The sequence below is a fragment of the Zavarzinia compransoris genome (assembly GCF_003173055.1).
Classification (GTDB): domain Bacteria; phylum Pseudomonadota; class Alphaproteobacteria; order Zavarziniales; family Zavarziniaceae; genus Zavarzinia; species Zavarzinia compransoris.
In genome coordinates this window covers 1-215,073 of the sequence record NZ_QGLF01000006.1, presented here as the reverse complement: position 1 = coordinate 215,073, position 215,073 = coordinate 1, and the positions used below count along the sequence as shown (strand labels likewise).

Annotated in this window: 162 protein-coding genes, 1 tRNA gene, 1 rRNA gene, 5 pseudogenes, 1 CRISPR repeat array and 2 riboswitches; of the genes and pseudogenes, 88 read left to right on the top strand and 81 right to left on the bottom strand. The window is 66.4% G+C overall.

The features are described 5' to 3' along the window. Positions 1 to 241: 241 nt before the first annotated feature. Positions 242 to 357 (top strand): 5S ribosomal RNA (gene rrf, locus DKG75_RS20600). Positions 358 to 411: 54 nt separating this feature from the next. Then, positions 412 to 488, top strand: a tRNA-Met gene (locus tag DKG75_RS20595). Here DKG75_RS20595 and DKG75_RS20590 read toward each other — a convergent pair. The 3 genes from DKG75_RS20590 to DKG75_RS20580 form a co-directional block, all read right to left on the bottom strand. Next, entirely contained in the window at positions 445 to 2,115 is a 1,671-nt protein-coding gene (locus tag DKG75_RS20590) for a recombinase family protein (RefSeq protein ID WP_109923080.1), read from the bottom strand. The genes DKG75_RS20595 and DKG75_RS20590 overlap by 44 nt on opposite strands. Before the next feature lie 365 nt (positions 2,116 to 2,480). After that, on the bottom strand, positions 2,481 to 4,550 hold the full coding sequence (locus tag DKG75_RS20585) for an AAA family ATPase (protein ID WP_109923070.1): 2,070 nt from the start codon (positions 4,548 to 4,550) through the stop codon (positions 2,481 to 2,483). Between the two features lie 88 nt (positions 4,551 to 4,638). Further along, complete coding sequence (locus DKG75_RS20580) at positions 4,639 to 5,169, bottom strand: group I intron-associated PD-(D/E)XK endonuclease (RefSeq protein WP_133637031.1); 531 nt, start codon at positions 5,167 to 5,169, stop codon at positions 4,639 to 4,641. Between the two features lie 202 nt (positions 5,170 to 5,371). On the opposite strand from DKG75_RS20580, the gene DKG75_RS20575 reads away from it, so the two are divergent. After that, on the top strand, positions 5,372 to 5,803 hold the full coding sequence (locus tag DKG75_RS20575; protein ID WP_109923068.1) for a MarR family winged helix-turn-helix transcriptional regulator: 432 nt from the start codon (positions 5,372 to 5,374) through the stop codon (positions 5,801 to 5,803). 112 nt (positions 5,804 to 5,915) lie between these two features. Here the strand turns inward: DKG75_RS20575 and DKG75_RS20570 are convergent, their stop codons facing one another. Continuing rightward, positions 5,916 to 8,141: a hypothetical protein gene (locus tag DKG75_RS20570; protein ID WP_109923067.1), complete on the bottom strand. Its 2,226-nt coding sequence runs from the start codon at positions 8,139 to 8,141 to the stop codon at positions 5,916 to 5,918. A gap of 70 nt (positions 8,142 to 8,211) precedes the next feature. Continuing rightward, a complete protein-coding gene (locus tag DKG75_RS20565; protein ID WP_109923066.1) occupies positions 8,212 to 8,523 on the bottom strand; it encodes a helix-turn-helix domain-containing protein in 312 nt (103 codons plus the stop codon). 230 nt (positions 8,524 to 8,753) lie between these two features. Here DKG75_RS20565 and DKG75_RS22820 point away from each other — a divergent pair, with 230 nt between their 5' ends. The 4 genes from DKG75_RS22820 to DKG75_RS22815 all read left to right on the top strand — a co-directional run bounded on the left by DKG75_RS22820 (position 8,754) and on the right by DKG75_RS22815 (position 12,714). Next, positions 8,754 to 8,990, top strand: a complete 237-nt coding sequence (locus tag DKG75_RS22820) for a hypothetical protein (RefSeq protein ID WP_133637033.1) — start codon at positions 8,754 to 8,756, stop codon at positions 8,988 to 8,990. A gap of 243 nt (positions 8,991 to 9,233) precedes the next feature. After that, complete coding sequence (locus DKG75_RS20560) at positions 9,234 to 11,702, top strand: S8 family peptidase (protein WP_133637035.1); 2,469 nt, start codon at positions 9,234 to 9,236, stop codon at positions 11,700 to 11,702. 24 nt (positions 11,703 to 11,726) lie between these two features. Further along, positions 11,727 to 12,065 (top strand): hypothetical protein, encoded by a 339-nt coding sequence (locus DKG75_RS20555; RefSeq protein ID WP_109923064.1) that lies wholly within the window; start codon positions 11,727 to 11,729, stop codon positions 12,063 to 12,065. A gap of 28 nt (positions 12,066 to 12,093) precedes the next feature. Further along, complete coding sequence (locus tag DKG75_RS22815; RefSeq protein ID WP_133637037.1) at positions 12,094 to 12,714, top strand: hypothetical protein; 621 nt, start codon at positions 12,094 to 12,096, stop codon at positions 12,712 to 12,714. A gap of 166 nt (positions 12,715 to 12,880) precedes the next feature. Here DKG75_RS22815 and DKG75_RS20545 read toward each other — a convergent pair whose 3' ends face one another. From DKG75_RS20545 to DKG75_RS20530, 4 genes are all read right to left on the bottom strand, one after another. Next, positions 12,881 to 13,300, bottom strand: a complete 420-nt coding sequence (locus DKG75_RS20545; protein WP_109923062.1) for a hypothetical protein — start codon at positions 13,298 to 13,300, stop codon at positions 12,881 to 12,883. A gap of 234 nt (positions 13,301 to 13,534) precedes the next feature. Beyond that, positions 13,535 to 14,344 (bottom strand): metallophosphoesterase, encoded by an 810-nt coding sequence (locus DKG75_RS20540; protein WP_109923061.1) that lies wholly within the window; start codon positions 14,342 to 14,344, stop codon positions 13,535 to 13,537. 4 nt (positions 14,345 to 14,348) lie between these two features. Next, a complete protein-coding gene (locus tag DKG75_RS20535) occupies positions 14,349 to 14,852 on the bottom strand; it encodes a hypothetical protein (RefSeq protein WP_109923060.1) in 504 nt (167 codons plus the stop codon). Positions 14,853 to 15,009: 157 nt separating this feature from the next. Beyond that, entirely contained in the window at positions 15,010 to 15,540 is a 531-nt protein-coding gene (locus tag DKG75_RS20530) for a metallophosphoesterase (protein ID WP_109923059.1), read from the bottom strand. 198 nt (positions 15,541 to 15,738) lie between these two features. Between DKG75_RS20530 and DKG75_RS23090 the strand changes: the two genes are divergently transcribed. Both DKG75_RS23090 and DKG75_RS20525 read left to right on the top strand, forming a co-directional pair. Beyond that, the gene (locus tag DKG75_RS23090) at positions 15,739 to 15,909 is read left to right on the top strand and encodes a hypothetical protein (RefSeq protein WP_166646564.1); all 171 of its coding nucleotides are present in this window, start codon (positions 15,739 to 15,741) and stop codon (positions 15,907 to 15,909) included. 317 nt (positions 15,910 to 16,226) lie between these two features. Next, positions 16,227 to 16,658, top strand: a pseudogene (locus DKG75_RS20525) (transposase); the annotation flags it as partial. Between the two features lie 23 nt (positions 16,659 to 16,681). On the opposite strand, the pseudogene DKG75_RS20520 reads toward DKG75_RS20525, so the two are convergent. After that, positions 16,682 to 16,951 (bottom strand): annotated as a pseudogene (locus tag DKG75_RS20520) (transposase); the annotation flags it as partial. Between the two features lie 151 nt (positions 16,952 to 17,102). Between DKG75_RS20520 and DKG75_RS20515 the strand changes: the two are divergent. From DKG75_RS20515 to DKG75_RS20480, 8 genes are all read left to right on the top strand, one after another. Continuing rightward, positions 17,103 to 17,897, top strand: coding sequence for an enoyl-CoA hydratase/isomerase family protein (locus DKG75_RS20515; protein ID WP_208112185.1), 795 nt, complete (start codon positions 17,103 to 17,105; stop codon positions 17,895 to 17,897). A gap of 109 nt (positions 17,898 to 18,006) precedes the next feature. Then, positions 18,007 to 19,188, top strand: a complete 1,182-nt coding sequence (locus DKG75_RS20510; RefSeq protein ID WP_109923057.1) for a lipid-transfer protein — start codon at positions 18,007 to 18,009, stop codon at positions 19,186 to 19,188. A gap of 9 nt (positions 19,189 to 19,197) precedes the next feature. Beyond that, the gene (locus DKG75_RS20505) at positions 19,198 to 19,638 is read left to right on the top strand and encodes a MaoC family dehydratase N-terminal domain-containing protein (RefSeq protein ID WP_109923056.1); all 441 of its coding nucleotides are present in this window, start codon (positions 19,198 to 19,200) and stop codon (positions 19,636 to 19,638) included. A gap of 16 nt (positions 19,639 to 19,654) precedes the next feature. Further along, positions 19,655 to 20,068, top strand: a complete 414-nt coding sequence (locus DKG75_RS20500; protein ID WP_109923055.1) for a MaoC family dehydratase — start codon at positions 19,655 to 19,657, stop codon at positions 20,066 to 20,068. Positions 20,069 to 20,092: 24 nt separating this feature from the next. After that, positions 20,093 to 20,926, top strand: coding sequence for an SDR family NAD(P)-dependent oxidoreductase (locus DKG75_RS20495; RefSeq protein WP_109923054.1), 834 nt, complete (start codon positions 20,093 to 20,095; stop codon positions 20,924 to 20,926). A 5-nt stretch (positions 20,927 to 20,931) separates the two neighbouring features. After that, entirely contained in the window at positions 20,932 to 22,491 is a 1,560-nt protein-coding gene (locus tag DKG75_RS20490; RefSeq protein ID WP_109923053.1) for an acyl-CoA synthetase, read from the top strand. 24 nt (positions 22,492 to 22,515) lie between these two features. Beyond that, the gene (locus tag DKG75_RS20485) at positions 22,516 to 23,658 is read left to right on the top strand and encodes an acyl-CoA dehydrogenase family protein (RefSeq protein WP_109923052.1); all 1,143 of its coding nucleotides are present in this window, start codon (positions 22,516 to 22,518) and stop codon (positions 23,656 to 23,658) included. 55 nt (positions 23,659 to 23,713) lie between these two features. Next, positions 23,714 to 26,416: a winged helix-turn-helix domain-containing protein gene (locus tag DKG75_RS20480; RefSeq protein WP_109923051.1), complete on the top strand. Its 2,703-nt coding sequence runs from the start codon at positions 23,714 to 23,716 to the stop codon at positions 26,414 to 26,416. A gap of 91 nt (positions 26,417 to 26,507) precedes the next feature. On the opposite strand, the gene DKG75_RS20475 is transcribed toward DKG75_RS20480, so the two are convergent. The 6 genes and pseudogenes from DKG75_RS20475 to DKG75_RS20450 all read right to left on the bottom strand — a co-directional run. Further along, complete coding sequence (locus DKG75_RS20475; protein WP_166646566.1) at positions 26,508 to 28,724, bottom strand: DUF1302 domain-containing protein; 2,217 nt, start codon at positions 28,722 to 28,724, stop codon at positions 26,508 to 26,510. Between the two features lie 86 nt (positions 28,725 to 28,810). Further along, positions 28,811 to 30,145, bottom strand: coding sequence for a DUF1329 domain-containing protein (locus DKG75_RS20470; protein WP_208112187.1), 1,335 nt, complete (start codon positions 30,143 to 30,145; stop codon positions 28,811 to 28,813). Positions 30,146 to 30,439: 294 nt separating this feature from the next. Then, positions 30,440 to 30,619, bottom strand: a complete 180-nt coding sequence (locus DKG75_RS20465) for a rubredoxin (RefSeq protein ID WP_109923048.1) — start codon at positions 30,617 to 30,619, stop codon at positions 30,440 to 30,442. An 8-nt stretch (positions 30,620 to 30,627) separates the two neighbouring features. Then, a complete protein-coding gene (locus tag DKG75_RS20460) occupies positions 30,628 to 31,914 on the bottom strand; it encodes a cytochrome P450 (RefSeq protein WP_109923047.1) in 1,287 nt (428 codons plus the stop codon). Between the two features lie 152 nt (positions 31,915 to 32,066). Beyond that, positions 32,067 to 34,730, bottom strand: coding sequence for a winged helix-turn-helix domain-containing protein (locus DKG75_RS20455; protein WP_109923046.1), 2,664 nt, complete (start codon positions 34,728 to 34,730; stop codon positions 32,067 to 32,069). 617 nt (positions 34,731 to 35,347) lie between these two features. After that, positions 35,348 to 36,436 (bottom strand): annotated as a pseudogene (locus DKG75_RS20450) (ISL3 family transposase); the annotation flags it as partial. Between the two features lie 624 nt (positions 36,437 to 37,060). Here DKG75_RS20450 and DKG75_RS20445 point away from each other — a divergent pair. Both DKG75_RS20445 and DKG75_RS23885 read left to right on the top strand, forming a co-directional pair. Beyond that, positions 37,061 to 37,654 carry a TetR/AcrR family transcriptional regulator gene (locus tag DKG75_RS20445; RefSeq protein ID WP_109923045.1) on the top strand — a complete coding sequence of 198 codons (594 nt, stop codon included), beginning with the start codon at positions 37,061 to 37,063 and terminating at the stop codon, positions 37,652 to 37,654. 215 nt (positions 37,655 to 37,869) lie between these two features. Next, positions 37,870 to 38,073, top strand: coding sequence for a hypothetical protein (locus tag DKG75_RS23885; RefSeq protein WP_425086498.1), 204 nt, complete (start codon positions 37,870 to 37,872; stop codon positions 38,071 to 38,073). Positions 38,074 to 38,505: 432 nt separating this feature from the next. On the opposite strand, the gene arsK is transcribed toward DKG75_RS23885, so the two are convergent. The 3 genes from arsK to DKG75_RS20420 are packed head-to-tail and all read right to left on the bottom strand — an operon-like array spanning position 38,506 to position 41,671. After that, positions 38,506 to 39,774 carry an arsenite efflux MFS transporter ArsK gene (arsK, locus tag DKG75_RS20430; protein WP_109923043.1) on the bottom strand — a complete coding sequence of 423 codons (1,269 nt, stop codon included), beginning with the start codon at positions 39,772 to 39,774 and terminating at the stop codon, positions 38,506 to 38,508. After that, the gene (locus DKG75_RS20425) at positions 39,771 to 41,135 is read right to left on the bottom strand and encodes an NAD(P)-binding domain-containing protein (protein ID WP_109923077.1); all 1,365 of its coding nucleotides are present in this window, start codon (positions 41,133 to 41,135) and stop codon (positions 39,771 to 39,773) included. Before DKG75_RS20425 ends, arsK begins: the two co-directional genes overlap by 4 nt. Positions 41,136 to 41,185: 50 nt before the next feature. Further along, positions 41,186 to 41,671: an ArsR/SmtB family transcription factor gene (locus DKG75_RS20420; RefSeq protein WP_279573951.1), complete on the bottom strand. Its 486-nt coding sequence runs from the start codon at positions 41,669 to 41,671 to the stop codon at positions 41,186 to 41,188. Here DKG75_RS20420 and DKG75_RS20415 point away from each other — a divergent pair. After that, complete coding sequence (locus tag DKG75_RS20415; RefSeq protein WP_109923041.1) at positions 41,670 to 42,290, top strand: class I SAM-dependent methyltransferase; 621 nt, start codon at positions 41,670 to 41,672, stop codon at positions 42,288 to 42,290. The genes DKG75_RS20420 and DKG75_RS20415 overlap by 2 nt on opposite strands. Here DKG75_RS20415 and arsB read toward each other — a convergent pair. Genes arsB through DKG75_RS20395 form a run of 4 tightly spaced genes read right to left on the bottom strand, consistent with a single transcriptional unit; the run spans position 42,285 to position 44,654 of the window. Then, complete coding sequence (gene arsB / locus DKG75_RS20410; protein ID WP_109923040.1) at positions 42,285 to 43,313, bottom strand: ACR3 family arsenite efflux transporter; 1,029 nt, start codon at positions 43,311 to 43,313, stop codon at positions 42,285 to 42,287. The two genes, DKG75_RS20415 and arsB, sit on opposite strands and share 6 nt — an antisense overlap. Before the next feature lie 10 nt (positions 43,314 to 43,323). Next, positions 43,324 to 43,749: an arsenate reductase (glutaredoxin) gene (gene arsC / locus DKG75_RS20405; protein ID WP_109923039.1), complete on the bottom strand. Its 426-nt coding sequence runs from the start codon at positions 43,747 to 43,749 to the stop codon at positions 43,324 to 43,326. Positions 43,750 to 43,764: 15 nt separating this feature from the next. Next, the gene (locus DKG75_RS20400) at positions 43,765 to 44,292 is read right to left on the bottom strand and encodes an arsenate reductase ArsC (RefSeq protein WP_109923038.1); all 528 of its coding nucleotides are present in this window, start codon (positions 44,290 to 44,292) and stop codon (positions 43,765 to 43,767) included. A 23-nt stretch (positions 44,293 to 44,315) separates the two neighbouring features. Beyond that, complete coding sequence (locus tag DKG75_RS20395) at positions 44,316 to 44,654, bottom strand: ArsR/SmtB family transcription factor (RefSeq protein ID WP_109923037.1); 339 nt, start codon at positions 44,652 to 44,654, stop codon at positions 44,316 to 44,318. A gap of 278 nt (positions 44,655 to 44,932) precedes the next feature. Between DKG75_RS20395 and DKG75_RS20390 the strand changes: the two genes are divergently transcribed. From DKG75_RS20390 to DKG75_RS20375, 4 genes are all read left to right on the top strand, one after another. Then, a complete protein-coding gene (locus DKG75_RS20390; protein WP_109923036.1) occupies positions 44,933 to 45,991 on the top strand; it encodes a substrate-binding domain-containing protein in 1,059 nt (352 codons plus the stop codon). Positions 45,992 to 46,092: 101 nt separating this feature from the next. Then, positions 46,093 to 47,133, top strand: a complete 1,041-nt coding sequence (locus DKG75_RS20385) for an ArsJ-associated glyceraldehyde-3-phosphate dehydrogenase (RefSeq protein ID WP_109923035.1) — start codon at positions 46,093 to 46,095, stop codon at positions 47,131 to 47,133. A 2-nt stretch (positions 47,134 to 47,135) separates the two neighbouring features. Further along, positions 47,136 to 48,383, top strand: coding sequence for an organoarsenical effux MFS transporter ArsJ (arsJ, locus tag DKG75_RS20380; RefSeq protein WP_109923034.1), 1,248 nt, complete (start codon positions 47,136 to 47,138; stop codon positions 48,381 to 48,383). Further along, positions 48,370 to 48,762: an ArsR/SmtB family transcription factor gene (locus DKG75_RS20375; RefSeq protein WP_243746583.1), complete on the top strand. Its 393-nt coding sequence runs from the start codon at positions 48,370 to 48,372 to the stop codon at positions 48,760 to 48,762. Before arsJ ends, DKG75_RS20375 begins: the two co-directional genes overlap by 14 nt. A 65-nt stretch (positions 48,763 to 48,827) precedes the next feature. Here DKG75_RS20375 and DKG75_RS23085 read toward each other — a convergent pair whose 3' ends face one another. Next, a complete protein-coding gene (locus DKG75_RS23085; protein WP_208112191.1) occupies positions 48,828 to 48,977 on the bottom strand; it encodes a hypothetical protein in 150 nt (49 codons plus the stop codon). Positions 48,978 to 49,143: 166 nt separating this feature from the next. On the opposite strand from DKG75_RS23085, the gene DKG75_RS20370 reads away from it, so the two are divergent. From DKG75_RS20370 to DKG75_RS20310, 13 genes are all read left to right on the top strand, one after another. After that, positions 49,144 to 51,849 carry a winged helix-turn-helix domain-containing protein gene (locus DKG75_RS20370; RefSeq protein ID WP_109923033.1) on the top strand — a complete coding sequence of 902 codons (2,706 nt, stop codon included), beginning with the start codon at positions 49,144 to 49,146 and terminating at the stop codon, positions 51,847 to 51,849. Positions 51,850 to 52,251: 402 nt separating this feature from the next. Beyond that, a complete protein-coding gene (locus DKG75_RS20365) occupies positions 52,252 to 53,931 on the top strand; it encodes a DUF1302 domain-containing protein (protein ID WP_109923032.1) in 1,680 nt (559 codons plus the stop codon). 9 nt (positions 53,932 to 53,940) lie between these two features. After that, on the top strand, positions 53,941 to 55,290 hold the full coding sequence (locus tag DKG75_RS20360) for a DUF1329 domain-containing protein (RefSeq protein ID WP_109923031.1): 1,350 nt from the start codon (positions 53,941 to 53,943) through the stop codon (positions 55,288 to 55,290). Positions 55,291 to 55,365: 75 nt separating this feature from the next. Further along, positions 55,366 to 56,445, top strand: coding sequence for a WD40/YVTN/BNR-like repeat-containing protein (locus tag DKG75_RS20355; RefSeq protein ID WP_208112193.1), 1,080 nt, complete (start codon positions 55,366 to 55,368; stop codon positions 56,443 to 56,445). Positions 56,446 to 56,472: 27 nt separating this feature from the next. Then, positions 56,473 to 58,884 (top strand): efflux RND transporter permease subunit, encoded by a 2,412-nt coding sequence (locus DKG75_RS20350; RefSeq protein WP_109923029.1) that lies wholly within the window; start codon positions 56,473 to 56,475, stop codon positions 58,882 to 58,884. A gap of 105 nt (positions 58,885 to 58,989) precedes the next feature. After that, positions 58,990 to 60,006, top strand: a complete 1,017-nt coding sequence (locus tag DKG75_RS20345; protein ID WP_109923028.1) for a universal stress protein — start codon at positions 58,990 to 58,992, stop codon at positions 60,004 to 60,006. A gap of 53 nt (positions 60,007 to 60,059) precedes the next feature. Continuing rightward, on the top strand, positions 60,060 to 61,040 hold the full coding sequence (locus DKG75_RS20340) for a quinone oxidoreductase family protein (RefSeq protein ID WP_109923075.1): 981 nt from the start codon (positions 60,060 to 60,062) through the stop codon (positions 61,038 to 61,040). A 10-nt stretch (positions 61,041 to 61,050) separates the two neighbouring features. Further along, a complete protein-coding gene (locus tag DKG75_RS20335; RefSeq protein WP_208112201.1) occupies positions 61,051 to 61,965 on the top strand; it encodes a TauD/TfdA dioxygenase family protein in 915 nt (304 codons plus the stop codon). A 49-nt stretch (positions 61,966 to 62,014) separates the two neighbouring features. Further along, entirely contained in the window at positions 62,015 to 63,073 is a 1,059-nt protein-coding gene (locus DKG75_RS20330; protein ID WP_109923027.1) for a beta-keto acid cleavage family enzyme, read from the top strand. Between the two features lie 74 nt (positions 63,074 to 63,147). Continuing rightward, complete coding sequence (locus tag DKG75_RS20325) at positions 63,148 to 64,455, top strand: MFS transporter (RefSeq protein WP_109923026.1); 1,308 nt, start codon at positions 63,148 to 63,150, stop codon at positions 64,453 to 64,455. Positions 64,456 to 64,487: 32 nt separating this feature from the next. Continuing rightward, positions 64,488 to 65,057, top strand: coding sequence for an RBBP9/YdeN family alpha/beta hydrolase (locus DKG75_RS20320; protein WP_109923025.1), 570 nt, complete (start codon positions 64,488 to 64,490; stop codon positions 65,055 to 65,057). 183 nt (positions 65,058 to 65,240) lie between these two features. Next, on the top strand, positions 65,241 to 66,266 hold the full coding sequence (locus DKG75_RS20315) for a YeiH family protein (RefSeq protein ID WP_243746584.1): 1,026 nt from the start codon (positions 65,241 to 65,243) through the stop codon (positions 66,264 to 66,266). Then, the gene (locus tag DKG75_RS20310; protein ID WP_109923023.1) at positions 66,263 to 67,138 is read left to right on the top strand and encodes a LysR family transcriptional regulator; all 876 of its coding nucleotides are present in this window, start codon (positions 66,263 to 66,265) and stop codon (positions 67,136 to 67,138) included. The genes DKG75_RS20315 and DKG75_RS20310 overlap by 4 nt, the downstream gene beginning before the upstream one ends. Here the strand turns inward: DKG75_RS20310 and pdxR are convergent, their stop codons facing one another. Then, entirely contained in the window at positions 67,139 to 68,620 is a 1,482-nt protein-coding gene (pdxR, locus tag DKG75_RS20305; protein WP_133637039.1) for a MocR-like pyridoxine biosynthesis transcription factor PdxR, read from the bottom strand. 221 nt (positions 68,621 to 68,841) lie between these two features. Here pdxR and DKG75_RS20300 point away from each other — a divergent pair, with 221 nt between their 5' ends. The 6 genes from DKG75_RS20300 to DKG75_RS20275 all read left to right on the top strand — a co-directional run bounded on the left by DKG75_RS20300 (position 68,842) and on the right by DKG75_RS20275 (position 74,649). Beyond that, positions 68,842 to 69,960 carry an ABC transporter substrate-binding protein gene (locus DKG75_RS20300; protein ID WP_109923021.1) on the top strand — a complete coding sequence of 373 codons (1,119 nt, stop codon included), beginning with the start codon at positions 68,842 to 68,844 and terminating at the stop codon, positions 69,958 to 69,960. Between the two features lie 82 nt (positions 69,961 to 70,042). Beyond that, positions 70,043 to 70,927, top strand: coding sequence for an ABC transporter permease (locus tag DKG75_RS20295; RefSeq protein ID WP_109923020.1), 885 nt, complete (start codon positions 70,043 to 70,045; stop codon positions 70,925 to 70,927). Next, positions 70,924 to 71,712: an ABC transporter permease gene (locus DKG75_RS20290; protein ID WP_109923019.1), complete on the top strand. Its 789-nt coding sequence runs from the start codon at positions 70,924 to 70,926 to the stop codon at positions 71,710 to 71,712. The genes DKG75_RS20295 and DKG75_RS20290 overlap by 4 nt, the downstream gene beginning before the upstream one ends. Before the next feature lie 2 nt (positions 71,713 to 71,714). Further along, a complete protein-coding gene (locus tag DKG75_RS20285; protein ID WP_109923018.1) occupies positions 71,715 to 72,773 on the top strand; it encodes an ABC transporter ATP-binding protein in 1,059 nt (352 codons plus the stop codon). Then, entirely contained in the window at positions 72,698 to 73,861 is a 1,164-nt protein-coding gene (locus DKG75_RS20280; RefSeq protein ID WP_133637041.1) for a sugar phosphate isomerase/epimerase family protein, read from the top strand. The genes DKG75_RS20285 and DKG75_RS20280 overlap by 76 nt, the downstream gene beginning before the upstream one ends. Further along, on the top strand, positions 73,858 to 74,649 hold the full coding sequence (locus tag DKG75_RS20275) for an inositol monophosphatase family protein (RefSeq protein WP_109923016.1): 792 nt from the start codon (positions 73,858 to 73,860) through the stop codon (positions 74,647 to 74,649). The genes DKG75_RS20280 and DKG75_RS20275 overlap by 4 nt, the downstream gene beginning before the upstream one ends. 187 nt (positions 74,650 to 74,836) lie before the next feature. On the opposite strand, the gene DKG75_RS20270 is transcribed toward DKG75_RS20275, so the two are convergent. The 6 genes from DKG75_RS20270 to DKG75_RS20245 are packed head-to-tail and all read right to left on the bottom strand — an operon-like array spanning position 74,837 to position 80,920. Then, positions 74,837 to 75,628 carry a 2-keto-4-pentenoate hydratase gene (locus DKG75_RS20270; RefSeq protein WP_109923015.1) on the bottom strand — a complete coding sequence of 264 codons (792 nt, stop codon included), beginning with the start codon at positions 75,626 to 75,628 and terminating at the stop codon, positions 74,837 to 74,839. A gap of 14 nt (positions 75,629 to 75,642) precedes the next feature. Further along, positions 75,643 to 76,416 (bottom strand): SDR family NAD(P)-dependent oxidoreductase, encoded by a 774-nt coding sequence (locus DKG75_RS20265; protein WP_109923014.1) that lies wholly within the window; start codon positions 76,414 to 76,416, stop codon positions 75,643 to 75,645. 11 nt (positions 76,417 to 76,427) lie between these two features. Then, entirely contained in the window at positions 76,428 to 78,158 is a 1,731-nt protein-coding gene (gene mhpA / locus DKG75_RS20260; RefSeq protein ID WP_109923013.1) for a bifunctional 3-(3-hydroxy-phenyl)propionate/3-hydroxycinnamic acid hydroxylase MhpA, read from the bottom strand. An 11-nt stretch (positions 78,159 to 78,169) separates the two neighbouring features. Next, positions 78,170 to 79,159: a VOC family protein gene (locus tag DKG75_RS20255; RefSeq protein WP_109923012.1), complete on the bottom strand. Its 990-nt coding sequence runs from the start codon at positions 79,157 to 79,159 to the stop codon at positions 78,170 to 78,172. Beyond that, positions 79,156 to 80,031 (bottom strand): alpha/beta fold hydrolase, encoded by an 876-nt coding sequence (locus tag DKG75_RS20250; RefSeq protein WP_109923011.1) that lies wholly within the window; start codon positions 80,029 to 80,031, stop codon positions 79,156 to 79,158. The genes DKG75_RS20255 and DKG75_RS20250 overlap by 4 nt, the downstream gene beginning before the upstream one ends. A 19-nt stretch (positions 80,032 to 80,050) precedes the next feature. Beyond that, on the bottom strand, positions 80,051 to 80,920 hold the full coding sequence (locus DKG75_RS20245) for a lysophospholipid acyltransferase family protein (RefSeq protein WP_109923010.1): 870 nt from the start codon (positions 80,918 to 80,920) through the stop codon (positions 80,051 to 80,053). Positions 80,921 to 81,070: 150 nt separating this feature from the next. On the opposite strand from DKG75_RS20245, the gene DKG75_RS20240 reads away from it, so the two are divergent. Continuing rightward, the gene (locus tag DKG75_RS20240; RefSeq protein ID WP_208112203.1) at positions 81,071 to 81,676 is read left to right on the top strand and encodes a TetR/AcrR family transcriptional regulator; all 606 of its coding nucleotides are present in this window, start codon (positions 81,071 to 81,073) and stop codon (positions 81,674 to 81,676) included. Positions 81,677 to 81,713: 37 nt separating this feature from the next. Here the strand turns inward: DKG75_RS20240 and DKG75_RS20235 are convergent, their stop codons facing one another. The 9 genes from DKG75_RS20235 to DKG75_RS20195 all read right to left on the bottom strand — a co-directional run bounded on the left by DKG75_RS20235 (position 81,714) and on the right by DKG75_RS20195 (position 91,965). Then, a complete protein-coding gene (locus DKG75_RS20235) occupies positions 81,714 to 82,784 on the bottom strand; it encodes an amidohydrolase family protein (protein WP_109923008.1) in 1,071 nt (356 codons plus the stop codon). Between the two features lie 134 nt (positions 82,785 to 82,918). After that, positions 82,919 to 84,553 (bottom strand): bifunctional 3-(3-hydroxy-phenyl)propionate/3-hydroxycinnamic acid hydroxylase, encoded by a 1,635-nt coding sequence (locus DKG75_RS20230; RefSeq protein WP_109923007.1) that lies wholly within the window; start codon positions 84,551 to 84,553, stop codon positions 82,919 to 82,921. A gap of 28 nt (positions 84,554 to 84,581) precedes the next feature. Continuing rightward, positions 84,582 to 85,535, bottom strand: coding sequence for a fumarylacetoacetate hydrolase family protein (locus tag DKG75_RS20225; protein WP_109923006.1), 954 nt, complete (start codon positions 85,533 to 85,535; stop codon positions 84,582 to 84,584). 11 nt (positions 85,536 to 85,546) lie between these two features. Continuing rightward, a complete protein-coding gene (locus DKG75_RS20220) occupies positions 85,547 to 86,659 on the bottom strand; it encodes a VOC family protein (RefSeq protein WP_109923005.1) in 1,113 nt (370 codons plus the stop codon). Continuing rightward, positions 86,656 to 88,557 carry an acyl-CoA synthetase gene (locus tag DKG75_RS20215; RefSeq protein WP_109923004.1) on the bottom strand — a complete coding sequence of 634 codons (1,902 nt, stop codon included), beginning with the start codon at positions 88,555 to 88,557 and terminating at the stop codon, positions 86,656 to 86,658. Before DKG75_RS20215 ends, DKG75_RS20220 begins: the two co-directional genes overlap by 4 nt. Further along, complete coding sequence (locus DKG75_RS20210) at positions 88,554 to 89,189, bottom strand: TetR/AcrR family transcriptional regulator (protein ID WP_109923003.1); 636 nt, start codon at positions 89,187 to 89,189, stop codon at positions 88,554 to 88,556. The genes DKG75_RS20215 and DKG75_RS20210 overlap by 4 nt, the downstream gene beginning before the upstream one ends. A 455-nt stretch (positions 89,190 to 89,644) precedes the next feature. Continuing rightward, positions 89,645 to 90,643 carry a site-specific integrase gene (locus DKG75_RS22810; RefSeq protein ID WP_133637045.1) on the bottom strand — a complete coding sequence of 333 codons (999 nt, stop codon included), beginning with the start codon at positions 90,641 to 90,643 and terminating at the stop codon, positions 89,645 to 89,647. A 222-nt stretch (positions 90,644 to 90,865) separates the two neighbouring features. Further along, positions 90,866 to 91,336, bottom strand: coding sequence for a nuclear transport factor 2 family protein (locus DKG75_RS20200; protein WP_109923001.1), 471 nt, complete (start codon positions 91,334 to 91,336; stop codon positions 90,866 to 90,868). Then, positions 91,333 to 91,965 carry a pyridoxamine 5'-phosphate oxidase family protein gene (locus DKG75_RS20195; protein ID WP_109923000.1) on the bottom strand — a complete coding sequence of 211 codons (633 nt, stop codon included), beginning with the start codon at positions 91,963 to 91,965 and terminating at the stop codon, positions 91,333 to 91,335. The genes DKG75_RS20200 and DKG75_RS20195 overlap by 4 nt, the downstream gene beginning before the upstream one ends. Before the next feature lie 98 nt (positions 91,966 to 92,063). Between DKG75_RS20195 and DKG75_RS20190 the strand changes: the two genes are divergently transcribed. Then, positions 92,064 to 92,978 carry a LysR family transcriptional regulator gene (locus DKG75_RS20190; protein WP_109922999.1) on the top strand — a complete coding sequence of 305 codons (915 nt, stop codon included), beginning with the start codon at positions 92,064 to 92,066 and terminating at the stop codon, positions 92,976 to 92,978. A gap of 120 nt (positions 92,979 to 93,098) precedes the next feature. On the opposite strand, the gene DKG75_RS20185 is transcribed toward DKG75_RS20190, so the two are convergent. Further along, positions 93,099 to 94,985: a sigma 54-interacting transcriptional regulator gene (locus DKG75_RS20185; protein ID WP_109922998.1), complete on the bottom strand. Its 1,887-nt coding sequence runs from the start codon at positions 94,983 to 94,985 to the stop codon at positions 93,099 to 93,101. Between the two features lie 170 nt (positions 94,986 to 95,155). Between DKG75_RS20185 and DKG75_RS20180 the strand changes: the two genes are divergently transcribed. The 4 genes from DKG75_RS20180 to cynS are packed head-to-tail and all read left to right on the top strand — an operon-like array spanning position 95,156 to position 98,789. Further along, positions 95,156 to 96,529 carry a CmpA/NrtA family ABC transporter substrate-binding protein gene (locus DKG75_RS20180; RefSeq protein WP_109922997.1) on the top strand — a complete coding sequence of 458 codons (1,374 nt, stop codon included), beginning with the start codon at positions 95,156 to 95,158 and terminating at the stop codon, positions 96,527 to 96,529. Between the two features lies 1 nt (position 96,530). Further along, on the top strand, positions 96,531 to 97,370 hold the full coding sequence (ntrB, locus tag DKG75_RS20175; protein WP_109922996.1) for a nitrate ABC transporter permease: 840 nt from the start codon (positions 96,531 to 96,533) through the stop codon (positions 97,368 to 97,370). A gap of 5 nt (positions 97,371 to 97,375) precedes the next feature. Further along, complete coding sequence (locus DKG75_RS20170; RefSeq protein WP_109922995.1) at positions 97,376 to 98,275, top strand: ABC transporter ATP-binding protein; 900 nt, start codon at positions 97,376 to 97,378, stop codon at positions 98,273 to 98,275. Between the two features lie 34 nt (positions 98,276 to 98,309). Next, the gene (cynS, locus tag DKG75_RS20165) at positions 98,310 to 98,789 is read left to right on the top strand and encodes a cyanase (RefSeq protein ID WP_109922994.1); all 480 of its coding nucleotides are present in this window, start codon (positions 98,310 to 98,312) and stop codon (positions 98,787 to 98,789) included. A 117-nt stretch (positions 98,790 to 98,906) separates the two neighbouring features. Here the strand turns inward: cynS and DKG75_RS20160 are convergent, their stop codons facing one another. After that, positions 98,907 to 99,518 (bottom strand): TetR/AcrR family transcriptional regulator, encoded by a 612-nt coding sequence (locus DKG75_RS20160; protein ID WP_166646567.1) that lies wholly within the window; start codon positions 99,516 to 99,518, stop codon positions 98,907 to 98,909. Between the two features lie 211 nt (positions 99,519 to 99,729). On the opposite strand from DKG75_RS20160, the gene DKG75_RS20155 reads away from it, so the two are divergent. Genes DKG75_RS20155 through DKG75_RS20140 form a run of 4 tightly spaced genes read left to right on the top strand, consistent with a single transcriptional unit; the run spans position 99,730 to position 105,155 of the window. After that, a complete protein-coding gene (locus DKG75_RS20155; RefSeq protein ID WP_109922992.1) occupies positions 99,730 to 100,800 on the top strand; it encodes an HlyD family secretion protein in 1,071 nt (356 codons plus the stop codon). After that, the gene (gene rbbA, locus DKG75_RS20150) at positions 100,797 to 103,565 is read left to right on the top strand and encodes a ribosome-associated ATPase/putative transporter RbbA (RefSeq protein ID WP_109922991.1); all 2,769 of its coding nucleotides are present in this window, start codon (positions 100,797 to 100,799) and stop codon (positions 103,563 to 103,565) included. Before DKG75_RS20155 ends, rbbA begins: the two co-directional genes overlap by 4 nt. A gap of 4 nt (positions 103,566 to 103,569) precedes the next feature. Further along, on the top strand, positions 103,570 to 104,682 hold the full coding sequence (locus DKG75_RS20145) for an ABC transporter permease (protein WP_109922990.1): 1,113 nt from the start codon (positions 103,570 to 103,572) through the stop codon (positions 104,680 to 104,682). Beyond that, positions 104,598 to 105,155 carry a DUF1329 domain-containing protein gene (locus DKG75_RS20140; RefSeq protein ID WP_342352183.1) on the top strand — a complete coding sequence of 186 codons (558 nt, stop codon included), beginning with the start codon at positions 104,598 to 104,600 and terminating at the stop codon, positions 105,153 to 105,155. The genes DKG75_RS20145 and DKG75_RS20140 overlap by 85 nt, the downstream gene beginning before the upstream one ends. A 293-nt stretch (positions 105,156 to 105,448) precedes the next feature. Beyond that, a CRISPR array of direct repeats spans positions 105,449 to 108,126; the repeat unit is 32 nt; unit sequence GTTTCGATCCACGCCTCCGTGCGGGAGGCGAC. 184 nt (positions 108,127 to 108,310) lie between these two features. On the opposite strand, the gene cas2 is transcribed toward DKG75_RS20140, so the two are convergent. From cas2 to DKG75_RS20105, 7 genes are all read right to left on the bottom strand, one after another. After that, a complete protein-coding gene (gene cas2 / locus DKG75_RS20135; protein ID WP_109922988.1) occupies positions 108,311 to 108,601 on the bottom strand; it encodes a CRISPR-associated endonuclease Cas2 in 291 nt (96 codons plus the stop codon). Positions 108,602 to 108,604: 3 nt separating this feature from the next. Continuing rightward, positions 108,605 to 109,645: a type I-C CRISPR-associated endonuclease Cas1c gene (gene cas1c, locus DKG75_RS20130; protein WP_109922987.1), complete on the bottom strand. Its 1,041-nt coding sequence runs from the start codon at positions 109,643 to 109,645 to the stop codon at positions 108,605 to 108,607. 13 nt (positions 109,646 to 109,658) lie between these two features. Then, on the bottom strand, positions 109,659 to 110,297 hold the full coding sequence (cas4, locus tag DKG75_RS20125) for a CRISPR-associated protein Cas4 (protein ID WP_109922986.1): 639 nt from the start codon (positions 110,295 to 110,297) through the stop codon (positions 109,659 to 109,661). Between the two features lie 4 nt (positions 110,298 to 110,301). Continuing rightward, on the bottom strand, positions 110,302 to 111,234 hold the full coding sequence (gene cas7c, locus DKG75_RS20120; protein ID WP_109922985.1) for a type I-C CRISPR-associated protein Cas7/Csd2: 933 nt from the start codon (positions 111,232 to 111,234) through the stop codon (positions 110,302 to 110,304). Further along, positions 111,231 to 113,000, bottom strand: a complete 1,770-nt coding sequence (gene cas8c / locus DKG75_RS20115) for a type I-C CRISPR-associated protein Cas8c/Csd1 (RefSeq protein WP_109922984.1) — start codon at positions 112,998 to 113,000, stop codon at positions 111,231 to 111,233. The genes cas7c and cas8c overlap by 4 nt, the downstream gene beginning before the upstream one ends. Further along, positions 112,997 to 113,671: a type I-C CRISPR-associated protein Cas5c gene (gene cas5c, locus DKG75_RS20110; RefSeq protein WP_109922983.1), complete on the bottom strand. Its 675-nt coding sequence runs from the start codon at positions 113,669 to 113,671 to the stop codon at positions 112,997 to 112,999. The genes cas8c and cas5c overlap by 4 nt, the downstream gene beginning before the upstream one ends. 78 nt (positions 113,672 to 113,749) lie before the next feature. After that, positions 113,750 to 116,140 carry a CRISPR-associated endonuclease Cas3'' gene (locus tag DKG75_RS20105; RefSeq protein ID WP_243746585.1) on the bottom strand — a complete coding sequence of 797 codons (2,391 nt, stop codon included), beginning with the start codon at positions 116,138 to 116,140 and terminating at the stop codon, positions 113,750 to 113,752. A gap of 341 nt (positions 116,141 to 116,481) precedes the next feature. Between DKG75_RS20105 and DKG75_RS20100 the strand changes: the two genes are divergently transcribed. Beyond that, the gene (locus DKG75_RS20100) at positions 116,482 to 117,009 is read left to right on the top strand and encodes an MFS transporter (protein ID WP_109922982.1); all 528 of its coding nucleotides are present in this window, start codon (positions 116,482 to 116,484) and stop codon (positions 117,007 to 117,009) included. 45 nt (positions 117,010 to 117,054) lie between these two features. On the opposite strand, the gene DKG75_RS20095 is transcribed toward DKG75_RS20100, so the two are convergent. Next, a complete protein-coding gene (locus DKG75_RS20095; RefSeq protein ID WP_109922981.1) occupies positions 117,055 to 118,182 on the bottom strand; it encodes an acyl-CoA dehydrogenase family protein in 1,128 nt (375 codons plus the stop codon). 2 nt (positions 118,183 to 118,184) lie between these two features. Then, positions 118,185 to 118,970 carry a class II aldolase/adducin family protein gene (locus DKG75_RS20090; RefSeq protein ID WP_109922980.1) on the bottom strand — a complete coding sequence of 262 codons (786 nt, stop codon included), beginning with the start codon at positions 118,968 to 118,970 and terminating at the stop codon, positions 118,185 to 118,187. Positions 118,971 to 119,136: 166 nt separating this feature from the next. On the opposite strand from DKG75_RS20090, the gene DKG75_RS20085 reads away from it, so the two are divergent. From DKG75_RS20085 to DKG75_RS20075, 3 genes are read left to right on the top strand one after another with little or no spacing between them, the layout of a single operon-like run. Continuing rightward, on the top strand, positions 119,137 to 120,225 hold the full coding sequence (locus tag DKG75_RS20085; RefSeq protein ID WP_109922979.1) for an LLM class flavin-dependent oxidoreductase: 1,089 nt from the start codon (positions 119,137 to 119,139) through the stop codon (positions 120,223 to 120,225). Position 120,226: 1 nt separating this feature from the next. Further along, complete coding sequence (locus DKG75_RS20080; RefSeq protein WP_109922978.1) at positions 120,227 to 120,955, top strand: class II aldolase/adducin family protein; 729 nt, start codon at positions 120,227 to 120,229, stop codon at positions 120,953 to 120,955. 9 nt (positions 120,956 to 120,964) lie between these two features. Further along, on the top strand, positions 120,965 to 121,924 hold the full coding sequence (locus tag DKG75_RS20075; RefSeq protein WP_109922977.1) for an NAD(P)-dependent oxidoreductase: 960 nt from the start codon (positions 120,965 to 120,967) through the stop codon (positions 121,922 to 121,924). A 3-nt stretch (positions 121,925 to 121,927) separates the two neighbouring features. On the opposite strand, the gene DKG75_RS20070 is transcribed toward DKG75_RS20075, so the two are convergent. The 12 genes from DKG75_RS20070 to DKG75_RS20015 form a co-directional block, all read right to left on the bottom strand. Beyond that, entirely contained in the window at positions 121,928 to 122,581 is a 654-nt protein-coding gene (locus DKG75_RS20070) for a glutathione S-transferase family protein (RefSeq protein WP_109922976.1), read from the bottom strand. 20 nt (positions 122,582 to 122,601) lie between these two features. Further along, positions 122,602 to 124,746 carry a rhodanese-like domain-containing protein gene (locus DKG75_RS20065; protein ID WP_109922975.1) on the bottom strand — a complete coding sequence of 715 codons (2,145 nt, stop codon included), beginning with the start codon at positions 124,744 to 124,746 and terminating at the stop codon, positions 122,602 to 122,604. Positions 124,747 to 124,758: 12 nt separating this feature from the next. After that, positions 124,759 to 125,436, bottom strand: coding sequence for an SDR family oxidoreductase (locus DKG75_RS20060; protein ID WP_109922974.1), 678 nt, complete (start codon positions 125,434 to 125,436; stop codon positions 124,759 to 124,761). Between the two features lie 3 nt (positions 125,437 to 125,439). Next, the gene (locus DKG75_RS20055; RefSeq protein WP_109922973.1) at positions 125,440 to 126,441 is read right to left on the bottom strand and encodes an ABC transporter ATP-binding protein; all 1,002 of its coding nucleotides are present in this window, start codon (positions 126,439 to 126,441) and stop codon (positions 125,440 to 125,442) included. Beyond that, positions 126,434 to 127,375: an ABC transporter ATP-binding protein gene (locus DKG75_RS20050; protein WP_109922972.1), complete on the bottom strand. Its 942-nt coding sequence runs from the start codon at positions 127,373 to 127,375 to the stop codon at positions 126,434 to 126,436. Before DKG75_RS20050 ends, DKG75_RS20055 begins: the two co-directional genes overlap by 8 nt. Next, complete coding sequence (locus tag DKG75_RS20045; RefSeq protein WP_166646568.1) at positions 127,372 to 128,196, bottom strand: ABC transporter permease; 825 nt, start codon at positions 128,194 to 128,196, stop codon at positions 127,372 to 127,374. The genes DKG75_RS20050 and DKG75_RS20045 overlap by 4 nt, the downstream gene beginning before the upstream one ends. A gap of 4 nt (positions 128,197 to 128,200) precedes the next feature. Continuing rightward, positions 128,201 to 129,178 (bottom strand): ABC transporter permease, encoded by a 978-nt coding sequence (locus DKG75_RS20040; protein WP_109922970.1) that lies wholly within the window; start codon positions 129,176 to 129,178, stop codon positions 128,201 to 128,203. Continuing rightward, on the bottom strand, positions 129,175 to 130,698 hold the full coding sequence (locus DKG75_RS20035; protein ID WP_109922969.1) for an amidohydrolase family protein: 1,524 nt from the start codon (positions 130,696 to 130,698) through the stop codon (positions 129,175 to 129,177). The genes DKG75_RS20040 and DKG75_RS20035 overlap by 4 nt, the downstream gene beginning before the upstream one ends. Further along, positions 130,695 to 132,221 carry an ABC transporter substrate-binding protein gene (locus tag DKG75_RS20030; protein ID WP_109922968.1) on the bottom strand — a complete coding sequence of 509 codons (1,527 nt, stop codon included), beginning with the start codon at positions 132,219 to 132,221 and terminating at the stop codon, positions 130,695 to 130,697. Before DKG75_RS20030 ends, DKG75_RS20035 begins: the two co-directional genes overlap by 4 nt. A gap of 10 nt (positions 132,222 to 132,231) precedes the next feature. Next, positions 132,232 to 134,442: a TonB-dependent receptor gene (locus tag DKG75_RS20025; RefSeq protein WP_109922967.1), complete on the bottom strand. Its 2,211-nt coding sequence runs from the start codon at positions 134,440 to 134,442 to the stop codon at positions 132,232 to 132,234. A 77-nt stretch (positions 134,443 to 134,519) separates the two neighbouring features. Further along, the gene (locus tag DKG75_RS20020) at positions 134,520 to 135,458 is read right to left on the bottom strand and encodes a LysR substrate-binding domain-containing protein (RefSeq protein WP_109922966.1); all 939 of its coding nucleotides are present in this window, start codon (positions 135,456 to 135,458) and stop codon (positions 134,520 to 134,522) included. Positions 135,459 to 135,509: 51 nt separating this feature from the next. After that, positions 135,510 to 136,607, bottom strand: coding sequence for an LLM class flavin-dependent oxidoreductase (locus DKG75_RS20015; protein ID WP_109922965.1), 1,098 nt, complete (start codon positions 136,605 to 136,607; stop codon positions 135,510 to 135,512). A 549-nt stretch (positions 136,608 to 137,156) separates the two neighbouring features. Between DKG75_RS20015 and DKG75_RS20010 the strand changes: the two genes are divergently transcribed. Together DKG75_RS20010 and groL are read left to right on the top strand one after the other, a co-directional pair. Further along, positions 137,157 to 137,531 carry a co-chaperone GroES gene (locus tag DKG75_RS20010; RefSeq protein WP_109922964.1) on the top strand — a complete coding sequence of 125 codons (375 nt, stop codon included), beginning with the start codon at positions 137,157 to 137,159 and terminating at the stop codon, positions 137,529 to 137,531. 25 nt (positions 137,532 to 137,556) lie between these two features. Beyond that, positions 137,557 to 139,194 carry a chaperonin GroEL gene (groL, locus tag DKG75_RS20005; protein ID WP_109922963.1) on the top strand — a complete coding sequence of 546 codons (1,638 nt, stop codon included), beginning with the start codon at positions 137,557 to 137,559 and terminating at the stop codon, positions 139,192 to 139,194. 64 nt (positions 139,195 to 139,258) lie between these two features. Here groL and DKG75_RS20000 read toward each other — a convergent pair whose 3' ends face one another. From DKG75_RS20000 to DKG75_RS19980, 5 genes are all read right to left on the bottom strand, one after another. After that, positions 139,259 to 140,119: an isocitrate lyase/PEP mutase family protein gene (locus DKG75_RS20000; protein ID WP_109922962.1), complete on the bottom strand. Its 861-nt coding sequence runs from the start codon at positions 140,117 to 140,119 to the stop codon at positions 139,259 to 139,261. A gap of 23 nt (positions 140,120 to 140,142) precedes the next feature. Continuing rightward, on the bottom strand, positions 140,143 to 141,342 hold the full coding sequence (gene prpF / locus DKG75_RS19995) for a 2-methylaconitate cis-trans isomerase PrpF (protein WP_109922961.1): 1,200 nt from the start codon (positions 141,340 to 141,342) through the stop codon (positions 140,143 to 140,145). After that, positions 141,343 to 143,979: a Fe/S-dependent 2-methylisocitrate dehydratase AcnD gene (gene acnD, locus DKG75_RS19990; RefSeq protein ID WP_109922960.1), complete on the bottom strand. Its 2,637-nt coding sequence runs from the start codon at positions 143,977 to 143,979 to the stop codon at positions 141,343 to 141,345. A 5-nt stretch (positions 143,980 to 143,984) separates the two neighbouring features. Further along, positions 143,985 to 145,148: a bifunctional 2-methylcitrate synthase/citrate synthase gene (gene prpC / locus DKG75_RS19985; protein ID WP_109922959.1), complete on the bottom strand. Its 1,164-nt coding sequence runs from the start codon at positions 145,146 to 145,148 to the stop codon at positions 143,985 to 143,987. A gap of 125 nt (positions 145,149 to 145,273) precedes the next feature. Beyond that, positions 145,274 to 147,061, bottom strand: a complete 1,788-nt coding sequence (locus DKG75_RS19980; RefSeq protein WP_243746589.1) for a ribonucleoside-diphosphate reductase subunit alpha — start codon at positions 147,059 to 147,061, stop codon at positions 145,274 to 145,276. 176 nt (positions 147,062 to 147,237) lie between these two features. Further along, positions 147,238 to 147,445, bottom strand: a riboswitch (cobalamin riboswitch). A 219-nt stretch (positions 147,446 to 147,664) separates the two neighbouring features. Here DKG75_RS19980 and DKG75_RS19975 point away from each other — a divergent pair. Further along, a complete protein-coding gene (locus DKG75_RS19975) occupies positions 147,665 to 149,284 on the top strand; it encodes an isocitrate lyase (RefSeq protein WP_109922957.1) in 1,620 nt (539 codons plus the stop codon). Positions 149,285 to 149,427: 143 nt separating this feature from the next. Here the strand turns inward: DKG75_RS19975 and DKG75_RS19970 are convergent, their stop codons facing one another. Both DKG75_RS19970 and DKG75_RS19965 read right to left on the bottom strand, forming a co-directional pair. Beyond that, positions 149,428 to 151,584 carry a malate synthase G gene (locus DKG75_RS19970; RefSeq protein ID WP_109922956.1) on the bottom strand — a complete coding sequence of 719 codons (2,157 nt, stop codon included), beginning with the start codon at positions 151,582 to 151,584 and terminating at the stop codon, positions 149,428 to 149,430. 62 nt (positions 151,585 to 151,646) lie between these two features. Then, positions 151,647 to 151,883, bottom strand: coding sequence for a hypothetical protein (locus tag DKG75_RS19965; protein ID WP_109922955.1), 237 nt, complete (start codon positions 151,881 to 151,883; stop codon positions 151,647 to 151,649). A 150-nt stretch (positions 151,884 to 152,033) separates the two neighbouring features. Between DKG75_RS19965 and DKG75_RS19960 the strand changes: the two genes are divergently transcribed. Further along, a complete protein-coding gene (locus DKG75_RS19960; protein WP_109922954.1) occupies positions 152,034 to 153,455 on the top strand; it encodes a helix-turn-helix domain-containing protein in 1,422 nt (473 codons plus the stop codon). Between the two features lie 123 nt (positions 153,456 to 153,578). Here DKG75_RS19960 and DKG75_RS19955 read toward each other — a convergent pair whose 3' ends face one another. Continuing rightward, complete coding sequence (locus DKG75_RS19955) at positions 153,579 to 154,994, bottom strand: short-chain fatty acyl-CoA regulator family protein (protein ID WP_109922953.1); 1,416 nt, start codon at positions 154,992 to 154,994, stop codon at positions 153,579 to 153,581. A 138-nt stretch (positions 154,995 to 155,132) separates the two neighbouring features. Between DKG75_RS19955 and DKG75_RS19950 the strand changes: the two genes are divergently transcribed. The 4 genes from DKG75_RS19950 to metE all read left to right on the top strand — a co-directional run bounded on the left by DKG75_RS19950 (position 155,133) and on the right by metE (position 164,387). Further along, a complete protein-coding gene (locus DKG75_RS19950) occupies positions 155,133 to 158,588 on the top strand; it encodes a pyruvate carboxylase (RefSeq protein WP_109922952.1) in 3,456 nt (1,151 codons plus the stop codon). Further along, positions 158,585 to 161,248 carry an aconitate hydratase AcnA gene (gene acnA / locus DKG75_RS19945; RefSeq protein WP_109922951.1) on the top strand — a complete coding sequence of 888 codons (2,664 nt, stop codon included), beginning with the start codon at positions 158,585 to 158,587 and terminating at the stop codon, positions 161,246 to 161,248. Before DKG75_RS19950 ends, acnA begins: the two co-directional genes overlap by 4 nt. Before the next feature lie 129 nt (positions 161,249 to 161,377). Next, the gene (locus DKG75_RS19940; RefSeq protein WP_109922950.1) at positions 161,378 to 161,749 is read left to right on the top strand and encodes an acyl-CoA thioesterase; all 372 of its coding nucleotides are present in this window, start codon (positions 161,378 to 161,380) and stop codon (positions 161,747 to 161,749) included. A 49-nt stretch (positions 161,750 to 161,798) separates the two neighbouring features. Next, a riboswitch (cobalamin riboswitch) is annotated at positions 161,799 to 161,997 on the top strand. Positions 161,998 to 162,095: 98 nt separating this feature from the next. Then, on the top strand, positions 162,096 to 164,387 hold the full coding sequence (metE, locus tag DKG75_RS19935) for a 5-methyltetrahydropteroyltriglutamate--homocysteine S-methyltransferase (protein ID WP_109922949.1): 2,292 nt from the start codon (positions 162,096 to 162,098) through the stop codon (positions 164,385 to 164,387). Positions 164,388 to 164,453: 66 nt separating this feature from the next. Here the strand turns inward: metE and DKG75_RS19930 are convergent, their stop codons facing one another. Then, the gene (locus tag DKG75_RS19930) at positions 164,454 to 165,056 is read right to left on the bottom strand and encodes a DUF1826 domain-containing protein (protein WP_166646591.1); all 603 of its coding nucleotides are present in this window, start codon (positions 165,054 to 165,056) and stop codon (positions 164,454 to 164,456) included. Between the two features lie 46 nt (positions 165,057 to 165,102). Further along, positions 165,103 to 166,359 (bottom strand): zinc metallochaperone GTPase ZigA, encoded by a 1,257-nt coding sequence (gene zigA, locus DKG75_RS19925; protein ID WP_109922947.1) that lies wholly within the window; start codon positions 166,357 to 166,359, stop codon positions 165,103 to 165,105. A gap of 129 nt (positions 166,360 to 166,488) precedes the next feature. Between zigA and DKG75_RS19920 the strand changes: the two genes are divergently transcribed. From DKG75_RS19920 to DKG75_RS19905, 4 genes are read left to right on the top strand one after another with little or no spacing between them, the layout of a single operon-like run. Next, complete coding sequence (locus DKG75_RS19920; protein WP_109922946.1) at positions 166,489 to 168,417, top strand: TonB-dependent receptor domain-containing protein; 1,929 nt, start codon at positions 166,489 to 166,491, stop codon at positions 168,415 to 168,417. A gap of 2 nt (positions 168,418 to 168,419) precedes the next feature. Then, on the top strand, positions 168,420 to 172,238 hold the full coding sequence (gene cobN, locus DKG75_RS19915; protein ID WP_109922945.1) for a cobaltochelatase subunit CobN: 3,819 nt from the start codon (positions 168,420 to 168,422) through the stop codon (positions 172,236 to 172,238). A gap of 7 nt (positions 172,239 to 172,245) precedes the next feature. Continuing rightward, positions 172,246 to 172,710 (top strand): MotA/TolQ/ExbB proton channel family protein, encoded by a 465-nt coding sequence (locus tag DKG75_RS19910; RefSeq protein ID WP_109922944.1) that lies wholly within the window; start codon positions 172,246 to 172,248, stop codon positions 172,708 to 172,710. Then, positions 172,710 to 173,054 (top strand): DUF2149 domain-containing protein, encoded by a 345-nt coding sequence (locus DKG75_RS19905; protein ID WP_109922943.1) that lies wholly within the window; start codon positions 172,710 to 172,712, stop codon positions 173,052 to 173,054. The genes DKG75_RS19910 and DKG75_RS19905 overlap by 1 nt, the downstream gene beginning before the upstream one ends. A gap of 33 nt (positions 173,055 to 173,087) precedes the next feature. Here DKG75_RS19905 and DKG75_RS19900 read toward each other — a convergent pair whose 3' ends face one another. Then, positions 173,088 to 175,064: a MacB family efflux pump subunit gene (locus DKG75_RS19900; RefSeq protein ID WP_109922942.1), complete on the bottom strand. Its 1,977-nt coding sequence runs from the start codon at positions 175,062 to 175,064 to the stop codon at positions 173,088 to 173,090. A gap of 2 nt (positions 175,065 to 175,066) precedes the next feature. After that, on the bottom strand, positions 175,067 to 176,266 hold the full coding sequence (locus tag DKG75_RS19895; protein WP_109922941.1) for an efflux RND transporter periplasmic adaptor subunit: 1,200 nt from the start codon (positions 176,264 to 176,266) through the stop codon (positions 175,067 to 175,069). 185 nt (positions 176,267 to 176,451) lie between these two features. Here DKG75_RS19895 and DKG75_RS19890 point away from each other — a divergent pair, with 185 nt between their 5' ends. Beyond that, positions 176,452 to 177,141 carry a response regulator transcription factor gene (locus tag DKG75_RS19890; protein WP_109923072.1) on the top strand — a complete coding sequence of 230 codons (690 nt, stop codon included), beginning with the start codon at positions 176,452 to 176,454 and terminating at the stop codon, positions 177,139 to 177,141. Then, a complete protein-coding gene (locus DKG75_RS19885) occupies positions 177,141 to 178,424 on the top strand; it encodes a HAMP domain-containing sensor histidine kinase (protein WP_109922940.1) in 1,284 nt (427 codons plus the stop codon). The genes DKG75_RS19890 and DKG75_RS19885 overlap by 1 nt, the downstream gene beginning before the upstream one ends. A 44-nt stretch (positions 178,425 to 178,468) precedes the next feature. Here the strand turns inward: DKG75_RS19885 and DKG75_RS19880 are convergent, their stop codons facing one another. Next, the gene (locus DKG75_RS19880; protein ID WP_166646592.1) at positions 178,469 to 179,020 is read right to left on the bottom strand and encodes a TetR/AcrR family transcriptional regulator; all 552 of its coding nucleotides are present in this window, start codon (positions 179,018 to 179,020) and stop codon (positions 178,469 to 178,471) included. Positions 179,021 to 179,226: 206 nt separating this feature from the next. On the opposite strand from DKG75_RS19880, the gene DKG75_RS19875 reads away from it, so the two are divergent. Both DKG75_RS19875 and DKG75_RS19870 read left to right on the top strand, forming a co-directional pair. Further along, complete coding sequence (locus DKG75_RS19875) at positions 179,227 to 180,198, top strand: alpha/beta hydrolase (protein ID WP_208112263.1); 972 nt, start codon at positions 179,227 to 179,229, stop codon at positions 180,196 to 180,198. A gap of 130 nt (positions 180,199 to 180,328) precedes the next feature. Continuing rightward, positions 180,329 to 181,564, top strand: a complete 1,236-nt coding sequence (locus DKG75_RS19870) for an NADH:flavin oxidoreductase/NADH oxidase family protein (RefSeq protein WP_109922937.1) — start codon at positions 180,329 to 180,331, stop codon at positions 181,562 to 181,564. Positions 181,565 to 181,639: 75 nt separating this feature from the next. Here the strand turns inward: DKG75_RS19870 and DKG75_RS19865 are convergent, their stop codons facing one another. From DKG75_RS19865 to DKG75_RS19850, 4 genes are all read right to left on the bottom strand, one after another. Continuing rightward, positions 181,640 to 182,932, bottom strand: coding sequence for a glycosyltransferase family 4 protein (locus DKG75_RS19865; protein ID WP_109922936.1), 1,293 nt, complete (start codon positions 182,930 to 182,932; stop codon positions 181,640 to 181,642). Between the two features lie 64 nt (positions 182,933 to 182,996). Beyond that, positions 182,997 to 184,370 carry a hypothetical protein gene (locus DKG75_RS19860; RefSeq protein ID WP_109922935.1) on the bottom strand — a complete coding sequence of 458 codons (1,374 nt, stop codon included), beginning with the start codon at positions 184,368 to 184,370 and terminating at the stop codon, positions 182,997 to 182,999. A 212-nt stretch (positions 184,371 to 184,582) separates the two neighbouring features. Next, positions 184,583 to 186,631 (bottom strand): KpsE/RkpR family capsule polysaccharide export protein, encoded by a 2,049-nt coding sequence (locus DKG75_RS19855; protein WP_109922934.1) that lies wholly within the window; start codon positions 186,629 to 186,631, stop codon positions 184,583 to 184,585. A 57-nt stretch (positions 186,632 to 186,688) separates the two neighbouring features. Further along, a complete protein-coding gene (locus tag DKG75_RS19850; RefSeq protein ID WP_133637075.1) occupies positions 186,689 to 187,519 on the bottom strand; it encodes a hypothetical protein in 831 nt (276 codons plus the stop codon). 418 nt (positions 187,520 to 187,937) lie between these two features. Here DKG75_RS19850 and DKG75_RS19845 point away from each other — a divergent pair, with 418 nt between their 5' ends. The 15 genes and pseudogenes from DKG75_RS19845 (at position 187,938) to galE (ending at position 211,219) form a co-directional block, all read left to right on the top strand. Continuing rightward, positions 187,938 to 188,531 carry a tetratricopeptide repeat protein gene (locus tag DKG75_RS19845; RefSeq protein ID WP_109922932.1) on the top strand — a complete coding sequence of 198 codons (594 nt, stop codon included), beginning with the start codon at positions 187,938 to 187,940 and terminating at the stop codon, positions 188,529 to 188,531. A gap of 12 nt (positions 188,532 to 188,543) precedes the next feature. Next, a complete protein-coding gene (locus DKG75_RS19840) occupies positions 188,544 to 192,311 on the top strand; it encodes a glycosyltransferase (RefSeq protein ID WP_109922931.1) in 3,768 nt (1,255 codons plus the stop codon). Between the two features lie 193 nt (positions 192,312 to 192,504). Beyond that, positions 192,505 to 193,851, top strand: a complete 1,347-nt coding sequence (locus DKG75_RS19835) for a glycosyltransferase family 4 protein (RefSeq protein WP_109922930.1) — start codon at positions 192,505 to 192,507, stop codon at positions 193,849 to 193,851. 6 nt (positions 193,852 to 193,857) lie between these two features. Further along, the gene (locus tag DKG75_RS19830; RefSeq protein WP_109922929.1) at positions 193,858 to 195,843 is read left to right on the top strand and encodes a capsular polysaccharide export protein, LipB/KpsS family; all 1,986 of its coding nucleotides are present in this window, start codon (positions 193,858 to 193,860) and stop codon (positions 195,841 to 195,843) included. 336 nt (positions 195,844 to 196,179) lie between these two features. Beyond that, positions 196,180 to 197,322, top strand: coding sequence for a glycosyltransferase (locus DKG75_RS19825; protein WP_109922928.1), 1,143 nt, complete (start codon positions 196,180 to 196,182; stop codon positions 197,320 to 197,322). After that, a complete protein-coding gene (locus tag DKG75_RS19820) occupies positions 197,319 to 199,193 on the top strand; it encodes a glycosyltransferase family 4 protein (RefSeq protein ID WP_109922927.1) in 1,875 nt (624 codons plus the stop codon). The genes DKG75_RS19825 and DKG75_RS19820 overlap by 4 nt, the downstream gene beginning before the upstream one ends. Beyond that, positions 199,190 to 200,338: a hypothetical protein gene (locus DKG75_RS19815; protein ID WP_133637079.1), complete on the top strand. Its 1,149-nt coding sequence runs from the start codon at positions 199,190 to 199,192 to the stop codon at positions 200,336 to 200,338. The genes DKG75_RS19820 and DKG75_RS19815 overlap by 4 nt, the downstream gene beginning before the upstream one ends. A 116-nt stretch (positions 200,339 to 200,454) precedes the next feature. Beyond that, positions 200,455 to 200,874: a hypothetical protein gene (locus DKG75_RS22805; RefSeq protein WP_133637081.1), complete on the top strand. Its 420-nt coding sequence runs from the start codon at positions 200,455 to 200,457 to the stop codon at positions 200,872 to 200,874. Positions 200,875 to 201,027: 153 nt separating this feature from the next. Next, positions 201,028 to 202,149 (top strand): GDP-mannose 4,6-dehydratase, encoded by a 1,122-nt coding sequence (gene gmd, locus DKG75_RS19810; protein WP_109922925.1) that lies wholly within the window; start codon positions 201,028 to 201,030, stop codon positions 202,147 to 202,149. 2 nt (positions 202,150 to 202,151) lie between these two features. After that, positions 202,152 to 203,117 (top strand): GDP-L-fucose synthase, encoded by a 966-nt coding sequence (gene fcl / locus DKG75_RS19805; protein ID WP_341809859.1) that lies wholly within the window; start codon positions 202,152 to 202,154, stop codon positions 203,115 to 203,117. Between the two features lie 163 nt (positions 203,118 to 203,280). Continuing rightward, positions 203,281 to 205,422: pseudogene (locus DKG75_RS23880) on the top strand (glycosyltransferase); the annotation flags it as partial. Between the two features lie 1,464 nt (positions 205,423 to 206,886). Beyond that, a pseudogene (locus DKG75_RS23875) lies at positions 206,887 to 207,039 on the top strand (LbetaH domain-containing protein); the annotation flags it as partial. Positions 207,040 to 207,427: 388 nt separating this feature from the next. Beyond that, the gene (locus tag DKG75_RS19795) at positions 207,428 to 208,351 is read left to right on the top strand and encodes an NAD-dependent epimerase/dehydratase family protein (RefSeq protein WP_109922923.1); all 924 of its coding nucleotides are present in this window, start codon (positions 207,428 to 207,430) and stop codon (positions 208,349 to 208,351) included. 18 nt (positions 208,352 to 208,369) lie between these two features. Beyond that, the gene (locus DKG75_RS19790; protein ID WP_109922922.1) at positions 208,370 to 209,974 is read left to right on the top strand and encodes a glycosyltransferase family 4 protein; all 1,605 of its coding nucleotides are present in this window, start codon (positions 208,370 to 208,372) and stop codon (positions 209,972 to 209,974) included. Positions 209,975 to 210,241: 267 nt separating this feature from the next. After that, positions 210,242 to 211,219 (top strand): UDP-glucose 4-epimerase GalE, encoded by a 978-nt coding sequence (galE, locus tag DKG75_RS19785; protein ID WP_109922921.1) that lies wholly within the window; start codon positions 210,242 to 210,244, stop codon positions 211,217 to 211,219. 150 nt (positions 211,220 to 211,369) lie between these two features. Here galE and DKG75_RS19780 read toward each other — a convergent pair whose 3' ends face one another. Then, positions 211,370 to 212,833 (bottom strand): tetratricopeptide repeat protein, encoded by a 1,464-nt coding sequence (locus tag DKG75_RS19780; protein WP_133637085.1) that lies wholly within the window; start codon positions 212,831 to 212,833, stop codon positions 211,370 to 211,372. Positions 212,834 to 215,073 lie beyond the last annotated feature (2,240 nt).

Here is a 215,073-nt window from a genome sequence, read left to right as displayed (position 1 = left end):
GACCACCACGTTGATAGGCCGGAGGTCGAAGTCTAGTAATAGGCGAAGCCGACCGGTACTAATCGCTCGATAGAGCTCTATCGCAAGACTGCGCAAGCAGTCGCCGTCATGTCCGGCGAGGAAGACGTCGAAAGACCGACCCTCAACAGGCAACACTCCTTCACGCAAGCACGCATCCCCAGCATTCGGGCCCATCATCCGGGCCAAACCTTCGAGAACTATAATCTGTATGCTTCGCTGGCCTGGTGGTCTTAGCGAGGGCCCCAACACCCGATCCCATCTCGAACTCGGCCGTGAAATCCCTCCGCGCCAATGGTACTGCTGCTTAAGCATCGGAAGAGTAGGTCGCTGCCAGGCCTGCAAAGCATACAGACACAAAACCTCACAGATCCTCAATTCATCACCCATCACCGCGGGGTGGAGCAGCCCGGTAGCTCGTCAGGCTCATAACCTGAAGGCCGTCAGTTCAAATCTGGCCCCCGCAACCACCTTTATCGAACGTCGGTATGCATCGAGAACAGCCGCTCCATCTGGGGCGGCCTTTTTGCGTTCGCAGGCGACGTGAACCATGTTCGCGATGTCTCCCACCAGTTCGATCTCCACGCCCTCCGGATCTTCCGCAGACGGTGATAGCACCACGCGCTCGATCAGTGAGCGGATCTCCTCCAATGCTTCCGGACGGATGCTCTCATTGGCCAAGGCAAGATGCAATTGATCGACCTTCGCCCGGTAGTGGTCAGCCAGGTTCGGGTGGAGCCGGGGCGGGCTCTGTAAGGGTTTGTCGAGCTGACGTTTGAGCTCATCTTTGCGGCTGCTCAGGTCATCCAGTCGTTGCTGAAGGTCGGCGCTGCGGAACCCCTCGCTGACTGCATCAATGAGTTGATCGAGTTTGCGCGTGATCTGGGCCTGATCGCGTTCCCGCCGCTGACGCTCCTGTTGAAGGGTCTGTTGCAAGCTGTTGAACTCGGCGACATAGGCGGCAATGAATTCCTTCACCACATCCGGCTGCATCAGCTGGTGACGCAAGGCATCCAAGATCAGGTTATCCAGTACGGGACGGCGAATGGAGCGGCGGTTGTCGCAAGTGCCTTGGTTCCGCGAGGCCGAGCAAACCAGATAATCCTTGCCGTTCTGGACGATCGGGCCACCACAGCAGCCGCAAGAGAGTTTGCCCGTGAGCAGGTGTCGGGCGCGGCGATGCTTCCAGAACTGCGAAGCGCGGACCTTTGTGCAGCGCTCCGAAGCGCGGATTCCGTCGAGGCGATCCTTGACCTGATCCCACAGATCCTGACTGACGATCCGAAGCTCGGGGACGTCAGCCGTCCGGAGTTCGGACTTGTCATTGGGTCGCGATATACGCTTGCCGGTCGACGGATCCTTGATGAAACTCAGCCGGTTCCAGATCATCTCGCCGATATAGAGGCGGTTGCGCAGGATGCCGGTTCCACGTTCGGCGTGGCCTCGGATCGTGGTGTCTCGCCAGGCGCCGCCATTGGGGCCGGGGATCTGGCCGGCGTTCAGGGTTTTGGCGATGGCGCGGGGCGAATGACCTGCCGCGAAAGCGCGAAAGATGCGCTGTACGACCTCGGCTTCCGCGCTGTTGATCGCGCGGCCGCCGCGAATGGGCTCGCCTCGCGGGTCCAGTTCCTTGACGACATCATAGCCATAGCAGCGCCCACCGGCCGAGCGGCCCTCCTGGATACGGCCTTCGAGGCCGCGATGGGTCTTGGCGGCGAGATCCTTGAGGAAGAGGGCGTTCATCGTGCCCTTCAGGCCCACGTGCAACTCGTTGATCTCGCCTTCGGCCAGGGTCACCAGTTTGATGCCGTTGAAACCCAGCTGCTTGAAAAGTCCCGCGACATGTTCCTGGTCGCGGGAAAGCCGGTCGAGCGATTCCGCCAGCGCAACATTGAAGGCGCCGGCGCGGGCCGCCGCCAGCAGCCCCTGAAAACCCGGCCGCAGGGTCGTGGAGCCGGAGATGGCATAGTCGGTGAAGATCTCGACCACCTGCCATTGCTCGCGTTCGGCCCGTGCCCTGCAGACGCGAATCTGGTCGTCGATCGAGGCATCCCGTTGGTTCTCTGACGAGAAGCGGGCATAAATCGCGACTCGCATCACTATTGTTCCTCTAAATCCTATTCGTTCTTGGGTTCATGAGTAGCGCTCTCATTTCGAGAGTTACGATCGAAGTCTATTTTTGCAACCGACCGACCAAGCAATCTAGCCAAGGTCAAGACGACCGATTTTATATTTTTATCTGGTACAGATTTTTCCGTTTTTCTTGTCTTGCTATTAGGCCTTTTCATAGCTGATTGCCCCCAAGGGGAGCAGGATCAGATGATCCAACTGCTCCTCAAGGGAAATGAATTTTTCGGGCATCAAAGGGAACGTGTTTTTATAACCAAAATGAATTAAAATTAATGCTATTTTGGATCCGTCGTCTGGCCGGCTTGATGTTCAAGGCTGACACGCGTCGGGTCTTAAGCAATAGCCTTGGAGGTATTACCGGCGACCGTCATGGCCGGCCGGCGCATAAGCTGCATCCAGGCGTCGAGATCGTCATTCTCTAGCGTTCTTCGATTGTGTAAGTCGCGGGCGAGGCCGATCACGGCGTCGCGGTTCGCCTCGATTACCGCTCGTGCAAAGTTGGCGGCCGTGGCAAGGTGCTTCTCGACAATTTCCTGTTGGTGCACCGACAAGGATGAGAAAGCTACCTCGCGTCCCCGCCAGGCCAGCGATGCCCCCAAACCATATGATGCTTCAAAATCGATGGCCAGCCGGGTGGCATGGGCGAGATCGGATTCCGGGAAACCGCCCGCACCCGCACTTGGCCCACCGCAGAGCATGATTTCGGCTTCCCTGCCCGCCAGCCTCATGGCGATGGTCGCGGCGATTTCGTCGGCGGTTAGTTCCAGGTTCGTCGGGGCGCTCAACCGGGTATAGCCGCCGCCATCCGGGAGCAACGCGACATGAAGCACACGAGCCTTCATCAGGGCTGACGCCGCGGCCACATGGCCGGCCTCATGAACAGCGGCCCGCCAGCTGACGGGGCGATCCCCACCGAACTCTCGAGCGATGTCGTCCGGGGTCAATTGGTGCCCTTTGGCGCGGGCGGTGGTACGGGCGGCTCGAATGGCGCCGGAAACGGCGGCGGCGGATCGGCCTAGCGCCATTCGCGCGAGACCGTCAATGCAATCGTCGGGCAGGGCATCGTCGAGATGCTGTCGCAGGATAGCGGTGATCGCTGCCTTGTTCGGCAGGTCGATCCGGACCAGCCGATCGAAACGGCCCGGCCGTTTGATCGCCGGATCCAGTGCGGTAACATCGTTGCAGCAACCGATCAGAACGACCCCTTCGAGGCCGGCGAAGCCATCCACTTCTTGCAGGAAGCCGTTGATCACTTGGCGTCTATATTCGAGTGACGAGCCAGCGGTTTCACGGGAACCGGCGGAGTCGATTTCGTCGATGACCATCACGCAAGGTGCTGTGGCTCGGGCTTCGGCGAAGCTCTTGGCCATGGCCGCCAGCAGATCGCCCAAGTGACCCGCCGCCTGCCATTTCGCGAAATTCGTCTCGACCACCGCCACCTTCGCGGTCGCCGCGATTGCCCGCGCAATATAGGTTTTCCCGGTTCCCGGCGGGCCATAGAAGATGGCCGAACGGGTGAGGTCGTTCCACCGGAGCTTGCCGGCTCCCCAAGCCTGGATGTCGTCCACGATTGCCTTGCCGACCCGATAGGCTTCGCCGAACTCGGTGAAATCAGCCAAGGTCGGACCATCGACCGCATTCAGGGTGGCGAGTTCCGCAAGCCGCACCGCCGCCTTGATCGCGGTTTCCTCGCGAAGGGCGGCGCCGATCTCGGTCATGGTCATCCGGCGCATGGTCCTGTCGTCAGGCAGGGCCTCGCGCACCCGCCAATGGGCAATCCGGCCTGTCTGGCTGTGGGTGTATTTCAGCAGCCAGATCACCCCTTCGGATGAGATCCCGCTCACGGTCAGGGTATCGTCGGCGATCTTACGGTAGATGGCCGGCAGCTCGCGCGCATCGCGCAGGATCACGATGACCGGCATCGAGGTCAGTACCGCCTGATCGATTTCGTCGATAAAACGCTCCAGCCGACCGGGGCCGCGGCCGGAATCCCGGTGCACGATCCTGGCCGGAATAGGGAAGCTCTCAGACCAAGCCTCATGCAGTTGGGCGGCCGATACGAATCCTCGACACTCCACGATCGTTACATGGCCTTCCCGGCGCATTGATCGTTCGAAGCGAGCGAAGGTGCCGAAGGCCTCCGCCAGCGCCAGTGTGATGAGCATCGACGAGAGGGGGACTCTGAGCTTCCGTTTTGCGGGCATGTCACATGCCTCGACTGTGAAGGGATCATTTCCGGCGTCAAGTAAGTCCCTGATTGCGTCTCTCGTCATCATGTCAGCTGCACAGTTCGCGGTGGTCAGGTCAATGCGGAGCCTGGGGGCCTTGAACGCCGCCATATCCTGGAACTGGGCGGCCAGCAGAATCCGAAGCCAATCCGGCCGTCGCTCGTATTTAGCCATGGTGGTCCACCTAAGGAGGGTTCGTAATCGAAGCGATCACGTGAATATGGGAGGGGGAGTGCCGATACGGATCGGATGCATTTACCGATCAGGTGTGGTCCGGTCCCGGCGCGCCGACATGGCCGCGCAAGGCATGGAACTGCTCTTTCGACAGGGCGCCGACATCGAAGAGAAGGGCTTCGAACTGATGCCGTTCGTAGTCGGGATCGAGCATCCGGGCCGTCGGAATACGCACTTCGAAAGATCTGGCCGCCGACGCCGTGAACGAGACGTAGCCCATGCGCAGGACGACCAGCGCTGCCAGATGAAAATCCGTGCGGGCATAGCGGTTCGGGCCATCTTTGGTCCGGCCGGCACTGCTCGGGGTGAGGTCGAAGGTCCAGGAATCGCCGTTGCCGCCCAGCTTCGACTTCACCTGGATGCGAACGGTCTGGTGACCGACTTCAGTGATGAGGTCATAGGGCAGATTGTTGCCGACGACGATCGTATTGTAGCCCCAGGAAATCAGGCGGGCGGCGACGAGATGCTCGCCGATGAGACCGATATGGCAGCCGAAATGGCTCGCGGCATCCTTATCGATGTGGGGGAAATGGCGAAAGGCGATTTGGCGAGCGATCAAGTGGGGCATAATCTTGCTCCATATATTAGTTGGTGTGGCTAATAAATAATGGCCAAAAATACGGCTTCAAGGGCAAGGGAGGGAATTTTGTTCGAAAATAGCGCGAAGGTGAGAGTTTCATAAATTCCGATTAGGTGTTGCGCCTAATTATCCCATTCGTGAAATTGAGGCGGTAAATCGAGTCGGAGGGGACGGGAACGGTATGGCGGAAGAAGCGAATGCGGCGTTGGGCGAACTGATCCCCTATCTTGCGCGACTGCTGAACAAGGAACTGTCGGACGCTCTGCGTCCGCTGGGGCTTTCGCCGGCTCAATATGATGTCCTTGAGTTCATCTGGAGCGAGGGGGCGACCTCACCGAAAATCGTCATTGAGCGGCGAGCGGTGGAGCCCTCTTCGGTGTCGGGCACATTGTCCCGTCTGGAGCGCGACGGCTTCGTGACGCGAATACCGGATCCCGATGACCGGCGCTCTTTGCTGGTCAAACCGACGGAACGGGCAATCGCGCTGGAGGCGCCCGCCCGTGCTGCGGTACTGGCGGTACTAACTAAAGTTACCCAAGGATGGGCGGATAGAAGCGTCGACCTTTTCATCCGGGCAGTCCGTCGGGCCATTCAACAACTCGAACGGCCTTGAAGCATCATCGGTGCTCAAGTGCATGGCTAATACCGCTTCGGCTGGAGGGGGCTGAGGCCACTCCCGCCGCGTGGAGCGCGGTGGGAGTGGTTGTTCCAGCCGCAGCCGAAAATCACTTCCGCCACATGGCCGGCGCCCAGAGGTCGCATTGCCGGGTCATCATGCAGGACAGCGCCAGCCTTTCGTCGCCTGCGGGCTTCTTGTCCCCGAGAAACGCTTCCTTGACACCGATCGCGCCCTTGGGATGTCCCTCTATGGGAGCCAGGATAACGACGATAGCCTCCTTGTCGGTGTCATAGAGATCCTTGATCTCAATCACCGACTCGGCCCACCACAAGTAACCCGATGTGGTGAAAATGATCCTGTGGACGGCGGCCCCGTTATCGAGAGATCGGCAGATGAATTCGCGTAGGGGAAGGGATCGGGTCATCGCGCCCCTGGCGCCGGATACGTCTGTGGTTCCAAACGGAAGGTCGACGTCGAAGAGCGCGTCCTGGTAATCTCCCGGCACATCGGCCCGCTCCATCGCATGGTCGCACGCCCTCTTCTCCAGTGCCTTGGCTTCCGCCCTGCACGTCTCCTCGGCCCAGTCACCCGATATATTTCCGAAGTCACGGCAGAGAGTTTCCGCCTTCTGGTACAACGGCTGCGGACCCAACGGCTTGTCCAGATCCAGGCTGTTCAAAGCTTCGCGAAGCTCGCTTTCGTAACCGGCCTCCGCTTCTTTGCGCAGGCCGGCGACATGCCCCTCGAATGCCTTCGCCTGTTCCGGAGTCAGAATGTAACCTCGAAGATATTCGCCCATGTCGGGATCGTAGCCGTGGGTCTTGACGAAGGTTTCAGGTGTGCGGGGGGCCTTCTTCCAGGCGTCGAGCTGGGCTGCGATTGCAGCCTCGACCAGGGCGCTTTGCCCGGTCTTCAGGCATTGGTGCATCGCCAGGACGAAGTAGGAGGAGACGCCCCGCATTCCGTTCTCCGTCAGCTTCAGGTCGGATGTCCATGTCGCGCCGTAAGCAGCATCGACCCCGCTCGGTGCCGGTCCCAGCAGGGCCAGACAGGCGGCTTCGATGTCGGACGATTTGATCTTGCCGTCGTCGCGCAGCGTTGTCGCCAATACCCCGAACGCCGTACCGTAGGCTTGCTCGAGCTCGGCCCCTTTTTCCAGCAGGAAGGATTGAATCACCGCCGCCGTGTAGCGATCGGCGCCGATGCCGCGCTGCTTCAATTCCTCGGCCGGAGGTACCAGCCAGCCGAGGTCGCGCAGCCCCGCGATGGTGCCCGGCGCCGCACCGATGCGCTTGCGTTCGGCGCTCAGCCAGAGGGCGATCTCGCGATCCTGCTCGATCGCCGGCCATTTCGCGACGATGAAATCGACATAGGTGCTGCCGAGATCCCGGCAGAGTTTCAATTCCCGGATGGCCGATTCGGTAGCCAGCCTTGTCCAGTAGACAAGCGGAAGGCCGGACACATGCACCAAGGTATCCAGCGACGGCCGGCCGAAGGCCGCTGCTCTGGCACAGAGATCCTGGCCGGCCCAGAGCGCGCGCGGGGTTTCGCCTGCTGCCTCCAGCCGGCCGGCAAGAGTCTCGATGGCCGCCTTCATGAATTCCAGTTGGTCTCGATCCCTGACCGTCTCGTTTCGCCGGGGCGGCTGGGGTGCGAAGGTCACGGCCGTGACGAAGGTCGCGCGCTCGACCAATTGCCGCCGCTCATCGGGCGTCCCCGTGGGCAGGCCGGCGAGACGCTTCCGCTCCTCGCTCCAGAACCGGGTCCAGAACGGCCGATATTCCCTGGCGGCTTCGTCGAGGACGCGCTGGCGGTCGAGGTCGGGAAGAGTCTCGTCCGGGAGGGGGAGGCCCAGATAAGCGATTGCCGCTTGCGCATCGGTCAGGTCCGGCGCTCCGGTTTTCAGAACCGCAATATGGTCCCGCGCCCGGTCCAGCGGCGAGGCGGCGGCCGTGAGCGATACCGGATCGCAACATTCGTCGGGTTGCCCGTTGCGCGCCAGCCACCGCCCCCGGATCTGTGACCGGTCCTCGCCGAACTCCAGGCGGAAAAGCGCCTGGCCGCTTTTTGCATCATTCAACAGGACCCGTCCGTCCTGTTCCCAGCCGGCGGCTTTATAGCCCCGGATAGCGGCGCCCTGTTCCGCGAAGTAGATGGAAACTTTCCAGGTGTTGTTCTCATCCACCCTGGCGATGACTTCGTCCAGGATGAGCTTGCCATCCTGCTGCCGGTGACTGCCGCTGAAATAGTGCCAGATGTCCTCGGCCAGGGCCGATGCCGACGGCAGGAGAAGACCGGCGGTGAGCAACAAGGTACGGAGCGAAGAAATCATGTGTCCCTCATTGATGCGGTGGCCGCCATCCTTGTGCCTCGGGGGGCTGCACGGGGTGACAGGTGAAACCTCAATCGGCAGACGATGGATTCTTGTTTTGCGCCTGGACGTCCGGGCCATCGTGAAGGTGGATGTAACCGCGTTTCAGGGCCTCGATCAGGGCTTGCCCGCGTGTCGTGGCGCCGAGCCGGCGCTTGGCACGCTCGACGTACCAATTGACAGTCTTTCTTGAGATCGAGAACAGGCCGGCGATGACGTCGTCGGTCTTGCCCTGCGCGATCAATTGCAAGCACTGAATCTCGCGAGGCGCGAGGGGCGTCCCCAACTCATCCTTGTGGCTCGTGCTGGATCGGCTCCGATCTGGCTTGTCCGTGTCAGTCATCTCGTCACCACAAAGCGACACAACCGCCTGCCGGCCGCGTCGTGCGAATCACGACCAGGCGGCGGCGACGGTTTCTCACCCCGCTATTCCCCTGAAGTTCCGCGTCGATCCAGGTTGTCACCCGGATTTGGCGCTGCCTATCCAGGCAAATACCGGGATCGCGCCGTCCCGGCCGCAATATCGTATCCATGGAAAACGTAATATCGGGTACATGATATAATGTCAATATCATGTACAAGGAATCCGCAGCCTTGACTCAATATTGCGTACACGGTAACCGGCTTGTCATGGGCAGACGGAAGCTATGGCATGAAAGCGTGAACCTGACCCTTCCCCTTGGGGCGAAGGCCAGGATGGACTCTGTCCTGAACGAGGGAGAAGACCGCCTCGATCTGATCCGCGAAGCCATCGAGCGTGAGGTCAAACGGCGCGAGCGGAAGCGCCTTCCTCAAGACAAAGAGTCGTAATCCAGCCCAATATCTTGTGGGGTGTGCCGCTCCAATCGCTCCCACTATTGAATTTCATCCAAATCGGGAACTAAACAAGGGGAAACCCCGGTAAATACCGGGATTTCGCAACCGCCAGCCATTTGCAGAATGGCATCGGGCGTTCAACAAGAGCGTGTTTCCGAATCGCAAGAAATGCCTCCTGGGCGTATCGCCCAAGAGAATGCCCTCGGTTGCCATTTCGTCGCCAGAGGCCGCGTAATCATGTCCGTCCCGTCTATCGCCAATACCAGACTGATTGCCCATGCTTCCATTATTGCGTTGACGGCGGCGCTGGCGGCTTGCGGCGGCGGCGGTAGCGGCGGGCCTCTGGGGGGGATCGTCACGCCCACCCCGACGCCGACGCCCACCCCGACGCCGACGCCTACCCCGACGCCGACACCCACCCCGACGCCGACACCCACCCCGACGCCGACACCCACCCCGACGCCGACACCCACCCCGACGCCGACACCCACCCCGACGCCGACGCCCACCCCGACGCCGACGCCCACCCCGACGCCGACGCCGACGCCGGGCGCCTCCTCGTTCGAGACCCCGGAATATTTCGCCGGCCGTAACCTGTCGGGCATCAACGCCTCGGAAGCATACGCCCGTGGTTTCACCGGTGCCGGCCAGAAGATCGCAATCATCGATCTTCCCGCCCGCCAGTCGCACGAAGCCTTCGCCGGCGGGAAGATCGATGAAAACGTCTCTGCCCTGACATTCTCCTCGACGCCGGCTTCGGCATTTCCGGGCGAAGACCACGGCACGCAGGTCGCCGCAGTCGCCGCCGGCAATCGCGATGGCCTCGGCGGGCACGGTGTCGCCTATGACGCCACCCTGCTCACCGTCATCGCTGGCGAAGGCGGGCGCCTTGCCAGTAACCGCTATATTGCCGAAGGCGTTCGCATTTCCGCTGACCGCGATGCGACGATCATCAATCTGAGCCTGGGATCCTCCGAGTTCGCGCTCTCGGCGGGGACCGACCTCGTTTCTGCCTCCGTCTACGCCGCGAACAAGGGCGCCATTCTCGTCTTCGGCGCCGGCAACTTCGGCGCGGGCGTCAATGGCGCCAACCCGATCGCGTCCGGCCGCATGCCGCTGGAGAACAACAGCCTGCTCGGCCATTTCGTCACGGCGGTGGCGCTGAACCGCGACCTTACGGGCATCGCCGACTATTCCAACCGCTGCGGGACGGCAGCGGACTGGTGCATCGCCGCTCCGGCGGACGTCTATACCGCAACGGCGGCGGGGGACAGCAGCTATGGTGACATCGCCGGGACGTCGATGGCGACCCCGATCGTGAGCGGTTCGCTGGCGGTCATCCAGCAGGCATTCCCGACCCTGACCGACGAACAGGTGATCAGCCGCATGTTCGCGACGGCCAACAAGAGCGGGGTATTCGCCGACAGGACGATCTATGGCAACGGCATGCTCGACCTCGGCGCTGCCACGGCCCCGATCGGTACGCTTCTCGTGTCGACCCCGGCCGGCGCGACGACGCCGGCCTCGGCCACGTCCTTCAGCACCGGCGGCGCCTTCGGCGGCGGGCCCGAACTCTCCTCGCTCGCGATTGCGCTGGTCGACAGCTTCGACCATGCGCTTTTCCCCGGCCAGATGACGGCGATGGTCCGCTCGCGCCGCTGGCAACCCAGCTACGGCGACACCCTGTCGGGCTTCGGCATGGCACTGTTCGCGGATCCCCTGCGGTCGAGCGACGGGCGATCGTCCTTCGTTTCCTACGAGACCAACCGCCTCGGTTCCGCTTCCGACTTCACCACCCGCAACGGTGATGGTCCCGTACAGGCTTATGAGGCCCGCCTGGCCTTCGGCAAGGACAGCACTGCCTTTGCCGGGGTCAACGCCGATGTCGACCGCTTCGCAGCCGACCTGTCCGGGGCTCCCATCGCCACGAGCCTTGCCATCAGCAGCAACCTGCTCACGCCGGCCTACCTGGGACAAGCATCCGGCGGCCTCGCCACCGGCTTCTCGGCCGGCATCGGCCGAGGCCTGCATATCTCGGGCGGCTTCTTCATGTCTCCGCCCGACGACGACGCCGGCGTTGCCTTCTCGGGGCGCGACACCGGCGACCGCGGCTACGTCGCCGGTGTGCGGCAGGGTTTCGGCGACGTGACCCTGGGGCTGGAACTGGGCCGGCTCGACGAGACCGGCGACGCCCTGGGCGCCAGCGGCACCGGCGCTTTGAGCATTCTCGGCGCGACCACCGACTTCGTGGGAATCAGTGCCTCGGTTCGGCTCACCGAAAAAGCGTTCCTTTTCGGGCGCTACACCGTCGGGTACACGGATGTCGGGTCCGACGGAAACAGCCTCGTCTCCGACGTTTCCGGCTTGCGTTCCGATGCCTGGTCGCTCGGCATCGCCGGCACCGAACAATTCGTTCGCGGCGATACCTGGGGCATCTTCGCCTCCCAGCCGATGCGGGTGATGGACGGTGACATGACCGTGAGCCGCGTGGCCGGAGCGTCCGACGACGGGCGCGTGCTGGTGGAAAGCACGCGCGTCGGTATCGGCGCCGATGGGCGCCAGATCAACTACGAGGGCTGGTACGCCGCCCCCGTCGGAGACGGGTCAGTTCTCGGCATGGCCTTCCGCTATGTCGTCGAGCCGGGCAACGATGCCGGTGCCTCCAGCGACGCCGCCGCCCTCCTGCGCTATCGCAGCCGCTTCTGAAACAGCATCCGACCGGAGACGCAAATGCAGTCGATCAAAGTCGCGGTTTTCCTTTTCATGCTGCCGCTGGCAGGCTGCGGGTCCAGCACCGCAGTCGAAGCGGACAAGTACCAGTCCCTGATCGTCGGCAAGACGACCATGGCCGAAACCATCGCTGCGCTCGGCCAGCCGGACACGCGCAGCTACCGGAATGACGACGTCGTTCTCGGCTATTCGGCGATGAGGGTCAGCCCGATCGCCTATGTCCCGATCGCCAATATGCTCGCCGAAGAAACGGTACGGGGACAATTTTGCGAACTGACGTTCTCGAAGGCCGGCACCCTCAAGGACAAGTTCTGCGAGGAAGCCAGGGCCGGTCATTGATTCAATCGAATTCGGGAAGGGATCGATTGTGTCCACCGCACTGCGATTCGCGCCACTGATGGCTTTGTCTCTGGCCGCCTGCCAGGTGACCGACCATGGCGACGGCCGGATGACAATTCGCCCGGACTGGCAGAGGATTCTGGCCTCCGGAGACGCGCCTAGCAATGCCGGCGCCTCCCCGCCGGCTCCGGCTTCCGAAGTGGTTTACCCAACCGGCACCCCACGATGGACGGTGCGTTACCTGGTGGAGAAAGACGGAAAAAGTAGCTGCGATCTGGCATCGACCGAGGCCCCCCGGATGTTCGTTGCCGCGATCAAGGGCACTCCGCTGATTGTCGCCGGTCTGATGCCAGAAAGTTCGGAGGAATCCATTCGCATGCTGCAAGCCCGATTGCGGGTCGATATCGACGGCAAACAGATCGGGATCGACGGACCGTCACACATAGGCATGCCCTTGGTCACGGTCATTGCATTCTTCAGACTGACATCCTTGCCGAAGATGGAGGCTTTCTGGACCGCCTTCAACAGGGGCAGCAATCTGCAAGTCACAGCACTTCCGCCTGTGGATTATGCCTTCCCCCCGGTGTCGCTCCGGGACAGCCGCTTGGCTTACCTCGCCATGAGAGAATGCATCGACAAGAATTTCTAGCAGTAACTTCAATATTTATTGAGAAAAAGGACAGGGCAAATGGCCGATACTGCCGCGGCCACGGAAACTGCCGGAAGATTTGAGATCGAAGGGCATTGACAACCGATGCTGATTTGCCGCCCCCCGCTGGCCGGGGCCGGTCGGGAGATCGGGCGCCACATGACGGTCATCTCGATCTCCTCCGCTTCCTGGACAGCGTCCAGGCCACGATGGCGCCTCCGGCCAGAGCGATGCACTCGTCTTCACCAAGGAGCGCCTTTGCGGACGCGAGCCTCCTGGCCATGACGTCCGCCTTGCCGCCCAAGACCGAGGCCGCCGCCCCATCATCGATGAGATCCTGGGCATGGCATCTGTCGCATCTCGTCGACACCCAGTGCTCGGTCATCCGCACAGATCCCGGCGCGCCGCACCGCTCGCAGGTTACGCATGACTTGTGCTCGCCGGCGGTGACGATGTCCTGGCTCCCTGGGAGATATTCGCTCAACTGGAAGTGCAACGTGCCGAATTTCGCCTTGATCTGGGATGCGACGATTTCCACGTCGGTGGCGCGGGCAAGGGCATCCTGCCTGCTGCAGATATCCTCCACAATGGAATGCCAGCCGTTGCCAAGCTCCCACGGACCGGCAATCGACAGGATTACAGGGAAGCGCTCCTAAAGCCCGCGGGCCAGGTCATAGTTCATCGCCGCGCTCCGGGCCGCGCTCCGGTCGTCCGGCAGGAAGGGCACCGGGGCTTTGTCCATCCCACCCCGGCGTCCAGCGTTCCCGGCGCACCACACATCTTGCTTGTAAGGAGCGACAGCTTTTCGCCCCCGCTCATGTCAGACCTCTGAAATCAGGGCTGGCTCGAAGGCCGGATTCTCGACCTCGGCAGGCAACGATTTCCCGCGCAGACCGGTCCGTGCGACCACATAGCCGCGGGGATTGGCGAGAATTCGCGTTTTTCCGATCCAGTAGTCGCGGCTGACGTGCACATGGCCGTGAATCCAGAGATCGGGCGATGTCGACTCGATGAATTCCTTCAGGTCGCTGGCATAGGCCCCGTCAAGGAACTCAGTCACCTTGCCCTGGCGAAGCGATTGCGGGGCCGGGGCGTGGTGCGTAACCACGATGGAAGGGCCATCGAACGGCGGCGCCAGCGCGGTCCGGATCGCCTGGAGGTGCTGGGCGTGGATGGCCGATGCATGTGTCGGCAGCCACTTCCGATACTCGGCCCCAAAGCGGATGCGCCGGTGATCGTTCATCCGGTCGAGGGAGTGCCGCATGCTGCTCTGCGCATCCCCGGCGATCTTGTAATCAGTCCAGAGCGTCGCGCCGACGATGCGGGCGCCGGCGACGATGGCGGTCTCACCGGCGGCGAGAAGTGTGATCCCAAGGTTATCAGCGACCGTGGCGGCCTTTTCGTTTTCATAGGCGGCGTTGGTGTTCCAGTAACAATGGTTGCCCGGCACATAGATGACGGGATGCCCCCGCCCGCCGAAGGTTTCCGCTATCCACGGCAGAACACGCTCCGAAAGCCTGGAACACGTATCCCCGGCAATGATGACCCCGTCGCAGGCAGGCGTTTCCGCCGGCGCCTCGAAGGGGGAGGCGTCGATATGGAGATCGCTCAGCACCCAGAACCTGGCCATATCGTCAACTCCGTGACCGAGGGCGGCGTGCAATCAGCGCAGCGACGACGAGAGCCTCGGCTCCGGGGCCAATCGTCATCAGCCTGGCGGGATCGGCGTCCTTTCGAGAAAAAACCTGTCGCTCGACGAGATCAATGGCATCGCATCTGTCGCAAAGGGTGCGAAGCCATGATCGTTCCTCGCGAAGGCGCCCAGGCTCACCGCATTCCTCGCACGTCAGGTATGAGGCGTTTTCGGCCTCCGTGATCGCGTTGAGGTGCTCGGTGTCGCCGCTGCGGATGTAAAACCGCAAGCCTCCAAACTTCTCTTTAACCTGCACGGCGACCGCCTGGCATTCGGTTCTGTCGGAGATTTCCTGGAGATTTCCGCAAAGCCTATCGATGATTCCGAACCAGCCGTCACCACACGAAAACCCCCAGCACATGGCGGTCACCCTCATGTCGGCGTGACGATCCACGAAAATCTTCGGGTACTTTGCGCACAGGTATTGGTCAAGGTCGCGCCTCATCGCGTCGTTTCCTGTTCTTCGTCCATCGTCATCCAGATGTAATCGCTAGTATCTCCGATCAGGCGGGTGATCTTCCTTATGATTCCCTCCCGATCCGAGGTGCGGTTTCCCACCGTGCTGGCTGCTCTCTATCTTCGATGACAGTTGTCCGGTAGCGTCATCGAGCGCATCCGTGTCCCCTTCCATCTCGGCGTCTAGATGACGGGCATCGGCGAAACTGTCGGTCCAAGTCGGAATCCCGGCGTGGACTAAAGACAAGATCGCCGGCCCTGTGGTCGTCGATGAGGCCGTACAGAAACGCTGCGCGTTCTGCGCCGAGCGTCTCGACCGAGAGGCTTCCGCCAAGCTCGCGCATGAGCATCCAGTCGCCGTTTTCCAGCCAATATTTGGCCGGGCGCCGATCTTGGATGGACCGCCAGAGGAACCGATCGTGTTTGCCGGCGAACCCGATCGGATCGAGCCGCTTTCCTGCCTCGATCCGCATGTCGATGACGCCGAGGCTGTCAGGCCCGCGATCGATATAGTCGCCGAGTGTTACGAGGGTTCCGCCGCGCTCGTCCACGATGTTGAGGGCGACCTCAAGGATCGACGACACGCCGTGCATGTCACCGATCACGTGCCCCTTGAATCTCGTCTCGACCAGGAAGTCTGACCAGCCCGAGGTCGGGATGGTGGCGGTGATCCTCATGTTGCCCCTTTGAGGGGCCGTGCGACGCCCCTCCGAGTCATCGGAAATGACGTCAAACCACTGTCCGAGCCGACAGCAGCCGAAGATTTGACAATCAAGAATTGTGTGCGAAGTCGTCCCAGTCAAGTGGGTGTGGCGCCGTTCAGCGAAAAGAAAATAACGTGCGATGCTGGCGGCTCGGTGCGGGGAGCCGAAGCCATGCACCAGCCGACCATCCTGTATGACCTGCCCGAGGCCGAGTACCATGCCCGGACCGAGATCAGCAAACACGGGCTGGACCTCGTCCAGGTGCCGCCTCTGTATCGGTTGGCTAAGGATGGCCCGCCGGCGGCCCCAACAGCGGCAAAAATCGCCGGCCGAGCGCTTTGAGCAGGACTTCGTGACCCTGCCGGACATCGATTTCCGGACCAACGCGGGTAGGGAAGCCGCCGCCTATGGCGCCAGACGAACCTGCCCGCCGTTCCAAACGGACGATGAAGTTACCGCGATTGAGGCTGTGGTCGGTCAGGATGCCTGTGACTTCCGTGCCGAATTCGTTGTCCCACAGGACTTCGATCGCTGCACGAAGGAGGGAAAGGAGGCATGCGCGACTTGGATGACCATGCCGCGGGCATCGGCGCCCCCTGATGGCGGGATCATCAAAACTGCGACTACGGATTTCCCGCTGAGACTATTTAGCGACAGCGCGCCGGCGGCAAGCGGAGAGGGCCGATGCAAGCGCGCTGAGCCGGGCTCCCTCGGCGCACACCATCGCGTGGCTCTTGACCATGGACCGGGGTGGCCTCACGAAGTCGGAAACGGTTACTGTCGCGGCTGTCGAAGGTGGCGCACCGCTCCTTGTGCAGGCCCGGGAGATCGTCGCGGCCTTCCAAGCAATGATCCGCAAGCGGTCGCTGGGGGATCTTGTGCCTTGGCTGGAGCAGGCCCGGTCGAGCCTGGGGGCCTCCTTCGCCAATGGCGTGATCAAGGATCGGGCCGCGGTCACTGCGGCGATTACTTCACCTTGGTCGAACGGTCAGACCGAGGGCCAGATCACCAAACTCAAGCTTGTGAAGCGCCAGACGTACGGCCGGGGCAACCTCGATCTTCTCCAAGCCCGGGTCATCGGGGCGACCTGATCATGGCACCATCAAAACTGCGTCAGAGCCTCGTTTGCCTGCCGAAGCTCCCGGTTCTCGCGCTTCAGCGCCTTCAACCGGACTTCCACATCGCCGGTACGGCCGCCGTCCGCACTGTCACGCTCCGCCTTCCTAAGCCACGGCCGCAGCGTCTCCGCCGTACAGCCAACCTTGGCCGCCACCGACGAAATCGCCGCCCAGCGCGAGGAATGATCCCCCTCGTGGTCTAGCACCATGCGCACCGCCCGGGCTCGCATCTCAGGAGAAAACTTCATCGCCGCCTCGTTCGTCATCGCGACATCCTCTCAAAGGGATTGGCCTCCGACAAACCAGGCACGGTTCATCCCCGCCGCCACACGACGCGCAGTAAAGTGGCCGAAAGGACAGTCCCCGCCCGCCGCCGCCGGGATATGGCAGCGGATATCGATCGGCAGGGAGGCTGTGTTGGGGGAACATCGGGCAACATTTGGCGAGGTCGAGGCCGAATTGGGCGAGGACGGGGTCGCCATCGTCACCCTGAACCGGCCGGCACGGCTGAACGCCCTGACGACGGCGGTGATGGAGGCGGTGACCCGGGCCCTGGCCTGGGCGGCCGGGCAGGGGCCGTGCCGGGTGATCGTCCTGGCCGGGGCCGGCCGGGCCTTCTGCGCCGGCATGGATCTGGTGGACGGCCTGAGCGGGGCCGATGATCCGGCCGCCGACCCGGTGCATGCCCGCTACGAGGCGCTGCGCGCCGGCACCGCGATGGTCCTTGCCGTCACCGAAACCCCGCAGCCGGTGATCGCCGCCGTCCATGGGCCGGCGGTCGGCGCCGGCTTCGCCCTGGCGGTCGCGGCGGACCTGCGGTTCTGCGGGCCGGGGGCGCGCTTCGATGCCCCCTTTCACCGGCTCGGGGCCAGCGCCGGCGACCTTGGCCTGTCGTGGCGGCTGCCGCGGCTGATCGGCCCGGCCCGGGCCGCCCGGCTGTTCTATACCAACGGCAGCCTGAGCGCCGAGGAGGCCCGCGACCTCGGGCTGGCCGAAACCGATCCGGCACCGCTGGCGGCGGCGCTGCGCCTGGCGCGCGAGATCGCGGGGCATCCCTTGCTCGGCGTGCGCATGACCAAGGAATTGCTGAACGCCAGCCTCGATTGCGCCGGCTTCCGCGCGCATCTCGCGACCGAGATGCGGTCCCAGGTCATCGCCCTCGGCACCCGGGAGCATGCCGACGCTGTCGCCGCCTTCCGCGCCCGGCGCTGAGCCGCCCCTCCCCAGCGGGGAGGGGCGGGGGGCCGCTGCCGTCCCTAGAGTCTCCCCCGTATCGTCATCGCCCGCCGGGGCGCGCATTCCGGAATCAGGAGCCACTGTCATGAGCAAGGTCATCGTTGCCGGTGTCGGCATGATCCCCTTCGTCAAACCCGGGGCCAGCAAGCCCTATCCCGAGATGGCGGCGGCGGCGCTCGGCGTCGCGCTGGCCGATGCCGGGCTCGACTATGCCGCGATCCGGCAGGCCTATGTCGGCTATGTCTATGGCGATTCCACCGCCGGCCAGCGTGCGCTCTATGCCACGGGCATGACCGGCATCCCGGTCTTCAATGTGAACAACAATTGCTCGACCGGCTCTTCCGCCCTGTTCCTGGCCCGTCAGGCGGTCGAGAGCGGCGCCGTCGATTGCGCCCTGGCACTTGGTTTCGAGCAGATGAACCCCGGTGCCCTGGGCGCCATGTTCAACGACCGGCCGAGCCCCTTCGAGCCCTTCGACACGGTGACCGACCGGCTGGTGGGGCATGGCGAGATCCCGCTGGCGCTGCGCTATTTCGGCGGCGCCGGCCTCGCCCACATGCAGCAATACGGCACCCCGCTCGAGACCTTCGCCAAGATCCGCGCCAAGGCCAGCCGCCATGCCGCCAACAACCCCATGTCCCTGTTCCGCCAGGTGGTGACGGCCGAGGATGTGCTGGCCTCGCCGGTGATGTGGCCGGGCGTGATGACCAGGCTGATGGCCTGCCCGCCCACTTGCGGCGCCGCGGCGGCCATCCTGTGTTCGGCCGATTTCGCCGCGCGCCATGGTCTCGATGCGACGGTGCGGATCCGCGCCCAGGCCATGACCACCGACACGCCGCTGACCTTCGAGGCCGGCGACATGCGCGAGGTGGTCGGCTTCTCCATGGCGAAGAGCGCGGCCGCCGAAGTCTATGCGGCGGCGGGCATCGGGCCCGAGGATATCGACGTGGTTGAACTCCACGACTGTTTCGCCCACAACGAACTCATCACCTATGAGGCGATCGGTCTCTGTCCGCCCGGCGGGGCGCAGAAATTCGTCGATGACGGCGACAATACCTATGGCGGCCGCTATGTCACCAACCCCTCGGGCGGGCTGCTGTCGAAGGGCCACCCGCTCGGCGCCACCGGCCTCGCGCAATGCACCGAACTCGTGCAGCAATTGCGCGGCCAGGCCGACCGGCGCCAGGTCGAGGGGGCACGGATCGCCCTGCAGCACAACCTCGGCCTTGGCGGCGCCTGCGTCGTCACCCTTTATGAAAAGCACTGAGAGGGCGCCATGATCGACCGGAAATGGCTCGGCCATGTCTCGGCCCCCGCCGAACTGGCGCTCGACCGCGCGCGCCTGCGCTTCTTCGCCGAGGCGATCGGCGAAACCGACCCTGTCTATACCGATGTCGAGGCGGCGCGGGCCGCCGGCTATGCCGACCTGCCGGCGCCGCCGACCTTCCTGTTCGCCGCCGAGATGGACAGCGGCGCCACCATGCGGACATTGGCGGACCTCGAGATCCCGCTGGCCAAGGTCCTGCACGGCGAACAGGGCTTCACCTATCACCGCCCGGCCTGTGCCGGCGATGTAATCACAGTGATATCGAAGATCGTCGATATCTACGACAAGAAGGGCGGCGCGCTCGAATTCGTCGTCAAGCAGTCGGAGGCACGCAACCAGCACGGCGAACTGGTGGCCGCATTGCGCTCCACCCTGGTCTGCCGGCATTGAGAGGGAGGCCGTCGCCATGAACCCCATAGATACCGTCCAGCCCGGCCAGGAACTGCCGCCGCTGACCCTGGCCCCTGTCGACCGCACGACGCTGTTCCTGTTCGGCGGCGCCTCGGGCGATCACAATCCGATCCATATCGATCTCGATTTCGCGCGGAAGGCCGGCATGCCGGACGTCTTCGCCCACGGCATGCTGGGCATGGCCTGGATGGGACGCCTGCTGACCCGCTGGGCGCCGCAGGCCCGGCTGCGCCGGTTCTCCGCCCGCTTCCAGGGCATCACCCACCTCGGCAATGCCATCACCGTGCGCGGCAGGGTGGCGGAAATCGTCGAGGTCGAGGGCGAGCGCTGCGCTCGCATCGAGGTCACCAACACAAACCAGTTCGGCCAGGTCAAGATCGTCGGCGACGCGCTGGTCGCGCTCGGCTGACGGGGTCAGGGGAAGAAACGCATCATGTCCAGGAAACTTGAAGGCAAGGTCGCCCTCGTCACCGGTTCGGGCCGGGGCATCGGCCGGGCGATCGCCCTGAAGCTGGCGTTCGAGGGGGCCCGCGTCGTCGTCAACGACCTCGACGCCGAGCCGGCGATGGAAGTGGTCGAGGCGGTGAGGGCGGCGGGCGGCGAGGCCGTGGCCTGCCTCGGCAGCGTGACCGCGCCCGATTTCGCCGAACGCTTCATCGGCACCGCGGTCGAGACCTACAAGGCGCTCGACATCGTCGTGAACAATGCCGGTTACACCTGGGACAATATCATCCAGAAAATGAGCGACGAGCAATGGTACGCCATGCTCGACGTCCACCTGACCGCGCCCTTCCGCATCCTGCGCGCCGCCCAGCCCGTCATCCGCGCCCAGGCCCGGGCCGATGCGGCGGCCGGCCGCCGGGTGGTGCGCAAGGTGGTGAACATCTCCTCGGTCGCGGGTCTGTTCGGCAATGCCGGCCAGAGCAATTATTCGACCGCCAAGGCGGGGATCACCGGCCTGACCATGACGCTGGCCAAGGAATGGGGGCGCCTCGACACCACCGTCAACTGCATCGCCTATGGTTTCATCAAGACCCGCCTGACCGAGGTGGCGGCCGATGCCCATGCCACTGCCAATATCGAAGGCCGCGAGATCAAGGTCGGGGTCAATCCGGACCTGCTGGCCATGATGGAGCGCACGATCCCGCTCGGCCGCGGCGGCACGCCCGAGGAGGCGGCAGGCGCCGTCTATCTGTTCTGCATCCCCGAGAGCGACTACGTCAGCGGCCAGACGCTGATCTGCTCCGGCGGCCTGACCGGGATCTGAACGCCATGTATATCACCCAGCCCCTTCACCGCGCCGTCCAGCAGCACCCGGACAAGGTAGCGCTGCGCTGCGGCCGGCGCAGCCAGACCTTCCGGTCCATGGCCGACCGGGTGGCCCGCCTGGCCGGCGCCCTTCAGGCCCTGGGCATGGCGCCGGGCGACCGCGTCGCCATGCTGGCCCTGAACTCGGACCGCTACTTCGAATATATGATCGCGGTGCCCTGGGGCGGCGGGGTGATCAACCCGTGCAACATCCGCTGGTCGGCGGCGGAACTGCTCTATTCGCTGGAGGATTCGGGATCGCGCCTCCTGCTCGTCGACGATGCCTTCGCCGCCGTTGCCCGCCGTCTGCAGGAGGACAGCAGCCAGCCCCTGACGGTCATCTATGCCGGCGATGGTGCGGTGCCCGCGGGCATGCTCGGCTACGAGGCCCTGATCGCCGGGGCGCAGCCGGTGCCGGACGCGGTCCGCCGGGGCGACGACCTCTTCGGCCTGTTCTATACCGGCGGCACGACCGGACAGCCGAAGGGCGTGATGATCAGCCATGGCGGCATGTATGCCTCGCTGCTGTCGATGCTGGCCGAGGGCATGGCACCGCGGGACGGCGTCTATCTTCACGCCGCCCCCATGTTCCATGTCGCCGACATCGGCATGTCGGGCATCCAGTGGCTGCGGGGCAACACGCAATGTTTCATCGGCTCCTTCACGCCGCAAGGCGTGGTCGAGGCGATCGAGCGCGACCGGGCCACTCATGTCCTCCTCGTGCCGACCATGATCCAGATGCTGGTCGATCACCCGGCGATGCGCGAGGGCCGGGACCTGTCCAGCCTCCGCTGCATCGTCTACGGCGCCTCGCCGATCGCCGAGCCGGTACTGGACCGCGCCATGGCGGTCTTGCCCGGTGTCGAATTCGTGCAGGCCTACGGCATGACTGAACTGTCGCCGCTGGCCACCATCTGCCCGGCCGAATTCCACACCGTCGAGGGGCGCCGGCGGGGCAAGCTGCGCTCGGCCGGGCGTGCCAGCTTCTGCACCGAGATCCGGATCGTTAATGCCGAGGGTCGGGAGGTGCCGCGCGGTACCGTGGGCGAGGTCGCGGTGCGCGGCCCGAATGTCATGAAAGGCTATTGGAACAATCCAGATCTCACCGCCGCCACCGTGCGGGACGGCTGGATGCACACGGGCGACGGCGCCTATATGGACGACGACGGTTTCATCTTCATCGTCGACCGGGTGAAGGACATGATCATTTCCGGCGGCGAGAACGTCTATTCCGCCGAGGTCGAGAATGTCGTCGCCCAGCACCCGGCGGTCGCCGCCGGCGCCGTCATCGGCATCCCCAGCGCCGAATGGGGCGAGAGCGTGCATGCGGTCGTCGTCCTGAAGCCGGGCGCGGCCCTGACCGGCGAGGACCTGATCCGTTTCTGCAAGGACCGCATCGCCGGCTACAAATGCCCGCGCAGCGTCGACATCGTGGCCGAACTGCCGCTGTCGGGGGCCGGCAAGGTGCTGAAGACGGCCCTGCGCGCCCCCTATTGGAAAGACCGCGAGAGCCAGGTGGCCTGAAGGACGGGGAGGGAAAGCGACACCATGATGCCACGACTGTACCGCCATGCCTGGATGGACGAGGAGAGCGACGCCTTCCGCGCCCAGGTCCGCCGCTATGTCCAGGCGGAAATGTCCCCCAGGGTCGAGGGCTGGCGCCGGCAGGGCTTCATTCCGGCCGAGGTCTGGCGCCCCTTCGGCGCGCTCGGCTTCGTCCTGCCGGAAATGCCCGGCGACTACGGCGGCGCGGATGCCGGCCTCGCCTATCAATTGGTGGTGCAGGACGAACTGGCCAGGGCCGAGATCCCGGCCACCCTCGGCGTCCACAGCATCGCCGCGCATTACATCCTCGACTACGGCACCGGGGAACAGAAGCGGCGCTGGCTGCCGAAGCTGGTTTCCGGGGATTGCCTTGCCGGCATCGCCCTGACCGAGCCGGGCTGCGGTTCCGACCTGAAGATGCTGCGCACCCGCGCGCGGCGGGAGGGCGACGATTATGTGATCGACGGCGCCAAGACCTTCATCACCAACGGCTCGACGGCCCATCTCCTGGTGGTTGCCTGCCGGACCGGCGAGGGCGGCGGACGGGGCGTCTCCCTCTTCGTCGTGGAGACGGCGGGGCTGGCCGGCTTCCGGGTCGGGCGCCGGCTGGAAAAGCTCGGCCAGCACGCCTCGGATACCGCGGAACTGTTCTTCGACGGCGTGCGCGTGCCGGCGGCGAACCTGCTGGGGGCCGAGGGCCAGGGCTTCGGCCAACTGATGAGCCAGCTGCCCTACGAGCGCATGCTGCTGGCGGTGCCGGCGGCGGCGGCGATCGAGATGGCGCTCGAACTGACGCTGGCCCATGCCAAGGCCCGGACCATGTTCGGCGGTACCCTCTACGACCTGCAGAACACCAGGTTCCGCCTGGCGGAAGTGGCGACCGCGGCCCATGTCGTGCGCAGCTTCGTGAACGATTGCATCCAGCGCCTGGTCGACGGCACGCTCGACGATCAGGCGGCCTATATGGCCAAGTGGTGGTGTACCGAGCAGCAATGCAAGGTGGTCGACGAATGCCTGCAGATGTTTGGCGGCTATGGCTACATCACCGAATATCCGATCGCCCGGCTCTATGCCGATGCCCGCATCCAGAAGATCTACGGCGGCGCCAACGAGGTGATGAAGGATATCATCGCCCGCGCCCTTTGACCGGGACGGCAGCGGCGGGATGGGCCTTCAGCGCGCATCGCCTTATCATCGGTCCATGACGCCGGTCGCCACTTCATTGATCCGCACCAAGACCGCGCCGCCGCGCCTCGCCGGCGTCGCGGTCGGGCGCGAGCGTCTGCTCGATAGCCTGCACGGCCGCCGCGACCGTGCGCTCACCCTCATTCTCGGGCCGGCGGGCAGCGGCAAGACCACGCTGGCGGCGCTCTGGCGCCGGCGGCTGGTCGCGGGCGGCACCACGGTCGCCTGGTACAATGTGGGCGCGGACGACGACGAGGGGCAATGGGCCGCCTATTGGTTCGCGGCCCTGGAGGAAAGCGGCATCGACACCGGCCCGGCCCTGGCGCAGGCCCTGCAATCCGAAGGCTTCGAGACTGCGGACCGCTTCGTCGCCCAGGTCGCCAATGCCGTCTTCGCCCATGTCCGTCCGGTGGTCATGGTGCTCGAGGACCTGCATGTCCTGAAGGCGCGCCGTCCCTTCGTCCTGCTGCAACAATTGTTGCAGGTCCTGCCGGCCAATTTCCACCTGGTGCTGACCGCGCGTGCCGTGCCGCCCCTCGATCTTGCCGGGCTGCGGCTGAAGGACCAGGTGACCGAGGTGAATTTCGACGCCTTGCGCCTCTCGCTTGAGGAACAGGCCGTCTTCCTCGACAGCCTGGGGGTGGCGCGGCTGAGCCCCGGACAGGCGCGGCGCCTCCATGCCCTGACCGAGGGCTGGATCGCCGGCACCCATCTCGCCGCCCTCGCCCTGAAGCGCGAGGGGGTGGCCGATACGGTCCTCGGCCGCCTCGATGGCCTGTCGGCACCGGCGGCGGACGACAGCCTGACCAGCTATGTCGAGGAGGCGATCGGTGCCGCGCTCGAGCCCGCGCAGTTGGGCTTCCTCGTCCGCATCGTCGCCTGCCGGCGGTTCACGGCCGGCCTGGCGGCGGCCCTCTGCGACGAGGCCGGGGCGGGCGCCCTGATCGAAACCCTGGCGGAGCGGCATTATTTCGTCACCCCGATCGAAGGCGACGATCCCCTGCCCTGGTATCGTTTCCACCGCATCTTCGCCGCCTTCCTGCGCCGCCGCCTGCTGGCCCTGCCGGCCGCCGACCTCGCCGACATCAACCGCCGTGCCAGCCTGTGGTTCGAGCGCCACGGCCTGATCCCCGAAGCCCTGCGCCATGCCCGTTATGCCGGCGATCCCTCGCGCATGGCGGCGCTGATCGGTGCCGCGGCCCGGCCGCTGCTCTATGCCGGGCAGTTCCAGCCCCTGCTGCGCTGGACCGCCGGCCTGCCCGATGCCGCCAAGGCCGAGCGTATCGACGTCCTGCTTTCGATCGGCTGGTCCGAGGTCGGCTTGCGCCGGCGGGGCGAACTGCCGGCGACGCTGGCCGCGATCGCCGCCCATCCGGCCGCCGTCCGCCCGGCGGTGGATTTCGAACTGCGGCTGATGCGCGCCCTCGATGCCGTGACCCGCGACGATACGGCGGCGGCGATGACGCTGATCGGCCCCGTGCTCGGCGAAAGGCCGGAGACCGACGGCTTCAACCTGCTGATGCTCGGTGCCGTCGGCGGCATGGCGCTGGTCGCGGCCGGGCAGTATGAACGGGCGCGGGATCTCGCCGGCGATTGCCAGGGCGTGCTGCGCCGCCGCCACGGCGCCCGCCCCCGGCCCTGGCTCGATGGAATCGGCGGGCACAGCTTCCTGGTCCAGGGCGATTTCATCCAGGCGCGCGACGCCCTCTCCCGCGCGCTGCACGCGCTCGAAGGGGAGGCGCAACTGGCGGAATATTCGGCCGGCCATCTCGCCGCCTATCTCGCCGAAGCCCATTACCAGCTCGACGACCTTGATGCGGCCGAGACCTGTCTCGACATTCATGCGGAAACGGGCGATGCCGCCGGCGGGCCGGATGCCGCCCTTCACGCCCTGCGTACCACGGCGCGCCTGCATGGCCTGCGCAACGACCGCGAGCGCGCCCTGGCCACGCTCGACACCATGGAACACCTGGCCCAGGACGAGGGCTGGGATCGCCTCGCCGCCTGGAGCCTGGCCGAACGGGTGCGCCTGCTCGGCCGGCGCGCGGCGACGGTCACCGCCATGCGCGAGGCGCTGCGCCGCCTGCGCCGGCTGGCGCTCCGCCATGCGGGCAGTGCCGGGACGCTGGCCGAGATCGGCCTGGCCGCGGCCATCGCCGAGGTCGATGCCGCCGCCGCCGATCTCGACTGGCCGCGCGTGATCGAGCTTGCCGTGCCGCTCGCCGGCGACCTGCGCGGCCGCGGCCGCCGCTTCCTGGCCGCGCGCCAGACGGTCATGGCCGCCGCCGGCCACCTGGCCCTGGGGCGGGAGGCGGAAGCGGCCCGCCTCGGCCGCGGCGTCCTGCTGACGGCCGAGCATGGCGGCATGTACCGCCTGTTCCTCGACGGCGGGGCGGCGGCGCTGGCGCTGGCACGCCACTTGCGGGACCTCCCGGATCTCAGGCCCGAGGCGTGCCGGCTGCTGGAGGTTTCTCCCGTGCCCGGCACGGCGGCCGGCCTTCCCGCCACGGCGGGTTCATCCCCCGCCGTCCTGTCGCCGCGGGAGGGCGAGATCGTGCAACTGCTCGACCGCGCCCTGTCGCTGAAGACGGTGGCGCGGGTGCTGAACGTCTCGCCGGGGACCTTGAAGTGGCACCTGAAGAATATCTACGCCAAGCTCGACGCCGTCTCGCGCGAGGATGCGGTGGCCAAGGCCAGGGCCCTGAAGCCGCCGACCTGAAAAAAGCCCCGGGGCGCCAAGGAGAAGGTGGCGCCCCGGGGTCGAGTTGGCGTGGCGGCTACGGAGGAGGCAGCCGCCGACGCAAGCCGGTTCAGAAGGAATAGGAGACGTTGACCCCGACGAAATCCCGGTCGAGGTAGGGATTGCGCGACGCCCCGTTCGAGCCGCCGCTGCCGCCGCCCCAGCTTTTGAAATAGTTGATGTTCATCGACCAATGGTCGAGATAGTCGAACTTCAGGCCGAAATTCATCGCGGTGACGCTCTTCACGAAACCGGGGTTGGGGGCGGGGGTCGTCCCGAACAGGCCGTGCGAGAAGCCGATCGACGGGGTCATGGTCACGCCGTCCAGGAAGTTCGGGTAATCCCAGAAGATGAAGCCCTGCACGCCGCCCGACCACTTGGTCGGCAGCTTGTGCGAGGCGCCGAAGGGCGGGCCCAGGCTGGTCGCCTCCATCGGGCCGGCAAGCGTGGCCGGGCCGATGTTGAGCGGCCGGGTGTAGAAGCCCGAGAAATTATTCTGGCCATAGGCCGCATATTGGGTGCCCTCGTCGAGATCGACATAAAGGGCGCCGAATTCGACCAGGGCGAAGAGTTGGTTGGCCCCGAGCAGGCTGGTCACCATATTCGTGCCGCCCATGATCTTGGTGAAGCGCACCGCCGCCTGCCAGACATTGTGGCGTTCGTCGAGGGTGAGCTGGCGGTTCGGGACATAGGTGTCCTGGCCCTGGCGGAAGCTCGGCTCCAATTGCGGCGCGATCCCCGGATTGGGCACGCAGACCGGGCCGACGCAGATGGGGGTCGAGGCGGCGGTGCCCTGGCTGATCGGCACGCCGCCGTTCATGTTGAAATAGCTGGCGAGGAAGGCCGGTTCGGAAATCCAGACCGGCGCATCGTGTTTCCAACTGATCTCGGCGTTGATGGCAAGGCCCAGGGGGTCATAGGTGGTGTTGAAGGCGAAGCCGATCAATTGGACGCCGGTCGGGTAATAGATATCGACCGGGCTGTTTTCCAGGTTCTCGAGCACGGCGGATCGCGGCGCCGTGCCGAAGGGCGGCCGGATCAGCGCATTGGTGACCGGGTTGGTGAGCGCGCCCAGGATGTCGGTCACCGGGCCGCCGGTGAGCGCCGCCAGGGCCGAGGTCAGCGCCCCCAGTTGCTCCACCCCGAGTTGCGACAGCAGCCCCTGCACTAGGGGGGCTGCGGCCGTGCCCAGGTTCACCTCGCCGGTGCCATTGGCGAATTGCGACGGCGCATGGGCCATCAGCGACGGCAGGCGCGAGGTGTAATTGATGTAATAGAGCTGGAACTCGGTATTGTTCAGCTCGGGCGAGAAATAGCGCAGCGACACGCCCCAGTCGTTCACGTCCGGGTCGTCCTTCAGGTGCAGCGGCGGGCTGACCGACAGGACCGTGCGGTTGGGATCGTCGTAATCGCCGGGGTTCAGGCCGCTGCCTGTGGTATAGGCGCGGGGGTCGTAGGGGTCGGTGAACGGCTGGCCGTATTTCACGCCGTCGCACAGATTGTCGGTGAAGGAGAAGAAGCTGCCGCAGGCGTCGAGCTTGAACGGCTCGAAATCGAACTGGTAGAAGGCTTCCACCGACAGGCCCCGGGCGATCTCGTAATTGGCGGAGATCATGGGGACGGGGACCAGGGCGTCCTTCAGTTCGGCGCCCGGCACGCGGATCTTGCCGACGTCGATCGGGTTGACCACGGCGATGCCGTTGATCGTGAACAGTGCCTCACCCCAGTTCAGGATCTGGTTGCCCAGGGTGACGGTCAGCGGCCGATCGGCAACGGTGTAATTCCCACGGATATAATAGTCGAGCAGCTTGGCGCCCCAGGCCGCCTTCTTCCGCGCCGCCGGCGTGTAGCGGCCGCTGGTGAAGGGGCGGTTGCCGGGCTCGAAATCGGCGAGATCATTGTTCGACGCGATCGAATCGAAGAAGGCCGCGCCGCGCACATAGAGCAGGTATTCCTGCCATTTCAGCTTCAATTCGGCGCGGGCGTTCGAAACCTGGCTGATCAGGTCGTATTTGTCGAAATTGAAGTTGCCGTCGTCATTGCCCGCGGCCGGCAGGTGGCCGCCGTAATAATAGCCGTAATTGCGCGGGTCGCGATCGGCCATGCGCATCTGCGCGCCGGTGGACATCGACACGGTGATCGCGCCGACGACATCCTCGCTCAGCTCGAAATCATAGGCAAAGGCCCCGGTGGCCGCCCCCATGATGCAGAGCGCGGCCGTCGCCAGCCCGTGGCCGCGGGCCAGCCGCCGGCGCCTGCCGGCGCCCGACGGGCCGGCCTTGGTCATGCCTTCCATCTTATCCCTCCGATTGCAGGGCGGGCCGTCGCGGCGGACGGCGCGCCTTCCTCCCCAGTCATCGCCCGTGTTGCGGGTCAGTTGGTGCCGAGCCGGCGGATGGCGTCCGGCGTGAACTTGGACGGATCGATGTCCTGGACATTCCAGTTCAGCATCTTTTCCTCGTTCTTCAGGCCGAAGACGACATAGCGCCCCGACTGGAGGTCGTAGGTGGCTTCAAGCGCCGAGGAGCAGAGCGGAATGTCGTAATAGTTGATGATCGGGTCGTCCTGGACCCGCCACAACTGGCCGCGCACGTCGTAGAGGTCGGCACCGGCGATGTTCCAGCTGTCTTCGTCGATGTAGAAGGTGCGCCGGCCGTAGACGTGGCGGGCCCCGTCCTTCAGCTTGGCCTCGACCACCCAGGTGCGGTGCAGTTCGTAACGGCCGAGGTCCCCGTTCAGGTGGTTGGGGCTCAGCAGTTCCTTGTAGGGGTGCTGCTTCGAGACATATTCATAGGCGTTGTAGCCGATATATTTCTCCTCGCTCGGCTTCAGGGTGAAGTCGTAGCGGTCGGTCGCGCCGTTGTAGACGTCGAACTGGTCGGTGGTCGCCAGGCCGTCGGTGTTGAACAGCGGGTTGTCGTAGGCGAGTTCCGGCGCCCGCAGCACGCGCCGCGTGCCCGGATTGTATTGCCACGCCTGCCGTGGCAATTCCTTGGCGTTGATGGTGTCGAGGGCCAGGATGATCGAGCCCGCGAGCCGGGTGGGCGCCGTCGTGATGTTCAGGTAGGAGATGGCGATATTGTTCAACTGCCTGATGTCGGCGACATCGCCGATCGAGGCGAGGCCCGGCCCCGAATAGTGGATGATGCCCTCGTCCTGGCTCTTGAACATCAGGAAGCTGCCGTCGCGGTTGACCGCGGCGGAGCCGAAGAAGCGCCGGAACTTGAAGCCGCGATAGCGCAGCCGGTGATTCCAGATCGCCTCGACGCCGCTGTTCGGAATCGGGAACGGCACGCCGAGCAGGGCATCGTTCAGGCCGTTCTGGTCCTCGGTCATCGTTGCCGTCGCCGCATTGCGCCGGCTCGCCTCGTAGACCCGTTCGGGCAGCGAGCACGAACGCCGGGTCTGGTAGACCTTCATCTTGTGGGCCGGGTAGAGTTTCAGCGTCGCCAGCTGCCCGGCGGTGAGCCTTGCCTTGTATTGCTCGGCATTCGCCGCATTGATGACGAAGAGCGGGGCATCGCCGGCAAAGGGATTGGGGTAATGCATGCCCGGCGTATAGCCGGCGGGCGGCGTGGTGATGCCGCCCTCATAGGCCGGAATGGAACCATCCGCATTCCCGGCCTTGAGCGCGCCGACCGCCGTCAGGTCCCGGCCCAGGCGGTCGGCCTCGCTCTGGGGCACTTTCGCCAGGGCCTGTCCCGTCATGGCAAAAGCCACCAAGAGGCTTGCCGCGGCCATCGAAGATTTCGCCATATCCTCCCCCTCGAACTGTTCTTGTCTTGTCGAGACGCAGGTTTTCATCCTCCGCGCCTTCGGGCACGCTAAGGGAGGCGGCCGTTCGCCCGACTGGCCATTCGGGCAGTTTTTTTCCACGGATACTCCCTCATTGGATGCAATCGGCAGCGGCGACATTGTAACCGGCTCCGATCGGCAGGACCCGGCGGCGCCTGCATGGGCGAGGGCCGGCCGGGAAGGCCGGCCCTCGCTGTGTTCCGGTGCTCAGAGATCGTAGGGAAGGAAGTCGCTTTTCGCGCTGCCGCAGGCCGGGCAGATCCAGTCGTCCGGCAGGTCGACGAAACGCATGCCCGGGGGGATTCCGAAATCGGGCAGGCCGGCGGCTTCGTCATAAAGTTCGCCGCAGGTCTGGCATTGCCAGACCTTGAAGGGGGCTTCGGGCATGACCGCGCTCAGGCCGCCATCTCGAAGGTGATCGGCACGTGTTTCGGCCCGCACACCAGTTCGGATTCCGTCATCCGCCCTTCGCCCGCCATTTCGAGGTGCTTCAGCCGCGGGATGACTTCTTCCCAGAAGCACCGCATCTCCAGCCGGGCCAGATGCTGGCCGAGGCAGATGTGGCCGCCGTAGCCGAAGCCGATGTGGCGGTTGGGCGAACGCTCGGGCTTGAAGGTGAAGGGATCGGGGAAGGCTTCCTCGTCGCGGTTGCCAGAGATGTAGGAGAGATAGAGCAGATCGCCCTTCTTGATCTGCCGGCCGCGCAGGACGTAATCCTCCTTGGCGGACCGCACGAAATGCTGGATCGGCGTCGCCCAGCGGATGGATTCCTCGACGAAGCCGGCAATCAGCTTCGGGTTGTCCTTCAGGCGCTGCAACAGGCCCGGTTCCTCGGCCAGCTTCCACATCGAGGTGGCGGTGGTCGCCGACGTGGTGTCGTGCCCGGCGGTCGCGGCGATGGCGAAATAGGAGATCGCGGCGCGGTTCTCCATCGGGCAGCCGTTGATCGAGCCGTTGGCGATCAGCGAGGCGACATCGTCGCGCGGGCAAGCCCTGCGGTCGGCGATCACCTTGTCGTAATAGTCCTTGAACTCGGCATAGACGATGTCCCAGGTCTTGATGATCTCGCCGGGGTCGGTGGGGTCGGAGCCGGGCCGTTTCAATTCGGGATCGGCATAGTTGAACAGCCACTGCGTCAGCCGCAGCATATTCTCGTGATCCTTCTCGGGGATGCCGACGATGGTCAGGACCACCTCGAGCGGATAATAGAAGGCGAGATCCCAGGCGAAATCGCAATGCGGCGCCATGCCGGCCAGGCGGTCCGCGTAACGCTTGGCGATCGCGCGCACCTTGGGTTCCAGTTTCATGATCGCCTGGGGCATGAACTCGGCCGCGGTCACCCGGCGGTAGTCGGTGTGTTCCGGCTCGTCCATATGCACCAGGGTGCGGTAGATGTGGGGCAGGCCGCCGGTATAGTCGCGCATCAATTGTTCGGCATATTGCGACGCCAGGGTCTTCGAGCGATCGGAACTGAGGAAAATCTCGTCCTGGCGGGTGATCTCACGGATGTCGTCATAACGCGTAACGATCCAGTGCGGATCGTAGCCGGGCACTTCGGCGATCGAGAGCGGATAGTCGCGGCGGAGGGTCCTGAAGATCTCGTGCACGCGATCGCGGTCCCCGAATGTCGAGGGCGCGAATATCGGCGCCACCAGGTCGAGCGGAATTCTGAGATTATCCATGGCGTTTCTCCCGCTGGTTCTGCTTTGGACGTTTGCTGTCCGTCGCCTTGAACCCTAGCGGGCCGGGAAGCCGCTTCACTGGCCGAAAGGACAGTTCTTGACGGAATGTCCCATACCGGCCGGCGTGGGATATGATCCGTTACGAGGGCGGCCTATTCAAGCAAGCCGAGGGCACGCGCCCTGGCGACCGCCGCCGTGCGGGAACGCGCGCCGAGCTTGTCGAAGATATTGCTCAGGTGCCATTTGACGGCCGAGAGCGAGACGAACAGCCGCTCCATGATCTGGACGTTGGTCAGGCCCTGGGAAACCATGACCAGGACGCGGTATTCCTTCCGGCTGAGTTGGACGGCGGCGGCGAGATCGTCCGCCAGCGCCTCGTCGTCGTCCGCCGCCTCGACCAGGGCCGGGGCGGTGCCCGTCAGATGTTCGACCAATGCCGCCGCCGCCGGCGCCAGGCCGCCCTGGGCGGGGCGCCAATGAAGGGCGAGGGCGGCGGCGAGCGGCCTTAGCACCGCCTTCTGCTCGATGATCGCCTGCCGCAGGCCGAGCGCACCCGCCTGTTCGATCGCCTCCATCAGGGTGCGGAGGGCAAAGGTCGTCTCGCCGTCGGCCTGGTGGGCGGCGGCCTTGACGCAGGCCGCCTGGACCCAGAGACGCAGCCGCCCGCCGGTGCGCGCGGCCGCCAGCACGGGCAGGATATCGGCGATCGCCCGCCGGGGATGGCCCGAGACGAGATGGCGCTTGGCGTTCAGCAGCCGATGCCATTCGGCCGTCTCGGGCGTGTCCGGCTCGGCCAGCGCCCCCACCCCGTCGATGGCGTCGCCAGCCTGCAGGCCGCGCCGCACCTCGGGGTCGAGGTCGAGGATGAGTTCGGCGCGCAGCAGGTGCACCCGGTGCAGCGCCGCCGTCCCGAAGCGGCGGATCGACAGCAGTTCGACGCCGCGCAGCAGGTCGAGCGCCGCGGCGGCGCCATGGTCCAGGACCGCCAGCCGCGCCGCCACGCGCCAGCCGCAGAGGGCGACGTCGATGCTGCCGTGCTGGGCGATGGTGTGCAGGCTGCGCCGGATCAGCAGGCGTGCCTGATCGATGTGGCCGCATTCGTAATAGGCAGCGGCCAGTACCAGTTCGGCGGTGCTGCGCATGAGGTCGGTCGGCGGATGCCCGGCCAGCATGGCCTCGATCTCCCGGGCGGCGGCCAGGGGGCGGCCCTGCACCAGCATCAGATGGGCCGAGAGCGTGGCGATCCAGGCCAGGCCATAGGCGGTAGGCGCGCGGGCGAGTTCCTGCCGGGCGAGATCCCAGCACTTCAGCGCGCTCGCCATGTCGAGCTGGGTACGGTGGCAGAGCGCCATGCCGATGAGGACCGCCGCCCGGTCGAAGGCCGTCCCGTCGGGATCGCTGTCCAGCCATTGCGGGCCGAGCGCCAGCGCATCCGCATGGTGATGGGCGAAGAAGGCGATCATGAACCGGAGCAAGCCAAGCTGGTGGCCGCCGGGATCGTAGCGCCGGAGGGCCTCGTCGTGCTCGTCGATCAGGATGCCGGCCCGGTCGTAATCGCCCGAAAACAGGGTGGCCCAGATCCGCCAGAAGATGATGCCCGGCCGCTCGCCTTCGAGGCCGGCCAGGCGATCGGCACAATTCAGGAACCGCGCCGTCTCGCCCCGTCGGGTCAGGAGGTCGGGGGCCCGGCGCTCCAGCCATTCGGCCGCAAGCGCGGGATCGCCGGCGCGGAAGGCATAGTCGATCGCCTCGATCCACTCGCCCTTGCCGTGGTGCCACAGCGCCGCCCGGCGCAGGCAGCGCAGGATCAGCGCCGGGTCCTCGCGCATCGCCTGGCCGGCCAGGAAGTCGCGGAACATCGCGTGCAGCCGGACCTGGGTGCCGCGGCGGTCGAGCGGCATGACGAAGAGGTTGCGTTCCTGCATCTCCTGGAACAGGCGATGCGCCTCGGGATCGCCGGTCACCACTTCCGACAGTTCGGCCGAGATGCAGTCGAGGGCGGCGACATGCAGCAGGTAGCGGCGCAAGGAGGGAGGCAGGGTGCGGAACACTTCCTCGTTCAGGAACTGGCCGACATCCTGGTCGGCACCCGAGAATTCCTCGGCCAGGCGGCGCAGGCTGGTGCCGGCAAGGACCAGAAGGCGCACCAGTTGCAGCCCGGCGACCCAGCCTTCGGTGCGCTGGATGATCCGCTCGATGACATCGGCATCGGCCCGGCAGTCGTTGCCAATGAGATGGCGGGCCTCCTCGCCCGAAAAGGCGAGGTCGGCGGCATCGAACTCGCGCACCAGCCCGTGCAGCCGCAGGCTGCCCAGGGTCAGGCGCGGTGTCCGGCGCGCCCCGATCACCACATGCAGCAGGCCGCGGCTTTCCCGGATCAGCATGTCCAGGGCACTTGCCGTCTCCTCGCTGTCGCAAAGATGGAGGTTGTCGATGAAGACCACCAGGCGCCGCCCGCGGGCGACGATGGTATCGGCCAAGCCCTTGGGGTCGCTCGACGACAGCAGGGTTTCGATGGTGCTGCGGTTGTCGCTGTCGATGCCCCGGTCATCGGCGATCGCCTGCTCGAACATGAAGAGGAAGCGGCCGGCCTCGGCATCGAAATGGTCGCAGGCATACCAGGCCGCTTCGCCGCCCTGGGCGCACCAGGCCTCCATCGCCTGCACCAGCAGGGCCGACTTGCCGCTCCCCGTCGGCGCCACGATCAGGGAGACCGTGTTGCCCGCGATACTGGCGCAAACCGCCTCGATCAAGCGCTGGCGCCGGATCAACGGCAGCTTGAATGCCGGCGGGCTGAATTTGTCGCGGCTCGCCATCCGCCGTCTCCCCGTTTCGCCGCGGGCTTGCCGCGCCGCCGGCTTTTCTTGTTTCTCTTGGCAGCGAAAGCCGCAATGCCGACCCCATGAAGGCCATCTCGACAAGGTTATATATTTGGTCGGGCCGCAGGGGCCAGCCCTGGCCGAAAGTACAGTTTCCGTCCGGCCTGTTCGGGCGGCGGCGGGCTATGGCCATTCTAGGCTGGCCTGCCGCCTGTCCGTTTTTTTACCGCTCCGTATTTTTGCATTGCCGAAATCGCCGGGCCATCATCGACCGGATTTGATGATCGCACCTATGAAATACCTTGAAAATTTTCCGATCTTGCGCTGCCGGGTCATAAAAATGGTCTATCAATTCTTGCATATTTCCCATTGGAAGGGCGTTTTTCCTCTCTGCTCCCTGTCCTCGTCCGACAAGACACCTCGATAACCCGAGGCATCCGGGGAGAAGTTCCGACATCGACCGGCGCTATCCACCTCTGCGAAGATCGATGTAGCCCGGGTCTTCGAGATCCGGAAATACGCCGTGACCAACATCAGGGTGTCAATCGGCTCGGTAACGGGACCCCGTATGGGTGTGCAATTTGGGCTCTGACGCAGTTTTGATGATCCCGCTGTCAGGTGGCACCGATGACCCGAGCCTGAAGCAAATCCAGGCCGCCCCTACCGTACATCTGGCGCTTCACGAGTTTGAGGTTGGTGATCTGCCCCTCGGTCTTGCCGTTCGACCAGGGCGACGTGATCGCGGCACTGATCCTTGATCACGCCATTGGCGAAGGACGCCACTAGGCTCGATCGGGCTTCCGCCAGCCAAGAAGCGAGGTCTCCCAGCGACCGTTTGCGGATCATCGCCTGGAAAGCGGCGACGATGTTCCGGGCCTGCACCAGAAGTGGCGCCCCGGCCTTGATCGCTGCGACGGTCACGGTTTCCGATCTGGTGAGGCCGTCTCTGTCTATGGTGAGCAGCCGGGCAATCGTCCGTGCCGATGGGGCCCGGCTTAGCGAACTCGCATCGGCCCTTTCCGCCTGCCGCCGGCGTGCTGCCCACTCGGCGACGACACGCAGGCTGCCGCGGAAGCCCTGTTTCTTTAGCCGCCGCCACAACTCGGCGTGTTGCGCTGTCCGGCCGCCCATTGGGCATCGGGCCAAGGCAAATGGATCTCCAACGAGCTCTCTCGGGTACGAAAGACATCGGAACGCTGGCCGCGCACGATCTCCTTGATCGCCACCCCTTCCTTCGCCAAGCCGAGGATGGCACCATTGGTGTCCTCCTGGCGCAGATATCCCTCATACAGCCGCTGTTCCGCCGCGGTGAGCAATTCAGGATTGATCGTAGCCGCGCCGATCGCCGTCCGGACTTGGCGCATGGATTTGCGCACGGCGTCAAGGAAGGCGCGGCTTGCATCTCCATCAGATGCCACCGATCGGCGACTTGTGTCGCCTCGGGCAGCGCCTTGGCCGCCGCGAGGGCGTAGCTGCCGCCTCGATCTCGGGCGACAATAGAGATCTGGGGCTGACCCAAGAGCCAGCCTTGGGCGGTGGCGGGCTCACGGTCCGGCAGCAGGGCAATCGTCCGGCGCCGCTCAAGATCACAAATGAGGGTGCCGTAGCGCTGATTGTGCCGCCACGCCCAGTCATCGATTGCCGATCACTGTCGGTGGGACGAAGCGCGGGCTTCCCAGTCTTCGCACAACGCGCAGCAAGGTGCCCGTGCAGGTGCCGCCGCTGACGGCGGGGCCGGCATAGCGGACCTGGGCCCTGTCGGTGACGATCAGGGTGGGGGTCGCCGGAAGGCCCCTCAGCATGGCAGCGAAGGCGGAGGGATTCTCGACCGCCGGATCGTCGAGACGAAGAATGCGAAGCGGCGGAATCATTCCCTGGATCTCGCCCAACGCGTCCTCGACCGTGGTGATGGCCGGGCGGGGGCAGGGGCAGTCGCTGTCCACGATCGGGATGACACGAGGACCGTCACCAGGACGGGCCTCGGCCCAGCGCAGCACGGCGGCGGGGAAATCCCCGGCGAAGGCGGTGGTGCCCGTCTCGCCGGGGTGAAATACCAAGTTTCGAGCGACGCCTGCCAGCCACCCAACACTACGCGGTCGATCACCAGAAATGCCACCAGTCGCTGAAGGTGGATGGCCACAGGGCATAGGCGAACAATAGGGTCGCCAGCACGACCTGGATGGCGATGATGAGGTTGATCCGTGGCAGGATCTGGCCGGGGCTGGCGAAAAGATAGTGCCCGAGCGACAGCCAACTCCCCGAAACGAAGCCATGGACCAGCGAATAGCTGTGGTCGGCCTTGCAGATTAGATGTAGTCGAGGGCGCGATGGGCCAGCAGGACCAGCGGCACCAGCAGAAGGGCGACCGCCGTGGGCTGAATGCGACCAGTATCCGGGAAGTCGTCCGGCGTACCGGCACGCCGTGGGGATCGGTCGGGCATCATTTCCCACGCGGCACGCTGCAACTGTTGGAGGATGCCCTGATCTTCGCTGGGCGGGAAGTCGGCCAGCTGCTGGCTGTGCTGGTCGAGGCCCATGGGGTGAAAGCCGGCCTTTCGGCTTTCATCGCCGGCTGGCGGCAAATCCTGGAGGAGAGTGCCTTCGAGGCCGGCTGCCCGGTGCTGGCGGTGTCCGTCGAGGCCTTCGTCGGCGAGGCCGGCTTTCCCGATGCCGAAGTACAGGCCCACCTGCTGGACATGACCCAGGTCATTTTCGATCAATGGCGCGGGACGCTGACCCGGGGTCTGGAGAAGGAGGGGATGGCACCGGCACGAGCCCGCCGCCTCGCCATGTTGATCGTCGCTTCGGTCGAGGGCACGGTGGCACTATGCCGTGCATCACGCAGCACCCGAGCCCTCGACGATGTCGGGGAGGAATTGGAGGCCTTGCTGGCAATCGCGGCCGCCGGGGCGGCTGATTGATGCATAGGGGGGCACAAGCCCTTTTGGTAGCGGTCCAACTCGTCGGGGTCATAGCCCCGATCCATCAGGACTATGTCGTTGAGGTCGAAGTCGAACCCGAGCACCCGCTCCAGCGGCCGGCGGAACAGGCGAGCCATCAGGGTTCGGTTGTGCGAGGCCCGCTTGGCCAGGGCAAACCAGCCTTGGCGGCGATGACGCACAACGCATAGGATTTCATGGCCGGTCTCCGCCTTGTTTCACAATCCGACAGGGAACGCCTTTCAGGTGCGGGATGCGCGGATCGGCTGTACGAAGACGGGATCGTCGATCTGCAAGGCGAGGAAGTCGACGGCCCGCTCGCCGGTGCACTTCCAGGCGGCGCCGATCTCCGGTCGGTCGGTCTGATCGAGATGAATGCGGAAGGCCGGCCATGCCGGTGATCAGATGGTTGAAGAAGCGCTGCTTCGTGCTCTCGAAGGCCGAGCGTGCGGCGGACTTCGCCTGGGCGTTCAGCGTGCCGCTCTCGCCGGTGATGTTCGCCGCTCGCATCGCGGCGTCGAGGTTGCGGTGGATGCAGCATACTCGGGAGAGCGGGAAGGGACGGACTGCGGCTCTCTCCATCCCCCGCCGGTCCATCCCGGCCCGGCCCACCTCTCCCTTTCGTGCCGCCTCGATGCCCGGCACTACCTGTCGAAGGCGGTGGGCGACAACAGGCATCGGGCGATTGGTACGCTACTGATCGTTAGCTTTTTGGCGTCGCCCCGTTCCTGATCGTCCGCCGCGCAACCGGGGCCATCGGCGGCAGGCCCGGGCTACTGGACGGTCAGGAGATTGGGCCGTGCTTATGGAGAGCGAGCGGGGGCGCTGCGCCATCATTGGGCATGCCGTGGCCATCGGGCGATCCACGCGAGGGCGAGGACGCTGCCGATACCAAGACCGATGGTCACGCCCAGTGCCCAGCCTGCGTCGAGCTTTTCCATGAGCACAGCGAAAGCGAAAGGTGCAGCCGAAGCGACAATCAATTTGACGGACATCATGACGCCCTGGCGAGAGCCGTAGCCGGCACTGCCGAACAGCGTGAGCGGCAGGGTGCCCGTGACGATGCTGTAGAGGCCGTTGCCCATGCCGAAGACCACCGAGAAGACGACCGCCCCGGCAAGCGAGGGCGCGGTAAAGAGCAGAAGGGCGATCGCCACCGGCAGCAGAACGGCCGAGATCATCGCGAGCCAGATCTGGGACAGGCCCCGGCCGAACATCATGTTGATGAAGCGGCTGAGCACCTGCGCCGGCCCGAACAGGGTTCCGACCAGCACGCTCGTCCCGCCAAGGCCGAGCGCCGCGAGAAGCGGCACCATATGGACGAGGATCGCGGCGGAGACGAAGCCCTGGAAGGCAAAGGCCGCCACCATCATCACGAAGGCCTTCCTCCGCAAGACGGCCGGAAGGTTGCCGTCGACCGCCTCGGGGCGTGCGCCGGTTCGGGCATCGGCCCCGCCGGCTGCGGTCGTCCGCGTCGGTCCGGCCAGCCAGGCGTGGATCGGCAGGCACACCACGAGGTGGAGCGCGGCGAAGACCAGATAGACCTCGCGCCAGGACAGGACGGAATGCAGCGCGGCGGTAATGGGCCAGAAGATCGTCGAGGCGAAGCCGCCGATCAGCGTCAGGTAGACGATGCTGCGCTGGGCCGTGCGCGGCTGGCGCTGGACGAGCAGGGGAAAGGCCGCACTGTATTGCACCAGGGTCGAGGCAATTTCCGCGACGATGAGGGCAAGGGTGAGCGTGATGCCGCCGGTCGAGAGGGCACCGGCGACCAGGGCCGTGGCCGCCAGCACGGACCCGGCCGTCATGACTCTGCCGGCGCCGTAGCGATCGATCGCCCGCCCTGCCTGGGGCGAGGCGAGCCCGCCAACCAGAAGGGCCACGGACAGGGCGCCGAAGAGCCATTCGGTGGGCCAACCGACATCCCGCGCCATAGATGGCGCGAGGATGCTGAAACCGTAGTAGAGCGTCCCGTAACCGATGACCTGACTGACCCCGAGCACGCCGATGGCGAGCCAGCCGCTCTTGTCGATGCGGCTGGCTCGCGCCTCCGTTCCCGATCCTGAAGGATCAGCCGCCCGTCCTGCGACCGTGTCGCTCATGCGGCGGTTCCGCAGCAGGGTTTCTTCGGCGTCAGTGCCGTGGGGGCGGCGACCGGGACGGCGATGGGGGCCGGGCAGCAGGAGGTTTCGGGAACCTCCGGGCCGGCGCTGCAAACGCCGGTTTCCGGCAGAACCAGATGGACCTCCCTGGCCGCTTCGGCGTCGCCGGCGACCTCGGCGACGATGGAGCGAACCTGTTCGTAGCCTGTCGCCATCAGGAAGGTCGGCGCCCGGCCGTAGGATTTGGCGCCGGCAATGTAGAAGCCGGCCTCCGGCTGGCGGAGTTCGGCGGCACCGTGCGGGGGAACCGTCCCGCAGGAATGAAGGTTCGGGTCGATCAGGGGCGCCAGGGCCGGCGGGGCCTCGACCATGGGATCGAGTTCCACCCGCAGCTCGCGCAGCAGGTCGAGGTTCGGCCGGGAACCCGTGGCGACGACGATCCTGCCGACCGTCAGCCGGACCTCGTCTTCACCCTGGCGGCCGACGACCAGCAGCCCGGCCCCCGCCGGCTCGATCCTGTCGGCGGCGAAGGGGACGAGCAGGTTCAGCCGGCCCTGCGCGATCGCCTCGTCGGCGGCAAGGCCAAGGGCGCCGCGCGCCGGCAGTTGATCGTTGAGGCCGCCGCCCCGGAGCCGCCGGATGCTGTCCCGGCGCAGTGCCCAGGAGACCTGGGTCGCAGGATCGGCGGCCCGGAGGCGCAGAAGATCGAGCACCACATTGATCGCGGAATGGCCGCTGCCGACCACCAGCACATGGCGGCCGGCGAAGGCTTCGCGCTCCCGCACCAGCACGTCCGGCAAGCCGTAGGTGATCAGGTCCCGGGCCTGCCGCTCGCCCGGAACCGGCAGGCCGTCGATTCCCATCGGGTTGGGCTGGCCGTAGGTGCCGCTCGTATCGATCACCGCCCGCGCGAGCGCCTGCCGTTCAGCACCGTCGGTATCGGTCCAGCGCAAGACGAAGGGGGCCGCGTCCCGGCCGCCGGACGTCATCTTGTCGAGGCCGGCACGGGAGACGCTGATAACCCGGGCATCGAGCTTGATATGAGGGGCGAGGTCCGGCAGTGCCGCCAGGGGCGCCAGGTAGCGCTGGACGATCTCCGCGCCGGTCGGCACTGAGTCCTCCGGCGGCATGGTCCATCCCGCGGCTTCCAGCAGACGGCGGGCTGCCGCGTCGACATTGTAGCGCCAGGGCGAAAAGACCCGGACATGACCCCAGGCGGTGACGGCATCGGCAACAGCGGGGCCGGCCTCGAAGACCAGGGGGACGAGGCCGCGCTCGACGAGATGAGCCGCCGCCGCGAGACCCACGGGCCCGGCACCGATCACCGCCACCGGCAGGTGGGTAAAGCTATTCGTTGTCATGTTCGAACTTTCCAGAAGGTTGGAAATTGCGAGCAAAAAAGAGAGGGGCTTCAGGCCGCCGAATTCCCCGGCTTTCCGGCACAGCCTTCATCGGCGCAGCATTCGTCCACCAGGAAACCGACGAGGGTGCGCATGGCAGGGTAATGGGCACGGCAGATCAGCACCGTCGATTGGCGCTCCTGGGTGACGAGCCCCGTCGCCACCAGGCGCTTCAGGTGATGCGACAGGGTGGACGCCGGAATCCCCATCCGTTCCTGGACACTGCCCACCGGCAGGCCGGCATGACCAGCGCGAACGAGGTGCCGGTATAGGTCGAGCCGGGTCGCATTGCCGAGGGCTTCAAGCTGATGGGCTGCTATTTCGAGTTTCATGGAAATAAAATGAATGCGACCGCGCCCCTCGGTCAAGGGGGAATTTCGAAGGTCATCGAAATTTGTGAACGTCATCCAATGGTCACTATCCAGAGGAATGCGCTGATGACAGCTTTCCTGTACCGGGCAGAACCGGCCAAGATTGCAAGGGGCAAGACCGCGCATGTCCGACCGCCGAGACCATTGGGAACACGTCTATTCCGCCAAGGCCGAGACCGACGTGAGTTGGTTCCAGGACGTGCCGACGCCTTCCCTTGACCTGTTGGCAATTGTGGGTGTGGCGAAAGGGGATCCCATCATTGACATTGGCGGCGGGGCATCGCGACTGGTGGACGGTCTCCTTGCCGCTGGCTTCTTCGATGTTTCGGTGCTCGACCTGTCGGCTCGAGCGCTGGCGGTCGCGCGAGACCGGCTTGGCGAAGCAGGTGGCGATGTGAACTGGATCACCGCGGATGTCATCGGCTGGGAACCTCGGACGGCCTATGCCGTCTGGCACGACCGCGCCGCCTTCCACTTTCTGACCGCCGAGAGGGAGCAGCAGGCCTATGTTGGCGTAATGAAACAAGCCCTGAAGATCGGCGGCCATGCCATCATCGGCACTTTTGCGCCGGATGGGCCGGAAAAATGCAGCGGCCTGCCCGTCGCCCGCCACGATGCGGAAAGCCTGTCCAGAACCTTCGGGGCAGGTTTCGTCCTGATCGACAGCCGCACTCACGATCACGTCACCCCTTGGGGCAGCACGCAGCGGTTTCAGTTCTCCACCTTTCGGCGGGATGCGCTATGACGCACGTCCCGCCTCATACCAGCCCTTGCTGCGGTTCACCAGGAAGACGACGGTGAGCATGACCGGCACTTCGATCAGCACGCCGACCACGGTCGCGAGCGCTGCCCCCGACTGGAAGCCGAACAGGCTGATCGCGGCGGCCACCGCCAGTTCGAAGAAGTTGGAGGCGCCGATCAGGGCCGAGGGGCCGGCGACACAATGCGCCTCGCCTGCAACCCGGTTCAACAGATAGGCGAGGCCGGCGTTGAAATAGACCTGGATCAGGATCGGCACGGCCAGCAGGGCGATGACGAGGGGCTGGGCCAGGATCTGCTCGCCCTGGAAGCCGAACAGCAGGACGAGGGTGGCCAGCAACGCGATCAGGGACAGCGGCTGCACGGTCTTGAGGAAACCATCGAGGGCGGCAGGGCTCCGTGCCAGCAGCGCCCGGCGCAGGATCTGCGACACGATCACGGGAACGACGATATAGAGGGCGACCGAGAGCACTAGCGTGTCCCAGGGCACGGTGATTGCCGACAGCCCGAGCAGGAAGGCGACGATGGGGGCGAAGGCGACGATCATGATCGCATCGTTCAGCGCCACCTGGGACAGGGTGAAGACCGGCTCGCCCTTGGTCAGGTTGGACCAGACGAAGACCATGGCGGTGCAGGGCGCCGCGGCCAGGATGATGAGACCGGCAACGTAACTGTCGATCTGGTCGGCCGGCAGCAGGCCGCGGAACAGATAGCCGATGAAGAGCCAGCCGAGCAGGGCCATTGAAAAGGGCTTCACCGCCCAGTTGACGAAGAGGGTGACGCCGATGCCGCGCCAGTGCTTCGTCACCTGGCCGAGGGCGGCGAAATCGATCTTCACCAGCATGGGCACGATCATCAGCCAGATCAGCACCGCGACCGGCAGGTTGACGCGGGCGACCTCGGCCGTGCCGATGGCCTGGAACAGGCCGGGCAGCAGATGGCCGAAGGCCACGCCGGCGATGATGCAGAGGGCGACCCAGAGGCTCAGCCAACGCTCGAACAGGGACATGGAAGCACCTTCAGGCAGGGATGCGGTTGCCCGCGGCGTCGAGGACAATCTCGCCGTCCTCCTTGCGGAACGCGCCGGGGCCGGGCGGGGGCAGCAGATCGAGCACGGTCTCCGACGGCCGGCACAGGCGGACGCCCCTGGGGGTGACCACGACCGGCCGGTTGAGCAGGATCGGATGGGCCGCGATCGCATCGAGCAGGTCGTCGTCCGACAGCGCCGGGTCGTCGAGGCCGAGCGTGTCGAACGGCGTGTCCTTCCGGCGCAGCAGGGTACGCAGCGGGCTTCCCATGCGCTCGGCAAGGGAGAGGATCATGGCCCGGCCGGGCGGCGTCTTCAGATATTCGATCACATGCGGTTCGATCCCGCAGTGGCGGATGAGCGCCAGTACGTTGCGCGAGGTGCCGCAGGCCGGGTTGTGATAGATGACGACGTCCATGATCCCTCCGCCCGGTCAGGCGACATGGTGCCGCGCGGCGGTCGAACCCTCGCCCCGGCCGATTTCGCGCAACCTGGCGCCGAGGGCGATGCGGTCGAGGCTGGCGATCGGCAGGGCGGCGAAGGCGGTGATCCGGTTGCGCATGTGGCGGAACGCGGTGACGAAGGCGGCTTCCTTCTGGATGTCCGTGCCGTCGGCCGCCACCGGGTCATCGATCCCCCAATGGGCAGTCATCGGCTGCCCCGGCCAGACCGGGCAGGTTTCCCCGGCGGCGTTGTCGCAGACCGTGAAGACGAAATCCATCACCGGCGCCCCTTCGGCGGCAAACTCGGCCCAATCCTTGGAGCGCAGGCCCTCGGTCGGATAGTCGTAGGAGGCCAGCACCTTGAGGGTCATCGGGTTGACCGTGCCGCGCGGCGCGCTGCCGGCCGAGAAGGCGCGGAAACGGCCCTTCGCATCCCGGTTGAGGATGGCTTCGGCCATGATGGAGCGGGCCGAATTGCCCGTGCAGAGGAACAGCACGTTGTAGATGCGATCGGACATGGAAGGCTCTCCTTGGGCGGGGGCTAGACGAGGCCGGTGGTCCTGGTTTCGCCGTAGGCCGGACGGCAGGCTTCCGGACGCCCGGCGCAACAGGCATCGATCAGATAGGAGCCGAGCCCGCGGACATCTTCGAGCCGTGCCCGATAGATCACGGAGCGGCTTTGCTTCTCGGCATCCACCAGTCCGGCACGGGCCAGGATGGCGAGATGGACCGACATCGTATTGCCGCGGACGCAAAGCGCCCGGGCGAGGTCCCCGACAGCCATCCCGTCGGGTTCCTGCGCAACGAGCAGCCTCAGAGCCTCGATCCGCGTGGGCTGGGCAAGAGCGGCGAAGGCGGTGATGATCTGTTTCTTATCCATATGTCGAGAATAATGGAATTATTAGATTTGTCCAGGGGGAGATGAAGTGCCTGGGGTTGGCCAGGGGCTGCCACAGACCAGCACCCCAGCCTTCCCGGTGATGGATAAGGGTGTTTGACCCATTCGTCGGGAAATATAGAAATTTCATCAATTGGAAGCAAAAATGAAACTCTTGTGACAGATTCGGACCATACGGTCTTCCGCGTTCAGGGACGAAGGGGGGTGACGTCATCCGGCGGCCGCTGAACCTCTATCCATCAATTGAGGTACAGACCGAGATGACCATCAGGAATACTCTTGCGATCGTGGGGGCCACGGCCGTCCTGGCTTGCGCCTTTGCCGGGCAGGCCGCTGCCCGGGACCAGATCCGTATCGTCGGCTCTTCCACCGTCTTCCCCTTCACCACCGCGGTTGCCGAAGCCTTCGGCAAGGCCGGCGCCTTTAAGACCCCGGTGGTGGAATCGACCGGCACGGGCGGGGGCCTGAAGCTGTTCTGCGCCGGTGTCGGCGAGGATCAACCGGACATCACGAATGCCTCGCGCCGGATCAAGGCGTCGGAGTTCGAGACCTGCGGCAAGAACGGCGTCACCGCGATTACGGAAATCAAGATCGGCTTCGATGGTCTCGTCGTTGCCAATTCCAAGGCGTCGCCGGTGCAGCCTTTCACCAAGGCCCAGCTCTGGAAGGCCTTGGCCGCCGAGGTCGTCGTGGATGGCAAGGTCGTGGTCAATCCCTACAAGACCTGGAACGAGATCGACCCGAGCCTGCCGGCCAAGAAGATCGAACTGATCGGCCCGCCGCCCACCTCCGGCACTCGCGATTCCTTCAACGAACTCATCCTCGAAAAAGGCTGCGAGGCGGCGGGCGCGCTCGATGCGATGGTCGCCGCCGGCATCGACAAGAAGGATGCCGCGGCGAAGTGCATGAAGATCCGCGAGGATGGCGCCTATGTCGAAGCCGGCGAGAACGACAATCTGATCGTGCAGAAGCTGGTTTCCAATCCCGATGCCTTCGGCGCCTTCGGGTACAGCTTCCTCGAGGAAAACCTCGACAAGATCCAGGGTTCGCCGATCGACGGTACGAGTCCGGAATACGACGACATCTCCGCGGGCAAATATGCCGTGGCGCGCTCGATGTTCGTCTACGTCAAGAATCAGCACGTCGGCTTGGTGCCCGGGCTGAAGGAGTTCGTCGCCGAGTACACTTCCAGCAAGGCGATGGGCGAGGGCGGGTATCTCCAGGGCAAGGGCCTCGTGGTGCTGCCCAAGGACGAACTCGAACAGGTCCGGGCCCATGCCTTGGCATTCGCCCCGCTGAGCGGCGCCGACCTCAAGTAAGGATCTGGGGCGGCGTCCGTGCGAGCGGGCGCCGCTCTCGTCTTTGTCCGAGTTGCTGAATATTCGAGTCCGGCCGTGGTCCGGGCGGCGTGGAGGTTGTCATGCGCGTAGGCATCAATGGTCTTGGCCGGATGGGGCGCCTGGCCCTGAGGGCGGCACTTGGCGGGGCCGACCGGTCCGCGGATGATCCCCGCAGCGGCAACCGGCTGGAAATCGTCCACCTCAACGAGATCAAGGGTGATGCCGCCGTCATTGCCCATCTGTTGGAATTCGACAGTGTCCAGGGCCGCTGGCGTACGGACCTCCGGGCTGATGGCGACAGGATCGAGGCGGCCGGCCGAGCCATGACCGTGAGCGCCCACGCCGCACCGGAGGATATTCCCTGGGGCGATCGCGGGGTCGATGTCGTCCTCGAATGCAGCGGCAGGTTTCTGACGCCGGAAAAACTTCAGGGGCATTTCGACCGGGGGGCCAAGCGCGTGATTGTCTCCGCGCCGGTCAAGGTCGAGGGGGTGCTGAACATCGTCGTCGGGGTGAACGATCATCTTTACGATCCCGCCCGCCACCCGATCGTGACCGCGGCTTCCTGCACCACCAATTGCCTGGCTCCGGTGGTCAAGGTCGTCCATGAGGCGATCGGCATCCGTCACGGCCAGATCACGACGATCCACAATCCGACCAACACGAATGTCGTCGTCGACGCGCCCCACAAGGACCTGCGCCGGGCCAGAAGCGCCATGACCAGCCTTCAGCCGACGACGACCGGCAGCGCCACGGCGATCGGCCTGATCTACCCCGAACTGAAGGGCCGGTTGAACGGCCATGCGGTGCGTGCGCCGGTGCTGAACGCCAGCCTGACCGACTGCGTCTTCGAAATGCGCCGGGAAACCACGGCCGATGAAGTGAACGCGCTATTCGCCGAAGCCGCCACCGGCCCGCTCGCCGGCATCCTCGGCTACGAGCCGCGTCCCCTGGTTTCGGCCGATTTCGCCAGGGATACGCGGAGTTCCATCGTCGATGGCCTGTCGACCCTGGTGACCGACGGCACCATGCTGAAGGTCTACGCCTGGTACGACAACGAATTGGGCTATGCCTGCCGGATGGTCGATCTCGCCACAATTCTGGCGCAGCGGGGGATATAGGCATGTCCGGTGTGCGGAACTACGCGATCGTCACCGCCGCCTATTGGGGCTTCACACTGACGGACGGTGCGCTCCGGATGCTGGTGCTGCTGCATTTCTACCGGCTCGGTTATTCGCCTTTCACCCTGGCGCTGCTGTTCCTTCTCTATGAAGCGGCCGGGATCGGCGCGAACCTGATCGGCGGCTGGCTGGCGACGCGCTTCGGCATCGCGCGCATGCTGGCGGTCGGGCTTGCCACGCAGATTGCCGGCTTCCTGCTGCTTTCGGCCGTCTCGCCGGCATGGAGCGCGTTGCATTCGGTCGTCTGGGTGGTCGGCTGCCAGGGTCTTTGCGGCGTTGCCAAGGATCTGACCAAGACCGCCTCGAAATCGGCGATCAAGCTGACGGCGGGGGATGGCAGCGCCTCGCGCCTGTTCCGCTGGGTCGCCTGGTTCACCGGCAGCAAGAATGCGATGAAGGGGGCGGGGTTCTTCCTGGGCGGGGTGCTGCTCGAAATCTTCGGTTTCCAGGCCTCGCTCTGGGGCATGGCCGGGGTGCTCGGCTTCGTGCTCGTCGCGGCGCTTCTGTCCCTGCCGCCGATGCTGGGACGGGCCAAGGCGTCGAGTTCTGCCCGGGAATTCTTTTCCAAATCGGCCGGGGTCAATCTTCTGGCCCTGGCCCGGGTCGGCATGTTCGGTGCGCGGGACGTCTGGTTCGTGGTCGGCGTTCCCGTCTTTCTCTATGCCGCCGGCTGGACCTTCACCGGTGTCGGCACCTTCCTCGCGCTCTGGACGATCGGCTATGGCCTGATCCAGGCGGCCGCGCCCTCGCTCGTGCGGCGCAGCCGCGATGGCCTTTCGCGCGAGGTGCCGGCGGCGCGCTGGTGGTCGCTGGCGCTGGCCCTGATCCCGGCCGCCCTGATCTTCGCCATCGACCGGCTGCCCGCCCTGCTGCCCCAGGCACCCGGCCCGGACATCGTCCTGGTCGCGGGGCTTGCCGTTTTCGGTTTCGTGTTCGCGGTGAATTCCTCGGTTCACTCCTACCTGATCCTGGCCTATGCCGGGTCCGAGAAACTGGCCGAGGATGTCGGCTTCTACTATGCCGCCAATGCCGCTGGGCGCTTCATTGGTGTGGCTCTTTCCGGTACCCTCTACCAATGGGGTGGTCTCGATGCCGGCCTTGCCGGTTCCGCCGCCATGGTCGCCCTGTGCTGGATCGCCACCTTGTTTCTGCCGTCACGTGCCAATGAATCGGAACATGCCCAGTCCTGACGCCACCGCCGCTGTCCTGCCCGCCGTATCGAATATCGAAGAGGAACGGGCAATCGAAGCATTGTCCGCCCTTGCCCAGGCGACCCGCATGCATGTCTTCAGGATGCTCGTCGCTCGCCACCCCGAAGGCATGCTGGCTGGAGATATTGCGACGGCGCTGGCTGTCCCGCACAACACGATGTCGGCGCATCTGGCGATCCTGACGCGTGCCGGCCTGGCAAAAGTCCAGCGACAGGGACGGACCATGCTCTATCGCGCCGACATCGACGGGTTTCGCGGCCTGATCGACTTCATGACCAGGGAATGCTGCGGCGGCCGTCCGGACATTTGCGCCCCGCTGTTCGGCGAGACGGTGGCCGATTGCTGCGGCAAGGCTTGAGTATCGGGCCATATCCGAATCCTGCGGTCGTCATGGAAAAATCCGCTTGAGGATTTGACCGGAGATCACGGAGCGAAGGGATCGGCTTGGCGGTGGATCCGCTGGGCACGGCCGATCCGGGGTTCCGGCCGGATGCCGCGGATACAATCGGCGAAGCTCGGGATGAAGCCCGGATCCGCGACGGCATGCTGCTCGCCGATCAGGCGGATCTGCACGCTGTAGCGGCGTGCCTCGCACTATCAGAAGGGATACCTCCGCCGCCAAGGCCGACGCCCGAGCGCGCTCTTCAAAAGGGTGGACAAAATGCGATATTGCCGTCGACTATCACCAAATGACTGAAAAATCTGTAGTCTGATATAAAATACGAAAGGGGCGCGTCCAATGGTGGGCACGGCTGATACCGACGCGAGCCTCCCGGACTCCGAGATTCTCCTCAAGGTCATGCCGCCGCGCGTTCCCCGCCATCTGCTGCCCCGTTCGCGCCTGTCTCTCAACAGCGGCCTGCTGTCCGAACGGGCCATCATTCTTGTGCAGGCACCGCCCGGCTTCGGCAAGACCTCGCTGCTCGCGCAGTGGCGGCGGGAAGCGCTGGCCCGCGGCGCTGCGGTGGCCTGGCTCTCCGCGGACGACAATGGCGATCCCGTCCGTTTCCTGCAAAGCTTGGTCCTTTCCGTGCGGATCGGCTGCGGGCGCCCGGGGTTCGGCCGTACCCTGCCGGCCGGTTCCCCCCCGGGCGCCGGCGCCCTCGACGGGGTGACGAGTTGGCTGGCGGAGGTTGCCGTCACCCCGCTGGACCTCGTGGTCATCATCGACGAGGCCGACCGCCTCTCGACCGCGGGGCGGGCGGTCCTCGGCTATCTGCTTCACAATGCGCCGCAGAACCTCGGCCTGATCGTTGCCGGCCGGGCCGGTCTCGATACGGAGGTCGCGGACCTGATCGAATATGGCGAGTGCCTGCCGGTCGGTCAGGACATGCTGCGCTTTCGCCTGGAGGAGACGATCGCGCTGGTGCGAGGCCGCCTCGGCAGCGGGGTCGATGTCGATGCCTGTGCCCGCCTGCACGAACGGGCGGATGGCTGGCCGCTCGGGCTGCAGATTATCCTGGCCGACCTCGAGCGAAGCGACGATCCCCATACCGCGCTGAAGGGCCTGACCATCGGTTCCGCCACGCTCGACCAGCATCTGGTCGACCGGCTGTTGAGCCGGCTGTCCGCCGAGGACGAGGCTTTCCTGGTCCGGATCTCGGTCGTCGACCATCTCCATCCGGATCTGTGCCGAACGCTCGCCGACCGTGACGACGCCCCCGAGCGGCTGGCCCGGCTCGTCCGCGATACGCCGGTCTTCCTGACTGCCGACGACAGCGAATGGTGCCGTCTGCACATGCTCGTCCGCAGCGCCTTGCGCGAGCGTTTCGCAGCGCTGCCGGCCGCGGAACGCGCCCGCTTGCACGGCCGGGCCAGCCTCTGGCTTGCCGCCCGCGGCATGGTGGAGGATGCCGCCCGCCACGCCGAGGCGGCTGGCGATCACGATCTGTCCTATGATTTGGTGGAGCGCAGCCTCTACGACACGCTGATGAAGGCGGGTCCGGAAGCGGTCCTGGAGTGGAGCCGGCTTCTGCCCGTCGAGGAACTGGACCGCCGGCCGCGCCTGCGCCTTGCCGTCGCCTGGGCGCTGGCGCTGGGCGACCGGCACCAGGAGGCCAACGAATGGGTCGGCCGCATCCTCGGCCAGCCGGGCGTGGACGAGAGCCTGCGCTACGAATGCGACCTGATCACCAGCGGCGCCGCTTATTACGCCGACGACCCGGAAGCCTGCATCGCCGTCTTCCAGCCCTGGATCGAGCGAAAGCCCGTGCTTCCGCCCCGGCTCGCGACCAATCACGTCAACCGGCTGGCCATGATCACCCTGTTCCGGGACGGTCCGGGCGCGGCCCGCGACGTCTATCAGACCCTGCCGGTCGAAGACCGCAAGGGGGCACCGTCCACGGCCCTCCTGTGGAGCCGGCTGATCACCGGGCTCACCTATGTCTGGGAAGGCCAGGTCCGTCTCGGGGAAGGGGACCTGCGGGTCGCCCTGGCGGAGGCGGAGGCCGATCTCGGCCGGCGCAACCCCCTGGTCTGCATGCTCGCCGCCCTGCTGGCCGTGGCGGTCTATGAGGCGGATCAGATCGACGAGGCGGCGGCCCTGCTGGCCAACCGCCTGGATATTCTGGAAGGGGCGGGCGCGCCGGAGCCCATGCTGCTGGCCTTCCGCACCGCCGCCCGCATCGCCTGCGCCCAGGGGGCCGACTATCGGGGCCTGGAAATTCTGGACGCCCTGCACCGCGTCGCCGTCAAGCGCCACCTGCCGCGTCTCGGCATCTTCAGCCTTGGCGAACAGGTGCGCATCCACGCCGGCCGGTTCCGCAGCGAGACCTGCCGCAGCCTGGTTGAACGGATCGACGAGATCCTGGCGCGCGACGACCTGTCGAAGGGCGACGTCTGGCATCGCTCCGCCATCATGCAGCGCCATCTGGCCCGTGCCTATGCCGCGATCGCGGCGCAGAAATGGAAGGAGGCGCTGGCCTGCCTGGAACAGGCTGTGCCCCCGGCCGAACGGGCAAGGCACGGCCGGCTGCGCATCGAGATCATGGCCCTGCGTGCCTATGCCCTCGACCGCCTGGGCGAGCGCGCCGGCCCGCTGCTCGATGAGGCGCTGAACCTCGCCGCGACCTATGGGCTGAAGCGCACCATCGTCGATGCCCATCCGGGACTGGCCGATTGGGCCCGCCGGTTGACAGAGGAGGCCGCCAAGGCCCATCTCTCCAACCCGGCGATGACGATCGCCCCCACGCTCCGCCCTCCCGCGCCCCGCGCCCAGGGCGGCCCCAAGGTGGTTGCCAGCATGGTCCTGACCCCGAAAGAGCGGGAAGTGCTGGAACTCCTCGCCCGCGCCTTGTCCAACAAGGAAATCGCCCAGGCGATGGAGATCGGCGAGGAAACCGTCAAATGGCACTTGAAGAACCTGTTCGGCAAGCTCGACGCCGGCACGCGCAAGCAGCTTCTGCACCGCGCCCGGATCCTGGGCCTGCTTGAAGGCGCCGACTGACCGTTTCGCGCCGCATCTCCGACAAAGTCGCGATACCCCTCGGGACGAGGGGGGCGGGGGGGAATGAAACCGGCCACTCTCGCCGCCATAAAAGAGGGCCGAGCCCCATGAGCGGGCGGCCTCCATGGCGAGGAGTTCCAGAGATGGACGACATCCTGTTTGAAAGGGCGCATTCGGCGGCGTGTCCGAAAGCCCTCTGTCGGTACGGCGCGCGCAGCGGGCCGGACGCCGCCCGGTCCTGAACGCGCCGGGGCGGGGAAATCCCCGTAAACGCCCCGGCCTTCACGCCATCGATCCATGAATAGGCCCCCGGCGACGGGGGCGATTGCCGACCGGCCCTCGCTGACTCTGCGAAGGCCGTAACGCCGAAGCTGTCCCCAGATCCGGGAGAAGGGCATCCATATGAAATCCCAAGGACAACAGAAGTCGTGGCGGCGCGCCCTGTGCTATGCCGCTGCCGTAACCACCCTGGTCGCCGGCGATGGCCGGGCCGCCGAAATCGACACGGGCACGCCCGACCTCGAACTGCGTTGGGACAATACGGTCCGTTACAATATCGGCATGCGCGTCGACAGCCGTAACGCCGAACTGGGCAATTCCCCGCTCTACGACGAAGGCACGTTCAGCTTCGACCGGGGCGACATCGTCACCAATCGGGTCGATCTGCTGTCCGAACTCGACCTCGTCTATCAAGGCCGTTTCGGCGCCCGCGTCAGCGCCGCCTTCTGGTACGACAATGCTTATGAGGAGGGGCCGAAGACCAATCCGAACGCACCCTTCACCAGCATTCCCAGCTACCGCGGCGGTTCCTACAGCAATTACACCGAGCGCTATTACCTCGGCCCTTCGGGGGAAATCCTCGACGCCTTCGCCTTCGCCAATTTCGATGTCGATGACATCCCGGTTCGGGTGAAGGTCGGCCGCCACACCGTGTTCTGGGGTGAATCGCTCTATCTCGGGGGCGCGCTGCACAGCGTTTCCTACGGCCAGGCGCCCATCGATCTTCAGAAGGGTTTCGCCACCCCGGGCGCCGAGATCAAGGAATTGTTCCGCCCCCTGAACCAGGTCTCGTTCCAGGCCCAGGTGACGGACGACCTGTCGCTGGCGGCCCAGGTCTTCCTGGAATGGGAAGCCTATCGCTACCCCGAGGGCGGGACCTATCTCGGCCCCGTCGATTTCGCCTTCAACGGGCCGGACCGCCAGTACATCAGCGCCGCCCTCGGTTTCGCGACCCATGCGAGCCCGGTCGAGCCGAACCAGATCGGCGAATTCGGCCTGGCCGCGCGCTGGAGCCCGGACATTCTCGACGGCACGCTCGGCTTCTACTACCGGCGCTTCGCCGACAAGCTGCCCCAGGCGCTGCTGACCCGCGTGGCCCCGGCCAGCGGCAGCGAATATGCCCTGATCTATCCTGACGACATCGACCTCTTCGGGATCAGCTTCACCACCAATATCGGCGGCGTCAGCCTGGGGACGGAATTCTCCTATCGCCACAATACGCCGTTGAACGCCCAGATCCTCGGGATCTCGCCGATCGGCCGCCCTGCCGACGGTTCGACCCCCGGGCCCCGGGGCGACACCCAGCATGCGCTGATCAACCTGCTCGGCGTGCTGCCCGGCAATGCGGTGTTCGATGCCGCGACCTGGGGCACCGAATTCACCTGGGCCCATTACTCCGACGTGACCAGCGGCGAGAACCTGTTCAACGCCGTGGGTTACGCGCCCTGCGTGGGCAAGAACAAGTGGGACGGCTGCGCCACCCGGAATTTTGTCGGCTGGAGCGCCAGCTTCAACCCGGTCTGGTTCCAGGTCGTGCCCGGCATCGATCTGTCGGCGCCGATGGCGGTCTCGCTCGGCCTGCGCGGCAATTCGCCGACCGTCTTCGGCGGCAACGAGGGCAACGGGAACTACACCGTCGGCCTCTCCGCCGACGTCCAGCAGAAGTACCGGGTCGACCTGAAGTGGGTCGATTACTTCGGCCATACCGAGACCACCGGCAATGCCGTCTCCTCGCTCAACGGCTTCACGACCGCGCTCAAGGACCGTGGTTTCGTCAGCCTCACCCTCAAGACCACTTTCTGAGGCCAAACCATGCGCAAGGCACTGATCCTGACCTCGGCCCTGGTGGCGATCTTCGCCGCCGGTGCCGCCCAAGCCGGCGTCACCCCCGAAGAGGCGAAGCGGCTGGGCACCACCCTGACCCCCGTCGGCGCCGAAATGGCCGGCAACGCCGCCGCCACCATCCCGGCCTATGCCGGCGGCCTCACCACGCCGCCCGCCGGTTTCGCGGCCGGCAGCGGCATCCGCCCCGATCCCTTCGCGGGCGAGAAGCCCCGCCTCGTGATCGACGCCGGCTCGATGGCCGGCGAGGCCGCCCGCCTGACGGAAGGCGCCAAGGCGCTGCTGACGCGCTATGCGAGCTTCCGGCTGGACGTCTACCCGACCCACCGGACCGTCACCTTCCCCGCCTTCGTCCTCGAAAACACGAAGCAGCAGGCGACCACGGCGACCATCAGCGCCGACGGCAACTCCATTTCCGGCGTCCATGCCGCCTTCCCGTTCCCGATGCCGAAGAGCGGCTACGAGGCGATGTGGAACCACCTGCTGCGCTTCAACGGCCTGGCCTATGAATCGAAGTACCGCAACTTCATCGTCGATGCGAGCGGCCACGTCACCCTGTCGACCGAGGGCCAGAGCACCCAGGAATATCCCTTCTGGGACGTCTCCAAGCCGGACGCCGACACCTATTGGCGGATGCGGCTGTCCTACACCGGCCCGGCGCGGCGTGCGGGCGAGGCGCTGATGATCATCGACCCGCTGGACGTCGGCACCAAGGATCGCCGGTCCTGGGCCTATCTGCCCGGCCAGCGCCGGGTCAAGGTCGCGCCCGATTTCTCCTTCGACACGCCCAATCCGGGCACGGCCGGGGTCAATACCTTCGACGATGTCTTCCTGTTCAACGGCTCGATGGACCGCTTCGACTTTCAACTGGTCGGCAAGCGCGAGATCTACGTTCCCTATAATTGCTACAACGCGCTTTACGAAGCGAAACAGGCGGACCTGCTGGCCGCCAACCACCTCAACCCCGATCTGATCCGCTGGGAATTGCACCGTGTCTGGGTGGTCGAAGCCAAGCTGAAGGAAGGCAAGCGTCACATCTACAGCCGCCGGGTCTTCTATCTCGACGAGGATTCCTGGGCGGCGCTGGCCTCGGACGAATATGACGCAAGGGGCGATCTGGCCGTCGCCGGCTTCGCCTATATGACGCCGAGCTACGATGTGCCGGCGCCCTATAGCGACATGTTCAGCCACTACAACCTGGCCCAGCGCACCTATGCCCTGACCGGCTTTGTCGCCGAAACCGGCGGCATGCGCCAGACCAGGCCCCGGTCCGACCGCGAATGGTCGGCCGATGCCCTGGCCGGGTCCGGCATCCGCTGATCCTGCGGCAGCCGGGCGTCGGCGGGTTTTCCCGCCACGCCTGGCATCCCTTCCCACCTCCAAGAAGGAATGGCCATGTTCCGCTCCATGCTGCTGTCCGCCGCTGCGGCCTTGGCGTTGCTGACCGCGACCGGGGCCGCCGCCGAAGGTTTCCGGGACTTGCTCGACACCCCGGCAGAGGCCAGCCCGCTTGCCGCGCGCACCCTGTTCAACGGTCTTGCCGTGGCCGGCGGCCGGGTCGTCGCCGTGGGGCAGCGCGGGCATATCATGCTGTCCGACAACCGGGGCACCACCTGGCGCCAGGCTCAGGTGCCGGTCAGCACCGATCTGGTCGCCGTGCATTTCCCGACGCCGCGGCAGGGCTGGGCGGTCGGCCATGACGGCGTGGTGCTCCATTCGGCGGATGGCGGCGAGACCTGGATGCGCCAGCTGGACGGCCGCACCCTGGGCAAGACGGTGACCGCCGCCTATAGCGCGATGGCGGCCGCTGGCGAGCTTGGCGATGCCGATCAGGCGGCGGCGATCCTGGCCGATGCCGAACGCTTCGCCGCGCAGGGTGTCGATACGCCCATCCTCGATGTCTGGTTCGCGGACGAGAAGCATGGCTTCGTCGTCGGCGCCTTCAACCTGATCCTCAAGACCGAGGACGGCGGACAGACTTGGCGTCCCTGGTTCCACCGCACCGACAATCCGCGCGGCCTGCATTTCTATGCCGTCCGTCCGGCCGGCGGCGCCCTCTTCATTGCGGGCGAGCAGGGCCTGCTCCTCAGGTGGAACCCGGAGACCCTGCGCTTTGCCGCGGTGGAACTGCCCTACAACGGCACCCTGTTCGGCATCGCCGGCGCCGGCGATGCCGCCGTCGTCTTCGGCCTGCGCGGCAATGCCTTTCGCAGCGCCGATGGCGGCGTCACCTGGGACAAGGTCGAGACCGGGGTGCAGGTCGGCCTGACCGGCGCCGCCGGCGCGGACGGCCGCCTGCTGATGGTGAGCCAGGCCGGTCACCTGCTGGTCAGTGCCGACGGCGGGCAGCATTTCCAGCCGGCGCCCGTCGGCGGGCCGCTGCCGGCCGCCGCCGTTGCCGATGCCGGGAATGGCGTCGTCGTCATCGCCGGACCCCGGGGCCTGCGGGCGCTGGACCTGAGTCGGGCCCCATAAGAACAACGATTTCAGGAGGAACCGGCCATGGCCGCCGTCACCGATCTGCTCGACCGTATGCCGGTGGTGAGCAACCTTGCCGGTTTCAACCGCAACTCGGGCAGCCGTCTCGAGCGCTTCATCTTCAACAACCGGCTGCTTTTCGTCGCCTTCTGCATGGTGCTGACGGTCGGGCTCGGCTATGGCGCCGCGACCAGGCTGGCGCTGAACGCCAGCTTCGAAAAGATGATCCCGGAGGGCCACCCCTACATTCAGCATTACCTGGAAAGCAAGGCCGACCTGCGCGGCCTCGGGAATGTGCTGCGGGTGGTGGTCGAGACCACGGACGGCGATATTTACGATCCCGCCTATCTGGATGTCCTGAAGAAGATCAGCGACGAACTGGCGCTGACGCAGGGCGTCGACCGCGCCTGGGTGAAATCCCTGTGGACCCCGGCGGTCCGCTGGACCGAGGTCACCGAGGAAGGCTTCCGCGGCGGCCCCGTCATGCCCGACAATTACGACGGCTCAGGCCCGGGGACCGAGGCGCTGCGCGCCAACATCACCCGCGCGGGCATCGTCGGCAGCCTGGTCGGGACCGATTTCCGGTCGAGCATGATCGTCGTGCCGCTGCTCGACAGGGACCCCGCCACGGGCAATCCGCTCGATTACCGGCAGCTGGCGCGGACCATCGATGGCGCGGTCGTCGCCGCGCATGAATCTGCGCGCATCCGCATCCATATCATCGGTTTCGCCAAGCTGATCGGCGACCTGATCGACGGGCTGGCGCTGGTGATGGCCTATTTCGCCGTCGCCGCCGCGATCGCCGCCGCCGTGATCTATCTCTATACCCGCTGCCTGCGCAGCACCGCGCTGGTGGTGGCCTGTTCGCTGGTCGCCGTGGTCTGGCAGCTCGGCCTTGTCGCCTATCTCGGCTTCGAACTCGACCCGTTCTCGATCCTGGTGCCGTTCCTGATCTTCGCCATCGGCGTCTCCCATGGTGCCCAGAAGATGAACGGCATCATGCAGGACATCGGCCGCGGCACCCACCGCCTGGTCGCCTCGCGCTATACCTTCCGCCGGCTCTTCCTGGCGGGGATGACCGCCCTCCTGGCCGATGCGGTCGGCTTCGCGGTGCTGATGGTGATCGACATTCCCGTGATCCAGGACCTGGCCCTGACCGCCAGCCTCGGTGTCGGCGTGCTGATCGTCACCAACCTGCTGCTGCTGCCCGTGCTGCTTTCCTATCTCGGTGTCAGCGGGGCGGCGGCGGCCCGCAGCTTGCGGACCCTGGATGCCGAAGGCCGCGGCCGGGGGCTGGCCGCCCTGTGGAACGGGCTCGACCGCTTCACCGAAGCCCGCTGGGCCTGGGGCGCCATCGCGGTCACGGCCGTGGTCGCGGCGGCGGGCCTCGTGGTCAGTGCCGACCTGAAGATCGGCGACCTCGATTCAGGGGCGCCGGAATTGCGGCCCGAGTCCCGCTACAACCTCGACAATGCCTACATCACCGGCCATTACGCCCTGTCCAGCGACCAGTTCGCCGTGATCGTCAGGACCGCCGACGAGGGCTGCCTCAAGTACAGGACACTGGTCGAAGCCGACCGGCTGGCCTGGGAGTTGCAGCAGGTGCCGGGGGTGCAGGCGACGGTCTTCCTCGGCAACGCGGTGCGCCAGATCACTTCGGGGTCCTACGAGGGCAGCCCGAAATGGCTGACGATCTCGCGCAACCAGGATGTGCTGAACTATGCGGCGCAGCAGGCGTCGGTCAATAATCCCGACCTGTTCAACGCCGCCTGTTCGGTCATGCCGGTCATCGCCTATCTGAGCGATCACCGGGCGGAGACGCTGGACCGGGTCACCGCGCGGGCCGAAGCCTTCGTCGCCGCGCATAGCGGCGACGATGTCCAGTTCAGGCTGGCGGCCGGCAGCGCCGGCATCGAGGCCGCGACCAACATGGTGGTGCGCGAGGCCAACCACATGATGCTGCTCTATGTCTATGGCGCGGTGGTGGTGCTGTGCCTGGTGACCTTCCGCAGCTGGCGCGCGGTGGTGGTCGCGGTGGTGCCGCTGATCGTGACCTCGATCCTGTGCGAGGCCCTGATGGTCGTGCTGGGGATCGGCGTCAAGGTGGCGACCCTGCCGGTCATCGCGCTCGGGGTCGGCATCGGCGTCGATTATGCGCTCTATCTCCTGTCGGTGCAGCTTGCCCAGCAGCGGGCCGGGGTGCCGCTCGGCCTCGCCTATCGCCGGGCCGTCCAGTTCACCGGCAAGGTCGTGGCGCTGGTCGGCGTGACGCTGGCCGCGGGGGTCGTGACCTGGGCCTGGTCGCCGATCAAGTTTCAGGCCGATATGGGCATCCTGCTCACCTTCATGTTCCTGTGGAACATGCTGGGCGCGCTGGTGCTGATCCCGGCTCTGTCGCGCGTCCTGCTGGGCGGGTCGTCGAAGGCCCGTTCCTAGTCCCCGCCCCACTCTAGGCGAGGGGGGTGGGCCGCCCCGTCCCCCGCTAGGATGGCTCCACGGCTTGAAGCGATGGACCGGCGGCAACCAAACGAGGATAAGGACATGTACCGCCACTTGCTCGTCCCCATCGATGGATCGGATCTCTCCACCCTCACCGTGGGGCGGGCGGTCGAGTTCGCGCGGCTGCTCAATGCGCGCATCACCTTCTTCCACGCCCTGCCCGACCATGCGGCCTCCCTGCGCGGGGAGGTCGATACGGTGCGGCTGCTCTCGCCGGGGACCTTCGCCTATGCCTATGAGGACCGGGCCCGCGAACTGCTGGCCAAGGCCGAGTCGGCGGCACGGGCACGCGGTGTCGCCTGCGATTCCCGCAGCGCCTTGGCGGATGCGCCCTATCGCGCCATCCTCGATGCCGCACGGCAGGAGCGCTGCGACCTGATCTTCATGGCCTCGCACGGGCGGAGCAGCGTGATCGGCACCATGCTGGGATCGCAGACCCTGAAGGTGCTGGTGAATTCGGAAATCCCCGTGCTGGTGTCGGCAACGGCCGACCCGCCGGCGCCGCTTCTCGCCATCAACATCATCCGCGACGAGCACCGTTCGCTCTCCGCCGTGCTGCAAGCCTGGCTGCACCTGATCAAGACGGCCGAGGATGGCGGCGAGGCGCCCGACCCGGCAGCGATGCGGGCGATCATGCATTACATCCGGCACTTCCCCGTGGCCCTGCACCACCCCAAGGAAGAAGCCCATCTGTTCGCCCGGCTGCGCCAGCGGACCAGCGAATTCAACCCTGACCTCGACGAGCTTGAGCGCCAGCACGCCCGCGACCGCCAATTGCTGGCCGAGTTGGAAACCCTGGTGGAGGGGCAGATCGCCGGCACGGTGGCGCTGCCGACCGTCCGCGAGGCTGTCGACAATTATGCCCGGTTCCTTTGGGATCACCTCGGCCGCGAGGAGAGCGTCATCCTGCCCGCCGCCGAACGCTTCCTGACCGAGGCCGACTGGGCCGAGATCGGTGCCGCCTTCGCCGCGAACGAGGACCCCCGCTTCGGCGGCGAGGCCGACGCGGCGTATCGCCAGCTTTTCTCGAGGATCGTCAATCTCTTGCCGTCGCGGTGACGAACGCGATCAAGGAAGAACGGCCCCGGGCCGGCATTGAGGAGGATAACGCTTTGGCTATTGCTGCCCGCTTGCACAAGACTGGAGGGCCCGAGGTCATTGGCTGGGAAGAGGTCCCGGTCGGCGCACCCGGCCCGGGCCAGGTGCGCCTGCGCCACGCCGCCGTCGGCCTGAATTTCGCCGATACCTATTTCCGCAGCGGTCTCTATCCGGTGCCGCTGCCCTGCGGCCTGGGGGTGGAGGCGGCCGGGGTGGTCGAAGAGGTCGGCGAAGGGGTTGCCCATGTCCGCAAGGGCGACCGGGTGACCTATACCGGCTTCGTCAACACGCTGGGCGCTTATAGCACGGAACGCCTGATCCCGGCCGCCCCCCTGATCAAGCTGCCGGACGCCATTCCCTTCGAGACCGCGGCGGCGATGACCATGCGGGGCCTGACCGCCGCCTATCTCGTCCGCCGCATCTGGCCGCTGGCCGCCGGCGACACGATCCTGCTCCATGCCGCCGCCGGCGGCGTCGGCCTGATCGTCGCGCAATGGGCGGCGCTGCTCGGCTACCGGGTCATCGGCACGGTCTCGACCGAAGAAAAGGCGGCCGTCGCCCGCGCCCATGGCTGCACCGAGACCATCTTGTCCCGGACCGAGGATGTCGCCAGACGGGTGCGCGAACTAACCGACGGCCGCGGGGCGGACCTCGTGCTCGACAGTATCGGCAAGTCCACCTTCGCCGCCTCGCTGGACTCGGTGCGCAGGCGCGGCCTGCTCGTCCTCTTCGGCACCGCTTCCGGGCCGACGCCGCCGATCGAGGCGCCGCAACTTGCCATGAAGGGCTCGATCTACGTCACCCGCCCGGCGCTTGCCGACTATATCGCCGACCCGGCGGAGAAGGCGGCCCTGGCGGGGGAATTGTTCGACCATGTCGCGGCGGGCCGGATCAGGATCGAGATCAACCAGCGTTACGCGCTGCAAGACGCCAGCCAGGCGCACCGGGATATCGAGGCCGGCACCACCGTCGGCTCCTCGGTCTTCTATGTCTAGGGAGGGAACCATGCCCCAACAGGCCACTATCGGCGAAGCCCCCGCCATCGTCAGCCGCGGCGCGCTGAACAATTCGGTGAAATACGAGCAACTGACCGCCGCCATCGGCGCTGAACTGCTGAACGTGACCCTGGGCGATGCCGCGCGCGACGAGGCGCTGTTCGCCGAGATCAAGGCGCTGCTGCTGGCCCACCGCGTGCTGTTCCTGCGCGACCAGGACATCAGCCGCGCCGACCACGTCGCCTTCGCCGAGCGCTTCGGCCGGCTCGAGGATCATCCGGTTGCCGGCAGCCATCCCGATCATCCGGGGCTGGTGCAGATCTACAAGAGCCCGGACCAGCCGATCGACCGCTACGAGAATGCCTGGCACGCCGATGCGACCTGGCGCGATGCCCCGCCCATGGGCTGCGTGCTGCGCTGTGTCGAGACGCCGGCGGTCGGCGGCGACACCATGTGGGCCAATATGGTGCTGGCCTACGAGAAGCTGCCCGACCCGGTGAAGGCGCAGATCGAAGGCCTGCGCGCCCGCCACAGCATCGAGGCGAGCTTCGGCGCCAAGCTGCCGGTCGAGAAGCGCCTGGCGCTGAAGGCGCAGTTCCCGGATGCCGAACACCCGGTGGTGCGCATCCACCCGGAAACCGGCGAGAAGGTCCTGTTCGTCAACGCCTTCGCGACCCATTTCACCAATTTCCACACGCCCGAGCGCGTGCGCTACGGCCAGGATTACGCGCCGGGCGCCGCCCAGCTCCTGCATTACCTGATTTCCCAGGCGGCGATCCCCGAATACCAGGTCCGCTGGCGCTGGCGGAAGAACAGCGTGGCGATCTGGGACAACCGCAGCACCCAGCACTATGCCGTCATGGATTACGCCCCCTGCCACCGCAAGATGGAGCGCGCCGGGATCATCGGCGACGTGCCGTTCTGACCGTCCGCAACCACCAACGACCCACGACACCCTGCAAGAGGAGAGTGCGATGAATTTTCTCGACGGTTCGCTTTTCCCGGAAAACCAGCCGAAGCTGGTGATCACCGCCGCCCCCTATGGGCCGGAATGGATGCCTTCCGACTTTCCCGAAGACATTCCGGTCAGCATGGACGAGCACATCCAGAAGGCGGTCGACTGCTACAACGCCGGCGCCACCGTGCTGCATCTCCATGTCCGCGAACTGGACGGCAAGGGGTCCAAGCGCCTGTCCAAGTTCAATGAACTGCTGGCCGGCCTGCGCCAGGCGGTGCCGGACATGATCCTGCAGGTCGGCGGCTCGATCTCCTTCGCGCCGGAAGGCGAGGGCGAGGCGGCCAAATGGCTGTCGGACGATACGCGCCACATGCTGGCCGACCTGACCCCGGCCCCGGACCAGGTGACCATCGCGATCAACACCAACCAGATGAATGTGGTCGAGCAAATGTGCGATGCCGACATCGCCGGCACCACCCTGGCGGACCCGGCCATGTACCACGCCTATCGGGAGATGACCATTCCGGCCGGTCCGGGCTGGGTCGAGGAACATGTCCGGCGCCTGAGCGAGAAGGGCATCCAGACCCATTTCCAGCTGGCGACCATCTCGCAACTGGAAACGGTCGAGCGCATGATGCGCCGGGGCAAGTTCATGGGCCCGCTGGTGCTGACCTGGGTCGCCATCGGCGGCGGCTTCGATGCCCCGAACCTCTACAACCTGGCGAATTTCGTGCGCGCCTGTCCGGACGGTTCGGTGCTGACCCTGGAATCTTCCATGCTGAACGTGCTGCCGCTCAACATGATGGCGATCGCCCTCGGCCTGCACGTCCGCTGCGGCATCGAGGACAATATCTGGACCCAGCGCCGCGATCGCAAGATGAGCAGCGTCGAGCAGATCGAGCAACTCGTCCGCCTGTCGCGCGAATTCGGCCGCGACATCGCGACTGCCAGTGAAGCGCGCGAGATCTACAAGATCGGCACCTTCTACGGCAGCATCGACGAGACCCTGGCCAAGAACGGCTTCGCCCCGAACCGGAAGCCCGGGCAGGTCGGCTTCACCCAGCACGCGGCCTGATTTTCAAGGCCGGGAAACATCGGTCGATCGGCGATCCCGGCGGTGCGCCGGCCGGGATCGCAAGGGAGGTTGTGATGGCAGTTCTTACCGGCGGCATGGCCAAGGATGCCGCGCTCGCCGATAGCCCGTCCAGGGCGACGGCCTATGCCTGGGTCGTCTTCGCGCTGACCTTCGGGCTGCTGCTGTCCGACTATATGTCGCGCCAGGTCCTCAACAGCGTGTTCCCGCTGCTGAAGGCCGACTGGGGCCTCAGCGACGCCGAACTGGGCTCGCTCAGCGGCGTCGTCGCGCTCACCGTCGGCATCCTCACCCTGCCGCTGTCGCTGGCGGCGGCCCGCTTCGGGCAGGTGCGCAGCCTGATCGCCATGGCGCTGTGCTGGAGCGCCGCGACCATCGGCTGCGCGCTCGCCACCGGTTACGGCGAGATGATGATCGCCCGCCTCTGCGTCGGCGTCGGCGAGGCCGCCTACGGCAGCGTCGGCATCGCCCTCATCCTCGGCATTTTCCCGCGCCACATGCGCTCGACCCTGACCGGCGCCTTCATGGCCGGCGGCGCCTTCGGCTCGGTGCTCGGCATGGCCATCGGCGGGGTCGTCGCCGTGCACATGGGGTGGCGCTGGTCGTTCGGGGTGATGGGCCTGTTCGGCGCGGCCCTGGCCTTCGGCTTCTTCCTCACCGTCACCGAACGGCGGCTGGCGAAGGCCGGCGGCAAGACGGCCGCGGCGACGCCGGACGCGACCGCGCGGATGGATGTCCGGACGGCGGTGACGTCGCTGTTCTCCTCCGTCTCCGTGGTCTGCGCCTATGCCGGCAGCGGCTTCCAGCTCTTCATCATGGCGGCGGTGATCGCCTGGATGCCCAGTTACCTGAACCGTTACTACGCTCTGCCGGCAGACAAGGCGGCATCGCTCGGGGCGCTGTTCGTCCTGATCGGCGCGCTCGGCATGATCGGCTGCGGCATCGCCACCGACCGCTTCAGCCGGACCGTGCCCGCGCGCAAGTGGCTGTTCGCCGTCGCCTATGCGCTGCTTTCCTGCATCCTGCTGACCGCGGCCTTCGCGCTCGGCCCGGGGACCGCGCAACTGGTCCTGATCGGTGCCGCCATGCTGACCGTGGCCGGCACGGCCGGGCCGGCCGGCGCGATGGTCGCCAATCTGACGCCGCCGGCCGTCCACGCCGCCGCCTTCGCCACCCTGACGCTGGCCAATAATATCTTCGGCCTCGCGCCCGGGCCCTATCTCACCGGCCTGCTGGCCGACCGCATCGGCCTCGACGGTGCCCTGCAATGGGCGCCGGCGGTCAGTATCGCCGCCGCCTGCTGCTTCCTGATCGGTCGCCGGCGATACGCCCGCGACCTCGGCCGGCTCGGCACCCCGGCTTGACTGTCCGCGCCCCGATGCCAAGGAATCTGCCCATGTCGCCTGCCCAAGGCCCCACCGTCCTGATCGTGCCCGGCCTTCGGGACCATGTCGAAGACCATTGGCAGACCCATCTCGCCCGGGCCTTGCCCGGTGCCGTGACCGTGCCGCCGCTCAAGGCCGACAGGCTGAGCCGGGACGCCCGGGTCGCCGCCCTCGACGCCGCCCTGGCGGCGATCGCGGGGCCGGTGGTCTTCGCCGCCCACAGCGCCGGGGTGATGATCGTCGCGCATTGGGCGCGGAACCATGGGCGGCCCATCGCCGGCGCCCTGCTGGTGACCCCGGCCGACCTGGAGGTTCCGCTGCCGCCCGGCTATCCGTCCAGCGAGGCGCTCGCGGCCAACGGCTGGCTGCCGGTGCCGCGGAAACCCCTGCCGTTCCCTTCCATCCTCGCCGCCAGCACCAATGATCCGCTCGGCGCCTTCGACCGGGTGGCGGGGCTGGCCGATGCCTGGGGCGCCGAACTGGTCGACGCCGGCGCCGTCGGTCACCTCAATCCCGCCGCGGGCTATGGCGAATGGCCGCCGGCCATGACATTTCTCCGCCGCCTCGGCGTTTCCTGCTGACCGCGACGGCCCGGGGATCCTGATCTTGCCCGCCGGCACGAGCGACCCCGTCGCAGGACTGGGCGGCACCGATTCCGCCGATGCGTGTAACGTTCGGAAAAACAGAACGATCAGACAAATACTATCAATTTTTATGAACGGGCCTGCGGTGACACGATCCCTCGGCAACTTGGGAGGCCCATCGTGACCCTTGCCTTCACTGCCTCTTTGGGGCGGCTTCGCCCTCCGGTTCTGGCGCCGGGCCTCCTGCTGGCTGGGCTGATCGCCGCCGGCGCCTTCGCCCTTCGGCACCTGCCCGGGCTCGGCATCTTCAGTCCGATGATCCTGGCCATCGTCATCGGCATCGCCGTCCGCAATCTCATCGGCGTGCCCGACAAGGCGAAGCCCGGCATCGCCTTCGCGATGAAGCCGGTTCTGCGCCTTGCCATCATCCTGCTCGGCTTGCAGTTGACCGCGAGCCAGGTGGCCGAGGTTGGCGGGGGCGGGATCGCCGTCATCGTCGCGACCATCGCTTCGACATTCCTGTTCACCCTGTGGATGGGGCGGAAGCTCGGCGTCGACCGCCGGCTGGCTGAATTGATCGCCGCCGGTACGTCGATCTGCGGCGCCTCCGCCATTTTCGCGGTGAACACGGTGACCGAAGCGAGGGACGAGGATGCGGCCTATGCCGTGGCCTGTGTGACCATCTTCGGTACAGCGGCCATGTTTCTCTATCCCCTGGCCCCGGCAATGCTGGGCCTGGCGCCCGATGCCTACGGCCTCTGGGCCGGTGCCTCGATCCACGAGATCGCGCAGGTCGTCGCGGCAGCCTACCAGGGAGGGCAGGAGGCCGGTGATTTCGGCACCATCGCCAAACTCTCCCGCGTGGCCATGCTGGCCCCGGTGGTGCTGGTCATGGGGGCCCTCGCGCGGGGGGGTCGGCCCGGCCGGGGCAAGCCGAAGAGGGCACCGATGCCCTGGTTCGTGCTCGGCTTTGTCGCCATGGTCGGGCTCAACAGCATCATCATTATCCCGGCGGCGGTGAAAAGCGGGATCGTCTCGGTGACGGCCTTCCTGCTGTCGGTCGCGCTGGCCGCGATGGGGCTTGAGACCAGTGTCGCGAAGCTGCGGGCCAAGGGAGCCCGGCCCCTGCTGCTGGGCTTCCTGGCCTTCCTGTTCATCGCCGGCTTCTCGCTCGGGGCCATCGAACTGATGTTCCGGCCGGCATGACCCTGGAACAATTGCGCATCTTCGTCGCCGTCGCCGCGCGGGAACATCTCACCCGGGCGGCGGCCGATTTGAATTTGACGCAATCGGCGGTCAGTGCCGCCATCGCCGCCCTTGAGCAGCGCCATGCCACGCGCCTGTTCAACCGGGTTGGCCGGGGGATAGAACTGACGGCGGCAGGCAGGCTCTTCCTGGCCGAGGCGCGGGCCGTACTCGCCCGGGCCGCGGCGGCGGAAGCCTTGCTGGACGATTTGGCGGGGTTGCGACGGGGCCGGCTGGCCCTGGCCGCCAGCCAGACCGTGGCCAACTACTGGCTGCCGCCCGTGCTGAACCGCTACCGCCGGCTCCACCCGGCGATCGCGCTCGAGCTTTCGATCGGCAATACCGAGAGCGTGGTCCGCTCGGTCCTCGAGGGCACGGCCGACCTCGGCGTGGTCGAGGGGGAGGTGGACGAACCCGCGCTGCGGGCCATGCCGGTGGCGGCCGACGACCTCGTCCTGGTGGCGCGGCCCGGGCTGGTGCCGGCCGGCACCGTCGATCCCAACCTGTTGCGGAGCCTGCCGTTCGTCTGGCGCGAGCGTGGATCGGCAACCCGGACCATCGCTTTCCAGGCCCTGGCGGCCCTGGGGCTGGACCCGGGCGGGCTGGAGGTATTCCTCGAATTGCCGTCGAACGAGGCGGTGCGGTCGGCCGTCGAAGACGGCGCCGGCCTCACGGTCTTGTCGCGCCATGTGGTGGCGGGCAGCCTGAAGGCCGGCACTTTGATCGATCTCGGCCTGGCCTTGCCGCGCCGGCGCTTCTATGCGCTGCTGCACCGGGAACGCCCGCCGGCCCCGGCCCCCGCCGCCCTTCTCGCCCTCTTTTCCGCGCTGTGATCATTGCGCGATCGCCGTTGCGGCGCGTGCCAGATAGGTGCTCATCCTGTCCGCGGGGACGCCGCCGAAGCCGAACAGGAGGGCGCCCGGCCGCGGTGTTTCGATCGTATAGTCGGACAGCGGATAGCATTGCAGCCCCGCGGAAAGCAGGTTCCGGCAGGCGGTCCGGTCGTCGCGCCCCTCCGCCAGCCAGGCCAGGGCGTTGAGACCGCTCGCGGCGCAATCGATGCGGGCAAGGCCCGACAGCGCGGCCCCCGCCGCCGCGCAGAAGGCGTTGCGGCGTTCCGCGTAAAGAATGCGCATGCGCCGCAGATGGCTGGCGAAATGCCCGCCGGCGATGAACTCGGCGAGCGCGAGCTGGGTCTCCACAGGCACGCTGCGATGGATCAGCCCCGAGAGATTGCGGAAGGTGCCGACGAGTTGCGGCGGCAGGACGAGATAGCCGACCCGAATGCCGGGATAGAGCGCCTTGCTGAAACTGCCGACATAGATCACCCGGTCATGGCTGTCGCTGGAGCGCATGGAGGGCAGCAGTTCGCCGCTGTAGCGGAATTCGCTGTCATAGTCGTCCTCGATGATCCAGGCATCGTTCGTCCGCGCCCATTCCAGCAGCAGGAGCCGGCGCGGCAGCGATAGCGTAACCCCGAGCGGGTGTTGGCGCGACGGCATGACAAAGGCGAGCCGCGCATCGGGATGGCGGGCGATGGCGCCGGCCACATCCATGCCGTCGGCATCGACCCCGGCCAGGCACAGGCGCAGGCCAAGCACCCGGAACAGGTTGCTGGTGGTGATGGGGCCGGGATCTTCGAGCAGGATGCCGTCGCCGGGATCGGCAAGCGCCAGAGCGGCGAGCGTGAAGGCCGCGTGCCCGCCGGGCGTAATGATGATCTGCTCGGGGGCGCAAGGGTCACCCCGGTGCAAGGCCAGATAGTCGGCGATCCTTTGCCGCAGCACCAATTCGCCCATGATGTCGCCGTAGCCCATGCCCGTCGCCTTACCGCCACGTGTCGCCGAACTCCAGCATTTGCGCCAGATGGCGAAAGGGAAGCGGTCGATGGCCGGATAATTGGGCAGGAAAGGCTTAGGCTCCACCTGGTCGATGTCGGCCGATACCAGGCGGGACAGGCTGCCGGTGCGCGACAGCCGGGGCGGTGCGACATACGCTGCCTCGCCGCAGTCCGGCGTGAGCGGCGGCTTCAGGACCTGGCTCGGCAAGGCCGTGGAGACGAAAGTGCCGGCGCCCTGCCGCGCTTCCAGATAGCCCTCGGTCCTGAGGTTCTTCAGCACCCGCACCACGGTTTGGCGCGACAGCCCCAATTCTTCGGCGAGAATGCGGCTCGCCGGCAGGCGTGTCCCGGCGCGCAGATGACCCCGCAGGATTGCCACGCGCAACTGGTCCTGCAACTGCCGGAATTTCGGCAGGGCGGCCGCCGCATCGAGGCGCAAAAAGGGCAGAAGCGGGCCGTCAAGCTGCTTGGCCAAGGAATGCTCCACGGAATTGGTATGGTCGAACCTATCACAATGGACGGATCTTTGTCGTCCAATTGTTATATCTCGCCCCTATACCAGGACACACCGATGCCGTTCTCCGCAAGGCGCCCGCCAAGGCATGCCGAAGGGGGGCGGCGGTCGGCCGGCCCCTGGGGACGGACATCCGCTGCCATCGCCGAGGAGACGTCTTGGACCGTCTCCAGGAGGGATTCATGAAGAATTTCGCATCGCGCGCCACCTGCCGCGCCTTCGTCTCCGCGCTCGCCCTGGCGGTCGTGCTGCCGGGCCTTGCCCGGGCTCAGGCTCCGGCGGAATTGGTCGCCGCCGCCACGAAGGAAGGGGCGCTGACAGTCATCGCGCTGCCGCATGACTGGTGCAACTATGGCGAGGTGATCGCCGGCTTCAAGGCCAAGTATCCGGGCATCACCGTCAACGAGTTGAACCCCGATGCCGGTACGGCCGATGAGCTGGAGGCGATCCGGGCCAACAAGGGCAACACGGGTGCCCAGGCGCCCGACGTGGTCGACCTTGGCCTCGCCTTCGCGCCGGCAGCCGCCGCGGAAGGGCTGCTGCAACCCTACAAGGTGGCCACCTGGGCCGAGATCCCGGACAGCATCAAGGACGCGAACGGTTATTGGTACGGCGACTATTACGGCGTCATGGCCTTCGGCGTGAACAAGGACCTGATCGAGCATACGCCGGCCGACTGGCCGGACCTCAAGAAGCCCGAATATTCCGGCGCCGTTGCGCTGACCGGCGATCCGCGCGCCTCGGCGCAGGCGATCCTGGCGCTGATGTCGGCCGGCCTTTCGCGCGGCGCCAAGCCCGGGACAGACTCCGGCCAGAAGGGGCTGGAACTCTTCGCGGAACTGAACGGGGCCGGCAATTTCGTGCCGGTGCTGGGCAAGGCCGGCACCATCGCCCAGGGCCAGACCCCGATCGTCGTCGCGTGGGATTACAATCTGCTCGCCTGGCGCGACGGCCTGAAGGGCAACCCGCCGATGGATGTGGTCGTGCCGGAAAACGGCGTGGTCGCCGGCGTCTACGTCCAGGCTATCTCGGCCTATGCGCCGCATCCGAACGCGGCCAAGCTGTGGATGGAATATCTCTATTCCGACGAGGGCCAGACGGCCTGGCTCAAGGGCTATTGCCACCCGGCGCGTTTCAACGCCATGCAGGCGGCAGGCAAGTTCCCGCAGGAACTGCTCGACAAGCTGCCGCCCGCCGCGGCCTATGAAAAGGCGGTCTTCCCGACCGTGGAAGAACTCGCGGCCAACAAGACCGCCATCGTCGAGGGCTGGGACAAGGTCGTCGGCGCAACCGTGAAGTAAGGCTTCGCATCCGGTGTGGAGGCTGCGTCCGCGGCGGGCCTCCCGCCAGCCCCTTGTCGGGACCGTTCCGGGGAAAAATCCGATGACGACAAATGCCCTATCCCTGCCGGCCGCTCTTCGGCCGCGGCAGGTTCTGAGCTGGTTCGGGGTCGTCCCCTTCTTCCTCTTCGCCTTGCTTTTCCTGATCCTGCCGACGCTCGACATCGTGCTCGGCGCCGTCCAGGACACGGAAGGGCGGGCGACCCTGGAAAACCTTGGCAAGCTCTTCTCGCCTTCCATCCGGTCGGCTTTCTGGATCTCGATCGAACTCAGCCTGCTGACGGCCGTGCTCGGCTGCGTATTCGGCTTTTTCATCGCCGCGGCCGTCACGCTCGGCGGTCTGCCGCGTTTCCTGCGCGCCGCCCTCCTCACCTTTTCCGGCGTGGCGTCGAATTTCGCCGGCGTGCCGCTCGCCTTTGCCTTCATTGCCACGCTGGGCCGCCTCGGCTTGGTGACGATGCTGCTGCGGAACTGGTTCGATATCAATCTCTACGGCGCCGGCTTCAACATCGTCTCGTTCCTCGGCCTGGCGCTCACCTATCTCTATTTCCAGATCCCGCTGATGGTGCTGATCATCACCCCGGCTCTCGAAGGGCTCCGGCGCGAATGGCGCGAGGCGGCCGAAAGTCTCGGGGCCAGCGGCTTCCAGTATTGGCGCCTGGTGGCACTGCCGGTGCTGTGGCCCTCGCTTCTGGGCACGCTGGCGCTTCTCTTCGCCAATGCCTTCGGCGCCGTCGCGACCGCCATCGCCCTCACGGGCTCGTCGCTCTCGATCGCCCCGATCGTTCTTTTCGCGCAGATCCGCGGCGATGTGCTGAACGATCCACATCTCGGCTATGCCATCGCCTTTGCCATGATCCTGCTGACCGCCGTCGCCAACGGCATCTACATCCTCTTGCGCATGCGCGCCGAAAGGTGGGTCAAATGACGGGAAAGAACTTCTGGTCCTGGCTTGCGGTCACCCTGGGCGCGCTCTATTTCCTGTTGCCGCTGATCGGCATGTTCGAGTTCTCGCTGCGCATGCAGCGTGACGGCTATAGTTTCGAAGCCTATCGCGTCGTCCTCGCCGACCCGCAGTTCCAGCAGACCTTCGGCTATTCGGTCGTGCTGGCCCTGCTCACCATCGTGCTCGGCATCCTGCTCGTGGTGCCGGCTGCCTATTTCGTGCGGCTGCGGTTTCCGGGCCTGCGCCCCATCGTCGAGTTCATCACCCTGCTGCCGCTCGTCATCCCGCCGATCGTCATCGTCTTCGGCTATATCCGCATCTACAACACGTCCTCGATCCTGCCGCTGACGGGAAGCTGGTGGGGCACCAATATCCTGCTGCTGTTCGGCTATGCGACGCTGTCGCTGCCCTACATGTACCGTTCGGTGGATACCGGCCTGCGCAGCATCGACATCGCCAGCCTGACGGAAGCGGCGCAGAGCCTCGGGGCCGGCGGGGCCCGCATCCTCGGCACCGTCATCCTGCCGAACGTCTTCGCATCGGTGCTGTCCGGGGCCTTCCTCACCTTCGCCATCGTCATCGGCGAATATGTCTTCGCCGCCCTGCTGAACGTCAACTCGTTCGGTCCCTACATGGTCTGGATGGGCGGCAACCGCGCCTACGAACCCTCGGCGCTCGCCGTCGTCGCCTTCGCCATCACCTGGGCCTGCATGGGGCTGATGCAGCTGTTCACCCGGTTTTCCAAATTCTCCACCGCGAGGCGCTGACCATGGCCTTCCTCGACATCCATCACCTTGAAAAATCCTTCGGCGCCCAGCGTGTCGTCAGGGATTTCAATCTCGGCATCGAGAAGGGCGAGTTCGTCTCCTTCCTCGGGCCTTCGGGCTGCGGCAAGACGACGGTGCTGCGCATGGTGGCGGGGTTCGAAACGCCGTCTTCCGGCGAGATCCGCATCGACGGGCGCGACGTGACGGGGATTGCGGCCAACCGGCGCAAGATCGGCATGGTTTTCCAGGCCTATGCCCTCTTCCCCAATCTGACGGTGGCGCAGAACATCGGCTTCGGCCTGCGCATCGCGGGTGAGGGCAAGGCCGGGATCCGCGCCCGCGTGGCCGAGATGCTGGAATTGATCGGCCTGCCTCAACTGGGCGGGCGCTACCCTTTCCAGCTTTCCGGCGGTCAGCAGCAGCGTGTGGCGCTGGCGCGTGCGATTGCGGTGCGCCCGCAGGTTCTGCTGCTCGACGAGCCGCTGTCGGCGCTCGATGCGAAAATCCGTGTCAGCCTGCGCGACGAAATTCGCCGCATCCAGCGCGATCTCGGGATCACCACCATCTTCGTGACGCACGACCAGGAGGAAGCGCTCTCCATGTCGGATCGGATCGTGGTCATGCATCAGGGCGTCGCCGACCAGGTCGGCACGCCGTTCGAAATCTACAACCGACCGGCCACGCGCTTCGTGGCGGAATTCGTCGGCACCCTCAACCTTCTTGACGCCGATCTCATGGAGGCTGCCAGCGGCCGCGTCCGGCTGGGCGACGTGTCCGTGGCACTGAACCGCGTGCTGCCGGGCCGAAACGGCGACCGCATCAGCTTGGCGCTTCGCCCGGAAACGCTGGCGCTGGGGCGCCGGGAGGGCAGCGACATCATCCTTTCGGGCCATGTCGCCGAGATGAATTTCCTTGGCTCCGTGATCCGCATTCGCGTTTCGATTGCCGGCCAATTCGTCTCTCTCGATACGTTCAACCAGCCCGATTGTCCGCCGCCCGCGGTCGGAACACCCGTCGAGGTCAGCCTGTCGGGGCGCGATCTGCTGGTGATGACGGCCTGACGGCGGCCGACGAAACCCTTCACCCCGAACCGATCGCCTGCGGAGGAGCCGCCATCGCGATGGATATGTCAGCGAATGCCATGCCCGGGTTGGATTGGCGGGCCATGGTGGCGGCCCTTCCGGCCGAAAGCCGGATCAGGCTTGCCGCCCGCGCCCGGTGCGCGCCACTGTTTGCCCATGCCTATGCCTTTCATCTGAACCTGCGCTTCGGCGGGATGAGACCGCTGGATCTGGCCGAATTCGCCCATGACCAGCATCTTTCCGGCGTCAAGATCCACGTCGAGGACGGCGAGCAGGCAAGCCTCAGCCGGATGTCGGACGATGCGCTCTGCGCCTTCGGCCGGGCGCTGGGGCGGCTGGGCCTCGAACTGCATGTCGAGACGAGCACGACGGCGGCGGCCGGGCTTTCGGATGCCGCACGCATCGCGCTTGCGGCGGGCGCCACGTCGCTGCGCTGCTATCCGCGCTATGAGGGGCGCATCTCCCAGATCATCGATTGGACGATCGCGGACTTGCGGCGCCTCGCGGCCTTCGATCCGCAGGGCAGGTTGCGCTACACGCTCGAACAGCACGAGGATCTGAAATCCGAGGAATTGGTCCGCATCGTCGAGGCGGTCGCCAATCCGCGTCTCGGCCTGCTGTTCGATTTCGGCAATATGATCAATGCCTACGAATTGCCGCTGGCGGCCCTGGCGATCCAGGCGCCCTTCGTGACCGAGGTGCACGTCAAGGATTGCCGGATCCGGCCGGATCGCGGCGGCTGGGCTCACCTTGCCTGCCGGTCGGGGGAAGGGCATTTGCCGCTGCATGCCCTGTTCATCGAATTGCTGCTCCTCGGCGACGGCGTGCCGCAGGTTCGGGCCTTCGCGCTGGAGGAGGAGGACGGCTACTTCGCGCCCGCCCTGCGCTTCCCGTCGGAGCTGCCGGACGCCTTCATTCCCTTCCGCGCCCCAAGCATCACGGACATCGGGGACGGCGACCGGGAGGCACGCCTGCGGCGGGAAATCGCCGCCGCCCACCGGCAGGTCGACATCGTCAGGACATTGTTGCGCGACATTGCGACCGAAGCCGAAAGGATCGCCGGATGAACGACGAAAAGGCGTGCCCGCCGGAATTCCTGGCCTTGGCCCACGCGATGGCCGATGCCGCTGCCGAAGAGATCCGCCCGCATTTCCGCCGGCGCCTCGCGATCGACACCAAGGCCGACGCCAGCCCCGTCACCATCGCGGATCGTGGTGCGGAAGCCGCAATGCGGCGGCTGATCGAGGCGCATTTCCCCGATCACGGCATCAGGGGGGAAGAATTCGGCGCCTGCCGGACCGAAGCGGATTGGGTCTGGGTGCTCGATCCGATCGACGGCACGAAATCCTTCGTGTCCGGCTCATTCGCCTTCGGCACCCAGATCGCGCTGCTCCATCGGGGCGAACCTGTGCTCGGCCTGATCAACCAGCCGCTGACGTGCGAGCGATGGCTCGGCGTCGGCAGGGGCGCGACCTTGAACGGCGAACCGATCGGAACCGGCGGCACGACCGCATTGGACGAGGCGATCCTCTATACCTCGGCTCTCGAACAATTCGACGACCGGAACCTCGGCCGTTTCAAGGCGCTGGCCGAAACCGTGCGCTTCACCCGTTTCTCGCATGATTGCTACGCGGCCGGTCTTCTCGCACTCGGCAGCATCGACCTGCTGGTCGAATGCCATGTCTTCGACTACGACGTTCTGCCGCCCTTGGCGATAGTCCGTGCCGCAGGCGGCGTGGTGACCGATTGGCAGGGGCGGCCCCTGACGGATGCACCGCGCTACGAGACGGTTCTGATGGCCGCGAACGGAACCATCCACCAGGCCGCGCTCGGGGCATTGCAAAGGCGAGGATGATGAGCGCCATGCCGGCTTAAGCTATGCACCAGCAATGCGCTGTCTGCGGCGCCTTCAGTCTCAAGTTTTCGGATCCTGTTGGCGATCTGGCCGTGCGGGCCGCGCCAACAGGCCATCGCCGCCTCCCGCGGCAGGTTCGCGCGGCACGTGACGGGATAGCAGGTGGCGGTGACGCGGCGAGGCGGGCTCATTCCCGTTCACCGAAGCGGAAGCCGCAGGTGCCGAGGCCGCCGATGGTCGCGGTGACCCGGTGGCCGGGGGCGAGGGCGACCATCGGGCCGAGGGCGCCGGTCAGGACGATGTCGCCGGCGCGCAGCGGCGTGCCCGCGGCCGCCAGGGTCCGGGCCAGCCAGGCGCCTGCATTCAATGGATGGCCGAGACAGGCGGCCCCGGCGCCGAGCGAGGCGAGAGCGCCGTCGATCTCCAGCACCATGCCGCAAGTCCGCAAATCGAGGCCGGCGAGCAGCCGGGGCTCGGTCCCGAGGACGAAGAAGGCGGAGGAGCCATTGTCCGCCACCGTGTCGGCGAAGGTGATCTTCCAGTCGGCGATGCGGCTGTCGACGATCTCGATCGCCGGCAGGACATAGGCCGTGGCGCCGATCACGTCGGTGATCGTGGCCTTGGGATTGTCGAGGTCGCGGGCGAGGACAAGGGCGACCTCGGCCTCCGCCTTCGGCTGGATCACGGCGGCGGGATCGAGCGTGCCGCCGTCGGCAAGGGCCATGTCGTCGAAAAGCACGCCGAAATCGGGCTGGCCGACGCCGAGCTGGGCCTGCACCGCCTTCGCCGTCAGGCCGATCTTGCGGCCGACGATGCGCCGCCCCGCGTCCTGCCAGAGGCGGGTGTTGATCGCCTGCACGCGATAGGCGCCCTCGGCATCCGTCGGGGCCAGGACATCGCGCAAGGGCGGGACGGGCCCGGCGGCATAGGCATCGCGCAGGCGCTTCGCCACGGCTTCGAGATTGCTGTTCCCGGTCATCGGTCTTCCTCGGGTCAGAGGCCGCCGAGACTGGCGCCGCCGTCGAGCACCAGGGTCTGGCCGGTCATGAAACGGGAGGCTTCGGAGGCGAGATAGACGGCCGCCCCCGTGATGTCATCGGTCTCGCCCAGCCGGCGCATCGGGCAGCGCTGCTCGACCATCCCCGCGATCGCCGGGTTATCCCACAGAGCACGGGAAAAGCCGGTGCGGATCACCCCGGGGGCGATGCAGTTGACGCGGACGCCGGCAGGGCCGAGTTCCGTCGCCAGGGTCCGGGCGAGATGGAAATCGGCCGCCTTGGAGACGCCATAGGCGCCGAGGATGGTGGACGGAACGATCCCGCCCACCGATGAGACGATGATGATCGAGCCCCGCTTCCGTTCCGTCATGCCGGGGGCGACCAGGCCGGCCAGCCACAGGGGCGAGAGCAGGTTATGTTCCAGGATACGGCGGAACTGGTCGTCCCCGATGCCGGTGATCGGGCCGAGGTAGCCGTTGACGGCGGCATTGCAGACCAGGATGTCGATGGGCCCCGCCTGTTTCTCCGCTTCGGCCGCCAAGTGCTCCACCTCGGTCTTTTCGCCGATGTCGCCGGCGATGCCGATGGCTCGGCCCGGCAAGCCGGCGGCATTGATCGCCTCGGCCGTGGCGGTGCAGGTCGCCTGGCCTCGCCCGGAGACGACGACGGTGGCGCCCTGGCCGGCAAAGGCTTCGGCGATCGCCCGGCCGATGCCGCGGGTCGAGCCGGTCACCAGGGCGACCCGCCCGGTCAGATCGAACATGCTCATGTCATCCCTCCTCAGGCGGCGTGACGCCGGGCCGGCGCCGGTTGCAGGCCCAATTGCCGGAACAATTCGCCGACGATGCCCCCCGCCTGTCCCGCCGGGGCGAGGCCGAAGGCGAAGCGGTCGGGCCGCAGGATCGCGATGCCCCTGGCCCGATAGCCCGCCTTCCGGAACCAGTCGGCCATGTGACCACCCAGGTCCTCGACCTCCGGCAGGTCCGCGCTGACTGAGCGCGCGACATCCTTCATCCCCTGGGGGCGGCCGGCATAGGGGTAGAGGGTGACGAAACGCGTGCCGAGGCGGGCGAGATCGTCCCGCTGGCCGGCGGAAAGGCCTTCGCGGGGGTCGCAGTTGAAGCCGATGACCGCGAAGCCTTCGCCGAGGATGTCGTCCAGCAGCACGCGCCGGCCACCGATCAGGCGGACTTCCGGCTGGGGCGCGAGGGCGCCCTCGGGCCCATGGCGGCCCCGGCGCTTCAGGCCCAGGTACTGGCCCCGGGCGTAGACGGGCAGGGGCTTGAAGCCGCCTTCCTCGGTCCAGCGGCGGATGGCGGGCACGGCCCGGACCAGCCGCAGCACCGCATCCCGCAACAGGGTGGCGAGCGGGTTGGTCATGGAGACCGCATCCTTCATGAAGACGGAGACATCGATCATCGCCTTGGCATGGCCGTGGCGTTCCTTGCCGTAACTGTCGAGAATGCCGTCGGCATAGAGACCGTCGAGCACGCCGCTCAGCTTCCAGCCGAGGTTGTAGGCGTCGCGGATCCCGGAGGAGGCGCCCTGGCCCATGAACTGCGGCGTCATATGGGCGGCATCGCCGGCGAGGAGGACGCGGCCGCGTCGCCATTCCTTCGCGATCAGCGCATTGAAGGTATAGACGAGCTTCCGCTTCACCTCGAAATTGTCCGGGTCGACGTAATCGGCGAGGAGCTGGCGCACGGTCTCAGGCTTCTCCATCCATTCCCTGGTCATGCCGGGCATCAGCATGAATTCGAAGCGATGGAACCCGTCCGGCTGCACGCAACTGACCACCGGCAGGCGGGGATTGACCACGAAATTGAAGTAGGGCAAGTGACGCAGGCCATCCCGTCCCGGTTTGCGCTTCAGATCGACCACCAGCCAGGGTTCGGGAAAATTCCGGCCCGTCATCTCGATGCCGAGCCTGGTCCGCACCGGGCTGCGGCCGCCATCGGCGCCGACGAGATAGCGGGCGCGCAATGTCTGGGCATCCGTGTCGATATCGCGCTCGATCCTGTCGCCGGTCGTCTCGCCGAAGCGGATGTCCCGCGTCACCTGATGGGTGACGGTCACGCCGTCCGCATCCTGGTCGAAATCGACGAGTTCGCGCCCGCGCCGGACCTCGACATTCGGGTAGCGGGCGAGTAGCTCGGACAATTGGGTTTCGAGATAGGGCTGGTAGAAGAAATTCACCACCGGCCAGCCGAAGATCCGCTTCAAGGGCCGGTATTGGCCGAGCACGCTGCCGTCCTTGCGGACGAATTGCACCGGGGTTTCCGGCATCATCTTCGCCGCCACCTCGTCGGCGACGCCGATCGATTGGAAGATGCGCATGCATTCGTCGTCGGTATAGACGGCGCGGGCGTTGCCGTAGAAGACCGGTTCCTTCTCGAGGACGATCACCCTGTGCCCGCGCTTGCCGAGGATATGGGCGAGGGTGAGGCCGGTCGGGCCGAGCCCGGAAATGACGACATCCGCCGCGAAGGCCTGGGGGTTCTTCTGGTTCATGGCGGGGCCTGTCACAGGGGGCTGTATTCGGGGCTGAGCAGCGAGCCGAGGCCGCGCCGGAAATTGCCCAGGTTGAGAAGGAGCCTGTCGACGGGGGAGTTCCTTTCCGGCTTGTGGCCCCAGACGCTGATGGCGTTGTAGTAGCCCTGCTTCCAGGTCGCCTCGTCGACACGGAGTGCGTTCCAGCCCAGTTCCATCTCGAAGCCCGAGGGGGAGAGGACGTAGAAGGAGACTTCCCTGTCGTTCGGATGCTGGCCGATCTCATGGGCCATCTCATAGCCGAGGTCGGTCAGGCGCTCGAAAGCGGCGGAGAGATCTTCCAGCGTCTCGACCAGCAGGTTCATGTGCTGGATACGGGTGCGGATCGGGTCCAGGCGCAGGCCCCGCGTGGTCGCCACCGCGATCGAATGGTGGCGTTCGTTCAGGCGGAGGAAGGTGATATCCAGGACGATGCCGGCCATGGGCTGGGCGATCCGGTCGCTCAGCCTCGCGTCGAAGATTTCCTGCCAGAAGCGCAGCATCTTCTCGGGCTTTTTCGAGGTAATGGCGAAATGGCCGAGGCCGCTTGCACCCGTGACGAAGCCCCCGGTCAGCATGCGCAGGGGCTCGTCCGCCGGAAGGGCATCGGTGAAGAGTTCGATCGCCATGTCCTTCGGCCCCTTCACGCGGATGAAGGATGTCACACCCCGGAATTCGGCCTCCTCGGCGCTGCCGGTCTCGATCGCGATGCCGCGGTCCGCCAGGCGCTGGCGAATGATTGCCAGTGTCGCCTCGTCCCGCACCTGCCAGCCGGAGGCGGTGACGTCTTCCGCCTTGCCGCGCCGGACCATGAAGCGCCGGGCATGGGTATCGACGCGAAAGGCGAGGGCATCGTCGTCCGCCGCCGCCTCGTGCAGGCCGAGGCCCTGTTTCAGGAAACGGCGCCAGTCGGCCAGCCGTTCCGATTCGACGATGACGTAACCCATGCCGACCGCACCGAAGATATCGGTTGCATTGCTCATCGCCGGGCCTCCCCCGGTGTCTGCCGGTCGAGGAAAGCCGCGGTTACGGCGTTGAATTCGTCGGGCCTCTCCCATTGCACCCAATGGCCGGTATTGGCGAAGAGGTAGAGATCGGTGTTGGGCTTTCGCGCCTGCAGGGTCGTGCCGCCGCTCGGCCGGTTCACCTTGTCGGCAATGCCCCAGAGTACCAGGGTGGGAATGGTGCTTTTCGCCAGCCGGCGGTCGCGGGTGAAATCCATGCGGAGCGCAGCGCCGAGGCCCGGCGGGCGGCGGAGCGGGGGCGCGGCGACGACCTCCGGATCGATGCTGGCCTCGTAACGCTGGCGGATCACCTCTTCCGGCACCGCCGAGCCGTCGAACACCAGATATTCGCGGATGAAGCTGCGCAGTTTCTCGATGCTGGGACCGGTGCCGCTGTAATAGTCCAGCAGCTTGTTGAGGCCGGCCGTGGGCAGGGCACGGGTGGTGCCGATGCCGCCCGGGCCCATGAGCACGAGGGCGGACACCCGGCCCGGCCGGTCGAGGCCGAGGCGGAGCGCGCAGGCGCCGCCGAGCGAATTGCCGAGGAAATGCGCCTTTTCGATGCCCATGGCATCCATCAGGCCGAGCATGGCATCGGCCAGGTCGCCGAAGGGGTCCCGGCGGTCCACGCCCTTGGTCGATTGGCCGTACCCCAGCATGTCCGGCACGATCACGCGGAAATGCCGCGACAGGGGCCCGATGTTGCGGCCGTAGTTGGAGAGGCCGGAGGCGCCGGGGCCGCCGCCATGCAGCAGGATCACCGGATAGCCTTCGCCGGCTTCGCTGACGAAGATCCTGCGCTTGCCGAAGGTAACATGTCGCGAAGCGACGTCTGGCCCGTTGTCGGTCACTCTCTTCTCCTCTGTCTCGTTATTGCTGAAGTGGCGCCAGCCAGCGCCGCAGCCGGCTCCAGGTGCGGGGCCTGTCCTGTTCCCGGTGGTGCCGGAGGCGGTCGATCTGCCCCTCGACCGCGGCCGCAACCGTTTCGCGCAGCGACCAGACGGCATCCTTGTCGTCTTGGCGACCGCGGATCTCCCCGGTCGGGATACGGTCGCCGAAGCCGAAATAGTAGCGCTGCGGCCGGGGGATCAGCGTGGGGCCGAGGCCCAGGACGGCGGGCGGCAGGAAGTCGCCGCCGCGCGTGAGCTTCATCAGGCCGCTGCGCTCCATAAGGTCGCGGCGCCAGCCGGGCCTCGTCATGTCGTCGGCATCGAACAGGATGCGATAGCTCTCGTCGGGGCCGACGACCCCGAAGGGGATGATGTCGTAGCCGTGCGCGATGGCGAGGCGGGCGAAGCCCGTGCGCTGTTTCCAGATCAGCTTGTAAGCCTCGCCCCGCCGGCGCATGACTTCCCGCGCTCCCCCCGGAAAAACCAGGATGTGCCGGCCCGCGCGCATCAGGGCGGAGCAGATCTCGGGCGAGCCGAGCACCATGCCGTACCTGCCGAGAAATTCGCCCCAGAAGGGCACCTTGAAATGCCCCCGATCGCCGAGGCCGCGCAGCATCGCGCCATGTCGCGTGTAGAGATGCTCGATCATCAGAGGCGCGTCGGTCAGGCCGAACAGCGTGTGATTGCCGACGAAAAGCGCGGGGCGGGAGAGGTCCAACGCCTTTAGGCCAAGAAATTCAGGATGGAACCAGGCACGGGGAACAGCCATGGCGCGGCGCATCTGCGCGGCCGGCGGGTGCCGGTAGGCCAGGGCCGCCTCGATGCCGGCCGTGTTTTCCGCCTGGGTCATATCCGTTTCCTCTTGATATGAAATCCTTCTAAATGAACATATATGTTCAATCAATAGAGAATTTGTCCGAAAAATCGGCTTGACGCTCCGATGGCGTTCTACCCATGTTCAGACACTCATGTTCGTTTTGATGGGGTGTGTCCGTTGAGGGTGAGCGCCGCGCAAAAGCGCATCCGGAAAGCCGCGCTGGAGCTTTTCGCCGAGAAGGGCACCGCTGACGTGACCATCAGCGAATTGGCCGCCGCTTCCGGCGTCGTCCGGGGCACGATCTACAAGAACGTGTCCTCGCCCGAGCAATTGTTCGAGACGATCGCGGTGCAACTGGCCAACGAGATGGACCGCCAGATCGTCGCCAGTTACAGGGGCGTCGAGGATCCGGCGCTGCGCCTCGCGATCGGCATCCGCCTCTATGTCCGCCGCGCGCATGAGGAGCCGCATTGGGGCCGCTTCCTGGTCCAATTCGCGATGACCAACAAGTCGCTGCGGGAAATCTGGAGCGGGCCGCCGGTGCAGGACCTGACCCTGGGGGTGACGGGCGGACGCTACGCTATCGCCGAGGACGAGATTCCCGCCGCCCTCGGCGTCATCGCCGGCTCCACCTTGGCGGCGATCGTCCTGGTGCTCGACGGCCTGCGGACATGGCGAGATGCCGGCACGGAGGTCGCGGCCATGGTGCTGTGCTCCCTGGGCATCGCCCGCGACGAGGCAAGGGGCCTCGCCTCGCGGCCCCTGCCGGATCTCGCCGTGCTCGACTGATCCCCGCGCGCGGCCGGCGGAAATCCGTCGCGTCCGTTCAGCGGTTGCGCAGGGCTTCAACCAGGGCGACGACGGGCCGGGTCAGACCCGAACGGATGCGGCCGCGCAGAGAAAGGCTGCGGTTGACCGGGGCGATGCCTGCGGCATCGCCGTCACGGCGCCAGCGGGGCAGCAAGGCCAGGGCATGAGCGCGGTCTATGCCGGCGCGGGTGGCCGGATTCCAGATCGTGGTGTTGCCGAGCGTCGCCACCTGGGTTGCGGTGATCGGTGCCGGCGCGAAAGGAAAGTCACTGCCGAAAAGGATATGGCCGGGATCGACCAGTTCCCGCAGCGCGGCCATGGTCATCGGCGAGGGCGACAGCGCGGTGTCGAAGTAGAACCGCCGGATATAGGTCAGGACACCCTGGGGCGCCCGATCGGCGAAGGGCGCCATCATGTTGGCCAGGGATGCCCGCCAGGCGATATAGGGCAGGAAGCCGCCCGCATGCGACAGAATGAAATTGATGCGCGGATGGCGCTCCATGGCGCCGGTCAGGATCAGGTTCAACGCTGCCCTGGTGGTATCGCACAGGAATTCCATCAGGAACCCCGGCATGTCGAGGCCGATCGCCCCGCTCGTCGCGTGCAGGTTCGGATGGACGAACACCAGCGCACCCCGGCGGTCGAGTTCCGCCATCAGGTCGTCGAAGCGGGAATCCCCCAGGAAAATGCCATCCGTGCTGCCGAGAAGAACCACCCCGTCCGCACCCAGATGGTCGAGGGCGCGGGCGGCTTCGACGCAGGCCTCGCCCGTGAAGGGCATGGGCAGGACGGCGAAATTGCCGAAGCGGCCGGGATGGCGGGCAGCCATCTCGGCCGCGAAGTCGTTGCAGCGGCGGGCGAGGTCGATCGCCTCCCGCTTGTCGCCGAAGTGCACGCCAGGGGCGGAGAGCGAGGTGATGGCGACCTCGATCCCGTTTGCGTCCATCACATCGAGGGAGGCTTCCGGGCTCCATTTCGGCAGCGGGGCGCCGGCAACCTTCGTGATGCCCCGCCGCTCCATGACCGACACGAAGGCCGGCGGAACGAGGTGATGATGGACATCGATTCTGCCGCGGCCGCTGTTCAAGGCATCCCCTCCTGACCAATCGATCCTGATGATCTCTTGATCGGGTAATAGCGCGAGAATACGGACAAAAAAAGTCTTTAATGAACATATATGTTCTTATTATTGGCACCTGATGCAATCGGAGTGCCGATCCTCTATCCCGCGATCTTCCTTGCCTCGGCCATGCCAGGGCCCGGCGCCGAGAGCAGGGCGAGGCCCTCGGCCAGGATCCGCCCGATTTCGGCGGCCGGTCCCTGGTGCAGGATCGTCCGGTCCGGCCGGACCAGGGCCACCCAGCCTTCCGGAGCGGCGCCCGGGATCAGGGTACCGGTCAGATCTTCGAGAACGGTGCCGCTTGCCGCCCGGTGCAGGTGCTGGCCCCGGAAACAGACCTGCGCCACGCTGCCGCCGGCGGCGGCAAGGGCCGCCTGCTGTTCCCGCTCCAGGCCGAAGACGGCATCGGTGCCGAAGCCGATCAGCACGAGACCGGCGCCCAGGGCATCGTCGCTGAGGCGGAGCGAACCGGTTTCGTCGCGGACGAGGCCTTGGGGCAATATCTCGCCGCAGGCCAGCCGGCAGCGGTGGTGGCTGCGCCTGAACAGGCCCGCGGCAAACCGGTTCCTGGGCTTGACGCCCAGGTCCTCGAAATGCCGGCGCAGCGGCGGGATCAGCCGCGTCAGGCGCATGATGCCATGGACGATCAGGGCGCGGGCGGCGCTCGTCGGCATGACCAGCCGTCCCATGAAGCGGGCGAAAGCGATCATCGCGGCGGCATGGGGCCGGCGTTCCTGGTCATAGCTGTCGAGAATGGCCTCGCCCGCATGGCCCCGCAGCACGAAGGCGAGTTTCCAGGCGAGATTGGCGGCATCGCGAAGGCCGGCGACCAAGCCCTGGCCGACGAAGGGCGGTGTGACATGGGCGGCATCCCCCGCCAGGAATACATGCCCGCGCCGGAAGGCTTTCGCCGCCCTGGCATGGAAGCGATAGACGGCGCGGCGTTCGATCTCCACCGGCCGGCCGCCGGTCCAAGGGCGGATCAATTCGGCGATCCGCGCGTCGGTTTCGAAATCCTGCCGGCTTTCACCCCTGGCCAGCATGAATTCCCATCGCTCGCGCCCGCCGGGGGCGACCATATGGGGTGTCGGCCGCCGGTGATCGCAGAGGAATTCGACATGGTCGATCGGCGCCGGGACATGTTTCGCGTCGACGATCAGCCAATCCTCGGCATAGGTCGCGCCATCGAAACGCTCGCCGATCAGCCGCCGGACCAGGGAGGCGGCGCCGTCCGCCCCGACGAGATAGCGGCTGCGCAGGGTGAAGGGGGCCCCATCGCCGCGCCGCAGCTGAAGGACCACTCCATCCGCGTCCTGCGTGAAACCCAGCAACTCGGTCCCGGGCATGGAGCGCACATGGCCGTGGCACTCGAGCGCCCGGCGCAAGGCGGCTTCCAGATCGGGCTGGTGGAAGGTCACCAGCTTCGGATGCCCGTCGATGCAGCCGAGCGTATTGACGCGGCCGAATTCGCCGAGCAGCGGCGAGCGCATGCGCACCACGGGGATCGCGATCCGGGCGAAGGCCGTCTCGTCGAGCCCGACCCATTGCAGGATGCGCAGGGCCTCATTGTCGAGGGCGATGGCGCGGGGCGCCATGAAGATGTCCGGTGACTTGTCGATCACCACGGTCTCGATGCCGTAGCGGCCCAGCAGGTTGGCGATGGCGGCGCCGACCGGCCCGAAGCCGACGATCGCGACCTCCGTCGCCGGCGTCGGGGCCGGCTCGCTTTGCTCCATGACGCTCTCCCCGCGCTTCGTTCCTGGGTCAGGCGGTGATGGTGACGCGCTGTTCGCCGAGATCGACCACCCGGTCGGCGCTGGCGATGGTGGCGGTGACGACATCGCCCGGCTTCAGGTATTGCGGGCGCTTCGCCTGCATGCGGCCGAACGCCGCCCAGACTTTCTTTTCCGGCAGGACCAGTTGGGTGAGCTTGCGCACGAAGGGCGGCGGCACCCTGAGCGCGCAGCCGGACGGCGTGCCGGTCAGCAGGATGTCGCCCGGCGCGATGTCGCTGAAGGTCGAAAGCTCGCTGATCGTCTCCGCCGGTTTGTAGACGAGATTGGCGGTCTCGTCCTGCTGGCGGATCTCGCCGTTGACGGCAAGCGACAGCGTCAGGTGGTCGAGGTAGCGGAATTCCTCGCGTTCCAGAACCGCCAGGTGCGGGCCGACGGGGCAGAAGCCGCGATAGCTCTTGCCCTTGAAGAATTGCATCTGGGGCAATTGCACGTCGCGGGCGGAGATGTCGTTGGCGATGGCGAGGCCGAAGACATGATCGGCGAGATTGTCCGCCGTCACCGTGACGGGACCGCTGATCGCCTTGCCGAAGACCAGGGCGAGTTCGATTTCATAGTCGAGCAGGCGGACATGGGCCGGCCGCACGACCTTGCCGTGCGGGGCGTTCAGCGTGCAGTCCGCCTTCTCGAAGAACATGTTGAAGGCTTTTTCGTCCGGGTTCAGGCCGGATTCGATCATGTGCCGGCGATAGTTGGCCCCCTGGCACAGCAGGCGGGCCGGCGCCGTGACCGGCGAGAGCAGCTCGACCGCCTGGAAGGGCAGGCTGGCCGGCCTTGTCTTCGCCGCGCGCCAGTCGTCTTCGCCCCGGGCGATCAGGTCGGCCGTGGTCTCATAGGTGCCGGCGAGCGGGGCAATGCCCCCGTTCAACGCGACCCCCCAGGCGCTTCGCCCCTGATGGACGAAGCGGACGATATTGGTGGCCATGATGTCTCTCCTCAGCGCGCCTTGGGCTTGCGAATGGTCTTGCCGGCCCAGGGCCGGGGCGGAATGTCGAAGGCTTTCTTGAGCGCGGCGAGCCGCCGCAGGCTGAAATCGGCGCGGTGGCGCAATCCCTTGACGATGGACCCGATCAGTTCCAGCGACGGGCGGCCGTCGATGAAATGCCGGGGCATTTCGGGCCCCCACTGGTAGATGCTTTCCTTGCCCGTGACATGGAAACGGGTGGGATATAGGGTATCGAAGACGTCGCCGTCGGCATAATGCTCGACCGCGAAACCGGCCGGATCGAAGTGGTAGTTGAAGACCTGGGAGCCCAGGATGTGACGCCCGACGCCCCAATTCTGCACCCAGCCCCGGCGCAACAGATATTCGCCGCCGAGCGCCACCGCATCGAGGTCCAGCACCTCGAAGGCGGCATGGTCGTAGTGATCGCGCGGGCCGGAGGCGATCACGATCGAATGATGATCCGCCGGCTCCGCCCCCCGGTCGCAGCGCAGGAAGGCGAGGACCGGCTCGTGACTTTCCGGCAGGATCTCGACGTCGCTGGCGATCAGGCCGAAATTCTCGACATACCAATTGGCATTGCGGGCGAATTCCTGGCGCTGCATCACCACATGGCCGAGGCGGAAGACCTCGGCCGGTTCGGGGATCGCGGGCTGGGGGGCATTGACCCGGTTCTTCTGCCCCGGATAGTTCCATACCCTCGGCTGGCGATGGGGCAGCGGCGGCAAGGCGGCGAGGCCATGAACCACCTCGACCCGGAAGCCGGAAGGATCGGTCAACGAAAGGATGCGGCCGCCGCCGGGCTCGGCGCTCGTCCGCACGTCCTCATCGTGGGCCCGGGCGAGACGGTCGAGGTCGCCATCCCCGGCGGCGCGAAGACCGAGGGCGAGGAAGCTGTCGTGGGGCGCCCGTTCGACGATGACGATATGCGCCTGCGGCAGCACGCCCCGGAAATAGACGGCATCCGCGCCGCGGGCGGCGACTGTGAGACCGAAATCCGCGAAATAGCGGGTTGCCGTGTCGAGGTCGCGCCGGCCGAAGCGGAGATAGGCGACATCGGCGATTCTGACGACCGGCTCGGCCGCGCGGGTGATGAGTCGGGTCATCGGGTGAACTCCGTCGCGAAGGCATAGCGGCCGAGGATGGCCTTCAGGGCATCGCCACCCTCGCCGGCGTCGATCCGGGCGAGCAGGCCGCGCTTCGTGTCCTGCACCACGTCGAGCGCCGCGAGGGTGACGCCGGCCGTGGCGGCTTCCCGGCGGATCACATCCTCGATCTCGCGGATGGCCAACGCGGGCTTGAAGATCTTGCCGACGCCCGTGGTCGGCAGGCTGGCGATAGGGCGCACGGCCTTCGGCCAGGCCGCCCGCTCGGGAATGGTTTCGGTCGCGAAGGCGAGCAATTCGTCGTCCCGGACCGCGGCCCCCGGCTTCAACTGGACATAGGCCACCGGAACTTCGCCGGCATGGGGGTCCGGCCGGCCGATCGCGGCGGCGAGCGCCACCGCGGGGTGGCCGTGCAGCGCCTCCTCGATCACCTTGGGGTCGATGTTGTGACCGCCCCGGATGATCAATTCCTTCCGGCGGCCGGTCAGCCAGAAATAGCCATCCGCGTCTTGGCGGGCGAGATCGCCGGTATTGAGCCAGCGCCGGCCCTGATGGTCGATCCAGATGCCGTCGTTATGGGCGGGCTCCAGATAGCCGGCGAAGACATTGGGCCCCGCGATCGCCAGCACCCCGACCTCGTCGACGGCGGCATCGCGAAGATATCGGCCCGCCTCGTCCAGCACGACCGCCTTCATGTCCTGGTAGGGATAGCGGATGCCGATCGAGCCGACCCGTGCCGCCGCCCCCGGCGGGTTGCAGGCGGAGGCGCAGGCCCCCTCGGTCAGGCCGTAACCTTCCAGGATGCGGACGCCGGTGCGGCGCTGGAAGTCGCGGAACAGTTCGGCCGGCATGGGCGCAGCACCGCAGAGCGCCAGGTCGAGGCTGGAAAGGTCGTGGCCGTCGAGCGGGACCTGCAACAGGGCGGAATAGACCGTGGGCACGCCCGAGAAGGCGTTGAGCCGGTAATGCTCGACCAGGGTCCAGAACTGTTTCAGCACGCCCTCGCCGCGATAGCCCTGCGGCGTGCCCATCACCACATGGGCCCCGCGCGACCAGGGGGCAAGGCCGGTGACCAATTGGCCGTTCACATGGAAGAGCGGCAGGCCGCAGAAGATCGACTTGCCGGGGGCGAAGCCGCCCTCGACGAAACGGGTCATCGCCCAGGCATCGAAACTTTCGGAGAAATGCGTGCGGCGCGCGATCTTGGGTAGGCCGGTCGTGCCCCCGGTGCAGAAATAAGAAGAAATGTCGCCGCCCGACGGCGGCGCGAAGTTCAACCCGCCGCCCGCTTCCCGCGCCATGGTCCGGCGGAAGTCAAGGACGGGGACAGTTGCCTTCGGCGGGCGCAGGCGGGCGAGGGTGCGCAGGGCAAGGCCGGCGCCCCCCTTCACATAGGGCCCCATACCGACGCTGAGAATGCCATCCAGCGTGGGGACCGAAGCCGCGGCGGCGACAACCTTCTGCCAGAGATCCACCCCCGGCGTCGGTGCCAGGGTGACCAGCCATTTCGCCCGCCCGGCCCGCAGCAGTTCGGCGATCTGCGCCGCTTCCAGCAGGGGGTTGATGGCGAAGACGATGCCCGCCGCCTCGCCGCCCCAGATGGTCAGATGGGTTTCGGGCAGGTTGGGCAGGACGAAGGCAACCACATCCTGCCGGCCGATGCCCAGGCGGCGGAACATGTTGGCGGTACGGTGAATATCGCGGATCAGGTCGCGATGACGCCAGACGGCCGGCCTCCCGAAATCCTTCGCCGCCGCGAAGAACGACAGGGCGGGAGCATCGGGGGCCAGCGCGGCGCCGGCCACCAGCATATCGTAAGGGGTGGCGGGAATACGGCGATCCGCGAGTGGCACCCGCTCGATCGCCAGGATGTCGGCCGGTCCGCTGACCATGGTCATCGCCTCTCTCCCCGGGCAGGCCATTCCGGCAGCGGCGGCAGTTCGGCGGCGGCGATGCGCCGGGCTTCCGCTTCGTCGATGCCGATGGCGCGGAGCATCAGTTCGGCGGCATCGCTGCCGGCCTCGCGCCAGGTCTTATGGCCTTCGAGCACCAGAAACATGCCGGCAAGGCCGTTGCTGGCGACCATGGCCAGGACCGAGGGCACCTGTTCCGGCCGGAAGCGGTAGCGGCCCTCGCTCAAGCCGTCGCCGAGGTCGCGCAGCGGATGCCCTTCCCACATCTGCCGCAGCGCTGCGGTGGTCATGGCGAAGCGGACGATGAAACGCCCCCAATGGGGTTCGTCATGGGCGCGGCGGATGAACAGACGCAGGCCGTTGGCGAGACGGTGTGCCGGATCGGCGATGCCCTCGAAGCTGAGGTTTACCCGCTCGTGCATTTCCTCGCCGAGGCGGACGGCGACGCTCTCGAACAGGGCGGAGGGGTCGGGGAGGTTGTTGTAGACCGTCCCCCGGGCGAGCCCGGCGGCATCCGCCAGTTCGCGTATGGTCACCTGCATCCCGCCCCGTTCGGAAAACAGGCGAAGGGCGGCATCATGGATGCGGGCTTCTGTGGCGGACAGGGAGTCGAGCATTCGATCTCTGAAGAGTATTATTGAACATATATGTTCAATAATGATCTTTTCAGATCTGAGTCAAGGGGCGATGTTCACTCACCGCTGCCGCTCGGCGGCACGCCTACAGATGGGGTAATCACTGAACATGCCGGACAACAGGTGCGAGGCGGCCCGGCCGGCTCACACGCCGGGCGCCCTGGACAAACACCGTTCTCCGATGGCCTGGCCGGGCTTGAACAATGTTGAACACCTCATTCCCCGGCCGTGAATCGGGGCTACAGTCGCATGAGCAATGCTGGCGCGGGTGAGTGGTACGGTCGGAATTGTTTCTGGTGGATTGTGAGGTGCGAGGCCGCGTCCCGTGGGGCGGGCCAGCGCCAAGGTTGGCCGAGATCGCTGAGAGGGGCAAAAAAAACTCACAGCCTGTCGGCCACCGTCTTCAACGGTGCGTCTTGGTATTGAAATTCAAGGGATCAAATCTGTGGCGTTGATACCGAGAGGCTTGGCCAAGTCCAGTGAGGCCGCGGGCGTACCGGCTTTGTCGTTTCGATCGCAACCGGCGGAAAGATCCCGCCGGATCTGCTGCCGAGCCTTGCCGCCCCATATCGTGTGCTGATCTTGGCGTCGGCGTGCCCCAGCGCCCTTGCGGCCTCCAGGCAACCAAGTGCTCTCTTTACGATCGAAGCGAATGAATGGCGAAAGACATAGGGGCTGAATTTCGCATTGGGGAAACGTGCGATCGCCGAACGGCGGACGGCGGCACGGAGAGCCTCGGCAGAAACGCGGAATTCGCCCTGGACATTGGTGAGTTCCGAAGCAAGAGGCTCGGAAGGATCTATGCGAAAAGCCCGATGGTTGCCTGCGCGGTCTTTCGCGGTCTTGATCGTGATGCTTATGAAGCCGTTTGGTTGGTGGTCGATATGAACACCCCGCTCCAGTTCGCAGGGCCGAGCACCTGTAATGGCAAGCAGCGTGGCACCGATCCGGTTGGCGGGTTGGCGGATGCCTTCTACAATATTGTACTGCCAGTGTTCGCCTTTCGGCATTTGACGCAGCACTTGGCATTTCGATCGGCGGCGGGCTCGCTGGTCGAGAGGCAGGATCTCTGATAGAGGGCGATTGCTCCAGAGCCAAAGCTGGCGAAGTCTGCCGAGGAGCGTATATGCCGACGAACGGCCATTGCGGATCAGGGTGCCATGCGGACAAAGCCGGGCTTTCACCTCCAGCATAGCAAGCGCAAAGGCGATCCGGATTGAATGACGCCGCCGAATGAGGGTGTTGATAGACCGGGATCCTTTTTGAGGATCCTCCACCGTTGCCATAAGGCGCCGCATCTCCCGATGCGCATGTTGTCTGGTCGTGCTGTTTGCCTGGGACTGCCGGCAGATCTCATATGACTCGAGCGTGTATGCGGTTACTTCTTTAAGAAGAGCGTACAGCGGGTCCTCAAGCGAACGAGATTCGAGGGGCATGATTACACTCCCTCGCTCTTGCGGTGGCCTTTGGGGCCCATATCAGGCTGGGGCATTATTCGAGTTCTGCAAAGGTGGTTGCCAGCCCCCGCAACCAATATCAGCCCGCACAAGCAACAGCTTGGCGGGCTTTTTGTTGTCATTCCCGATCATGGCGCAGGGGCCGCGGAAGCAACAGGGAAGCGTGGCGTCAAGGGCAGAAGCAGCCCGCCGCGGAGACGGTCAAAGGCCGAGATCAGCGAGGCCCGGGTGATCGTCCGGCCGCCGGCCTTGGGGCCAATGGAATAGTCGGTCACCCGCGGCGATCGGCAGATCGTTGATCGAGGCGATCCGCAGGCGCATCAGGCCGTGGGCGTCGAATTCCCAGTTCTCGTTGCCGTAGGAGCGGAACCAGCTGCCGCTGTCGTCGTGCCATTCATAGGCGAAGCGCACCGCGATCCGGTTGTCCCGGAAGGCCCAGAGTTCCTTGATCAGCCGGTACTCCAACTCGCGCCGCCACTTGCGGGTCAGGAATTCGGCGATCGCGGCCCGTCCCTCGACGAATTCGGCGCGGTTCCGCCAGCGGCTGTCGGGCGTATAGGCCAGCGCCACCCGTTCGGGGTCGCGGCTGTTCCAGCCGTCCTCCGCCAGGCGGACCTTCTGGGCGGCGGTTTCCAGGGTGAAGGGCGGCAGGGGCGGGCGGTCAAGGCTCATCGTCTGTCTTCCTCGGCAGTAAGGCGGGCGCGCAGGCCGGCATTCTCTTCCTCGAGCCGGGCGATGCGCTCATGCAGGGCGCGGGCTGCCGCCGCCACCTCCTCTTCCGTGAAGCGGGGCGTGATGTGCTGCGGGCAGTTCCAGTCGAAACTCTGCAGGTGCAGGCGGAACAGGCGCTCGGGATGGGCGCGGTAGCCGGGCACGGCAAGCTGCTCGGCCAGGACGGGATCGGTATCGAGGGCCAGGACTTCGATCCGCGCATAGATCTTCAGGCGGGTGCGGCGGGGATAATCCATCAGGAACAGGCAGGCCCGGTCGTTGGCCGCCAGATTGCCGACGCTGATGAACTGGTGATTGCCCCGGTAGTCGGCGAAGCCGAGCGTCCGCTCGTCCAGCAGCTTCAGGAAGCCGCGCGGCCCGCCCCGATGCTGGAGATAGGGCCAGCCGGTTTCGGAGACCGTCGCCAGATAGAAACTGTCGCGCTCGGCGATGAAGGCCGCCTCGTTGCCGGTGAAGCGGTCGAAGGCGCGATCGCCGGCGAAATGCTCCCAGAACTCGTCGACCCCGGCTGCGGCCTGCACGGCACGGACACTGGGCGTCACCGCGATATCGAGAAAACCATAGGACATGGGACCTCTCCCCTGACGGGAAGGAAGCATGACATTGCTCGGATGTTCGGATAATATCGGGGAATTGAGGCTCATATTCTCGAAATTCGAGTAAATAAATGGATCGTTTCGAGGCCATGGCCATGTTTCTGGCCGCGGTCGACCGGGGCAGCCTTTCCGCTGCCGCCCGGGCGCTGGGGGTGCCGGTGCCGACCTTGAGCCGCAAGGTCGCCGATCTCGAGGGTCGCCTCGGCACGACCTTGCTGATCCGCACCACCAGGAAATTGAGCCTGACCGATGCCGGCATCGCCTATGCCGCTGCTGCCCGCCGCATTCTCGAACAGGTGGAGGAGGCCGAACGCTCGGCGGCCGGCGAGTTTCAGGTGCCCAGGGGCGAGCTTGTGGTCACGGCGCCCCTGCTGTTCGGCCGGCTGCATGTCCTGCCGGTGGTGACCGATTTCCTGGCGCAGTTTCCCGAGATTAATATCCGGCTGGTGCTGGGGGACAGCAATGTCGATCTGATCGAAGGCCAGATCGACATGGCGGTGCGGATCGGCAGCCTGCCCGATAGCGGGCTGATCGCCACCCGGGTGGGCGCCATGCGCGTGGTCACCTGTGCCAGCCCGGCGCTGATCGGGGCCCAGGGCCTGCCCGCAACCCCCGCGGATCTCGCCCGCCTGCCCTGTGTCGCCGCCGCGACACCCCAGGCGGCCCTGCTGTGGCGTTTCCGCGATCCCGCGCGCGGGGGGACGGTGGAGGTGCCGGTGCGGCCGCGCCTCGTCACCACGGCGGAGGCGGCGGCGGATGCGGTGGTTGCCGGGGTCGGCTTTGCCCGCCTGCTGCATTATCAGGTGGTGCGGGCGGTCAGGGCCGGGGGGCTGTGCCTCGTGCTCGAAGCCTATGAGCGGGAGGCGCCGCCGGTCCACCTGGTTCATGCGGCGCAGGGGCAGATGCCGCTGAAGATGCGCCGCTTTCTCGATTTCGCGGCACCGCGTCTGCGCCGGGTGCTGGGGGAGATCGCGGGGGGCCCCTGAAGCGCGGCCCCGCCTTAGCGCATCTTCAGGCGAAGTGGAAACCGGGTCGCCGTCCGAAGATGCGTAAAATCAAAGCGATAGAGCATGTTTGGAATGACGGTCATTCCGAACGTGCTCTAGTCAATCCGTGCCGTCGCGCTCGATGCCCAGGGCCTTGAGGCGCGACGCCAGGGTGGTCGGGCGCAGCCCCAGGCGCTCGGCGGCTCCGCCGGCGCCCGACACGCGCCCGTCGGCGGCCCGGAGTGCCGCCGCGATGTTGCGGCGCTCGAACTGGCGGAACTCGGCATCGGTCATGATCGTGCCCGGCGGCATCGGCGGCACCGTTTCCGCGCCGCACCGGGCCGCCGGGGCGGGGGCTTCGGGAATATCGATGACCAGCCGGCCGTTCTGCGCCAGGATGACCGCGCGCTCGATCACATTCTGCAATTCGCGGACATTGCCCGGCCAGTCGTGGTTGACGAGCTTGCGCAGGTCCGCCTCGGCCAGCGCTGGCCGGGGCCGGCTGGCCTTGCTCTCCAGGGCCAGGAAGTGCTGGGCGATCAGCGGGATATCCTCCCGCCGGTCGCGCAGCGGGGCCGATTGGATGGGAAAGACGTTGAGGCGGAAGAACAGGTCCTCGCGGAATTCGCGGCGTTGCACCGCCTGTTTCAGGTCGCGGTTGGTGGCGGCGATCACGCGGACGTTCACTTTGCGCGTGGCTTCGTCGCCGATCCGCTCGAACTGCCCCTCCTGCAGCACGCGGAGCAGCTTGCTCTGCAATTCGCCGGGGATTTCGCCGACCTCGTCGAGGAACAGCGTGCCGCCGTCCGCCAGTTCGAACCGGCCGACCCGGTCGCGCAGGGCACCGGTGAAGGCCCCCTTCACATGGCCGAAGAATTCGCTCTCGAACAATTCGCGCGGGATGGCGGCGCAATTGACGCGGATCAGCGGGCGATCCCGCCGGTTGCTCGCCTCGTGGATGGCGCGGGCGATCAACTCCTTGCCCGTGCCCGACTCGCCCGTGATCAGCACGGTGGCATCGGTCGGCGCGACGAGCTGGATCTGGCGCAGGATGGCCTGGATCGCCGGCGACGCGCCGACGATGCCCGAGGCGTTCAACTCGATGCGGATTTCTTCCTGGAGATAGGCATTTTCCAGTTCCAGCCGCTCGCGCAGGCGGTCGACCTCCGCCAGGGCGGCGCGCAATCTCTCGTCCGCCTCGCGCCGCTGCGAGACGTCGCGAAAGACGATCACGGCGCCGACGACGACATTGCGGTCGCGGATCGGCGTCGAGGTATATTCCACCCAGACCGGCGTGCCGTCCTTGCGCCAGAAGACCTCGTCTTCCACCTTGTGCACCGCGCCGTCGCGAAAGGCGGCATAGATCGGGCATTCCTCGTGCGGGTAGTGGCTGCCGTCGTGGCGCGTGTGGTGCACGATGCCGTGAATGTCGCGCCCCGCCAGTTCCTGCGCGCTCCAGCCCAGCATGCGTTCCGCCGCCGGGTTGACGAAGGTGGTCTTGCCCTCGGCATTGACGCCGTAGATGCCCTCGCCGGCGGCGCGCAGGATCAGGCGGTTTTCCCGCTCGATGTCGCGGAAGACGCGCTCGACATGCTGCCATTCGGTGATGCCCCGGCCCATGTAGTCGTCCGCCGCCGCGTCGATGGAGCGCTTCTGCCGTTCCGCGAGGTCGCTGACGGCGACCAGCAGCAGGGCGCGCCCCCCGCCGACCGGCAGGACCGAGCCGACATATTCGACCCCGATCTCGCGGCCGGCGGCATGGCGGGGCTTCAGCGCCGTCGTCCACCATTGGCCATGGGCCATCACCGCCTGGGTGAAGACGATCAGGGTGGGCAATTGCCCCTTGTGCAGGTCCGAGACCTTGAGGCCGACCAGGGCGCCATGGTCGTAACCGAGCAGGCGGCAGGCGGCGATATTGGCCTCGACGATCCGGTCTTCGGCCGGATCGAAGATCAATTCGGCTTGCGGCGAGTGGCGGAAATAGCGTTCGGCCCGATCATCCGGCATTGCGAAATCTCGTAAACGGGGTGACGAATATTCGTAAGTCACGAGATCCCGTGAGTCAACGCCGGGCCGTCTTTTCCTGGATTTCCATTGATTTTCAATGCCCTGGAAAAATATTCGAGATTGGCACGCCCCTTGCCATTCAACGAGCAGGCAAGACGCAAGGGGATACCATGTTCAAGAATCCATTCGACGACCGTACCACCCTGCAAGGGACCGGCTGCGCCTGCGGCCGCCATGCCAGCCAGGGCGAGCATGACCGCCAGTTCCGCGCGGCGCAGGTCTCCGCCGGCACCGAGACGCAGTATGAGACGGCGGTCGCGGGTGCCGTGATGCGGGCGATCTTCCCGCAGGATGCGACGCGCCGCGCCTTCCTGCGGGCCGTCGGGGTGCCGGCGGCGCTGGCCGCCGTTTCCCAGGTCTTCCCGCTGGGGCTGGCGACCGAGGTTTTCGCCGAAGGCGGCGCGATCGAGAAACCGGACCTCAAGATCGGCTTCATCCCGATCACCTGCGCCACCCCCATCATCATGGCGGCACCCATGGGCTTCTATGCCCGGCACGGGCTGAACGTCGAGGTGATCAAGACCGCCGGCTGGGCGGTGATCCGCGACAAGACCCTGAACAAGGAATATGACGCCGCCCACATGCTGTCGCCCATGCCGCTGGCGATCACCATGGGCATCGGCTCGACGCCGCAGCGCTATGCCATGCCGGCGGTCGAGAATATCAACGGCCAGGCGATCACCCTTGCCCTGAAGCACAAGGACCGCCGCGACCCCAAGGACTGGAAGGGGTTCAAGTTCGCCGTGCCCTTCGACTATTCGATGCATAATTACCTGCTGCGTTACTATCTGGCCGAGCACGGCCTCGATCCCGATACCGACGTGCAGATCCGCGCCGTGCCGCCGCCCGAAATGGTCGCCAACCTGCGCGCCGAGAACCTGGACGGTTTCCTCGGCCCGGATCCGATGAACCAGCGCGCGGTCTATGACGGGGTGGGTTTCATCCACATCCTGACCAAGGAGATCTGGGAGGGGCATCCCTGCTGCGCCTTCGCGGCCTCCAGGGATTTCATCGAGACCCTGCCCAATACCTATGCGGCGCTGCTGAAGTCGATCATCGATGCCACGGCCTTCGCCTCCAAGGCGGAGAACCGCAAGGATATCGCCGCCGCCATCGCCCCGGCCAATTACCTGAACCAGCCGGAAATCGTGCTGGAACAGATCCTGACCGGCACTTTCGCCGATGGTCTCGGCAATATCGTGCGCCAGCCGAACCGCGTCGATTTCGATCCCTTCCCCTGGCAGTCCTTCGCGGTCTGGATCCTGACCCAGATGAAGCGCTGGGGGCAGGTGAAGGGCGAGATCGATTACAATGCCATCGCCCGGGAAGTCTTCCTCGCGACCGATACGGCAAAGCTCATGGCCGAAGCCGGCCTGACCCCGCCGAAGGAGGTGACCAAGACCTTCGTCGTCATGGGCAAGACCTTCGATCCGGCCGCGCCCGAAGCCTATCTCGACAGTTTCCCGATCAAGCGGGCGAACTGACATGGGCGCCTCCCTCAACCTCCGGGCGGCGGCCCTTTCGGTCGCCCTGCTTCTCGTCTTCCTCGGCCTCTGGCACTTGGCGGTCCAGGGCGGCGGCACCGGTGCCGCCGTCGATCCCGACTATGCCCGGCTGATGGGCATCCAGGTCACGCAAGGGGCCTCGGCCATGCCGGGGCCGGCGGAAGTCGGCAGCCGGCTCTGGCAGCACCTGAGCGATCCCTTCTACGACAACGGCCCGAACGACAAGGGCCTCGGCATCCAGCTCGCCTATTCGATCGGGCGGGTCATGCTCGGTTACCTGCTGGCGGTCGCGGTCGCGATCCCGCTCGGCTTTCTCATCGGCATGTCGCCCCTCGTCTCGCGCGCGATCGATCCCTTCATCCAGGTGCTGAAGCCGATTTCGCCCCTGGCCTGGATGCCCCTGGCGCTCTACACGATCAAGGATTCCGGCATATCGGCGATCTTCGTCATCTTCATCTGCGCGCTCTGGCCGATGCTGGTGAACACCGCCTTCGGCGTCGCCTCGGTCCGGCGGGAATGGATCAATGTCGCCCGCACCCTCGAGGTCGGCGTGCTGCGCCGCGCCTTCACCGTGATCCTGCCGGCGGCGGCCCCGACCATCCTGACCGGCATGCGCATCTCGATCGGCATCGCCTGGCTGGTGATCGTCGCCGCCGAAATGCTCGTCGGCGGTACCGGCATCGGTTACTTCGTCTGGAACGAGTGGAACAATCTTTCCATCACCAACGTCATCATCGCCATCCTCGTCATCGGCCTGATCGGCATGCTGTTCGACCAGCTGCTCGCCCGGCTGACGCGCATGGTTACTTTCCCGGAGTGACGCCGATGACCCGTTTCATTTCGATCGAAGGCATCGCCCGCCGCTATCCCGGCAAGGGCGCCAGCTCGGACACGACGATTTTCGAGGATCTGTGGCTCTCGCTCGACCGGGGCGAATTCGGCTGCGTCATCGGCCATTCGGGCTGCGGCAAGACCACGGTGCTCAACATCCTCGCCGGGCTCGACGCGCCGAGCGAGGGCACGGTGATCGTCGACGGCAAGGCGATCGCCGGCACCAGCCTCGACCGCGCCGTGATCTTCCAGAGCCATGCCCTGCTGCCCTGGCGCAGCGTGCTCGGCAATGTCGCCTATGCCGTCGCCTCCAGGTGGCCCGCGTGGCCGGCGGCGCGGGTGAAGGATCACGCGCGGAAATTCATCGCCCTGGTCGGCCTGGCCGGGGCGGAGCACAAGCGCCCCTCGGAACTGTCCGGCGGCATGAAGCAGCGCGTGGGCATCGCCCGGGCCCTTTCCATCGAGCCGAAGATCCTGCTGATGGACGAGCCCTTTTCCGCCCTCGACGCTCTGACCCGCGGCACCTTGCAGGACGAGGTGCGGCGCATCTGTATCGAGACCGGCCAGACCTCCTTCATGATCACCCATGACGTCGACGAGGCGATCTTCCTCGCCGACAAGATCTTCCTGATGACCAACGGCCCCGGCGCCGTCCTGGCCGAGGTCATCCGCAACCCGCTGCCCAAGGGACGGGCCCGTGCCGACCTGCACCGGCACCCCGACTACTACCCGGTGCGGAACCATATCGTCGATTTCCTGGTCACCCGCAGCCGGACCTTCCGGGCCGCCACCCCCGGCCACAACCCGCGCCAGGTGCCCGTGATCGCCCCGGGCGCCGAGCGCGGCGAAGACCCTGCGCCAGCCCATCGCCTTGCCGCCGTCGCCGGCCTCTGACCCTCACCCGCCCAGCATCGAACGGAGATCAAGAATGAAGCGCGAAGACCTGACGGAGAAACTGCTCGACACCAAGCGCGAGAACGGCTGGTCGTGGAAATACATCTGCGAACAGATCGGCGGCTATTCCGAGGTGCTGATCGTCGGCGCCATCCTCGGCCAGATGAAGCTGACCCGGCCCCAGGCGGAAGCCGCCGGCAAGCTGTTCGCCCTGAGCGGGGCCGAAATCACCATGCTGAACGAAACGCCCATGCGCGGCATGGCCATGCCGCCGACCGATCCCCTGATCTATCGCTTCTACGAGTTGGTGATGGTGAACGGCCCGGCCTGGAAAGCCCTGATCGAGGAGGAATACGGCGACGGCATCATGTCGGCGATCGATTTCGACATGACCATGGAACGCCTGCCCAACCCGCGCGGCGACCGGGTGAAGATCGTCATGTCGGGCAAGTTCCTGCCCTACAAATATTACGGCGCCAGCGGCAACGTGCCGGAATACGGCTACAAGGAATAGCCGAACGCAAGGCGGGACGGCGGTTCCCGCGTGGCGCAGCCGGCAGGGGGGCTATCGGCCCCGCTGCCGCAAGCCCGGGGCTGTTCGGTGGCAGCCGCACAACCGGAACCGGGGCAATCAATCGGCCGCGGCGGGGTCCGCGGGCGCCTTCAGTGCGGCGAGCGCCCTGATGGCGTCGCGGATCATCGCTTCTGCGGCGGCATCGTCGATCCCGGTCGCGGCGGGCAGGCGCAGCAGGTTGCGCAGCAGGCCGAGGCCGATCAGCAGCGAGCCGATCATGGTGGCCTGGAAGGCGCCCGGGTGGCCGAAGCCGTGGCGGATGGGATCGAGGAAGTTTCTTTCCATCCGTTCCCCGACCAGGCCGCCAGCCTTCTGGCTGGCAAGCGAATGGACGAAGATCAGGAAGGGATCGACCTCGGCCGCCAGCGGGACGGAAGGCTGTTCGAAGATCAGCCGGGCCAGGGTCTCGGTCAGCATTTCGGGGCCGAGACCGGCAAGATTCACGGTCTCGTCGGCCGCGTCCAGCACTTCGCGGAACAAGCCTTCCTTCGAGCCGAAGCAGCGGTGGACATAGGCGACATCGACGCCGACATCGCCCGCAATATCCCGAAGGCTGGCCTCGTCGAAAGACGCGGCCGCGAAATGACGAAGCGCGGCCTGGAGGATGCGCTGGCGGGTTTCGCCCTCGCCGCGCACGATCGCTTTCCGCGCCGCCTGTTCTTTGCCCATGTCCTGTCCGGTGTTCTTGTTCGCGGGGCCGGTCCGACTGCGGACCGGCCCAATGGAGAGCATGAAGTCGGTAAGTCAACAAGTGTTGACATTGATGGCCCGGTGATTTTTCCTAGGGCCGAAGGGCGTTGCCGCCCGGAAGGTTTCGAGCGCCTGGCCGGTCCGGCGACCGCTTGTGCGCACCAGGGGATATGCATCCCGGGGGACGAGTATGAAGTTGCGGGGCGGGAAGGGACTGGTCGCGGGTCTTGCGGTTGTCGCCGGCATCGTCGGTTACCTGGTGTGGCAGAAGGCGGCGGACAGCGGCATGCCGCCCGGCATCGCCAGCGGCAACGGGCGCCTCGAGGCGGTCGAGATCGATATCGCGGCCAAGACCGGCGGCCGGCTGAAGGATGTCCTGGTGCGGGAGGGCGATTTCGTCACCGCCGGACAGGTTATCGCCCAGATGGATGTCGCCCAGCTCGCCGCCCGCAAGCGCGAGGCCGGGGCGCAGTTGCGCCGCGCGGAGATCGCCATCGGCACGGCCGGCAGCCTGGTGAGCCAGCGCGAGGCCGAGAAGGACGCCGCCCAGGCGGTGGTCGAACAGCGCGAGGCGGAACTGGAGGCGGCGGCAAGCAAGCTGGCCCGGTCCGAACAGCTTCTGCGCAACAGCACGGTTTCCCGGCAGACGGTGGACGACGACCGCGCCGCGGCGCGCAGCGCCGCCGCCGCCCTCAGCGCGGCCAAGGCCTCCCTCGCCGCCGCCGATGCGGCCATCGGCGCCGCCAAGGCCCAGGTCGTCGACGCCGAGGCGGCGGTCGAGGCGGCCCGGGCGGCCATCGAAAGCCTGGATGCCGATATCGCCGACGGCACGCTGCGCGCCCCCAGGGACGGCCGCATCCAGTATCTGGTGGCCCAGCCGGGGGAAGTGCTGGCCGGCGGCGGCCGGGTCGTCAACATGGTCGATGTGTCGGACGTCTATATGACCTTCTTCCTGCCGACGCAGCAGGCCGGACGGGTGGCCCTGGGGGCCGACGTCCGCCTGGTGATCGACGCCGCGCCCGACGTCGTCATCCCGGCCAGCGTTTCCTTCGTGGCCGATGTCGCCCAGTTCACCCCGAAGACGGTGGAGACGGAGGAGGAGCGGCTGAAGCTGATGTTCCGGGTGCGTGCGCGGATCGCCCCTGAACTGCTCGCCCGTTATCTCCGCCAGGTGAAGACCGGGCTGCCGGGCATGGCCCATGTCCGCCTGGACCCGGAGACCGCCTGGCCCCCCGCGCTCGACACGAACCTGGTGCAATGACCGGGGCGGCCGCCGTCCGCTTCGAAGGGCTGCGTCTTGCCTATGGCCGGACGGTGGCGCTCGACGGCCTGTCGCTGGATATTCCGGCGGGCCGGATGGTGGGGCTGATCGGGCCGGACGGCGTCGGCAAATCCAGCCTGCTGTCCCTGATCGCCGGCGCCCGCGCCTTGCAGGAGGGAAGCCTCACGGTCCTCGGCGGGGATATGCGCGATGCCGGCCATCGCCGGCGCCTGTGCCCGCGTGTCGCCTATATGCCGCAGGGCCTGGGGCGCAACCTCTATCACACGCTGTCGGTCTTCGAGAATGTGGACTTCTTCGCCCGGCTGTTCGGCCAGGGGCGGGCAGAGCGCGCGGCGCGCATCGACGTGCTGCTCGAAAGCACCGGCCTTGCCCCGTTCCGCGACCGGCCGGCGGGCAAGCTCTCGGGCGGCATGAAACAGAAGCTGGGCCTGTGCTGCGCCCTGATCCACGATCCCGACCTCCTGATCCTGGACGAGCCGACCACCGGGGTCGATCCCCTGTCGCGCCGGCAATTCTGGGAATTGATCGACCGCATCCGCGCCGACCGGCCGGGCATGAGCGTGCTCGTCTCCACGGCCTATATGGAGGAAGCGTCGCGTTACGACTGGCTGGTGGCCATGAACGCCGGCCGCATCCTGGCGACCGGCACGCCCGGCGACCTGCTGCGCCAGACCGCGACGGACAATCTCGACGCCGCCTTCATCCGCCTGCTGCCGGCGGCGGAGCGCGGCAGCCCCGAGCCGCTGTCGATCCCGCCCCGGCCCCTGGACCCGGCGGGCGGCAAGGCCATCGAGGCCAGCAACCTGACCATGCGTTTCGGCGATTTCACTGCCGTCGACAATGTCAGCTTCGCCATTCCCCGGGGCGAGATATTCGGCTTTCTCGGCTCCAACGGCTGCGGCAAGACCACCACGATGAAGATGCTCACCGGCCTTCTGCCCGCGACATCGGGAACGGCGAGGCTTTTCGGCGAGGCGATCGATCCGGACGATATGGCCGTCCGCCGCCGTGTCGGCTATATGAGCCAGGCATTCTCGCTTTATGGCGAATTGAGCGTCCGCCAGAATCTCGCCCTCCACGCCCGCCTGTTCAAGCTGGACCCGGCCGCGATCCCGGCCCGGATCGCGGAAATGGCCGCCCGTTTCGATCTCGGCGGGGTGATGGACAGCCTGCCGGAGGCGCTGCCCCTCGGCATCCGCCAGCGGCTGTCGCTGGCCGTCGCCATGATCCATGCCCCGGACATCCTGATCCTGGACGAGCCGACCTCGGGCGTCGATCCGGTGGCACGGGACGGGTTCTGGCGCATCCTGGCCGACCTGTCGCGCCGGGACGGCGTGACCATCTTCGTTTCGACCCACTTCATGAACGAGGCCGCCCTTTGCGACCGCATCTCGCTGATGCATGGCGGCCGGGTTCTGGTCAGCGCCGCGCCGGCGGCGATCATGGCCGGGAAGGGGGTTTCCACCCTGGAGGAAGCCTTCATCGCCCATCTGGAAGACGCGATCGGTGCCTCGACCCACCGGCCTGCCCCCCCGCAGGCCGGCAGTCGGCCTGTTTCCCCCCAGGCCGACGGGACGGGTGGGGCCGTGCACCCCCCTATAGGCACGGCCTCATCCGTCCGCTCTTTCTTCGATCCGCGCCGGATGGCGAGCTATGCCCGGCGCGAAACGCTGGAGCTTTGGCGCGATCCGATCCGGGCGACCATCGCCGTCCTCGGCAGCCTGATCCTGATGGTGGTCATGGGCTTCGGCGTGAACATGGATGTGGAGGACCTGACCTTCGCCGTGCTCGACCGCGACGATTCGACCATCAGCCGCGCCTATGTGCTCGAAATCGCCGGTTCCCGCTATTTCGTGGAGAAGCCGCCGATCGCCGACGAGGCGGACATGGACCGGCGGATGCGCGCCGGCGAATTGCATCTGGCGATCGAGATCCCGCCGGGGTTCGGGCGTGACGTGCTGCGGGGCAGGCCGGTCGCCGTCGGCGGCTGGATCGACGGGGCCAATCCCCAGCGGGCCGAGACCGTGAGCGGTTACGTCCAGGGCATGCATGCGGCCTGGCTGTCGTCCCGGGCGGCGGGCGGGAAGGGGGCCGGCCCCGGTTTCGGGCTGGAGATCCGCTATCGTTACAACCCGGATGTGAAAAGCCTCGTCGCCATGGTGCCGGCGGTGATCCCGGTCCTGCTGATGCTGATCCCGGCCATGCTGGCGACCTTGAGCGTCGTCCGGGAAAAGGAACTGGGGTCGATCACCAATCTCTATGTAACCCCGGTGACCAGGCTGGAGTTTCTGGTCGGCAAGCAGGCGCCCTATGTCGCCCTGGCCATGGTCAATTTCCTGTTGCTGACGGCGCTGGCGGTTTTCGTTTTCAAGGTGCCCTTCACCGGCGGCTTCACGGTCTTTGCCCTGGCGGCCCTGCTCTATCTCGGCGCGGCGACGGCGATCGGCCTCGTCATTTCGTCCTTCATGAAAAGCCAGGTGGCGGCGGTCTTCGCCACCTCCCTGCTCACCATCCTGCCGGCGGTGCAATATTCCGGGCTGGTCGATCCGGTGTCTTCGCTCGAAGGGGCGGGGGCGGTGATCGCCGAACTCTATCCGACGACCTATTTCATGATCGTTTCCCGCGGGGTGTTTTCGAAGGCCCTGGGCTTCGGCGACCTGGCGGGCAGCCTGCTGCCGCTGGCGCTGTCCGTCCCGGTCCTGCTCGGCATCGGCGCCCTTCTCCTGAAGAAGCAGGAAAGCTGACGGGATGCTGTCGTCCAACATCCTGCAACTCGGGATCAAGGAATTGCGGGGGTTGCTGCGCGACCCGGTGATGATGGTCCTGATCGTCTTCTCCTTCACCCTGTCGGTCTATACCGCCGCGACCTCGGCGCCGGAAACCTTGAACCGGGCGACCATCGCCATCGTGGACGAGGATCGCTCCCCTCTTTCCGGGCGGATCTCGGCCTCCTTCTATCCGCCTTACTTCGTCGCGCCGCGCATGATCTCGATCGCCGAAATGGACCGGCGGATGGACAGCGGGCTCGATACTTTCGCGCTGGATATTCCGCCCGGCTTTCAGCGCGACGTGCTGGCGGGCAAGGCGCCCGTCATCCAGTTGAATGTCGATGCCACGCGCATGTCCCAGGCGTTCAGCGGCGGCGGCTATGTGCAGAGCATCGTGGCCGGCGAAATCGAGGAATTCCTCGGCCGCAGCCGGACGGCGGCGGCCCCGCCGGTGGCGCTCAACCTGCGCGCCCGCTTCAATCCGGAACTGAACAAAGGCTGGTTCAGTGCGGTGATGAGCATCATCAACAGCATCACCATGCTGGCCATTGTCCTGTCCGGCGCGGCCCTGATCCGCGAGCGCGAGCATGGCACCATCGAACACCTGCTGGTCATGCCGGTCACCCCGCTGGAAATCATGATTGCCAAGATCTGGTCCATGGGGCTTGTCGTGCTGCTGGCCTCGACCTTTTCGCTGGTCGTCGTCGCGGAGGGCCTGTTGCGGATCCCGCTCCAGGGGTCGCTGCTGCTTTTCGTCGCCGGCATGGTGCTGCTGCTGTTCTCGACCACCGCCCTCGGGATATTCCTGGCCACGGTGGCGGGCTCGATGCCGCAGTTCGGCCTGCTGCTGATGATGGTGCTGCTGCCGTTGCAGATGTTGTCCGGGGGGCAGACCCCGCGCGAGAACATGCCGGAACTGGTGCAGCACGTCATGCTGGCGGCACCCAATACCCATTTCGTCATCCTGGCCCAGTCGATCCTGTTCCGGGGGGCGGGGATCGATGTCGTCTGGCCGCAGTTGCTCATGCTGCTGCTGATCGGGGGCCTGCTGTTTGCCTATTCCTTGCGGCGCTTCCGGGGGTTCCTGCGCTGATCCTGCCGGCTGAAACGCCCGACGAGGCGGAGAAGGCCATCGGCTATAATGCCTTCGATTACATGTCGGACAAGGTGGCCTACAAGCAGCTTCTGGTGCCGACCCACCTCAATCCGGAACTCGGCCGCTACGAACTGCACCGCACCTTGGGGGGGCGAGGCCAAGCTGAAGGAAGGCCCCCGCCACCTCTAGCCCGCCGCACCTTCTATATCGACGAGGACAGCTGGAATATCGCCACCGCCGATCTCTATGACGGCCGCGGCGAACTGTGGCGGATCCAGGATGCGCCGATCGTCAATTATTACGACATTCCCCTCTGCTTGTCCGCGCTGGAGGCGACCTACGACCTGCAGTCCGGCCGCTATGTCGTCTTCGGCCTGAAGAACGAGGAAAAGATGCTGAACTGGAATGTTCAGGACGTCGATCCCTCGAAGTTCACGCCCGATGCCATCCGGCGCATGGGAACGAACTGATTACCTGTCGAGAAGTCCGATAAAGACAGCAAAGCCGCGAACCGTCTGCATGGACAGACGGCGCGGCGGGGCGGGGCGGGGGAGGAGGCATGAACGTGATGAAGGGGAGCACGGGGCTCGCGGCGGTTCCGGTCGCGCTTGGCGGCGCCTGCTGGCGACCACGGCGGTCTGTGCGCTCGGCGCGGGGGCGACGGCCTATGCCTATGATTTCGATGTGAACGAGGAAATCTCGGGTTCGATCACGGTATCGCTGAGGCGACCTTCCTGCGGCGCACTCAATCGCCTGCTGAAAGGTTTCGATCCACGCCTCCGTGCGGGAGGCGACGCTGGGCATGGCAGTGCTGCCAAGGCGATTGATTGTTTCGATCCACGCCTCCGTGCGGGAGGCGACAAGGGGCGGGGGTCGCCATAGGCATCATCCCAAGGGTTTCGATCCACGCCTCCGTGCGGGAGGCGACTTGGTCTCCACGTCCCGCTGCTCCCGGCCGTGGTAGTTTCGATCCACGCCTCCGTGCGGGAGGCGACCGTTGGCGCCGGCGCGCGGCCTCGCGGAATTCGGGGTTTCGATCCACGCCTCCGTGCGGGAGGCGACGAAAATTCCTAACTAACCTGGTGCCGGCGCGCGGTTTCGATCCACGCCTCCGTGCGGGAGGCGACGCCCGACGCCGGCTGAGGACCGGCAGGCAGCGCGTTTCGATCCGCGCCTCCGTGCGGGAGGCGACCGTCACCATGAATTGCCGCCCACGATCCTTCGGCGTTTCGATCCACGCCTCCGTGCGGGAGGCGACCTTGCAATATGGAGTGTCACACGTCGTGTTCGAGGTTTCGATCCACGCCTCCGTGCGGGAGGCGACTTTTCGCCGGCAGCTTTAGCTTTATCTCCGGGGAAGTTTCGATCCACGCCTCCGTGCGGGAGGCGACGCGGGCGCAGTGCTCGATCGCCGACGACCAAGTGGTTTCGATCCACGCCTCCGTGCGGGAGGCGACGGGCGTCCAGCCCCGAGACCTTCACGTTTTCCTGGTTTCGATCCACGCCTCCGTGCGGGAGGCGACTTCCACCGGCCGGACGCGCCGGATTGCTCCTGCGCGTTTCGATCCACGCCTCCGTGCGGGAGGCGACTGCGGCCTATGCCGCCATCCACCAGTTCGGCGGCGTTTCGATCCACGCCTCCGTGCGGGAGGCGACCACCCAGCTACGCGCTTTCTTTCTTCTCGATCCACGTTTCGATCCACGCCTCCGTGCGGGAGGCGACGTTACGGCATCAAGGCGTCGGGTCGCACCACAAAGTTTCGATCCACGCCTCCGTGCGGGAGGCGACCTGGGGCGATCACGCCACCTCGCTGCTCTATCCGTTTCGATTCACGCCTCCGTGCGGGAGGCGACCGACCCTCGATCAGGACGAAAGGGGCGACGGAAGTTTCGATCCACGCCTCCGTGCGGGAGGCGACACTATCACCCGACAAGCAACCCGGGTGGTTTCGGGTTTCGATCCACGCCTCCGTGCGGGAGGCGACCTGGTGAGGTCGGCCGTCCAGGCCAGCGCCTCGGGTTTCGATCCACGCCTCCGTGCGGGAGGCGACCATCATCAAAGTGAGGCGCAATGCTCGCCTCCGAGTTTCGATCCACGCCTCCGTGCGGGAGGCGACGCGGCCATCCAGATCACGGCCGAAAAGCTGGTTGTTTCGATCCACGCCTCCGTGCGGGAGGCGACAGTACGGCGGCCGCCGGCCGCGCAAGCGCTTTGAGTTTCGATCCACGCCTCCGTGCGGGAGGCGACCTGTGGATCTGATCCGCCATCGTAGCGGTTTTACGTTTCGATCCACGCCTCCGTGCGGGAGGCGACCCCTCGTGCATGCCTGGTCATCGATTGACCGGCGGGTTTCGATCCACGCCTCCGTGCGGGAGGCGACCGCTCATCGGGCCGGCTCCGGGGTGACTTCGGGGTTTCGATCCACGCCTCCGTGCGGGAGGCGACTATGCTCTAGGTTTGAAGAGCAAGAAGGCATGAAAGTTTCGATCCACGCCTCCGTGCGGGAGGCGACTTTCGCCGATCGCCTGGATGTAGCGTTCCGGGGAGTTTCGATCCACGCCTCCGTGCGGGAGGCGACCCGCGATCGAGGCGGTTGCCGAATACCTCAAATGGTTTCGATCCACGCCTCCGTGCGGGAGGCGACCTGTGGAGGGGAGGGGCGGCGCGCCGATCTTTACAGTTTCGATCCACGCCTCCGTGCGGGAGGCGACATGGCGAGCAGTGGCTGGGGGGAAGTCGTGCGCTGGTTTCGATCCACGCCTCCGTGCGGGAGGCGACTTGGCAACGAAGGTCTCTTCGGCGGTACCCTCGACGTTTCGATCCACGCCTCCGTGCGGGAGGCGACCTCTGCGTCCGATCCTGGACGAGCGGCGGCCCGCAGTTTCGATCCACGCCTCCGTGCGGGAGGCGACCTGTGCCGGGCTGGGCAGCAGCGGCAAGCGCGGCGTTTCGATCCACGCCTCCGTGCGGGAGGCGACTCACCCGCCGGCTCAAATGGCCGCCAGCCCGGGCGGTTTCGATCCACGCCTCCGTGCGGGAGGCGACGACAGGTTCGACGGCGACGGCCTTTACCTGATCGTTTCGATCCACGCCTCCGTGCGGGAGGCGACCCGCCGCCCGCGCGTGGGCCGATGAGGTCGAGGCGTTTCGATCCACGCCTCCGTGCGGGAGGCGACGTTCAAGGGCACGCAGGTGCTCCAGCCCCAGGCGGTTTCGATCCACGCCTCCGTGCGGGAGGCGACTTGCTGCGGATGTCGTCGATCCACTGGCTGACCTGTTTCGATCCACGCCTCCGTGCGGGAGGCGACGCGGCAGCCGGAGTTGTTCGTGCCCAATCAATCCGGTTTCGATCCACGCCTCCGTGCGGGAGGCGACCGCGGCGAAAATCCTGTTCCGCGGCACTTTGGCGTTTCGATCCACGCCTCCGTGCGGGAGGCGACCGCATACCCATAGCACTATGAGAAACAAACGCTAATGGGCGCTTTCGCGCGAACCGGTGCGCGGTGGTTTGTCGTAGCGGTAGTCGGCGCGAGGTGGTCCATTGCCAACGACTTGAAACAAAAAAAGAAAAAGTCGTGCGCGAACCCTGCGTCGAAGGGCCGATAGATTCGGGTTCGCATGTGGTCAGAACAGCAAGGGGCCGTCCAGGTCCAGGACGGGCTTTGCGCCGACGTGCTCAACTCTGCGTTTCCCGTCTGCGCCCAAGCGGTAAAAACGCAGGCTGTCCTTGTCGATATCGATTTCGGCGATTAGTCGGGCACGCAACATGGCCCATTGAGCGGGGCTCACTTCGCATTCGAAGACCGAGTTCTGGACACGTTGCCCAAAGTCCAGACAGGCTTTCGCCACGCGGCGTAATCGTTTGGATCCCGTTGAGTCCCCGGTATTCACGTCGTAGGCAACGAGCATCAGCATCGGTCATTTCCAGATGAAGGGAGGGTAACCGTCGATGTCGCCACGCAGATGACGGGACAGCAGCAGGGCCTGAACGTGCGGCACCAGTCCCAGCGCCATGTTCTCGCCCAGGAACGGGTGGCGCAATTCACGCTTCTTTCGTTCCTGCCAGGCCACCAGTACGGCCTTTCGGCCTTCGTCGGCGAGGGAGACCGCACCCCCGTCGTCCACCACGAAATCCCGTGCCTTCAGCTGTCCACGGTTGATCAGGGTGAGAGCCAGTCTGTCGGCAAGGACAGGGCGCATTTCTTCCATCAGATCGAGTGCGAGGCCGGCACGACCCGGGCGATCGGCGTGGAGAAAGCCGACCTGCGGATCAAAGCCGACACTTTCCAATGCGGAGCGGCAATCGTGACCCAGCATGGCGTAAAGAAAGGAAAGAAGCGCGTTCACCCGGTCGAGTGGTGGCCGGCGCGAACGGCCGTTGAAGCGAAAGACCGATTTGTCGCCTTGGATCATCGTGTCGAATACATTGAAGTAGGTGAGTGCGGCTTCGCCTTCCATGCCGCGGAGCGTGGCGACATCCCCGGCCACGGATGCACGCCGGGCACTGTGGAACAGCCGCTGTTCGGCAGCTTCGATGGCCGCACGGGCAGTGTCGCTCATCCGGTCACCGTGGTCGCGCAGGGCGCGGCGCAGAACGGTGCGCTGGTTCGCCGTCTTGGCGGCGACGATGCCTTGCACGATCGACAGGGCATGCCCCGGATCATCCGCCAGCCGATATTGGGTCCGACGCAGCAGAACGTTGCCGCTTCGCGGCCCCTCGACACGTGCAAGAAATTTGCCTTCGGGCGACAGGAAGGAGAGCGTGATTCCAGCCTCGGCGCAGGCGGCCATCAAGGCAGGCGACGCACCGGGGCGGCTGAAGCAGACGATGCCGCCGATCATGTGCATCGGCGCGCGGCCCCGCTCGCTGCCATCCACCTCGACGACGATGTTCGCGCCGTCCTTGCGCAGCCAGGCGCCTTCGCTGGTGACATAGATCGTATTAAGGTGACGGCGCATGATCTCCGCCGTTTCAGTCCGCCAATTGTCCGGCAAGCCAGCGGCGGATGACCGGCGGTTTTTCAAGTCGCTCGGGCTGGCAATGGCTGAACAGGGAGCAGTGGCGGCATGCGGGCATGGCACGAGGCTGCGGCGTGAGGGCGCCTGCGATCATCGCGCGTGTTTCGGCGGCGACGTCCTTGGTGAGGCGGCGCAATTCCGCGTCAAAAACGATGCGCTGATGTTTTTTCGTCTGACCGTAGAACAGTGCGCCCTCGGGTATGGTCGTGCCGAACATCTCCTCGAGGCAGAGGGCCTGAGCGCAGAGTTGCACCTCGTCTGCGCGATGTGACTTGGGGCGGCCGCGCTTGTATTCGATGGGATAGGCCACCCCGCCACGAAATTCGACTACATCGGCCTTGCCGGAAAGCCCGAGCGCAAATGAGCGGAGCGTCAGGCCGCGCACCACCCGGACGCCCTGCCGCCGATCGGGCTTGCCGCCGTCAACGCGCTCGTGAAGGAGGCGCCCTTCGGCGGTTGCGCCGTCCTCGGCCCAGATGCGTTCGACATGGATCAGCGCACATTGCCGAGGGCAGAAGAGGTAATGCTGAAGCGCCGAAAGCGGCACCAATGCATCCTCTGCGGCAGGGTCCGGCGGGGGCGGCGCGGTCATCCGGCTATCGCTCGATGATCTCGATGCCGGCGGGAAGATTGGTGCTATCGACCGTTACCTTGTAATCCTCCCATTTGCGCGCGGGCGGCCAATTGTCGATGGCGGGGCTGCCGATCTCCTGCACGGCATCCTGATGCACCCGCCAGGTCTTCACACGGCCGAACAGGCTTTGCGCCTGGGCGTTGCCAAGTGCGCCTGCATGGCGGAAGACGATCAGTTTACGCGTCGCCATCTCGCCCCGTGCGGCAGAGCGATCGTGGTCGAACATGTTCAGGAGTGCCTGCCAAAGCAGTTCCAGATCGTCCTCGGAAAAGCCGGTGCCCTTGACCTTATGCGAGGCAAGCGGCGCGGAGACATAGCCATGCGCACGATAGAGACCATAGGGAACGATATGCTTGCGGCCCATGGTGCGTCCGCCCTTCGCCTCTGCGTCCGCATCTGTCGTCGCGGCCATGCGGGTGATGGAAATCTCCAACGGCAGGATCGGCTCGACCGAACGGGCGAAGGCGAATTGCACCGGCCCGCGCACCTGCCCGGCGTTCACCCCGGTCGACATCACGGCGCCAAAGGTGCGGATATCCCAAAAATTGGCACACATCCAGGCTGTCAACTCGCGGGCCCTGTTCCTGTCCTTGGGCCCGTCCTTCAGCGTCTTGTCGTCTTTCACATCAGGCAGGACGGCGGCCCATGCCCTTTTGTGCTGATTGTTGAGTGTAGCACCCTCGGACATATAAATTTCCTGCCCGGGCGCCTCGCCGCCGACGAGTGCCACATAGTTGCGCACTTTCCGCTTCAGTGCGACGTCCGACACCAGCCCTTGGTTGGTGTCGGGATCCAGGCGCGGCAGGTTGCCCGCATCCGGATCCCCATTGGGATTGCCGTTCGTCACGTCGAAATAGAGGACAAACTCATGGCGGTTGATCACGGGATTGCTCATTCATCGTCCCCTTTTTCAGCGGCTTCGGACGAGGCGGCCTCTTCGGGCCTGCCTTTGAACCGTTCCTTGCGCTGGTGGTAGTAGCCGACGGCGAAACGGCCCTGTTCGGCAAGCGGCAGGGCGCGGGGCAGGTCGAGCGAGAGCTTGTCGAGAATCTCCTCGATCTCGCGTTCGATCCAGCCGCCCTTGCCATCCTTGCGGAGCTTGCCCAGATGGTTCTGGACGCCCCGCAGCAGCAGCGGAAACACCCCCGCGGGTGTTGCCGAGGCGGCACCGAAATAACGGTCGCGGATGGTGGTGTTGGTCTTGCCCAGCGCCATGCGCTGTGCGGCTTCCAGAACCGCGAACAAGCGGCCGAGCTGATAGGCCTTGTTGGGTTCTTCGCGTGCAAGGCTCACAGGCACGTCCTCCTTCTGAAAACGCAAGCGATGGTCGCGGGTCAGCACGGCTCGAATGACAGCGACATGCCAGCCGCTCAAGGGATCGTCGCCGGCGCGCAATCGGATGATCGTGGCGGCAAGCAGGCTTTGCGGGTAGCGCCCGCCCGACAGGACTGCGCGCATCACTTCGCCGGCCAGCAGCGGCGGGATGTTCTTGAACTCCCCCTGCAACGCAATGCTGCGCACAAGCAGGCGGTTGACCGAAGGGGCGGCCCCCCAGCCCTCCGGGGCGGGTTCGAGCTTGAGATCCGAATGGTGCGCCGCCAGCCGGCGGGCGAAGGCGTCGAGGTCGTCCGAAAGCCAGAAGCGCACCGACAGTCGCGCGGCGTTGGGCGACAGGCCGAGCACGTGAAAGCGCGTGCCGTCCTCAATGCCGGGTCGCAATTCGGCAAGCGGGCGACCCTTGGCAACCTTTTCCAGTTCCTCGCGCAGCTTGCGCGCTTCATCGGCATCGGTAATGTCGCCGGCCAGAGCCGCACCGAACCAGCCATCGGCCGCGGCAGCCGCCTTCGCGTTGCCGGCGTCAGCCCAGAAGACGACCGTCGCATCGCCGATCGGGCGGCGGATGCGGTTGGGCCCGTCTCGGGTCAACAGGTGATTTAGCGCTGCGCCGTAGCGGAAGGCAGCCATTTCGCTGGTCGGCGCATTTTCCCCCTGCTCCTTGCCAAGCGAGGCAAAGGCGTCGAGGTTGAAGGACACCAGTGCCGCACCGGCGGTCTGCGCCCCTTCCACGCCCTTGATCGTGGGATGCAGACGTGCGATCGCACTCGGCTCGCCGGTGATCAGGCAAAAGACGTTCTCCTTCTTTCCGTCCTCCGGTTTCGCCTCCACCAGTGCGCGGGCCGCGGGCCGTTCATGCAGGTAGACAGTGTCGCCCTCCAGCCGGAACATGATGTTGGCATCCAGCATCTCGGGCCTGAAGGGCGCCGCGTCGAAACGGGCCGGTGTCCATTTTTCAAGGAAAAGGCGTAACGCGACCAGTCCCTCATCGTTTTGTCCACGCAGCCGAGCCATATGGAAGGCCACAAAGGCCGCGTGCTCCTGTGCTGTTCGCTTATTCTCGCCGGCGGTACGCCCGAGGACATAGGCGGATTTGTCCCACAGGAAGTTGGGCGCGACGCCGACGGTGCGCTTGACCGCGGCCGGGACGACATAGAGTTTCGGCTTGGGATTCTTGCCCGATAGGTCGCGCAAATCCTGGTCGAGAACCGGTTCGCCCTGCCTGTCGAGGATGATGCACCAGCCGAATTTTTCCCGGCTCCAGCCCGGCGCAACCACGTCATCGAGCCGGTGATAGTAGCGGTCGAGCGCCTGGAGGATGGTCATCTGGCGACCTCCACCGCATCGAAGGGAGGCACATCGATCACGCCCCCGTTCATCATCGCGCGGAAAAAACGCGACTCGTTGCGATTATTGGCGAAATCGATGTCGTGCAGCATCCAGCCGAGATCGTCGTCGCGCTTGTCCGGCGGCAGTTCGCAAGGCGGCAGGGGCGCGCCTTCGGGGATCAGCGCGAATTCGGCGGGAAATTCGCGGGTGCCGAGGCAGGGGCGATGAAAGCATTGGCCCAGTTCCGCCCGGCGATTGAACATGCTGATGTGCTTGGCGGGCGTATCCTCGAGCCCGGCCTTTGCGGTCAGGCTGAAGCGTGCCTCGATCACATAGGCGACGTCGATCAGCACCAGCGCGGCCCGCTGTTGCCGATTCTCATCCACCAGAATGCCCAACCCCTCGGTCGTGCCGCGCTTCATCGCACTTGCCGCATTGGCGACGCTCGCCTTGGTGCCTACTTCGTTGCGGCGGATCGACTGGAAGCGGACCGGTTTCAGCACGTGAATGCGATCGACCTGCCACCGGATCGCCGGCTTCCAATGTATGGCTTCGAGAATGCCCCGTGCCGCCGAAGGTGTCATGACGTCATAGCTGACCCTTTCCACCTTCATTTCAGGCCTGGTGAAGCAGGCGCGCTCGCCCCAGACATGCAGCCGAATGCCCATCGGATACTCCTTCCGCCGGCGGGAATGTTCTTTTATTGTTCCGTAATTATCAAGTGTATTTTTCGTTCATGTGTAGCCTCAGGTAATTATGTTGCTCTCGCTTGAGCGCCAGGTGGGATCGTCGAGGCTGAGGCCCAAGTCAGGATCGTAGAGCGAAAGACTTTCCAGCACGACAAAGCGGTCGCCGTAGTCATCCCGGCGGACGGCTTGTGCTGCACCGCTGCCCAGTAGTGCAGCCCGTGTTTTCGCAGGCACCGGGACAGTATATTGCTGCAACTTGCGTTGCGCACCCGCGGGCGGGAAGGGGGCCTGGCGGATTGCGGTGATCACGGCCTTTGCCTCCTCGTCCCGCGGCACGATTACCGGATCCATCACGTCGTCGATCATGCGAAACGCTTGGGCGATGGAAGAAAAGGGGAACTCAAGGCGACGCGTTGTCTCGCTGATCGCCGGAACGATCGGGAACGGCGCGCCCGCCAGGGTGGCCTTGTCCAGCGCCTCGTACCCTTGCTGAAAATAGAGTTCGCGATAATAGCCGGCGATGGCGTCGAGCCCCAGCACATCGAGGCCTTCGCGCCGAAGCAGGTGGCGGGCGGGGCCATAGAAGGCATCGATTGCAGGCGGTATCCTGCGCCCGGCCGGCTCGAAAACGACTGTGCGGCCGAAGCCGTCCAGGTGCCCCTCCCGGTTACATCTTCCGGCGGATTGCGCGATGTTCTGCAGGCCGGCCGCTGCGCGCCATACTTCGGGGAAGTCGACGTCCACGCCGGCCTCGATCAGGCTGGTCGCGACCAAGCGCACGGGGCGCTTGTTCTTCAGGTCCTGCCGCACCTTCGCCAGAACGTCGCGGCGATGCTGTGCGCACATCAGGGTGGTGAGGTGAGCTGCGCCCTCCTGCCCCTGATCGCGGAGCAGGGTGAACAAGTCGCGCGCGTGGGCGCGGCTGTTGACGATGCACAGCATCCGGGGCTGTTCCGCGAAACGGGCGGCGATTTCCTCGTCACTGACGGGGGTGCGCCGCCATTCGACCTTCACGCGTTTCAATTCTTCATAGAGGCCCTTTGGATCGGGCGCGAGTTCACGCTCGTCGGGGATATCCAGCCCTTCGAGCGCACCGCTCTTCGTCCGGGGCAACGCCATGTCCGCCTTGCGCAAGGCCGGCTGGGTCGCGGTACAGAACACGATGCTCGTGCCGTAATTGCGCGCCAGCTCGTCGATCGCTGCCAGGCAGGGACGGAGCAGTTTCACCGGGATCGACTGCGCCTCGTCCAGAATGACGACGCTTCCCGCCAGATTGTGCAGTTTTCGGGCCTTGCTTGTGCGTGCGGCGAACAGGCTCTCGAAGAATTGAACCGCCGTGGTGACGACAATGGGGGCATCCCAGTTCTCCGCATCGCGGCGCAGCTTGGCGAGGCCGGCGGCACCTTCCCCTTCCTCGTCGTCACTTGCGGGCCTGTCCCGGTCCCAGTCGAAGCTGGAATGATGTTCCAGAACCGCGTCGCCGAGCCCGACCTCCTCTCTGAATACCTGTGCCGTCTGCTCGATGATCGACGTGAAGGGAATGACGTAGACGACCCGGCGAAGCCTATGCCTGAGGGCATGTTCCAGCGCGAAGCGGAGCGAGGTCAGCGTCTTGCCGCCACCGGTCGGCACGGTCAGGGTGAAGAGGCCGGGCGGCAGGTCGGCTTTGCCGACGGCATGGTCGAGGATCTTCGAGCGGAGCCGGTTTACCTTGCCGCCGTCACCGCGGGCCTTCGCCCGATGGGCGCGGACGATCTCGAGGTGCTTGGTCTCGACGGTGCCGCCGCGTCCGGGTGGCGTTATACCGCTTGCCGTCGCGTAGAAACGCTCCGTCTCGAGAAAATCGGCGTCGACGAGGCAGGAGAACAGCATGCGGATGAAGAAGGAAAATTCGAATCCCGCCGCGATGCCGTTCGGTTTCAGCTCGGGCAATCCCCGTTTCACCGCCTCGAGATCGGGCAGGTCGGCCACATGCGGTTGCCAGCCGTCATAGGGCTCCACGCCTTTGCCCAGGCGATCGGCGAGACAGGCGCCAACCCCGTCATACCCGGAACCGTTCATCAATCCGCTATGATGTCCGGCAAGCCCGAAGGCCATCAGCCGACCGTAAAGGCCATACAATTGCACCGCTTCTTTGGCGCCGGCCGTACTGTGGTCAGGTCCCTTCGGTCCGCCTGCCTCGCGTGGCCTGCGGATGTAACTCTGGTAGGCGGCAGAGAATTTGCCGATGTCGTGCAGCAAACCCATGGCCAATGCCAGCGTGGATGCGCCGAACCACAAGGCGAATTCAGCCGCCCGTTTCCCGACCGCCGACAGGTGAAGGGACAGCGGCTCCCACGACGTTTCGGGCAGCCCTTCTACCGAATGCGCGAAGCGCCTGGGGAGGGGGGACGTTGTAGACTTTTCTCGCTGGGTCATCGGGGCATCCATCGATGCATTGGCGATCATGCCAGGACCTTATCGAAATCGCATGGATCTTCGGTTGAATCCAGTTCCATCGCCGATTGCGGCAAGCCTCTGGCCGTGGTCGGCGGTAATGGGACGGCGTTGATGTCGATGGCCATCCTGCGCCGGTTGCGGGAGCCGTGCATGGACTGGCGTTACATTGTGCCCGCCGAGCCGATGTAGCAGGCCTTTTTAACGAGCGGTTCCGCTACGCATGTCTGAACGAGACGCTCCGGCTCAGGGGGGCGCTATGGATCGCCTTGAGGCGCGCAGTGACCTTCTCCGGGCTTGCGGTCCGGCTGTGAGCATGACGTCAGGGAGGACGGGGGAGAACGTCTATCTCTATGGCGCCGGAGACAAGACGGGGCGCCGCCGGGGCCGCGGTCTCCGGTGTTGTGGAGTATGTCGTCACCGTCCGGGGCTGGCACAGCGGCTATTTCGGGCTGGCGGGCGGCATCCTGCTGCTGAAGCCCGCCTTGCTGCTGGCCTATACCGCCTATATTTTCGCGATGAACGGCTATTTCCTGCTGTTCCTGACCGATGCGATCTTCTATGCCTTCGTCGTCATTTTCGGACTGGCCTATTCGGCGCCGCTGGTGCTTTTCCCGGTGGTGACGGGCCAGTTGTTCGGCATGCGCCAGTTCGTCACCATCGATGCAACCCTTTGCGTTGCCGCGACCGTGATCGGCGCCAGCGGCGGCGTGATTTCGGGCTGGGTCGCGGATGTCACCGGCAGCTTTGCCTTCGGCTTCCTGCTCAGTGCCGTCCTGCTGGCCGCGGTCATTCCGGTCCAGGGCTGGGCGGTGGTGCGCCGCCGCCCGGTGATCGAGGGGCATTTCGGGGAAGGCGGGGCGAAGGTGCCGGCCCCGTGAACTGCCGGCCGGATCGGCTGCGGCGCGCCGGCCGAACGCCGCCGCTCACACGAGGGCGAAGGCGGCGCGGCCGGCGTTGCCCAGGATCACATCGTCCTGGGGCGTGTGGATCCTGCTGCACAGGACGTCGCGGTAGTGGCGTTCCAGCGGGTTGTGGCGGCTGAGGCCGGGATTGCCGGTCAAATCCAGCCCGATGCGGACCACGTCCACCGCGTTGCGGGTGACGATGTGCTTGGTCAGCGGCACATGCTGGACGTCGATCGCCGTGCCCTGGTCGATCGCCGCAGTCACCCGGTCCAGCAGGGCTTCGTTGGTCAGGAGCAGGGCTTCGATCGTGCCGATCTTCTCCTGCACCCGGGGCAGCGTGGCCAGGGCGGCGCCGAGATTGGCAGGCGTTCGCCGGGCCAGGTAATCGACCAGCCAGTCTCGCGCCGCCCGCGCGATGCCGTCATAGAGCGCGACGGTCAGCGCCGTGCCCCAGGCGACGGCGGCGGGATCGGCGCGCGAGCCGAGGCCCTGCAGGGGCACGGCGAAGTCGGCCGGCACGAAGACATCGGTGAAGACGGTCTCGTGGCTGCCGCTGGCGCGCATGCCCAGGTGGTCCCAGCTTTCGATCACCGAAATGCCGGGCGAGTCCCGGTGCACGACGAAAAGCGTCGCCGCCGGTTCCGGATTGTCGGTCCGGCCGAGAACGATCAGCCATTCGAGGATCGGAATGCCGGTGCTGTAGAGCTTGTGTCCGCTCAGGCGCCAGCCGCCTTCGACGCGGCGCCCGGTCGTCGCAGGCAGGCCGCCCCGCTGGGGGGAGCCGAGTTCGGGCTCGACGAACAGGCCGTTGGCCAGGGCCCCCTTGGTTACGGCATCGCCGCCGACCCGGCGCTTCAGCGCTTCCGGCCAGTGCTCGCCGAGGGCGATGGTCCGCTGGAAATTATATTGCATGCCCAGCAGCAGGGCGGTCGAAGGCTCGCCCCGGGCGACCCAGGAGATCACGCGCCGCGCCGTCGCGAGATCGGCGCCGCCGCCGCCGAGCGCCTTCGGCACGGTCAGGGCGCTGAGGCCGTGCCGGTGCAGGCTGGCGAAATTCTCGAAGGGAAAGCGCGCCTCGCGGTCGTCCGCCGCGGCGCGGGCGGCGAATTCGGCGGCAAGGTCGCGCAGCAACGCGTCGGATACCATGGTCAGGCCCCGGCGAAGGCGGGATCGCGGGCGGCGAGATCTTGCCACAGGGTCAGGAAGCCGTGCAGGCCGATGCGGGGGCTGCCGGTGCGCGCGGCGGTATCGTCGGCGACCGCGGCCTCGATCGGGGCAAGCGTGCCCGCCGCCTCGGCCTGGAGCTGGACCTTGGCGGTATCGTCGAAAGTGATGAACCACCAGGCCGCCGTCTCCACGGTTTCGGCGACCGTCAGCACGCCCCGGTGCTGCACGATCACGGCCTTGTGCCCGGCAAGCGCGGAGGTCACGCCCTGGTTCGTGCCGTTGAAGGGATCGTGCAGCGCATGGTCGCCGTGAAAGGTGCAACTGTCCTGGGTCAGGGGTGCCAGCAGGCGGCCCTGGGTGGCCCAGGCGGCGGTCGCCGGGCTGCGCGCCTCGATCACGGCGTTGACGTCCGGGCGGGCGGCATAGATGGCGGCATGATCGGCGAGGGCGTCCCGGTCCAGGTCGCCGCGGGGCCCGGCCACGGCGCCCGCGCCGTCGGCCAGGATGAAATCGTCCGGCGCCGCCAGGGCGAAGGGCCGGTCCAGGGAATTCACCCAGAAGCGGCCGGGCTCGGCCGGGTCGCGGGTGGAGACATGGCCGGTCGCCCCTTGCCCAAAGCCCCGCCGGTCGAAGATCCGCAGTGCCCCCGCCAGCCGGCGCAGCCGGTGGGCCCGCAGCGCCGGGCCCTCCGCCGGCACGGCCGGGTCCTGCAGCGGAATGGCCCGCCCGGGCCCGATCCGCAGGGGGGCGATGCTGGCGTCACTCATGGGCAATCCTCACGCACGGGCATTTTTCCGGATGGCGACTGGTCGCGATCTGTTCCTTAACGCATTGAACGATCCATATCCTGTTAATTTTTCTAAATTGACGTATCAGGAGTGATTAATGAGGATTTCAACAGTTACGATGTGATTTTTGCATGGGGATCCGTCCATGGCGACCGAATTCATCGGCCTGATCGCCACCCGCGAGGTTTCGGAAATCCATCCGCCACGCGGGCCGCAGGTCGATCCCGATTTCATCGGCCGCATCGCCCGCGCGCATGAGGATGCCGGCTTCGACCGGGTGCTGATCGGCTATGCCAGCACGGCGCCGGACGGCGGGCTGACCGTCGCCCATGCCGCGCGCGAGGTGACGCGCCTGCATTTCCTGCTGGCTCACCGGCCGGGCGTGATCGCCCCGACCCTGGCCGCCCGCCAATTGGCCACGCTGGACCAATTGACCGGCGGGCGCCTTGCCGTCCACATCATTGCCGGCGGGGACGACCGCGAACAGCGCCGCGACGGCGATTACCTGGACCATGCCGCCCGCTACGACCGGGCGGATGAATATATCGGCATCCTGCGCCGCGCCTGGACCGAGGGCGGCGCCTTCGGCCATGCCGGCACGCATTATCGCTTCGAGGATTATAATCCGGCGGTGAAGCCGGTGCAGAAGCCCCATCTGCCGGTCTATTTCGGCGGCGCGTCGGACGCGGCCATCGCCGTCGCCGCCCGGCATGCGGATGTCTATGCCCTTTGGGGCGAGACCAAGGCGCAGGTGGCGGACACCATCGCCCGGGTGCGCGCCGCCGCCGCCCGCCAGGGCCGGCATATTCGCTTCAGCCTGTCGCTGCGCCCGATCCTGGCGGCAACCGAGGCGGCGGCCTGGGAACGGGCGGAACGGATCCGCGCGACCACCCGCCGCCTGCGCGAGGCGGCGGGCCTGCCCGTCGCCGGCCATGCGCCGGCCAATGTCGGCTCCCAGCGCCTGCTGGCCGCCGCCGGCGCGGGCGACCGGCTGGATACGCGGCTGTGGACCGGCGTCGCCGCCCTGACCGGGGCACAGGGCAATTCCACCGCCCTGGTCGGCACCGCCGCCCAGGTGGCCGAGGCCCTGGCCGAGTACCGCGAGCTGGGGGTCGATATCTTCCTGATCCGGGGCTTCGATCCCTTGGCCGATGCCATCGATTACGGCCGCGAACTGATCCCCCTGACCCGCCACCTGATCGCCGAGCGCGAGCGCCTGTCGAAGGCCGGATGACATGACCGATACCGCCGCCGAACGCCTTTCCCGCCAGCGCGATCTTGCGGTCGCGCTCCGCCTCTTCGCCCGCCATGGCTTCGATCTCGGCCTCGCCGGCCATATCACCGCCCGCGATCCCGAATATGCCGATCATTTCTGGGTCAACCCGCTCGCCGTTCACTTCGGCCGGGTGCGGGTGTCCGATCTCCTGCTGGTCAACAGCGAGGGCCGGGTCGTGGTCGGCGAGCGGCCGGTGAATGTCTCCGGCTTCCTGATCCATTCCGCGGTGCATGAGGCGCGGCCGGACGTGATCGGTGCCGCCCATGCCCATTCGCCGAACGGCAAGGCCCTGTCGGCCACCGGCCGCTTGCTGGCTCCGATCACCGAGGATGCCTGTGCTTTTTATGACGATCATGCGCTTTACGACGATTTCCGGGGCGTCGTGCTCGATACCGCCGAGGGCGTGAACATCACGGCGGCGCTGGGCCGCCATAAGGCGGTGATCCTGAAGAACCATGGGCTGCTCACCGCCGGCCCCTCGGTCGCGGCGGCGGCCGGCTGGTTCATCGCGCTGGACGAGGCCGCCCGCATCCAGCTTCGCGCCGAGGCCGCCGGCCCGCCGGTCCCGATCCCGCATCAGGCGGCGCTGGCGCTGGCCACGCGCCTGGGGGCGACCGAGGTGGCGGAACGTGCCTTCCGCCGCGAATATGCCGCCCTGGTCGCGGCCGAGCCCGACGTGCTGCACTGAGGCCGCCCGATGACCGACAGACCCATAATTCTCGCGCATCAATTGAGCGAAGCCTTCGCCCCCCTCATCGAACAGGGCCTGCCGGCAGGGGTCAGGGCCGTGCGCCTGGCGCCGGAGGCCGCCTGGGCGATCCCGCCCGAGGCCGACGTGTTCCTGGCCCTGCCGGCCGGCACCGCCGCCTTCCGGACGCCGGCCGAGCCGCCGCCGGGCTGGCCGTTCAACATCCGCTGGGTCCAGGCCATCGGCACCGGCATCGACGATTATCCGCGCTGGCTGTTCGACGTGCCCCAGGCGACCAGTGCCCGGGGCGCCACCTCGGTGCAGATCGCGGAATTCGTCATCGCCAGCCTGCTGGCGGTGGAAAAGGCCCTGCCGGGGCTTTGGATCGACAAGGCGGCGGACTGGAGATACCGCCCGCTCGGCACGCTGGACGGCAAGACCCTGGGCCTGATCGGCTTCGGCTCGATCGGCCGGGCGGTCGCGGTGCGGGCCCTGCCGTTCGGCCTCCGCGTGCTGGCCAGCCGCCGGGGCCCGCAGGGCCCCGATCTCGACGGCGTGATTGCCGCCGATCTCGACACCGTGCTGGCCGAGGCGGACCATCTGGTGATCGCGGCCCCCCTGACCGCCGAGACGCGCGGCTTGCTCGACGCGGGCAGGCTGGCGCGGACCAGGCCCGGGGTTCATATCGTCAATGTCGCCCGGGGTGCCATCATCGACCAGGAGGCGCTGGTCGCCGCCCTCGATTCAGGGCAGGTGGGCTTTGCCTCCCTCGATGTGACGGAGCCGGAGCCGCTGCCCGCGGGCCATCCCCTCTACGCCCATCCGAAGGTTCATCTCTCGCCCCATCTGTCCTGGGCCGGGACGGCGGTCCCGCTGTCCGGCGTGCGCGACATCCTGGCCGAGAACCTGCGCCGTTTCCGCGCGGGCCGCCCGCTGATCAATCCGATCGACCGGGCGGCCGGCTACTGAACCTCAGGCGGTGGCGCGCTGCGGCGGGGTCTCGAGCAATCCTTCCTGGCGCAGCGCGGCCAGGGTCGCGGGGCGTTGCAGCAGCCGCTCCACCTGGGCGGTCCAGGCCGGATAGGCCGTCGGATCGACACCGATCCGGGATGTCCAGCGATAGAAGACATAGGCGTAAGGATCGGCCGCGCTGTAATCGTCGCCGAGCAGCCAGGGCCCGCCATGGGCGAAGCGGGACTCGATGTCGGCAAGGGCGGCGCGCACCCGGCCCGGGCCGTCCCGGCGCAGGGCTTCGACCGCCGGCTGATCGTCGGTGAAACGCGCGCCCCGGAAGACCTGGGCGTAATGGATATGCACCGTGCTGGCGAGGAAACTCAGAAGTTCCAGCGCCTTGCCCAGCTTCACCGGGTCGGCCGGCAGCAGGCGGGCGGCGGGATAGGCGCCGGCGATATAGCTGTGGATGCCGATGCATTCGGTGATCACCGTGCTGCCCACCACCAGCGCCGGCACCCGGCCGCGCGGGTTGATCGCGCGGTATTCGGGCTTCAATTGCTCGCCGTCGGCAAGGGAGACGGGCACCGCCTTATAGTCGGCCCCCGCCTCCTCAAGCGCGATATGAACGCCGAGAGAGCAGGCACCAGGGGCATAGTAGAACATCAGGGACATGATCGCCCGTTCCTTCGCTGTCAGATAACGTAGAAGCCGTGGGTTCCGTCGCGCCGCAATTGCTCGACGAGGCCGAATTCCCAATCCAGATAGGCCTGCATCGCCTCGACCGGGTTGTCCGTGCCCTCATAGGGCCGGCGGTAGACATCGTCGAAGGGCGAAAGCGCCGGCTCCGCCCCGCTTTCGAGCGGCAGCCCGGCGGCGATCCAGGCGGCCGTGCCGCCGTCGAGGACGGTGACCGTCGCCCCGGCGGCGGCGATCTCCGCGGCGGCGAAACGGGCGAGATCGCCGTCGGGCGAGGTCAGCACGATCTCCCCCGCCAGCCGGCCCGGCAGGTCCAGCCCGGCCCGCGCCCGGATCAGGAACTGCGCGCCGGGAATATGGCCGCGCCGGAACGCGGGGCTGGGCGCGAGGTCGATCAGGGTGACACCGCCCGCTTCCAGTCTGGCCCGGAGTGTCGCGGGCGGCAGGGCCGCCACGGCCGGCGGCGGCGGGCGCAGCGGCCGGCGGTCGCCGGTCTCGGTCAGGTCCGCCGGGGGCACCGGTCCGAGCACGGCCACGTCCCAGCCCAGTTGCGCCAGCCATGAGGCGGTCATGTCCGCCCGCACGCCCTCGGTATCGAACAGGACGAGACGCGCGCCCCGGACCGGCGCCCAATGGTCGGTCTCCTGCACCAATTGCCCGCCGGGCGCGGAGAGGAAGCCGGGCAGGTGGCCGGCGCGATATTCCTCCGGCGTGCGGACGTCGAGGCGATAGAGCGTCCGCCCCCGGTCGAGGCCGGCGAGATCGAGGCCGGTGCGGTCGATCCAGCGCACCCCGGCGCGATAGGCGACGGCGCGGGCGGCGGCCCGGGCCTCGGCCTTGGCCGCCTCGTCCACTTCGGGGAAGCGGCGCTGCTGGCCGCGGTCCAGGGTGAAGCCGGCCAGGGTCCAGCCGATGGTGCCGTTGCGAAGGGCATAGACCGGGTTCGGCAGGCCGGCGTTCACCAGCGACTGCGCGCCGATCAGGCTGCGCGTGCGGCCGGCGCAATTGACGATCACCGTGGTCGCGGGATCGGGGGCGAGGCTTGCCGCCCTCAGCACCAGTTCGGCGCCGGGCACGCTGATGCCGGTCGGGATGCTCATGGTGCTGTATTCCTCGAAGCGGCGGGAATCGAGGATGACCACATCCTTGCCGGCATCGAGCAGGGCCTTCACCTCGGGCGCGGGCAGGGACGGGGTGTGGACGCGGGATTCGACCAGTTCGCCGAACGCCTTGGACGGCACGTTGACGTCGCGGAAGATCTCGCCCCCGGCCGCGCGCCAGCCGTCGAGACCGCCCGCCAGCGCCCGGACGTTGCCATAGCCGAGCGCGGCCAGGCGCTCGATCGCGACGGGCGCCAGGCTGCCGTCCGCGTCGTAGACGACGATCGGGGTCTCGCGCCGGGGCACCCGGTCGAAGATTTCGAGTTCGAGCCGCGACAGCGGCAGCGAGGCGGCGAACAGCGGGTGCGCCTCGGCGAAGGGGCCTTCCTCGCGAAGGTCGAGAAGGGCGATCTCCAGCCCCGCCGACAGCGTCTGGCGGACCTCATGGGGGGTGGCGTCCAGGGTGAAGGGGCGGGTTTCGCCGTCGTTGGAATAGCCGGAGACGAAGAGCTTGCGCCCCCCCTCCGGCGGATAGACCCAGCGCCGGACCGCGCCGATGTCGGCGCCGTAAACATGGATGCTGACCGAGACGCGGTCGTCATGGGCGTTGGAAACGCGGTGGATATCGCCGGTCTCGGGCCCGACCGCCTCGACCGTGCCCGGGGTCAGCCGGGTCGCGGCGTTGCCGGGCACCGGCACGCCGTTCGGATCGATGGCGAAACTCTCCGAGATTTCGGTGCCGCGCAGCATGCCGATCAGGCCCCAGACCGTATGGTCGTGGATCGGCGTCGATTGGCCCGGACCCCAGACGAAGCTGACGATGGAAAACAGCCCGTCCGGATCGCGGTAGAGCAGGAACTGGCGATAGCGCAGGGGATCGGGCCGGGCGAAGGCGTCGGGCAGCCAGTCGTCCCGGGCGATCAACTCGCGCAGCAGCGGGCCGCCCTCGCGGATGGCCCGGTCCTCGTCGAGGCCGCGGCGGGCCAGGGGCGTGAAGGCTTCGATGAATTGCTTCAGGCGGGGGGGAATGGTGGTCGTCATGCCGTCCTCCCGTTACCAGGGCAATTCCTGGCCGCGATAGTCGAGGTAGCGGGTGCCGCCGCCCGCGTTGGCCTCGATCGTGTCGGCGAGGCCGCGGACGCTGGTCTCGATGTCGATGGCGGCATTGGGGCCGCCCATGTCGGTGCGCACCCAGCCGGGATGCAGCAGAAGGAAGGCCTGCTCGCCCTGCTTGTGGCGCAGGGCGAGGCTGATCACCAGGCTGTTCAGCGCCGCCTTGCTGGCCCGGTAGATTTCGAGCGTGCCGTTGGCGTTCAGCGTATTGCTGCCCAGGATCGAACTGAGGAAGGCCAGCGTGCCGCCCGGCCGCACCCGCTCGATCAGGGCATCGGCCAGGCGCACCGGGCTGTGGGCATTGGTCAGGAAGACGCGGGCGGCCTCGTCGGGTTCCGTTTCGGCCGCCGTCCGGTCGGTTGGGCCGGAAACGCCGGCATTGACCAGCAGGACGTCCAGGGTTTCCTGCGCCAGCTTGTGCCGCAGGGCGTCCAGCGCCGCGCCATCGTCGATGTCCAGGATCTCGACCTGAAGGTCGGGGGAGGCGGGCAGGGCGGCCCGCGCGCCGGTATCGCGGATGGTGGCGATCACCCGCCAGCCCCGCCCCAGGTATTCGCGCGTGAGGCCGAGGCCCAGGCCGCGCGAGGCGCCGATGATCAGGATGACGGGCTTGCTCATGACTTACCTTCCATTCCGGGCGATCCGGGGACATTCCGCGAGGGCGGGGGCGGCGGCCAGTTCGCCGGGGTAGAAGCAGGCCACCGCCCGGCCGCCGTCTTGCGGGGCGAGAGGGGGAGAGTGCAGCCGGCATCGAGGGCGCGCAACCGGGCAGCGCGGGTGAAAGGCGCAGCCCGCCGGCGGCGAGAGCGGCGAGGGCGGATCGCCGGCCAGCACGATGCGTTCCCGTCCGGCCGCTTTGGCGGCGGGGCTCGCGGCGATCAGGGCGGCGGTATAGGGATGCTGGGGGGCGGCGACCACCGCCGCGGTCGGCCCGCTTTCCACCACCCGGCCCAGGTACATGACCACGGTCCGGTCGGTCATCCGGTGCAGCAGGGCGAGATCATGGGTGATCAGCAGATAGGCGACGCCGGTTTCCGCCCTGATGTCCTGCAACAGGTTCACGATCTGGGCCTGGATCGACACATCGAGGGCGGAGACCGGCTCGTCCGCGACCACGAGATCGGGCGACAGCGCCAGGGCGCGGGCAATGGCGATGCGCTGGCGCTGGCCGCCGGAGAATTGGGAGGGCAGGCGTTTCGCGGCGTCGGCCGGCAGGCCGACCTTGGCCAGCAGGTCGCGGACCCTTGCGGCGATGGCATCGCGCCGGCCCCAGCCATGGGCGACCAGCGGTTCGGCGATGATGCGCTCCACGGTCCAGCGCGGATCGAGGCTGCCATAGGGATCCTGGAACACCATCTGGACCCGCCGGCGCAACGCGCGCAGCCCGCGTTCCGGGGCATGGGTGATGTCCTGCCCGGCGAAATGCAGGCTGCCCGCCGCCGGCCGGTGGACGCGCAGCAGGGCCAGCGCCGCGCTGGTCTTGCCCGAGCCGGATTCGCCGACGAGGCCGACCGCCTCGCCCCGGTGCACGGCGATCGAGACGTCGTCGAGCGCCTTGAACGGCCGGCCGCCCAGGCGAAAGCCCAGGTGCAGGTGACGGGCTTCCAGCAGGATCTCAGGCATGGAGCGGGTTCCAGCAGGCAAAGGCGTGGTCCGGCGCGCCGAGGGCAAGGGGCGCTGCCGCACAGGCGGCGCTGGCCCGGCCGCAGCGGGCGGCGAAGGCGCAGCCGGCGATGGCCTGATCGGCCGGCGGCGGCGCGCCCGGAATGGGGATGAGGCGGGCCGGCCCGTCCAGCCGGGGCACGAGGTCGACCAGGGCGGCGGCATAGGGATGGCGCGGCCGGCGCAGGATCGCCTCGGTCGGGCCGATCTCGACGATGCGGCCATGGTACATGACCGCGATCCGGTCGCAGACTTCGGCGGCGACACCGAAATCATGCGTGATCAGGACGGTGGCGGCGCGCCGCGCGTGCTGCTTCAGAAGGGCGAGGACCTGCAATTGCACCGTGGCGTCGAGGGCGGTGGTCGGCTCGTCCGCGATCAGCACCTCCGGGTCGTTGGCCAGGGCGAGGGCGATCATCGCCCGCTGGCGCAGCCCGCCGGACAATTGATGGGGATAGGCATCGAGCAGCGCCGCGGGCGCCGGGATGCCGGCCGCGCCCAGGGCTTCCGCCGCGATGCCGCGGGCGGCGCGGCGGCTGGTCTTCTGGTGCCGGCGGATGCTTTCGGCCAGTTGCGCGCCGATGGTGCGCACCGGGTTGAGGCTGCTGGCCGAATCCTGGAACACCATGGCGATGCGCCGGCCGCGCAGGCGGTTCAGCCCGCGTTCCGGCAGGCCCAGCAGGTCGGCATCGCCGAGGCGGATGCTGCCCTCGGCCCGGACCGCCGCCGGCAGCAGGCCCATGACCGCCAGGGCGGTCAGGGTCTTGCCCGAACCGGATTCGCCGACGATGCCGAGGGTTTCCTGGGGCGCCAGCGACAGGCTGATGCCGTCCACCAGCGTGCTCCGGCCGATCCGGACCGAAAGGCCGCGGATGTCGAGTGCGGCGGCGGTCATCGCGCCCGCGCCTTGATGCCGTGGCGCCGGGCGATGCCGTCGCCGATCAGGTTGGCGGCGACCACGATGGCGACGATGGCGCCGGCCGGCACCACCAGCATCTGGGGCGCCTTGAACAGATATTGCCGGCTTTCCGCCAGCATGGTGCCCCAGGCCGGCTGGTTCACCGGCGCGCCGATGCCGAGGAAGGAAAGGGCCGCCTCGGCGATCAGCATGTCCGCCAGGTGGAAGGCGAGGACGACCGCAAGCGTCGGCCCCAGCGCGGGCAGGACATGGCCGAGCAGCACGGCAAGGCGCGAGGTGCCCGAAAGCCGGGCCGCCAGGACATAGGGCCGGGCCATCAGGCTCCGCCCCTCGGCATAGGTGACGCGGGCGAAGACCGGCCAGTTCAGCAGTCCGAGGGTGAGCACCAGGGGCAGGAAGCCCTGCCCGATCACGGCGATGACGCAGATCGCGATGACGAGGCCGGGAAAGGCGACCACCGTATTGACCGCCTGAAGGACGACGGCGCGCGCCGCCCCCTCCCGCTCGGCGGCGATCAGGCCGAGGGCGATCCCGATGACGGCCGAGATCGCGGTCGCCGCCACGGCACAGGTGACGGACCAGCCGACGCCGGCCAGCACCCGCGACAGCAGGTCCCGGCCCAGGTGATCGGTGCCCAGCCAATGGGCGCCGGCGCCGATCGGCTTGAAGCGGTCGCGCAACTGGCCGACGGCGGGATCGAAGGGTTCGATCCAGGGCCCGGCGACGAGCAGGGCGAGGAACAGCAGCGCGATGCCGAGGCCGGCGGCGAGTTCGATGGCGGCGAGACCCTTCCTCATGGCGTCACCGCTGCTGCCGGAGGCGGGGATCGAGCAGGACGAACAGCAGGTCCGTCGCCGCATTGACCATAAAGACCAGGACCGCGGTCACCAGCGCCAGGGTCTGGAGCACGGGGAAATCCAGCGTCTCGGTCGATTTCAGCAGCAGCCAGCCGATGCCCGGCCGGGCGAACAGCGTCTCGGTGACCACAGTGCCCGCCAGCAGGCTGGCCAGCATGGTGCCGACCAGGGCGGCGGTCGAGAGCAGCGCATTGGGCAGGACATGGGACCACAGGATGCGCAAGGTGCCGGCGCCGTTCGCCCGTGCCGTGCGCACATAATCCTCGGCGACGGCCTCGCCGACATTAACCGCGACCACCCGGGCGAGTTTCGGCACCAGGAAGCCGGCGAGAGTGAGCACGGGCAGCACGAGGTTCGCCGGCCCGCCATAGCCGACCGAGGGCAGCCAGCCGAGATCGACCGACAGCAGGCGGATGAGCAGCAGGCCGGTGACGAAGCCGGGCGTTCCCTGCAACAGGAACAGCAGGCCGGCGGCAAGGCGCCGCGACGGCCGTTCCGGATGCAGGCCGAGCCAGGCGCCGATGGCGATGGCGAGCGCCGCCGACAGCGCCATGGCGACGAGGACGAGGCTGACCGTGACCGGCAGATGGGCGAGCACGAGGCCGAGCGCCTCCTGCCCGCCGGTCAGCGAATGGCCGAAATCGAAACGGGCAAGCTGGCCCAGGTAATTGAGGTACTGAAGCCAGACCGGCTCGTCGAGGCCGAGGCTGGCGCGGAGGCCGGCCAGTTGTTCCGCCGTCGCCTCCTGCCCGCCCAGGACCGCCGCCGGGTCGCCCGCGATGCGCAGCAGGACGAACAGCAGCAGCGACAGCGCCGCCAGCAGCACGGCCAGGTCGCGCAGCCGCCGCAGCGCCGCCCCGACGACACGGGGCGGCACGACGGCGCGGCGGGCGGCCGGGGTACCGGCGGCGGCGTCGGTCACGGTGCCACCTTGGCCTTTGCCCCGGCGCCGTCGATCGCGGTGCCCCGGAAGAAGTCGGGGTCGGCCTCGGTATAGAAGCGGTACGGGTTGGCGAAGACGATGTCGCGGAATTCGTCCTCGGTGATCGCGCCGCGCTCGACCAGGCTCCAGGTCTCGGCCAGGACCTCGGTGCCGTCGGGCACGTCCCAATGGCCGAAGTCGGAGGCCCAGAAGGCGTTCAGCCGGGCGCCGAGCGGGTTCACCCTGGTGTTGAAGGCATGGGCCACGGTCGGGTCGTCCGCCTCCGAGCCGAAGTAGAAATTGGGCACGAAGCGGTCGCGGATATCCTCGATCGAGGTGATGCCGGGGAATTCGTCGATCGTCTCCGCCGCCTCGTCCTTGCTGAAGGCGCCGAGAACGCCGCCGAGGGCCGCCTTCAGCAGGGTCTCGTCATCCGGGTTGCCGCCGGCGAAGAGATCCTGGCCATGCTCGCGGTAGAGTTTCAGCAGCAGGTCCCGGTCGAGCGCCTTGGGATCGTAGTTCTGGACCTGCGGCCGGCCGCGCTTTTCCCAATGGCCGACGAGATCGGCATAAAGCTGGGCGCCCCAGCCGGCCCCGCCTTCGAGGAAGCCGAAGCGAAGCCCGGGGAAGCGCCGGGTGACGCCGCCGAGAAAGATCGACTTGGCGAAGGCATGGGAGGCGGCGGCGAAATGGCCGATGTGGTTGAACATATAGTTCGAGGTGGAACTGCGCGCGCTCCAGCCCATGGCGCCGGTATGGGTGGTCAGCGGCACCTTGAGTTCGATCACCTTGGCCCAGAAGGGATCGTAGTCATGGGGACTGTCGATGCCGAAGAAATCGAGATAGGTCGCATATTGGGCGACATCCGGGTGGTGCCGGCCCGGATAGCGCTCGGCCACCGCCTCGATCGGGCGCTTCAGCCCGCCGGGGATCAGGGCGGTCTTCAGCTTCAGCACCTTCACCGCGTGCTCCAGCTCCTCGATCCCTTCCTGCGGATTGTGCAGGGGGATGGCGGCGACGGGGGTCAGGCGGTCGGCATAGGGGCGATAGACATCGGCGTGATAGGTGTTGATCGCGCGGATCAGGGGCTGGCGCAGGTCGTCGTCGCGGACGAGCACGGCGAAGGTCGCGATATTGGGATAGAGCACGGCATAATCGGTGCCGTTGTCCTGGAGGCGCTCGTGCAGCAATTGCGGCAGCGAGACGGTGGCGTAATCGATCGTGTTCTTCGAGGGGATCGACCACCACGCCGGCCGGACCGAACGGTAGTGGTTACGCTCTTCCGGGCTGAGGCCGTACCAGTCGTATTTGCCGAAGGCATAGCCCTTGCCGACGAAGGCGCGGAACTTGTCGACCGCCTTGGCGCCGCCGAACTTGTCCACGTAATCGTCCAGCAGGGGCTGGAACTCGGTAGTGTGAAGATCGGAATCGATCACCGGATAGGGCAGCCGGGCCCTGATCTGCGCCGAACGCGAGACCTTCTTCCTGCGATAGTCGGCGAGCGAGGTCGTGGTCGTCACGGTGTTTCTCCTGCTGAAATCTTTTCCCAGTGGATGAAGCGGCTGCCGGGGGCGAAGTCCTTCACCCGGGCGGCGACGCCGGCGAAATCGACGCTGTTGACGAGAAAGAGCGAGGTCGCCTCGTCATGGGTCCGGCGCATCACCTGCCGCATCAGGGCGACGCGGCGTTCCGGGTCGGGCTCGGCATCGACGGCGGCGATCAGGGGCTCGATCTCGGGAATGCAGGTGAAGACCGGCAGGGGAGCGCGGCCGCAGGTGATGGCCCGCAGGGCGTTCATCGCATCGCTGCGCGGCAGGGACGACAGGCCGAGGCCGAAGATCGGGCCCGAGAAATCGCCCCCGGCGAATTTCTTCACCCAGGCGGCGACCGGCAGGGCGCGCAGTTCCACCTGGATGCCGATGCGGGCAAGGTCCTGCGCCGCCGCGCCATAGATCACGGCATCGCCCGGAATGGCGTTGACCGCGATGTCGATCACCGCCGGGAAACCGTCCGGATAGCCGGCCTCGGCCAGCAGGGCCTTCGCCTTGTCCGGGTCGTAGGGATAGGGTTCGATGGTCGGGTCGAAGCCGATGGCAACGGGCGAGGCCGGCTGGCTGGCGGCGGTGGTCTCGCCGCCCAGGATCTGCTCGACGATCGCCTGCTTGTCGACCGCGTAATTGACCGCCTGGCGGACGCGCCGGTCGCGGAAGGGGCTGCCCGGCGCCTCGGTCGACAGGCCGAAGGTGATGACCAGGGGCGCGGGCCAGCTGACGACGCCGGCGCCGCCCGCCAGCAACTGGTCGCGGGTCTCGGCCGAGACCTGGATCGCGAGGTCGATGGCGCCGGACAGCAGGGCGCTGACCCGCGCCGCCTCTTCCGGCAGTTCGAGGAAGGTGATGCGTTCGAGCCGGGGCTTCCGCCACGAGGCGGGATTGGCGACCAGCTCGATCCGCGAGGGTTCGGAATGGTCGAAGCGGAAGGGGCCGGTGCCCAGCGCGGCGCCGGCGAAGGCTTCCTCGCCGATCTCGGCCCAGGCCCGGGGCGGCACGATGAAGACGCCGGCCAGTTCCGCCGGCAGCGCCGCATTGGGGCTCTTGGTCGTGATCTCGACCGTCAGGGGATCGGTGGCCGCCGCCGAGGTGACGGTGCGCACCAGGGCGCCGGCCTGGGTATGGCGGTGCCGGTCGTCGCGGAGAATGTCGATGGTGTGGACGACCGCCGCCGCATCGAAGGTCTCGCCATTCGCGAAGGCGATGCCGGGGCGGAGGTGGAACCGCCAGCGTGTCGGCTCCACCTGCTGCCACGACAGGGCGAGGGCGGGCACCGGCGCGCCGCCGGGGCCGATCTCGGTCAAGGCGTCGAGGACGGCGGACCACAGGTAGAGCCCGGGGGTGCCGATGGTCTGGAAGGGATTGCCGCGGGCGGCGTTGAAGGCGTAGACGCCGACCGTCAGGGTTCCGGTCGGCGTCTCGGCCCGCGCGGGCAGGGCGGCGGCGATGGTGATCGCCGCCGCAGCGCATAGCCTGAACAGCAGGGCCCGCACGGTTTCCGCCTTAGAACGCGTAGCCGAGACGCGCGGTCACGGTCAGCGGATCGTTCGGATAGACGAGGGTGGTCGCACCGAAGATCAGGGTCGTGCCGTAGTAATGCTCGTCGGTCAGGTTCTTGCCTTCGAGGGTGGCGGTCCAGTGGCCGTCCTCGCTCAGGTAGGTGATGGAGGCGTTCAGCAGCTGGTAGGCGTCCGTCGCCCCGACCTCCCGGTTGTAGGCGTCGTTATAATATTTGGCGGTATGGCTGAGGCTCGCGCCCAGCTTGATGCTGCCCGGAATGTCGAGCGGCGGCTGGTAGGTGAAGCCGACCAGGGCCTTCAGCGGCGACACGCTCTTCAGGTCCTTGTCGGAGCAATCCTCATAGGCGCCGGCGGGATTGGCGCAGAGGAAGGTCTCCGTATACTCGGCATCGGTAACCGCGAGATTGCCGTAGACCAGCAGTTCCGGCGTGATCTTGAACGACGTCTCGAGCTCGAGGCCCAGAATGCGGGCGGCGCTGGCATTGGTCGTGCGCCCGACCGTGGTCCCCTGGATCTGCTGGGTGACATGAAGGTCGGTGACGTCGTTCACATAGCCGGCGACGTTGAGCACGAAGCGCTTGTCGGGCGACTGGTATTTGCCGCCGATTTCATAGGCGTTGACATTCTCGGGGTCGAAGTCGAACAGCGAATAGATCAGCTGGCCGCTGTTGACCGTGGGGCCGATGCGGTTCCAGCCGCCGGCCTTGAAGCCGCTGGTGAAGGTCGCATAGGTGAAGAATTCGGGCGTGGCCTGGAATTCGATCCCGAGCTTCGGCGTCAGTCCGTCCCAGGTCCGGCTGCCCTCCAGCGGGTAGCGCACGGGCACCGCCGGGGTCGGCTCGTAGTAGTAATTCCACAGATCCTTGGTGTCGCGGGTATAGCGCAGGCCGCCGATCAGGCCCAGGCGGTCGGTCAGGTGATAGGTGACCTGGCCGTAGGCGGCGTAATTATAGGTGTCCTGGATCGAGTGCTCTTTCGGGTTGGAACCGACCGGGACCTCGAAATCCGTGTGCTCCTGGAAGTAGAACAGGCCGCCGACGGCGGTGAAATCCTTGCCCTGGTAGGTGGCGTTGAATTCCTGGCTGAGGCTGTAGTTGTCGACATAGATGCCGCTGGTCAGCGCGAAATTGGCCACCGCGTGATTGGCGATGATGGTGCCGTAATCGAGGTTGCGATAGGCCGAGATGGAGGACAGGGTCCAGTCCTGCAACTTGTAGCGGCCGGTGAGCGAGATGCCCCAGGTGTCGGAGTTGGAATCGCTCGGCAGGGTCGAGCCGGTCGCGAAGATATCGCCGACGACACCGGTCGCCGTGGGCACGCCGGCCGGGTAGAAGGGGCCGCTGTCGTCGTTCACATTGTCGGCCGACAGTTCGAATTCCAGGTCGTCGGTCGGCGTGAACAGCAGCTTCAGGCGCTCGGCCGTATAGTTGCGGTCGTTGACCCAGGTGTTCTGGTTGCTGGCGAAGGTGATGCCGTCGCGCTGGCGATGGATGACGGCGAGCGAAGCCGCCAGCTTGTTCGGCACGATGGGGGCGGAAATGAAGCCGTTGATGTCGAACTGGTTGTAGCTGCCGTAGGACACTTCGATCGAGCCGGTCGGGACCTGCGACGGGCGCTTGGTCACGACGTTGATGGCGCCGCCCGAGGTGTTGCGGCCATAGAGCGTGCCTTGCGGCCCGCGCAGGACCTCGACCCGCTCGACGTCGGCGAAGTCGAAGACCGCGCCATAGAGGCGGGGGTAATAGACGAAGTCGACATAGGTGCCGACGGCGGGATCGACGTTGAAGGTCGCACTGTCCTGGCCGACGCCGCGCAGGAAGATGCGGGGCGCGTTCTGGAGCGCGGTCACGCTTTCGACGACGAGGCCCGGCACCTGGGCCCCCAGGCCCTTCAGGGTGGTGACCTGCCGCTCCTCGAGCGCCACCCAGCCGATCGCCGAGACCGAAACCGGCGTCGACTGGAGATCCTGGTTGTAACGCTGCGCGGTCACCAGGACATCGCCGACCTCGGCGGTCGCGGTGGCGCGTTCCTGCCCCGCTTCCTCGGCCTGCGCACCGGCGGCGAGGAACGCGGCGCCGAGCCAGACCGCCATGGCGAGGCCGCTCGGGCGGCAGCACAGGCGCGATGCCGTGATCGTTTCGGCGCTGCCGATGACGGCATGGGGGCTGTGGGCGCCATTCGCAGTCTTGGCCATGTTCAACTCCGAACCTGTGTTAATTGAATGATATTACTTACTGATAATGATTTTTTAGGGGCCATGGATCGCGAGGGTCAAATTTGAATTTTCAAAGTGTCCTCTGCCGCCGCTGCCGCCCGCGGGCCCGAGACGACGGAGCCGGCGGGCAGGTCGCTTTTCAGGGTCTCGGTCAGGATGGTTTCGAGGCGCGAGGCGGCGGGGCTGAGCGTTTCCGCCATGGTGCAAAGGGAAAGGCCGATGGTCGAAAGCCCGGGCAGTCCGAAGCGCCCGTCGAGCACCTTCACGCCCTCGGGCAGGCCGAGGGCGGTTCGCACCGTCACCCCGAGCCCGGCCTCGACCATGGCCCAGAGGCCGGACAGGCTGGGGCTGCTGGCGGTCAGCTTCCAGGGCTGGCGGGCCCGGCCCAGGGTTTCGATGCTGGCCTCGCGGAACATGCAGGGCGGATCGAGCAGGGCGAGGCGGACGCCGCCCGCGGTCCGGGCGTCGGCCTCCAGCGTCCGGCTGCCGAGCCAGACCAGGGGCAGGCGGGCGCGCAGCGATACCCGCTCGTCCGTGGTCGGGCCGAAGGCGATGGCGAGATCCAGGGCCCCGGTCGCCAGTTCCTCGAGAAGGTCGCGGGTCCGGCCCACCTGCAATTGGACATGGATGTTGGGATGCGCCCGATTGAAGCGGAGCAGCACGGCCGGGAGCCATTTCTCGGCGAAATCGGGCGGCACGCCCAGGCGGACCGCGCCTTCGATCGCCGAGCCGCGAACGGCATATATCGCCTCGTCGTTCAATTCCAGCAGCCGGCGCGCGTAATGCAGCAGGATCGTTCCCGCCTCGGTCAGGGCGACGGTGCGGCCGTTCTTGCGAAACAGGCTTTGCCCCACCTGTTCCTCCAGTTTCTTCATCTGGAGGCTGACCGCCGACTGCGACCGGCCGAGACGCGCGGCGCCATGGACGAAACCGCCGAGATCGGTCGCGATCACCAGGGTGCGCAGGATATCCATGTCCAGGTTCAGGAAGCGCATGGTTCAGTTTTCCTGCACTGTCGGCGCCATCGGCCCAGGGACGCTGATGCTTCAGGCGCTGAGGGCCCGGGGGCTCTCGGCGGCGACTTTCTCGCGCAGCAGGGGGATCAGCCCGGCGCCGTAGATTTCGGCGTCGCCGGCGGAATCGAAGCCGCGCAGGATGAAGGCGTCGGCCCCCAGCCGGTAATAGTCGAGCAGGGCGTCCGACACCTGTTCGGCCGTCCCGACCAGGGCGGTGATATTGCCGCCGGCGCCGGTCACCCTGGCGAGGGCGGTGAACAGGCGCTTGTCCAGCACCTCGCCCTTGGCCGCCGTCGCCAGCAGGCGCCGGGAGCCGACCGCCTGCGGTTCGGCCGGATCGCTGAGGCCCCGTTCGCGGCGGCGGGCGATGGTGCGGTCGAGCAGGGCATGGGCCCGGTCCCAGGCTTCCTGTTCCGTGTCGGCGACGATCGGCCGGAACGAGATCGAGAAGCGGGGGCGCCGGCCGTGGGCGGCGGCCGCGGCTCTCACCCGGGCGATCTGGTCGGCGACGCCCGCATGATCCTCGCCGAACAGGGCGTAGACATCGGCATGGCGCGCCGCGACCCGAAGGGCGGCTTCGGACGCGCCGCCGAAATAGATCGGAAAGCGCGGGCGATACTCGGGCTCGATGTTGAAAAGGGCGCCCTTGAAGCGGTAGTAGCGCCCCTCGTGGTCGACCGGGGCATTGTTGCTGTTCCAGATCTTCTTCAGGATCTCGACATATTCGTCGGTGCGGGCGTAGCGCTCGCCATGGCCCAGATAGTCGCCGTCGCGCTGCTGTTCGACGTCGTCGCCGCCGGAAATCACATGGATGGCGGCGCGGCCGGGATAGAAGCGGTCGAAGGTGGCGAAGGCGCGGGCGGCGTTGGTCGGCGCCTGGAAGCCCGGGCGATGGGCGACCAGGAACTTCAGCCGGCTGGTCGCCGCCGCCGCATGGGTCGCGATCTGGAGGCCGTCCGGGTAGGACGAGACCCAGCCGATCAGCGCCCGGTCGAACCCCGCCGCCTCATGGACCTGGGCGATCCGGCGGACATAGGCGGGGTTCAGGAATTCCGGCGTCGAGACATAGGGCTCGCTCGACTGATGCTCATGCCCGGCGATCAGGCCGATGATCTCCACGGTCGCCATATCATCCTCCGAATATAATACTCAATATTAGTGTTGAACTAATATTTCTACTAATAATGATGAACTACGAAGTTTTCCCCACTTCAATTCAGAAATTCTCAAGGGTGACAAAACCTGGGCCCCGGTTGCGCGGCATGCCCCGGGCGGCGCGTCGCGCCCGCACCATGCCGCAACGGGTGGCGATCGCCGGGTGCCGGTGAACCCGCCGCGGATACCGGCCCCGCTGACCGGCCTTTGGGCGGGGGGGGGTATTGAGCTATACAAAAATGTTAAATAAAAATATCTTGCTGATAATTAATGTGTAAATTACTAGAGTACGCAGGCTGTCGGGAAACAGCCCTGAATCGTTCTGTCGAGGCCACCTTGCAAGCCACAGCACTGATGCCTTCCCTGTCCGCCGAGGGCCTGGCCACGCCGATGCGCTGTTGCCGCTGACCGCGTCTCGCTGTCCGGGGCCGGCCCGGCAGCCCGTTCCCGAATTTCCGCACCGGCCGGCTTCGGCGTGACCGGAAAAATCCCATCCCGCATCCCCATCAGGAGAACAGTTCCATGTCGTTCCGCCCTCTTCACGACCGGGTGGTCGTGCGCCGTCTCGAACAGGTCGAGCGTACCGCCGGCGGCATCATCATCCCCGACACCGCCAAGGAGAAGCCGCAGGAAGGCGAGATCGTCGCCGTCGGTTCCGGTCTTCGCGACGAGGCGGGCCGGTTGCAGCCGCTCGACGTGAAGCCGGGCGACCGGGTGCTGTTCGGCAAGTGGTCGGGCACCGAGGTGAAGATCGACGGCGAGGATCTGCTGATCCTGAAGGAAGCCGACATCATCGGCCTGTTCGCGCCGGCCGCCCCCGCCCCCGCGGCGAAGACCGCTACCGCCACGGCGGCGGCGGCCAAGGTGGCGAAGCCGGCCGCGAAGAAGCGCGCCTGAGACAGCAAAACCAAGGAGAAGAGCAATGGCAGCCAAGGACGTTAAATTTGCCGGCGAAGCGCGCGAAAAGATCCTGCGCGGCGTCGACATCCTCGCCAACGCGGTGAAGGTGACGCTGGGGCCGAAGGGCCGCAATGTCGTCATCGACAAGTCGTTCGGCGCCCCCCGCATCACCAAGGACGGCGTTACCGTCGCCAAGGAGATCGAACTGGCCGACCGCTTCGAGAACCTGGGCGCCCAGCTCGTCCGCGAGGTGGCGACCAAGACCGCCGATCTCGCCGGTGACGGCACCACCACCGCGACCGTGCTCGCCCAGGCCATCGTCCGCGAGGGCGCCAAGGCCGTGGCCGCCGGCCTCAACCCCCTCGACCTCAAGCGCGGCATCGATCGCGCGGTCGCGGCCGTGGTCGCCGACGTGCAGGCCCGGGCCAAGAAAGTCTCGACCAATGGGGAAATCGCCCAGGTCGGCACGATTTCCGCCAATGGCGACGCCGAGATCGGCAAGATCATCGCCCAGGCGGTGGAAAAGGTCGGCAACGAGGGCGTGATCACGGTCGAGGAGGCGAAGAGCCTGCAAACCGAACTCGACGTGGTCGAGGGCCTGCAATTCGATCGCGGCTATCTCTCGCCCTATTTCGTCACCAATGCCGAGAAGCTGACCGCGGAACTGGAAAACCCCTATATCCTGATCCACGAGAAGAAGCTGACCGCGCTCCAGCCGCTGCTGCCCCTGCTCGAATCCGTCGTGCAGTCCGGCCGCCCGCTGCTGATCATCGCCGAGGATGTGGAAGGCGAGGCGCTGGCGACCCTGGTGGTCAACAAGCTGCGCGGCGGCCTGAAGATCGCCGCCGTGAAGGCGCCCGGCTTCGGCGACCGCCGCAAGGCGATCCTCGAGGACATCGCCATCCTGACCAACGGCCAGGTGATCTCGGAAGACGTGGGCATCAAGCTCGAGACCGTGAACCTGTCGTTCCTCGGCAGCGCCAAGAAGATCCGCATCACCAAGGACGACACCACCGTTGTCGCCGGCGCCGGCAGGAAGGCGCTGATCGAGGCCCGCGCGGCCCAGATCAAGGCCCAGATCGCCGAAACCACCTCGGACTACGACCGCGAGAAATTGCAGGAGCGCCTGGCGAAGATTGCCGGCGGCGTCGCCCTGATCCGCGTCGGCGGCGCGACCGAGGTCGAGGTGAAGGAGAAGAAGGACCGGGTCGACGATGCGGTGCATGCGACCCGCGCCGCGATCGAGGAAGGCATCGTCCCGGGCGGCGGCATCACCCTGTTCTACGGTGCCCGCGCCATCGACAAGCTGAAGCCGGGCAATGACGACGAGCGCGCCGGCATCGAGATCGTGCGCAAGGCCCTCCAGGCGCCGGTGCGCCAGATCGCCGAGAACTCGGGCACCGACGGCTCGATCGTGGTCGGCAAGCTGCTCGAATCGAAGAGCACCGCCTGGGGTTACGACGCGCAGAAGGGCGAATTCACCGACCTGCTCAAGGCCGGCATCATCGACCCCGCCAAGGTCGTGCGCGTCGCCTTGCAGGATGCGGCCTCGGTCGCCGGCCTGCTGATCACGACGGAAGCCCTGATCACCGAAAAGCCCGAGAAGAAGGCGCCGGCCGCGCCGGCAGGCGGCCCGGGCGGCGGCGACTTCGACTTCTGATCCGCCGATCCCGGACGGATGAAATGGCCCGGACCCCGATGGTCCGGGCCATTTCATTGGCCGCTTAGCTGTAGCGCTTTTCGAGGGCGTCCCATTCCGGCTTGCCGACCAGACGCTGGCGTTCGGCGAAGGGGGTGACGAGGCCGCTGCTTTCCGTCACTTCCTTTTCGTCGCGGAGCACGGTCAGGGCCTTCTGCATGCCGGCGACGGCGCCTTGAAGGGCGGCATTGGCATAGAGGACGAGGCCGTAGCCGAGGCCGGCGAGATCGGTCGCGTTGAAGATCGGGGTCTTGCCCCCGATCACCATGTTCATCAGTTGCGGCCGGTCCAGGCGCTGCGGCAGGGCGCGGATCTCGTCGGCGCTGGTCACCGCCTCGACGAAGAGGATGTCGGCGCCGGCCTCCGCGAATTTCGCGGCGCGCTCGATCGCGGCCTCGAAGCCGTGGACGGCGGCGGCATCGGTCCTGGCCATGATCATCAGGTCGGCATCGCGCCGGGCATCGACGGCGGCCTTGATCTTGGCGACCGCTTCATCGGTCGGGATCACGTCCTTGCCGGCGAAATGGCCGCAGCGCTTGGGCGCCACCTGGTCTTCCAGCTGGATGCAGTCGGCCCCGGCCCGTTCCAGCGTGCGCACGGTGTGATAGACGTTCAGCGCATTGCCGAAGCCGGTGTCGGCATCGACCAGCAGGGGAACATTCACGGTATCGCGGATGCGGGCGGTATGGTCGGCGATCTCGGCCAATCCCATGAAGCCCTGGTCCGGCAGGCCGAACCACATGTTGGTGACCCCGGCACCGGTGACATAGATCGCCTCGAAGCCCAGGTCCTCCACCACCTTGGCGGACAGGGCGTTGAAGGCGCCGGGCACGATCACGCCGCGGCGGGCTTCCACCAGGGCCTTCAATTGCTTGCGGGTAGACATGGTGTTTCCTTGAAGGTTGCTTTTCAGATCGTCTCGGCGGGCACGCGCAGCCAGCCTTCCATCAGGATGCGGGCGCTGCGGCTCATGATCGCCTTGGTTACCTGCCACCGGCCCTCGACCAGCGCCGCCGCCGCGCCCACCCGCAGCGTGCCGGACGGATGCCCGAAGCGGACCGCCTCGCGCGTGCCGCCGCCGGCGGCGAGATTGACCAGGGTGCCGGGCACGGCCGCCGCCGTGGCGATGGCGACCGCGGCCGTGCCCATCATGGCATGGTGCAGCCGGCCCATGGACAGGGCGCGGACCAGGAGGTCGATCTCCCCGGCCCGCACGGTCCGCCCGCTGGAGGCGGTGTAATCGGCCGGGGGCGCGACGAAGGCGATCTTCGGCGTGTGCTGGCGCTTCGCCGCCTCCGCCGCGTCGCGGATCAGGCCCATGCGCAAGGCGCCGATGGTGCGCAGCGCCTCGAAGCGGGCCAGGGCCGCCTCGTCGCCATTGATGTCGCCCTGCAATTCGGTGCCGCGATAGCCGATGGCGGCGGCATCGACGAAGATGGTGGGAATGCCGGCATTGATCAGCGTCGCCTTCAGCCGGCCGCCGGGGACCAGGGCTTCCGGCACGTCAAGCTCGTCCACCAGGTTGCCGGTCGGGAACAGGGCGCCGCCGTCCTCCCCTTCATCGGCGGGGACGAGGAATTCCAGCACGATCTCGGCGGCGGGGAAGGTTACGCCGTCCAACTCGAAATCCCCGGTCTCCTGCACCGCGCCCTTCGTGACGGGGACATGGGCGACGATGGTCTTGCCGATATTGGCCTGCCAGATGCGGACGGTGCAGATGCCGTCCCCCGGCACCCGGGCGGGATCGACAAGGCCGGCATGAAGCGCGAAGGCGCCCGCCGCCGTCGACAGGTTGCCGCAATTGCCCGACCAGTCGACGAAAGCCGTGTCGATGGAGACCTGGCCATAGAGATAATCGACGTCATGGCCGGGCCGGCTGCTCTTCGACAGGATCACCGCCTTGCTGGTGCTCGATGTGGCGCCCCCCATGCCGTCCGTCTGCTTGCCATAGGGGTCGGGGCTGCCGATGGCGCGCAGGAACAGGCGGTCGCGGGCCGGGCCGGGGGTACGGCAGGCCTCGGGCAGGTCGTCCAGGCGGAAGAATACGCCCTTGCTGGTGCCGCCGCGCATATAGGTCGCGGGGATGCGGAGCTGCGGGGGAAAGGGCATTCAGATCGCCTCCCGTTTCGGGGGTTCGGCGGCCAGGAAATCCTGGGCGAAGCGTTGCAGCACGCCGCCGGCCTCATAGATCGAGACTTCTTCCGCCGTGTCCAGGCGGCAGGTGACGGGCACGTTCAGGGTCTCGCCGCTGCGGCGGCGGATGACCAGGGCCAGTTCGGTCCGGGGCTTCCGCTCGCCCGCGACGTCATAAGTCTCGCTGCCGTCGAGACCGAGGGTGAGGCGCGTGGTGCCCGGCTTGAATTCCAGCGGCAGCACGCCCATGCCGATCAGGTTGGTGCGGTGGATGCGCTCGAAGCCTTCCGCGACGATGGCCTCGACGCCGGCAAGGCGGACACCCTTGGCCGCCCAGTCGCGGCTTGACCCCTGGCCGTAATCGGCCCCGGCGACCACGATCAGCGGCTGGCGGCGCTCGATATAGGTCTCGATCGCTTCCCACATGCGCATCACCTGGCCGTCCGGCTCCAGCCGGGTCAGGGAGCCCTTCTTCACCGCGCCGTCGACCACGGCCATTTCGTTCACCAGTTGGGGATTGGCGAAAGTGGCGCGCATGGCGGTCAGATGGTCGCCGCGATGGGTGGCGTAGGAATTGAAATCCTCCTCCGGCACGCCCATGCGGGTCAGATATTCGCCCGCCGCCGAATGCGCCAGGATGGCGTTGGAGGGCGACAGGTGATCGGTGGTGATATTGTCCGGCAGCACGGCGAGGGGGCGCATGCCCGTCAGCGTGCGCGGCACCGCCGCCAGGGCGCCGATCCCTTCCGTATCCCAATAGGGCGGGCGGCGGATATAGGTGGAGTGCGGCCGCCAGTCGTAGAGCGGGCTGGCCTTCACCGCCGCCGGCCGGCCCTTGCCGAACATCGGCTCGTAGACCTGGCGGAACTGTTCCGGTTTCACCGAAGCGGCGACGATGGCATCGATCTCCGCATCCGAGGGCCAGAGGTCCTTCAAGGTCACGGGCCTGCCGTCCGGGCCATGGCCCAGCACATCCTGCTCGATGTCGAAGCGGATGGTGCCGGCAATGGCATAGGCCACCACCAGGGGCGGGGAGGCGAGGAAGGCTTGCTTGGCATAAGGGTGGATGCGGCCGTCGAAATTGCGGTTGCCGGATAGAACGGCGGTCGCATAAAGGTCGCGGTCGATGATTTCCTGCTGGATCGCCGGGTCCAGCGCGCCGGACATGCCGTTGCAGGTGGTGCAGGCATAGGCGACGATGCCGAAGCCGAGTTTTTCCAGTTCCGCCAGCAGGCCGGAGTCTTCGAGATAGAGCCGCGCCACCTTGGACCCCGGCGCGAAGGAGGACTTCACCCAGGGCTTCCGGGCGAGGCCCAGGTCGTTGGCCTTTTTCGCCAGCAGGCCGGCGGCAACCACATTGCGCGGGTTCGAGGTATTGGTGCACGAGGTGATGGCGGCGATGATCACCGCGCCATCCGGCAGCAGGCCCTCTTGCTCCTGTTCCCGCGCCCTGTCCAGATCGATGGCGATGCCGCGTTCGGCCAGCGCCGAGGTCGGCAGGCGGCGGTGCGGGTTGGAGGGGCCGGCCATGTTGCGGACGACGGTGCCGAGATCGAACTCCAGCACCCGCTCGTATTCGGCGCTCGCCAGCGCATCGGCCCAGAGGCCGAGGGTGCGGGCATAAAGCTCGACCAGGGCGACCTGTTCCGCCTCCCGCCCGGTCAGGCGCAGGTAATCGATGGTCTGGCCGTCGATATGGAACATGGCGGCGGTGGCGCCATATTCGGGGCACATGTTGGAAATCGTCGCCCGGTCGCCGATGGAGAGGCTGGCGGCGCCCTCGCCGAAGAATTCGACCCAGGCGCCCACCACCCGTTCCTGGCGCAGGAATTCGGTCAGGGCCAGCACGATGTCGGTCGCGGTGATGCCGGGCTGGCGCCGCCCGCCCAGGCGCACGCCGACGATATCGGGCAGGCGCATCATGGACGCCCGGCCCAGCATGACCGTCTCCGCCTCCAGCCCGCCGACGCCGATGGCGATGACGCCCAGGGCATCGACATGGGGAGTATGGCTGTCGGTGCCGACGCATGTATCGGGAAAGGCGACGCCGTCGCGCACCTGGACCACCGGCGACATTTTTTCGAGGTTGATCTGGTGCATGATGCCGTTGCCGGCGGGGATCACGTCCACATTCTCGAAAGCCTGTTTGGTCCATTCGATGAAGTGGAAACGATCCTCGTTGCGGCGGTCCTCGACGGCACGGTTCTTCTCGAAAGCCTGGGGGTCGAAGCCGCCGTATTCGACCGCCAGGGAATGGTCCACGATCAATTGGGTGGGCACCACCGGGTTCACCTTGGCGGGATCGCCGCCCTGGTCGGCGATCGCATCGCGCAGCCCGGCGAGATCGACCAGGGCCGTCTGCCCCAGGATGTCGTGGCAGACGACACGGGCCGGATACCACGGGAAATCCAGGTCGCGCCGCCGTTCCACCAATTGGCGAAGGGCATCGGTCAGCAGGGCCGGATCGCAGCGGCGGACCAATTGTTCCGCCAGCACGCGCGAGACATAGGGCAGCCCCGCCCAGGCGCCGGGGCGGATGGCCTCGACGGCGGCCGGCGCATCGAAATAATCGAGCGCCGTCGCCGGCAGTTTCTTGCGGTAAGCCGTGTTCATGGGCGTTACTGCCGCTGGTCGATGGCGACGAAGGCGCGGTCTTCCGGGCCGGTGTAATTGGCGCTGGGGCGGATGATCTTATTGTCGATCCGCTGCTCGATGATATGCGCCGCCCAGCCGGAGGTACGGGCGATGACGAAGAGGGGGGTGAACATCGCCGTCGGCACGCCCATCATGTGATAGCTGACGGCGCTGAACCAATCGAGGTTCGGGAACATCCGCTTCACCTCCCACATCACGGTTTCCAGGCGCGCCGCGATGTCGAACATCCTGGTCGAGCCGGCGTCGACCGACAATTGGTGGGCAACGCGCCTGATCACTTCGTTGCGCGGATCAGCGACCGTATAGACCGGGTGGCCGAAGCCGATCACCACTTCCTTTCGCTCGACGCGGGCGCGGATGTCGGCCTCCGCTTCGTCCGGACTGTCGTAACGCTTCTGGGTCTCGAAGGCGACTTCATTGGCGCCGCCGTGCTTTGGCCCGCGCAGCGCGCCGATGGCGCCGGTGATGGCCGAGTAGACGTCCGATCCGGTGCCGGCGATGACCCGGCCGGTGAAGGTCGAGGCATTGAATTCATGCTCGGCATAGAGGATCAGGGACGTGTGCATGGCCCGCTCCCACAGCGCCGAAGGCTTACGCCCGTGCAGCAGGTGCAGGAAATGGGCGCCGATACTGTCGTCGTCCGTTTCGACCTCGATGCGGCGGCCGTTGGTCGACCAGTGGTACCAGTAAAGCAGCATGGAACCGAGGGAGGCCATCAGCCGGTCGGCGATGTCGCGCGCGCCCGGAATATTGTGGTCGTCCTTTTCCGGCAAGGCGCAGCCGAGCGCGGAGACCCCGGTGCGCATCACATCCATCGGGTGCGCCGAGGCGGGCAGGCATTCCAGCGCCTGGCGGACGTTGCTCGGCAACCCGCGCAGGGCTTTCAGCCGGGCCTTGTAGGCCTTGAGTTCGGCCATGGTCGGCAGCTTGCCGTGGACCAGCAGGTGCGCCACTTCCTCGAATTCGCAGCGCTCGGCAATGTCCAGGATGTCATAGCCCCGGTAATGCAGGTCGTTGCCGGACTTGCCCACCGTGCACAGCGCGGTATTGCCGGCGGCGACGCCCGACAGGGCCACGGATTTCTTGGGCTTGAAGGGGACTGCGGTCTCGGGCGCGATCGCGTTCATGGGACGTTTCCTGTTCCGAAGAGGCCTGTGGCCGCCATCTTCGGAAAGGTCGCCCCTTGCCGTGAATGCCTGAAATGGTGAGGATTTGCCGAAGCCGTCCTGCAAATCTGCGAAGTTTGCGAAGCCTATTGGCAGGCGAGGCATTCCTCATAGTCTTTCCGCGCCGGCGCCTCCAGCTTGCCGGCGAAGCCCGCGCGGCTGACCGATTTGGACCGGCAGTAGTAAAGGCTCTTGATGCCGCGCGCCCAGGCGGACCAATGCAGCATGTGCAGGTCCCATTTGTCGACATCGGCGGGGATATAGAGGTTCAGCGACTGGCTCTGGCAGATAAAAGGCGCGCGGTCTGCGGCGAGGTCGATCAGCCAGCGCTGGTCGATCTCGAAGGCGGTGCGGAACACGGCCTTCTCGTGCTCGTCGAGGGCGTCGAGATGCTGGACCGAGCCTTCGTGTTCAAGGATCGAGGTCCAGGTTTCCTGGGTGTCCAGGCCCTTTCCGGCCAGCAGGTCGGTCAGATAGGGGTTCCGCACCACGAAGGCGCCGGACAGGGTCTTGTGGTTGTAGATATTGGCTGGGATCGGCTCGATACAGGCGGATGCCCCGCCGCAGATGATGCTGATCGAAGCGGTGGGGGCGATGGCGATCTTGTTGCTGAAGCGGGCCTTCAGGCTGCGTTCGGCGGCATCGAGGCAGGCGCCGCGCTCCTCCGCCAAAAGGACGGAGGCGGCATCCGCCTCGCGCCGGATCTGCCGGAAGATGCGCATGTTCCACGACTTCGCCATGGCGCTTTCGAAGGGGATGCCCTTCGCTTGCAGGAAGGAATGAAAGCCCATGACCCCGAGCCCGACCGAACGCTCGCGCATGGCGGAATATTTCGCCTGCGCCATCGTCTCGGGTGCGCTTTCGATGAAACTGGTCAAGACATTGTCGAGGAAGCGCATGACATCCTCGATGAAGCCTTCCTCATTGCACCATTCGTCGTAAGTCTCGATGTTCAGGGACGACAGGCAGCAGACGGCGGTGCGCTCCGCGTCGCGGTGGTCCGTGCCGGTGGGCAGGGTGATTTCCGAGCAGAGGTTGGAGGTCGAGACTTTCAGCCCCAGGTCGCGCTGGTGGCGGGGCAGGGCCTTGTTCACCGTGTCGATGAAGAGGAGATAGGGCTCGCCGGTCTGCAACCGGGTCTCCAGGATGCGCTGCCACAATTGGCGGGCATCGACATGGCGCAGCACCGCCCCCGATTTCGGGCTGATCAGCGGGAACATCTCGCCCGTCTTCACCGCCGCCATGAAGGCATCGGTGATGTTGATGCCATGGTGCAGGTTCAGGCCCTTGCGGTTGAAATCGCCGGACGACTTGCGGATTTCGAGGAATTCCTCGATCTCCGGGTGATGCACGTCGAGATAAACTGCGGCCGAGCCCCGGCGCAGCGAGCCTTGCGAGATCGCGAGGGTGAGCGCATCCATGACATGGATGAAGGGAATGATGCCGGAGGTCTCGCCGCAGCCCTTCACCGCCTCGCCGATGGAACGCACCCGGCCCCAATAGGTGCCGATGCCGCCGCCGTTGGAGGCCAGCGCCACATTCTCGTTCCAGGTCTCGACGATGCCGTCCAGACTGTCCGGCACGGAATTCAGGAAGCAGGAAATGGGCAGGCCGCGGGTCGTCCCGCCATTCGACAATACGGGCGTCGCCGGCATGAACCACAGGTTCGAGATGGCGTCATAGAGCCGCTGGGCATGGTCCACATCGTCGGCATAGGCACAGGCGACGCGGGCGAACAGGTCCTGGTACGATTCGCCCGGCATCAGGTAGCGGTCGTCCAGCGTCGCCTTGCCGAAAGCGGTGAGCTTGGCGTCGCGGGCGCGCACCAGCGTCAGGTCGGCCGGCCGGGGCGGCTGCGCCAGGGGGCGGGGCAGGGGGGCGACGCGGGGCGCGGGCCGCGCGGCGGGAAGCGGGACGAGATGACCGTTGTGGTCGAAATCATAGGCCGGCAGCGACACGTTCGATCCCCTCCTGATCGGTGGGGCGCCGGGATGCCATGGGCAGGGCTTATCCGCCCGCCGACGGCCATCCGCCCGGGACACCCCGCCCGTGGACAATCATCGGCATGGCAGGTCTCCTGGCTCGCGGGTCGTCGCCTTGCCCCGCCTTCCCGGGCCGGACGGTCCAGTGGCGTATCTTGGGCAGGCTCGTCGCTTACAGTTGCGGGGGCAGCTTCGGAATCGGGGGATTCCCTTGACCGAATTCCCTCTTAGCCCCGGATCTTGTGATTCCGGGGAACCATGCTGCGGACATCTTGTGGCCGGCGGGGGAGAGTCGTCAAGCCGCGCCTGGGCGGCCCGATCTTGACAGGATTTACCACGATTGTTTCCGGGCGGTCAGGTCTTTGACAAATTTACCTTTATTTTCAAATGGTTGTCTTTAACGGGGCGGGCCGCCCGCCTAGCATCGCGCCAGGTGTCGGCCCAGGACCGGGGCCGATACACCCCTTCCCGACGCGATCCGCGAGGAGCCCCCCAATGTCCAATCGCAAATCCTATGCCGACCTCGTGGCCGAGGTCGCCGCGCGTTACCCCTCGGGCCAGACGCCCGGCGGCGTCTCGGTCGACGATATCGTCCAGCTGAAGGTGCAGAATACCTATGGCACCCATCTCGACATCGCGCGCGGGATGGCCGGCGTCATGCGCCGGGACATGGCGGCCTATGATGCCGATGCCGGAAAATTCACCCAGTCGCTGGGCTGCTGGTCGGGTTTCCATGCCCAGCAGATGATCAAGTCGGTGAAGCGCCTGCGCGGCACGGCCAGGGGCACCTATGTCTATCTGTCGGGCTGGATGGTGGCGGGTCTCCGCAACCGCTGGGGTCACCTGCCCGACCAGTCGATGCACGAGAAGACCGCCGTCGTCGAATTGATCGAGGAGATCTATGTCTCGCTGCGCCAGGCCGATGAAGTGGCGCTGAACGACCTGTTCAAGGACCTGAAGGCGGCGCGGGCCCAGGGCGATGCGGCGGCGGAGGCCAAGGCGATCGCGGCGATCGACGGTTTCGAGACCCATGTGGTGCCGATCATCGCCGACATCGATGCCGGCTTCGGCAACGAGCATGCGACCTATCTCCTCGCCAAGGAAATGATCAAGGCCGGCGCCTGCTGCCTGCAGATCGAGAACCAGGTCTCTGACGCCAAGCAGTGCGGCCACCAGGACGGCAAGGTCACGGTCCCACGCGAGGATTTCATCGAGAAGCTGCGTGCCTGCCGCCTCGCCTTCGAGGAATTGGGCGTGGACGAGGGCGTGATCGTCGCCCGCACCGACAGTCTGGGCGCCGGCCTGACCCAGAAGGTGCCGGTCTCGCAGGTCCCGGGGGATCTCGCCGCCGAATACATCAAGTGGCTGAAGGTGGAGCCGATCACGGCGGACAAGCCGATCCGCGAGGGCGAACTGGCCCTCTACCAAGGCGGCCAGTTCGTGCGCCCGCAGCGCCTGCCGAACGGCCTCTTCCCCTTCAAGGAGGGCACGGGCAAGCAGCGGGTGGTCGAGGATTGCATCGCCTCCCTGACCCAGGGCGGTGCCGATCTCCTGTGGATCGAGACCGACACCCCGAATGTGGACGAGATCGCCGGCATGGTGAACGAAATCCGCAAGGCCGTGCCGAAGGCGAAGCTGACCTACAATAATTCCCCCAGCTTCAACTGGACCCTGAACCTGCGGAGGCAAGTCCGCGCCCAATGGCTGAAGGACGGCAAGATCGCCGAGACCGATTACCCGGACGGCAACGAGCTGATGAAGGCGGATTTCGATGCCACCGACCTCGGCCGCGAGGCGGATGCCCGCCTCCAGCGCTTCCAGGCCGATATTTCGGCCCGCGCCGGCGTCTTCCACAATCTCATCACCCTGCCGACCTTCCACCTGACGGCAAAGTCGATGGACGAACTGTCGCGCGGCTATTTCGGCGACGACAAGATGCTGGCCTATGTCGCCACCGTGCAGCGCGAGGAAATCCGGCGCGGCGTCTCGGCGGTGAAGCACCAGCATGAAGTGGGCTCGGACCTGGGCGACAGCTTCAAGGAAATGGTGTCGGGCGAACGCGCGCTGAAGGCGGGCGGCCATGCCAACACGATGAACCAATTCGCCGCCGAGTAACCCGGCGAACGACAAAAGGCGCCGCTCCCGAAAGGGGCGGCGCCTTTTTCATGCCCTAGGAATGCCGGCGGCGACGGTGGTGATCATCGCCGCCGGCGGCCGCGATACCGCCCGCCATGACCGGGCCGTATCGCGACGGGTTGCTAGCCCTTGGCGACGAGGCGCCACTTGTGCAGCAGGGGTTCGGTGTAGCCGCTCGGCTGCTCGCGGCCCTTGAACACGAGGTCGAGGGCGGCCTGATAGGCGACACTCCCCTCATAGGCCGGCACCATGGGCTTGTAGAGGGGATCGCCCGCATTCTGGCCATCGACGACGGCCGCCATGCGCCGGAAGGTCTCGTGCACCTGATCCGCGGTCACGATGCCGTGATGCAACCAGTTCGCCATATGCTGGCTGGAGATGCGCAAGGTCGCCCGGTCTTCCATCAGGCCGATGTCGTTAATATCCGGCACTTTGGAACAGCCGACCCCCTGGTCGATCCAGCGCACCACGTAGCCGAGGATGCCTTGCGCGTTATTGTCCAGTTCCGCCCGGATCTCGTCCGGCGACCAATTGGTGTCGGTGGCGACCGGGATGGTCAGCAGGGCATCCAGCACGTCTTCCGACTGGCCTTCCAGCCCGGCCTGGATCTCAGCCACATCGACCTCGTGGTAATGCAGGGCGTGCAGGGTGGCGGCGGTCGGCGACGGCACCCAGGCCGTGTTGGCCCCGGCCTTCGGATGGGCGACCTTCTGCTTCAGCATCTCGCCCATCAGGTCCGGCATCGCCCACATGCCCTTGCCGATCTGCGCCTTGCCGCGCAGGCCGCAGGCAAGGCCGGTCAGGACATTGTTCCGCTCGTAGGCCGAGATCCAGGCGGATGACTTCATCGCGCCCTTCCGCACCATGGGCCCGGCTTCCATCGAGGTATGGATCTCGTCGCCCGTGCGGTCCAGGAAGCCCGTGTTGATGAAGGCCACCCGGTGCTTGGCCGCCGCGATGGCAGCCTTCAGGTTCACGGTCGTCCGGCGTTCCTCGTCCATGATGCCGAGCTTCACCGTATAGGGGGCGAGGCCGGCCAGTTCCTCCGCCCGGCCGAAAAGCTCGTCGGCGAAGGCAACCTCTTCCGGCCCATGCATCTTCGGCTTCACGATATAGATCGAACCGGCGCGGGAATTGCGCAGGGGGCCCGTGCCCAGCAGGTCGTGCCTGGCGATCGTGACCGAGACCACCGCATCCAATATGCCTTCCGGGATTTCGCTGCCGTCTTCGAGCAGGATCGCCGGGTTGGTCATCAGGTGGCCGACATTGCGGATGAACATCAGCGAGCGGCCCGGCAGGGTGAGCGTGCCGCCGCCCGGCGTCGCATAGGTCCGGTCCGGGTTCATGGCGCGGGTGAAGCTCCGGCCAGCCTTCGCCACCTCTTCCGTCAGCGTGCCCTGCATCAGGCCCAGCCAATGGCCATAGGCGACGACCTTGTCCGCCGCATCGACCGCGGCGACCGAATCCTCGCAGTCCATGATCGTGGTCAGCGCCGCTTCCACCAGCAGGTCCTTGACCCCGGCGGGATCGGTGCTGCCGATGGGATGGGTCTTGTCGATCTGGATTTCGATGTGCAGCCCGTTGTTGACCAGCAGGATCGCGGTGGGCGCCTCCACCGGGCCGCTGTAGCCGACATATTGGCCGGGATCGGCCAGGCCGATCTCGCCGTCGCCCATGACGGCGACCAGGACGCCGCCGGCGATGGCATAGCCGCGGGCATCCTTGTGGCTGCCGCCGGCAAGCGGGGCGGCGAGGTCGAGAACGTCGCGGGCATAGGCGATGACCTTGTCGCCCCGGGCCGGGTTGTAGCCCTTGCCCTTCTCGGCACCGCCGGTCTCGGGAATGGCATCGGTGCCGTAGAGGGCATCGTAGAGACTGCCCCAGCGGGCATTCACGGCATTGAGGGCATAGCGTGCATTCATCACCGGCACGACGAGCTGGGGCCCGGCCTGGGCCGAGATTTCCGTGTCGATGCCCGTGGTCTCGATGGCGACATGATCGGGCACGGGGGCGAGATAGCCGATCCCGGAAAGGAACGCCTTGTAGGCGGCAAGGTCGCCCTTGCCGTTCGCCCGGTGCCAGGCGTCGATCTGGGCCTGGATGTCGTCGCGCTTCGCCAGCAGGGCCTTGTTCTTCGGGGCGAGGTCATGGGCGATGGCGTCGAGGCCGGCCCAGAAGGCCCCGGCCTCGATGCCCGTGCCCGGCAGGGCCCGGTCCTCGATGAAGGCGGCAAGCTCGGCCGCGACCTGGAGACGATGGCGGGTAACGCGGGATGTCATGGGCGATCCTCAAAAAAAAGCCGCCGGGGTGGGGGCCCCGGCGGCAGTGCGCGAAGAATGGGTCAGCGGGCGCGATTGAGATTGACCACCGGGCTCATCTGGTCCGCCCAGCGGCCGTCGCCGGAATGGACCCGGTCGGTCCGCTTGATCTCGACGATGGCGCCGGCAGCCATGGCCTTGCGGATGGTTTCGTTCATGCGGGCCACATCGTGGGACAGGGCTTCGATGATGCCTTCGAGATCGGTCGGCATGGGGCAGCTGCCGGCACCGGGGATGGTGATGATGTCGCTGTCGGTCATGGTGCGCTCCAGTCGCGTAAAGCCGTTCTGTTGTGGACAGTCTTTACAAAGAGGGCGCCTGGGGCAATCATCCGCCTTGTAAAAAAGTGTTTATATGTCAATGATTTAACAGTTAATGGGGCGATCTTGTAAGGATTGTCAAGCAGGGCCATGGAGCGGGAAAAGAAAGTCTTTGCCGGGCCGCGCGTGCGGCAGTTGCGGCTGGCCATGGGCCTGACCCAGACCGGGATGGCGGAAGCGCTGGGGGTATCCGGCAGCTATCTGAACCTGGTCGAGCGGAACCAGCGGCCCCTGACCACCCAATTGCTGCTGCGCCTTGCCGAGGTTTACGACCTGGACCTGCGGGATTTGCGCGGCGACCAGCAGGCGCGGGTGGCGGCGGAAATGACCGAGGCCCTGACCGACCCCGTCTTCGGCGGCCGCATGCCGACGGCGGGGGCCATCGTCGAGGTGGCGTCCGGCCAGCCCGATCTGGCGGCGGCCTTCCTCGCCCTATACGGCGCTTATCGGAAGGCGGTGACCCCGGCGGTGGAGACGGGCGGCGAGGCCGACCGCCAGATGCCGCCGGCCGCCGAACCCTTCCCGATCGAGGAGGTCCGCGACCAGTTCCACCGCCGCCACAATTATATCGAGGAGGTGGACGATGCCGCCGAAGCCCTGCACGGCCGGCTGAGTCATACGGACGATCTCTTCGCCGCCCTGCGGGACCATTTGCGCGAAAAGCACCAGGTGAAGGTGATCGTCATGCCGGTCGAAGCCATGCCCGAGGCGCAGCGCCGCTTCGATGCGGGCGGCCGGCGCCTGATGCTGTCGGAAATGCTGCCCATGGCCAGCCGGGTGTTCCAATCGGGCGTGCAGATCGCCCTGCTGTCGGAAGCGGCGACCCTGGACCGGCTGGTGGCGGCGGCCCCCTTCAAGACCGAGGATGCCCGCAGGCTTTACCGCATCGGCCTGGCCAATCACTTCGCCGGCGCCTTGATGATGCCCTATGGCCGTTTCATCGATGCGGCGGAGGCGGTCCGCTTCGACATCGACGTGCTGGCCAGCCGTTTCGGTGCCAGCATCGAACAGGTGGCCCACCGCCTGGCCACCCTGCAGCGGCGCGACCGGAAGGGCGTGCCCTTCTTCCTGCTGCGCCTCGACAATGCGGGCAATATCTCCAAGCGTTTCGCCGCCGGCGGGTTCCATTTCGCGCGCTTCGGCGGCACCTGCCCGCGCTGGCGGGTCTATGATGCCTTCGCGACGCCCGGGCAGACCATCGTGCAGCCGGTCGAACTGCCGGACGGCACCCGGTACCTGACGATTTCCCGCACGGTGGAAACCCTGCGCGGCCCCTATCCCAACGCCGGGCGGAAGCTGGCGATCAGCCTCGGCTGCGAAGTCGCCCATGCCCATCGCGTCGTCTACGGCGACGGGCTGGATCTTTCCGGCATGCAATCGGTTACGCCCATCGGCGTCACCTGCCGGATGTGCGAGCGGAGCAATTGTTCCTCCCGCGCTTTCCCGCCGATGACGCGCTCCCTGACCATCGATGCCGACCGCAAGGGCTTTTCCGCCTTCGAGTTCGGCTAGTCCGGCCGGCGAGGTTTTCGCGCGTGCGGCGCCCCCCGTCCGTCGCGTCCGCGCGTGACCGCGGTTGGGGCTGGTCTCGCGGCTTGCGGGGGCAGCCGCGGCCGGGGAAGGGCGCCGGGGCCGTCAAGCGACGGAATAGGGGGCGGGGCGGCTGGTATTCTCGTCGACGGCGATGGGCCGGCCGATGGGCGGGAAGGCGCGCTGGGCGCAATGGGCGCGCTCGCACACTTTGCAGCCGGCGCCGATGGGGACGGCCGCATCGGGATCGGAAAGATCGAGCCCCTTGGAATAGACCAGGCGGCCGGCATGGGCGATATCGCAGCCGAGCGCCACGGCAAAGGTCTTGGCCGGCGTGCCGAAGCCGCCGTTGTTGCGCGAGACCGTCCGCGCGATCCACAGATAGGCGCGCCCGTCCGGCATGCGCGCCGCCTGGGTCAGCACTTTTCCCGGCGTCGAGAAGGCTTCGTAGACATTCCACAAGGGGCAGGTGCCGCCGACGCGGGAGAAGTGGAAATCCGTCGCCGACTGGCGCTTGGAGATATTGCCCGCCCTGTCCACCCGGATCAGGAAGAAGGGCACGCCCCGCGCCGCCGGCCGCTGGAGGGTGGAAAGGCGGTGGCACACGGTCTCGAAGCCGACGCCGAAGCGGGTGGCGAGGCGCTCGATGTCGTAGCGAAGCCGTTCCGCCTCGGCCAGGAAGCGGCCGTAGGGCAGGATCAGGGCGCCGGCGAAATAATGCGCAAGGCCGAGACGGGCGAGGTTGCGCGCCTCGTCGCTCGACAGCGGGGCCGCGGCGGTGACGGCATCGATCACAGGGCGCTGTTCGAGAAAGGCGATCTGCGTCGCCAGCTGGAACGCGACCTGGCCCGGGCGGAGAAAGGGCGAGAGCCGGATCACCCGGCTGCGCGGATCGAAGCGGCGCTTGGGTGTCCCTTCCCCCTCCGTGAATTCGATGCGGACATCGTGCCGCCGGCCGAGATAGGCGGAAAGGCCCGCCGCCACCTGCCCCGGGGCAAGGCCGGCCTCGGCATAGAGGCGTTCCGCCGCCTCGTCCAGTTCGGGGATGTGGTTGCCCTTGCCGTAGAAGAAATCGCGCACCTCCTCGTAGGGCATGGGCGGGGCCAGGGCGGTGAAGGCGCGCTTGTCGTCGCCGAGGGTGGAAAGCATCGCCTCGGTCCGTTCCAGCATCTGGCGGTTGCGGCGGTGCAGCCCGACCAGCGCCTTGCCCACCGCCGGCATGGCCGTCGCCAGTTCCCGGATTTCGGCAAGCGATACGGGGCCGCCCGGGCCGACCTCGGACAGGGCATCGCGCAGGTCCGCGATCAGGCGCGCCTCGTCGTCGTCCGAGAACATCTGCACATCGATGCCGAAGGCCGAATTGATCTTCAGCAGCACCGGCACGGTCAGCGGCCGCTGGTTATTTTCGAGTTGATTCAGATAGGAGGGTGAGATCTCTAGAGCCTTGGCGAGCGCAAGCTGGGTGAGCCCCCGTTCTTCACGAAGCCTGCGCAGGCGCACGCCCATGAATGTCTTTCTCATTGCCGCCGTCCTTCGCAAGATTCGCAAATTTGCCGGAAACATCACGCAGAACTTCGCATTTTCAGCGGTTCTTCCGGCTCCCGTCTTGTGGATATTGCGAATTGGATGGTTGGCGCAAGTCAAAGTGCGGGGGCACCGATGAAACATTTCCACCGACTTCTGGTCGCCAATCGTTCTGAAATCGCCATTCGCGTCTTCCGCGCGGCGGCGGAACTGGGCATTCGCACGATCGCGGTCCACGCCCATCAGGACCGGCTGTCGCTGCATCGCTTCAAGGCCGACGAAGCCTATCCGGTGGGGGAGGGGCTGGGGCCGATCGAAGCCTATCTCTCGATCCCCGAGATCATCCGCGTGGCGCGGAAAGCCCGCGCCGACGCCATCCACCCCGGCTATGGCTTCCTGTCCGAAAGCCCGGAATTCGCCGAAGCCTGCGCCGCGGCCGGCATCGCCTTCATCGGCCCGGCGCCGGAGACCATGCGCAAACTGGGCAACAAGGTTTCGGCGCGCGAACTGGCGATCTCGGTCGATGTCCCGGTGATGCCGGCGACCGGCCCCCTGCCCGAAGCGGCCGGCGAGATCGCGGCGCTGGCGGAGAAGATCGGCTATCCGCTGATGCTGAAAGCCTCCTGGGGCGGGGGCGGCCGGGGCATGCGCCCGATCGACGGCCCGGCGCGGCTTATCGACGCGGTCGAGAGCGCGCGGCGGGAAGCCAAGGCGGCTTTCGGCAAGGACGAAATCTACCTCGAAAAGCTGGTGCGCAATGCCGCCCATGTCGAGGTCCAGATCCTGGGCGACGGCCACGGCAACATCGTCCACCTGTTCGAGCGCGACTGCACCATCCAGCGCCGCCACCAGAAACTGGTCGAGCGGGCGCCGGCGCCCTATCTGGCCGCCGAAACCCGCGCCCGCCTGGCCGAGGCGGCGTTGCGCATCGCCAAGGCGGTGAATTACGTCGGCGCCGGCACGGTCGAATTCCTGCTCGATACCGACACCGGTGCGTTCTACTTCATCGAGGTCAACCCGCGCATCCAGGTCGAACACACGGTAACGGAAATGGTTACCGGGATCGACCTCGTGAAGGCGCAGATCCGCATCGCCGAGGGCGGCCGCATCGGCCGGCCGGAGGAGACCGGCGTGCCGGAACAGGCGGCGATCCGCCTCGACGGCCATGCCCTGCAATGCCGGATCACGACCGAGAACCCGGAAAACAATTTCGTCCCCGACCATGGCCGGATCATGGTCTATCGCGGCGCCTTCGGTTTCGGCATCCGGGTCGACGGCGGTACCGCCTATGCCGGCGCCGTGGTGACGCGGCATTACGATCCGCTGCTGGAAAAGGTCACGGCCTGGGCGCCGACCCCGGAAGAGGCGGTCGCCCGCATGGAACGGGCGCTGCGCGAATACCGCATCCGCGGTGTCGCCACCAACCTGCCCTTCCTCGAAGCCGTGCTGCGCCATCCGCGCTTTCGGGCCGGCCGCTGCACCACCAGGTTCGTCGACGAAACGCCTGAATTGTTTCATTTCGCCCGCCGCCGCGACCGGGCGACGAAACTGCTGACCTATGTCGCCGATGTCACCGTGAACGGTCATCCCGAGGTGCGCGACCGGCCGAAGCCCCGCGCCGGCGCGGCCGTGCCCGTGGTGCCGGCCTTTCCGGCGGCGGTGCCGCCGGGCAGCAAGCAGAGGCTCGACCATCTGGGGCCGGCGGGTTTCGCCCGGGCCCTGCGGGCGGAGCCGCGCCTTCTCGTCACCGATACCTCGATGCGCGATGCCCATCAGTCCCTGCTGGCGACGCGCATGCGCAGCTTCGACATCACGGCGGCGGCGCCCGCCTATGCCGCGGGCCTGCCGCAACTCCTGTCGCTGGAATGCTGGGGCGGGGCGACCTTCGATGTTGCCATGCGCTTCCTGAACGAAGACCCGTGGGAACGGCTGGCGGCGATCCGGCGCAAGGTGCCGAATATCCTGTTGCAGATGCTGCTGCGGGGCGCCAACGGCGTCGGTTACACCAATTACCCGGACAATGTGGTCCGCTTCTTCATCCGCCAGGCGGCGGCGGCCGGTATCGACCTGTTCCGCGTCTTCGACTGCCTGAACTGGGTCGAGAACATGCGCACCGCCATCGATGCGGTGATCGAGACCGGGCGCCTCGCCGAGGGGGCGATCTGTTACACTGGCGATATCCTCGACCCCGACCGGGCGAAATATTCCCTGAATTATTATGTCGGCGTCGCCAGGGAACTGGAGGCGGCGGGCTGCCATATCCTGGGCCTGAAGGACATGGCCGGCCTGCTGCGCCCGGCGGCGGCCCGGAAGCTGGTGACCGTGCTGCGCGAGGAAGTGGGCCTGCCGGTCCACCTGCACACCCATGATACCTCGGGGATTGCCGGCGCGACCCTGATCGCGGCGGCGGAGGCCGGCGTCGATGCCATCGATGCGGCCATGGATGCGCTGTCGGGCACGGTGTCTCAGCCCTGCCTCGGCTCCATCGTCGAGGCGCTGCGCCATACCGGGCGCGATACCGGCCTCGACCCGGCGGCGATCCGCAGCCTGTCCCATTACTGGGAAGCGGTGCGCACGCACTATACCGCCTTCGAGAGCGACCTGCGCGCCGGCGCCTCGGAAGTCTACCTCCACGAAATGCCCGGCGGGCAGTTCACCAACCTGAAGGAACAGGCCCGCGCCCTCGGCCTGGCCGAGCGCTGGGACGAGGTCGCCCGGGCTTACCGCGCGGCCAACGATCTCTTCGGCGATATCGTCAAGGTCACGCCCTCGTCCAAGGTGGTGGGCGACATGGCCCTGATGATGGTGGCGCAGGGCATCGGGCCCGATGCCGTGCTCGACCCCGGCCGCGAGATCGCCTTCCCGGCCTCGGTGGTCGAGATGCTGCGCGGCGACCTGGGGCAGCCGCCCGGCGGCTGGCCCGAAGCCTTGCAGGACAAAGCCCTGAAGGGCGAGGCGCCGATCCTGGTCCGCCCCGGCAGCCTGTTGCCGGCGGAAGACCTGGAGGAGGCGCGCCGGCAGGCCGAGAAGAAGATCGGCCGCCAGCTCGACGACCAGGATCTGGCCGCCAGCCTGATGTATCCCAAGGTCTTCGCCGATTACGCCGCGGCCCAGCGGAAATATGGCCCGGTCGCCGTGCTGCCCACCCCGGTCTTCTTCTACGGCATGGTCCCGGGCGAGGAAATGACGGTGGAGATCGAGGACGGCAAGACCCTGGTCATCGCCCTGGAGACCGTGGGCGAAACCGGGCCCGACGGCCTGGTGAAAGTCTTCTTCGAACTGAACGGCCAGCCCCGCGTCGTCACCGTGCCCAATCGGTCCGTAACGCCCAAGGTGGTGGCGCGGCGGAAGGCCGCCGATACCCACCCGGGCGAGGTGCCGGCGCCGATGCCCGGCGCCGTCGTCTCGCTCCGTATCGCCAGGGGGCAGGCGGTGAGGGCGGGCGATCCGCTGCTGTCGATCGAAGCCATGAAAATGGAAACCGTGGTCCATGCCCCCATCGACGGCGTGGTGGCCGACCTCCTGGTCGGTCCCGGCGATCAGGTCGATGGGCAGGACCTTCTTCTGGTGCTGGAAAGTAACGCCGAATGACATCGCTTGACACTTTGAAGGCCCGCGCGACCCTGCGCCTGGACGGCCGGGCCTATGACTATTTCTCGCTGGGCAAGGCGGCGGCGGGGCTGGGCGACCTGTCGCGCCTGCCGCTGTCGCTGAAGGTCCTGCTGGAAAACCTGCTGCGCCACGAGAACGGTTCCACGGTGACGGTGGAGGATATCCGCGCCCTGGCCCGCTGGACCGACAGCCGCTCGTCCGACCGGGAGATCGCCTTCCGCCCGGCCCGCGTCCTGATGCAGGATTTCAGCGGCGTGCCGGCGGTGGTCGATCTTGCCGCCATGCGCGATGCCATGGTGGCGCGGGGCGGCGATCCGGCGCGCATCAACCCGCTGGTGCCGGTCGATCTCGTCATCGACCATTCGGTGATCGTCGACGAATTCGCCGGCAAGGATGCCTTCGCCGCGAATGTCCGCCTCGAATACGAGCGGAATGCGGAACGCTATGAATTCCTCCGCTGGGGCCAGCAGGCCTTCGACAATTTCCGCGTGGTGCCGCCGGGCACCGGCATCTGCCATCAGGTGAACCTCGAATATCTCTCCCGCGTCGCCTGGACGCGGGACGAGGACGGGCGCACCACGGTCTACCCGGACACGCTGGTCGGCACCGACAGCCACACCACCACGGTGAACGGCCTCGGCGTGCTCGGCTGGGGTGTGGGCGGCATCGAGGCGGAGGCGGCCATGCTGGGCCAGCCCATCTCCATGCTGATCCCGGAAGTGGTGGGCTTCCGCCTGACCGGCAGCCTTGGCGACGGCGTCACCGCGACCGATGCGGTGCTGACCGTCACCCAGATGCTGCGGAAGCTGGGCGTCGTCGGCAAATTCGTCGAATTCCATGGGCCGGGGCTGGATCACCTGTCCCTGGCCGATCGGGCCACCCTGGCCAATATGGCGCCCGAATATGGCGCCACCTGCGGCTTTTTCCCGGTGGACGCGGAAACCATCGACTACCTCCGCATTTCCGGCCGGGACGAGGCGGTGGTGCGCCTCGCCGAAGCCTATGCCAAGGCGCAAGGCCTGTGGCGGGACGATGCCGTGACGCCCGCCTTCACCGCCGAACTGCACCTCGATCTCGGCACGGTCGAACCCTCGCTGGCCGGGCCGCGCCGGCCCCAGGACCGGGTGCCCCTGTCCGGGGTCGCGGACAGTTTCGCCCGCGAACTGGCCACCGGTTTCGGCAAGCCGGAAGGTATCGGCCCGGGCGAGATCGACCATGGCGCCGTGGTGATCGCGGCGATCACTTCCTGCACCAATACGTCCAACCCCGGCGTGATGATGGGGGCGGGGCTGCTGGCGAAAAAGGCGGTGGCGGCCGGTCTGCGGGTGAAACCCTGGGTCAAGACCTCGCTCGCCCCCGGTTCCCAGGTCGTCACCGATTACCTGGAGCAGGCGGGTGCGGCGGCGGCGCTCGAACAGCTCGGTTTCGGGCTGGTCGGCTATGGCTGCACCACCTGCATCGGCAATTCCGGCCCCCTGCCGGACAAGGTGGCGGAGGAGGTTGCGGCGCGTGACCTCGTCGCCTGTGCCGTCCTTTCCGGCAACCGCAATTTCGAGGGGCGGGTGCACCCGCAGGCCAAGGCCAATTACCTAGCCTCGCCCATGCTGGTGGTCGCCTATGCCCTGGCCGGCCGCATCACCCTGGACCTGACGAGGGAGCCGATCGGCCAGGGCACGGCGGGCCCGGTCTATCTGGCCGACATCTGGCCCACGGCCAGGGAAATCGCCGAGGCGATCGGGACTTGCGTAACGCCCGAGCATTTCCGCAAGCGTTACGCCAATGTCTTCGCCGGCGACGAGCTCTGGCGCCGGATCGCGGTCCGCCCGGGCCAGACCTTCACCTGGAAGGACCAGTCGACCTATATCCGCCGCCCGCCCTATTTCGAGGGCGGCACGGCGGCAGCCCCCGCCATCGACAATGTGATCGGCGCCCGTATCCTGGCCCTGCTCGGGGATTCGATCACCACCGACCACATCTCGCCCGCGGGCGGCATCAAGCGCGACAGCCCGGCCGGCCGCTTCCTGAGCGATGCCCGGGTCGCCTTCGCCGACTTCAATCAATATGGCGCAAGGCGCGGCAATCACGAGGTGATGATCCGCGGCACTTTCGCCAATATCCGCATCCGCAATGAAATGACCCCGGGGATCGAGGGCGGCGTGTCGCGCTATGTTCCCGATGCCGATGCCCCGGTCGAGCCGATCTATGACGTCGCCCGGCGTTACGCCAGCGAGGGTACGCCCCTGGTCGTCGTCGCCGGCAAGGAATATGGCACCGGCTCGTCGCGCGACTGGGCGGCGAAGGGGGTCGCCCTGCTGGGCGTGAAGGCGGTGATCGCCGAGAGTTTCGAGCGCATCCATCGCTCCAACCTGGTCGGCATGGGCGTGCTGCCCCTCGCCTTCCAGGCCGGGACCGACCGGAAGTTGCTGGGGCTCGACGGCAGCGAGGTGATCGACCTGCTCGACCTCGACGGGCCGATCACGCCGCGCATGAAGGTCCGGGCCCGCTTCGTCTATCGCAACGGCGCCATGGTCGAAGTTCCCTTGACCTTGCGCATCGATACGCTCGACGAACTCGCCTATTTCCGGAGCGGGGGCATCCTGCACTACGTGCTGGCGGGCCTGTTGGACAAGGCGGCCTGACGGGCCGCCGCCGGCCCTTCGCAAACATTGCCGCTTCGCTTGGGACCCCTGGCAAATTTTCGCCACTTCAGCGGTTCCGGCAGGGCGCCGGTCATCGCTAGTCTGGCGACGGCAAGGGAGGTGGCGGCAATGACCTGTTTCGTCGAAATGATCTTCCCCGAACAGTCCAATCACTACGGCACGCTGTTCGGGGGCACGGCCCTGTCCCTGATGGGCAAGGCGGCTTTCGTCGCCGCGACAAGGCACGCGCGGCGTGCCGTGGTCATGGCGTCGTCCGACAAGATCGACTTCCATGTCCCGATCAAGGTCGGGCAGATCGCCGAACTGAAGGCGCGGGTGGTCCGGTCCGGCCGCAGTTCGATGACGGTGGAGGTCGAGGTGACGGCGGAAACCCTACTGAGCGGCGATCGCCGGCTGGCGATGTCCGGACGTTTCGAGATGGTCGCGGTCGATGAGAGCGGCCGGCCGGTGCCCTTCGCCCGGGCCGAGGAGTCCGTATAACAATATAAGGATGTCTTTATATTCTTCTTGACCCCGGTCGCTGATGGGGCTCAAGTGCCAGGGTCGTGGTTCGCCCGGTCGGTTCTGCCGTCCGGGCGCTAAGAGGGAAGCCGGTGCAAGGCCGGCGCTGCCCCCGCAACTGTAAGCGGCGAGTTTCCGTCACCCCGTGTCACTGGCGCTCAGCCGGGAAGGCCAGACGGAAGCACCGACCCGCGAGCCAGGAGACCTGCCTCGACCTTTGAATGTCCTCGGGCGGGGTGCCCCGGTGGATGGCCAGGGCCGGGGCGATGGTGCCCCTGCGCGTGCCTCCGCATGTGGTTCCCCCTAATCAGATTAGGGGTTCCGAATGTCTGACCTTTCCAACACTTTGGCGGTGGCCACGCTCGGCTTTCCGCGCATCGGGCCGCGACGCGAATTGAAGACCGCGCTCGAAGCCTTCTGGGCCGGCCGCATGGACGAGGCGGCCTTGCTGGCGACGGCGGCCGATCTTCGTTTCGCCAACTGGCTGCGCCAGCGCCAGAACGGCGCGACCGTCATCCCGAGCAATGATTTCTCGCTCTACGACCATGTTCTCGACACGGCGGTGATGCTGGGCGCGGTGCCGCCCGGCTTCGACTGGGGCGAGGGGCCGGTGCCGCTTTCGACCTATTTCGCCCTGGCGCGCGGCGACAAGGATCGCCCGGCGCTGGAAATGACCAAATGGTTCGACACCAATTATCACTACATGGTGCCGGAACTCGGCCCGCGGCAGGATTTCCGCCTGGCCGACGACAAGCCGCTGCGCGAATTCATCGAGGCGCGCGACGCCGGCATTCACACCCGCCCGGTCCTGCTCGGCCCGGTCAGCTTCCTGCTGCTGGCGAAAATGCGCGACGGCGGTGATCCCCTGGCCCTGCTGCACCGGGTGGTGCCGGTCTATGTCGAACTGCTGCAACGCCTGAAGGCCGCGGGGGCCGACTGGGTGCAGATCGACGAGCCGGCCCTCGTCCTCGATCTCGATCCCGCGGTGCTGGCCGCCTTCGGCAAGGCCTATCCGGTGCTGGCCCAGGCGGCGCCGGGCCTGCGCCTGCTGCTGGCCGGCTATTTCGGCGGCTATGGCGACAATCTGGATCTCGTGCTGCGCCTGCCGGTGGCGGGGCTGCACTTCGACCTGCTGCGCGGCGGCCATGAGATCAACGAGGTGATGCGCCGCCAGCCGACCGGCAAACTGTATCAACTGGGCGTGATCGACGGCCGGAATGTCTGGCGTGCCGATCTCGCCGCCCTCCTTGACCGGCTGGAGCCCGTGGTCGCCCGCCTGGGCCGGGACCGGGTGATCCTGGCGCCTTCCTGCTCGCTCCTCCATGTCCCGGTCGATCTGGCGCTGGAAACCGGGCTCGATCCCGATCTCCGGCGCTGGCTGGCTTTCGCCACCCAGAAGATCGGCGAATTGGCCATCCTCGCCCGGGGGCTGGGCCAGGGCCGGGGCGCCGTCCGCGCCGAGGTGGCGTCGGCGGCGGATGCCCTGGAAGCGCGGCGCATTTCCGCCCGCATCCATGATCCGAAGGTGGCCCGGCGCCTCGCCCGGGTCACGGCCGCCGACGCGCGCCGCGCCCATGGCTTCGAGACCCGCCGCGACGCCCAGAAGAAGCGCCTGAACCTGCCGGATTTCCCGACTACCACCATCGGTTCCTTCCCCCAGACGGCGGAGGTGCGGCAGGCCCGCGCCGCCCATGCCAGGGGCGAGCTTTCGGCCGCGGATTACGACACCTTCCTGAAGGCCGCGACCGCCGAAGCCATTCGCTGGCAGGAAGAGATCGGCATCGATGTCCCCGTTCACGGCGAATTCGAGCGGAACGACATGGTGCAATATTTCGGCGAGCAACTGGCGGGCTTCGCCTTCACCCGCACCGGCTGGGTGCAATCCTATGGCTCGCGCTGCGTGCGGCCGCCGGTCATCTATGGCGATGTCTCGCGTCCGAGGCCGATGACGGTCGAATGGGCCCGCTATGCCCAGTCCCTGACCGAAAAGCCCATGAAGGGCATGCTCACCGGCCCGGTGACCATGCTGCAATGGTCCTTCGTGCGCGACGACCTGCCGCGTGCCGATGTCTGCCGCCAGATCGCCCTGGCGCTACGCGACGAGGTCGACGACCTGGAGGCGGCGGGCATCGCGATCATCCAGATCGACGAGCCGGCGATCCGCGAAGGCCTGCCGCTGCGCCGGCGCGAACGGGCGGACTACCTCGCCTGGGCGGTCGAATGCTTCCGATTGGCGTCCTCCGGTGTCCGCGACGAGACCCAGATCCACACCCACATGTGCTATTCGGAATTCAACGACATCATCCAGTCCATCGCCGCCATGGATGCGGATGTGATCTCGATCGAGACCGCGCGTTCCAAGATGGAATTGCTCGCGGCCTTTGCCGACTGGCGCTATCCGAACGAGATCGGGCCGGGCGTCTACGACATCCATGCCCCGCGCTGCCCCGATGTCGCCGAAATGACCGATCTGCTGAAGACCGCCGCGACCCGGCTGGAACCCGGGCAGATCTGGGTCAACCCCGATTGCGGCCTGAAGACGCGGAAATGGGACGAGGTCCGTCCCGCCCTCGCCAATATGGTCGAAGCGGCTCGCCGCCTGCGCCGGGCAATGTGACCCCGCCCGGCCGCAGGTGAGCGGGCGCGGGGCGGCGGCCGTGCATGGCCGCCGCCCCGTTGCCTGTCAAACCCGCCACAGGCCGGGGGAGGCCGGCGAGGGCAGATTGAGGCATAGGAACAGGCGGGTGATGCCGGTGCCGGCGACGGGCGGGGAGCGGTGGACGATGCCATGGTCGTGGCCGGGCTGGCAGCCGCGGAAGAGGGCGACCTCGCCCGCGGCCAGCCGTTCCATGGGGCCGGTGTAATCCTTCTGGTCGTCGAGGGCGCTTGCGCCATGCGCGGGCAGCACCCATTCGGTGCCCGGCCCGGCATAGGTGGTGACCAGCCGGGCCGGGACATGGTCGCGGTGGAATTTCCAGCAGGCGTCGTGGCCCAGGGCTTCGAGCCGGATATCCACCGCCGCCGCGGCGAACAGCGCGGCAAAGCGCTGGGCCAGCGCCTCGATATCGGCGGCCAGCAGCCGGCCCGCCGCCGTGCCGGCAAGGGCGGAGGGGGCGATCAGGCTGCCGATGGCGGTGGCAAGGTCCGGCGGGCGGGCCAGCACCCGGCCGTCCGGATAGCCGGCGGGATCGAGGGTGGCCAGGGCTTCGGCCAGCGGGGCCGGCAGGTCGCGCCGCCACAGTGCCAATTCGATGCCGGGCAGGCGGATGCGGGCCAGATCGTCCATCCCATGGCCTACGACGACTGGTGATGGTGGCCGCTGCGCGCTGCCGTCAGGCATTGTCGCCCCTCCGGCGCCAGACGGGGAAGGGATCGGGCAGGCGACGCCATCGGGCCGCCGCCGCCTCCGGCGCGAGGCCATCATCGACTAGGCCATCATCGACCAGGCAGGCGTCGAGCCGGCGGCGGATATCGGCCTCGTCCATCGCCGGGCTGCCGATGAAGACGATTTCCTGGCGCCGGTCGCCGTAGACCCTGTCCCAATTGCCCATGACCGCCTTCCGCCATTCGGGCTGGTCCGGCCATTGCGCCTTGGGGACGGCGGCCCACCAGAAGCCCATGGCCTCGGTCCTGACCAGGGCGCCGGCCTGGCTGAGTTCCCCCACCCATTCGGGCCGCGTCGCCAGCCAGAAATGGCCCTTGGCGCGGATCACGCCCACCCAGGGGGAGCGGATGAAGCCGTGCAGCCTTTCGGGGTGGAACGGACGGCGTGCCCGATAGACGAAGCTGTGAACACCATATTCCTCCGTCTCGGGCCTGTGGCCGGCGGCGCCGTAGAGTTCCTTGAACCAGAGCGGATGTTCCTCCGCCTTCTCATGGTCGAAGCGGCCGGTGTTCAGCACCCGGTCGAGCGGGACATGGCTCATGCTGGTCTCGATCAGGTCCGCATCCGGGTTCAGCGCGCGGACGATCTTGCGGGCGGCTTCCAGCTGATCGGGCGGGGTTACATCCACCTTGTTCAGGATGACGACATCGGCGAATTCGATCTGGTCGACCAGCAGGGTCACCAGGCTGCGGTCGTCGTCCTCGCCGAGCGCTTCGCCGCGGTCGCGCAGGAAATCGGTGGAACCATAGTCGCGCAGCAGGTTGAAGGCATCGACCACGGTCACCATCGTGTCCAGGCGGGCGACATCCGACAGGCTGTTGCCGTCCTCGTCGCGGAAATCGAAGGTCGCGGCCACCGGCAGCGGCTCGGCGATGCCGGTCGATTCGATCAGCAGATAGTCGAAGCGGCCTTCCCCGGCCAGGCGGCGGACCTCGGCCAGCAGGTCGTCGCGCAGCGTGCAGCAGATGCAGCCGTTGGTCATCTCCACCAGCTTTTCCTCGGTCCGCGACAGGCCGCCGCCCTCGCGCACCAGATCGGCGTCGATGTTCACCTCGCTCATGTCGTTGACGATGACCGCGACGCGCCGGCCCGCGCGGTTGTTCAGCACATGGTTCAGCAAGGTCGTCTTGCCCGCGCCGAGAAAGCCGGACAGGACGGTGACGGGCAGGCGAGGGTCGTTTGTTTCCGGGGGGCTGGTGGTCATGACGCGGTTCCGCTGCCGGGGGAGGTTGATCCGGCGATCGGAAACGTAATGTTATAACGTATCTTGCGGCAAGCCTGATATGTGATGTTATAACGTGTCATTCGTATCGGGCTTGGGTTGGGGATAGCCATGGGGTTGAGTCATCGGGCGTGCCGGGCGGTTTCCGTTCTGGCGCTGGGTCTGGTCCTGTCGTTCGAGGTCTATGCGGCCGAGGAATTGCCGGCCGTGGTGGTGACCGCGACCAGTGCCGAACAGGCGCTGCGCGATGCCCCGGCCAGCGTCACCGTGATCACGGCGGCGGAACTGGCTGCCCGCCCGGTCGCCGATCTGGCCGATGCGCTGAAGGGCAGTGTCGGTATCGATGTCGGCGGTGTCGGCCTGACCCGGCGCGGCATCGGTATCCGCGGCATGTCCAGCGAGCACACGCTGGTGCTGATCGACGGCAAGCGGGCGAATGCCGCTGCCGGCGCCATCGCCCATGCCGACTATGACCTCGGCTGGATTCCGGTCGAGGCGATCGAGCGGATCGAGGTGGTGCGCGGTCCCATGTCTTCGCTCTACGGCTCGGAGGCATTGGGCGGCGTCGTCAACATCATCACCCGTGCCGCGACGGATGAATTCGCCGGCAGCGTCTCGCTGCGCGGCGGCCTTCAGGAAGGAGCCGGGGGCGACCACTACCAGGCCGGTTTCTATATCGGCGGGCCGCTGGTCGAGGGCAAGCTCGGCTTCAGTGCCTTCGGCGAAGCCCGCCGCCGCCGGGAAACCCCGGAGAACGCCGACCGCCGGCGCAGCGCCATCGAAGGCCAGGACAGCCAGCGCGGCGAATTGCGCCTGACCTGGACCCCGGCGGCCGGCCAGCGCATCGATTTCGGCTATGGCCTGGGCTTCGAGGAGCGGGAATACAACACGTTCTCGACCTATTATTACGCCAGCGAGGATCAGGTCACCCGCGAACATGCCTTCGTTACCTATGACGGCACCTTCGGCGCCCTGAACCTGCGCCTGCGCGCCTATCGTTCCGAACTGGAACGCGAGAACAGCCGCAGCCGGGGCGCCCCGACCAATCCCCAGCGCCTGACCGACGATGTCTTCGATGCCCAGATACGCCACGGCTTCGGCGATTGGAATGTGCTGACCCTGGGCGGCGAATGGCGGCGCGAAGCGCTGAAGGACACCACCGTGAACGGCGCGGGCAAGGCGGAGGCCGATCACCCCGCCCTCTATATCCAGGACGAGATCGCCATCGGCCCGGACTGGGCCCTGACCCTCGGCAACCGCAGCGACCACCACGAGAGTTACGGCTGGCAGCAAAGCCCGCGCGCCTATCTGATCCACCGGGTGGACGGCAACCTGTCGCTGAAGGCCGGCGTCGGCCGGGGCTTCAAGGCGCCGACGCTGAAGCAGCTCTCCCCCGGTTACAGCGCGGTCGGCGGCGGCGGGCGCTTCACCATCGTCGGCAACCCGGACCTCGAACCCGAGATCAACACCGCCTTCGAGGGCGGCTTCGATTACCGGGCAGCGGCGTGGTCGGTCCAGGCCATGGTGTTCCAGAACAACCTGGAGGATTTGATCACCACCAATTGCGTTGCCGCCTGCGGCATCCGCGGGGCGGAGCGCCGGGCCTATCTGAATGTCGAGAAGGCCCGCCTCGAAGGGATCGAGATCGCGGGCGAGGTGGACCTGCCCTTCGACCTCCGGCTTGCGGGCAATTACACCTTCCTGCAGACCAAGAACCTCGACAATGGCCTGGAACTGGCGGAAAAGCCCCGGCACCAGGGCGCGGCCACCCTCGAATGGCGGCCGGAAGGCGGCTTCAGCGCGCAATTCCGCAGCCGCCATGTCGGGCGGCAGGTGGTCTATGCCACCACGGGCGTTGCCAGCGACCTGCCGTCCTATTGGCTGCTGTCGCTCGATGCCGCGCAGGAAATCGCCCCGTCCCTGGTGCTTCGGGGCGGCATCCAGAACCTGACCGACACCGATCTGTCGGACGAGGACCCGTTGTTCTCCTTCGACGAGCCGGCCCGCACCCTCTGGCTCGGCCTCGAGGTCGGGTTCTGATCATGGGGGCGATCCTTCGCCTGCTGCCGGTCCTGGCGGCGCTGTTCTTCGCGGTGCCGGCGGCGGCGCAACCCTTGCGCCTTCTGATCGTCAGCAATGATTTCGTCCTTCCCGGCAAGGTGGAGGCCCTGCGCCCGCTGGCGCAAGGGGCGGGGATCGAGATCGCCCATCTCGACGTCACCAAGGCGGAGGGGGCGCCGGCGGCATGGCTGGCCGGGGCCGGCCTCGTCATCGTCGATACGCCGCGCCCCGGCGACCGCGCCACGGTCGCCGCCCGCCTGGGCGAGGGGCTGGACACGGCACGGATCCCCTGGGTGCAGGTGGGCGGCGGGCCGCCGGCCTTCGGCCATCTGCCGCCCGACCGCGCCCGGCGCATCGCCGCCTATTACGCCAACGGCGGGCGCGGCAATTTCGCCGCCCTGTTCGCCTTCCTGTCGGGGGCGGATGCGCCGGCCGTGGTCGCCATGCCGGTGCAAGGGCTCTACCACCCCGCCGCCGATGCCTTGTTCCTTGATGCGGCGAGCTATCTCGCCTGGGGGCGGGAACGCTGGCCGGCGGGGGCGCCGCGCATCGCCATTGCCGTCCATGGCGGCACGATCGCCGACCTTCAGACCCGCCTCCTCGATACGATCGTCGCGCGGGCCGAGGCGAGGGGGATCATGCCCCTGGTCTTCTGGTTCGATGCGGGCGCCACCGATGGCATCGCCCGCGTCTTCGGGTCCGATCTGCCGGATATTTTCGTCAACGCCGGGCACATGCAGAACGCCGAGGCGCGAAAGGCGGAATTCATCGCCCTGGACCGGCCGGTGATCCAGACCCTGACCTATCGCGAAGGCAATGCCGGCGATTACGCCGTGGCCGCCAGCGGCATCGACCAGCGGCTGGTGGCGCCCTTCCTGGCCGTGCCTGAAGCCTGGGGCATGTCCGATCCCCTGGTGATCGGCGCGCTCGACGGGGGCGAGATCGTCGCCCTGCCGGAACAGGTCGATCTCCTGCTGGGGCGGGCGGCGACGATCGCGGCCCTGCGGCGAAAGCCGGCGGCGGAAAAGACCGTCGCCCTGATGTTCTGGAACGCGCCGGCGGGGGACAAGAATCTCTCCGCCTCCAACCTCAATGTCCCGGCCAGTATCGAGGCGATCGCCGGCGCCCTGGCCGGGGCCGGCTACGACGTGCCGCCGACCTCGGAACCGGCGCTGGTCGCGGGGGCGCAGGCCATGCTCGGCGCGCTCTATCGCCCGGCGGAACTCGACGATCTGCTCGCCCGGGGCCTGGCCGTAACCTTTCCCATTTCGCGATATCGGGCCTGGCTGGATCGCCTGCCCGAGGATAGCCGTCTCGCCATCCTGCTGGCCGGGGCGCGGCCCGAGGATCATTGGGCCGTCCGCCGGATCGACGGCGAGGCGCAATTCGTGCTGCCCCTGATGCGCCTCGGCCGTCTTGCGCTCATGCCCCAGCCGCCGCGCGCCGCCCGGCCGGGGGAACACACCCATGACGTGAAACAGGTGCCGGGCCATTTCTACCTCGCGGCCTATCTTTACCTGCGCGAGGGGCTGGGGGCGGATGCGCTCATCCATCTCGGCACCCATGGCACCCAGGAATGGACACCGGGCAAGGACCGGGGCCTTGCCGCCACCGATTATCCCTTCCTGGCCCTGGGCGACCTGCCCGTGTTCTATCCCTATATCCAGGACAATGTGGGCGAGGCCCTGCAAGCCCGGCGGCGCGGCCGGGCGGTGACCGTCAGCCACCAGACCCCGTCCTTCGCCCCCGCCGGCCTGCACGACGAATTGCGCGACCTGCACAGCCTGATCCACGAGCATGAACTGGCCGAGGACGGCCCGGTGCGCGACGCCACCCGGGCCCGCCTGGTCGAGGCCGCCCTGTCGTCCGGCATCGCCGCCGACCTCGGCCTTGACCGGGCGGCGATCGAGGCGGATGTGCCGGGCTTTCTCGCCTTGCTGCACGATCATCTGCACCATGTCGCCGGGCAGGCGATGCCCCTTGGCCTGCATCGTTTCGGCATCGCCGCCGACCCCGATCACCGGTTGCTGACGGTCATGCAGCAATTGGGCGACGATCTCCTGGCGGCGGCGGGCGAGGACCCGGCGGAGGCGCGGGTGGAAGGCACAGCCCTGCTCGACTCCGGGGCCGCGCGCTGGCTGCGCCGCTATCTCCGCGACGGCGAAAACCCGGACGATATTCCCGACGAGACCCGGCGCGCCCTGGTGCGCCGGGCCATCGCCCAGGATCGCCTTCTCGCCGAGCCGGGGGAGCTGGAAGCCCTGTTGCATGGCCTTGCCGGCGGCTTCGTGCGGCCGGGGCCGGGGGGCGATCCGGTGCGCAACCCGGATCTTGCCGCCGGCCGCAACCTTTACGGTTTCGAGCCGGACAAGATCCCGACGCCCGCCGCCTTCGCTGCCGGCGGTGCCGCCTTTGCCGAACTGCTGGAGCGCCACCGCGCGGGGCACGGCGGGGCCATGCCGGCCAAGCTCGCCTTCTCCCTCTGGTCGTCGGAGGCGATGCGCCACCTCGGCGTGCTGGAAGCCCAGGTGCTGCATGCCCTGGGGCTCCGCCCGGTCTGGGACCGGGGCGGCCGCGTGGTCGCCATCGAGATCGTGCCGGCGGCGGAACTGGGCCGGCCCCGGGTCGATGCGGTCATCCAGGTGACCAGCGTCTACCGCGACCAATTCGACGGCTTCATGCGCCTGCTGGCGGCGGCGATCGACCGGCTGGCGCTGCTGGACGAGCCGGGCAACCCGGTCTTCGCCCATGCGGCGGCGACCCGTGCCCGCCTGATCGCCGCCGGTGTCCCGGCGGACCGGGCGGCCCGCCTTGCCGCGCTGCGCATCTTCAGCAACGCGCCCGGTGCCTATGGCAGCGGCCTGCCGGACGAGGTGATCGCCTCCGACCATTGGACGGACGAGGGCGTGCTGGCCCAACGCTTCCTGGACAACCTGCAATATGGCTATGGTGCGGGGGATCTCTGGGGTATCGCCGGGGGCGAGGTCAATCTTTTCGCCGACCAACTGCGCGGGGTGGAGGGGGCGGTGCTGGCCCGTTCATCCACCCTGCACGGCCTGATCTCCACCGATCATCCCTTCGAATATCTGGGCGGGCTTGGCCTTGCCGTCCGCCATCTCGACGGGGCGACGCCGGATCTCTATGTCGCCGATCTCCGCCAGGGGCAGGGCAGCCTGACCACCGCCGCCCGCTTCATCGCCGATGAATTGCGCGGCCGCTACCTGAACCCCGAATGGATCAAGGCCATGCAGGCGGAAGGCTATGCCGGAACGGTGGAACTGGTGAAGGTCGCCAACACTGTCTTCGGCTGGCAGGTGACCGCGCCCGAAACCATCCGGGCCGACCAGTGGCAGGCGCTTTACGAAACCTATGTCCGGGATGCCCGCGCTCTCGGCCTCGACCAATGGTTCCGCAGCCATAACCCGGATGCCCAGGCCCAGGTGATGGAACGGATGCTGGAGGCGATCCGCAAGGGTTACTGGGATGCCCCGGACGAGACCCGCGCCACCCTGGCCGCCCGCTTCGCCGAATTGACCGGCGAGCCCGCGGTCACCGCCGGCAGCCGCACCGCGCGGGATTACGCCCGCAGCCTCCTGGCCGGCTTCGGCCTCGGGGCTGCCGCCCCGGCCCCGGCCCCGGCACCGGGCGGGGGCGAGGCGGTCAGCGGGCAGGTCATGGCCCCGGTGCCGCCGCCCCCGCCGGCCGGGGACTGGCCCTGGGTCCGTTTCGGGGCGCTGGCCTTCATCCTTCTTGCCGTCGGCGCCGGGGCGATCGCCCAGGCGCGTGTTTTCCAATCGTGAGTAACCGATGCCATCCTTCGAACAATTGCTGGGCGAGGTCGCGGGCCTGTTCCTGCTGCCGGTGCTGGCCCTGATCGTGCTGTCGCTCGTCTATGCCTTCTTCGCCCTCGGCGCCTTCCTGGTGGAGGGGGGGCAGCGGCGGCGCGGGCGCCACCGCTCCCGCCTGGCGGCGCTTCGCACCCTTGCGAGCGACGATCTCGAACTCCGGATCATGCGGCGGCTGGAAGTGCTGCGCATCGTCGCCCGGTCCACGCCCATGCTGGGCCTTGTCGCGACCATGATCCCCATGGGGCCGGCCCTGCTGGCGCTTGGCCGCAACGACGCGGCGAAGATGGGGGAACAGATGGCGGTCGCCTTTTCCGCCGTCATCCTGGCCCTGGTCGCCGCCAGCATCGCCTTTGCCGTGCTCACCGTGCGGCGGCGCTGGCTGCTCGAGGACTTGCGCGCGATCGAGCGGGAAAGGACGGCCTGATGCGCTTTCTCGACCATGACGAGGCGGATGATCCGCTGCTCTCCGTCGTCAACCTGATCGATGTCTTCCTGGTGCTGATCGGCATCCTGCTGATCGTCATCATGCGCAACCCGCTCAATCCCTTTTCGTCGCAGGAGGTCACGGTGATCGAGAACCCGGGCCGGGCCGACATGCGCATCACGGTGAAGAAAGGCGAGGACCTGACCCGCTATGAATCGACCGGCGAGATCGGCGAGGGCCAGGGCGTGAAGGCCGGCGTCACCTATCGCCTGCCCGACGGCCGCCTCGTCTATGTCCCGGAAGGGGCGGACGGGGCGCGGGATCCGGGGTCACCTGCCCCATGAGCGGGCCCTGACGACCACCGGCGTCAACCGGGGTCACTCGCGGGACAGGGCGTCGACCGGGTCCAACCGGGCGGCGCTTCGGGCCGGCAGGAAACCGAAGACGACGCCGATCACGGTCGAGACGCCGACCGCGGCGACGATCGAGTCCGCCGAGAACACCAGCCGGAACTGGGTCGAGAGCGAGCCGAAGACGTAACCGAAGGCGAGCGCCGCCGCGATGCCGAGCACGCCGCCGACGAGGCAGACCACCACCGCCTCGATCATGAACTGGCGCATGATGTCGCCCTGGCGGGCGCCGACGGCCATGCGCACGCCGATTTCCTTGGTCCGCTCGGTCACCGAGACCAGCATGATGTTCATCACCCCGATGCCGCCGACGACGAGGGCGATCACCGCGATCATGGAGATCAGCACGGTCATGGTCTCGGTCGTCTGCTGGATGGTCTGGCGGATCGTGTCGGTGTTGACGATGAAGAAGTCCTGGGTGCCGTGGCGCCGTGTCAGCAGGCGGATCACGCCCTGTTCGGCGGCATCGCTGGAGATGCTGTCGTCGATGCGGACGGAAATGCTTTGCAGGTAGCTCTGCCCCAGGATCCGGTGCTGTGCGGAAGTATAGGGGATATAGACCTTCAGCGTATCCGAACTGCCGAAACTGCTCTGGACCGGGTCGAGCACGCCGACGATCCTGACCGGCACGTTGCCGACGATGATCACCTCGCCCAGGGCAGTCTCGCCGTTGGGGAAGAGCTTTTTCACCATATTGCTGTCGATCACGCCGAGCTGGGCATTGCGCCGGACCTCGGCCGCGTCGAAGCCGCGCCCGGCGGCGAAAGCATAGCCCTTCACCCGGAAGAACTGGTCGCCGACGCCGTTGACCGAGACCGAGAGCGCCTGGTTGCGCCAGAGCAGCACCATGGTCGAGGAAACCGACGGCGTCGCACTGTCGACGAAGGGCTGTTTCGCCAGGGCTTCCGCGTCGGCGGCGACCAGGGTCTGGATCCTGGCGCTGTCCCGGTCGCCGAAGCCCTTGCCGGGGAAGACCTCGACCGTATTGGTGCCGATCGAGCTGATATCCTGCAGGATCCGCTGCTTCGAGCCTTCGCCCAGCGCCACCACCGAGACCACCGAGGCGATGCCGATGATGATCCCGAGCATGGTCAGGAAGGTGCGCAGCTTGTGGGACACCATGGCCCGCAGGGCCATGCGGAAGGCTTCCTCGAAGCGGTCCAGGCCGCCGGACAGGCGGCGCGGCGCGGCGGGCGGGGTGGCGCGGGACGTATCGGGGGGGGATACGTCCCGCGCCGCGCCGGCGATCGGGGCGGGGGGACGCCGCCAGTCGCCGACGATCTGTCCGTCACTGATCTCGATCCGGCGGTCCGCGATTTCGGCGACCGCCATGTCGTGGGTGACGATGATCACGGTGTGACCCTGCTGGTGCAATTCGCGCAGCAGCTTCAGCATGTCCTGGCCGCTGGCGCGGTCGAGGGCGCCGGTCGGCTCGTCCGCCAGGATCACCTGGCCGCCGTTCATCAGGGCGCGGGCCACGCTGACGCGCTGCTGCTGGCCACCCGACAATTGGCCCGGCCGGTGCCCCAGCCGCTCGCCGAGGCCGAGGCGCTTCAGGAGGGCGACCGCGCGCTCCCGCCGTGCCGCCCTCGAGGTTCCGGCATAGACCGCCGGCACCTCGGCATTGCCGGCGGCGTCGAGGTCGGACAGCAGGTGATAGCGCTGGAAGATGAAGCCGAAATATTCCCGGCGCAGATGCGCGAGTTCGTCGGCATCCAGGCTGGAGGTCTCGCGCCCGTTGATGCGATAGGTGCCGGCGGTCGGCCGGTCCAGGCAGCCGAGGATATTCATCAGGGTCGATTTGCCCGACCCCGAGGCGCCGATGATGGCGACCATCTCGCCGCGCTCGATGGTGAGGTCGACATCCCTGAGGACGGTGATCTCCTCCTCCCCGGCGGCGAAGCTCCGCCGCAGGCCGCGGATTTCGATCAGGGGCGCGGCCATGGTCAAAGGCCCATCCGCGGCATGCGCATGCGGGTGCTGGTGCCCGCGGCGGTATCGCCGAGCACGATCCTCTCGCCTTCCCGCAGGCCGTCCAGGACTTCGACGTCGACCGTATCTTCCATGCCGGTGCGGATCTCGCGCGGGGCCACCCGGCCGTCGGCCTCGACCACGGTGACCGTGTAGCGGCCGTCCGCCGTCCTGGGGCCGAGGGCGGAGGCGGGGACGGTCAGCGCGCCCTTGGCGGCGCCGAGCACGATGGAAACCTGGGCCGTCATGTCGATGCGCAGCAGGCCGTCCGGGTTCGGCACGTCGAAGGCGCCGTTGTAGTAGATCGCGGTCGAACTGCTGCTGCCCGACGCGGCGGAGGACGAGGTGGTGCCCGATTCCGAATTGATCGCGGTGGGGGCGGGTTCGATCGCGCGCAGCACCGCCTCGAAACGCGTGTCCGGGCGGCCGAGGATGGTGAAATAGACCGCCTGGCCCGGCGCCACATTGACGATATCGGCCTCGGAAATCTCCGCCTTCACGGTCATGGTCCCGAGCTGGGCGAGCTTCACGATCGTCGGCGTCGTCTGGTTGGCGTTGACGGTCTGGCCCTCCTGGACCACGACGGCGACCACCGTGCCGTCGATCGGCGCGGTGATCCTGGTATAGCCGAGGTTCAGCTCGGCGGTCGAAACCTCGATCCCGGCCTGGGCGATCTGGGCGTCCAGCGCGTCGATTTCCGCCCGGGTAACGCCGAGGATCGCCTCCGCCGCCTCATAGGCCTCGCGGGCGACGGCGTTCAGGGCCAGCATGCGCTTCTGGCGGGCGAAGGCGGCTTCGGCCTGCTTCAGGGTCGCCACCTTGGCGGCGCGCTGGGCCGTCACGTTGGCCAGTTGCGCCTCGGCGTTCTTCAGGTTGTTTTCCTGGGTCTTCGAATCGATCTCGGCGATCACGTCGCCCTTGCCGACGACATCGCCGAAATCGACCTTCAGCGACTTGATCTGGCCGGAGACCTGGGCGCCGACGCTGACCTGCTCCACCGCTTCAAGCGTCCCGGTGGCCAGCACCACCTGCTCCAGGTCCTTCCGCGTTACCGTCGCGGTCAGGTATTGGGGGGCGGCGTCCCCGCTTGGGAAATACCGGGCCTTGATGCCCCAGCCGATGCCGCCGACGACGGCGACGAGGAGGGCGAGGCGAAGAATGCGGGACCAGGGCATGAGCGGACTCGGAAGGAAGCGCGACGAGGCGGAACGGAGGCAGTCTAGGCCCCCGCCGGCAGGCCGTGGGTCAGGTCTTCGGCAAGACCGTGTAAAGAATGTGGAAAGGCGCTTGCGGAGGATCGGGAAGCCGTATGCTCTGGCACCGGGCCATCAAGCCGGGGCCGGTCGCGGTTGGAGGCGGCGTGCAGATTCTGCTGATCGATGACGATGCCGAATTGGCGGCCATGCTGACCGAATATCTGGGCGGCGAAGGCTTCACCACCACCATCGCCCTGAACGGCGAGGCGGGGGTGGAGGCCGCCCTGTCCGGCCGCTACGACGCCGTCCTGCTCGATGTCATGCTGCCCCGCCTCGGCGGTATCGACGTCTTGCGCCGGGTCCGGGAAAGCAGCCGGGTGCCGGTGATCATGCTGACGGCGAAGGGCGCCGACATCGACCGCGCCACCGGCCTCGAGATGGGCGCGGACGATTACGTGCCGAAGCCCTGCTACCCGCGCGAACTGGTGGCGCGCCTGCGCGCCGTGCTGCGCCGAAGCGGCGGCGATCCGGGGGCGCGGGCGGACGACAGCCTGGTGTTCGGCGGCCTGTCCCTGTCGCCGGGGCGCCGGCAGGTCGCCTGGGGCGGCCACCCGCTCGATCTCACCGTGACCGAATTCCGCCTGCTTGAAATGCTGCTGCTGGCGGGGGCGCGGGTCTCGACCAAGGACGAGCTTTCGGAAGGCGCGCTCGGCCGCCGCCGGCAGGCCTATGACCGAAGCGTGGACGTCCATATGAGCAACCTGCGCCACAAGCTGACCGATGCCGCCGGCGAGGCCCTGACGGTCGAGACCGTGCGGGGCGTCGGCTACCGCCTGGGCGGGGGAGGCGCTTGATGCGCCAGCGCCTGTTCTGGAAAATCCTGCTCGGCTTCTGGTTCACCTTCATCGCGATCATCGAGGGGCTGTGGATCTATTTCGTCGTCTTCGACGTGCAGCCGAAACATGTCGAGCGCTTCCTGGCCGATCAGGCCGCCCCGGCCCAGATTGCGCTGGCGGCCCGCATCGTCGAGCAGCAGGGCCCGGCGGCTTTCCGCGAGGCCCTGGCCGGCCTGCAGCCGCCCGGGCGCGACCGCCTGAGCCTGTGGCCGCCGGGGGCGGTGCGGGCAGCGGGCGAGTTCGAAGTGGTCGGCACGGCGACGGCGCCGGACGGCACCCGCTACGAGATCGTCTACGAGCCGCGCGCCGTGCCGGCCCGAAAGCCCGGCCCCTTCGATATTCCGCCCTTCATGGTGGTGCTGGCGATCATCGGCGGGCTGGGCTTCAGCGCGGCCTTGGCCTGGTATCTGACCCGGCCGATCGGGCGCCTGCGGGACGGGTTCGCGATCCTGGCGCGCGGCGATCTCGGCTATCGGCTGGCCGGGCGGATGGGGCGGCGGCGCGACGAGATCGCCGATCTCGCCCGCGATTTCGATGCCATGGCCGAACGGCTCCAGCATCTGGTCGAGGCGCGCGACCGCCTGCTGAACGATGTCTCCCATGAATTGCGCTCGCCGCTGGCAAGGCTCCAGATCTCGATCGGGCTTGCCCGGCAGAATCCGGGCCGCTTCGACCTCGTCCTCGACCGGATCGAGGACGAGGCGGGGCGGATCGATGCCATGGTCGGCGAATTGCTGAGCCTTGCCCGCGCCGAGAACGGCCTGGCCGACAAGGACAGTTATTTCGACCTCAACAGTCTCGTCCGGGCCGTGGTCGCCGATGCGCGCTTCGAGGCGGAACCGGCCGGCGCCGTGATCCATTGCCCGCCGGACGACGGCGCCGAGGATGTGCTGGTCGCCGGCGACGCCGGCCTGATGCGGCGGGCGATCGAGAATATCCTGCGCAATGCCCTGCGCCATACGCCCAAGGGCTCGGCCATTTCCGTCACCCTGGAGGCCCGGCCCGGCTGGGTCGAGGTCGTCGTCGCGGACGAGGGCCGGGGCGTTGCCGAAAGCGAATTGGAACATTTGTTCCGGCCCTTCGCCCGCGGCGCCCATGGCGCGCCGGACGGCTATGGGCTCGGCCTTGCCATCGCGCAGCGGGCCGTTCTCTCCCATGGCGGGCGGATCAGCGGCGCCAACCGGCCGCAAGGGGGATTGGAGGTCCGCATCTCCCTGCCGGTCGTCGAGGCGCCGATCTGAAGTGTGCCGGCCGAGGATCGGGACGGCGACGCCCGACGGCCGCCTCAGGCCCAGTTGGCCAGATAGCCGGTGATCGCGGCGATGGCCTGATCGCAGATCGCCGCCGACGTATAGCCCTCCTGGCTGTAGCCGTATTTGAGGCAGGCGAAGACCATCTCGATGGCGAGGGCGACCGCGTCCGGGTTCTCGGGCAGGTTGGCGAGGCCGGTTTCCTGGGCGCGGGCCCTGAGCCAGCGGGCGAGGCTCGCGTCCTTGTCGAAATGGGCCTTGCAGTCGTTGCTGCCGAAGGGCCCCTTCAGCAGCAGCACGCTGGCCGCCTTATTGGCATTGTAATAGGCCGCCGTATCCTGGATGACCGCGCGCGTCATCGCCCGCCAGTCGGTGTGGCGGCCGGCTGGGTGAGCGCCCAGGATGAACGCCATCAAGCCCTGCATATGGCCCTGCGACAGGTGCGAGAAGATTGCGTATTTGTCGGGGAAATATTGATAGATGCTCGCCCGCGGCACGTTGGACAGCCGTTCGATCTCGGGGATCGACGTCCGTTCCGGCCCGATCTCGACCACCAGCCGCTCCGCCACCTCAAGCGCCCGCGCCATCCGCTCCTGCGAGCGGGCCTGGACCGGCAGTCCCGCGCGCCGGGTCCGCTTGCCCCGGGCTGCCGGGTCCGAGGCTGACGGCGTCTCTAAATCCGACATCTGTTGTTTTTTCCGGAAATCCAACTTATGTTCATTCCCGTGATGTGGACCCGCGCGGCCGTCAAGTCAAGTCGACGCCCGCCGAGCGCCGGAATGGAGACCCTGCGGTGAATGAAGTGTCGGAAGGTTACGCCGGTCAGAAGGCCTGGCGGGAGATCCAGTCGTTTCTGCCGGCGCCCTATCAACTCGGTCCCGGGCAGCTGCCCGCCGAGGAATGGTGGGCCTGGCGTGGTCATCGCATCCATCTCGATCGCTATTGCCTGCCGTCGGCGCCGGCGCGCGTGATCCTGTTCCACGGCGTCGGCACCAATGGTCGCCAGATGTCCACCATCCTCGGGGCACCGCTCCACCGCAGCGGTTTCGAGACGGTCGCCATCGATATGCCGGGATACGGGGTGACGGAGGTCGCGCGGGGCGTCACCGTCACCTATGACGATTGGGTCCGGGCGGCGAGCGATTTCATCGACAGCGAAAGGGCAAGGGATCCGCGCCCGATTTTTCTCTACGGCCTCAGCGCCGGCGGCATGCTGGCCTATCACGCCGCGGCCTTGAACCGGAAGGTCCAGGGCATCGTCGGCATGACCTTTCTCGACCAGCGGGTGCGGCAGGTCGGCGACGAGACGGCGGCCAATCCGTTCATGAACCGTGTCGGCGTGCCGCTGGCGCATCTCTCGACGGCGCTGGGGCTGGGCCGGCTGCGGCTGCCGATGGCCCTGGTCAGCAAGATGCGGACCCTTGCCAACGACAAAGGGGCGCTCGACGCCTGTCTGCGCGACGGGACCTCGGCCGGGAATTGGGTTTCGCTGAAATTTCTCAGCACCTATGCGCGCTATCGCCCCGCGATCGAGCCGGAGGATTTCGACGTCTGCCCGGTGCTCCTGACCCAGCCGGCCGAGGACCATTGGACCCCCCTGCATCTCAGCGACTTGTTCCTGCGCAGGATCGGGAAGGTCCCCGTCACCACCGTCATGCTGGACAAGGCGGGGCATTACCCGATCGAACTGCCCGGGCTTCGCCAGATGCATGATGCCATTGTCGCCTTCATTCGGCGCGGGCTGCCGAAACCGGCCGCGGCCTGACCGGCATCTTGCAGTCGGCCTGAACGAATCCTATCTGCCAAATGCCTTCTCGGCCGGACCCGGGACTTATTGCGCGTCCCACCGGCGACCTTGTGCCTGCTTCGATCCCCTTCGTTCCAAGGAAAACAACATGACAACCATCCTCGGCACGCCTTTTTCGTTGGGCAACGGCGTCAGGCTGCCCAATCGGATCGCCAAATCCGCCATGAGCGAGGCGCTGGGCACCATGGACAACCGGGCGACGCCTGAACTGGTGCGCCTCTATCGCCGCTGGGGGGCCGGGGGCACGGGCCTGCTGATCACCGGCAACGTCATGATCGATCGCCGCGCCCTGGGCGAACCGGGCAACGTGGTGATCGAGGACGAGCGCGACCTCGACCTGCTGCGCGACTGGGCCGCGGCCGGCAAGGCCCATGGGGCGCAGATCTGGGCGCAGATCAACCATCCGGGCCGCCAGGCGCCGAAAGGGCTGAACGCGGAAACGGTGGCGCCGTCCGCCGTCGGTTTCAGCGAGTCGATGAAGGCCTTCTTCGAAACCCCGCGGGCCCTGACCGGCGATGAGATCGAGGAGATCATCGCCCGTTTCGGCCGCGCCGCCGGCATCTGCCGCAAGGCGGGCTTCACGGGCGTGGAAATCCACGGCGCTCACGGCTATCTGGTCAGCCAGTTCCTGTCGCCGCTGACCAACCAGCGCAGCGATATCTGGGGCGGCACCGCCGAAAACCGCCGGCGCTTCGTGCTGCGCGTGCTCGAGGCCATGCGCGCCGCGACGGCCCCGGATTTCCCCATCGGCATCAAGCTGAACTCGGCCGATTTCCAGAAGGGCGGCTTCACCGAGGAGGAGGCGCTCGACGTCATGGGCGCGCTCGCGGAAGCCGGCATCGACCTGATCGAAATCTCGGGCGGCACCTACGAAGCGCCGGTCATGACCGGTGTCCGCGCATCGACGAAGGCGCGCGAAGCCTATTTCCTGGATTTCGCCGACAAGGTGCGGGCGCGCATCCCCCATGTGCCGCTGATGGTGACCGGCGGTTTCCGCACCGCGGCCGGCATGGATGCGGCGCTGGCGTCCGGTTCGCTGGATCTCTGCGGCATCGCCCGCCTGCTGGCGATCGAGCCCGAAGTCTCGCAACGCCTGCTCGAGGGCAAGGACCCTGAGCAAAAGGTGACGCCGCTGAAGACCGGCATCGGCATGGTCGATCGGATGGCCATGATGGAGGTGACCTGGTACACCCGGCAACTGCGGCGCATCGGCCGCGGCCAAGATCCGAAGCCCCGTGAATCGGCGCTCAAGGTCTTCCTGGTCAGCACGCTCGAGACGATCATCGGCATGCGCAAGACGCGCCGGCTGCGCGCCGGCAATTGATCGCCGGGGGAGGATCCCGGGGCCCGCGTGTGAAGGGGCGGCCCTTCGCGGCGGGAACCGGGCGGGGCGCAGCCGCTACAGGAAGGGGGCGTACATGGCCTTCACCCTGGCGGCATAGCGCTCGGGGCTGAAAAGGGCCGCCTGCCGCTGCCCGCGCTCGCGGAATTCCTCCAGGCTGGCGGTGCTGTCGGCCATGGCGCGGAAGGCCGCCTTGATGTCGTCGGTGTCGTAAGGATCGACGAGCAGGGCGGCGTCCCCCGCGACCTCGGGCAGGCAGGAGGAGGTGGAGGTAATCACCGGCGTGCCCAGAAGCATGGCCTCGAGCACGGGCAGGCCGAACCCCTCGTAGAGCGAGGGGAAGACCACCGACCGCGCCCCGCGGATAAGGGTCAGCAGCAGATCGAAGGGCACATACTGGATCCGCTTGATGCGGCCGCTGTCGCGGACGGCGTCGTTCTGCAGCATGGCCAGTTCATGGTCGGCCGACCAGGCTTCGGAACCGACGATGACCAGGGGCTGCGGCACATTGGCCTTCAGATAGCCTTCGATCATGCGGGCGATGTTCTTCTTCGGTTCGATCGCGCCGAAGAACAGGAAATAGCCGCCGAACGGCAGGCCGAAAGCGCCCTCGATCTCGTTGGCGATCTCGTCATCGGTCTTGCGGGTGATCCAGCCCGGAACGCTGACCGACTGGTAGGTATTGGTGACGCGGTTTTCCGGAACCTTCAGGGTCCGGATGATGTCCTGCCGGGAAAATTCCGAGACGGTGCAGATATGGTCCGCGCGTCGCACGATCTCCTTCACGATGCGATAGTATTCGGCTTTCAGATAGCGCGTGTAATACGGCAATTTTAGCGGGATCAGGTCATGCAGCGTATAGATGTTGGCCGCGCCCCGCACCCGGAGGGCAAGAGGACAGGTACAATGGAAGACCTGGGGCCGTTCCTGGCGTGAATACCGGAGGTCCATCAGTTGCCCGGTATATTTCAGGTAGCTGCGGGCGATGTCGAACAGGCCGGGGATATTGTAGAGCCGGTCGAAATAGGGCAGGTCGGCGGCCAGCGGCTCGCGGATCACGACCTCGCCGGCGATGCGCCGCGGGCGCAGGCCGGCCATGCCGGCGATCACCTGGCCGAAGAGATGGCTGCGCCGGGCGAAGCGGCTGCGCGGCAGCAGGTTTTCCTGGTCGAAAAAGGACACTTCCGCCAGCGTCGCGTCGGCCCGCGGCAGCAGGTGCTTGCCATAGACGACGCCGACCGCCGGGCCGAGACCGTGGATGACATGGGTCAGGTTGCGGGCATAGGTGCTGATCCCGGTGCCTCGCCTCAAGGCGAGATTCCGCCCGTCGATATCGATCCTTGGTGCCATGCCCGCCCTCACCCGGCCGAGGAGCCGCAAGCGCCGCCGGCCGCGGTCTGGACGACAGCGGCGATCACCAGGGGGTGCTCGACGTTTTCTTGATGTCCATGAAGTGAACGGGCGCGCCGTGCTGCGGGGCGGGAACGACGGGGGCGACGATCAGCCCCTCGATCCCGAAACCGATCGGGCGCGCATCCGGGGCGAGGCCCAGTTCGGCCGGGGTCGGCGCGGAATCGGGCACCAGCTGGATATGGAGGACGCCGTCGCTCAGGATTTCCGCGGGAATGGCCGTGACGAAGAGGCGGCGGGGCTGGTTGGTATCGAGATCGACCGTCTCGATGGTCTTGCCATTGACGACGATGGTCACGGTCTGGCGCTGGCGCATGAGGGAAACCGCGCCGACCAGGGTAATGGCCAGCTTCAGGTCGCCGGTCCAGGACACCGGATAGGGAATGTCCAGGCGCCCCTCCGCCCCGCCCCAGACACCCCAGGACTCGGGCTCGTACCAGCCCTTCTTCGGGTCGATGAAGACGGTGTCCGGCCCCCGGCTGACGAAGCGGTGGAAGACCAGATGGCCCAGGGTGTGGCGCAAGCGATAGAGCCAGGTCGCGTAATGTTCGATATCCGGGCGCAGCGCCCGGGCCACTTCGCCGTGATACCAGGCTGTATGAAGGTCCTGCGCGGCCAGCCGTTCGATGGCGCGCATATAGTGGAAGGAGGCGTTGAATTCGCCGAGCCGGTGGGCATCGAGCATGGCCGCCGTGTCCACCGGCCGCTGCTGCCGGATCAGGGCGGCCAGGATCGGCATCAGCTGGCCGCGATCGCGCAGCCAGTTGCACAGATTGTGCTCGGCGCCCGGGAACATATAGATGTGGCTCTTCGAACGGGCGGGCATGCGCTGGATGTGCCAGATATCCTCGGGCACCAGGTCGCCCGCCATCAGGACGACCTCGGTCTCGCCGACGTTCAGCGTCGAGAGGTCGCCGTTGGGGAACCGGGGCACGGGCGCGATCAGATCGTCCCAGCGGTGGTCGTGGCCCTTGATCAGGTCCCGGGCGATGGCGGTCTGCGGGGCGATCGAGATCGCCAGGTCGACCTTCAGCCGCGAGGCCAGGAGCAAGGCCCCGAAGCCGCCCATGCTGAGGCCCATGGTGACCACCCGCTGCACCTTCCATTCCTTCAGGGTGTCGCGGATGGCGTCGATCATGGCCTCGAGGCCGTTCGGGTCGTTGAACCAGGTCCGGCCCCGGTCCTGAACGAAAATGGCCGAAACGTCACCAAGCCGGTGGATGGTTTCCGAGAATTCCCAAAACAGCGCGGGGCGGCCGTCATCGTAGAATTTGCCGACGTTGCCGATACTGGCGACGCAGATTACGCAAATCTTCGATTCGGCATTCTGCCGGCGGATCGCATAGTTCCCAAATTGAGAGACGCCGATTTCAGACATGAAAGTCCTCAAAATTGGAATATTGGTGCTTTGTCAAAGAGTGTTCTGGCCGATGACATTGGGGGCCGCCGCTTTCCCGGCGCCGATACCGAGGCGATTTCGGGATCGCCCCCTTCTTACCGTCGCTGCGCAGCCATTGCAAAGCGTGATCTGAGAGTTGTAGACGCGGTGCGCCCACAGTGGCAATGCCCGTCGCCGGGGCGGCGGGGCTGCTAGCGCCGGCCATGGTTCCGCACCCGCGGCGACGTTACCCACAATGTCGAGAAGGCGAGGAAGGCGAAGACGAAGATCGTTGCGACCAATGTTGCCCGCCTTGGCTCGATCGCCTTGTCGGGCAGCCCCGGTTCGACCACGCGTTCGAGATAGAAATGCTGGCGCTGTGCCTCCATCCGCGCGAGTTCGAGCCCCGCGGTGGCGGCGGTCAGCCGCACCTCGGAAAATACCTGCTCCATGATCAGGAACTGGTACTCGCCCAGCTTCTGCGCCATGGCGCCCGCGGTGCCCGCGACCTTGGCCTGTTCGCGCTCGATTTCCCCCTCGAGGGCGCGGACCGCGGCGCGCAGCGAGGGGATCAGCGGGCTTCTCGGCGAATTTTGCAGAACCTGGGTCAATTGCGCATTGGCTGCCGAAAGCTGGGCCTGGAGCTTGGCGATGCCCTCGATCAGCAGGGCGGATTGCTGGGTCGGGTCCAGGATCAGCTCGCGCTCGCGATAGTCGAGCAGGGCCCTTTCCGCCGCCTTTACCCGGTTCTCGGCATTGGCGACCTCGTTCTGGGCGTCGCTCAGGGCATTTTCCTGGGCCCTGACGCTCAGCTGGTTGATCAGGGTCTCGCCGGCGACCAGCGCCGCCCTGGCCACGACCTGCGCATCCTCGGGCCGGAACGCGCTGGCGCTCAGGGTCGTGATGCCCGTGCTGCCGTTGAGCGAGAGCGCCACCTGCTTCAGGTAATATCGGAACAGGCCGTCCTCCGTTTCATCGAACACCGGGTTCGGGTAGCGGGAAAGAACGTCGGCGTCGGTCCGGCCGTAGATCTGCCGCAGGTCCACCCCGCCGGCTTCGATGGCGGCGACGGCGTCCCGGGAGCGCAGGAAGTCGTTCACCGCATAGGTATCGTCCTGCGCCTTCGCCAGGCCGGTGCCTTGCAGCACGGTCGAGATGAGCGAGAACTGGGAGCGGTTGGGGCTGCGGATGATGTAGCGCGCCTCGGAGACATAGAGATCCGACGCGAAGGCGAACAGATAGACGGCGGAGACGAGCGTGGGCAGCAGCACGATCGTCCCGAACCAGGCCTGCCGGTTCAGGAAGCGCAGCACCGGGTTGCGCACCGTCGGCTCGGGCTCCAGCATCGCGGCGCGCTTGGTATTCGCGGCGGCAGCGGCGGCCTGTTCGCCGTGCCAGTGCTTGATGCGCCCATGCAGCGCCTTGTAGCCGGGGATATCCGGCCGCAAGGCCAGCGCCATCGTCGCTTCGTAAAGGGCATCGTCGGCCCGGCCGGTTTCGAAGGCCGTCTGCGCCCGATAATGGTGCAGGGCGGCCGATTGCGGGCTGAGCCGGTGGGCGCCGAGATAGCCGCGGACGTCGCTGTCGCCGCTGCCCGCGATCAGGTGCTGCAGGATCGGCACCAGCATGCCCTCGGTGCCGAGGGCATAGGCGATGTTCTGATCGCGGCCGGGGAAGATATAGGTTTCCGCATGTTTGGCTTCGGCAAGGCGGAGCAGATGCCAGACATCCTCGCGGAATTCGTCGGTGCACAGCGCGACGATCCGATCCGCCTTCAGGTCCAGGGGCGCGATGTCGCCGCGGGGGAATTTCTCCCGCCCTTCGAGAAGATACGCCCACCGCCGGTCGATGCCGTCGAGCACGACGGGGGCAATGGCCGATTGCGGCGAAAGGGCGATGACCAGGGAAACCGGCGTCCGGGACGCCAGATAGAGGGCGCCGAAAGCGCCCATGCCGAGGCCGATGGTCACCACGCGCCGGATGCCGGGGGCCGTGGCGATTTCGATGATCTTATCGAAACACTCGGTGAAGCCCGCGTCCTCGTTGAACCAGGAACGGGTGAGGTCGCGGACGTAAAGCGCCTGATAAGGGCCGATGTCGTTCTGGTGTTCCGAGAAGTCCCAGTACACCATCGGGTCGCCGTTGTCGAAATAATGGCCGACCATGCCGATGCCGCTGAAGCTGATGACCAGCGTCCCCGATTCCCGTTTCGCGTGGAAAAGGGAATAGTCGGCATACCTGAAATACTCTGCGTCGGACATCGGATCCGCTCCCGGCATTCATTCCGTACCTACGGCCCGTACCTACGGCGAGGCCGCTCAGGGCCGGCGGGCCTTGAACTCGTCGCTGGCAAGCAGGGACTCGACGACGAAGGCGACGCCGTCGGCCCGGCCCTGGGCCGCGACATGGGGCACATAGGTTTCGATGCCGAGGGGATCCGGGGCGCGATTGAGCACCCCCTGATAGGCGCCGACGACGATCTCCGCACTCTCTTCCTTCGAGAAGGGGGCCGGCGGCTGGTGCAGGCCGAGCGCGGCGGACAGGAGTTCCTGGATCATGGTCTCGATCGAACGGATCCGCTTGCCGAGATCCGGTTCGTGGCCGCGCATGAACTGCTTCAGGAAACTGGCTTCGATCGAATTGATGATACGGTGGGAGACATAGAAGAGATCGTCCTTCACCGCCGGCCATTCCCGGAAAATCTTCTGCAGGATGCCCTGGTCGTCCAGGAAGTCGTTCGTCCAGTCGGGGGCGTTGCGCAATTGCTCGTCGGTGACGATCTGAAACAGATCGTACCAGTCCGAAACGATCTTATGCGCGACCGGCGAGGCCAGGTTGATCAGGAAGATGCCGTTGTTGATATCCCAATACTCGCCGGTCACCCCGCTCGGGGTGAAGATGCCGGCATAACGGTCCTTGTCGGCGAGAAAACCGCGAAGATCGAAATCGAAATCGGCCACGAAGGCGTCGGCATCCATATAGACGGCCCAGCCCCGATAGCCGCGATCGATCAATTCGCGCAGGATATAAATGCGATTGAAGCTGGCATGCCAGCCGAAATAGCCGCGCTTCAGTCCGACATAGGCCTCATAGCGAAAATCGTGCCGCTGACAATAGGCCGTGACGCTGCGCGACGTCGCCGCGAGCATGCGCGCATAACGGTGCGGGTCCGCCGTCTGAATGAACGTAATATCCATATTTCGGTCTGAGCCTTCACGGTCAGTGGTCTCTAGCTCCCGGAAATGCGGGCGCGCTGGCGTGATTCCGCGCCGGGCCGGGAAGCGCACATTGCCATTTCCTGCGGGTCAGGAAAAGCCTGAGCACCCGCCGGCCGTCTCGGCCCGGCAATCTCGGTCTTGGCGAGGTCGGCGGGCCATGCTACGCATCAGGCAACGGCGCGGTCCAACCTGCCGATGATTTTTCGCTCCTTATCGACTTGCCCTCTGTTTATCTTAACCCTCTGTCAGATTTTTCTCTGTTGATGCAGTTTCGGCGATTTATGGCGCGGAGAGTGAGTTGGCGGGTCTGTTTAACCTAATCTTGTTCAAAAAGCGCAAGCGCCGGCAAATGGTCGGCCGCGCGAACAAGGCCCGGGACAGCGGCGCCCTTGCCGCTGCGGCGGAACTCTATGGCCGGTGGCTGGAGATTGCGCCCAAGGATTTTCCGGTCTGGGTGCAGCGGGGCAACTGCCTGAAGGACGTTCACGCCTTCGACGACGCCATGGCGGCCTATGGCCGGGCGATGGCGCTGCGGCCGCTGAATGCCGACCTCCATCTCCAGATCGGCCATTGCCTGCGCATGCAGGGCAGCTTCGACGAGGCGGTCAGGTCCTATGCCCGGTCGGCGCTGCTCGATCCGTCGCGTCCCTATGCAGCCCATGAACTCGACCGGCTGGGCTTCCGCGTCGTCGTGCAGGAGGGGGCGAAGGACGCCCAAGGCATCCCCGTCCATACGGTCGAGCAGGTGGGGGCCGGCCGGCTCGAAGTCTATTCGGAAACCGTCACCATGCTGGTGCGGTTGAGGCAGGCCATCGGCAAGGGCCGGCAGCCCGCCGAGAGCGAGGTCGACTGGCGGCCCGCCCCGCCGCGGTCCGACCTGTCGGACAGCCCGGCCCGCGAGTTGCTGCGCTATGAGCGCTGCCTGTCGGCCCGACGTTCTTGAAGGTGATCAGTCGTGAAATTGCTGTTGGATCTACAGGGAAGCCAGACCGAAAGCCGTTTTCGCGGCATCGGCCGCCAGACCCGGGCCCTGGCGCATGCCATGATCGCCGCGTCCCGGGGACACGATATTCATCTGCTGCTCAACGGCGCCCTGACCGACAATCTGGACGAATTGCTGACCGAGTTCGAGCCGCTGGTCGGCCTCGACCACCTGCATGTCTTTCAAGCCGGCACCGGTGTCGCCGAGCGTGACCCGAACAACCTGTGGCGGACCAGGGCGGCGGAACTCCTGCGCGAGGCCTTCATTGCCGAGCTTCGGCCCGATGTCGTGCATATCGCTTCGCTGTTCGAGGGCTTCGTCGACGATGCCGTGACCTCGATCGGCGCGTTCGACGTTCCGTACAAGACCGCCGTCACCCTGCACGACTTGATCCCCATGGCGGATCCCGCCCGCTACCTGGCGGAGGAGCGGCACGCGCTCTATTACTGGCGCCGGGCCCAGGCCCTGAAGCGCGCGGACCTGCTGCTGTCCGTTTCCGAATATTCCCGGCAGGAAGCCCATCTGCTGGCCCAGATCCCGCTCGACCGGATCAGCGTGATTTCGGGCGGCGTCGAGCCGAAGTTCCGCCATGCCGCCCTGTCCCCCGCCGAGGAGGGGGCGCTGCGCGGGCGCTACAAGCTCGAAAAGCCGTTCATTTTCTATGTCGGCGCGGTCGATCCGCGGAAGAACGTCGAGCTGATTTTCGATGCTTTCGCCCGGCTGCCGGCGGCCTTGCGGGCGTCTCACGACCTTGCCTTCGCCGGCCGCCTGTTCGAGGAGGAGAAGGGCCATCTGCGGGCCCTGGCCGCCCGTTTCGGCGTCAATGCGAAGAGCCTCGTCTTTTGCGACCATGTGCCGGAAGACGATCTGGTCAGGCTTTACGGCCTTGCCGATCTCTTCGTCTTCCCGTCGAAACACGAGGGGTTCGGCCTGCCCGCGCTGGAGGCCATGGCCTGCGGCGCGCCGGTTCTCGCCTCCCGGGCCACCAGCCTGCCCGAAGTGGTCGGGCGCGACGATTTTCTCTTCGATCCCCTGAAGGCCGGGGAACTGGCGTCGCTGATGGAACCGGCGCTGACCGATGCCGAACTGCGCGCCGCGATGCGGGAATGGGGGCTGGGCCGGGCCGCGACCTTGACCTGGGCCCGGGCCGGCGCCCGTGCGCTCGACGCCATGGAGGACCTGCACGCGCGGGCGCAGGCCGAGGGGCGGCCGGCAGTTCCCGTGCGCGCGGCGCTGCGGCGCAAGCCCATGATGGCCTTCTTCTCGCCCCTGCCGGGCGACCATTCCGGCATTGCCGATTACAGCGCCGAACTGCTGCGCGAATTGGCCCGGTTCTACGAGATCGAATGCATCATCGTCGACACGGTGCTCGACGACGACTGGCTGAAGGCCAATGTCGTGATGCGCGATATCGGCTGGTTCGAACGCAATGCGCATCTTTACGACCGCATCGTCTATTCGATCGGCAATTCGCATTTCCACCAGCACATGCTGGGGCTGATACAGCGCTATCCCGGCATCGCCATCCTGCACGACTTCTTCCTCAGCGATCTGATCGACTGGCTGTCCAATACCGGCCGGATCCCGAGCGAGGAATTCTATCGCGAACTCTACCGCACGCATGGTCTCGGCGCTCTCCAGGCCGAGCGGCGCGAGGGCCGCCTCGTCGCGGTCGACCGCTTCGCCTGCAACAGCGTCGTCTTCCGCAACGCGACCGGCGTGATCGTCCATTCTCGCTATGCGATCGACCGGGCGACGGAAATCTACGGCGAGGGGATCGCCGGCATGATGCATGAGATCCCGCATCTTCGGGCGCTCAGCCACGATCTGGACCGGACGGCCGCGCGCGCGCGCCTCGGCATCGGCGAGGATGAATTCGTGGTCTGCAGCTTCGGCATCATGACCCGGCGCAAGCAGAGCCGGAAACTGCTCGATGCCTGGATCGCCAACTATGGTGCCGGCAAGGTGCCCGGCCGTCTCCGCCTCGTCTTCGTCGGCGAGAATGCGGCAGGCGACTACGGCAAGGACCTAGTGGCCGAGATCGCCCGCCACAAGGGCCGCATCAATGTCAGCATCACCGGCTTCGCGCCGACGGCCACCTATCGGGACTATCTGGCGGCCGCGGATGTCGCCGTGCAGTTGCGGACCGGATCCCGGGGCGAGACCTCGGGCACGATCCTCGACTGTCTGGCCGCCAGGCTGCCGGTCATCATCAACAATCACGGCACGGCGGCGGAGCTTCCGGACGATGCGCTGGTCAAGCTGCCCGACGTGTTCGACATCGCCGACCTTGCCCGCGAAATCGAGCGTTTCCGTGCCGATGCCGGCTTGCGCGCGGCCCAGGGGCAGCGGGCGGCGGCGCATATCCTGGCCCATCACCACCCGGCCGATGTCGGCGACGCCTTCCACGAGGCGATCGAGACCATAAGCCTCGAGGGGCGCGGCGAGGGTGAGCGGATCCTGCTGAGGGCGCTCGCCGATTTCAACGCGCCGGTCTATCCGAACGAGTTCGATTTCCGGTCGGTCGCCAATGCGATCACGTCGAACAAGGGCAGGGTGGGCCCGCGCCAGATCCTCTACGATGTCACCGTCCTTGCCGAACAGGATGCGAAGACGGGCATCCAGCGCGTGGTGCGCAGCATCCTGGCCCGCCTGATCGAGAGTCCGCCGCCCGGCTATGTGGTCGAACCCGTCCAGATCGAGGACCATTTCTTCCGCTACGCCCGCGTCTTCGCCGACAAGGCCTATAATGTGCCGGCGGCGGTGCTGCCCAATGCGCCCGTCGAATTCGACAAGGGCGATATCTATCTCGCGATCGATTGGGTGCCCGACCGCCTGCCCCAGGCCGAAGGCTGGCTGAGGCGCTTCCGCCAGGCGGGCGGCAAGGTGGTGATCGGGGTGCACGACCTGCTGCCGATGCAGATGCCGCAATTCTTCCCGCCCAATATGGACGATCAGATGCGCCGCTGGCTGGAGGTCTGCCTGCGGACGGCGGATCAGTTCCTCTGCGTCTCGCGCGTGGTCGCGGACGATGTCGTCCGTTACGCCGAGGCGCTGGGGGCGGGGGACCGCCATGCCGATATCGAGGTCGGCTATTTTCACAACGGCAGCGACCTCGAGGCGAGCCTGCCGACCAAGGGGCTGGTCGACGGGGCGGAGAAAATCCTCAAGGCGCTGAAGGCGCGCCGGACCTTCCTGCTGGTCGGCACCGTGGAGCCGCGCAAGGGCCACCAGCAGGTGCTCGATGCGCTGGATGTGCTGTGGCAGCAGGGGGCGGACGTCGGCCTGGCGATCGTCGGCAAGATCGGCTGGATGACCACCGGCATCGCCGAGCGCTTGAACAGTCATCCCGAATTGGGAAAGCGGCTGTTCTGGTTCCAGGGCATCAGCGACGAGATGCTGGATCTTGTGTACGACGCCTCGGCGGCCCTGGTCGCCGCCTCGGCGGGCGAAGGCTTCGGCCTGCCCCTGATCGAGGCCGCGCGCCGGGAAACCCCGCTCATCGTCCGCGACATCCCGGTGTTCCGGGAAGTGGCCGGCGCCCATGCCTTCTATTTCAAGGCGGAAAACGGTCAGGATCTGGCTGCGGAACTGCAGCGCTGGCTCGATCTGGCGGCGGACCTTGTTCCTCCGTCTAAGGGCATGCCCTTCCTGACCTGGAGCGAGGCGACCGACCAGGTGATCGACGCCGTTTTCGGTCGCCGGCCCTATCGTACGGTCCAACTGCGTCCGAAGGCGTGACAGGTGCGCACCGTTTCCGCCGATGCGGAACAACACGACCCGCGGGGCGCCGGTTGTCGCGGGCCGGGCGGCGGCTGGCAATCCCGGGGGCGGCCGATGGCCGAAGGCGTTGGATCGGGGGCATTGAATTTGTGCAACATTTCCGGCCACGGACGGGCGGGGGCCCGGCCGCGGCCGCTGGCGAAGTAAGACCATGACGATTTCCGCGCCGGCCGGCGGGCGAACTGCCGTTGCCTTTGATGTCACGCGCCTGATCCGACGCCTGGACAACCCGGCGCCGACCGGTATCGATCGCGTCGACATGGCCTATACCCGCTTCCTGTCGAAGCTGCCGGAAATCGACCTGCACATGATGACGACCGACGTCGTCGGCGCCCGCGTCCTCAGCCGGTCGATGTCCGAACGCGTTCTCGACATCGCGGCCAGCGGCTGGGATCCGGTTTCCGATGCCTCGGCCGTGGCCGAGCAGGCGGAAATCCTGGCCTTTCTCGAAGCGCCCTACGGCGTCCGCCGCCCCGAGTTCGCGGAGCGCGATACCGCGAGCACGCAGAAGCGCGGCGACCTGCTGCGCGCCCTGCGCTTCGATCAGTTCTGCGGCGGCCGGCGCCTGCGCCGCCTGTTCGAGCCGCGCGACGGGCGGCCGCCGGCGACCTATCTTCACGTCTCCCACAGCAATCTGAACAAGGCCAAGCGGTTTCACTGGCTGTCCCGCTCCCGGGGGGCCGCGGTCTTCTTCATCCACGACCTGATCCCCCTGAACTATCCCGAGTTCTGCCGCGAGGACGAGGCCGCCCGCCATATGGAGCGGATCGAGACCGTTCACCGCCACGCCGACCTGATCCTGGTCAATTCCGAATCGACCAAGCGCGACCTCATCCAGTATTTCGAAACCACGGGCCGGGAGCCGGCGCGGATCGAGGCGGTCCCTCTCGGCATCGAGAGCGAATTCCTCCGCCCCCGGGACATCCGGCCGCCGAACCCCGTGGTGCCCTATTTCGTCGTCGTCGGCACGATCGAGCCGCGCAAGAACCACAGCCTGCTGCTCCAGGTCTGGCGCCGGCTGGTGGAGCGGCACGGGGCCCGGGCGCCCCGCCTCGTCATCATCGGCCGGCGCGGGTGGGAGAACGAATCGGTCTTCAACCAGCTGGAACGCGCCTCGTTTCTCGATCGCCACGTCGTCGAATGCAATGGCATGTCCGACGTTACCATGCGCTATCTGCTGTGCGGGGCCTGCGCCCTGCTGACGCCGTCCTTCGCCGAAGGCTTCGGCCTGCCGGCGGCGGAAGCGCTGACCCTCGGAACGCCGGTGATCGCCTCCGACCTTGAAACCCACAACGAGGTCTACGGCCCCTATGCGGATTACCTGGATCCGATCGACGGCCGGGCCTGGCTTCAGGCGATCGAGGAATTCTCCGACCGCGATTCGCCCCGCCGCCTGAACGCCTGCGCGCGGGCACGCATGTACAGCCCGCCGACCTGGCAAGGACATATCGCCCGGGTTCGGGACCTGCTGCTGGAACTCAATGCGGCGCGGGCCTGAGCGGCCATGAGCCGTATCGGTGTCTTCACCACCCTGCCGGCGGAACAGGCGGCGGATCTCGCCCTGCTGGCGGGGGGCGTGCGCATCGATGCCGGCCGCCCGCCGCCCGCCGGCACGGGCGCGGTCGCCGTTCTCGACCGGGGCGGCGCGGACGACGGGATGCGCGCGGCGGCCTATGCCGCGCGCCATGGCCTGGGCCTGCTCCGGTTGCGGCCCGGCCTGATCGGCGCGGCGCGGCCGCGCCGCTTCGCCCGGCACCTGCCCCTGCTCGGCGTGTTCGATCCGGCGGCTTTCGAGGAGGCGCTGCGCCGGGGCCCGGGGGATGCGGCCCGCGGGCAGCTCGGACGGGCGCTGATCGAACAGGCCCGGGGCTGGCGCATCGGCACCGCAAACACCGCCGCCCCGGCAGCCGCGGCGGCGGCCGGACATATCCTGGTCGCCGACGAGATCGGGCCCGCGGCCGCTGCCCTGGCGGCGGTGCTGGAGGCGGCGCTGGCCGATCACCCGGCCGGCCGGCTGCGCATCCTGCCGGCGGTGGATCTCGACGGGCGCACCGTGCCCGGCCCGCTGACGGCCGAGGCGCGCCGGCGCGGGATCGCGCTGGCGCCGGCCCCTGCGGCCGTGGCCACGGCGGTGGCCGCCGCCGCGGCGGTCTACGCCTGGAGCGCGCCGGCGGGCTTCGACGCCCTGATCCAGGGAACGCCCCTGATAACTTTCGGCCCGGCTTTCTACGCCGGTCTCGGCCTTGCCGACGATCGGGGCTGCGACCGCCGGACGCCGGTGCCGGTGACGGTCGAGGATCTGGCCGCCGCCGCCTATCTCGACGGCAGCCGCCATGTCGATCCGGTGACGGGCAGGGCTTGCGATGCCCTTGCCGCCATGGACCATGTCCGCCGCGTGATCGAACAGGACCGCCGGTTTTCCGGCGACACGGTGGTCGTCGCCATGAAGCCGTGGAAGCGGGCGAATGTCGGCGCCTTTCTGGCCAGCCGCCTCGGGCGGTTGCGCTACCGCGCGGGGGCCAAGGCGGCGCTACGGCTGGTCCGCCGCCGGAACGGCCGGATCGCGACCTGGGCCTCGACCGAGCCGCCCGGTCTCGCCGACCGGCTGGCGGCCGAGGGCCTGCCCCCCCTGCTGCGGATCGAGGATGGTTTCCTGCGCTCGGTCGGCCTTGGCTCGAACTATGTCGCGGCTTCTTCCCTGGTGCTCGACCGCCAGGGGATCTACTACGATCCCGGCCGGCCGAGCGACCTTGAAAGCCTGCTGGAACAGCATCCCTTCAGCGAGGAGGAGCGGGCGACCGCCCGCCGGCTCGCAGCCCTGATCGTCGAGCGCGGCCTGACCAAATACAATGTCGGGGTCGCGGCGGCCGGCCTGGTGCAGGCCCCGGCCGGAGCCTGTCGCATCCTCGTCCCCGGCCAGGTCGAGGACGACGCCTCGGTGCGCCTGGGGGCGCCGGATCTCGGGGGCAATCTCGGCTTGCTCCGGGCGGTGCGGGCGGCCCGGCCCGAGGCCTGGATCGTCTATAAGCCGCATCCGGACGTCGAGGCCGGCAACCGCAAGGGCCGGATCGGGCGGGATCTCGCCCTGTCGATTGCCGATCAGGTGGTCGACGATGCTTCCGTGGTCTCCCTGTTCGGGCAGGTCGACGCCGTGCATACCATGACCTCGCTGGTCGGTTTCGAGGCGCTGTTGCGCGGCCTGGAGGTGGCGACCTACGGCCTGCCGTTCTATGCCGGCTGGGGCCTGACCCTGGACCGGCGCGATTGCCCGCGTCGCCGCCGGCGCTTGGCGGTCGACGAACTCGTCGCGGGGACGCTGCTGCTCTATCCCGCCTATGTCGACCCGGAAACCGGGCTGCCCTGCGATGTCTGGACCGTCGTCGAGCGTCTGAGCGCCCAGGCGCCGCGTTCGGTGCACCAGCCCGGCGGGCGCTGGGCCCGGGTCGCGCCCTTCTTCCAGTCCCTGTGGCAATCCCTGCGCGGCGGATGAACGGTTTCAGCGGGCATCGTATCCCTGGAAGGTGGTCTGGCCGGCCTCACACGAATTCATGCGCCAGCGATGGACAATCGAACCTGAAAAGTTCGGGTTTGCCTCGCACCCGTCAAGTGACGGGAGCAAACATCCGGTGTTCGTCGGGACGATCGGCGACTATGATGGGGGCGGCCGGCGGCGCGGAATCATTGCTTTGCGTCGCCGTCATTTGGTGCTGGGGAAGGCAGGAAACCGGAAATGAGCAACGCGTTGGGACATTTCCGCCCTGATCTTGATCGGCGATCGGTCCAGAGAGAAAGCACCGGCGATTGGTATGCCCTGAGGGGGTAGAGGATGCGTGCGCTTGTCATTTCTCCGATCGCCACGGATCCATCCAGCCAGGGCAATTCGGTCCGCGTCGGTCGCCTGTGTGAATTGCTGGAATATGCCGGCTACACCATTCATTTTTTGTACTATGGCCTGGAGGGCGTCAACGACGACCAGCGCCGGGCCATGTCCCGCCGGTGGCGCCACGTCCACTTCGTCGACGTCGAAACCCGCATCAAGGCAACGGCCCCCGACGGCTATGCCCTGGACGATTTTTGCGGGCCGGAGCTGCTCCGGGCGGTCGAGACCCTGCAATTGCAATGGCGCTTCAGCCTGGCCATCGTGAATTACGTCTGGATGTCGGCGGCCTGCGAAGTGATCGACCCCGAGACTCTGACAATTATCGACACGCACGACCTTTTCGGCGACCGCCACTATACCCTTCAGGAACAGGGGGTCGCGCCCACCTGGTATTACACCACCCCGGCAGAGGAAGCCCGCGGGCTCGATCGGGCGCGTCTCGTCCTGGCCATTCAGGACGAGGAGGCGGACGTCCTGCGCCAGCGGACCAAACGCGAGGTCGCGACCCTGGGCCACATCCTGCCGGAGAATTTCCTGCAGCCGCGGCGGCGGGAAGACGGCGTGCTCCGGATCGGCTATATCGCCAGCGGCAACCCGAGCAATCGCCTGTCCCTGACCCGCCTGATCGAAGCCGCATCCCGGAGGGAGGTCGCTGCCCTGGGGCTCCGCTTCGTCGTTGCCGGCGAGATCTGCCGCCATCTGCCGCCCGACATTGCTGCATTCGAAGCGGTCGGATATGTTGACGATGCCGTCGCCTTCTATCGGGATATCGATGTCGTGGTCAATCCGAACATCAGTGGCACTGGCCTCAAGATCAAGAACGTGGAAGCTCTTTCGTTCGGTATGCCGCTAGTGTCCACCGGCAGCGGCATGTGCGGTATCTTCAGCGATACGCCCGCCCATCTTTGCAAGACGGTCGACGATGCGGTCGAGATGCTGGCTGGACTGTCGCGCCCGGGGGCGCTCGATGCTCTTCGCCTTGCGTCCCGCAGTGTCTATACGAAGTATATGCGAACCCAGATTGCCGCCTTCGATGTGATCCTGGCCAAAGCCCGCGCCCACGGCGGCGCGGGGGGGCGCCCGGAATGACGCGCAAAGCCGTGGCGTTGTTTTCGCCGCTGCCGCCGCTTCGGAACGGCATCGCAGGCTATACCGAGGCGTTCCTGCCGGCCCTCGGCGATGCCTTCGATATCTATGCGGTCATTGACGATTCAGCCCCGGTGCCCGCGATTGCGAGGCCCACCCTCACGATGACCGAATACCGGCATTACGATGCCAGCTTTGCGGGGGCCGGCCATCTCTACCAGCTCGGCAACAATCCCGATCATGTCTATATGCTGCCGGCGATGGCGGCCAGGCCGGGGCTGACCACGGTTCACGATCTTTCCCTGCATCACTTGTTCGATCTTTCCCTGCGGCGCGGCGCTGACGGGCGCAGCTACCGCGACCTCATGTTCGAATGCTACGGCGCAAAGGGCGAAGCGCTCGTCGATGACCAGCGCAGGGGGAACGGGCGCAGTGCGGCCCATTATACCGAACTGAGCTTCCTGCCCTGGGTGGTGCGGCATTCCATCGGCACCGTGACCCATTCGCGCACGGGCAGGCTTCGCCTCACCGCCTTGCCCCCGCACAAGCCGGTCTTCGTACTGCCGCACCCTTACCACGAACGGGCCAGCCCCTATATCGGCGACCGCTACGGCGCGCGGCTGCGCGCCCGTGCGCAGCTCGGCCTCGTCTCCGAAGATGTTCAGATCCTGGCCCTCGGCTTCGTGACCAGAAGCAAGCGCCTGGACCTCGTGCTGGAAGCCCTGGCGGCCGTGCGCCGTTCGGGACGCCGCGCCCATCTGATCGTGGTCGGCGAGCTGCGCCCGGAGGAATACGATCTGGTCGCCGACATCGAGCGGCTGGACCTGGCGAGCCATGTAACCCTGCGCGGCTATGTGCACAGCGACGACATGTTCGCATATCTGGCGGCCTGCGACATCCTGGTCAACCTGCGCTATCCCTCCGTCGGTGAAACCTCGGGCGCGCTTTGCAACGGCATTGCCATCGGATGCTGCAGTCTGGTCACCGACATCGGCGCCTTTGCCGAGCTGCCGGACGATGTCAGCCTCAAGATCCCGATCGACGAGATGAACGCGGAAGGCGTCACCTGGCGCCTTCAGAGCTTGATCGACAAACCGGACCTTCGGCGCTTCTACGAGCGGAATGCCGCCGCCATGGGCGAGCGGGTGCTCGATCTCGACAGGGTCGCCGAACAATATGTGGCGATGATCGAGAAAACGCTGTTTCCGGTGGCCGCCAGCGCTCCCGGCTGGTCCGCCCCCGTCGCCTCTCTTCCCAAGATCGCGCGCCGGCGCATCGAGGATCAGGCCGCCGCCCTCGCCCAGAGAATGGCGCCGGAGCGGGCGGTGGGGACCATGTGGTGGCGCGAACTGTATCTGCCGCTCGGCGGCGCCGGACGGCTGGCGGTGATCAGTGACAATGCCCTGGCTGCCCGTCTGGCTCGGGAGAGCTTTGGCTGGACGGAAGGCCTGGAGGCGCTCTCGATCGAGGCGTTTCTGGCCGGCGACGACGGCGAACGAGCAGAGATCGCCTTGCTCGACCTGGAGGCCAGCGACTTCATGGGGCGGTTCGACGCGTGGATGGACGGGTGCCGGCGACGATTGCCGATGGGGGCCTTGCTCATCGTCAATCTGCGCAGCGACGAGATGGCAGAGGCGGCGCATCCGGAGCGGCTCGCGCTCGAGGCGGGCATGGCCCGTTTCGGCTTCCAGATCAGGCACTACAGCAATCATTTCAGCGAGATCGTCACTGCCGGTGCCGCCGTTCCCGCCGCCGCTGTCGAATCCTCCGTCATAGCGGTCCGCGGCTCCGATGCCTGCTTTGCCGGCGGCAACCTGCTGGACCAGCATTTCGTCGGCTTCGCCCCTTTGCCGGCCCTCGATATCGCCCGATGAGCGCGCTTGGCCCCCTGGACGACGTCGGTGCCGGGCGCCGCGCTGAAGCGCGGTGGCCGCTCCAGGCGTTTGCGGCCGTCTTTCGGCGCTGTGCCGCCGCCCGCGAACTGATCGTCGAGTATGACGGCATTTCCGGTCGTCTGACTGAATTGCTGGCGGGGGCGGCCCCGGGGCGGTGCGTGAAAGCCGTCCCCATGGAATATCTGGCCGACCTCAAGCATTTCGGCCTGGATATCGAACAGCGGGAGTTCAATGCCCTGGCGGGCAGTACCGTGATCGGCCCGGACGCCAGAATGATGGCGGTCGGCAATGGATTTTTCAGTGCCGCCTACGAAGTCGATCGAAGCGAAACATGGCAAACCAATACGCTCGGCCAGGCAATGCGCGACCTGGTTTCCTGCGGCCTGCTGTCGATAGGACATTATGCGCTACAATCGCGCCAGCTTTCGACCGCGATCGAGGCGATCCGCGAATATCAGCCCATTGTGCTGTTCCGCGGAACTTGCCGCCGCAACGAGATCGACGGCGCGTTCGCCATCCTGCGGGGCGTGGGCCGTTACAGCTGGCTGGCCGCCCCGGCCGAAACGGTGTCCGACGGCGGCTCGGACGAAATGGTCTGGGTCGCGGTGCCGGCCCGCTGTCGCGAGGATCTGGCTGCGGCCGTGGAGTTGAGCTGGGCGACTGAAAACCGTCTGCACCCGGCCGTCCCGTCACCTCTTCACGTCTTCGATACCGCGCCTGCGGGCGTTTATCGGCACCAGCATATCGGTGTCGACCGTTTTCTCGCGACCCATGGCCTGTCGGGTATCGAGCGCACGGCCAGCACGATATGGCGCTGGGCCTGCAGCGAGCGAAGCGCCGCCTTTCTGGTGGAGCCGACCGCGGCCGGCCACCACACGATCGAAATCCACATCTACTCGGAAATGCCCGGTGCCTTCGGACTCGATGCGCGGGTGCTGGTCAATGGCAAGCCGGTCGCCTTCCGGCATGAGCATGGCCCGAGGCGGGTCGTCGTCGGCAAGGCTTGGCTGCCGGGGATATGCATGATTGCGTTGACCGGCCTGAACGAAACTCGGATCGCGGGCGACGAGCGCCGGCTGTCGATCGCGGTCAGCGGCGTCACCCTGACGCCCCGGCGAGACTGACGGCCGGTGCCGGTGCGCGGACGGGGGCCGGCTTTGGCCTGCGCCGCGGATGCGCCGCCGCCGATCGCGGCTTGCCCCGGCGGCCGAGTTCCGCCGGGGCAAGATAAGCCGATAGCTTGCGCAGGATATCCTTCGCCTGGCCCCGTTTCGGGATCCTGCGCCTTCCGCCGGACTTCAACATCGCCGGCCGCGCTGCCGATCTTGGCCGCCCTGCACGAGGGGAGGGACGTTTCCCTTCGTGCTACGGCACCATGCGCACCGCTCGGGCACGCATCTCAGGGGAAAACTTCATCGTCGTCTCGCTCGTCATCGCCATATCCTCTCAAAAGGATTGGCCTCCGACAGAACCGGCGCGGTTCAGAATCCTGTTTTTTCTTCCCCTTGACGAATTGGATGGCGCCGTTGCATGTTGCGTTGCCGCGGAAAGTTGGGGAATCTCGGTGCTATTGACTCCGCAGCATGATTTCTATAGCTGCATGAAGCCGTATTGGTTCGCTGCGCCGCATAAAATGCAGCGTATTTTCCTTCCCTTTTAGGGGCATGCTTCGTATGTCCGAAGATATTCCGGTTGTATGGGCGACAGTGCCGCCGATATCGAGGAACAGTGGCATGGGGTGGTGCCGCTTGTTCCGACGTTCCTGTTCTGACCAGAATACACGCCTTACTATAGGGTTTTCCCGGAGATTATCATGAGCAAGACAGCTCTTATTACTGGCATTGGCGGGCAAGATGGTTCCTATCTTGCTGAGTTTCTACTGGAAAGGGGCTATCAGGTTCATGGCATAAAACGCAGGGCGTCGCTTTTTAATACTCAGCGTATTGACCATATTTATGAAGACCCGCACTCCGGGAACGCGCGCCTGCATCTGCACTATGGCGACCTGTCAGACACTTCCAATCTGACCCGGGTGATCTCCGAGGTGCAGCCGGACGAGGTGTATAACCTCGGCGCCCAGTCCCACGTGGCCGTGTCGTTCGAGGCTCCCGAGTATACCGCGGATGTGGACGCCATAGGCGCCCTGCGCGTATTGGAAGCGATCCGCTTCCTCAAGCTCGAGAAGAAGACCCGCTTCTATCAAGCCTCGACTTCCGAACTCTACGGCCTGGTGCAGGAAATCCCGCAGCGGGAAACGACCCCGTTCTATCCGCGCAGCCCCTATGCGGTGGCCAAGCTCTATGCCTATTGGATCACGGTCAACTATCGTGAAGCCTATGGCATGTATGCCTGCAACGGCATCCTCTTCAATCACGAGTCGCCCCGCCGCGGCGAGACTTTCGTTACCCGAAAGATTACGCGCGGCTTGAGTAACATCGCCATCGGGCTCGAGCGGTGCCTCTACATGGGCAACCTCGACAGTCTTCGCGACTGGGGTCATGCGCGCGACTACGTCCGGATGCAATGGATGATGTTGCAGCAGGAGACGCCCGAAGATTTCGTGATCGCGACCGGGGTCCAGCATTCGGTCCGGCAATTCATCCATTGGGCGGCGGAAGATCTCGGCTTGACCCTGGAGTTTTCCGGCGAAGGGGAGAACGAGATCGGGCGGGTCGTGGCGAAGAGCGGCAACCTGGCTCCTGCCGTCAACGTCGGCGATGTAATCGTCCAGGTGGATGCGCGCTATTTCAGGCCGGCGGAAGTCGAAACCCTCCTCGGGGATCCGACCAAGGCCAAGGAAAAACTGGGCTGGGTGCCGGAAATCAGCGTTCGCGACATGTGCGCGGAGATGGTCGCCGAGGATCTGAAGGCGGCGCAGCGCCACGCGTTGCTCAACAAGCATGGACTGCACCTTCCCCTCAGCATGGAGTTCTGACCGTGGCGCGGATCTATGTCGCGGGCCATAGAGGCATGGTTGGGGGGGCGATCCTGCGGAAGCTGCAGGATCGCGGCGCCGACGAGCTGATCACCCGGTCGAGCCGCGAGCTCGACCTGAAGGACCAATCGGCCGTCGGCAATTTCCTTCAGGATGTCAGGCCGGACATCGTCATCCTGGCCGCGGCCAAGGTTGGCGGGATATTGGCCAACAACGACTATCCCGCCGAATTCATCTACGAGAACCTGATGATCGAATGCAACGTCATTCATCAGGCTCATGCCACCGGGGTGCAGCGGCTGTTGCAGCTCGGCTCTTCGTGTATCTACCCAAAGCTCGCACCTCAGCCGATGACGGAAGAGGCCCTGCTGACGGGTCCGCTGGAGCCGACGAACGAGCCCTATGCGATCGCCAAGATTGCCGGCATCAAACTTTGCGAGAGCTATAACCGGCAATATGGCCGCGACTACCGTTCGGTGATGCCGACCAATCTCTACGGGCCGGGCGACAATTTCCATCCCGAGAAAAGCCATGTGGTGCCGGCCCTGATCCGGCGCTTTCACGAGGCGGTCCGGGACGGGCGTCGGGAAGTGGTGATCTGGGGGACCGGGACCCCGCGGCGCGAGCTGATGTATGTCGATGACATGGCGGATGCCAGCCTCTTCGTGATGGATCTCGACCACGACATCTATCGTCGCGAGACGCGGCCGATGCTCAGCCACCTGAATGTCGGCTGCGGCGTCGACGTGACCATCCGTCAATTGGCCGAGACGATCGCCCGCGTGACCGGGTTTGCCGGTGAGATCCTGTTCGATACCGCAAAGCCCGATGGCGCGCCGCAGAAGTTGATGAATGTCGACCGCATGGCGAAGCTCGGCTGGAAGGCCCAGGTCACCTTGGAGCAGGGCATCGAGCAGACCTATCGTTGGTATATGACGCAGCCAGACGAGGAGCTGCGGCTGGGGTAAGGCCGGCTCCGATCGCCGAAATGATGGTCGATGCGGGGCTGGCATATGAAGGCGGGGGGCGACGCGGTAGTGATTGCGAGCTGGCCTTGGGCGACGGTAAAAATTCGCTTTTGCCAGCAATTCATTTTCACCCAGTCGGGCTTTTGAATTCGGAGGGGTTTTTATGTCCAATTTTGTAATCGTTATTTCGGGTGCAGTTGTTTTTGATCGTGTTTTGGCGACCATTATTTCGGCCGCCAACCAGGGCTACAACGTTGCCTGCATCGTCGCTGGCGGCGACGACGACCTCGGCGCCGCGCTGGAGGGGGCGATACCGCCGCAGGTTTCGGTTCGTTTCACCCGCAGCCTCGGCAGCGCCGTGGTGATGGCTGCCGAGACCGCGGCCTGGGTTGCCGTGGTCGAGGCGGGCACCACCTTTCTGGATCGTGCCTTCGAACAGGTGGAGGCCGCGGCCGACGGCGCGGCAGTGGAACTGGTGGTGGGAACGGCCCTGTTCCAGGCCGGCGGCAGTGCCGGCTATGACTATCAGATCTTTCTCGGCCGCCTTCCGTTCCGTCCCTCGGCGACGTTCGTCCGTCCGCGCCGCCTGCTGAGCCTTGGCTATTTTGCACCGGACGACGTCCACACGGCATTCCGCGGCTTTATCGAGCGGGCTCTGCTGGCGGGCGTGGTGGGCAGGCAGGTGGACGCACCGCTGGTCCAGGCGGCTGGCGCCATCCCCGACGACCAGGACAGGGTCGCCACCATTCAGCGCTCGTTCTGGGAGCTTCGGTTGTCGCGGCGCGACGCGGAATGCCTTGCCGCGATCGGCGACCGGCAGGATGTCGACCTCGATGCTCTGAAGGCCCTGATCCTTCGATCGCGCTCGGCGAAACTCAATGTCGCCGTGGCCCAGACGCTGCGGGCGGGCAATTTTTCCGAAGATGGCCTGCGGACGATGTTCGGGAACACCGACTGGTCCGGCCCGGCGGCGATCGGCGGCGCTCAATCGGCCTGGGGCCGGCCGCCCCTGTTTACCGTGCTGATCGCGACCTTCAATGCCGCCGAAGATCTGCCGGCGACCCTGCAGTCGATCCGCGACCAGGCGCGCGACGATATCGAATGCATCGTTCTCGACGGCGCTTCCAGGGACAAGACCCTCGAAATCGCCGCGGCCAGCTCGGACGTCGTCACGCAATTCATTTCGCAGCGGGACAAGGGCCTTTACGATGCCCTCAACCGCGGGCTCGCGATGGCGCGCGGGACGCTGATCGGCATTGTCGGCGCCGGCGACTGCTATTTGCCCGGCGCCCTGGACGCGGTGGCCGAGAAATATTACCAGACCGGCGCGGATGTCGTCGGCGGCCAGACGATCGAGCGTGCGACCGGCGGCAGGATCAATAAGCGGCAGGACGAGCCCTGGGGGTTGAACGCCTTCATCAGCGGCGGCCCGGTCGGTCACAACGGTATGTTTGCGACCCGGAAGGCCTATGACGAGGTCGGCCGGTTCGAACTCGTCTATCCCATGGCCGAAGATACCCGCTGGATGCACCGCGCCATCCATGCCGGCCGCACGTTCGCCTATGTCGCCCAGCCGGTCGTCCTGTTCCCCTTGACCGGGATGTCGAACAATAACCCCGATCTGATCTGGGAAGAGGCGCATGCGCTGATCAAGCAGAACTTCCCGCTGATCAATATCGAGCGCGAAGACGCATTGACGCTCCTGTTTGCCGCGCGCGGCTGGAAGGAGCCCGAGGTCGCCAAGCCCGTAATCGCGAAATACGACCATTTGCCGCTCAATGTCAGCACGGCGATGGCGCTGAAGGCCCGCAACGTTCCGAGAGAAACGATGCTGGACGTTTTCTCGGGCATCAAATGGGACGAGATCGAGGAGCTTTACAAGAAGAACGGCTTGCGGTTCTTCGGCCGGACGCCGGAAAAGGCCCCGCTGATATCCTTCGTGCTGCCGAGCTACAATGTCGGCAAATTTCTCGGGCGCTGCATCAGCAGCATTCTCTGCCAGGACATGGAGGATCTCGAACTCATTGTCGTCGATGACGGTTCGACCGACTATACCGCGGCCGTCGCCCGCGCCTTTGCGGCGCTCGACGGCCGGGTCCGGATCGTCACGCAGGCCAATCAGGGGCCGAGCCAGGCCCGGTTGTCCGGCTTGCTCGACTGCCGCAGCGACTATGTCTGGTTCGTCGACTCCGACGATTTCCTGCGGGACGACTGCCTGACGCGGATCGCGCGCATTCTCCAAGAGGCGCGGCCGGACGCCTACAAGGTCAACTTTGCCTACATCGATGAACACGAGAACATCAGCAATCAGTCGGTGGCAAATCCGCGGTATTCCGGTTTCCTCTATCATCCCGCCCGCAGCGAGCAGATCTTTGCCTCCTTGGCGCCGTGGAACGCCCAGGCTTGGCGTTTCATCATTCGACGGGATGTCATCGAAACCAACCACCTCACATTCCCGGTCGGCTATTATTACGAGGATCACCAGTTCGCGCTGAACCTGGTGGCGCGCCTCAATGTGATCTTCGTCGATCCGGCGGTCGGTTATTATTACCGGATCCGGTCCGGCTCCATCTCCACGGTGCGGAGCCGAAAACTCTTCGATTTCCTGCATGTTCGCCGTCTCTGCCTCGATTTCCTGGCGAAAGAGGGGCTGCTGGAGCGGATGCCGGCCATATCGGTCACCTATTTGATGCCGACGCCGTTCATCCAGGTCCAGGTGCCCGAGGATCTGCGCCAGGAATTCGTCCGCGCCGTGCTCGCCGATATGAACGAGCAGGAGCGCAAAGTGTGGCGGCTCAGTGCCGGCAACGACGATCTGGCGCTTCTCAACGAACTCGCTCCGGACTGGATCGCTGCATTGCCGGACGCGGAAGCCGCCGCATGGCGGCGCTTGGCAACGTTCGCGGAACGCGACCTGTTGAATAACGTGTCGCCGGAAGCCGCGGTGCATCCGCTGTCGAGCACCATTCGCCCCCATCAGGTGGGGGGGCTGCACGACGTCGAGGATGGCACATCGATCGACGGGGCACCGGCGCGCTTCATGTGGAGCCGGGGGCACGACGTCGTGTTCCGCGTCAATCCGGCGGGGATGACGCAGCCGGTATTGCAGCTTCGCTATCGCAACGTCATCCATGGGCAGGTCTTGACAATCGAGACCGACAATTTCATCCAGATTGTCCCCTGCATGGCGACCGATATCGCGCAGCCGCACGCATTCTCCGTACCGCTCAACGCCAGCCTCGACCAGACTCTCGTCCACGTTCGCATCGAGCGGGCGCAGCAGATGGACAGCAGGAATCTCGGCCTGATTTTCGAGGCATTTGACCTGATCGACGGCGGGCTGGAACAGCACATAGCGCCGCCGGTGCGCAAGAGCCACGCGGCGATTGATGCCGGGCGCAATTCGCGAGTGGGCGGCGCTCATGTCGATGTGCGGAACTACCGCGAAAACCGGCCCTATCTGCGCGTGGGCGACAATTGCGACATCAGCGGCACCTATGTCTTCGAACGTGGCTGCGGGCAGATCACGATCGGCGACGGGACATCGATTGGCGGCCATTGCCTGCTGATCTGCTCGCAGCCCGAAGGCATCCATATCGGCCGCAACACGATGCTGTCGTGGGATGTGGTGGTCATGGACAGCAATGCCCATTCCCTTGACCGCGGCCTGCGCGAGAACGATCCTACCGACTGGTTGACCGGTAGCACGGTAGGGAGCCTCGGCGCCTTCAAGAATTGGTACGATGTCGCGGCGGGGCCGGTGCGCATCGGCGACGGTGTCTGGATCGGTTTCGGCACCACGATCATGAAAGGGGTGACGATCGGCGACGGCGCCATCGTGGCATCGCAGTCGGTGGTGACCAAGGACGTCCCCCCCTATTGCGTGGTCGGTGGCAATCCGGCCCAGGTGCTCAGCCGTCGGGACGATATCATGCTCTTGCAGAACGAACGCAAGGAAGCGCGGTTCCCCAAGGTGCCGTTGCCCGAAGTGTCGTTTTCCAAACGCTAGGGATGGCCGAGGTAAGGACCATGACCATACCGACGACGGTACGGGCAGCCTGCGCAGGGCCGGTACGTCGGCTTGCGGCAGCTTGCCTGGAGCATCTTCAGGCGACGTGGAAACCGGTTCGCGGTGCGAGGAAGCGTGACGTCAAAGGGTTCGAGCCTGTCTGGAATAGCCGCCATTTCGGACATGCTCTGGACTCGCTGATCGAATGTGCTTCATTGCTGCGGACTGGTTTTGGCTTCGCGGAAAAACGCGTTAAAATCCCCGTTGCCTGTGGCCAACGGGCCGCTCATGGATACTCGATATGAACCGCGTTCTGGTTACCGGGGCGGCAGGCTTCATCGGCCAGGCAGTCGCCAGCTGTTTGATAAGCCGCGGCCGGGACGTCGTCGGTATCGGGCGCGGTCTCCCGCCGGCGGGCTTGGATCTCGCCGCATGGAACGGTGAAGGTGTCACGCTCGAGACATTGCGCGACTGCGCGGAGGGCGTCGAGGAAATCTACCATTGCGCCGGCAGCGGCTCGGTCGCCATGTCGCTCCAATGTCCGGACAAGGATTTCGCCTGCAACGTTGTCACGACCCAGGTTGTTCTCGAATTCGCCCGCCAGCAAGGGGGGCCAAAAGTCGTGCTGCTGTCGAGCGCCGGTGTCTATGGCACGCTTGACGAGATGCCCATCAGAATAGACTCGCCGCTGAAGCCGATTTCTCCCTATGGCGTGAACAAGGTCATCTGCGAATTGCTGATACGGCAATATGCGCAGCATTTTTCGGTACCCGCGACCATCGTGCGGCTGTTTTCCGTCTATGGGGAAGGGCTGCGGAAGCAGTTGCTGTGGGATGCCGGGCACCGGCTGCTGCGGGGGGACGGAACGTTCTTCGGCACCGGTACCGAAACACGGGATTGGATCCATGTCGATGATGCCGCCAGGCTCATCGTGGCGGCGGGCGCTGCCGCCCGGGCCGATGTCTCGGTGATCAACGGGGGCACCGGCCGGGCGGTCGCCATCCGGACCATCGTTGAAGGCTTGGCGGCACGTCTCGGCGGCGGCTGCGACATTCGCTTCGACGGGCAGGTCCGGGCCGGTGATCCCCAACATTACGAAGCCGACATCGCCCAGGCCCTGGCAACGGGGTGGCGCGCCGAGGTCGGGCTGGAAGAGGGCCTGGACCGATATGTCGATTGGCTGAAAAGAACTGTGACGGGTCGGGAAACTGGCGACCGCAAATAAAACCGAAAGTATGGAATTATGAAGATCGCGGTTATTTTCGAGCTCAACGAGGATTGGATCGGCGGAAGTTACTACTTTCGCAATCTGATCGCTGCATTCAATTTTCTGCGCGAAGACGAGCAGCCGGACATCGTCCTTTTGAGCAACCAAAGGGAATCGGTCGACTTCATGCTCCAGTGCGGCTACCCCAAGCTGGAGTGGGTCGAACTTTCAGAATTCGAGCGGGCGCCTGAGCAATATCCCTTCGATGTCATTTTTCCGCACCCGGTCGCCAATCAGAGCTACCGCACGGTTTGTTGGATTCCGGATTTCCAGGAACTGCATCTGCCTTATTACTTCTCCCAAGGGGAAGTGGCCAATCGTCGGCATCATCATCGCCTGCGTTTCAAGACGGCTGGACTGGTGGTCAGCAGCGAGGACGCGAAGGCGGATGTGGAGCGATTTTACCCCGGGGAATGCCAGAATGTGGAAGTGGTGCGCTTCGCCGCTTTCGATCGCTTCGATCCGGAGCGACTGCCCGAGGTAAGGGCCCAATATGGTTTGCCGGGACATTATGTCATGTGCGCAAATCAAGTCTGGATACATAAGAACCATATCGTTGTCCTTCGCGCTCTGGCGCTGCTGAAGGAACGCGGCATCGATGTAACGGTCTGCTTTACGGGCAGCGAGAAGGATTATCGGGTCGGCGGCTATATCGATCTGTTGAAATCCAGGGCTGCCGAATGGGGGCTGAGCGAGAATGTCCGGTTTCTGGGCTTCATCCCGCGGGCCGACCAGCTGACCTTGATGTATGGTGCCGATTACGTGGTTCAGCCATCGCTGTTCGAAGGCTGGTCGACGGTTATCGAAGACGCGAAATCGATGGGGCAATTCGTCGTTGCCTCGGATCTGGCCGTCCACTACGAACAGTTGCTGGAGAACGGCCGGCATTTTCCGCGCCATGATCCGAAGGCCCTGGCCGATATCATGGCGGAATTTGCAGCCGAGCCGCCGCGGAAAACATCCGGAGCGGACTATGACGAAGCGCGTCGCAGCTTCGCCAGGGATTTTCTGAAGGCTTGCCGGCGTTTCCTGCCGGCGCGCGACTACCCCGAGGTCATCCCGGCAGCGGAGACGCCGCCGCACGCCGACCCGACTATTGAGCATCCGGGCGTCGCGGTGGAAGACCATGTCGAGGCCGCGTCGCCGGCTGATGACGCCGCCGTCGAGGTCAAAGAGGGGGCTGGTCCGCACGACTTTAGCTTCGTCTATTACAGGGCTGGAGAGTATAGTCAGGTGAGCGTCGTCCGCATGGTGCCGCGCGGCCAAGCTACTCTGCTGCTACAAAGGAAGGCGGGTGCCTTCAGCGTTGAGTTCAAAGTCCATAGTTTTTCGAATAAGGATGAGTTTTCCCAAAAATACCTTGAAAATAACGATACTGATTACCGCATCTATTTTAATTTCGATAGTCAAGACATGATGGGGCGGCTGGATGGGTTGCCGGGCGAAGCGCGCCAAATGCTCCGAGACGTTGCTTATCAGGATCCGGGGATTATCTTGATCCAAAATGAAGGCAGCGAAAGAGGTGCCTTGAAGCTGTTCATGCGATGCACGGAATTGACCAAGCAATTATTCGAAGTCTGATCGCCAAGCCGTTCGTTGGCGGAAAGGTTAGGAGGAAAATCCTAGCAAAATCCACCCTCCACAACGCTTGTAGTCCAGAAAGAGGCAGGGCAGGACCATAAAGAATGTTCTACTATCATGTGCGCATCTTCTTTGGGCGAACTAGCTTCCATGTCGCCTGAAGAAGATACTCGGGGATATCGGCTAGAATTTCGTGATGGTCAGAATGCAACGCGCTATTCTGTCTCTCTATTGATATGCAATTGACCAAGATGCGGAGGTAAGTTCATGAAAGCAGTCCTCGTTGCTGGTGGTGCAGGTTACATCGGCGCCCAAACTTGCAAGCAACTTGCTGCATCTGGGTTTTTGCCAGTTACCATAGACAACATATCTACTGGTTACCGCCAAGCCGTCAAATGGGGGCCTCTTGTCGAAGCGGACATCAGAGACCGATATGCCATTGCCGGCACCGTTGCCAAGTACGATATCAGGGCGGCTATGCATTTCGCTGCGTGCAGCTTGGTCGGTGAGAGCATGCAGAATCCGGTTAAATATTACGATAACAATGTCGGCGCTGCAGTTTCATTTGCCTCAAGTTTAATTGAAAATGGAGTCAAGAATCTTATATTTTCCTCGACTGCTGCAGTATACGGCCTACCCAAGACAATGTTAATCTCAGAGGATCACCCCGCGATACCGATTAATCCTTATGGAGCGACCAAGTTAGCTTTTGAGCAGGCGCTGCATTGGATTGCCTGCTCCTCAGATCTAAGATTTACCATTCTACGCTATTTCAATGCTAGTGGTGCCGATCTTGATGGGGAAGTCGGCGAAAGCCACGATCCAGAAACGCATTTGATCCCTCTCTTGTGCAAAGCTGTAATCGGGTCTGGTGCGCCTTTGAGTATTTTTGGCTCCGATTACCCTACACCGGACGGTACCCCGATCAGGGACTATATTCACGTGGTCGATCTCGCAGCCGCCCATGTTGCTGCGCTCCAAAGAATGTTAAGCGGTGGGGGCAGCGGCATTTTCAATGTCGGTACAGGTGTCGGTGCGACAGTCGCCGAAGTTATTCGGACAGCTGAATCCATCCTGGCGAGGGAAATACCTTACAGGATTGGCCCCCGCCGCGAGGGAGATCCTGCGGTTCTGGTTGCTGACCCAAGCCGGATCCTACATACACTGGATTGGTCGCCGAGGTTTAGCGACCTACGCACAATCATTCAGACGGCGATGTGGTGGCAGGAGAATCGTTTCTATTGACGGACGGCAGAGCCGGTCCCGTAGTTCTTTCAGGTACCGTGACAGCCGCCTTCGACCGCTGCTGCGGCGCATTCGTCTCTGATACCACCCAAACCGGTTCTTCAAGGTGCCCTTAGGTAATTCTCGCGACCGTCATGATGGCCGCAACCGTCATCGACTGGTTATGAGTCCTGATGCCGCGAGGCGGGCGAAGGTGCCGGTGGAATCATTTTCTTCGATGCGGGCAGCCCCTTCATGGAAAGCCCTCGCATTGGCCCGTAGATAAGAAGATATCGCAGGCTCCGGCGCGCGGAACGGATCGCTGCGCGGTTGAAATTGCTCGGACGACTTCCGCGCGAACGCAACCAAGCGTTCGCGTGTCTGGGAATCAAACCTCTGCTCCAAAATTGAAGCGATTTTCACGATAAATTGATTGGCGTTCTCATAACTTACTAAATGCGTATTTTTCATTCTGCTGTTTTCGCCGCACCATTTTTGAACAAACCCGCTTATATATTTCGATTTTTCTTCGATCCATTTCCTCAGCTCTTCAGGTGAGGGCGGGTTGAAGGCGCCGGCAATAATCCGATAGGCTGCTGCAACCACCGATGCCGGATGGCTGAAGTATATCTTGTTGATCCCGATCCCATTGTTGCTGAGAAGTTCAGCATGCCCGGCCAGCAGATCGAGCATGAACCACGATGTCAGTATGGGCAGCGGATTCCGGATCAGAACCAGGCGGTGCACAGGCAGGGGGAGTTGATACGGCGGATCTGCCAAATCGAAATCATGGGATTTCGTCATTTTCAGCGACAGGCGTTTTTTGCCGTTTTCCACATCTTCCAATTCCCCCAAGAGAGCGCAGGGCATTTTCTTGCAGCAACCAGGCTCCTGATACCATTCGCAGAAGCTGAAATCGTCTGCGAAAATCTGGCGCAATCCCCTTTCGGTATAGTGCAGACCGGATCTCGGCAGGGATTTCGTTTCCAGATACAGGAAGCGTTCCGCGCCTCCCTTTGCACCGATCCTCTGGTATTCGGCATGGGAGCGTGCAAAGAAGCTCTTGTTGCTCAGGATCTCTTCGGGAATGCTGCGCGAAATCTTGGCCGTTTCTTCGGAAGATCCCGACGCCGGCAGTCCGGCGGTCGCGAATTGCATCCGCGCGCGGGCGATTTGCGACGCCGCCCTGGCGTTCAGCAGCAGGTGGTTCGCCTCTCCGGGGGCAATAAGTGCCAAGGCATTGGCGAAATGCTTTTCGGCCAGCGCCTCGTCGTCCGCAAAAACGGCAGCCCGGCCCAGGGTATCGTGCGCGCAGGCCAGCAGGATCGTCGCCACCAGTTCATACTCGGCCCCCCATTGAAGGGCCCGATCGCAGAACTCCCGGGCGGACTTGAAGTCCCCCCTGTTGGCCATGGCGCCGGCATAGATCGCGGCGAGCCTCGCTCGACCGGGATTGGGTTCGAGAAGTGCCAGATCCGCAGGCTGGATCGCTTCCCAGTCGCCAAAGACGATTGCCGCCCGGCCTTGTTCGATCAGAGGCTTGGCATCGGAATTGACGATGGTGGATGTGGCTGGCTGTGACACCTGGGTGGTGTCGCCAGGTGCATTCGGGCTCGCTTTCTTGTTGTCTGTCACGGCATTGCGCCGGGGCGCGCGAGGTTTCCGGGGGCCTGTCGAGCTCATAGGTTACGCCCACGCATCAGAAGATCGCTCATGAGGCGCATCTGCCCTTCGCTCGCCATCAATTCCTGCTGCAACAGGCGTTGGCGCTCCGTTAGCGAACGGAATTCCTCATTCCGTTCGTCGAGTTGCCTTTCCTTCACGTATTTTTCGAGTTCCAGCGCGCGTATTTCCGTACGCGCCTTGTCGTAGTCGGCCTGCACCAGCGCCGCCGATGCCTCCAATTCCCTGAACTGGGCCTGAAGATGGCTGCTTTGTTCGGTCTGGCTCACCGCGGCCGCAAGCTGTTCCGTCAATGCCGCGGCTCTGGCTTCGGCGGCGGACAGCCGTGCATCGAGGTCGGCAATCGTCGCCGTCTGCTGGCTGCATGTCTCCTGAAGCACGCCTACTCTGGTGTCATGGGCAGCACTCATGTTGATGATATGTTGCTCATACTCGCCGACCCGGGCCTCGAATGCCTTGCCGATCTGCTCTTTCTCTTCGATTGCGGCCGCAAGCTCGATGCCATGATCCGCGGCGGAGGTCGACAGGCGGCTCTGCCATTGCTCGATTTGCTGTTTGTACTGCCCCTCGATTTCGGCCCGAGCTTTATCGGCATCGTCCAGTCTCCGGTCCTTCTCGGCGACTGTCTCCGCCAGCAGGGTCTGCAATTCGGCCAGGCGGCTTTCGGCGGCAACGGCGGCAAGCCGGGCGGTTTCTTCGCCCTGCGCGAGCTTGGCTTCCAGTTCCAGCTGAGTGCGTGCCGCTTCGGCCTCGACCGTCGACAGCTGTGCAGAATTCTTTGCCAGATTGGAGCGTGCGGTCTCCAACTCGATGGCAAGGAGGTCGCTGGCCGTAGCGTTGTCCGCCAGACGCCGTTGATAGTCTTCGATCTGCGCGGTGAAGGCGCTTTCCGCAGCATCCTTGTCCCGCAGGGCGGTGATCAAGCGTGCTTCGTAGTCGGCGACGGTGCTGGCGTTCCATTGTTGCAGCGCGTCGAGCTTAGCATTCTGCTGCTGCTCCGCCACGAGCATGGCTTGCTCGAACGCTGTCCGGCGGGCCTCGCCCTCGGCGATCGCCTGGGACAGGTCGGCCTCGAGGCCGGCGATCCGGGCGCCCAGGCTTTGTTCGGCTGCCCGTTGTGCCGCCTCGGCCTCGGCCAGCCTGTCCTGAAGCTCCTGCTGGAGGCGGGCGATCTCGTCGTCACGCCCGGCAAGGGCGGCGGCATGCGCGGTCGCCGCGTCCGCTGCGGCCGCCGTCGCCTGGGCTTGGAGGGTCTCGACGAGCGCGTTGTGCTCCCGGTCGTCCTGTTCCTTGGCCAGATGTGCAGCCGCCAGACGGGCCTCGCCCTCGGCGATCGCCTGGGACAGGTCGGCCTCGAGGCCGGCGATCCGGGCGCCCAGGCTTTGTTCGGCTGCCCGTTGTGCCGCCTCGGCCTCGGCCAGCCTGTCCTGAAGCTCCTGCTGGAGGCGGGCGATCTCGTCGTCACGCCCGGCAAGGGCAGCGGCATGCGCGGTCGCTGCGTCCGCTGCGGCCGCCGTCGCCTGGGCTTGGAGGGTCTCGACGAGCGCGTTGTGCTCCCGGTCGTCCTGTTCCTTGGCCAGATGTGCAGCCGCCAGACGGGTCTCGCCCTCGGCGATCGCCTGGGACAGGTCGGCCTCGAGGCCGGCGATCCGGGCGCCCAGGCTTTGTTCGACTGCCCGTTGTGCCACCTCGGCCTCGGCCAGCCTGTCCTGATGCTCCTGCTGGAGGCGAGCGATCTCGTCGTCACGCCCGGCAAGGGCAGTGGCATGCGCGGTCGCTGCGTCCGCCGCTGCCGCTGCGTCCGCCGTCGCCTGGGCTTGGAGAGCTTCGACGATCGCGTTGTGCTCCCGGTCGCCCTGTTNCTCGCCCTCGGCGATCGCCTGGGACAGGTCGGCCTCGAGGCCGGCGATCCGGGCGCCCAGGCTTTGTTCGGCTGCCCGTTGTGCCGCCTCGGCCTCGGCCAGCCTGTCCTGATGCTCCCGCAGGAGGCGAGCGATCTCGTCGTCACGCCCGGCAAGGGCGGCGGCATGCGCGGTCGCCGCGTCCGCTGCGGCCGCCGTCGCCTGGGCTTGGAGGGTCTCGACGAGCGCGTTGTGCTCCCGATCGTCCTGTTCCTTGGCCAGATGTGCAGCCGCCAGACGGGTCTCGCCCTCGGCGATCGCCTGGGACAGGTCGGCCTCGAGGCCGGCGAT

What these genes read in the sequence shown, in the direction of transcription:
- DKG75_RS20590 (WP_109923080.1), bottom strand. Translation starts at nt 2,115, where the DNA reads ATGCGAGTCGCGATTTATGCCCGCTTCTCGTCAGAGAACCAACGGGAT.
- DKG75_RS20585 (WP_109923070.1), bottom strand. Translation starts at nt 4,550, where the DNA reads ATGGCTAAATACGAGCGACGGCCGGATTGGCTTCGGATTCTGCTGGCC.
- DKG75_RS20575 (WP_109923068.1), top strand. Translation starts at nt 5,372, where the DNA reads ATGGCGGAAGAAGCGAATGCGGCGTTGGGCGAACTGATCCCCTATCTT.
- DKG75_RS20570 (WP_109923067.1), bottom strand. Translation starts at nt 8,141, where the DNA reads ATGATTTCTTCGCTCCGTACCTTGTTGCTCACCGCCGGTCTTCTCCTG.
- DKG75_RS20565 (WP_109923066.1), bottom strand. Translation starts at nt 8,523, where the DNA reads ATGACTGACACGGACAAGCCAGATCGGAGCCGATCCAGCACGAGCCAC.
- DKG75_RS22820 (WP_133637033.1), top strand. Translation starts at nt 8,754, where the DNA reads ATGTACAAGGAATCCGCAGCCTTGACTCAATATTGCGTACACGGTAAC.
- DKG75_RS20560 (WP_133637035.1), top strand. Translation starts at nt 9,234, where the DNA reads ATGTCCGTCCCGTCTATCGCCAATACCAGACTGATTGCCCATGCTTCC.
- DKG75_RS20555 (WP_109923064.1), top strand. Translation starts at nt 11,727, where the DNA reads ATGCAGTCGATCAAAGTCGCGGTTTTCCTTTTCATGCTGCCGCTGGCA.
- DKG75_RS20540 (WP_109923061.1), bottom strand. Translation starts at nt 14,344, where the DNA reads ATGGCCAGGTTCTGGGTGCTGAGCGATCTCCATATCGACGCCTCCCCC.
- DKG75_RS20535 (WP_109923060.1), bottom strand. Translation starts at nt 14,852, where the DNA reads ATGAGGCGCGACCTTGACCAATACCTGTGCGCAAAGTACCCGAAGATT.
- DKG75_RS20530 (WP_109923059.1), bottom strand. Translation starts at nt 15,540, where the DNA reads ATGAGGATCACCGCCACCATCCCGACCTCGGGCTGGTCAGACTTCCTG.
- DKG75_RS23090 (WP_166646564.1), top strand. Translation starts at nt 15,739, where the DNA reads ATGCACCAGCCGACCATCCTGTATGACCTGCCCGAGGCCGAGTACCAT.
- DKG75_RS20510 (WP_109923057.1), top strand. Translation starts at nt 18,007, where the DNA reads ATGAGCAAGGTCATCGTTGCCGGTGTCGGCATGATCCCCTTCGTCAAA.
- DKG75_RS20505 (WP_109923056.1), top strand. Translation starts at nt 19,198, where the DNA reads ATGATCGACCGGAAATGGCTCGGCCATGTCTCGGCCCCCGCCGAACTG.
- DKG75_RS20500 (WP_109923055.1), top strand. Translation starts at nt 19,655, where the DNA reads ATGAACCCCATAGATACCGTCCAGCCCGGCCAGGAACTGCCGCCGCTG.
- DKG75_RS20495 (WP_109923054.1), top strand. Translation starts at nt 20,093, where the DNA reads ATGTCCAGGAAACTTGAAGGCAAGGTCGCCCTCGTCACCGGTTCGGGC.
- DKG75_RS20490 (WP_109923053.1), top strand. Translation starts at nt 20,932, where the DNA reads ATGTATATCACCCAGCCCCTTCACCGCGCCGTCCAGCAGCACCCGGAC.
- DKG75_RS20485 (WP_109923052.1), top strand. Translation starts at nt 22,516, where the DNA reads ATGATGCCACGACTGTACCGCCATGCCTGGATGGACGAGGAGAGCGAC.
- DKG75_RS20480 (WP_109923051.1), top strand. Translation starts at nt 23,714, where the DNA reads ATGACGCCGGTCGCCACTTCATTGATCCGCACCAAGACCGCGCCGCCG.
- DKG75_RS20475 (WP_166646566.1), bottom strand. Translation starts at nt 28,724, where the DNA reads ATGACCAAGGCCGGCCCGTCGGGCGCCGGCAGGCGCCGGCGGCTGGCC.
- DKG75_RS20470 (WP_208112187.1), bottom strand. Translation starts at nt 30,145, where the DNA reads ATGACGGGACAGGCCCTGGCGAAAGTGCCCCAGAGCGAGGCCGACCGC.
- DKG75_RS20465 (WP_109923048.1), bottom strand. Translation starts at nt 30,619, where the DNA reads ATGCCCGAAGCCCCCTTCAAGGTCTGGCAATGCCAGACCTGCGGCGAA.
- DKG75_RS20460 (WP_109923047.1), bottom strand. Translation starts at nt 31,914, where the DNA reads ATGGATAATCTCAGAATTCCGCTCGACCTGGTGGCGCCGATATTCGCG.
- DKG75_RS20455 (WP_109923046.1), bottom strand. Translation starts at nt 34,730, where the DNA reads ATGGCGAGCCGCGACAAATTCAGCCCGCCGGCATTCAAGCTGCCGTTG.
- DKG75_RS20445 (WP_109923045.1), top strand. Translation starts at nt 37,061, where the DNA reads ATGGGCCAGCAGGACCAGCGGCACCAGCAGAAGGGCGACCGCCGTGGG.
- DKG75_RS23885 (WP_425086498.1), top strand. Translation starts at nt 37,870, where the DNA reads ATGGCCGGTCTCCGCCTTGTTTCACAATCCGACAGGGAACGCCTTTCA.
- arsK (WP_109923043.1), bottom strand. Translation starts at nt 39,774, where the DNA reads ATGAGCGACACGGTCGCAGGACGGGCGGCTGATCCTTCAGGATCGGGA.
- DKG75_RS20425 (WP_109923077.1), bottom strand. Translation starts at nt 41,135, where the DNA reads ATGACAACGAATAGCTTTACCCACCTGCCGGTGGCGGTGATCGGTGCC.
- DKG75_RS20415 (WP_109923041.1), top strand. Translation starts at nt 41,670, where the DNA reads ATGTCCGACCGCCGAGACCATTGGGAACACGTCTATTCCGCCAAGGCC.
- DKG75_RS20420 (WP_279573951.1), bottom strand. Translation starts at nt 41,671, where the DNA reads ATGCGCGGTCTTGCCCCTTGCAATCTTGGCCGGTTCTGCCCGGTACAG.
- arsB (WP_109923040.1), bottom strand. Translation starts at nt 43,313, where the DNA reads ATGTCCCTGTTCGAGCGTTGGCTGAGCCTCTGGGTCGCCCTCTGCATC.
- arsC (WP_109923039.1), bottom strand. Translation starts at nt 43,749, where the DNA reads ATGGACGTCGTCATCTATCACAACCCGGCCTGCGGCACCTCGCGCAAC.
- DKG75_RS20400 (WP_109923038.1), bottom strand. Translation starts at nt 44,292, where the DNA reads ATGTCCGATCGCATCTACAACGTGCTGTTCCTCTGCACGGGCAATTCG.
- DKG75_RS20395 (WP_109923037.1), bottom strand. Translation starts at nt 44,654, where the DNA reads ATGGATAAGAAACAGATCATCACCGCCTTCGCCGCTCTTGCCCAGCCC.
- DKG75_RS20390 (WP_109923036.1), top strand. Translation starts at nt 44,933, where the DNA reads ATGACCATCAGGAATACTCTTGCGATCGTGGGGGCCACGGCCGTCCTG.
- DKG75_RS20385 (WP_109923035.1), top strand. Translation starts at nt 46,093, where the DNA reads ATGCGCGTAGGCATCAATGGTCTTGGCCGGATGGGGCGCCTGGCCCTG.
- arsJ (WP_109923034.1), top strand. Translation starts at nt 47,136, where the DNA reads ATGTCCGGTGTGCGGAACTACGCGATCGTCACCGCCGCCTATTGGGGC.
- DKG75_RS20375 (WP_243746583.1), top strand. Translation starts at nt 48,370, where the DNA reads ATGCCCAGTCCTGACGCCACCGCCGCTGTCCTGCCCGCCGTATCGAAT.
- DKG75_RS20370 (WP_109923033.1), top strand. Translation starts at nt 49,144, where the DNA reads ATGGTGGGCACGGCTGATACCGACGCGAGCCTCCCGGACTCCGAGATT.
- DKG75_RS20365 (WP_109923032.1), top strand. Translation starts at nt 52,252, where the DNA reads ATGAAATCCCAAGGACAACAGAAGTCGTGGCGGCGCGCCCTGTGCTAT.
- DKG75_RS20360 (WP_109923031.1), top strand. Translation starts at nt 53,941, where the DNA reads ATGCGCAAGGCACTGATCCTGACCTCGGCCCTGGTGGCGATCTTCGCC.
- DKG75_RS20355 (WP_208112193.1), top strand. Translation starts at nt 55,366, where the DNA reads ATGTTCCGCTCCATGCTGCTGTCCGCCGCTGCGGCCTTGGCGTTGCTG.
- DKG75_RS20350 (WP_109923029.1), top strand. Translation starts at nt 56,473, where the DNA reads ATGGCCGCCGTCACCGATCTGCTCGACCGTATGCCGGTGGTGAGCAAC.
- DKG75_RS20345 (WP_109923028.1), top strand. Translation starts at nt 58,990, where the DNA reads ATGTACCGCCACTTGCTCGTCCCCATCGATGGATCGGATCTCTCCACC.
- DKG75_RS20335 (WP_208112201.1), top strand. Translation starts at nt 61,051, where the DNA reads ATGCCCCAACAGGCCACTATCGGCGAAGCCCCCGCCATCGTCAGCCGC.
- DKG75_RS20330 (WP_109923027.1), top strand. Translation starts at nt 62,015, where the DNA reads ATGAATTTTCTCGACGGTTCGCTTTTCCCGGAAAACCAGCCGAAGCTG.
- DKG75_RS20325 (WP_109923026.1), top strand. Translation starts at nt 63,148, where the DNA reads ATGGCAGTTCTTACCGGCGGCATGGCCAAGGATGCCGCGCTCGCCGAT.
- DKG75_RS20320 (WP_109923025.1), top strand. Translation starts at nt 64,488, where the DNA reads ATGTCGCCTGCCCAAGGCCCCACCGTCCTGATCGTGCCCGGCCTTCGG.
- DKG75_RS20310 (WP_109923023.1), top strand. Translation starts at nt 66,263, where the DNA reads ATGACCCTGGAACAATTGCGCATCTTCGTCGCCGTCGCCGCGCGGGAA.
- DKG75_RS20300 (WP_109923021.1), top strand. Translation starts at nt 68,842, where the DNA reads ATGAAGAATTTCGCATCGCGCGCCACCTGCCGCGCCTTCGTCTCCGCG.
- DKG75_RS20295 (WP_109923020.1), top strand. Translation starts at nt 70,043, where the DNA reads ATGACGACAAATGCCCTATCCCTGCCGGCCGCTCTTCGGCCGCGGCAG.
- DKG75_RS20290 (WP_109923019.1), top strand. Translation starts at nt 70,924, where the DNA reads ATGACGGGAAAGAACTTCTGGTCCTGGCTTGCGGTCACCCTGGGCGCG.
- DKG75_RS20285 (WP_109923018.1), top strand. Translation starts at nt 71,715, where the DNA reads ATGGCCTTCCTCGACATCCATCACCTTGAAAAATCCTTCGGCGCCCAG.
- DKG75_RS20275 (WP_109923016.1), top strand. Translation starts at nt 73,858, where the DNA reads ATGAACGACGAAAAGGCGTGCCCGCCGGAATTCCTGGCCTTGGCCCAC.
- DKG75_RS20270 (WP_109923015.1), bottom strand. Translation starts at nt 75,628, where the DNA reads ATGACCGGGAACAGCAATCTCGAAGCCGTGGCGAAGCGCCTGCGCGAT.
- DKG75_RS20265 (WP_109923014.1), bottom strand. Translation starts at nt 76,416, where the DNA reads ATGAGCATGTTCGATCTGACCGGGCGGGTCGCCCTGGTGACCGGCTCG.
- mhpA (WP_109923013.1), bottom strand. Translation starts at nt 78,158, where the DNA reads ATGAACCAGAAGAACCCCCAGGCCTTCGCGGCGGATGTCGTCATTTCC.
- DKG75_RS20255 (WP_109923012.1), bottom strand. Translation starts at nt 79,159, where the DNA reads ATGAGCAATGCAACCGATATCTTCGGTGCGGTCGGCATGGGTTACGTC.
- DKG75_RS20245 (WP_109923010.1), bottom strand. Translation starts at nt 80,920, where the DNA reads ATGACCCAGGCGGAAAACACGGCCGGCATCGAGGCGGCCCTGGCCTAC.
- DKG75_RS20230 (WP_109923007.1), bottom strand. Translation starts at nt 84,553, where the DNA reads ATGGAGCAAAGCGAGCCGGCCCCGACGCCGGCGACGGAGGTCGCGATC.
- DKG75_RS20225 (WP_109923006.1), bottom strand. Translation starts at nt 85,535, where the DNA reads ATGGCCACCAATATCGTCCGCTTCGTCCATCAGGGGCGAAGCGCCTGG.
- DKG75_RS20220 (WP_109923005.1), bottom strand. Translation starts at nt 86,659, where the DNA reads ATGACCCGACTCATCACCCGCGCGGCCGAGCCGGTCGTCAGAATCGCC.
- DKG75_RS20215 (WP_109923004.1), bottom strand. Translation starts at nt 88,557, where the DNA reads ATGACCATGGTCAGCGGACCGGCCGACATCCTGGCGATCGAGCGGGTG.
- DKG75_RS20210 (WP_109923003.1), bottom strand. Translation starts at nt 89,189, where the DNA reads ATGCTCGACTCCCTGTCCGCCACAGAAGCCCGCATCCATGATGCCGCC.
- DKG75_RS22810 (WP_133637045.1), bottom strand. Translation starts at nt 90,643, where the DNA reads ATGCCCCTCGAATCTCGTTCGCTTGAGGACCCGCTGTACGCTCTTCTT.
- DKG75_RS20200 (WP_109923001.1), bottom strand. Translation starts at nt 91,336, where the DNA reads ATGAGCCTTGACCGCCCGCCCCTGCCGCCCTTCACCCTGGAAACCGCC.
- DKG75_RS20195 (WP_109923000.1), bottom strand. Translation starts at nt 91,965, where the DNA reads ATGTCCTATGGTTTTCTCGATATCGCGGTGACGCCCAGTGTCCGTGCC.
- DKG75_RS20190 (WP_109922999.1), top strand. Translation starts at nt 92,064, where the DNA reads ATGGATCGTTTCGAGGCCATGGCCATGTTTCTGGCCGCGGTCGACCGG.
- DKG75_RS20185 (WP_109922998.1), bottom strand. Translation starts at nt 94,985, where the DNA reads ATGCCGGATGATCGGGCCGAACGCTATTTCCGCCACTCGCCGCAAGCC.
- DKG75_RS20180 (WP_109922997.1), top strand. Translation starts at nt 95,156, where the DNA reads ATGTTCAAGAATCCATTCGACGACCGTACCACCCTGCAAGGGACCGGC.
- ntrB (WP_109922996.1), top strand. Translation starts at nt 96,531, where the DNA reads ATGGGCGCCTCCCTCAACCTCCGGGCGGCGGCCCTTTCGGTCGCCCTG.
- DKG75_RS20170 (WP_109922995.1), top strand. Translation starts at nt 97,376, where the DNA reads ATGACCCGTTTCATTTCGATCGAAGGCATCGCCCGCCGCTATCCCGGC.
- cynS (WP_109922994.1), top strand. Translation starts at nt 98,310, where the DNA reads ATGAAGCGCGAAGACCTGACGGAGAAACTGCTCGACACCAAGCGCGAG.
- DKG75_RS20160 (WP_166646567.1), bottom strand. Translation starts at nt 99,518, where the DNA reads ATGGGCAAAGAACAGGCGGCGCGGAAAGCGATCGTGCGCGGCGAGGGC.
- DKG75_RS20155 (WP_109922992.1), top strand. Translation starts at nt 99,730, where the DNA reads ATGAAGTTGCGGGGCGGGAAGGGACTGGTCGCGGGTCTTGCGGTTGTC.
- rbbA (WP_109922991.1), top strand. Translation starts at nt 100,797, where the DNA reads ATGACCGGGGCGGCCGCCGTCCGCTTCGAAGGGCTGCGTCTTGCCTAT.
- DKG75_RS20145 (WP_109922990.1), top strand. Translation starts at nt 103,570, where the DNA reads ATGCTGTCGTCCAACATCCTGCAACTCGGGATCAAGGAATTGCGGGGG.
- cas2 (WP_109922988.1), bottom strand. Translation starts at nt 108,601, where the DNA reads ATGCTGATGCTCGTTGCCTACGACGTGAATACCGGGGACTCAACGGGA.
- cas1c (WP_109922987.1), bottom strand. Translation starts at nt 109,645, where the DNA reads ATGCGCCGTCACCTTAATACGATCTATGTCACCAGCGAAGGCGCCTGG.
- cas4 (WP_109922986.1), bottom strand. Translation starts at nt 110,297, where the DNA reads ATGACCGCGCCGCCCCCGCCGGACCCTGCCGCAGAGGATGCATTGGTG.
- cas7c (WP_109922985.1), bottom strand. Translation starts at nt 111,234, where the DNA reads ATGAGCAATCCCGTGATCAACCGCCATGAGTTTGTCCTCTATTTCGAC.
- cas8c (WP_109922984.1), bottom strand. Translation starts at nt 113,000, where the DNA reads ATGACCATCCTCCAGGCGCTCGACCGCTACTATCACCGGCTCGATGAC.
- cas5c (WP_109922983.1), bottom strand. Translation starts at nt 113,671, where the DNA reads ATGGGCATTCGGCTGCATGTCTGGGGCGAGCGCGCCTGCTTCACCAGG.
- DKG75_RS20105 (WP_243746585.1), bottom strand. Translation starts at nt 116,140, where the DNA reads ATGATCGCCAATGCATCGATGGATGCCCCGATGACCCAGCGAGAAAAG.
- DKG75_RS20100 (WP_109922982.1), top strand. Translation starts at nt 116,482, where the DNA reads ATGGCGCCGGAGACAAGACGGGGCGCCGCCGGGGCCGCGGTCTCCGGT.
- DKG75_RS20095 (WP_109922981.1), bottom strand. Translation starts at nt 118,182, where the DNA reads ATGGTATCCGACGCGTTGCTGCGCGACCTTGCCGCCGAATTCGCCGCC.
- DKG75_RS20090 (WP_109922980.1), bottom strand. Translation starts at nt 118,970, where the DNA reads ATGAGTGACGCCAGCATCGCCCCCCTGCGGATCGGGCCCGGGCGGGCC.
- DKG75_RS20085 (WP_109922979.1), top strand. Translation starts at nt 119,137, where the DNA reads ATGGCGACCGAATTCATCGGCCTGATCGCCACCCGCGAGGTTTCGGAA.
- DKG75_RS20080 (WP_109922978.1), top strand. Translation starts at nt 120,227, where the DNA reads ATGACCGATACCGCCGCCGAACGCCTTTCCCGCCAGCGCGATCTTGCG.
- DKG75_RS20075 (WP_109922977.1), top strand. Translation starts at nt 120,965, where the DNA reads ATGACCGACAGACCCATAATTCTCGCGCATCAATTGAGCGAAGCCTTC.
- DKG75_RS20070 (WP_109922976.1), bottom strand. Translation starts at nt 122,581, where the DNA reads ATGTCCCTGATGTTCTACTATGCCCCTGGTGCCTGCTCTCTCGGCGTT.
- DKG75_RS20065 (WP_109922975.1), bottom strand. Translation starts at nt 124,746, where the DNA reads ATGACGACCACCATTCCCCCCCGCCTGAAGCAATTCATCGAAGCCTTC.
- DKG75_RS20060 (WP_109922974.1), bottom strand. Translation starts at nt 125,436, where the DNA reads ATGAGCAAGCCCGTCATCCTGATCATCGGCGCCTCGCGCGGCCTGGGC.
- DKG75_RS20055 (WP_109922973.1), bottom strand. Translation starts at nt 126,441, where the DNA reads ATGCCTGAGATCCTGCTGGAAGCCCGTCACCTGCACCTGGGCTTTCGC.
- DKG75_RS20050 (WP_109922972.1), bottom strand. Translation starts at nt 127,375, where the DNA reads ATGACCGCCGCCGCACTCGACATCCGCGGCCTTTCGGTCCGGATCGGC.
- DKG75_RS20045 (WP_166646568.1), bottom strand. Translation starts at nt 128,196, where the DNA reads ATGAGGAAGGGTCTCGCCGCCATCGAACTCGCCGCCGGCCTCGGCATC.
- DKG75_RS20025 (WP_109922967.1), bottom strand. Translation starts at nt 134,442, where the DNA reads ATGGCCAAGACTGCGAATGGCGCCCACAGCCCCCATGCCGTCATCGGC.
- DKG75_RS20020 (WP_109922966.1), bottom strand. Translation starts at nt 135,458, where the DNA reads ATGCGCTTCCTGAACCTGGACATGGATATCCTGCGCACCCTGGTGATC.
- DKG75_RS20015 (WP_109922965.1), bottom strand. Translation starts at nt 136,607, where the DNA reads ATGGCGACCGTGGAGATCATCGGCCTGATCGCCGGGCATGAGCATCAG.
- DKG75_RS20010 (WP_109922964.1), top strand. Translation starts at nt 137,157, where the DNA reads ATGTCGTTCCGCCCTCTTCACGACCGGGTGGTCGTGCGCCGTCTCGAA.
- groL (WP_109922963.1), top strand. Translation starts at nt 137,557, where the DNA reads ATGGCAGCCAAGGACGTTAAATTTGCCGGCGAAGCGCGCGAAAAGATC.
- DKG75_RS20000 (WP_109922962.1), bottom strand. Translation starts at nt 140,119, where the DNA reads ATGTCTACCCGCAAGCAATTGAAGGCCCTGGTGGAAGCCCGCCGCGGC.
- prpF (WP_109922961.1), bottom strand. Translation starts at nt 141,342, where the DNA reads ATGCCCTTTCCCCCGCAGCTCCGCATCCCCGCGACCTATATGCGCGGC.
- acnD (WP_109922960.1), bottom strand. Translation starts at nt 143,979, where the DNA reads ATGAACACGGCTTACCGCAAGAAACTGCCGGCGACGGCGCTCGATTAT.
- prpC (WP_109922959.1), bottom strand. Translation starts at nt 145,148, where the DNA reads ATGAACGCGATCGCGCCCGAGACCGCAGTCCCCTTCAAGCCCAAGAAA.
- DKG75_RS19975 (WP_109922957.1), top strand. Translation starts at nt 147,665, where the DNA reads ATGTCCAATCGCAAATCCTATGCCGACCTCGTGGCCGAGGTCGCCGCG.
- DKG75_RS19970 (WP_109922956.1), bottom strand. Translation starts at nt 151,584, where the DNA reads ATGACATCCCGCGTTACCCGCCATCGTCTCCAGGTCGCGGCCGAGCTT.
- DKG75_RS19965 (WP_109922955.1), bottom strand. Translation starts at nt 151,883, where the DNA reads ATGACCGACAGCGACATCATCACCATCCCCGGTGCCGGCAGCTGCCCC.
- DKG75_RS19960 (WP_109922954.1), top strand. Translation starts at nt 152,034, where the DNA reads ATGGAGCGGGAAAAGAAAGTCTTTGCCGGGCCGCGCGTGCGGCAGTTG.
- DKG75_RS19955 (WP_109922953.1), bottom strand. Translation starts at nt 154,994, where the DNA reads ATGAGAAAGACATTCATGGGCGTGCGCCTGCGCAGGCTTCGTGAAGAA.
- DKG75_RS19950 (WP_109922952.1), top strand. Translation starts at nt 155,133, where the DNA reads ATGAAACATTTCCACCGACTTCTGGTCGCCAATCGTTCTGAAATCGCC.
- acnA (WP_109922951.1), top strand. Translation starts at nt 158,585, where the DNA reads ATGACATCGCTTGACACTTTGAAGGCCCGCGCGACCCTGCGCCTGGAC.
- DKG75_RS19940 (WP_109922950.1), top strand. Translation starts at nt 161,378, where the DNA reads ATGACCTGTTTCGTCGAAATGATCTTCCCCGAACAGTCCAATCACTAC.
- metE (WP_109922949.1), top strand. Translation starts at nt 162,096, where the DNA reads ATGTCTGACCTTTCCAACACTTTGGCGGTGGCCACGCTCGGCTTTCCG.
- DKG75_RS19930 (WP_166646591.1), bottom strand. Translation starts at nt 165,056, where the DNA reads ATGGACGATCTGGCCCGCATCCGCCTGCCCGGCATCGAATTGGCACTG.
- zigA (WP_109922947.1), bottom strand. Translation starts at nt 166,359, where the DNA reads ATGACCACCAGCCCCCCGGAAACAAACGACCCTCGCCTGCCCGTCACC.
- DKG75_RS19920 (WP_109922946.1), top strand. Translation starts at nt 166,489, where the DNA reads ATGGGGTTGAGTCATCGGGCGTGCCGGGCGGTTTCCGTTCTGGCGCTG.
- cobN (WP_109922945.1), top strand. Translation starts at nt 168,420, where the DNA reads ATGGGGGCGATCCTTCGCCTGCTGCCGGTCCTGGCGGCGCTGTTCTTC.
- DKG75_RS19910 (WP_109922944.1), top strand. Translation starts at nt 172,246, where the DNA reads ATGCCATCCTTCGAACAATTGCTGGGCGAGGTCGCGGGCCTGTTCCTG.
- DKG75_RS19905 (WP_109922943.1), top strand. Translation starts at nt 172,710, where the DNA reads ATGCGCTTTCTCGACCATGACGAGGCGGATGATCCGCTGCTCTCCGTC.
- DKG75_RS19900 (WP_109922942.1), bottom strand. Translation starts at nt 175,064, where the DNA reads ATGGCCGCGCCCCTGATCGAAATCCGCGGCCTGCGGCGGAGCTTCGCC.
- DKG75_RS19895 (WP_109922941.1), bottom strand. Translation starts at nt 176,266, where the DNA reads ATGCCCTGGTCCCGCATTCTTCGCCTCGCCCTCCTCGTCGCCGTCGTC.
- DKG75_RS19885 (WP_109922940.1), top strand. Translation starts at nt 177,141, where the DNA reads ATGCGCCAGCGCCTGTTCTGGAAAATCCTGCTCGGCTTCTGGTTCACC.
- DKG75_RS19880 (WP_166646592.1), bottom strand. Translation starts at nt 179,020, where the DNA reads ATGGCGCGGGCGCTTGAGGTGGCGGAGCGGCTGGTGGTCGAGATCGGG.
- DKG75_RS19870 (WP_109922937.1), top strand. Translation starts at nt 180,329, where the DNA reads ATGACAACCATCCTCGGCACGCCTTTTTCGTTGGGCAACGGCGTCAGG.
- DKG75_RS19865 (WP_109922936.1), bottom strand. Translation starts at nt 182,932, where the DNA reads ATGGCACCAAGGATCGATATCGACGGGCGGAATCTCGCCTTGAGGCGA.
- DKG75_RS19860 (WP_109922935.1), bottom strand. Translation starts at nt 184,370, where the DNA reads ATGTCTGAAATCGGCGTCTCTCAATTTGGGAACTATGCGATCCGCCGG.
- DKG75_RS19855 (WP_109922934.1), bottom strand. Translation starts at nt 186,631, where the DNA reads ATGTCCGACGCAGAGTATTTCAGGTATGCCGACTATTCCCTTTTCCAC.
- DKG75_RS19850 (WP_133637075.1), bottom strand. Translation starts at nt 187,519, where the DNA reads ATGCTCGCGGCGACGTCGCGCAGCGTCACGGCCTATTGTCAGCGGCAC.
- DKG75_RS19845 (WP_109922932.1), top strand. Translation starts at nt 187,938, where the DNA reads ATGGTCGGCCGCGCGAACAAGGCCCGGGACAGCGGCGCCCTTGCCGCT.
- DKG75_RS19835 (WP_109922930.1), top strand. Translation starts at nt 192,505, where the DNA reads ATGACGATTTCCGCGCCGGCCGGCGGGCGAACTGCCGTTGCCTTTGAT.
- DKG75_RS19830 (WP_109922929.1), top strand. Translation starts at nt 193,858, where the DNA reads ATGAGCCGTATCGGTGTCTTCACCACCCTGCCGGCGGAACAGGCGGCG.
- DKG75_RS19825 (WP_109922928.1), top strand. Translation starts at nt 196,180, where the DNA reads ATGCGTGCGCTTGTCATTTCTCCGATCGCCACGGATCCATCCAGCCAG.
- DKG75_RS19820 (WP_109922927.1), top strand. Translation starts at nt 197,319, where the DNA reads ATGACGCGCAAAGCCGTGGCGTTGTTTTCGCCGCTGCCGCCGCTTCGG.
- DKG75_RS19815 (WP_133637079.1), top strand. Translation starts at nt 199,190, where the DNA reads ATGAGCGCGCTTGGCCCCCTGGACGACGTCGGTGCCGGGCGCCGCGCT.
- gmd (WP_109922925.1), top strand. Translation starts at nt 201,028, where the DNA reads ATGAGCAAGACAGCTCTTATTACTGGCATTGGCGGGCAAGATGGTTCC.
- DKG75_RS19795 (WP_109922923.1), top strand. Translation starts at nt 207,428, where the DNA reads ATGAACCGCGTTCTGGTTACCGGGGCGGCAGGCTTCATCGGCCAGGCA.
- DKG75_RS19790 (WP_109922922.1), top strand. Translation starts at nt 208,370, where the DNA reads ATGAAGATCGCGGTTATTTTCGAGCTCAACGAGGATTGGATCGGCGGA.
- galE (WP_109922921.1), top strand. Translation starts at nt 210,242, where the DNA reads ATGAAAGCAGTCCTCGTTGCTGGTGGTGCAGGTTACATCGGCGCCCAA.